This window comes from Paenibacillus hodogayensis (assembly GCF_039536325.1).
Taxonomy (GTDB): domain Bacteria; phylum Bacillota; class Bacilli; order Paenibacillales; family NBRC-103111; genus Paenibacillus_AB; species Paenibacillus_AB hodogayensis.
Genome location: NZ_BAAAYO010000001.1, coordinates 519044 through 749729 on the forward strand (window position 1 = coordinate 519044; position 230686 = coordinate 749729).

General features: G+C 55.0%; 185 protein-coding genes and 2 riboswitches (2 of these 187 cut by a window edge). Of the genes, 48 read left to right on the top strand and 137 right to left on the bottom strand.

The window, feature by feature from the left end; genetic code table 11:
- From ABD796_RS01985 to ABD796_RS02005, 5 genes are all read left to right on the top strand, one after another.
- Window positions 1–853, top strand: the 3' portion of a protein-coding gene (locus ABD796_RS01985) for a type 2 periplasmic-binding domain-containing protein (RefSeq protein WP_344902020.1). 746 nt of this gene lie to the left of the window's left edge; only the last 853 of its 1599 coding nucleotides appear in the window; its start codon lies off the left edge, out of view; it ends in the stop codon at window positions 851–853.
- Between the two features lie 104 nt (window positions 854–957).
- Window positions 958–1866, top strand: a complete 909-nt coding sequence (locus tag ABD796_RS01990; protein ID WP_344902023.1) for an ABC transporter permease — start codon at window positions 958–960, stop codon at window positions 1864–1866.
- A 34-nt stretch (window positions 1867–1900) separates the two neighbouring features.
- Window positions 1901–2791, top strand: coding sequence for a carbohydrate ABC transporter permease (locus ABD796_RS01995; protein WP_344902027.1), 891 nt, complete (start codon window positions 1901–1903; stop codon window positions 2789–2791).
- A gap of 72 nt (window positions 2792–2863) precedes the next feature.
- Window positions 2864–7891, top strand: a complete 5028-nt coding sequence (locus ABD796_RS02000; RefSeq protein ID WP_344902030.1) for a heparinase II/III domain-containing protein — start codon at window positions 2864–2866, stop codon at window positions 7889–7891.
- A gap of 110 nt (window positions 7892–8001) precedes the next feature.
- Window positions 8002–8454, top strand: coding sequence for a hypothetical protein (locus tag ABD796_RS02005; protein WP_344902033.1), 453 nt, complete (start codon window positions 8002–8004; stop codon window positions 8452–8454).
- A 453-nt stretch (window positions 8455–8907) separates the two neighbouring features.
- Here ABD796_RS02005 and ABD796_RS02010 read toward each other — a convergent pair whose 3' ends face one another.
- Window positions 8908–9396: a C40 family peptidase gene (locus tag ABD796_RS02010; protein WP_379118242.1), complete on the bottom strand. Its 489-nt coding sequence runs from the start codon at window positions 9394–9396 to the stop codon at window positions 8908–8910.
- 334 nt (window positions 9397–9730) lie between these two features.
- On the opposite strand from ABD796_RS02010, the gene uppS reads away from it, so the two are divergent.
- Window positions 9731–10468, top strand: coding sequence for a polyprenyl diphosphate synthase (gene uppS / locus ABD796_RS02015; protein WP_344902036.1), 738 nt, complete (start codon window positions 9731–9733; stop codon window positions 10466–10468).
- A 91-nt stretch (window positions 10469–10559) separates the two neighbouring features.
- Here uppS and ABD796_RS02020 read toward each other — a convergent pair whose 3' ends face one another.
- The 9 genes from ABD796_RS02020 to ABD796_RS02060 all read right to left on the bottom strand — a co-directional run bounded on the left by ABD796_RS02020 (window position 10560) and on the right by ABD796_RS02060 (window position 19191).
- Entirely contained in the window at window positions 10560–11534 is a 975-nt protein-coding gene (locus ABD796_RS02020; protein ID WP_344902039.1) for a GNAT family N-acetyltransferase, read from the bottom strand.
- 533 nt (window positions 11535–12067) lie between these two features.
- Window positions 12068–12397 carry a rhodanese-like domain-containing protein gene (locus ABD796_RS02025; RefSeq protein WP_344902042.1) on the bottom strand — a complete coding sequence of 110 codons (330 nt, stop codon included), beginning with the start codon at window positions 12395–12397 and terminating at the stop codon, window positions 12068–12070.
- A 19-nt stretch (window positions 12398–12416) separates the two neighbouring features.
- On the bottom strand, window positions 12417–12698 hold the full coding sequence (locus tag ABD796_RS02030; RefSeq protein WP_344902045.1) for a YciI family protein: 282 nt from the start codon (window positions 12696–12698) through the stop codon (window positions 12417–12419).
- Between the two features lie 58 nt (window positions 12699–12756).
- The gene (locus ABD796_RS02035; RefSeq protein ID WP_344902048.1) at window positions 12757–14124 is read right to left on the bottom strand and encodes an LLM class flavin-dependent oxidoreductase; all 1368 of its coding nucleotides are present in this window, start codon (window positions 14122–14124) and stop codon (window positions 12757–12759) included.
- Window positions 14121–15515 carry an LLM class flavin-dependent oxidoreductase gene (locus ABD796_RS02040; RefSeq protein WP_344902051.1) on the bottom strand — a complete coding sequence of 465 codons (1395 nt, stop codon included), beginning with the start codon at window positions 15513–15515 and terminating at the stop codon, window positions 14121–14123. The genes ABD796_RS02035 and ABD796_RS02040 overlap by 4 nt, the downstream gene beginning before the upstream one ends.
- Before the next feature lie 58 nt (window positions 15516–15573).
- Entirely contained in the window at window positions 15574–16626 is a 1053-nt protein-coding gene (locus ABD796_RS02045) for an ABC transporter substrate-binding protein (RefSeq protein ID WP_344902054.1), read from the bottom strand.
- Window positions 16627–16668: 42 nt separating this feature from the next.
- Complete coding sequence (locus ABD796_RS02050; RefSeq protein WP_344902057.1) at window positions 16669–17457, bottom strand: ABC transporter permease; 789 nt, start codon at window positions 17455–17457, stop codon at window positions 16669–16671.
- Entirely contained in the window at window positions 17447–18289 is an 843-nt protein-coding gene (locus ABD796_RS02055; RefSeq protein WP_344902060.1) for an ABC transporter ATP-binding protein, read from the bottom strand. Before ABD796_RS02055 ends, ABD796_RS02050 begins: the two co-directional genes overlap by 11 nt.
- A gap of 257 nt (window positions 18290–18546) precedes the next feature.
- A complete protein-coding gene (locus ABD796_RS02060) occupies window positions 18547–19191 on the bottom strand; it encodes a TetR family transcriptional regulator (protein WP_344902063.1) in 645 nt (214 codons plus the stop codon).
- 186 nt (window positions 19192–19377) lie between these two features.
- Between ABD796_RS02060 and ABD796_RS02065 the strand changes: the two genes are divergently transcribed.
- The 3 genes from ABD796_RS02065 (at window position 19378) to ABD796_RS02075 (ending at window position 21645) form a co-directional block, all read left to right on the top strand.
- Entirely contained in the window at window positions 19378–20010 is a 633-nt protein-coding gene (locus ABD796_RS02065) for a TetR/AcrR family transcriptional regulator (protein WP_344904155.1), read from the top strand.
- Window positions 20011–20025: 15 nt separating this feature from the next.
- A complete protein-coding gene (locus tag ABD796_RS02070) occupies window positions 20026–20535 on the top strand; it encodes a DUF4188 domain-containing protein (protein WP_344902066.1) in 510 nt (169 codons plus the stop codon).
- 93 nt (window positions 20536–20628) lie between these two features.
- Window positions 20629–21645, top strand: a complete 1017-nt coding sequence (locus ABD796_RS02075) for a MerR family transcriptional regulator (protein ID WP_344902069.1) — start codon at window positions 20629–20631, stop codon at window positions 21643–21645.
- On the opposite strand, the gene ABD796_RS02080 is transcribed toward ABD796_RS02075, so the two are convergent.
- Complete coding sequence (locus ABD796_RS02080; protein WP_344904158.1) at window positions 21630–22202, bottom strand: carcinine hydrolase/isopenicillin-N N-acyltransferase family protein; 573 nt, start codon at window positions 22200–22202, stop codon at window positions 21630–21632. The two genes, ABD796_RS02075 and ABD796_RS02080, sit on opposite strands and share 16 nt — an antisense overlap.
- Window positions 22203–22602: 400 nt before the next feature.
- Here ABD796_RS02080 and ABD796_RS02085 point away from each other — a divergent pair, with 400 nt between their 5' ends.
- Window positions 22603–23514 carry an SDR family oxidoreductase gene (locus ABD796_RS02085; protein WP_344904161.1) on the top strand — a complete coding sequence of 304 codons (912 nt, stop codon included), beginning with the start codon at window positions 22603–22605 and terminating at the stop codon, window positions 23512–23514.
- Window positions 23515–23840: 326 nt separating this feature from the next.
- Here ABD796_RS02085 and ABD796_RS02090 read toward each other — a convergent pair whose 3' ends face one another.
- The 5 genes from ABD796_RS02090 to ABD796_RS02110 form a co-directional block, all read right to left on the bottom strand.
- The gene (locus ABD796_RS02090; protein ID WP_344902072.1) at window positions 23841–24725 is read right to left on the bottom strand and encodes an aminoglycoside phosphotransferase family protein; all 885 of its coding nucleotides are present in this window, start codon (window positions 24723–24725) and stop codon (window positions 23841–23843) included.
- Window positions 24726–24953: 228 nt separating this feature from the next.
- Window positions 24954–26516: an extracellular solute-binding protein gene (locus ABD796_RS02095; RefSeq protein WP_344904164.1), complete on the bottom strand. Its 1563-nt coding sequence runs from the start codon at window positions 26514–26516 to the stop codon at window positions 24954–24956.
- A gap of 90 nt (window positions 26517–26606) precedes the next feature.
- Entirely contained in the window at window positions 26607–27917 is a 1311-nt protein-coding gene (locus ABD796_RS02100) for an ABC transporter substrate-binding protein (RefSeq protein ID WP_344902075.1), read from the bottom strand.
- A 39-nt stretch (window positions 27918–27956) separates the two neighbouring features.
- Window positions 27957–29834 carry a DUF7402 domain-containing protein gene (locus tag ABD796_RS02105; RefSeq protein WP_344902078.1) on the bottom strand — a complete coding sequence of 626 codons (1878 nt, stop codon included), beginning with the start codon at window positions 29832–29834 and terminating at the stop codon, window positions 27957–27959.
- 544 nt (window positions 29835–30378) lie between these two features.
- Window positions 30379–32685, bottom strand: a complete 2307-nt coding sequence (locus ABD796_RS02110) for a helix-turn-helix domain-containing protein (RefSeq protein WP_344902081.1) — start codon at window positions 32683–32685, stop codon at window positions 30379–30381.
- 607 nt (window positions 32686–33292) lie between these two features.
- On the opposite strand from ABD796_RS02110, the gene pgsA reads away from it, so the two are divergent.
- Complete coding sequence (gene pgsA, locus ABD796_RS02115; protein WP_344902084.1) at window positions 33293–33838, top strand: CDP-diacylglycerol--glycerol-3-phosphate 3-phosphatidyltransferase; 546 nt, start codon at window positions 33293–33295, stop codon at window positions 33836–33838.
- Between the two features lie 175 nt (window positions 33839–34013).
- On the opposite strand, the gene ABD796_RS02120 is transcribed toward pgsA, so the two are convergent.
- Window positions 34014–37775, bottom strand: a complete 3762-nt coding sequence (locus tag ABD796_RS02120; RefSeq protein WP_344902087.1) for a carbohydrate binding domain-containing protein — start codon at window positions 37773–37775, stop codon at window positions 34014–34016.
- A 160-nt stretch (window positions 37776–37935) separates the two neighbouring features.
- On the opposite strand from ABD796_RS02120, the gene ABD796_RS02125 reads away from it, so the two are divergent.
- Together ABD796_RS02125 and ABD796_RS02130 are read left to right on the top strand one after the other, a co-directional pair.
- Window positions 37936–39330, top strand: a complete 1395-nt coding sequence (locus tag ABD796_RS02125; RefSeq protein ID WP_344902090.1) for an extracellular solute-binding protein — start codon at window positions 37936–37938, stop codon at window positions 39328–39330.
- A gap of 184 nt (window positions 39331–39514) precedes the next feature.
- Window positions 39515–40111, top strand: a complete 597-nt coding sequence (locus ABD796_RS02130; protein WP_344902093.1) for a DUF2087 domain-containing protein — start codon at window positions 39515–39517, stop codon at window positions 40109–40111.
- A gap of 145 nt (window positions 40112–40256) precedes the next feature.
- Here the strand turns inward: ABD796_RS02130 and ABD796_RS02135 are convergent, their stop codons facing one another.
- Window positions 40257–41669, bottom strand: a complete 1413-nt coding sequence (locus ABD796_RS02135) for a GNAT family N-acetyltransferase (RefSeq protein ID WP_344902096.1) — start codon at window positions 41667–41669, stop codon at window positions 40257–40259.
- Window positions 41670–42150: 481 nt separating this feature from the next.
- Here ABD796_RS02135 and ABD796_RS02140 point away from each other — a divergent pair, with 481 nt between their 5' ends.
- Window positions 42151–42906, top strand: coding sequence for an aminoglycoside adenylyltransferase domain-containing protein (locus ABD796_RS02140; RefSeq protein WP_344902099.1), 756 nt, complete (start codon window positions 42151–42153; stop codon window positions 42904–42906).
- A 217-nt stretch (window positions 42907–43123) separates the two neighbouring features.
- Complete coding sequence (locus tag ABD796_RS02145; protein ID WP_344902102.1) at window positions 43124–43930, top strand: VOC family protein; 807 nt, start codon at window positions 43124–43126, stop codon at window positions 43928–43930.
- Between the two features lie 232 nt (window positions 43931–44162).
- On the opposite strand, the gene ABD796_RS02150 is transcribed toward ABD796_RS02145, so the two are convergent.
- On the bottom strand, window positions 44163–44825 hold the full coding sequence (locus tag ABD796_RS02150) for an SDR family NAD(P)-dependent oxidoreductase (RefSeq protein ID WP_344902105.1): 663 nt from the start codon (window positions 44823–44825) through the stop codon (window positions 44163–44165).
- Between the two features lie 798 nt (window positions 44826–45623).
- Entirely contained in the window at window positions 45624–46796 is a 1173-nt protein-coding gene (locus tag ABD796_RS02155; RefSeq protein ID WP_344902108.1) for an IS256 family transposase, read from the bottom strand.
- Between the two features lie 604 nt (window positions 46797–47400).
- Between ABD796_RS02155 and ABD796_RS02160 the strand changes: the two genes are divergently transcribed.
- Window positions 47401–48237 carry an AraC family transcriptional regulator gene (locus ABD796_RS02160; protein ID WP_344902111.1) on the top strand — a complete coding sequence of 279 codons (837 nt, stop codon included), beginning with the start codon at window positions 47401–47403 and terminating at the stop codon, window positions 48235–48237.
- Window positions 48238–48340: 103 nt separating this feature from the next.
- On the opposite strand, the gene ABD796_RS02165 is transcribed toward ABD796_RS02160, so the two are convergent.
- Window positions 48341–49195 carry an alpha/beta fold hydrolase gene (locus ABD796_RS02165; protein ID WP_344902114.1) on the bottom strand — a complete coding sequence of 285 codons (855 nt, stop codon included), beginning with the start codon at window positions 49193–49195 and terminating at the stop codon, window positions 48341–48343.
- Window positions 49188–49769, bottom strand: coding sequence for a PadR family transcriptional regulator (locus ABD796_RS02170; protein WP_344902117.1), 582 nt, complete (start codon window positions 49767–49769; stop codon window positions 49188–49190). Before ABD796_RS02170 ends, ABD796_RS02165 begins: the two co-directional genes overlap by 8 nt.
- A 140-nt stretch (window positions 49770–49909) precedes the next feature.
- Here ABD796_RS02170 and ABD796_RS02175 point away from each other — a divergent pair, with 140 nt between their 5' ends.
- Complete coding sequence (locus ABD796_RS02175; RefSeq protein ID WP_344902120.1) at window positions 49910–50479, top strand: GNAT family N-acetyltransferase; 570 nt, start codon at window positions 49910–49912, stop codon at window positions 50477–50479.
- A 114-nt stretch (window positions 50480–50593) separates the two neighbouring features.
- Here ABD796_RS02175 and ABD796_RS02180 read toward each other — a convergent pair whose 3' ends face one another.
- The 9 genes from ABD796_RS02180 to ABD796_RS02220 all read right to left on the bottom strand — a co-directional run bounded on the left by ABD796_RS02180 (window position 50594) and on the right by ABD796_RS02220 (window position 60120).
- Complete coding sequence (locus tag ABD796_RS02180) at window positions 50594–51559, bottom strand: ABC transporter substrate-binding protein (RefSeq protein WP_344902123.1); 966 nt, start codon at window positions 51557–51559, stop codon at window positions 50594–50596.
- A 164-nt stretch (window positions 51560–51723) separates the two neighbouring features.
- Window positions 51724–52476, bottom strand: coding sequence for an ABC transporter permease (locus ABD796_RS02185; protein WP_344902126.1), 753 nt, complete (start codon window positions 52474–52476; stop codon window positions 51724–51726).
- 1 nt (window position 52477) lies between these two features.
- Window positions 52478–53194 carry an ABC transporter permease gene (locus tag ABD796_RS02190; RefSeq protein ID WP_344902129.1) on the bottom strand — a complete coding sequence of 239 codons (717 nt, stop codon included), beginning with the start codon at window positions 53192–53194 and terminating at the stop codon, window positions 52478–52480.
- Window positions 53195–54106, bottom strand: coding sequence for an ABC transporter ATP-binding protein (locus ABD796_RS02195; protein ID WP_344902133.1), 912 nt, complete (start codon window positions 54104–54106; stop codon window positions 53195–53197).
- A gap of 70 nt (window positions 54107–54176) precedes the next feature.
- Complete coding sequence (locus tag ABD796_RS02200) at window positions 54177–55580, bottom strand: HAMP domain-containing sensor histidine kinase (protein ID WP_344902136.1); 1404 nt, start codon at window positions 55578–55580, stop codon at window positions 54177–54179.
- Window positions 55580–56254 (bottom strand): response regulator transcription factor, encoded by a 675-nt coding sequence (locus ABD796_RS02205; RefSeq protein ID WP_344902139.1) that lies wholly within the window; start codon window positions 56252–56254, stop codon window positions 55580–55582. The genes ABD796_RS02200 and ABD796_RS02205 overlap by 1 nt, the downstream gene beginning before the upstream one ends.
- 168 nt (window positions 56255–56422) lie before the next feature.
- Window positions 56423–57565 carry a M14 family zinc carboxypeptidase gene (locus ABD796_RS02210; RefSeq protein WP_344902142.1) on the bottom strand — a complete coding sequence of 381 codons (1143 nt, stop codon included), beginning with the start codon at window positions 57563–57565 and terminating at the stop codon, window positions 56423–56425.
- Window positions 57566–57635: 70 nt separating this feature from the next.
- The gene (locus ABD796_RS02215) at window positions 57636–58703 is read right to left on the bottom strand and encodes a LacI family DNA-binding transcriptional regulator (protein ID WP_344902145.1); all 1068 of its coding nucleotides are present in this window, start codon (window positions 58701–58703) and stop codon (window positions 57636–57638) included.
- A 94-nt stretch (window positions 58704–58797) separates the two neighbouring features.
- Window positions 58798–60120 carry an ABC transporter substrate-binding protein gene (locus ABD796_RS02220; protein ID WP_344902148.1) on the bottom strand — a complete coding sequence of 441 codons (1323 nt, stop codon included), beginning with the start codon at window positions 60118–60120 and terminating at the stop codon, window positions 58798–58800.
- Window positions 60121–60363: 243 nt separating this feature from the next.
- On the opposite strand from ABD796_RS02220, the gene ABD796_RS02225 reads away from it, so the two are divergent.
- Window positions 60364–60810 (top strand): OsmC family protein, encoded by a 447-nt coding sequence (locus ABD796_RS02225; protein ID WP_344902153.1) that lies wholly within the window; start codon window positions 60364–60366, stop codon window positions 60808–60810.
- Window positions 60811–60965: 155 nt separating this feature from the next.
- On the opposite strand, the gene gcvPB is transcribed toward ABD796_RS02225, so the two are convergent.
- The 3 genes from gcvPB to gcvT form a co-directional block, all read right to left on the bottom strand.
- On the bottom strand, window positions 60966–62438 hold the full coding sequence (gene gcvPB / locus ABD796_RS02230; protein ID WP_344904167.1) for an aminomethyl-transferring glycine dehydrogenase subunit GcvPB: 1473 nt from the start codon (window positions 62436–62438) through the stop codon (window positions 60966–60968).
- Window positions 62439–62494: 56 nt separating this feature from the next.
- Entirely contained in the window at window positions 62495–63850 is a 1356-nt protein-coding gene (gene gcvPA / locus ABD796_RS02235; RefSeq protein WP_344902156.1) for an aminomethyl-transferring glycine dehydrogenase subunit GcvPA, read from the bottom strand.
- A gap of 111 nt (window positions 63851–63961) precedes the next feature.
- On the bottom strand, window positions 63962–65062 hold the full coding sequence (gene gcvT / locus ABD796_RS02240; RefSeq protein ID WP_344902164.1) for a glycine cleavage system aminomethyltransferase GcvT: 1101 nt from the start codon (window positions 65060–65062) through the stop codon (window positions 63962–63964).
- 303 nt (window positions 65063–65365) lie between these two features.
- Window positions 65366–65502, bottom strand: a riboswitch (glycine riboswitch).
- A 409-nt stretch (window positions 65503–65911) separates the two neighbouring features.
- On the opposite strand from gcvT, the gene ABD796_RS02245 reads away from it, so the two are divergent.
- From ABD796_RS02245 to ABD796_RS02255, 3 genes are all read left to right on the top strand, one after another.
- Entirely contained in the window at window positions 65912–67705 is a 1794-nt protein-coding gene (locus tag ABD796_RS02245; RefSeq protein ID WP_344902167.1) for a DEAD/DEAH box helicase, read from the top strand.
- Entirely contained in the window at window positions 67702–68688 is a 987-nt protein-coding gene (locus ABD796_RS02250; RefSeq protein WP_344902170.1) for a YqhG family protein, read from the top strand. Before ABD796_RS02245 ends, ABD796_RS02250 begins: the two co-directional genes overlap by 4 nt.
- A 176-nt stretch (window positions 68689–68864) precedes the next feature.
- Complete coding sequence (locus ABD796_RS02255) at window positions 68865–69854, top strand: hypothetical protein (protein ID WP_344902173.1); 990 nt, start codon at window positions 68865–68867, stop codon at window positions 69852–69854.
- A gap of 53 nt (window positions 69855–69907) precedes the next feature.
- Here ABD796_RS02255 and ABD796_RS02260 read toward each other — a convergent pair whose 3' ends face one another.
- Window positions 69908–70117 carry a YqzE family protein gene (locus ABD796_RS02260; protein ID WP_344902176.1) on the bottom strand — a complete coding sequence of 70 codons (210 nt, stop codon included), beginning with the start codon at window positions 70115–70117 and terminating at the stop codon, window positions 69908–69910.
- Between the two features lie 283 nt (window positions 70118–70400).
- On the opposite strand from ABD796_RS02260, the gene ABD796_RS02265 reads away from it, so the two are divergent.
- Entirely contained in the window at window positions 70401–70811 is a 411-nt protein-coding gene (locus ABD796_RS02265) for a YjdF family protein (RefSeq protein WP_344902179.1), read from the top strand.
- Between the two features lie 15 nt (window positions 70812–70826).
- Here the strand turns inward: ABD796_RS02265 and ABD796_RS02270 are convergent, their stop codons facing one another.
- The 11 genes from ABD796_RS02270 to ABD796_RS02320 form a co-directional block, all read right to left on the bottom strand.
- The gene (locus tag ABD796_RS02270) at window positions 70827–70958 is read right to left on the bottom strand and encodes a hypothetical protein (RefSeq protein WP_344902182.1); all 132 of its coding nucleotides are present in this window, start codon (window positions 70956–70958) and stop codon (window positions 70827–70829) included.
- A 60-nt stretch (window positions 70959–71018) separates the two neighbouring features.
- The gene (locus tag ABD796_RS02275; protein ID WP_344902185.1) at window positions 71019–73238 is read right to left on the bottom strand and encodes an ABC transporter ATP-binding protein; all 2220 of its coding nucleotides are present in this window, start codon (window positions 73236–73238) and stop codon (window positions 71019–71021) included.
- Between the two features lie 37 nt (window positions 73239–73275).
- Entirely contained in the window at window positions 73276–73875 is a 600-nt protein-coding gene (locus tag ABD796_RS02280) for a DUF1854 domain-containing protein (protein ID WP_344902188.1), read from the bottom strand.
- A complete protein-coding gene (locus tag ABD796_RS02285; protein ID WP_344902191.1) occupies window positions 73872–76184 on the bottom strand; it encodes an ABC transporter ATP-binding protein in 2313 nt (770 codons plus the stop codon). The genes ABD796_RS02280 and ABD796_RS02285 overlap by 4 nt, the downstream gene beginning before the upstream one ends.
- Before the next feature lie 286 nt (window positions 76185–76470).
- On the bottom strand, window positions 76471–78192 hold the full coding sequence (argS, locus tag ABD796_RS02290; protein WP_344902194.1) for an arginine--tRNA ligase: 1722 nt from the start codon (window positions 78190–78192) through the stop codon (window positions 76471–76473).
- A gap of 36 nt (window positions 78193–78228) precedes the next feature.
- Window positions 78229–78660 carry a small multi-drug export protein gene (locus tag ABD796_RS02295; RefSeq protein ID WP_344902197.1) on the bottom strand — a complete coding sequence of 144 codons (432 nt, stop codon included), beginning with the start codon at window positions 78658–78660 and terminating at the stop codon, window positions 78229–78231.
- A gap of 97 nt (window positions 78661–78757) precedes the next feature.
- Entirely contained in the window at window positions 78758–79423 is a 666-nt protein-coding gene (locus ABD796_RS02300) for a DUF1361 domain-containing protein (protein ID WP_344902200.1), read from the bottom strand.
- A gap of 127 nt (window positions 79424–79550) precedes the next feature.
- A complete protein-coding gene (locus ABD796_RS02305) occupies window positions 79551–80684 on the bottom strand; it encodes an HD-GYP domain-containing protein (protein ID WP_344902203.1) in 1134 nt (377 codons plus the stop codon).
- A gap of 145 nt (window positions 80685–80829) precedes the next feature.
- Entirely contained in the window at window positions 80830–81210 is a 381-nt protein-coding gene (locus ABD796_RS02310; protein WP_344902206.1) for a carboxymuconolactone decarboxylase family protein, read from the bottom strand.
- 109 nt (window positions 81211–81319) lie between these two features.
- Window positions 81320–81991: a Crp/Fnr family transcriptional regulator gene (locus ABD796_RS02315; RefSeq protein ID WP_344902208.1), complete on the bottom strand. Its 672-nt coding sequence runs from the start codon at window positions 81989–81991 to the stop codon at window positions 81320–81322.
- Window positions 81992–82144: 153 nt separating this feature from the next.
- On the bottom strand, window positions 82145–83476 hold the full coding sequence (locus ABD796_RS02320; RefSeq protein WP_344902210.1) for a voltage-gated chloride channel family protein: 1332 nt from the start codon (window positions 83474–83476) through the stop codon (window positions 82145–82147).
- Window positions 83477–83529: 53 nt separating this feature from the next.
- Window positions 83530–83589, bottom strand: a riboswitch (Fluoride riboswitch).
- Window positions 83590–83745: 156 nt separating this feature from the next.
- Here ABD796_RS02320 and ABD796_RS02325 point away from each other — a divergent pair.
- Window positions 83746–84384, top strand: coding sequence for an HD domain-containing protein (locus tag ABD796_RS02325; RefSeq protein WP_344902213.1), 639 nt, complete (start codon window positions 83746–83748; stop codon window positions 84382–84384).
- A gap of 56 nt (window positions 84385–84440) precedes the next feature.
- Here ABD796_RS02325 and ABD796_RS02330 read toward each other — a convergent pair whose 3' ends face one another.
- Both ABD796_RS02330 and ABD796_RS02335 read right to left on the bottom strand, forming a co-directional pair.
- On the bottom strand, window positions 84441–85160 hold the full coding sequence (locus tag ABD796_RS02330) for a YebC/PmpR family DNA-binding transcriptional regulator (protein ID WP_344902216.1): 720 nt from the start codon (window positions 85158–85160) through the stop codon (window positions 84441–84443).
- 103 nt (window positions 85161–85263) lie between these two features.
- Window positions 85264–86148, bottom strand: coding sequence for a TetR/AcrR family transcriptional regulator (locus tag ABD796_RS02335; protein ID WP_344902219.1), 885 nt, complete (start codon window positions 86146–86148; stop codon window positions 85264–85266).
- 127 nt (window positions 86149–86275) lie between these two features.
- Between ABD796_RS02335 and ABD796_RS02340 the strand changes: the two genes are divergently transcribed.
- Both ABD796_RS02340 and ABD796_RS02345 read left to right on the top strand, forming a co-directional pair.
- Complete coding sequence (locus ABD796_RS02340; RefSeq protein ID WP_344902222.1) at window positions 86276–87070, top strand: MBL fold metallo-hydrolase; 795 nt, start codon at window positions 86276–86278, stop codon at window positions 87068–87070.
- Window positions 87071–87075: 5 nt separating this feature from the next.
- A complete protein-coding gene (locus tag ABD796_RS02345) occupies window positions 87076–88185 on the top strand; it encodes an AbrB family transcriptional regulator (protein ID WP_344902225.1) in 1110 nt (369 codons plus the stop codon).
- A gap of 114 nt (window positions 88186–88299) precedes the next feature.
- Here the strand turns inward: ABD796_RS02345 and ABD796_RS02350 are convergent, their stop codons facing one another.
- From ABD796_RS02350 to ABD796_RS02380, 7 genes are all read right to left on the bottom strand, one after another.
- Window positions 88300–89067: a DeoR/GlpR family DNA-binding transcription regulator gene (locus tag ABD796_RS02350; protein WP_344902228.1), complete on the bottom strand. Its 768-nt coding sequence runs from the start codon at window positions 89065–89067 to the stop codon at window positions 88300–88302.
- Window positions 89068–89149: 82 nt separating this feature from the next.
- On the bottom strand, window positions 89150–89713 hold the full coding sequence (locus ABD796_RS02355; RefSeq protein ID WP_344902231.1) for a glucose-6-phosphate isomerase family protein: 564 nt from the start codon (window positions 89711–89713) through the stop codon (window positions 89150–89152).
- A gap of 22 nt (window positions 89714–89735) precedes the next feature.
- Entirely contained in the window at window positions 89736–90518 is a 783-nt protein-coding gene (locus ABD796_RS02360; RefSeq protein WP_344902234.1) for a glucose-6-phosphate isomerase family protein, read from the bottom strand.
- A complete protein-coding gene (locus ABD796_RS02365) occupies window positions 90505–91476 on the bottom strand; it encodes an ROK family protein (RefSeq protein WP_344902237.1) in 972 nt (323 codons plus the stop codon). Before ABD796_RS02365 ends, ABD796_RS02360 begins: the two co-directional genes overlap by 14 nt.
- 24 nt (window positions 91477–91500) lie before the next feature.
- Entirely contained in the window at window positions 91501–93246 is a 1746-nt protein-coding gene (locus ABD796_RS02370; RefSeq protein ID WP_344902240.1) for a class I mannose-6-phosphate isomerase, read from the bottom strand.
- Window positions 93247–93484: 238 nt separating this feature from the next.
- A complete protein-coding gene (locus ABD796_RS02375; RefSeq protein ID WP_344902243.1) occupies window positions 93485–95095 on the bottom strand; it encodes an AraC family transcriptional regulator in 1611 nt (536 codons plus the stop codon).
- A 95-nt stretch (window positions 95096–95190) separates the two neighbouring features.
- Entirely contained in the window at window positions 95191–96195 is a 1005-nt protein-coding gene (locus ABD796_RS02380) for an ABC transporter substrate-binding protein (protein ID WP_344902247.1), read from the bottom strand.
- Between ABD796_RS02380 and ABD796_RS02385 the strand changes: the two genes are divergently transcribed.
- A complete protein-coding gene (locus tag ABD796_RS02385) occupies window positions 96095–96424 on the top strand; it encodes a hypothetical protein (protein WP_344904257.1) in 330 nt (109 codons plus the stop codon). The genes ABD796_RS02380 and ABD796_RS02385 overlap by 101 nt on opposite strands.
- Here ABD796_RS02385 and ABD796_RS02390 read toward each other — a convergent pair.
- From ABD796_RS02390 to zwf, 8 genes are all read right to left on the bottom strand, one after another.
- Window positions 96421–97173, bottom strand: coding sequence for a YggS family pyridoxal phosphate-dependent enzyme (locus tag ABD796_RS02390; RefSeq protein WP_344902250.1), 753 nt, complete (start codon window positions 97171–97173; stop codon window positions 96421–96423). The two genes, ABD796_RS02385 and ABD796_RS02390, sit on opposite strands and share 4 nt — an antisense overlap.
- Before the next feature lie 223 nt (window positions 97174–97396).
- Entirely contained in the window at window positions 97397–98350 is a 954-nt protein-coding gene (locus ABD796_RS02395; protein WP_344902253.1) for an aldo/keto reductase, read from the bottom strand.
- Window positions 98351–99017: 667 nt separating this feature from the next.
- Window positions 99018–99380 carry a hypothetical protein gene (locus ABD796_RS02400; protein ID WP_344902256.1) on the bottom strand — a complete coding sequence of 121 codons (363 nt, stop codon included), beginning with the start codon at window positions 99378–99380 and terminating at the stop codon, window positions 99018–99020.
- A gap of 222 nt (window positions 99381–99602) precedes the next feature.
- Window positions 99603–100556, bottom strand: coding sequence for an iron-hydroxamate ABC transporter substrate-binding protein (locus ABD796_RS02405; protein ID WP_344902259.1), 954 nt, complete (start codon window positions 100554–100556; stop codon window positions 99603–99605).
- Window positions 100557–100687: 131 nt separating this feature from the next.
- Window positions 100688–102343 (bottom strand): helix-turn-helix domain-containing protein, encoded by a 1656-nt coding sequence (locus ABD796_RS02410; protein WP_344902262.1) that lies wholly within the window; start codon window positions 102341–102343, stop codon window positions 100688–100690.
- A 228-nt stretch (window positions 102344–102571) separates the two neighbouring features.
- Window positions 102572–103240 (bottom strand): fructose-6-phosphate aldolase, encoded by a 669-nt coding sequence (gene fsa / locus ABD796_RS02415; RefSeq protein ID WP_344902265.1) that lies wholly within the window; start codon window positions 103238–103240, stop codon window positions 102572–102574.
- Between the two features lie 37 nt (window positions 103241–103277).
- Window positions 103278–105266 carry a transketolase gene (gene tkt / locus ABD796_RS02420; protein WP_344904170.1) on the bottom strand — a complete coding sequence of 663 codons (1989 nt, stop codon included), beginning with the start codon at window positions 105264–105266 and terminating at the stop codon, window positions 103278–103280.
- On the bottom strand, window positions 105250–106782 hold the full coding sequence (gene zwf, locus ABD796_RS02425) for a glucose-6-phosphate dehydrogenase (RefSeq protein ID WP_344902268.1): 1533 nt from the start codon (window positions 106780–106782) through the stop codon (window positions 105250–105252). The genes tkt and zwf overlap by 17 nt, the downstream gene beginning before the upstream one ends.
- 212 nt (window positions 106783–106994) lie before the next feature.
- Between zwf and ABD796_RS02430 the strand changes: the two genes are divergently transcribed.
- The gene (locus tag ABD796_RS02430; protein WP_344904172.1) at window positions 106995–107879 is read left to right on the top strand and encodes a LysR family transcriptional regulator; all 885 of its coding nucleotides are present in this window, start codon (window positions 106995–106997) and stop codon (window positions 107877–107879) included.
- Between the two features lie 17 nt (window positions 107880–107896).
- On the opposite strand, the gene ABD796_RS02435 is transcribed toward ABD796_RS02430, so the two are convergent.
- The 18 genes from ABD796_RS02435 to ABD796_RS02520 all read right to left on the bottom strand — a co-directional run bounded on the left by ABD796_RS02435 (window position 107897) and on the right by ABD796_RS02520 (window position 130266).
- A complete protein-coding gene (locus ABD796_RS02435; RefSeq protein ID WP_344902271.1) occupies window positions 107897–108853 on the bottom strand; it encodes a polysaccharide deacetylase family protein in 957 nt (318 codons plus the stop codon).
- A 106-nt stretch (window positions 108854–108959) separates the two neighbouring features.
- Window positions 108960–109652: a creatininase family protein gene (locus ABD796_RS02440; protein ID WP_344902274.1), complete on the bottom strand. Its 693-nt coding sequence runs from the start codon at window positions 109650–109652 to the stop codon at window positions 108960–108962.
- 46 nt (window positions 109653–109698) lie between these two features.
- Window positions 109699–111024, bottom strand: coding sequence for an FAD-dependent oxidoreductase (locus ABD796_RS02445; protein WP_344902277.1), 1326 nt, complete (start codon window positions 111022–111024; stop codon window positions 109699–109701).
- A gap of 52 nt (window positions 111025–111076) precedes the next feature.
- Window positions 111077–111844, bottom strand: a complete 768-nt coding sequence (locus ABD796_RS02450; protein ID WP_344902280.1) for a sugar isomerase domain-containing protein — start codon at window positions 111842–111844, stop codon at window positions 111077–111079.
- A gap of 139 nt (window positions 111845–111983) precedes the next feature.
- On the bottom strand, window positions 111984–112757 hold the full coding sequence (locus ABD796_RS02455) for an SDR family NAD(P)-dependent oxidoreductase (protein ID WP_344902283.1): 774 nt from the start codon (window positions 112755–112757) through the stop codon (window positions 111984–111986).
- 78 nt (window positions 112758–112835) lie between these two features.
- Window positions 112836–113579 (bottom strand): GntR family transcriptional regulator, encoded by a 744-nt coding sequence (locus tag ABD796_RS02460; protein ID WP_344902287.1) that lies wholly within the window; start codon window positions 113577–113579, stop codon window positions 112836–112838.
- 27 nt (window positions 113580–113606) lie between these two features.
- Window positions 113607–115127, bottom strand: a complete 1521-nt coding sequence (locus tag ABD796_RS02465; protein ID WP_344902291.1) for a xylulokinase — start codon at window positions 115125–115127, stop codon at window positions 113607–113609.
- 44 nt (window positions 115128–115171) lie between these two features.
- Entirely contained in the window at window positions 115172–115969 is a 798-nt protein-coding gene (locus ABD796_RS02470; protein WP_344902294.1) for an alpha/beta hydrolase, read from the bottom strand.
- A 47-nt stretch (window positions 115970–116016) separates the two neighbouring features.
- Window positions 116017–117276 (bottom strand): hypothetical protein, encoded by a 1260-nt coding sequence (locus ABD796_RS02475; protein WP_344902297.1) that lies wholly within the window; start codon window positions 117274–117276, stop codon window positions 116017–116019.
- Between the two features lie 21 nt (window positions 117277–117297).
- A complete protein-coding gene (locus ABD796_RS02480; protein ID WP_344902300.1) occupies window positions 117298–118260 on the bottom strand; it encodes a carbohydrate ABC transporter permease in 963 nt (320 codons plus the stop codon).
- A gap of 17 nt (window positions 118261–118277) precedes the next feature.
- Window positions 118278–119201, bottom strand: a complete 924-nt coding sequence (locus tag ABD796_RS02485) for a carbohydrate ABC transporter permease (RefSeq protein WP_344902303.1) — start codon at window positions 119199–119201, stop codon at window positions 118278–118280.
- Window positions 119201–121897 carry a DUF5696 domain-containing protein gene (locus ABD796_RS02490; RefSeq protein WP_344902305.1) on the bottom strand — a complete coding sequence of 899 codons (2697 nt, stop codon included), beginning with the start codon at window positions 121895–121897 and terminating at the stop codon, window positions 119201–119203. Before ABD796_RS02490 ends, ABD796_RS02485 begins: the two co-directional genes overlap by 1 nt.
- A 32-nt stretch (window positions 121898–121929) precedes the next feature.
- Window positions 121930–122553, bottom strand: a complete 624-nt coding sequence (locus ABD796_RS02495) for a Yip1 family protein (protein ID WP_344902308.1) — start codon at window positions 122551–122553, stop codon at window positions 121930–121932.
- Window positions 122550–124019, bottom strand: coding sequence for a gluconolactonase (locus tag ABD796_RS02500; protein ID WP_344902311.1), 1470 nt, complete (start codon window positions 124017–124019; stop codon window positions 122550–122552). Before ABD796_RS02500 ends, ABD796_RS02495 begins: the two co-directional genes overlap by 4 nt.
- A 12-nt stretch (window positions 124020–124031) precedes the next feature.
- Window positions 124032–124955: a carbohydrate ABC transporter permease gene (locus ABD796_RS02505; RefSeq protein WP_344902314.1), complete on the bottom strand. Its 924-nt coding sequence runs from the start codon at window positions 124953–124955 to the stop codon at window positions 124032–124034.
- Between the two features lie 3 nt (window positions 124956–124958).
- Window positions 124959–125855: a carbohydrate ABC transporter permease gene (locus tag ABD796_RS02510; RefSeq protein ID WP_344902317.1), complete on the bottom strand. Its 897-nt coding sequence runs from the start codon at window positions 125853–125855 to the stop codon at window positions 124959–124961.
- 58 nt (window positions 125856–125913) lie between these two features.
- On the bottom strand, window positions 125914–128850 hold the full coding sequence (locus ABD796_RS02515; protein ID WP_344902321.1) for an extracellular solute-binding protein: 2937 nt from the start codon (window positions 128848–128850) through the stop codon (window positions 125914–125916).
- A 57-nt stretch (window positions 128851–128907) separates the two neighbouring features.
- Window positions 128908–130266, bottom strand: coding sequence for an ABC transporter substrate-binding protein (locus ABD796_RS02520; RefSeq protein ID WP_344902324.1), 1359 nt, complete (start codon window positions 130264–130266; stop codon window positions 128908–128910).
- Window positions 130267–130503: 237 nt separating this feature from the next.
- Between ABD796_RS02520 and ABD796_RS02525 the strand changes: the two genes are divergently transcribed.
- Both ABD796_RS02525 and ABD796_RS02530 read left to right on the top strand, forming a co-directional pair.
- Window positions 130504–132666 (top strand): alpha-amylase family protein, encoded by a 2163-nt coding sequence (locus ABD796_RS02525; RefSeq protein WP_344902327.1) that lies wholly within the window; start codon window positions 130504–130506, stop codon window positions 132664–132666.
- Between the two features lie 73 nt (window positions 132667–132739).
- Window positions 132740–133666 (top strand): helix-turn-helix domain-containing protein, encoded by a 927-nt coding sequence (locus ABD796_RS02530; protein WP_344902331.1) that lies wholly within the window; start codon window positions 132740–132742, stop codon window positions 133664–133666.
- 115 nt (window positions 133667–133781) lie between these two features.
- Here the strand turns inward: ABD796_RS02530 and ABD796_RS02535 are convergent, their stop codons facing one another.
- From ABD796_RS02535 to ABD796_RS02575, 9 genes are all read right to left on the bottom strand, one after another.
- Window positions 133782–136916, bottom strand: a complete 3135-nt coding sequence (locus tag ABD796_RS02535) for a fibronectin type III domain-containing protein (RefSeq protein WP_344902334.1) — start codon at window positions 136914–136916, stop codon at window positions 133782–133784.
- Window positions 136917–137573: 657 nt separating this feature from the next.
- Window positions 137574–139454 carry a heparinase II/III domain-containing protein gene (locus tag ABD796_RS02540; protein ID WP_344902337.1) on the bottom strand — a complete coding sequence of 627 codons (1881 nt, stop codon included), beginning with the start codon at window positions 139452–139454 and terminating at the stop codon, window positions 137574–137576.
- 84 nt (window positions 139455–139538) lie between these two features.
- Window positions 139539–140564 (bottom strand): dienelactone hydrolase family protein, encoded by a 1026-nt coding sequence (locus ABD796_RS02545; RefSeq protein WP_344902339.1) that lies wholly within the window; start codon window positions 140562–140564, stop codon window positions 139539–139541.
- A 92-nt stretch (window positions 140565–140656) separates the two neighbouring features.
- Window positions 140657–144058, bottom strand: coding sequence for a fibronectin type III domain-containing protein (locus ABD796_RS02550; protein WP_344902342.1), 3402 nt, complete (start codon window positions 144056–144058; stop codon window positions 140657–140659).
- 210 nt (window positions 144059–144268) lie between these two features.
- A complete protein-coding gene (locus tag ABD796_RS02555; RefSeq protein WP_344902345.1) occupies window positions 144269–145156 on the bottom strand; it encodes a carbohydrate ABC transporter permease in 888 nt (295 codons plus the stop codon).
- A 24-nt stretch (window positions 145157–145180) separates the two neighbouring features.
- A complete protein-coding gene (locus ABD796_RS02560) occupies window positions 145181–146080 on the bottom strand; it encodes an ABC transporter permease (protein WP_344902348.1) in 900 nt (299 codons plus the stop codon).
- Between the two features lie 81 nt (window positions 146081–146161).
- Window positions 146162–147874 carry an extracellular solute-binding protein gene (locus tag ABD796_RS02565; protein WP_344902351.1) on the bottom strand — a complete coding sequence of 571 codons (1713 nt, stop codon included), beginning with the start codon at window positions 147872–147874 and terminating at the stop codon, window positions 146162–146164.
- Between the two features lie 97 nt (window positions 147875–147971).
- Window positions 147972–149624 carry a response regulator transcription factor gene (locus ABD796_RS02570; protein ID WP_344902354.1) on the bottom strand — a complete coding sequence of 551 codons (1653 nt, stop codon included), beginning with the start codon at window positions 149622–149624 and terminating at the stop codon, window positions 147972–147974.
- A 33-nt stretch (window positions 149625–149657) separates the two neighbouring features.
- Window positions 149658–151418: a sensor histidine kinase gene (locus ABD796_RS02575; RefSeq protein WP_344902357.1), complete on the bottom strand. Its 1761-nt coding sequence runs from the start codon at window positions 151416–151418 to the stop codon at window positions 149658–149660.
- Window positions 151419–151685: 267 nt separating this feature from the next.
- Between ABD796_RS02575 and ABD796_RS02580 the strand changes: the two genes are divergently transcribed.
- The 6 genes from ABD796_RS02580 to ABD796_RS02605 all read left to right on the top strand — a co-directional run bounded on the left by ABD796_RS02580 (window position 151686) and on the right by ABD796_RS02605 (window position 160239).
- Window positions 151686–153725, top strand: a complete 2040-nt coding sequence (locus ABD796_RS02580) for an Ig-like domain-containing protein (RefSeq protein WP_344902360.1) — start codon at window positions 151686–151688, stop codon at window positions 153723–153725.
- Window positions 153726–153953: 228 nt separating this feature from the next.
- Complete coding sequence (locus ABD796_RS02585) at window positions 153954–155999, top strand: Ig-like domain-containing protein (protein WP_344902363.1); 2046 nt, start codon at window positions 153954–153956, stop codon at window positions 155997–155999.
- Window positions 156000–156151: 152 nt separating this feature from the next.
- Entirely contained in the window at window positions 156152–157660 is a 1509-nt protein-coding gene (locus ABD796_RS02590; RefSeq protein ID WP_344902370.1) for a spore germination protein, read from the top strand.
- 23 nt (window positions 157661–157683) lie between these two features.
- Window positions 157684–158883, top strand: a complete 1200-nt coding sequence (locus ABD796_RS02595) for a Ger(x)C family spore germination protein (RefSeq protein WP_344902373.1) — start codon at window positions 157684–157686, stop codon at window positions 158881–158883.
- Window positions 158884–158886: 3 nt separating this feature from the next.
- Window positions 158887–159135, top strand: coding sequence for a hypothetical protein (locus ABD796_RS02600; RefSeq protein ID WP_344902376.1), 249 nt, complete (start codon window positions 158887–158889; stop codon window positions 159133–159135).
- 3 nt (window positions 159136–159138) lie between these two features.
- Window positions 159139–160239: a GerAB/ArcD/ProY family transporter gene (locus tag ABD796_RS02605; RefSeq protein WP_344902379.1), complete on the top strand. Its 1101-nt coding sequence runs from the start codon at window positions 159139–159141 to the stop codon at window positions 160237–160239.
- 8 nt (window positions 160240–160247) lie between these two features.
- Here ABD796_RS02605 and ABD796_RS02610 read toward each other — a convergent pair whose 3' ends face one another.
- From ABD796_RS02610 to ABD796_RS02635, 6 genes are read right to left on the bottom strand one after another with little or no spacing between them, the layout of a single operon-like run.
- Window positions 160248–161009 carry an SDR family NAD(P)-dependent oxidoreductase gene (locus ABD796_RS02610; RefSeq protein ID WP_344902382.1) on the bottom strand — a complete coding sequence of 254 codons (762 nt, stop codon included), beginning with the start codon at window positions 161007–161009 and terminating at the stop codon, window positions 160248–160250.
- Window positions 161006–162019 (bottom strand): Gfo/Idh/MocA family protein, encoded by a 1014-nt coding sequence (locus tag ABD796_RS02615; RefSeq protein WP_344902385.1) that lies wholly within the window; start codon window positions 162017–162019, stop codon window positions 161006–161008. Before ABD796_RS02615 ends, ABD796_RS02610 begins: the two co-directional genes overlap by 4 nt.
- A 40-nt stretch (window positions 162020–162059) precedes the next feature.
- Window positions 162060–162764: a PIG-L deacetylase family protein gene (locus tag ABD796_RS02620; protein ID WP_344902388.1), complete on the bottom strand. Its 705-nt coding sequence runs from the start codon at window positions 162762–162764 to the stop codon at window positions 162060–162062.
- A gap of 4 nt (window positions 162765–162768) precedes the next feature.
- Window positions 162769–163641: a sugar phosphate isomerase/epimerase family protein gene (locus tag ABD796_RS02625; RefSeq protein WP_344902391.1), complete on the bottom strand. Its 873-nt coding sequence runs from the start codon at window positions 163639–163641 to the stop codon at window positions 162769–162771.
- Window positions 163638–164852, bottom strand: a complete 1215-nt coding sequence (locus ABD796_RS02630; RefSeq protein WP_344902394.1) for a Gfo/Idh/MocA family protein — start codon at window positions 164850–164852, stop codon at window positions 163638–163640. Before ABD796_RS02630 ends, ABD796_RS02625 begins: the two co-directional genes overlap by 4 nt.
- Window positions 164853–164892: 40 nt before the next feature.
- A complete protein-coding gene (locus tag ABD796_RS02635; protein ID WP_344902398.1) occupies window positions 164893–166230 on the bottom strand; it encodes an ABC transporter substrate-binding protein in 1338 nt (445 codons plus the stop codon).
- Window positions 166231–166601: 371 nt separating this feature from the next.
- Between ABD796_RS02635 and ABD796_RS02640 the strand changes: the two genes are divergently transcribed.
- The gene (locus ABD796_RS02640) at window positions 166602–167474 is read left to right on the top strand and encodes an AraC family transcriptional regulator (RefSeq protein WP_344902401.1); all 873 of its coding nucleotides are present in this window, start codon (window positions 166602–166604) and stop codon (window positions 167472–167474) included.
- 68 nt (window positions 167475–167542) lie between these two features.
- Here ABD796_RS02640 and ABD796_RS02645 read toward each other — a convergent pair whose 3' ends face one another.
- The 8 genes from ABD796_RS02645 to ABD796_RS02680 form a co-directional block, all read right to left on the bottom strand.
- Window positions 167543–168166, bottom strand: coding sequence for an FMN-dependent NADH-azoreductase (locus tag ABD796_RS02645; protein WP_344902404.1), 624 nt, complete (start codon window positions 168164–168166; stop codon window positions 167543–167545).
- A gap of 86 nt (window positions 168167–168252) precedes the next feature.
- Entirely contained in the window at window positions 168253–168744 is a 492-nt protein-coding gene (locus ABD796_RS02650; RefSeq protein WP_344902407.1) for a MarR family winged helix-turn-helix transcriptional regulator, read from the bottom strand.
- Window positions 168745–168795: 51 nt separating this feature from the next.
- Window positions 168796–169152 carry a DoxX family protein gene (locus ABD796_RS02655; RefSeq protein ID WP_344902410.1) on the bottom strand — a complete coding sequence of 119 codons (357 nt, stop codon included), beginning with the start codon at window positions 169150–169152 and terminating at the stop codon, window positions 168796–168798.
- Between the two features lie 253 nt (window positions 169153–169405).
- Entirely contained in the window at window positions 169406–170749 is a 1344-nt protein-coding gene (locus tag ABD796_RS02660; protein ID WP_344904175.1) for an extracellular solute-binding protein, read from the bottom strand.
- Between the two features lie 86 nt (window positions 170750–170835).
- A complete protein-coding gene (locus ABD796_RS02665) occupies window positions 170836–172209 on the bottom strand; it encodes an extracellular solute-binding protein (protein ID WP_344902413.1) in 1374 nt (457 codons plus the stop codon).
- Window positions 172210–172751: 542 nt separating this feature from the next.
- Window positions 172752–172925: a hypothetical protein gene (locus ABD796_RS02670; RefSeq protein ID WP_344902416.1), complete on the bottom strand. Its 174-nt coding sequence runs from the start codon at window positions 172923–172925 to the stop codon at window positions 172752–172754.
- A 94-nt stretch (window positions 172926–173019) separates the two neighbouring features.
- Window positions 173020–174969 (bottom strand): heavy metal translocating P-type ATPase, encoded by a 1950-nt coding sequence (locus ABD796_RS02675; RefSeq protein ID WP_344902419.1) that lies wholly within the window; start codon window positions 174967–174969, stop codon window positions 173020–173022.
- Between the two features lie 231 nt (window positions 174970–175200).
- Window positions 175201–176289 (bottom strand): NAD(P)H-dependent flavin oxidoreductase, encoded by a 1089-nt coding sequence (locus tag ABD796_RS02680; protein ID WP_344902422.1) that lies wholly within the window; start codon window positions 176287–176289, stop codon window positions 175201–175203.
- A gap of 223 nt (window positions 176290–176512) precedes the next feature.
- Between ABD796_RS02680 and ABD796_RS02685 the strand changes: the two genes are divergently transcribed.
- The 4 genes from ABD796_RS02685 to ABD796_RS02700 all read left to right on the top strand — a co-directional run bounded on the left by ABD796_RS02685 (window position 176513) and on the right by ABD796_RS02700 (window position 180416).
- The gene (locus tag ABD796_RS02685; protein ID WP_344902425.1) at window positions 176513–178171 is read left to right on the top strand and encodes a helix-turn-helix domain-containing protein; all 1659 of its coding nucleotides are present in this window, start codon (window positions 176513–176515) and stop codon (window positions 178169–178171) included.
- A 77-nt stretch (window positions 178172–178248) separates the two neighbouring features.
- The gene (locus tag ABD796_RS02690) at window positions 178249–179229 is read left to right on the top strand and encodes an ABC transporter substrate-binding protein (RefSeq protein WP_344902428.1); all 981 of its coding nucleotides are present in this window, start codon (window positions 178249–178251) and stop codon (window positions 179227–179229) included.
- A gap of 102 nt (window positions 179230–179331) precedes the next feature.
- Window positions 179332–180114, top strand: coding sequence for an SDR family NAD(P)-dependent oxidoreductase (locus ABD796_RS02695; protein ID WP_344902431.1), 783 nt, complete (start codon window positions 179332–179334; stop codon window positions 180112–180114).
- A 77-nt stretch (window positions 180115–180191) separates the two neighbouring features.
- Entirely contained in the window at window positions 180192–180416 is a 225-nt protein-coding gene (locus ABD796_RS02700) for a GNAT family N-acetyltransferase (protein ID WP_344904178.1), read from the top strand.
- 76 nt (window positions 180417–180492) lie between these two features.
- Here ABD796_RS02700 and ABD796_RS02705 read toward each other — a convergent pair whose 3' ends face one another.
- On the bottom strand, window positions 180493–181872 hold the full coding sequence (locus ABD796_RS02705; RefSeq protein WP_344902434.1) for a DJ-1/PfpI family protein: 1380 nt from the start codon (window positions 181870–181872) through the stop codon (window positions 180493–180495).
- 264 nt (window positions 181873–182136) lie between these two features.
- Between ABD796_RS02705 and ABD796_RS02710 the strand changes: the two genes are divergently transcribed.
- Window positions 182137–182940 (top strand): class I SAM-dependent methyltransferase, encoded by an 804-nt coding sequence (locus ABD796_RS02710; RefSeq protein ID WP_344902437.1) that lies wholly within the window; start codon window positions 182137–182139, stop codon window positions 182938–182940.
- 63 nt (window positions 182941–183003) lie between these two features.
- Window positions 183004–183399: an aminoglycoside phosphotransferase/kinase family protein gene (locus ABD796_RS02715; protein ID WP_344902440.1), complete on the top strand. Its 396-nt coding sequence runs from the start codon at window positions 183004–183006 to the stop codon at window positions 183397–183399.
- Between the two features lie 446 nt (window positions 183400–183845).
- On the opposite strand, the gene ABD796_RS02720 is transcribed toward ABD796_RS02715, so the two are convergent.
- On the bottom strand, window positions 183846–184775 hold the full coding sequence (locus tag ABD796_RS02720; protein WP_344902443.1) for a LysR family transcriptional regulator: 930 nt from the start codon (window positions 184773–184775) through the stop codon (window positions 183846–183848).
- A gap of 114 nt (window positions 184776–184889) precedes the next feature.
- Between ABD796_RS02720 and ABD796_RS02725 the strand changes: the two genes are divergently transcribed.
- Window positions 184890–185480 (top strand): LysE family transporter, encoded by a 591-nt coding sequence (locus ABD796_RS02725; RefSeq protein WP_344902446.1) that lies wholly within the window; start codon window positions 184890–184892, stop codon window positions 185478–185480.
- 48 nt (window positions 185481–185528) lie between these two features.
- Here ABD796_RS02725 and ABD796_RS02730 read toward each other — a convergent pair whose 3' ends face one another.
- Window positions 185529–186416 carry a LysR family transcriptional regulator gene (locus ABD796_RS02730; RefSeq protein ID WP_344902449.1) on the bottom strand — a complete coding sequence of 296 codons (888 nt, stop codon included), beginning with the start codon at window positions 186414–186416 and terminating at the stop codon, window positions 185529–185531.
- A 113-nt stretch (window positions 186417–186529) separates the two neighbouring features.
- Here ABD796_RS02730 and ABD796_RS02735 point away from each other — a divergent pair, with 113 nt between their 5' ends.
- Entirely contained in the window at window positions 186530–187915 is a 1386-nt protein-coding gene (locus ABD796_RS02735; protein ID WP_344902452.1) for an MFS transporter, read from the top strand.
- Between the two features lie 163 nt (window positions 187916–188078).
- On the opposite strand, the gene ABD796_RS02740 is transcribed toward ABD796_RS02735, so the two are convergent.
- Together ABD796_RS02740 and ABD796_RS02745 are read right to left on the bottom strand one after the other, a co-directional pair.
- On the bottom strand, window positions 188079–189347 hold the full coding sequence (locus ABD796_RS02740; protein WP_344902455.1) for an MFS transporter: 1269 nt from the start codon (window positions 189345–189347) through the stop codon (window positions 188079–188081).
- A 20-nt stretch (window positions 189348–189367) separates the two neighbouring features.
- A complete protein-coding gene (locus ABD796_RS02745) occupies window positions 189368–190036 on the bottom strand; it encodes an ArsR/SmtB family transcription factor (protein WP_344902458.1) in 669 nt (222 codons plus the stop codon).
- Window positions 190037–190366: 330 nt separating this feature from the next.
- Here ABD796_RS02745 and ABD796_RS02750 point away from each other — a divergent pair, with 330 nt between their 5' ends.
- The gene (locus ABD796_RS02750) at window positions 190367–191749 is read left to right on the top strand and encodes an MFS transporter (RefSeq protein WP_344902461.1); all 1383 of its coding nucleotides are present in this window, start codon (window positions 190367–190369) and stop codon (window positions 191747–191749) included.
- 100 nt (window positions 191750–191849) lie between these two features.
- Here the strand turns inward: ABD796_RS02750 and ABD796_RS02755 are convergent, their stop codons facing one another.
- The 3 genes from ABD796_RS02755 to ABD796_RS02765 form a co-directional block, all read right to left on the bottom strand.
- Entirely contained in the window at window positions 191850–193925 is a 2076-nt protein-coding gene (locus ABD796_RS02755; RefSeq protein ID WP_344902464.1) for an AraC family transcriptional regulator, read from the bottom strand.
- A 251-nt stretch (window positions 193926–194176) separates the two neighbouring features.
- A complete protein-coding gene (locus ABD796_RS02760; RefSeq protein ID WP_344902467.1) occupies window positions 194177–194794 on the bottom strand; it encodes a YqaA family protein in 618 nt (205 codons plus the stop codon).
- A 259-nt stretch (window positions 194795–195053) separates the two neighbouring features.
- Complete coding sequence (locus ABD796_RS02765) at window positions 195054–195359, bottom strand: stalk domain-containing protein (RefSeq protein ID WP_344902470.1); 306 nt, start codon at window positions 195357–195359, stop codon at window positions 195054–195056.
- Between the two features lie 267 nt (window positions 195360–195626).
- Here ABD796_RS02765 and ABD796_RS02770 point away from each other — a divergent pair, with 267 nt between their 5' ends.
- The gene (locus tag ABD796_RS02770) at window positions 195627–196592 is read left to right on the top strand and encodes an NAD(P)H-binding protein (protein WP_344902473.1); all 966 of its coding nucleotides are present in this window, start codon (window positions 195627–195629) and stop codon (window positions 196590–196592) included.
- A 632-nt stretch (window positions 196593–197224) separates the two neighbouring features.
- Here the strand turns inward: ABD796_RS02770 and ABD796_RS02775 are convergent.
- The 11 genes from ABD796_RS02775 to ABD796_RS02825 form a co-directional block, all read right to left on the bottom strand.
- Window positions 197225–201562 (bottom strand): DUF4838 domain-containing protein, encoded by a 4338-nt coding sequence (locus ABD796_RS02775; protein WP_344902476.1) that lies wholly within the window; start codon window positions 201560–201562, stop codon window positions 197225–197227.
- A 332-nt stretch (window positions 201563–201894) separates the two neighbouring features.
- Window positions 201895–203403 carry an extracellular solute-binding protein gene (locus tag ABD796_RS02780; protein ID WP_344902479.1) on the bottom strand — a complete coding sequence of 503 codons (1509 nt, stop codon included), beginning with the start codon at window positions 203401–203403 and terminating at the stop codon, window positions 201895–201897.
- A 117-nt stretch (window positions 203404–203520) separates the two neighbouring features.
- Entirely contained in the window at window positions 203521–204426 is a 906-nt protein-coding gene (locus ABD796_RS02785) for a carbohydrate ABC transporter permease (protein WP_344902482.1), read from the bottom strand.
- Between the two features lie 11 nt (window positions 204427–204437).
- Window positions 204438–205394 (bottom strand): ABC transporter permease, encoded by a 957-nt coding sequence (locus ABD796_RS02790; RefSeq protein WP_344902485.1) that lies wholly within the window; start codon window positions 205392–205394, stop codon window positions 204438–204440.
- 160 nt (window positions 205395–205554) lie between these two features.
- Window positions 205555–207153, bottom strand: coding sequence for a response regulator (locus ABD796_RS02795; protein ID WP_344902488.1), 1599 nt, complete (start codon window positions 207151–207153; stop codon window positions 205555–205557).
- Window positions 207134–208870 (bottom strand): sensor histidine kinase, encoded by a 1737-nt coding sequence (locus tag ABD796_RS02800; protein WP_344902491.1) that lies wholly within the window; start codon window positions 208868–208870, stop codon window positions 207134–207136. Before ABD796_RS02800 ends, ABD796_RS02795 begins: the two co-directional genes overlap by 20 nt.
- Window positions 208871–209209: 339 nt before the next feature.
- Window positions 209210–209737 carry an RNA polymerase sigma factor gene (locus ABD796_RS02805; protein ID WP_344902494.1) on the bottom strand — a complete coding sequence of 176 codons (528 nt, stop codon included), beginning with the start codon at window positions 209735–209737 and terminating at the stop codon, window positions 209210–209212.
- Window positions 209730–211106 (bottom strand): ABC transporter substrate-binding protein, encoded by a 1377-nt coding sequence (locus ABD796_RS02810; RefSeq protein WP_344902497.1) that lies wholly within the window; start codon window positions 211104–211106, stop codon window positions 209730–209732. The genes ABD796_RS02805 and ABD796_RS02810 overlap by 8 nt, the downstream gene beginning before the upstream one ends.
- Before the next feature lie 13 nt (window positions 211107–211119).
- Window positions 211120–212262 (bottom strand): efflux RND transporter periplasmic adaptor subunit, encoded by a 1143-nt coding sequence (locus tag ABD796_RS02815; protein WP_344902500.1) that lies wholly within the window; start codon window positions 212260–212262, stop codon window positions 211120–211122.
- Between the two features lie 19 nt (window positions 212263–212281).
- Window positions 212282–213139 carry a carbohydrate ABC transporter permease gene (locus ABD796_RS02820; RefSeq protein WP_344902503.1) on the bottom strand — a complete coding sequence of 286 codons (858 nt, stop codon included), beginning with the start codon at window positions 213137–213139 and terminating at the stop codon, window positions 212282–212284.
- A gap of 22 nt (window positions 213140–213161) precedes the next feature.
- Window positions 213162–214028, bottom strand: a complete 867-nt coding sequence (locus ABD796_RS02825) for a carbohydrate ABC transporter permease (RefSeq protein ID WP_344902506.1) — start codon at window positions 214026–214028, stop codon at window positions 213162–213164.
- Window positions 214029–214203: 175 nt separating this feature from the next.
- On the opposite strand from ABD796_RS02825, the gene ABD796_RS02830 reads away from it, so the two are divergent.
- Window positions 214204–214917, top strand: coding sequence for a response regulator transcription factor (locus ABD796_RS02830; RefSeq protein ID WP_344902509.1), 714 nt, complete (start codon window positions 214204–214206; stop codon window positions 214915–214917).
- A 1-nt stretch (window position 214918) separates the two neighbouring features.
- Window positions 214919–216403: a sensor histidine kinase gene (locus tag ABD796_RS02835; protein ID WP_344902512.1), complete on the top strand. Its 1485-nt coding sequence runs from the start codon at window positions 214919–214921 to the stop codon at window positions 216401–216403.
- A 78-nt stretch (window positions 216404–216481) separates the two neighbouring features.
- On the opposite strand, the gene ABD796_RS02840 is transcribed toward ABD796_RS02835, so the two are convergent.
- From ABD796_RS02840 to ABD796_RS02905, 14 genes are all read right to left on the bottom strand, one after another.
- Entirely contained in the window at window positions 216482–217612 is a 1131-nt protein-coding gene (locus tag ABD796_RS02840; protein ID WP_344902514.1) for a GNAT family N-acetyltransferase, read from the bottom strand.
- 176 nt (window positions 217613–217788) lie between these two features.
- The gene (locus tag ABD796_RS02845) at window positions 217789–218568 is read right to left on the bottom strand and encodes an ABC transporter ATP-binding protein (protein ID WP_344902517.1); all 780 of its coding nucleotides are present in this window, start codon (window positions 218566–218568) and stop codon (window positions 217789–217791) included.
- On the bottom strand, window positions 218565–219587 hold the full coding sequence (locus ABD796_RS02850; RefSeq protein WP_344902520.1) for a FecCD family ABC transporter permease: 1023 nt from the start codon (window positions 219585–219587) through the stop codon (window positions 218565–218567). The genes ABD796_RS02845 and ABD796_RS02850 overlap by 4 nt, the downstream gene beginning before the upstream one ends.
- Window positions 219571–220563: an ABC transporter substrate-binding protein gene (locus ABD796_RS02855; RefSeq protein WP_344902523.1), complete on the bottom strand. Its 993-nt coding sequence runs from the start codon at window positions 220561–220563 to the stop codon at window positions 219571–219573. Before ABD796_RS02855 ends, ABD796_RS02850 begins: the two co-directional genes overlap by 17 nt.
- A gap of 36 nt (window positions 220564–220599) precedes the next feature.
- The gene (locus ABD796_RS02860) at window positions 220600–221217 is read right to left on the bottom strand and encodes a DJ-1/PfpI family protein (RefSeq protein WP_344902526.1); all 618 of its coding nucleotides are present in this window, start codon (window positions 221215–221217) and stop codon (window positions 220600–220602) included.
- A gap of 186 nt (window positions 221218–221403) precedes the next feature.
- Window positions 221404–222222 (bottom strand): carbohydrate ABC transporter permease, encoded by an 819-nt coding sequence (locus ABD796_RS02865; RefSeq protein WP_344902529.1) that lies wholly within the window; start codon window positions 222220–222222, stop codon window positions 221404–221406.
- A gap of 14 nt (window positions 222223–222236) precedes the next feature.
- Window positions 222237–223208 carry a carbohydrate ABC transporter permease gene (locus ABD796_RS02870; RefSeq protein ID WP_344902532.1) on the bottom strand — a complete coding sequence of 324 codons (972 nt, stop codon included), beginning with the start codon at window positions 223206–223208 and terminating at the stop codon, window positions 222237–222239.
- 37 nt (window positions 223209–223245) lie between these two features.
- Window positions 223246–224562 carry an ABC transporter substrate-binding protein gene (locus ABD796_RS02875; protein ID WP_344902535.1) on the bottom strand — a complete coding sequence of 439 codons (1317 nt, stop codon included), beginning with the start codon at window positions 224560–224562 and terminating at the stop codon, window positions 223246–223248.
- A 45-nt stretch (window positions 224563–224607) separates the two neighbouring features.
- The gene (locus tag ABD796_RS02880; RefSeq protein ID WP_344902538.1) at window positions 224608–225399 is read right to left on the bottom strand and encodes a tyrosine-protein phosphatase; all 792 of its coding nucleotides are present in this window, start codon (window positions 225397–225399) and stop codon (window positions 224608–224610) included.
- A 34-nt stretch (window positions 225400–225433) separates the two neighbouring features.
- Entirely contained in the window at window positions 225434–226255 is an 822-nt protein-coding gene (locus tag ABD796_RS02885; protein ID WP_344902541.1) for a metallophosphoesterase family protein, read from the bottom strand.
- Window positions 226256–226454: 199 nt separating this feature from the next.
- Window positions 226455–227123, bottom strand: coding sequence for a GntR family transcriptional regulator (locus ABD796_RS02890; RefSeq protein ID WP_344902544.1), 669 nt, complete (start codon window positions 227121–227123; stop codon window positions 226455–226457).
- Window positions 227124–227260: 137 nt separating this feature from the next.
- On the bottom strand, window positions 227261–228565 hold the full coding sequence (locus ABD796_RS02895) for a glycosyl hydrolase family 28-related protein (protein WP_344902547.1): 1305 nt from the start codon (window positions 228563–228565) through the stop codon (window positions 227261–227263).
- 539 nt (window positions 228566–229104) lie between these two features.
- A complete protein-coding gene (locus ABD796_RS02900) occupies window positions 229105–230076 on the bottom strand; it encodes an alpha/beta hydrolase (protein WP_344902550.1) in 972 nt (323 codons plus the stop codon).
- A gap of 96 nt (window positions 230077–230172) precedes the next feature.
- Window positions 230173–230686, bottom strand: the 3' portion of a protein-coding gene (locus tag ABD796_RS02905) for a TetR/AcrR family transcriptional regulator (RefSeq protein ID WP_344902553.1). It continues 83 nt past the right edge of the window; 514 of the gene's 597 nt are visible here — the last part of the coding sequence; its start codon lies beyond the right edge, outside the window — the gene reads right to left on this strand; its stop codon occupies window positions 230173–230175.

Below are 230686 nucleotides of genomic sequence, written 5' to 3' on the forward strand. Positions count from 1 at the left end.
CTTTATTGAAAACAACCGGATGGTCGATATGCAAACCGATGCAAAGGTTGAACAGGTATTGAGCGACATTGCGAAGGTCATCGAGGAGGATTTGATCGACCCGGACTGGTTTTTAAATAAAGGAAGCCAAGGAATCGAGAAAGCGATTCAAGGCAAAATCGGCGTTATGTTCGATACCTTCCGCAATTTTGCGCTCGACAGCAATGTTCAAGGAATTCAAGCCCGTACCAGGCAGCTCAACCCGAAAGCGGAATGGGTCCCGTTCACGATGTTTCCGGTTCAACCGCTGGCTACGCAGCCGCTGCCGGGCGTGCCGTTCCTGTTCTCCAAGAAGGTTGCGGACAGCAATCCCGAAAAGGTGAAGCGGAGCCTCGAAATTTTGGATTGGATGAGCGGAGAGGAAGGCTTCCTGCTGACACATTTCGGACAGGAGAACAAGCATTACACTCGCGACGGCAAGACGATCAAGCTGAATATCGAAGCGATGGCGAACGATATTACGAAGCAAGGCGATTTCCTGAAAATCTGGAGCTTCTTTACTCCGGAAACGCCGGACGTATTCGGCTTAACGGTATTGGATCCGAATGAAACCGAGCATGACAGGCAAGTACTCAAGTTTTTGGACGCTTTGCCGGTCAGGGAAAATATAGGCTCCTCCGTCCTTCCGCCTCAAGGCTTTGACTTGGGAGCGTTCCGCAAGAGGCAGCGGGAGCTGCAGGCCAAAGCGGTGCTTGAGGAGAAATCGGGCCAAAACTGGCCGAAGTACCGGGGAGAACTGATGACCAAATATAAGGGAACCGAATTGTACCAGGAATACGAAAACCAGTTGAAAGCTAAAGGCATGATCAAATAATAAAGGGTTGAACGGGACCCCGCAAAGCGCTCAGCTTTGCGGGAAACGCCCCGAGATGCCTGCAAGTTCTCTTCATCCTGCGGAAGGAGCGATTCTTTCATACCATGCAACCTTCATTGGCAAAAAGCGTCATACGCAGCCGGTGGTTCTACGCCATGATGGCGCCCGGCCTTCTTTACTATTTCATTTTTCATTATGTTCCCATGGGCGGCCTCCTGATCGCCTTTCAGAACTACAATTTGCTTAAAGGCATATGGGGAAGCCCCTGGGTCGGGCTGGACAATTTCCGAACGATATTCGCTTCCCCGGATTTCCCGATTATTATGAAAAACACGCTCGTCATCAGCTTGTACCGCATCATGTTCAATATGCTGCCTGACGTCATGTTGGCTTTGATGCTAAACGAAGTACGGGTGAAGTGGTTCAAACGGACGGTGCAAACGATTACGTACGGCCCTTATTTCCTTTCCTGGGTCATCGTTTACGGCTTGACCTTCTCTTTCTTGGCCCCCGATGCGGGACTGATAAGCACGTGGTTCCGCGATATGGGCTGGGGATCCGTTCAAGTATTGACAGACAAAGAATGGTTTCGCCCGCTCTTGATCCTGACGGACATTTGGAAGAACACGGGTTTCGGGGCGATTATTTATTTGGCCGCGCTGGCAACCATCAATCCCGATTTGTACGAAGCGGCGGTGGTAGACGGCGCCGGGCGCTGGCGGCAGCTTTGGCATATTACGCTTCCCGGCATCCGCGACGTTTTCTTTCTGATGCTCATCCTGCGGATCGGGCACATCATGGATGCAGGCTTCGACCAGGTCTATATCTTCCTGAATGCGCGCGTGTATGAAACCGGAGATATTCTCGATACGTGGGTATTCCGCAGGGGACTTGAAAACCTCGAATTCAGCGTGGCCACCGCAACCGGATTTTTCAAATCGTTCGTCGGCCTTATTCTGGTGCTTGGCGCCAATAAATTAGCCAAAAAGTTCGGCAGCTCAGGCATTTGGTAAAACGACAAACAATAGGGACAAGGAGGCCGCAAACGTGTCATACGTTCTAAAAAAATCAAAGGCGGATTCGGCGGTCGATACGCTGCTTTATGCCATTCTGGTCATGTTCGCTCTAGCGACGTTGTTTCCGCTGTATTACGTATTCGTCGTTTCCGTCACGCCATTTGCGGAGCTGATGCGCAACGGCGGGTTCGTCATCGTGCCCGCTCAGGTTACGTTCGATGCTTACAAGGAAATTTTCTCGAGCTCGCGTATCCCGAGAGCGCTTCAGGTAACGGTGACCATTACGCTTCTGGGTACATTTATGAATTTAGTGGTGACGACGCTGCTCGCTTATCCGCTTTCCAAAAAGTTCGTGCCGGGACGCAGTTTTTTTCTATTGGCCGTCGTCTTTACGATGCTTTTTAGCGGCGGGCTCATCCCCAGCTATCTTGTCATTCGCGGCATCGGCCTTTATAACACGATCTGGGCACTCGTCGTGCCGGGGATGGTTTCAGCCTTTAACTTGTTAATCATGAAAACCTATTTTGAAAGTCTTCCGGCGGAGCTGGAGGACGCGGCCAAGGTTGACGGCTGCGGGGATGTCAGCACGCTAGCGCGGATCGTCCTTCCGCTATCCATGCCGATCATGGCTACGCTTGGCCTGTTTTACGGAGTGACTCACTGGAATGAATATTTCAAAGGCATCATGTACATCTCCGACCGCAGCCTTTATCCGATGCAGGTTCTGCTTCGGAATATGATCCAGACCCCCAACGTCAGTCAGGAGCTGATGATCACGAATACACTGCAAGCCGCCCAACTGCCGCCGGAAACGATTAAGATGGCTACCGTCGTCGTCGCCATTGTGCCGATCCTTCTCGTCTATCCGTTCCTGCAAAAATATTTTATTAAAGGCATGCTGATCGGCGCGGTCAAGGGATAGATCCAGAGAGAGAAAATGTGCGGACGGGAGCCGCCGAAACCATACGATCTTGATATTGGGACAGGTGAGATCGTGGAAAAACGCGTACAACACATCCTCGTGAAGCATGTAGCGTTGTTAATGGCTCTATTGCTAAGCATACCCGTTTTTGGGGCGTATCCGGTCGGCAGAGCGCACGCGGAAGCGTCTTCGGATCCGTGGCCGGATTTGCCGAATGCGAACTTTGAAGTTACATCCGGGGGACTGCCGAGCTCATGGTCCTTACTTGGCGGATCGGCGGAATCGTCCTCCGAACAAGCGCATGGCGGTTCATTAAGCGTCAAATTAATCGATTCGACCCGGCTGCGAAGCGATAAAATGCCGGTACCTCCGGGGACCGATTATGAGGCTGCCGTATTTTCTTATAATACGCAGGGCGTATCGGAGCTGTATGTGGAGTTTTGGACAGCCGACAACCGGCTGATCAAGGTGGCCAACGCAGCCAATGTCAAATTGAACGAATGGAACCGAATCAAGATTAGCGGAACGACCCCAAGCGATACGAGCTATGTGACTCTGCGTTTTCATCTGGGTGGCGGAAATATAGGCATCTCCTATTTTGACGACGCCTCGTTCGTACCGGTTTACAATCAAATATTCGCAAAGCTGAACAACGGAAACATGGAACAGACGATCGGCGGACTGCCGCAATATTGGAGCGTGATATCGGGCGCTGTGGAAACTTCAAGCGAGCAGGCCCGTTCCGGCGTTTCCAGCATGAAGATTACCGACACCAGCAGCACGCTGGCGGCGGGCGCGCGCAGCAACAAAATATCGGTCGCCCCCGGCCAAAAGGTCGAGGCGAGCGTCTACTCCTATAACGCGCAAGGAATGTCGGAACTGTACTTGGAATTTTGGGATGCCGGCGGCAGGCTGGGGAAAATCATTATCGGCTCGAACCTCACGCTGAATAAGTGGACCCCCATGCAGGTGAGTACCCTTGTTCCCGAGGATGCGGCGTATGCAACCGTGCGTTTTCATCTGCATTCCGGCAATGTCGGCACGGCCTATTTCGATGACGCCGCCTTTCGGATAATTCCGGACACGCCGAGCATGAATCTGCTTAACGGCTCCTTCGAAACGGCTTCCGGCGGATTGCCGAAATACTGGAGCAAAATCGGCGGAACGGTCGAAACTTCCGATAATCCGGTGTATGCAGGCTCCCACAGCATAAGAATAGCGAAAACGGGCTCCACACAAGAGGCCGGCGCCCGCAGCCGTATCCTTTCCGTTACGGCCGACACGTATTACGAAGCAAAAGCGCGCAGCTTCGCGGTTGACGGCGCAGCCGAGCTGAGGCTTGAATTTTGGGATGCCGATATGATCCCGCTCGGCAGCGCAGCTGTGCAGGGAACCATACCCGGAGCATGGGAGGCATTGACGGTGAGCGGAAAATCCCCGGCTGAGGCCGTTTACGCCAGCGTGAGACTTGGCATAAGCGGGAATGCGCCCGGCTCTGCCACGTTTGATGAAGCGGAATTTAGACGGGTAGACCCCGTGAAGAGCAGCAAGACGAGATCGACCTACTATACGCCCGACAAAACGGCAGCGGCAAGATACAATGTCGAAACTTACGGGTGGGCGAAAAATCAGCGAAATATTGCCGTATCGAATGCGGATAAATACGTGGCCAAGGGGCTGGATTTCCTGTGGAATGCCGTTCCGGGAAACACCTTGCCGCGCAGCTACGGCGTGAATCAGGTGCTTGGTAGCCCGATTACAGGCAAGGAAATCGACAAGTTCGGGAACTATCCGTACAAAGCGGACCCGCTTCAGAGACCGTGGAAAATTGTCGACCCGAGCAGCGGCTACATCTTTCCGACGAATGATTTCGGAGCCTATTACCGCAGCGGCCTGGATGAGCATGGCGTTTTTCAGCCTGAGCTCGCCGACCGCAGCCTGCTCGTCAATACGCTGTATCCGGAGAAGGGTCCGGACTGGGGCGTAGATGACGGTTTCGGCTGGGTGGATGAAACCGGCAACCGCTATACCTTCATCGCCTACTATGTGCATTGGTTTTCCTGGCTGGGTACGGGGCTTGTGGACAATGCTCTGGCTTCGCTCCGGGATGCTTACCTCTATACGGGAGATGTGAAATACGCCCGGGCAGGTACGGTTCTGCTCGACCGTGTCGCCGACCTTTATCCCGAGTTGGACATAGCGGCTTTCGACCGGTCGATATTCCTGAATTCCGACGGGGGAAGACGGCTTGGGAAAGCGGTAGGCAGCATCTGGGAGACAACGCTCGTGAAAACGCTCGTCAGCGCATACGATGCATTCTACCCGGCCATGGACGATCCGGAAACCGTTGCCTATCTGGATGCGAAAGCCTTGGAATACAAACTGACTAATCGCAAAAACTCCGGAGCGGCGATCCGCGGCAATATAGAGAACGGCATTATCCGGCAAATTTACCCGGCCGTCAAGAAAGCTCAAATATGGGGCAACGACGGCACCCATCAAAGCGCGCTTGCGATGGCTGCGGTCGTGTACGACACGTTGCCCGATACGAAAGAGTGGCTTGATTTCGTGTTCCAAACGGGCGGCCTCGAATTGAATCCGTACCGGGTTACGGGGGGCAATATTCTGAATACGCTCATTTCCACCGTCGATCGTGACGGAAACGGCAATGAGTCGGCCCCTTTGTACAACGAGCTATGGCTCCAGGGTCACCGCCTTACGGCGGAAGTCCTGGACGGCTATGACTTGTATCCGGGCGTCGATTTATACGAGAATCCCAAGTTCCGTAAAATGTTTTCCGGCGTCTATCCGCTAATTCTAAGCGAGAACTATACGGCCAACGTAGGCGACTCCGGCAGTACCGGCAATCCGGGGATGATCGTCAAGCTGCCCGACATGATCAAGGCTTTCGACAAGTTCGGCGATCCGATCTTTGCGCAGATGGCTTATTTTCTGAACGGCAATTTGGCCGACGGTCTTCATGAAGATGTGTTTACCGCCCAGCCGGAAGGGATTGCTCAAAGGATTCGTAACGTAATTCAGGAATACGGTCCTCTGAATCTAACAAGCGAAAGCTTAACCGGATACGGGTTCACGGCTTTGCGTGACGGAGTCAATGCTAATAACAGTTACGGTAACAAATACAGCTTCCCTTGGATGGAAGTAGTCGATAAAAACGTCAACTTCACGCTGTTCCCGGCATCCGGAACCCTTCAACTGGAGGCGCTCGAGCCCGGCGCGGTCATTACGTTTCAATTCGAAGTGCCGAAGACGGACGAATACGATGTGGAGCTTTTGCCGTTCAGAGCCCCGACTTATGGAATCTATCGGATTTCGATCGACGGCCAGCCTATCGAGGAATTGGATTTCTTCGGTTCCAACAACGATCAGTATGAGCTGTTGGGCCGATTCCCGCTGAAGGCGGGGACTCATCAAATTTCCTTTCAAGGCATCGGCAAAAATACGGCCTCCGGCAATTACAAAATGGGCGTCCGCATGCTCAGGCTGCTCGACGAACACGCCAGAGCCATTCGCGACAATAGTAGTACGGACGAAAGCACGCTTCGCGACTTCTGGATGTACTACGGGATCAATACAGGGCATGGGCACCGGGATACTCTCCATTTGGGCGTACATGCGTTCGATCTCGACTTGTCGCCGGATCTCGGCTATCCCGAATTCGCCGACGGACGCGATATGCATCGGGCTCAATGGGTCATCAATACGATCAGCCATAACACCGTCGTCGTCGATCAGCGAAAGCAAGGAGGCCAGACAGTCGCAGAGCTGAAGCATTTTGACGATACGGATATGGTGAAGCTGATCGATGTGGAGGCACCCGACGTATACCCGCAGACAGAGCTCTATAAGCGGACGACCGCCATGATCAAGGTGGATGATTCGAATTCGTATGCGGTCGATTTCTTTCGGGTCAAAGGCGGAAGCGACCATCATTTCAGTTTTCACGGAGCAGAAGGAAATGTTACTGCGGAAGGGCTGCAGCTTGTGGAGCAGCCGACTGGCACTTACGCGGGAGCGAATGTCGAATACGGCCAGCGGGTGGATGATGTGGAAGGCTCCGCTTATATGGGAAGCGGCTTTCATTACCTGAAGAACGTATCGCGTGACCAGAATCCGGGCAGCCAGTACAGTCTCGACTGGAAAGTAACGGATACTTGGAAGGTGCATCAAACGCCTGAGGACATCCATCTTCGATTGACGATGCTCGGGGATGTCGACGATGTAGCGCTTGCCGACGGGGTTCCCCCGCAGAACAAGCCGGGCAATCCGCAATCACTGCGCTACATGGTGGCTCACCGCGCCGGTATGAACCTGAGCAGCTTGTTTACATCCGTTATCGAGCCCTACAAAGACAACCGCTACATTGCATCGATCGTGGCGGTTCCGGTCAAAGTCGGAACAATTACCGTCTCGGACGAGGAAGCGAAGGCGGTCAAGGTTACACTGACGAATGGCCGGTTCGACTATATCGTGCAAGCTCAGAATTCCGGCATCCTTTACACCATTGACGATAAGCTCCGGTTCCAAGGGTTTATGGGCGTTTACTCGGAGCAGAACGGTGCGAAGCTCTACAGCTATGTGCACGACGGCTCGTTTATCGAACCTGTGCAAGGAACGGCAAGCGGAACAGCCGGAGCGGCGGCCGGTACGCTCGTCGATTTTACCAAGACATTATCCGTACAGAACGAGATTGTGGTCCAGATGAATTCGCCGGAGGTTCCGGCAGTTGGGCTAATCGGCAAAACGATCATGGTCGATAATGGCGGAAATCGTAACACGGCATACCGGGTTCGAAACGCAACCGATCTCGGCGGCGGACGTTATAAGCTGGATATCGGCGACGTTACGTTAATTCGGGCATATGCCGATCCGAGTGATTTCAGCCAAGGGTTCGTCTACGATGTTGCCGAAGGGATGCCGTTTCGAATTCCGCTGACCCAGATCGGATACGGGCTGGCAACGGCCGCGACTGTAACGGGGACGGGGCAAAACGGATGGTATAATGGTCCGGTTACGGTCCAGTTGTCCGTATATGGAGACCCGCGCTACTTGCAAGCAACCACGTTCAGTTTGGATTAGGGGCGTCTTGGACTCCCTATTCCTCCCCCGTCGAGCTAAGGGAGAGCGGCGAGCATACGCTGCTGTTCCGGTCTTCGGATATAGCGGGCAACGTTGAGGAAGCCAAGCGGTTGACGCTGCCGATCGATGTCGAAGCGCCAACCATCGGGATTGTGGGGGCGGGTACGTACACGATAGACCAGATCGTGAGAATTACATGCACGGCCTCAGATTCCGTATCCGGCGTTACATACGGTACCTGCGCATCCCCGCTTGTCGACACTCCGGCATACTTGCTGGGGCCGGGCACCTTTATTGCGGCGGCGCACGCAGAAGATATCGCAGGCAACGTAAGCAGCGCCGAGGCCGAGTATACAGTCGAAATCACCTTGGAAAGCCTATTCAAGCTATTGCGCCAATGGATCACGGGTCCGGGCTCCGAAGGGATACTTAACTCGTTCCGACATAACCTGCTTAACGGAAATATGGATGCCTTAACGCAGGAGGTACACGCGCAAAAAGGCAATAAGCTGCGGGAGGATCAAGCAGACAAACTGCTCGCTTGGATCGAAGCACTAAAGTAATCGGATTCCATCAGGTCCTCCACAACGATTCGTGCATCTTTTCCTGTTCCGCGAATCGTAGCCGAGGGAAAATGAATGTTGCCAACAATGCTGCGCAATAGTAAACAAGCTGGCTCTTACTTATACGGAGCTAGCTTGTTCACTTTTTTTGCTACTTAATCATTTGTCGATTGCAGTATCCAGAGCGAGCTCTCCCAGGCGGCAGCTTCGTCGATTCGGCTCTGAACTGGATAAGCAAGAGGGAAGGAACCCGGAAATCTCCAATGAACTAAGTACCAAATTTATGTCCTCTGCTTTTATAGGCATCATGGAAAATGGTGGGTTGAGAAGGGGATGCCGCACCCTCCTGGATTCATGGCTGCCCAGCTAGAGAAGCTGTTTTGAGAGAAGCAGGCCCGAAACCGTGACCGGATTCGGGCTCACTCCTCGGGATGCTTCACACCAAACGCAAGCTTAGAGCACGCGGCGAGCCGTAGCGTAACGTTTGCTCCAGGATCCGGAATTCAGATCGGAAATCGTCACGCCAGGTTTACCGTACGTGTGCATAATTTTGCCGTTTCCGATATAAACGGCTACGTGATGAATAGGCGAGTAGAAGAAAACAAGATCTCCCGGCTGCAATTGACTGCGCGGCACGAACGTTCCGACTTTGGACTGCTGCTTGGACGAGCGCGGAATCGAGACTCCGTTTTGCTTAAAAATATATTGGGTAAACGAAGAGCAGTCGAAGGAGCTCGTATTGCCCGTTTTGGCGCCGAACTTGTAAGGAACGCCCATAAATTGTTTGCCCGTGTTAATGATCCGGTTGGCAACGGAAGAAGACGAGGCCGTAACGGACGCGGCTTGGGTGGAACCGGAAGCAAGAAATAGGCTGCCCGAGAAGAAAAGTGTCAGACTCATACCGACTACAGCTAACGTTTTGGTAAGATGCGTAAATTTCATATCGGCCTCCTTGATGTGTAGGGTGGGTGATCACCTGAATCCACCTTAACACAAGGGAAACCGCCTAAATTTTGGAGTGAACCCGCCAACCATCGGGTACGCTTGACTAATTACGGCTAGATGAAAAATCAATTAGAAATAAATGAGAGATTCTCATTGACTTGAACTATGATTTTGCTTACAATGGAATATTTCTTGTCGCGATCGTAGAAGGAAGGAACCTACATCAAAGTGTCGAACATAAGAGTTATTCCATTTTTTCACTTGAACAGTCGCGACTCTCCAAACGAGCCACAGAAATGGTTTTAGAGCCGCCGGTGAAAGGGGCAGTGTCATGGTTTTTCCATTTCATAATTCTCTAAAAGCGAGCAGAATCAAGGCGAAAATCGACCGGGATACGGCGTATCCCAAGCATATCGCGATCATGATGGACGGGAACGGAAGATGGGCGTTAAGAAGAGGCCTGCCTCGTACGGCAGGGCATTACGCGGGTATGAAAACGATGGAAAACACGATAAGGATTTGCAAAAAAAATGATGTGAAGATCTTAACCCTTTACGCTTTTTCCACTGAAAACTGGAAAAGACCAAAAGCCGAAGTCGAATATATTATCGGCTTAATTCATGAATTCATAGCCGAAGATACTTTGCACGAAATGAATCGAAACCGTATCAGAATCAACTTTATCGGCGACCTATCCAGATTCTCTACAGAAACGCAAAACCTCATGAGAAACGCAGCAGCACTAACGAAATCCAATTCAGATATGGTCGTTAATTTCGCTGTTAACTACGGCGGGCGCGAAGAGATTGTGCAAGCGATCAAGGGTTACTTGAAGGAAGGTTCGGTCGAGCTTTCCGAAGAAGAGTTTGAACGTTACCTGTATACTTCCGAATGCCCGCCTCCCGACCTTATCATAAGGACAAGCGGCGAAAAGCGATTAAGCGGCTTTTTGTTGTGGCAATCTGCCCATGCGGAGCTCTGGTTTACTTCTGAAATGTGGCCCAGCTTCAATGAGTATTTACTTTATAAAGCCATTCATGAGTATCAATGCCGTAAACGACGAGTGTAAGGGAGTCTTCATTCGCGACAGAAGGACTGCGACAGCCGGCAGCATCCGGTCTGTCCCAGCCCTCTCGGAGCGTCGGCTCGCCTTCATGCGCTCACCGGAGCGCCCGCACCATCTTGTAACTTCCCGGCTCCGCCCGAAACCCGATTCGATCGCGGTTGATGTGCAGCATTGGACCATTCATGGAATCGTTGTGCGTTCTCAAATACGGGGCGCCGCAATCGCGGGCCGTCTTCACCCCAAGCATTTTCAGTGCAAGCGCAATATGGCGGCCGCGGTATTCCCGGAGTACGCCGGTGTATTCCTGATACATCGCCTGCGTCTGCTCGTTCCGCTGCAAGGTGACTACGCCGACGTAACGATCGCCGTCCTTGGCGATATGGATCCATTCCGGGCGCACTCCGTCTTGATCAAGGTTCCACTTTTTCCATTCCTCGAACCAAGGAAAGTCCCCGACGTAGCCCGGTATATCGGGATTCGTGACCTTGTACAGCTCATACAAGTTTCGTTCGCTCGCTTCCCCCGGTTCTTCCGCCAACGTAATGAAACGGATTCCTGCCCGCTCCGCCCCCAGGATAGAATCGTCCAGCGCACCGCTATCGAACGAAGCCAAGTCCAGAACGGATTCGAACGTGTGCCGTTCCTTGACGTAGCCACGGCGTTCGGCAAATGCTAGCGATCTGTCGTCCGTCTCCCGGATAAAATCGATCAACCGCGAGGCTTTGACCTCCCGCGCCCAGAGCTGAAGCGCATTATACAAAGCACCGCCTACCCCGCTTCCCCGATGTTCCGGATGAACGACAACGGTATGGATTAAGGTCCCGGGCTCCGTCCATGGCGCGCGCCAAGCGATTGCGTAAGCGATCACCTGTCCGTGCTCGTTTTCCGCTACCCATTTGGGACGATCCCATCCCGTCAGCTCGTCCGCTTCATCGTAGTTCAGCTTGCCCGGAGGAATTTTATCCTCTTCTTCCTTCAGCCGTTCAGCCGTTGTCGGCTCCGACCAAATCGTATTGAGCAGCGGCGCTACCGCCGCGTAATCGTCCGGCTGCCGCATCTTTCGAATCATAAACGTTGACACCTGTCCACCCGCCTTGTTCAAATAAGCTTTCGTAGACAGTATCCCATCGCCGGGCGGATAATGAAAGGTAACATCTGGATATATTAAAACATTCTACGAATAGCCCATAGAATGATCAAAACGATAGGGGGACTTGTTCGGAATGACTTGGAGCATGCAAAGGGTGTCGACCCTCAAACCGCAGCTTTGGTGATGTGCGGCAAATACGATGCCCAGTGTCCGCCGATATTCTCCGAGGAAATTCACCGTCTAACACCGGGCTCGAAGCTGCATCTATTTGAGGACAGCAATCACTCCCCGCACCTCGAAGAACCGGAAAGCTTCCGGGATTCCCTTAAAGCGTTCTTACAGTGAACTAAAAGATTGTAAGCTCGACAGTTCAATTGATAGCGATACGCTTGGACAAGCGGGGCCATACCGAATAAGGCTTTTCCGCGAGTGCACCCGCACCCGGGAAAGCCTCTGGATCGTTATGTTCATGAACCCTGCTGCCCGTCACCGGCAAAGAGCTTCGCCTTATGCTAGACGACGGGCCGCTCCTGCTCGGGCAGCTGCTGCGCCCATTCGCGCATGCCTCCGGTCAGGTTTACCTGCTTCGAATATCCCTGATCCGCCAGAAACTCGCAGGCTTTCAAACTGCGGTTGCCGCCGCGGCAGACGACGATCAGCTCCCGGTCTTTCGGCAATTCGCCGAAACGGTCGGGCAGATCGCCTAACCGGATATGGACCGCTCCCGGTATGATGCCTCCAGCCACCTCGTCGTCCTCGCGAACGTCGACGATGAACGGCTTCTCCCCCGCTTCCAGCCTGACCTTCAGGTCGGCCGGGGCAATCGTTTGAATCAAGCTCATAGGTCGGCTCCCTCCGCTTCTACCGAATCGTGACGCTGGACGACCATTTGGCATCCCATTCAAACAGCTCGTAGCTTCTTACTCCGTGCTCGACGAACGGGTCCCGCTCGACGAGCTGACGCACGGCTTCCAGGTCTTCGTCCCGGAACAGCACGATTCCACCCCAGCCTTCCAGCAGCCGACCATTGCCCAGCACAACGCCTTGCTCCCGCAAGCCGGACAAATAATCGATGTGCGCTTGGAGATGCTCCTGCGCTTTATCTTGATTTAGGTTTCTCAAAAATACGGCAAATATTCTCATGGCACGGTTAGCCTCCTTCTCGGATCGTTTTGCCGCAAAGCCGCGGTTTCACGACGCCTTATTTTCCAATTTCCACACTTGCCCCGGGATGATCCGGCAGCAAGCGGGGGCCTTGCCCGAACAATTTGTCCCGGTAAGTGCCTTCGGCGTACTCCGACTGGACGAGCCCCCGCCGCTGCAATTCCGGAACGACCAGATCGACGAAATCGCTTATCGTACCCGGCTGCACGATCTGCCCGACGCTAAAGCCGTCGACCCCGGTTTCATCCACGAACCGCTCCATCTCCTCTGCGATCTGCTGCGGGGTGCCGATGGACAAGGAGCTGGTGCCGAACGCGCAAAAATTGGCCAGCTCCGTCTCCGTCCAAGAACGTCCCGGCTCCGCCGCTTCCGCCTCGACCATCGCTCCGCGCGTATCGAACTTGCGGACGAATTCCTTCAGCTTGTCCTTGCCGGCCTTGGCGAAATCGATGCCCGACCAAGCTCCAAACAAAGCCAGGATGCCTTCGGTGCTGGAATAGCGCAAGTAGCTCTCGTATTTGCTTTGCGCCTCGGTTTGCGTCTTGGCGACGATCGGCGTCAGCTTGGGGTAGAAGAGAATCCGGCTCGGATCGCGCCCGTAACGCTCGGCCCGCGAACGAATATCCCGGACGATCGCGCGGGTCGCTTCCACTGTCGGCGTATTAATGTAGATGCTCTCCGCATGCTTGGCCGCGAACTCGCGGCCGCGATCGGAATTGCCCGCTTGGAACAGCACCGGTGTCCGCTGCGGCGAAGGCTCGCCGAGATGAATGCCGGGAACGCGGTAATGCTTGCCCTCGTGCCGAATATCGTGAACCTTCGACGGATCGACGTACACGCCGTTTTCACGGTCCATCACGACCGCATCGTCCTCCCAACTGCGCTGCCACAGCTTGTACACCACGTCCATATATTCGTCGGCCCGGTTATACCGCTCCACCTTGTCGATCTGCTCGTCCAGGCCGAAATTGAGCGCGGCGCTCTCCAGAGCGGAGGTGACGATATTCCAGCCGATCCGGCCCTTCGTCAGATGATCGAGCGTCGTCAGCTTGCGTGCGAGCGCATAAGGATGCTCGTATGTCGTCGAGTACGTCACCGCAAAGCCTAGATGCTTTGTGACCGCAGCCATCGCGGGTATCAAATACCCCGGATCGTTCAGCGGAATTTGAATCGCCTGGCGCAGGGCGGCGTCTCGCTTGCCCTCGTACACGTCCGGCACTCCGAGCATATCCGCAAGGAACAAAGCGTCGAAATGCCCGCGCTCCAACGTTTTCGCCAATTCCGTCCAGTAACGAAGACTCGTATATTCGCTGCCGCGATCGTCCGGATGCGCCCACATGCCCGGGGCGGGGGCGACGCCGTTGATCGTAATCGCGTTCAAATAAATGCGTTTGCGCTTGCTCATGATGTTCGAATCTCCTCCCATGTGATGCGCGAGCCTGGGTGCTCCGGCGGCAGACGGTCCCCTTGCCCGAACAGCTTGTTGCGGAAAGTCCCCTGCTCATATTCGGTCTGCATCCGTCCGCGGCGCTGAAGCTCGGGCACCACCTTGTCGATAAATTCCTCGAACGTCCCCGGACGCGTAATGTAGGCGATATTGAAGCCGTCCACTCCCGTGTTGTCCATAAACTGCTCCAGCTTATCGGCAATTTGCGCCGGCGTGCCGACCACCAGGGAACCGACTCCCCCGAAGGCGAAAAACTTCGCCAGCTCCTCGATGCGCCACTCCTTGTCCGGCTCGTTGCGGGCGAAAAACTCCAGCAAATAATTCGTTCCGCTGCGCTTCTCCCCGTTCTGGATAAATTCGAGCAGCTCTTGCGCCCCGAACTTGGAAAAGTCGGTGCCGATCCAAACGGACAAAAGGGACAGCGCGCCTTCCGGGCTCGAATAAGCCAAGTAGCTTTGCAGCTTCTCGAGCGCTTCCTCCTCCGTATCCCCGATGACGGGATTGAGCTTCGGAAAGAACAGCACGTCTTCCGGGTTGCGCCCGTAGCGGGCCGCGCGCTCGCGAATATCTCCTACGAGAAACTTCGTTTCTTCCTCGGTCATCGCGTTGAGGAAAATGCACTCCGCATGCTTGGCGGCGAACTCCCTTCCCCGGTTGGAGGAGCCGGCCTGGAACAGCACGGGCGTCCGCTGAAGCGACGGCTCGCACAAATGGATGCCCGGAACCCGGAAATAGTTCCCTTCATGGCCGATGTCGTGAACCTTGTCCGGGTTCGCATACACGCGCTTGTCCCTATCCTTCTCGACCGAATCGTCTTCCCAGCTTTGCTGCCACAGCTTGTAGACGACATCCAGATACTCGTCTCCGCGGTCGTATCTTTCGTCGTGCTCCAGCTGCCGGTCCAGACCGAAATTGCGGGCCGCGCTTTCCAGATTGGACATGACCATATTCCAGCCGATCCGGCCGTCGGTCAGGTGATCCAGCGTCGACATTTTGCGGGCCAAGGCATAAGGATGCTCGTAGGATAACGACGCCGTCAGGGCAAAACCGAGGTGCTCGGTAACGGCCGCCATCGCCGGAATCGCAAAAGACGGATCGTTGGTCGGCGTATACATCCCTTCCCGCAGGGCAGTGTCCCGGCTTCCGCGATAAACGTCGTACGTGCCCAGGATGTCGGCGAAGAAGACCGAATCGAACCGTCCCCGCTCCAGCAGCTTCGCCAGCTCGATCCAGTAATCCAAATCCTTGTAACGGTCCACCTTGTTGTTCGGGTATCTCCATAGTCCCGCATTGTCCTGAACGGGATTGGCCATCTCGACCGCATTCAGACGCATTCTTTTCCTGCTCATCGCCGTCTCCTATCCAGCGTCCCGCGCCGTCGACGGGCGAGACGCTCCGCGTTGTCGCTTATTTAGGCAAGTAATCGGTCTTAAACACTTGATTCACGTCGACGTCTTTCTTCAAGACACCGGACTTGCGCAGCTGCTCGTGCAGCTGAACCCAGCGCTCCTTGCTCATGTACCCGTAGCCGTATTTGGCCGCGTCGCCGCCGAAGATGAATTCTTTCAGCGCGTTGCCGGAATAGTTGAGCTCCTCCATGTTGGCGTCCTGCATGTTCGCCGCCAGCGCTTTATTCGCCTCGCCGACGTTATCCTTGAAATAGTTCCAGCCTTTGGCGCTCGCCTTCAGATAAGCCTTCACCACCTCAGGGTGTTCCTTCAAATAAGCTTCGGTCGTAAAAATAATGGTGTAGTATGGCGAATAGCCGGAATCGGAGACGAGCAGATGGTCCACCTCGACGTTCTGCTTCTTGAACGTAAAGATGTCGCTGGTCAAATAGCCTTGAATAACCGCATCCTTATCGTTCATGAAATTCGCGAACTGGCCGTTGTACTGCAGCTCCTTCACTTTGTCGAGCTTGTACGTTTCTTTCAAATAAGTCCAGTAGGGAGCGGTCAGCGCAACTTGCACCGAGCGTCCGTTGAGATCGTTGAAGCTTTTGATGTTGGCGCCTTTGTGGAAAAAGAGCGCGTTCGGCGCATTTTGCAGCGTAGCCGCGAGACCCACGATCGGAATCCCTTGCTCGCGGGCGAGCAGCAGAGTGTCGGCGCTCCCTACGCCAAAATTCGCTTTGCCCGAAGCGACGATCTGCACGGCGGATACTTGCGGGCCGCCCGGTTCGATCGTAACATCCAGATTTTCATCCTTGTAGAAGCCTTTCGCTTGGGCAGCGTAGAAGCCCGTATGCGTAGCTCCCGGAAACCAGTCGAGCACCTGGGTTACCTTTGTAAGCTGAGCCGGTTTATCCGGCGACGCGCTCGGCGCAGGCGCAGAAGCGGGAGTTTTGACCTCCGGCGAGGAGCTGCCGGTGTTTCCTTTGCCGCAAGCGGCCAGCAGTTGGGAGAGCAGCACAAGCAAGCCGACCATCACGATCGTTTTACGCGAAAATGTATTCAACACGGGTCATTCCTCCATAGCATGCACGCGGCATATTGATTTTTTTTACTTCTCCGCCTTCATTTCCGATTCGTGCCACGAACCGAGAAGACGCTTGGACAACAGGTTGACGATCAGAAAAAAGACGATGCCGAGCACGGAGGCCGCCAGTCCGCAGGCAAACAGGTACGGGGTTTGCAGCCGGGCAGCCGCGAACGTGATGGCGAAGCCGAGTCCTCCCCGTCCGCCGCCGATGCCGGCGACATATTCGCCGACGATCGCCCCGATCACCGACAACGTGCACGAAATTTTCAAGCCGGCCACGATATAAGGCAGCGCGGCCGGAATGCGCAGCGACCGCATCGTCTGCCAGCGGGAGGCGGAATACAAATAAAACAAATTTTTCAAGCCTTGATCGGTCGAATTGAGCCCGATTAGCGTATTGGACAAAATAGGAAAGAAGCAGACGAGAAAAGAGATGCAGACGATCGCGTTTATGCCCGAGCCGAACCAGATGACGATAAGCGGCGCGATGGCGACGATCGGGACGGTTTGCAAAATGATCGCGTACGGATACACGCTCTTCTCGATCGGCTTCGACAATGCGAGCACGATAGCGCCCGTCACGCCGACGACGATGCTGAGCAGGAAGCCGAGCAGCGACTCGAGCGCCGTCGTGGCCGCCGATTCCAGCAGCGCGGGACCGTTATCGATCGCGGCGGCCACTACATCGGTCGGTTTGGGAAACAAGTAGGCGGGCGTTCCGAGCAAAGCGAGGCCGAACTGCCAAAGGCCCACAACGATGATAAAAGCGATAACCGGAGGCAAAATCGTCCCCTTCCGTTTAAGCACCATTGCGCGACAACCTCCCGCCCGGGCCGTGCAACGCCGCCGATACTTGCCGGACGTAATCGCCGAACTCCGGCGATGCCCGAAACTCCTCTTCCCGCGGGTAAGCGAACGGCACATCGATAAGCTGCGCCACTTTCCCCGGGCTGGACGTCATGACCGCAATCCGGGTGGATAAATAGACCGCCTCGAATACGTTATGCGTGACGAACAGCACCGTCATGTCCCGCTCGCGCTGCCAGATGGCCAGCAGCTCCTCCTGCAGCGTCTGGCGGGTCATCTCGTCCAGAGCTCCGAAGGGCTCGTCCATCAGCAGCAGCTTGGGCTTGGCGACAAGCGCGCGGGCAATCGACGCCCTCATCTTCATGCCGCCCGACAGCTGGCGGGGCAGCGCCTTGGCATAGTCCCCGAGACCGACCAGCTCGAGCGCCTGAATCCCTTCCTGCTGTCTGCGCTTTGCGGGTAAGCCCGCAAGCTTCAAAGGAAGCGTAACGTTATCGAGGATGCTGCTCCACGGCATTAACGTCGCCTCCTGAAACACGAAAGCGACCTGATTGCTTGTTCTTGCCTGCAGGGATGTTCCGCCCAACACTTCGATGCCGCCTTCGCTTGGAGGCGTCAGGCCGGCAATCATGCGGAACACCGTCGACTTCCCGCAGCCGGATGGACCTACGAAGGAGATGAACTCCCCTTGGCGAATGTCCAGGCTTACGTCTCCAACTGCCGTTTTGCCGTTTTCATACCTTTTGCTCACTTCCGACAGCTTGACGACAACCGGCGGAGACGCCGGATCCAGCCGATCGGATACGCCGGGCGACTGCCCGTCTGGAACGCTCAAGTCAGACACTCTCCTTCGCAGGGAAATACACCCTCAGTCGATATTCATACTATTTCGCTATGAATATATGACATTAGAATAAGAGATAGCCTGGATTGTTGTCAACAGAAAAATTAAACGTATGTTTGTTTTTGTAAATATATGTTATTAATTCCGTAAAAAGCGCATGAAAAAGAAGCGCCAACGAAAAACGACGGCGGCTTTGAGGAAGATGACAGCTTGCGGAACCGGAGCGGAACTATTCGCCGGATTTTGGTTCAATTGCTTGGGGAAGGGGATTGGAGAGCGGAAGGTTCGTATACGGCGTTTGGTTGTACGCCTAATCCTTGCAATACGTAAGCCGTCAAATCTCTCAATAGCTCCTCGTAGGACGGCTGGCCCTCTTCGGTTGCGATCGGGGCAATCTGGCCGCGGCTGGAATGGGCAAAGATCGAAGCCATCACGAACAGCAGAATCGTATCGAGCGATTCGAACCGAAACACGCCGGCCGCTCGCCCCCGCTGGAGAACGTTCTGGATTTTGGCATACATCGGCAAAACATGTCGCTGCACGATTTCATAACGCGCAGTTCGCAAATTCATTTCATGGCGGAGAATGCTAATAATTTCGGGGTCCTTGAGACGAAAGTCGATCATATCCCGTATAAGCACCCGAAGCTGCTCGGCCGGCTCGGCTGATTCGGACTGCCCCATTCGGTCAACCCGGTCGAGCGGCATGAACGTCTCGAATAACGCTTCGAAAATTTGATCTTTTCCCCCAAAGTAATAAGAAATCATAGCCAAGTTCGTACCGGCCTGCTTGCTGATTTCCCGGACGCTCGTCCCATCGTATCCTTGCTTGGCGAACAGCTTCTTCGCCGTCACCAAAATGCGCAATCTCGCATCCATCAACGTCATATTCATGTCCAAGCTCCTTAATGCATGCCCGCGAATCGGGACGGACGACTTTTCGTTTACTATAACACATCGGAACGGTTGCAAACTACTAGTACAAAGTCTGTCCTTAAACTGTTACTTTATCTTGACAAAGTAAATTTACATGAGTTAATTTATTTATTGAAGTCAATGTTCTAGGAGGCATCTTCTATTATTTATGCAGACCTTCCCTTGCGGGAACTGAAAAAAGCACGAAACAAAGTGGCCTTGTACGAAGCGGCGTTGTCCTTGTTGGGAGAAGGCATGTTCCGGGACGTACTGCTCGACGATATTTGCCGCAAGGCGGAAGTGTCCCGGGTCACGTTCTTCAAGTTTTTTCAAACAAAAGATGACCTGCTCGTTTACTTTATGCGGGTATGGCTGACGGAGCGGATGATCGAGATCGAAGCGGAGCGGATGCGGGGGTTCTCGGCAGTCCGGCATCTGCTGCATAAAGTGGCGGAACAGTCCGCAGCCTATCCCGGTATTATTCCGAGCCTGATCGCTTTCCTGGCGGAAAGGAACATGCATCCCCGCATGCCCGAGCTGAGTCAAGCGGAGGTTCGGCTGCTGTTTCCCGGCCACGAGGAGCTGGGGGCCCGGACTCCGAATATGTTCGAGCTGTTTCAGCGGTGCATGACGGAGGCGGAAGCCGATGGCAGGCTAAGGGCAGATATTTCGGTAGAGCTGGCCGTGAAGGGGCTGTTTACGGTTTTTTACGGAGCGTTCTTGACCGCCCAGTTGTACGCCACCACCGAAATTGCCGCCGTTTACGAAGCCCATCTTGCCTTATTGGAAAAGAAATAAAGGAGCGATGCGAGCATGAGCAAAGTAATGCCCGGCCGATATACGGCGCAGTTGGATGGACCGTTCGTAGTATTCGTGATCGGAATGCGGATCAACCGCTTGTGGGCGGTACACAAATGGCTGCCGGTGTTTAAGGCAATGGGTCCGATGCTTCAGGAGCTGTACCGCAACCCGCAGCTGGGATTCCTGGAAGCCAGCTACCATCTATCGTGGCGCGGGGTAACCCTTATTCAGTATTGGAAATCGTTCGAGCAGTTGGAGGAATACGCGCGAAAGGGCGCAACCCATCTGAAAGCTTGGCGCGATTTCAACCAGAAAGTCGGAACAAGCGGCACCGTCGGGATTTACCATGAAACGTATTTGATCCAGGAAGGGCAGTACGAATCCGTGTACAACAACATGCCGGTTTATGGCCTGGCCAAGGCGGGCGCTCACGTTCCGGCTACCGGACAACGGGAAACCGCAAGCAGAAGGCTCGGCCGAAATAACGACCCCGCCGTTCCGACGCCGCCCGATCCGAGGTAACCCTGTTGAAGACACGGGCTGTCGCCTCAAAATTCCACTTGTCTTCGACTGAACTCTAACATGTATGATGTTAGAAAACGAAGGGAATGTCAAATGGACAATCGTTATACGATAAGGCAGCTGTCGCAGTTCACCGGGATAAGTTTGCACACACTGCGTTATTACGAGAAGGAGGGAATTCTGCAAGAAATCGGACGGCTGCGTAACGGGCACCGTATTTATGAGGAACGGGACCTGGCTTGGTTACAGCTTGTTGCGCGCCTGCGCAAAACCGGCATGTCGATTAGTCATATGAAACAACTGGCCGAATGGAGAATACGGGGGGCGGGCACCTTATCGGATCGCCGGAGCATACTCGAACAGCATCGCGAAAAGCTGCAGCGTCATATTGCGGAAATGCAGGACAATCTTGCAGCCTTAAATCGTGAAATCGAGTTAAACCAGGCTTTGGACGATGACAATAGCGATATTTTGCGAGCGTATTACGCGCAGCGGGCAGCTCATTATGAACGAGTTTACTTTCGCGATGACCCTGTTCGCCAAAAGGAGCTGCTGGCTATCGAAAACGATCTGAGCCGTGCTCTAACCGGCAAGCAAGTGCTGGAAATTGCCTGCGGTACGGGATACTGGACACAAAAAGCCGCAAGAACGGCCCATATAACCGGGATCGACGCTTCCCCGGAAGCGTTAAAGATCGCTATGCATAAGGGGCTAGGGCCGGAACAAGCGACCTTTCTCGATGGCGATGCCTATACGCTTCAAGCAGTCCCCGGTACGTTTAACGCTGCCCTTGCCATGTTCTGGTTCTCGCATGTCCCCAAATCGCAAATTTTGAGTTTCTTGAACGGTTTGCATCAACGGATTGAAGCAAGGGCAGTTGTATATATGGCCGACAATGTACTGAACCCCGGGATTGGCGGCGAGCTTCTCGTCAAACCGGGTAAAGCCGATACTTACAAACGACGTGAACTACCCGATGGCAGCAAACACGAAATTCTCAAAAACTACTATACTCCAAAAGAACTTCGCGACATTTTCGAACCATTCTCAACTGAACTGAATATCACGGTTGGCGATTGCTACTGGTGGCTGTCCTATCGGGTAAAGTAACCTTTGAAGGCGCCCTTTTTTTTCTGCATGGCCCATGCCAGTCGCGTATCCTCGGCGTACTTCACTCTGCTTGGGTTTCCTTCCGCCCTGAACAGAGTTAGATCGTTCAGCCGAACGATAAACGACCATAAGCTATCGAAATTCATTTCCTTCTTGTACTGACAGGCGAAGCCAAGCTTGCCGGATAAAATGCGCTTGGCCAGCTCGATGGCATCGCAGCCGTGCCCGGACATGCGCAAAACGCGCAGAGCGGTTTCGTATCGCGTTTCGGAGAAAAACCAGTTTCCTTCCGGTCTTCCGTCGTAGACCAGCATGGAGGGCTCCGTAAAATGGTTCGAGGTGATGACAAACCGCTCCCCCTCCTTCGGAGTCCGGACCGCCATCCGCTCCGAGCAGCATTCGACGACGGCCATATCCCCGTGCTTGTCCGCCATCATGATGTTTTGAGACGCACCGATCGGCAAGCTGCGCAGCTGCCCGATCGCCTCCTGAACGCTCGAACGTGCACCGGAGTCCTTCGGACATCCCCCGGATCTCTTCGACGATCGGCGGATAATGCGCCTGCACGACGGCCAGCGACCGGAGACCGAACGCCTCCTGCCCCGGAGTCAATTGAATAATCGCCTCAATCGGATGCCGCCAATAAGGATAAAAACTTGGTTAAGGTTATCTGGGAAAGAGCGAATGGACAAGCTCACGTAGCTACCCTAACATTGAATGAAAAGAAGAAATGGAATCTGGTATCTGCGGAAGATATTTAAAAATGGAAGAAACGTTCGGAGAGACCGTTTGCGCTGAAGAAAACTCGCGATCTATCGGCCAATTGGAACCGCTGCGACCTGCTCGGACGTCACTATTGAATTCAAAACAAGATATCGATGCATGCGTGCAATATGACACTCCTTGTCTTGTTTATGCCTTACGATAGAGACATATCCGGGAAAGGGGTAAACAATGATGAAACCTTTGGAAGGAAAAGTAGCTTTGGTCGCAGGCGCTACACGCGGGGCCGGTCGGGGGATCGCTATCGAGCTCGGAGCGGCGGGTGCGACCGTGTACGTAACCGGCCGGTCCACACGGACCCAGCGCTCCGACTACAATCGTCCGGAAACGATTGAAGAAACGGCAGCGCTTGTAAACGAGGCAGGCGGCACAGGCATCGCGGTTCAAGTGGATCATCTTATTCCCCACCAGGTCCAAGCCCTCCTTGCGCGCATCGAGAACGAACAAGGGAAACTGGACGTGCTCGTCAACGATATATGGGGAGCAGAGCATTTGATCGAATGGAATGTGCCGGTGTGGGAGCATTCGCTGGAAGGCGGACTTCGCATGCTTCGGCTTGCGATCGACACCCATATCATAACGAGCCATTATGCACTGCCCTTGCTGATCCGCGGCAACAGCGGACTGGTGGTGGAGATGACGGACGGGACGGCGGCTTACAACGACAAGCACTACCGGCTGTCGCTATTTTACGATTTGGCGAAAACGTCGGTGATTCGCATGGCCCAATCTCTGTCCCGCGAGCTGCGGCCGCACGGATGCACGGCCGTCTCCGTTACGCCGGGCTGGATGCGCTCGGAGATCATGCTCGAAACCTTTGGCGTTCGGGAAGACAATTGGCGCGACGCGTTGGCGAAGGAGCCGCACTTCGTCATCTCGGAAACGCCGCGTTTTGTAGGACGTGCCGTGGCTGCCTTGGCCGGGGACCCCAAGGTTTCCCGCTGGAACGGTCTGTCGCTATCGAGCGGAGAGCTTGCGCAACAATACGGCTTCGATGATCTGGACGGCTCGCGGCCCGACGCCTGGCGGTATATGGCCGAAGTGCAGGATGCGGGCAAGCCCGCGGACGCTGCCGGTTATCGGTAAGCTTGCCGAAACGCTGAAGGCCGTGCAGATCGACTCTCCGGGCGATCGAGAGCCGTATGTGCGCCGGTTAATGGAACGCGGGCTGACGCTTGAGGAGCGAATACTTTGTATGAATGCGAATTGCATTTGTACGAAAGCAGCAATGCCTCCCTTCCCTTCGCATACGCGCCGAGTATGAAAATTTCTTTCGGGACGGTCGGGGAGTAATGTAAGCAAGCCTCCGGAACCGGTAACGCAAATGCTGCCCGACCCAGTCCGTAACTTGGCGGAAGGGCGGAGCAGCATTTGGGTGTTCTGGTATATCCGTACGCAGGACTTACGTGCTCCTATACGCCTTCCCGGTGATCGGCGAGAGCTTCCTCGATCAGGCGCCGCGCTACGCCAGCGAACACGGGGTTGTAGCTTGCGTAGTAGGGAAGGGCAATCACCCCTACGGACAACGCCCAGCCGCGACTACGCGCCCAAGTTGCGTCGTCGATGGAGAAAGCCCCGCGCAGCTTGTCCCGGTCGGCGACGGAAAGCAAATTCCAAGCGAACAGCCAGTCGCATGCCGGATCTCCTACGGCCAATCCCCCAAAGTCGATGACGGCGCTTAGCCGGCCTTGTTCGAACAGCAGGTTTCCGGCAAGCAGATCGCCATGAAACCAAACGGGCACTCCTTGCCACAGCGGTGCCTGAAGGGCCCTCTCCCAAGCGCGAAGGATGGCATCCGTATTCATCAGGCCGGACAATTCCCCGGTCGCCTGGCGGACAGCGGCATCCCGCGTAGCGAGCGGTACGCCGCGGAAAAAGTTATGCCGGCCCGGAGGCGGTCCCCCGCTGGCGTCAAGCCCGTGCAGAGCTTCTACGAATTGTCCCAGCAAAACCGCCGTTTGGTATGGATCGTCGATCCGCCCGCCAATCCCGTTCTCCCCGGGAAGCCAGCGGTATACGGACCAGTGCCAGGGGTAGCTTTCGCCGGGGGAGCCCCGAACGAGCGGCGCAGGGACGGCAAGCGGCAAATACGGCGCAAGGACCGGCAGCCAGCGGTACTCCTTCTTCACCTGCTCTGATCCCTCTTCGTCAAAGGGCAAGCGAACTACCATATCTTCGCCCAGTCTATAAATGGCATTCACCGTCCCCGTTGAGCTGAACGGCTCCAATGAAAGGTGCGCCCATTTCGGAAACTGCTCGGCGAGCAATCTTTTCAAGCCGGCTGTATCGATCGTCATATTCTCCCTCTACCTCCCCATCTCCACCCGATTCCCGTCCTAGTACATTGTCAACGCTAAAAATGTGCCTTATTCGAGCTTGCAACTGTTCATTTCTGCAGGACGCAGCCACATGATAAGAGTTGACAATGTACTAGAAGTAAGCAAAACTGACCATTCCCTTCTTCATCTTCTTTGCATTCAACGGCTGATTTGACCACCAATGGAGGCCATATTCAAACCAACTCGTCAAGGAACAGATCGGGTGGCTGAATTTTGTGACGTCGTGTTGTCATGGATCAGTCTGTATTGCTCTGCGTATTCACGCATCATTTGACGCACATAAAGATCCTCCTTCAGCCGGGCAATGTAGTAATCCCATTCTTGTATCGGAGTCTCTCCAGTAATGACTTGGGTCAATAACATGTTTTTATCTTTGAATAAATCTGCAAACCGGCTTATATATGTGTCTGATACGAGTCCTTGCAGCGGTGTTGGCACTCCAACCCTGGCATACTCCTCAGACAGTCGAATTTGTCGCTCATTGAAATCTCCTGTAGCTTTCGGAGTAACCGCCTTGGCATGCGGGTCGTAATAGCCTACGCCAATCGAAAGATCTCCTATTTCCTCCTTCCGCAACGCCTCATTAATCCGAATCGTCCCGTTGTCCAGCACATCATAATGTTGTCCCTTCAACCCATACCGTTCGAAGTCCTTAAACGTTTGTGTTGCCGTTTGATCAAGAATGGTAAGAATACGCTCCACTTTTGACTTTGGAACGTGGGAAGCAATCATAAGCACGCCTAGATAACCCTGTGGTTGAAAGCTGCTATACCCGCCAGGACCTCTCAATGGAGACAGCGTAATCCATTCCGCTTCCGGATCGCGGTTCTTCGTCTCCAGTTGAATATCCCACAGTCCGTTCAGCGGATTGCCGATCGAACCAGCCCTGCCGTTCTTAGCCAGCTCTCTCTCCTGACCGTACAACTGCAGCATATACATCGGCGGGATAACGCCTTCCATATACAAATCCCGAAACCATACGATCATATCACGATAACCCGCGGTCATAAACGGGATCAACAAATGGTCCCCCTCGAATGTAGGAGTATTGACTCCGAAAGCAGAGCCTAGCGGACCGGCAGCTGCGTTTAAAGTCGGCCCGTAGACGGTCAAGCCATATGTATCTCTATTATTATTCCCATCCGGATCAAGCTTGGTGAACGCGCGCAGAGCCTCCGTATATTCTTCAATTGTACGGGGGATGGGCAGGCCCAACTTGTCCAACCAGTCTTTCCGGATATGAAGGGCCTGATCGGTCAAGCCAGTCGGCCGGGGAATACCGTACAATTTGCCGTAGATCTTCGCGTTATCCCATATTGTCTTCGGAATGCGCGCAAGATTCGGATACTTGCGGGAGTCACTAAGATACGGAGTGAGGTCGTGAAACGCTCCTTGCCGTATGGCTCCAAGACTCGATGCCAGGTATGGATCGAGATTCAAGACGATATCCGTCAGCTTCTGTGAGATTAAGTCCATCTGGAACTGATTGTGGTAGTTGTTATAGGGGATCGCCCGGATTGAAAGTTTTACCCCCATCCGCTGCTGCAGCTCACGATAAAAAGAGCTAGAAAAATCAGGGGAACTGCTGTATAGAACTGTCGTTATGCTGACCGTAATTGGCTGGTCCGAACCTGGTGCGCTTTGCTGGAGACTCGAGGCATCGGAACCGAACAGCTTAAGGCAGCCTGAGAGCAGGGCAGGTCCGAGCAGCGCGAGTGAAACTTTCTTCACGTGTTGGAATGTGAGCATCACGGACAAAACTCCCCTCCATGCAGAACTTCAAAGGGAATCTAGCCTGTCGTTCTCAGGCAGATTCCCTTGCTGCTCAATTAATTATACTTATTTTCCGCCTGACTGTTCGGCAATTTTTTTGTCCACTCGTTCTCCGGCTTCACGCAACGCCGTGTTCACGTCCGTTCCAGCCATGACGGCATTCAGCGCAGCGCTGGTCTCCGCATTAGCTATGGACTGATATTTCGTCTTAATCGTCGGCTGAGCAAACGTTTTCGGTAGAGCAGCCTTTATGTTTTTCCCTTTGTATTCCGGAATATCGGCGCCGATCTGCTGTGAAAGCGATTGGTCTTTCAGTATCGGAATGTAGCCATTGCGCACCACAAACTCCTGGAATTCGTTCGAAGTGAGGTACGTCAGTACTTGGAACGCGGCATCACGGTTCCGGCTAGTTTTGGACATAAAGAAGAAGTTCGGGTACGACTGCGAGCCGATATCCGGTTTTTCTTTAAATACCGGCAAGGAAACCGTGTCCCAATTCACCATATCTTTATAGGTCCTACCTGCTCCGTGCAAAGTTAAAAACATCGCAATCGTTTTGTTCTTGTAAAATGGATCCTGTTCGTTCACAAAGAAAAACTTATTTCCTGGCATGCCGTTCCCAGGTATTTGATAGAAGCGGGTCAGGTTCTCAAATGCTTGTTTGAAATTGTCTGCGGTGAACAGCGACTTGTTCGTAGTAAAATCGATATGGGCGGCGCCAAATTGGTTAAGCATCATGATGTGTTCGAAGGCCATCGACAGTCCCCGATACTGGACATCGCTGTCTTTTCGGGTCGTTTTCTTTGCAATCTCGTATAGTTCGTCCCATGTCATACCATCTTTCGGGTAAGACACTCCAAATCTGTCGAAGATATCCTTATTATAAAATAGAACTCCTGTAGTCGTCCATGCCGGGAGTCCATATACTCCGCCATTTGCCAGCTTTTTTTGTATCTCGACTGTAGTCGGCTCCAACTTGGACAGATCGTATTTATACTTTGCGATCAGGTCACTGATGTCGCTTTGCATCTGCATATCGAATACGATGCTGCCCGTCGAACTGGTAATAATATCAGCATTTCCACCAGATGCGATCAAGTTTTCCAGCGATCTTGAGTTTTCTTGCGGAATGATAGTAATTGTGTACTTAGGGAATTTTTCTTTGAGCTTGCTGCCATAGTTATCCATGATCCATTCGAGCTTGTTGCCTGAGCTGTCGTATATTGTAAGCTCAGCCGGTTGATCAGCAATATTGGGATTGCCTGCGGCAGAGTCACCTTCGGAGTCTCTAGGCTTCTGACTACCGCAAGCTGCAAGTATGAACAAGCACAGCATGGCGGCTGCGTATTTTGTAAATTTTTTATGATTGGCTGACATGGATAATAACCTCCTGGAGATTGTATCGGGCTTTAAGAATCATTGTTCGGTAAGCGAAGTGATGCTATTGGGCGCAAGCGTAAAGACGGCTCCGCCGGACGATGTGCTGGTGACCGCAGGTAGTGCTTGGTAACGCACTTGATCATCGCTCGTTATCAAATTAAATGTGCGGGTGCCAGCCATCAATTGTACGACATGATCGGTCTCCTCTGAAGTGTTGATAAGGACTATTTCCAGCTTTCCGTCCGGCTTCTTGAAGGCCAAAGTGAGCACATCGCTCACTGAATCAGCTGCGATGCGGACCGACCCGGCTGGAATGCCGTTATGGAAATGCTTCAGCATATCATAGACTGGATACCACGTCTTCAACCAGTGATTGTAGGCGGTCAAACCGCCCGTATCGGTGGCCGAATAACAAAAGTAATAAATAAGACTGACATTGCCGTATTCAAGCAAATCGTAGTATGCGAGGGCGTTTTTCATGGCTCGAAGCCATGTGTTTTTGTCCGACAGTTGCCCGTGCGTCTGAGCTTCGGCTTCGCCCACGACTAGCTTTGCTTGATACGAAACGGACGTGTTGTTGTAAGCTTTAAGTCCTTCGAGTGTTCGGTCATAGGAGTGATACGACAAAACATTGAGAATGCCGTTCGTATCGTTTTGAAATACGGTATCGGTCCATTCTGCTGCGTTCAAGGTCGCGGTATTTGTCTCGCCGCCCACATACTCCGCATCATACTGATGTGCTTCCAGCTTGGTTTTCAGCTTCTGAGTCAAAGAAACATAGCGTTCCGGCGTAATTCCCTTAATATACACGCCTCCGTACAATGGCTCATTAACAATCGAAATGTAGTCGAATATGATACCATATTGGTCTCGGGCGTATAAAAGATATCCAGCGAGACTCTCTACGAATTCGTCATCCATACCAATCGGAAGCTCCATCTGCGCGCCATTCCAGTTATAGCCGGCAGGTTTCCCTGCTATCCAGTCAGGGAAGCGCCATGGGCTGAAATGAAGCTTTATCCCTCTTTGCATAAGTTCCTGCAAGCCGAGGAATTCTTCGTGAACTTCGCCTGTGTCTCCAGCAGCAAACTGGCTCCATTGGAAATCGTGCGGATCGGAGTTGTCGTTTTGTTCCTCCAGTTTGTGCCAAATGGAGACATTGCGAACATGAGTTGTCGTCAACTCCGTAAGCATTTTGTTCATGTATTCGGGATCGGCTTCCTCAAATCGCTTCATCTGTCGTGTGTAAATATTGCCTCCCCACCCATCGATCGTCTGGTGGTAGACTGCATCGTTCACACCAATTGTTACTTGCATCGGCACCTCTTCATATACTTCAATTTCCAATAGTCTTGCAATCGAGTCGAACTTGTTTGAGTCCGTAATATATATCCTCAGCTTGTGCGTCGTGACCGGCGAAAAGCTGAGATCGTTATACTGTCCCAGATATCCGTCTTTGTCGTTGTTCACGACAGAAGCCGCGTTTTGCCACTGGGTCCCGTCCCAATACTGGACATCATATGTGATGATTTGCCAATTGGCGCTGGTGACATTCCCGCTCCAAACTTTAACTTGGCTTACTGTCCGCTCCGAACGCCATTCCAATTGAAGCCAGTGCGGCTCCAACCTGTCCCATTTAGACAGCCAGCGGTTTTCGCTGGAGTTCTTGATTCCGTTAACTGCCTTGTCCGGGGAGTATGTAACTCCTCCGGATACGTTGGTCGAGCTTGCAGTCAGGAATGCGGACGGGGCTATATTGACCGATACAGCGTTGACACTTTCTGTCCCCCCCCCTGTGAGCAGGAAGGTTATGCCCGCTAGAAGGCCAATTAGCAACTTGTTGAAGCGAATACTAAATGTTCGCAATGTCTGCATAAGTTCCCATACCCCTCTTTTTTCAAAATCTTCTTTCATAAAAAAATACTGCCGTGTCAACTTCCCCGATGGTCACTTACGGGAGTAGAAGCTTTCCTCCTTTCGCGGTCCATCATAGAATGAAACGTTCGGCATGGGTACAGTCGAATAGTTGTGCGGGAACATATCAAACCTGACGCCCCGAAAGCGCTCTGCAGCAAAGGAAGTTGCCTAGGCACAAATTGCAGCCGGCCTTTTTTTGCTCCCTGTCATCAGCACAAAAGCAAAAAAAGGCCGCCTTCTAGAGCGGATTTTCAAACCGCTAGCCTGTTGGCAAGATCTCGAGAAAGTCGCTTGAATCAGCCGTTTGGTCTGATCCAGAACACTCGAACTGGAAACATGGATAACCGATTATGAAAACAAAAAAACAGCCCATCCTTCTCTTAGGCTGGGCCGCTTGCTGAATTTGAGTTCACAATAAATGAAGTTATACAACCGAGTAGCGTCGCGATACTGGGTAGTGTCTTGCAAATCCTGTATCTGTTTGCCGTTTGCAGGGCTATCCTCCCGGCAAGATCACACCTTCAACAGTGTAGGAGAGACGTTATCTTTGTTGCTGTCGGTAATGAGCCGGCGTCTGTCCGGTCAGTGTCTTAAATACACGCCGAAACGCACGTTCGGTGTATCCGACTTCTTCAGCAATTTCGACGACGGTTTTGTCAGTGTAGACGAGTATTTCCTTCGAGCGTTCGATTTTCAGCTCTGCTACGAATTGGGCAAAGCTTTGGCCGGTATGCTTGTTGAATAGCCTGCTAAAATGCGAATGGCTGACTCCTGTGTGGTCGGCTACAGCAGTGAGCGTGAGATCTTGAGAAGCATGCTCCCGCATAAATTGCACAGCTGCATCCACGAGTGCTTTTCCCCGGTCGACAATCGCCTCTTCGAAGATGGGAAGCAGTCTCGGAAATATTTCTTTAGAGAACAAGCGCTCAATGTCGTCGAGCGTTCGAGCGGACATCATCCGCTCAAACACATCCATCTTCAACAGTGGGTTGGCGTCATTCCCGATCATCTCAACAGCGGACTGTACGAGCCTAACGTAGAGCATATGAAAGGAACGCGTGATCTGAGAGATCGGATAACGTCGCCCAGTGACGGCATCTCTGAACTCATCGAAAAACTGCTGAACGCGTTCTCGGCTACCTTTCTCCAAACTTTGCACGATTTCCGTCTCATGGTTATATGGATAAACGAAATCATGACTCAGTGGCTTCAAATCTCGGTAGTGCACGGTCCTGCCGCCACCTGCAACCATCCGAAAGCCGAGCGCTTCCAGTGCTTCCAGGTACGAGGAGCGGATGTCTTTCGGATGATCGTAGCGGGTACCGATGCCGATAGAAACCGGAATTTTCAAATAGGTATGTACATACAGTCGAATCGTCTCCGCAATCTGGTGCCTTACGGAGCGCTCTTGATCATCCGCGGCCCTGCTTGCAGTCTGCATTACAATTATCACATGGGGGGTCTCGAGCCCGTTTACAAAGTGGCTGTCCACGTTGTGCTGGTTCAGAATGTCCTGGCATACACTGGATACAGCCAAAAGGATCAGGGAACGATCTTCTTTTCCGAATCGGCCGTGTAACTCGTAATTTTCCACTTCTACGACTATAACGTCCCATCCGTTGTCCGGGTTCATGCCATACTGTTCGATCAGTCCACGGATCCGATCGCCGCTTTCGTTCTCATAGTGGCCGTACAGCAAATGCAGGAACAAAAAATCTCGCAGCGCAGTCTCGTCTCGGGACGATCGTTCGTGAAAACGTCCGAGCTTGTCTTGTAGCTGGCCCCATTCCTGACGAATCCAATTCCACTCGTCGATCTTGACCTGAGATGGATCTTGACTGTTCTCAGCAGTAACGATCCGCTGCCTCAATAGACTGCGGATTGGAGCATACAACTTGTGGGAACTGAAATACAGCAGCAAAATTCCCGTTACGAAGGCGGCTAGGCATACTAGAAGCGTCGTATATGCCACCTCAGCTTTTAAAGCGTTCATAGCAGATGTCGGAACAAGCAACACAGATATCCATCCAGTAGAAGGCGACTTCGAATATACGATCTGGGCGGGGAACTGGTCCAGCGAAACAAAGCCGGAGCGGGCGCCAACATCCACTGGTACATCCAAAATTGGCGCAAGCCAGTCCGGCCATGCCTGTGGAGAACCAAGATCTGTTGTCGAACCAGCGCTGGCAACAAGAGTCCCCGCTTCGTCCATCAAAATAATCGCTCCCGTACGCTGGGGTTCCACCGAGTTCAGAATCGATTGGAAGGCGTCACTCGGGATGTCTAACATTAAAAAGGCAAGAGGGACGGTTGTGAAAAGTGGAAGCGGTTGCACATAGGTGAAAGTATGGTCTTCCGGTTGCACGATCCACTTGGGATCGGAAGCCGCACCCATAGAACTCATGAACGGATATCTCTCGGACATGTCGCTGACCGTTTCATAACCTTTCGTCGTAGAGAGCCGAACTCTCTCCGCAGGCAGGAGCAGGCTGACGCTGTTCTCGTATTCAATGGATTGAGAAACCGCTCTTAGCTTTTCCGTTACCTGCATCATATTGATATAACTGCTCCGATCGTTCTGATAAATGTATTGTTGAAGCGTAGGGTCCAGAACAAGTCCGCGGATCGTCTTTGATATCCATTGGAGCGAAGCATCGATCCTCTGCTGCATCTGGTTGATCATATCCAGGTTCGCGCGGTTGACTTCTCTCTGCACATGCCCAGAAACTAATGTATAGGATAAGAATGCGACCAGTAGGATCGGGACACATACGGTCAAGAATCCGAAGCCAAATAGACGCTTATGGTAGGTGCCTGCAATGAAAATCTTATTCCAACTGAACCTCATAAACGGTATTCCTCCGAAATTTACAGGAATATGCGGCTGTTGTTCCACTTTTGCGGACCATTTCATTATCTGATGAGCGTTGAAGACAGAGTTGGTGAGTTAATGGGTCATTGATAGAAAAAAAAGATAGCAATCAGCCATCCTTCTTAACCTTTTGCTTCATTTGATTAATGATCGCTGCTGTTTCAGCTTGCAGCAATACGATCGAATTCTTCCGATTGTTGTGAGATCAGTTGATTTTTCAAATGGATCACCGACTTTATTCTAAGTATACACTGATCAAGCGCTTTGCAGCAACATCATCAATGGCCATACGCCCGTCAAAGCTGATCTGCTTCGTGCCAAGCATCGTTCGGTAATGCTCGACTAGAGCGTGTCTTCAAACTATTTGCTTTGGCTCAATTAGGTTTGAAGACACGCTCTAGTACCTTGTCAATTCTTATCATGTGGCTGCGTCCTGCGGAAATGAACAGTTGCAAACCCGAAATAGGCACCGTTTTAGCGTTGACAATGTACAAGTTCAAAGTCAGAGCTAATCCTGTGTATTCGTCCATTCCATGAGTACTGTTTAAGGTCTGACTACATTTCCTAATGCAGGGGGTAACCGATGAATCTTGCCAACAAAATTACCATTGCAAGAATTTTACTCATCCCTATCTTGATTTTAATCTTTGAGCATGTAAGCTCATACGGCACGTATTATGCTGCGACCGTTTTCTTGCTTGCCTCCGCTACGGATAAATTGGACGGGTATATAGCGAGGAAATATAATCAAATCACGAAGCTGGGCAAGCTATTGGACCCTTTGGCCGATAAGCTGCTAATATCCACTGCTCTGATTCTTTTAGTCAGCCAGCAGCTGGTTTTCGCTTGGATCGCTTTCATTATTATTGCTAGAGAAATCATCATTACGGGCATTCGTGTTGTAGCTTCATCGCAGCAAATCATTTTACAAGCCGATCGGCACGGTAAAATCAAAATGGTTTTTCAAGTCGCAGCCATAGTAGCGATCCTGTTGAACCATGGTCCTTTTCGTTTTCCAACCGATCTTCCCATCGATCAAATACTCCTCGGTATTGCTTTCATCTTAACGGTATATTCCGGCCTCAGCTATATAAAAAATAACTACCGTGCTTTAAAACTCCATACCTAGCTAAGTTGAACGAATGGACTTCCAGGAGAAGCGGCAAGGCCATTCTTTTCGGAATGGAACGGACTCCCCATCATTCGTTCAACTTATTTAGCTCCCATACATCCAAAAAGGTACAGCCCCCCCACATAAGGGAGGAGCTGTACCTTGCTTTTGTTTCAGCGTCTCATTGCCATCGCTATGGAGTCACGGCCGACGCGGTAAACTGCACGTTCAATATGCTCATTGACCCCGGCGTATCGAAGCGGATCGTGTGCCAGCCCGGGGCTAGCGTGACGGAGCCCAGATCGGCGACCGATGCGCGCAAACCAGTCGACACGAGGCTTTCCACCGCGAGCGGCTGCCCATCGATCGAGGCGGTATACGTGACGTTGCCGTTTAACCGCTCGAGGGAGACGGTATACTCCCCTTCCGACGTTCGCGGCAAGAAGAACGCGTATTCGATATACCTGCTGAATGCCACTTGCCCGTAAATCGAGTTCGTGTACGTCGAGAAGGTCACCGTAGGCGCGAGTTGCTTGAAATGCATCGTGACCGTATCGCTGACACTGTCCGTTCGCCAGACGGGCGGAGCATAGGCCTGCGCCGCCGGAGCCGTCGGAAGCTCCAGCGCCGCCGATGTCGCGCTTGGGAACGGGAAGTACAGCTGCGCCGGGAAACTGAGCAGGTTCGACGCGTTCACGTTCAGGTCGATCCGCATAGGCGGAGCCATCGCCTCGGCAATCTCCAGCTTCCCGCCGCTACCGCCGTCCAAGTAAAAGGCGGCTCCGGCATTCGGCATCGTGTCGACGTTCCGATCGAAGCCCGCACCGGTCGTTGCGGTATACGCGATCCGGTATAGATCTCCCTGCTGAAGCGGCCAAGGCAGCACGATCCCGTCATCCGCCATACTGCCCGGCGTTACCGTATAGACGACATCCCGGTTCGGATCGACCGTCCAATCCGTTTCGGCAGCGGAGGGTGGCACGATTTTGGAAATGCGCACGTTCAGCGACGCCGGCACGACCATGTTCGGACCGAGCTTGTCGAACCATTTCACGTTCGTGTAAGGTCCTTTGCCAATCGCTTGGACATAAGTCGCGATCGTCAGCGGCGCATTCGGTTCCGGCGCGCCGTCGTACGCCTTTAGCGCCTTGATATAACGGTCGCCTTGATACCAGAGTGCGGATGTTACGGTCATATCGAGCGCCTCGTTCCACACCGCTTCCTCCGCCCCGATATCCACTCCGGCTTGCTTCAAATAGGCGAAGGCGTGCATGGCATCCCATACCATCATCGTTTCATGGCTTTGGTCGAGTACCGCGCGGGTCGTGTTCAGCGGATTTTCCGCCGAATCGTAGTAAAACGCTCCGTCGTACTCATATTCTCTGGCCAAATACCAGAGAAGTCCTCTGGCCAGCTCAAGCATTTTAGGATCGTTGCGCAAATAGCCGACCTTGGCGAATACATGGGCTTTCGCCGCATTAATATTGTCCGTCCCATCGCCGAGCGGATTGCTGGCATCGTTCGGAATGCCCGTTGTCGAAGGCCCGTATCCGAACCAATAGTAAGCGCGGTCTTTGTATATGCCGTAGTTGAAGCCGTTAAGCGGAATTTGGTTGTAGGCGAACTCGTATACCGCATTCAGTACGCTGGCGGCATCGTCCGCATACGGGTACAGATGCAGCATCCGCCCTCCGATCTGGGCATTGACATGGCCATCCGGCGAATGCTTCGGATACGTGTAGCCGTATACGTTTGTCCAGTTGTAGTTGAATTTGTAGTCCCAGCCGCCGCGGAATTGGACGTTCCGCCCCGTATCGAGAAGCCGCTGCCATTCTTCCGGGTAATGGATACGCACGAACGGGTTGTCTCCATCCGGTTTGTATTGCGAGTAATCGCTGAACTGCATCAGTTCTTTTGCCCGGTCGAGAAAGGACTGCTCTCCGGTCAACGTATACAACGTGGCGTATGTACCGACAGACGCCTGGTTGCCGCCGGCGTAATATTCCCGGTTCGGCCCGTCGGGCGAAGCCGTCACGTTGAAAGGCAAATCGCCGGCTTTTACCGTCGAGGGAGCCCCGGTTGCAGCGGACACGCCGACCGTATGTTCCAGATACGGGATGCGGGCCTGCGACATTTTATTGTTAAAAGGCGTGTAATAGTTCAAATAGTAGTAACCGTCGAGTCCGAAGAAATGCCGTCTTAACAACCCCGACTCCCATACCGGGGCGCTAGTCGGCTGCAGCGAAGCGGCCGGGATCTTCGACCAGAAAACGGCCGGATCGATTTCGTTCGACCAACTGTACGCCATCGTCAGGCCGGTCGCCGGCGCCCCGTCCGCTTTGTACATATCGAGGTACGGCTCGATCTGGATGCCATCCCACATGACTTCGGATGCGCCGCCCCGTCCGACGAGCCGAAGCTCCAGCTTCGCCGCTCCCGCAGGCATCAGCAGCACTTGCGTCAGCCGGTGCCACTCCCCGTCCCGCTCCAATACGGGTGCATCGAACGAAGTCAGCGGCAGCTGTCCCGAAGCGAACGGCGGATTGGCGCCGGCCGTCAGTTGGATGGGTTGATCGTTCGCGTCGAGCCAAGTCAAGCGTATGAACGACTCCGCGCCCTCACCCATCTGCTGCACCTTGTAAAGCGCGTTGATTTTGAAACGGCGATATTCTTCCGGCAGCGGTCCGGTCGACTGCCCGACGCTCCACTCGTCTTCCGATCCGTACGTTGCGATCGTAACCGCTCCATCCAGATCGAAGCCGCCCGACGTTACCCGTACGACGGAGCCCCCGGTCGTTCCGGGCGCGGAAGCCGCGCTCCAGCCGCTTGCGGCGAGCGGACTCTCGAAGCTGCCGTCTGTGATAAGATTCGGAACCGTCCGGAACGAAGCCTCGTCGACCCAGACGCGCCCGTGCTCGACGACCGCTTCGAATGCCGCCGTCACCGCATTCGCCGGCGCCGTAGCGTCCAGCTCCGCCAAGGTAGCGAACCGATCGTGCTCCTCGTCGAACAAATCCGCGCTTACCGTCCGCAGCGTCTGCCCGGCCGCATCCTTGAACAGTACGCGCAGCTGCGCCGTCCCCGATACGAAATCCGTCCGGTACGTAAAGGAGGCCCGATACAGCTGTCCGCCCGATACGGGCAGTGCTCCTTGGACGACGGCCGCGCTGTCGCCCGGCTGCGGCGCATCCAATTGGACGGCGCTGCCCTTCAGCCGGTAACCGGCCTGACTGGACGCCAACACCTGGCCCCCGTCCGCCACAACCGGCGTCCAAACGTTCAACTGCCCGGACGACCATGCGTCGAATCCGGAGTTGGCGAGCAAATTCGGTCCTTCGCCGATTTCAGGCACGTCGCCGGTCGCTTCGGCGTACGAAGCATGGTCCACAATCAGCTCTGCTCCTCTCTGCATTAGAAATTCGTAAGTAACCGATACGGCCTCGGCCGGAACGGCGAATTTTTTCTGGAACAGCACGAAGCTCGCTCTCTCGGCCGTCGGCAGTTTCTCCACCGTCGTCGGCGTTATCGTCGTGCCGTCGCTTTTCCGGTACGTCAGCTTGAAGTATACGTAGGCGGTCGACGGCGAAAGCGGCTTTTTATAATAGAAAGATACCAGGTAGTTTTTGCCGCCCGTTACCGCAATGCCGTTCTGCCGCAACGATGCGGAGTCTCCCGTCGCCGCGGGCGCCGACAGTCTGGCCGAGCTCGCTCCGTCCTGCACGTTCGCCGGGTCCGTCTCCCTGCTCAACGTGCCTCCGGCCGCAAGCCCCTTCGTCCAGCTTGTCGGCGTATCCCCGCTCCACGTCTCGAAGCTTCCGTTTTTCAGCAGGTTTGGACCGTACGCGCTCCCCCCGTCTGCTCGGGCCCGTTCCGGCGGTCCGAATAGCGGAAGCAAAACCAAAATGAAAGCGATTGCAAATTTGAGACCGGCATTTGTTCCGAGCCTCAGCCTCATCCGTCTTGCACCTCCCATTGGTTAGTAGACAAGAACGAAATATAATACCTGTACCTTACTTATTCCATTCTTGTACTCACATTGTAATCCAATCTATTGTTATATACAATACAATTATTGGTGAGCGCGAACAAAAAAAAGCGTCTCAGAAAGGATTCCGATGAAACGCAAAACCGATTTTCTATACTTGAAGCTCGCCGGCATTATCCGCGAACATATTCAGTCCGGCGTCCTCAAGCCGGGCGATTTCCTGCTATCCGAGAACGAGCTTGCTCTCCGCTACGGATTAAGCCGGATTTCCGTGCGCAAATCGCTGAACACGCTTGTCGACGAAGGACTGATCGTGAAGAAGCCCGGCCTCGGCAGCATCGTATCCGCGATTGTTCCGCAGGAGGAGCGCCGGCGCAAAACGCTGCGGATCGTCACTACTTCGCCATCCCATTATGCGGACTACGCGCTCGGCATGATCATTGAAGCATTCGAGAAGGAGCACCCCCATACCGATGTAAAGCTGCTGCAGCTATCCGCCGTCGACTTCTGGAAGTCGGTTCACGCTTTGCGGGAATCCGGGCCTTACCCGGATCTGCTGCTTATCACCGACAGACAGTACCGGGAGCTGGAGCGTAAAGAGGAATATACGGACTTGTCGGATATCGTCCAACATACGAAGAAGTTGTTTTACCCGAAGCTGCTCGACAGCTTGACAGGGTCATCCGGACTGCAGGCGCTGCCCGTTACGTTCTCGCCGGTGTTCGTCGCCTACAACCCTTCGCTGTTCGACAAATACGGTATCGCACCGCCGAATCTTTATCAACACGATGACGAAGCGCCGGAATCTCTGTTGGAGCTGTCCGAAGATACGAACGGGGACGGCATTCCGGACTTGTATGCTTTATCGTTGTCGCATACGTATAACCGTTGGCCCGTCATCGCCCTGCAGAACGGAGTGGATTTCAAACGGCTGCGGGAGCACGCCGCCGAGCTTCGGGCAACGCTGAACCTGCTCCACGATATGCTCTACCGCAAACGGACGGCCATTCTGCATACCCGCAACAAAAACAGCCGCAATATCGAGCCCTTTGCGACGGAGCATGCTGCCATGATGCTCACTACCGCCATGGAGCTGGCCGCGCTCAAGGAAGAGTCGCTCCCCTTCGAGCCGCAAGCCGCGCCTGTCCGGTTCGGTCCCAAGCAGGCTACCCTGCTCGTCGCCAATGTATTCGTAATGCCCGCTGCCAGCCCGGAGCCGGAGCTGGCCGCCGCCTTCTGCAAAGTCGCCATCCGCAGCGACGTTCAGGAGAGGATCGGTCGCGCGGTCGGATTTTTGTCGGTGCTGCGCGGCATCAACGATTCGGTATGGGGCAAAACGCATCTGCAGGCGATCCAGCTCGGTGACGCCCGTCTCGACCGGTGCTTCTTCGTCCACGAAGTGTTTCCGGACAGCGCCTTTATCGGCGAAATGGATTACGAGCTCGGCTTGTTCTGGGCCGGTCTGGAGACGGCAGAAGCGGCAGCGGAAAGGCTTCTGCGCATTCAGACGGATGAAACAAGATGACAAGCTCGCTTCCGATCGAATTTCGGGACTTCGCCAACGGCTAAGAGCCGCATGGCAAAGTCCTTTTTGTTTGGCAGGGGGCCTTTGCTTATTGACAATGAAATGACGCTTCTATAAAATGTAATTTAACGAATATCTAATTTAATGAATATCTAATATATAAAAAAGAAAGGATGATGAGTCCATGCAATTGGATAAGGTTGTCGGTTACCATAGAGCTCTTTCCGATCCGACTCGGATCAAAATGTTGATCTTGCTGGCCGACGGGGAGAGAAACGGTCAAGATTTGGCGGAAAAACTGGGGGTTACTCCTGCGACCATCACCCACCACGCCGCGAAGCTTCGGGAAGCGAGCCTGATTAACGAACGGCGGGACAAGAATACGATTTATTTTTCATTGAACCATAGCTTTCTTAAAAGCAATGCCAGCGCTACAGAAAATCTGATTTACCGCAACAATGGAGGCGAGTCGATTATGGACGATACCCGGAAGCGGCTGAAGGAATCCGTTATGAAAAACTTTTTTACAGCCGAAGGAAAGTTAAAAAGCATCCCCGTCCAGCTCAAGAAAAAGCTTATCGTGCTGGAGCATCTGGTGTCGAGGCTCGAACCGGGACGCTTGTACAGCGAGAAAGAAATCAACGAATTTATTAAACCGTTTCATGACGATTTCGCCACGATCCGCCGAGAATTTATCATGCATCAATTCATGTTCAGAGAGAACGAGGTTTACGTACGGAACCCGTCGGAATTGTGGACACGGTGGGAGACGCTGTCGTAACAGCGCCAGTCGGTTTCTCACGAATTCGTGCTTGACTGGAACGCGGACTTTCAGGCGACATATTCAACTTCATAGAAGTGCGCCAGGCAGTAAATACGGCTTCTGCCGACATTTCTGCCGGCCGGCGCTGCCCATATCCCGTCGCTTATTCCGAAAATATCAGTTCCCGTACGATTTCATCCGGTGTCCGGGCCACTTCCACAAATCCCAACGAGGCATACAAGCGGGACGCTCTCTCGTTCCCAGGTCGATGACCGAGCCTGATTTTGTCACAATCGTGCTTCCCGCGCATATGCCGGATCAGTTCCTTGACAGCCGATCGCCCCAGCCCTTGACGCTGGAATTTGCGGTCCACCATGAGCGCCATCATCCAATAGCTGCCATCGTCGGGATCGACGGCGTAAACCGCTAACCCGGCCAACTGTTCGCCGGCATACACCGCCAAAGGCGCGAAGCCGCAATAGGCCGACTCTGCGAGCCAGTACACATTGGGGACGGGAAACACGTTTTTCTGCTCATCCGTCACTTCCAGTTGAGTGCAGGCATACCAATTCGTTGGCCCGATGGACTCGAGCCGTACGACCGGCGAGTAGCGTTCGTTTATGCGCGAGCATGCTGCCAGCAATTTGTTTTTCAGAGTAAGGGCCCACTCCGGCAAGCCGTAAATGTCCAGCTTTTCCAAGCTACGCAGGAGGCGAGCCAACGTATAAAGATCGGCGAACCTTTGGAACAAGGGAAACAAACGCACATACCGTTCATCCAGCGATTTGACCGATCGGTATCCGGCCAAGAACCGTTCTATTTTCCGTCGAGCGCTCTCGTTCCCCTGTTCCTCCAGATCGCGGATGGCCGATACGATGTCCATCGCATACCAATGAATCATCGCATCGTCGAAATCGATGGCGTAATAGCGTGCCTCCTCGGATTCATAGAACATGTTGTCGGCTTCGAAATCGTAATGAATCATTCCCGTAAGCCTTGGCCCGGCAGGGAGCTCCGCCAATTGCCCGCGCACATGTTCAAGCTCCCGCAGCGCTCCGCGCTCGTCGGGATGCCGATGCAGCACCGCGGCAACAAAGGTCAGCGCGTCGTCCCAGCTTCTCTGCGCTACCGCAGCGGACGGATAAGACTCGGATAAAACGTGCAGCTCGGCAAGCGCCGTCCCCCATTTCTCGGCATGCAAATCCGTCATCCGATCTACCGAAAGATAAATGCCTTTGGCCTGCTCGAAGACGACGCCGTAATACGCTCCTTCCTCCGAATGGACGGTTTCGATCCATTTTCCATCGTTGGAACGGACGGGTGCCGCCGCCGGATAGCCGTTTGCGATCAGATAGCGCACATAATCAAGCTCCGTTTGAATCCGTTCCAGCGCATTGTCCTCTTCATGAATGAAACGAAGGAAATGCCGAACGCCGTTTCGGGCAAACGAATAAACGAAATTGCTGCTCGCCCTCCAAAACCTCAACGTTCCCGCATCATGATCCCACAGCCGGATCAGTTGTTTGGCCGGAGCATCCTGTTCCAAGCCCCGCACCATGTTTTTTATCGACATCATGTTTCTGCGTTCCTCCCATTACCCGATGAGAGGCGATAAGTTTACCTATACCGACCTCTTCCAGGCTCTTTGTGTTCGAAATCGAATGCAACGCCACCACTCCTTTCGCGGGATCACTTCCCTCTCTCCTCATTGTCCGGCCACGCTCGCTTTGGAACAAGAGGCGATTTGGCTTCAATGAATTTATCCGAAAAAGCAGGGTAAAACCGCTCTTGCCCGGTATGACGATTGCGAATAAACTATAAACAATATTTAGGAACTATATAAGTTGAACGAATGATTGAAGCCCGTTGCATTCCGAAAAGGATGGCCTTGCCGCTTCAAACATGTTGTTTTGAACCCCTTTATGGAATAAACCTTGCCCATGAAGTTCTTTCGTTCAACTTATATAGAATGATGAAGGAGGCCACTTATGCTGCCGCAAATCGTGGAACGAACGATGGAAACGTTATGTGAGGGTTTAAGCAGGAGCAACTTGAACATGGAATCCGTATATATTTATGGTTCGGTCGCATTGGGAGACTTCATCGAAGGCTCCAGCGATATCGATTTTATAACAATCCTTCGAGAGCCGCCCAGCATGTCCGATATCGAGACCATCTCCGCAGCTCATCAAGCGGTGGAAAGAGAGTTTCCCCACGCCGATATCATGGGCGCTTACTTGTCCATTCAGGATGTGGGAAAAGCGCAAAGCGAACAAAACTTCTTTTTGACCTACTTCAACAAACAAGTGCATTCCAACGGATATGGCGCCGATCTGAACCCGATCACATGGTGGATTTTAAAAAATCACGGCATGAAGGTCTATGGAGCGGAACAGTCGTTTTCGTATGAAGTAAAAACGGAGGATTTGCTCCAATACGTCATCGAAAACCTCAATACGTATTGGGTAAGCTGGATCCGTCGATTAGAGGAGCAATCGACCTTGCTCGGCACAGCCGATCCGGAGAGCGTCGCGAAGCGGCTTGATACAGCTGTGGAATGGTGTACGCTCGGGATGCTGCGGCAGCTTTACACCTTAAAAGAGCACGATATCCGCAGTAAAGTTCAGGCCGGGTACTACGGAATGACAACGATTCCGCAGCAGTGGCATGGGCTCATCCACGAAGCGATAAGCATCAAACGGCTTCGTCCGGATCGCGTCTATGATTCGCACGAAAAGCGATTGACCGACCTAATCGCCTTGCTCCGGTATATTCACCAGGAAGCCAATCGTGTTTTTGTCGAGCGGCTTTGAAACGAACTCGCCAGTCGGGGAGGATTGAGCTCTACTCCCCGGCAAAATGGCGGGGATAGTGCCTTATTGCCATTTAATAAACATAAAAGTATAATAAGTTTATTAACTGTATGAGATGAGCGAAAGAACCAACGATGACTAGGCCTCTGCATGGGAAATGCCTGGCCAGCGAGTTTTGGTTTCGAGCTTCCTCCCACCTTTACAAAGGATGTGAGCCATGATGATCACTCATTACTCCAAGCTGGAGCTTTATACCGTATCCGTTGCAGGCGTCAAGCAATTTTACCATGATCAGCTCGGCTTCCCGATCGTTCACGAATCTGAAAGCGAGATCGTCTTCCAGCCGACCGTGCATTTCACCTTATCGTTCTGGCAAGCTGCCGAAGCGCTAACCCCGGCCCATCTGGCTTTTGAGGTGGCTCATTCCGCATTCGATCAGGCGGTCGATCGTCTCCGGGAACGAGGGGTAACGCTGCTGAAATGGCCCGACGGCAGAACGATTGACGATTTCGGGACCGGGCAAAACGTATATTTTCGCGACGGGGATGGTCATTTGCTGGAAATAATCAGCCACACGTATGTCCAAGAAGGGGTATTGCCTCCGAGCGGCGAGTTCGGCATCCTCTACCTCAGAGAAGTCGGGTTTCCGGTAGACGACGTCATTGCTTTCCGGGAACGGCTCGTGCAGCTTCTTGCCGTCAAGCTCGACAAAGTATACGACAACTTTACGTTCGCCATCGGCGGGACGGCTCATGCGGTTTTGGCTTCTAAGGAACGAAAATGGTTTCCTATCGGCATGACTGCCCTTCCTCCAAAGATGCATGTCACATTTGGCGTCAGCAGTGCCGATTTTCTGGCCCAAGTCCGTACGGCTTTGGAGGCAAAAGAAATTCGCTACAAAAAAGCGGAAAACGGCGGCCTGCATGTCACATTGGGTGGGTACAGCTTGGGTATGCAGGTGGCTTCGTTTCCGGAAGAGGCACCCGCTTTGTTGGGTCTGCCGTGCTCGGGAAAGGGAATGTAGTACAAAGTCAGAGCTAATTCTGTGTATTCCGGGTGGATCGATCCCTTGAGGCCCAAAGGATTCAGTCTTTTCCAAGGATACCGGAAAGGTCTAACTTTGTACTTGAACCCGTGTGAAAGTGGAACATGGCCTGATTTTGCCAAAACAAACAGCCAGCCTCCTGACGAGGGCTGGCTTATATCGTGTAACTCCGCCTCTACCGGTTCGGCCGGAGCGCCTTTTGCTTAACGGATCAGGACTCGGACTGCGCAAACACGTATTCCGGTTCATCGCGTTTTTGATACAAATCCCAATACTTATCCGCGATCCGATCCGGATCGAAGAACGTGCCTTTGGACACATAACCGCCGATCGTGACGGTACCGACATAGACGCCGTGGGGCTTCAATTCCTGAGCGAGCGAGTAGGCCAGCGAACGGACCGCCGCTTTGCCGAGCGATAACGAAGCATATTCCGGGTTTGGGCTAAGCGCGAGTCCGCCGCCGGTGATGAGTATCGTTCCTTCCCCTCTTTCCACAAAGTGCGGCGCGACCTGCTGGACGCTCGTCAAAGCTCCGCCCACATTCACTTTGAACTCGTCGATCAATTGCTGCTCGGACAAGGTGGTTATTGTTGTTCTGGAAATGACTGCTGCGTTGTACAGCAGCACATCCGGCGAACCGGAACGCTCCCGTACGATCCGGAACGCTTCTTCGATCGATTCCCGATTCGCTGCATCCGCCGTCAAGGAGTAAGCTTCAATCCCTTGCTCCGTCAGTTCGCTCGTCTGCGTATCCAGCGACGCTTGATTGCGCGCGAGAAGCGCCACCCGAAACCCGGCGGCCCCGAACTTGCGGGCCACGGCCGCGCTGACTCCCGGACCTGCCCCTACGATAACCAAAAGCGGCTTGCTCATCTGAATCGCTCCCTCGCCATTTTTCCTAATACTATCATCCCGATGGGAATTATACAATATAGAAAATGTTCGCTCTCCTCTTTGTTCAAATGAGGCCGCTTCAAAGCGAGGAAGCCGCTTAAAGCAGGGAAGGCGCCTAAGAACACGGCACATCTCCGCCGCCGATATTCGGACTTATTCGCCTCAAGTCCTTGAGCGCGGGTTTGGACGCGACATCGTTCCAGCCCTCTGCAAAATTATAGCTACATGACAATAGAGTCTCGTCCCGAAATAAAGCTCGAACGCGCACTAGCATGGGGGCCGGCGGCTCGCGCTTATGCTCGAAAGAGCCTTATTCTCGCGGACCGAACCGTTCCGGCGCGATTTAAGGCTCGAACGCGCATTAACATTGGGCTCGGCGGCCGGTTCGGGCCGATTTCCAAGCCGGCGGCTCGCGCTTATGCTCGAAAGAGCCTTATTCTCGCGGACCGGAACGTTCCGGCGCGATATAAGGCTCGAACGCGCATTAACATTGGGCTCGGCGGCCGAAATGGGCCTGTTTCCAAGCCAGCGGCTCTCGCTTATGCTCGAAAGAGCCTTATTCTCGCGGACCGGACCGTTCCGGCGCGATATAAGGCTCGAACGCGCACTAACACGGCGCACGGCGGCCGAAATGGGCCGCTTTCCGAGCCAGCGGGGTAGCGTCAAGAAGTTTGTGTAAGTAAGGTATCTCATCGTTATGCGCGTACAGATATCGTGAAGCTGGAAAGCGTAGCCCAAGCGAAGGCGCGGGAGTTCGATTCCGCTTTTGCCTTTTCATCAGTGGGGGTACCGTTCCTCAAACATCTCAGCGAGTTTTTTCTTTACAGCAGGGTCTCCAAAGCCACGGATGACGCGGCTCTCGAAGCGTTCGTTATAGTCGATGGCCTCGAGATAAACAATCTTTTCGGCAGCATCCATGTTGGTCAAACTGTTCATCGGTTTAAGCCGCTTTCGAATTTCTTTGTTCATCCGCTCGATCGGATTGGAGGTGTAGATGGCATCCTTGATCAAGGGAGGATACTTGTAGAAGGTAAGCAGCGTCGGCAACTGATCCTTCCATGTCTTCATTTCTTTGGGATACAGCTTTCCCCACTTGGCAGAGGCGGTGTCGAAGGCGGCGAGCGCCAAATCGTAATCCTCCGCCATGTAGACCTTTTTCAGATCAGCAACCACATCCGCTCGGTGTTGGACACGGATTTTGGGGAACGTTGCGCGAACCTTATGCACGACGCAGTGCTGCACGTCGGCTTTGGGATAGGTCTCGCGGAAAGCTTCCTCGAGCCCCGACAAGCCGTCAAATACGCCGAGCAGGACCTCGGTAGCGCCTCGGTTGTACAGATCCTTGAGTACCTCGCGCCAGCCGTTTGCGCTCTCTTGGCCGCCGACGTAGAACCCGAGGATCTGACGCCGTCCTTCTTCATCAACGCCCATGGCGAAGTAGATGACCTCGCCGCTCACGGTGCTGCGTTTGAGTTTGACGTAGAGACCGTCCAAGTAAATGACAGCGTACCGCTTTTGCAGAGGGCGTTGCTGCCACATTTGAATGTCTTCGAGTACGGTGGCGGTGATGTTGCTGACGGTCGTAGGTGAATAGTGACTGCCGAACATGCCCTCGATAAAGCGTGCAACGTCTCGGGTCCCCATGCCGCCTTTGTACATCTGAATGACGGCTTCTTCCAGCCATCCGTCTCGTCGCTGGTACGGCTCGAACACATGCGTCTGGAACTGGCCATTGCGATCCCGCGGTACTTCGAGCTCTTCAATGTGTCCGTACTTGGTATGTAGGCTGCGTTTGTAGTAGCCGTTACGGCTGTTACGCTGCCCTTCCTGCTCGTCTTCCATGAAGTGCTTCATTTCCGCCTTCATGATCGACTCCAGGTTTTCTTTCACGAACCGAGTGACAAGATTTTCAAATAGATCTGAAAGCAGGTTTTCGGGTATAGTAGTCATCGAGTAGGGTTCCTCCTTGGTGGTGTCGCAGTCCCGAGGATACCCTACTTTTTTGGTGCCTGGCTAGGCCCAATTCTTGGTACACAAACTATTTTACGTCATCGCCAGCGGCTCGCGCTTGTGCTCGAAAGAGCCTTATTCTCGCGGCACGGACCGTTCCGGCGCGATTTAAGGCTCTTTCGAACATTAACATGGCGCACCTCAGCCGAAATGGGCCGGTTTCATTGTGGAAAAGCCGCACGCTATAGAACGTATAGCCAATATGTTTCACCAACCAGTCAACGTTCCGGTCATGCACGTTCCCGTTTCCCTTCAGTCCGTGAATGGTCTGCTCCATGTCTTGCCGAAGCTCGGTCAGCTACTCGTAGTTCATCGAGCCTTTGTAAGGCCCACCCCATCGCGCGTGGCAGCGAATAGACAAAAAGCGTACCCGAACTGTACATAATGTTACACCGATAAAACGACTTATCCGTTGCGGTTTTACGACCAACAAGCAGCCGGCCACAAAAAAATTGCCGTACCTGAGTGCAATTCAGGCAATAGGCAATTACAATAAAGACAAAGCCAGAGGGTCCCTTAGAACCGCAGGGAAGGAGCCGGGGGTATGTTCTATTACGACGAATTGCAGCAAAACAGCCTGAAGTACCGTTACAAGGAAGAGCAGCACCCAATCTACCCGCTGCACGCCCATCCCGGTATGGAGCTGCTGTTTTCGTTCCAGGGAAGCGTGCGCCACGTCATTGACAGCCAGATTCACCAAGTCGAGGCCGGCTCGATGGTGCTGATCCAGCCGTTCCAGCTGCACGGGCTCGAGCTGGTGTCGGACGAGCCGTTTTTCCGCACGGTATTCATCGTCGATCCCTATTATGTAGAGCGGCTGCTGCAGCCGCATCCCCTGTATCTGGATTTTTTTCGCACCTTGTGCACCCGCAAGCTGCCGCTGCACGTGATTACCCATCCTTACTTAAGCGACCTGTTCGCTAAAGGCCGGAAGCATTTTACCCCCCAGGGCTACCCGGAAAGGCAGAACGGTCAGCTGGCGCTATTCCTGATGTCCGTGATCCAGACGCTCGAATGGATATGGGACGAGCTGAAGCTGGAGGAGTTGCCTCCGCAAACCCGCCCGTTTCACCACGCCGAACAAGCCATGAAATGGATTCATGACCATTTGACGGAGGAAATCGGCTTGGACGCAATGGCGGGAGACTTGCACTTGTCCCCTTTTTATTTGTCGCGCCTGTTTCACCAGGCGACCGGAAGCACGGTCAACCAGTATATCGCCGCCATCCGCGTTCGCGAAGCGTGCTTGCTGCTGAAGACGACCGAACTGCCCATCGCCAGAATCGCCGAGAAGGTCGGCATCCCGAACCCTTCGTATTTTGTCCGCGTCTTCAAGCAGAAGATGAGGATGACGCCGCAGCGATACCGCAACGGCGTCTGAGCGGAGCATGAGCATGGGGAAGCCGGTCCGCTCTGCGGGAGAAGTGCCAAACAACCGCGGCACGGAAAAACGCTCCTCAAGCGGCGGCGACAGATTGCGTACGTTACGCCCGAGTCAGCCACATATCGAGCCAGGGACGGATAAGCGGCAGAACGTTGGCAGGCTGCATCGCCTGCGTATGGTCGAGGCCGTCAAGCAGCCGGACGTCCCAGCCGAACGCCTCCAGCCCAGCGATTCCGTTCGCCAGCGGTCCCGCGATATCGACCGTGACATCGCCCCAGCGCTCGCCATATTCGATCCGGTCGGCCGTTCCGGCAAAGCACAGACGCGGACAGCGGATGCGGTCTTGCACCGCCCGGTCGTCAAAGCTTTGCAATTGCTCGTAAAGGGTGACGAACTGCTGGGTCTGGCCTTCGCTCATGGTTACCTCGACCGTCGACCAGTCGACCTCGTCCGGAGCTTGGGCCGCCGGGGCCGCCCCGTCCCATGAGGAAGCGCCCGACATCCGGTGTGTCGCACTCGTCACCTTCAGCATCTCCTTGTACGGACCGTCGATTGGCGGATAGCCGCCCAAAAGCAGCGCAGACAGCCGCCCGGTCCTAATCGCGAGCTGCAAGCCGGACAGCGCCAGCCAGGAATAACCGTAATAAGCGAACGTATCCGCTCCCGCCGCATCGGCCACCGCCAGCAGATCGCCCGCTATGTTGGCCGGCGTCAGCGTATCCGGCTTCGGATGCGCCATCACATGGCCTTCGTAGTCGAAGGCGACAACCCGGTAGCCGTCATTCAGGCCATCGATCAGCATACGGCCGAGCGCCGGTTCCACTCCCCATTTGCGCATTTCCTCCGCTTGCGGTCCTTCAACCGGCATGGGGTTGACCGGCAGCAGCAGCACAGGACCTTCCCCGCTGATGTCCAGAGCGATCCGGCTTCCGTCGTGCAGCTTGGCTTCAAGCATTCGTTTTCTCCTCCCATGCGGACGTTTCGTCCGCGAATCGGTATTTTCCGTCCCGAAGGGACTGCAGCAAATGACGGGTAACGTCAACGGCATATTCCATATAGCCGACCCACATGCCGACCAGCTCCGGATGCTTGGAAGGGTCGGCCGGCACCGGCTCGGTCGGCAGCGTTCTCAGGAAAGCGACGCTTTCCCGAGCCTTTTCCAGCCTCCGCTCCAGCAGCTCCGTCACGCGTCCGCGTGGAAGCATCTCCATGAAGGCGATGCCCGCCGCGAGCAGCTGGATTTCGTTGCTGGTGAGGGCCCCCTCCAGCAGCTTCAGAAACTCCGTCTTGCCTTCCGGCGTAATCGCATATTCCGTACGCGACGGCCCCAGCTTGGCCTTGTCGCCAGAGTCGCCCGCCCGGATCAAGCCTTGGGTCTCCAACTTCTCCATTGCGTGGTAGATCGAGCCCGGCTTGACGCTCGTCCACGTCTCCGCCCTCCATGCCGCAAGATCCTGATGAACCCCGTAACCGTGCGTAATGCCCCTGCGCAGGATGACGCCCAATACGACTAAACGAATCGATGACATTGATCGGACCCTCTCCTTTCGCCGACTATGGCTTTACTATAGCAGAAGGACTTCAACTACTCAAGTTTGAATAGATGAAAACGACAAAACGAGCCCTGATTGTATGGTAAACTAAGAAAAAAAGTGCTGGAGGGGCGCAAATGGATATACAAATCCGGGCATGCTCCGCTGTTGACTGGGATGCCGCTGCCCGCATCGACGACCGTTTTATCGTGGATTCCGTGCTTGTGCTGACGTTGGAGGAAGGGCGGATCGGCTATACGGTGCGCCAAACGGACCGGCGCGAAAAAAGCTATCCGCACGAGCCGTTCTCCGGCGACGCGGATGTCGCGGATGAGGAAGGGTCCGGCGGCCTCGCTGACGCGGATCGCACGGCTTACGTGGCCTGGGCTGGGGAGCGTCCGGTCGGCCGGATCATGCTAAAGCGAAGCTGGAACGGGTATGCTTGCGTAGAAGACATCGCAGTGGACAGGAAGTACAGGCGGTACGGCATAGGCCGGCGGCTAATCGAGCAGGCCAAGCAATGGGCAGGGGCCGGCGGTATGCCCGGCATCATGCTGGAGACGCAAAACAATAACGTCGAAGCATGCCGGTTTTACGAAAGCTGCGGCTTTGTCATAGGCGGGTTCGATCGTCATCTGTACCGGGGCTTTCCCGACCTTCGCGATGAAGTGGCGATTTTCTGGTACTGGCTGCCGGACCGGGAATAAGAAAAGCTTCTGATCGAAAAAAAAGCAGCCCGCTCCCCCGGCTTTTATCGCCAGAGGGGCGGCTGCTCTTTCACGGTCCTTGTTCCTGCTAAGGTCGCGAAAACGCATATTCCGTTACGGCGCGACCTTGTAAATTTTGTACAAGTCGTCGAGCATCAGATTGGCGGCCTTTACGCCGCCGGACGTATTCCACGTGGCGTCGTTGACGGCGTACACCTTGTTGTTCTGCACGACCTTGAGGTTTTTCCAGAGCGGGTCGTTGATCCACTCTTCCTCCTGCTTCTTGCCCTTCCCGTCGAGATCGTACGTGAAGTAAAACACGATATCGGCCGCTCCCAGCTCGGGCAGGCGCTCCTTCGTAATGTCCTCGAACGCTTTGCTGTCGCTCTGCGGATCGCTGCGCTTAACGCCCAACTGGTTGAAGATAACGCCGGAGAACATATTGCCGTAGTAGAACCGCGTTTTGCCGCCCATGAAGCGCACGACCGCCACTTTTTCATTCAGCTTGTCGCCCGCCTTGCTCTTGAAGTCGTCCATGCGCTTGTCGAAGGCGGCTACGACCTGCTCGCCCTTCTCTTTCAAATTCAAGGCGTCGGCGTACACTTGAAAATTGCTCTTCCATTCGCCGCGCAGCGTTTCGGTAAAAACCGTCGGGGCAATCGCCTTCAGCTGCTCGTACAGCTTCTCCTGCCGCATTTTATTGCCCAGAATCAGATCCGGCTTTAAAGAAGCGATAATTTCCAGATTCGGCTGGGATTCGCCGCCGATATTTTTAACCCCGGCCATGTCGGCCGCGATATGCTCGTACCACGGATTGCCGTAAAAGGAATCGACCGCGGCGATCGGCTTGACGCCCAGCGCCAGCAAAGCTTCCGTTCCTTCGTTCGTCAAAATGACCACTCTTTGCGGATGCGCCGGAACGACCGACTCCCCCATCGCATGCTTGATCGTACGCGTGCCTTCCTCAGCTGGAGCCGCGGACTTCGCCGACCCGCAAGCGCTCAGAACGACGCATGCCAGCACAATAACTGCAAGCAGGGCGGCCGCTCTTCTTGTTGAACCTGTCCTTCCGAAAACCATGAGCGTCTCTCATTCCTCTCCCCTGATTGAGAATGAATTTCATTCACATGGACAAGCTTAGAGGAAATTCGCCTCGATGTCAACTGGCAAGAACAGCGGCTCCAAGCAACCGCATGAGAAAAAGCTACGGCATAGCAAGCAAGGCCTCGGCGATACTGACGCCCTCAACCCGATATATCCTTGCGAACGAAATACGTCAGGCCCCCGCCCGCAAACAAGACAAAACTGACGATTCCGGTAATCAGCATGCTTTCAAGCAAGGGCAACGTCAAGGCATCGTGCGACAGCTGCACCGGCGCCATCGCGAGAAAAGGCTGTGCCCATAAGTAAAACGGGGCGATGGCGGCCGAATTCAGGATGAGCAGATTGGGAACGGTTAGCGCAACGTTCAGCGCAAGCGGAATGCCGAAGCTCGACCAGCCGAGCGAAGCCCCCAGCTGCAAGGCCGCGATCGGAAAGCACGCAAGCCAGCCGCCGGCTAGTTTGGGTAGCACCGCGCTCCATGGAAAAGGATCTGTGATTCCCTTCAACGAGCCGACCAGCGTTATCGCCAGCAACAGCAGCAGCTGGCCGCATCCGAGCAGACCGACGATAACCGCCAGCTTGGCCGCGTACACCGTCGTCCGTTTGACCGGCAAAGCGAGCAGCTGCTTCCAGCCGCCCCCGACATGCTCGTACCGGCATACCCAGGCGGCCAAAATCCCCGCCAGCACCGGCAGCATAAACACCGCATGCAGCGTCCCCATGACGCCGAACAGGGCGATCCACTTCGAATCGTCGATCGGTTGGGGCGAATCGAGATTGCTCAACAGCCCGATTAGAGCGGCCAGAAGCGGACTGACCGAGAGAAGCAGCCATACGGACAGACGTCCCATCTTAACCCGTTCGGAAGCGACGGCCTGAAGAAAACGGCGCATCCTATTCCACATCCTTCCGGTTAAAATGCAGCCACCCGAGCAAAGCGATCAGCAGCCCAAGCCCCGCCCCTGCCGCCGCCATCTGCCACGACAGCGGTCCTCTCAGCGCCGCCAAAGCGGGCCAATTGAGCGGCAGCCAGGCATGCAGCGTCGATACAAAAGGCGACACCAGCGCGGCGGCGACGCCGATCGAGACGGGAACGCCCTGATTGCGGATCGTCATCGTAAGCCACAGCGCCAAAGCCAGCATCGGCAGTGCGGCCGCATACGGAGCAAAGCTCATCTTCAGCAGCGCCCCGTAAGGCGGAGCCGTATCGAAGCCGAGCGCCCAGCCGAGCAGCAGCGTTCCGAGCGAGAGCAGCAGGCTGGAGGCGGCGAGCAGCAGCAGGGCAAGAACCAGCTTGGCGGCAAAGACGGCGGTCCGGCTTACCGGCAGCGCCAGCAGCTGCTTCCAGGCGCTCGTCTGGTGCTCGACTCCGGCGATCAGCGAACAGACCAGCGTCATGCCGAGGTAGAGGGCAATCGGAACGAACACCCCCATATTTCCCATCAGTCCGCCCCACAGGTTGTCCGCGTGCCGCTTCATCAAATAATCGTAGCGGAGGACGTACTGGAGGCATTGCATGACGGTCAATCCGACGGGACCGAGAAATACGAGAAACCAGATGCCTTTGCCGCGAATTTTGAGAAAATCGGCGGACAGCGCGCGTGCGAACATTTACGACACGTCCTTTCCGACCATCTGCATGAACAGCTCCTCCAAGGACCGGCGCTGCTCCTCGACGCGGTAAATATCGTGTCCCCATTCGACGAGCATCCGGATCAGCTTCGCGGTGTCGCTGTCGGTCAGCGCGGGGAAAAGCAGCACGCCATGGCGGAGCGTTCCTTCCCATCCCTCGGTCTCGGCCAGCGCGAGCGCCTTGTCCGGGTCGGATACGACAAGCCGCATCCCTTGCAGCGCTTGCGTCCTCAGATTGTCGATCGTATCCTGGAACACCATCCGCCCCTGACGGATGATGCCGACCGTGCCGGCCATCTGCTCCACCTCGCCAAGCAGATGGCTCGAGACGAGCACCGTTATTCCGCGCTGGCGAGGCATGTCCTTGATCAGCTCGCGGATTTCGTGTATGCCCGACGGATCGAGTCCGTTCGTCGGCTCGTCCAGAATAAGCAGCCTCGGCGAGCCGAGCAGAGCGGCCGCAATGCCGAGACGCTGCTTCATCCCGAGCGAATAGCCGCGCACGGCCCTTCGCGCCTCCTTCGTCAGCGAGACGATGTCGAGTACCTCGGCTATACGCGAGGAAGGCACATCGAGAATGCGGCGAATCGCCTCCAGGTTGTCCTCCGCGCTCAGATGGCCGTAATAGGACGGATATTCGACAAGCGAGCCGACCTGCCGCAGCACCTCCAGCTTATGCTTGCGCAAGTCTTTGCCCAGTATGCTCACCGTGCCTTCGGACGGCCGGATCAGGCCGAGCAGCATACGGATCGTCGTCGTTTTGCCAGCCCCGTTTGGGCCGAGAAATCCGTATATGTCCCCTTCCCCGATGCGAAGATTCAGCGCATCGACGGCGGCGCGTCCGCCGTACACTTTCGACAGTCCGATCGTTTCGATTACCGGTTGCGTCATGATCAATCACCTCGACAACCAGCTTAACCGCCTCAGGTTAAAGGAAGCTCGGGCGAAGGTTAAATTTTGTTTAAAAAACGCCGGATTCCGGAACGATATACACCCGCGTGCCGGCTTCCGTGCTCTCCGTCTCCCGGCGCAGCTTCATTTCCTTCAATAGCAGATCGACAACGGAGAGTCCGAGACCGGCCCCCTTCGTCGTTCCCGAAGCCCGGATGCCCGGGCCGCGGTCGGCAATCAGCAGCGCTGGGACACCCTCGCGCGATACGATAGAAATGCCGATATATCCGCCTGCACCGGCGTGTCGCACAACATTTTGAAACAGATTGTCGAGTACGCGGGTGAAGGCCTGTTCGTCCACCTCCCACATGAGCGGCGATTCCGGCAGTTCCAGCTCCGTCTCCAGCCTGGCCTTCTCCCATACCGGATACCAGGCCGCGGCGCTTTGCCGGACGAGCCGCAGCATGTCCGCCTGCCGCAGCGTCAACGTATATTTGCCGTTAGCCAGCAAATTGTAGGACAGCAGATGGTCCAGCAGCCGGTCCAGGTCGCCGAGCTTCAAAGCCATCAGTTGGACCGAGCGGCGTCCCGTCTCTGTCAGCGGCTCTTGCTCCAACGTGAACAGATGGCCGCCGATCACCGTCAGCGGGGTGCGCAAATCGTGCGACAGGCTGCCGATGAGCCGCTGCCGAAGCGCTTCCTCCTCCCGCTCCCGCTCCTTGCTCCGCATCAGTTGGTCGACCATATCGTTGAACGCCTTCGTCACCTGGCCGATTTCGTCTGGCCTTCCGACCGGAATCGGCCGGGGAATGCCAGTCTCGTCCGGGGCGGTCATCGCCGTTTTGAGCTGCAGCAGTCTGCCGCGGATTTGCCGGAAAAACAAATACGACAGCACAATAAAGAAGAGCAGCAGCGCAACGAGAAAATAGCCGAAAAGCGCCGTGTCGCTCTGCCCCTCCACCGCTCCGCGCTTCAGGAAGCGGCGCGGCAGCTCCAGCACCATAAATCCGCCGTGCTGCCGCGCCTCTCCGCCGATAAAGGCGATTACCGTAAACGGTCCCTCTCCCTGGGACGCGCGTTCCTTCATAAAGGCAATCGCCTCGTCCGCCGTCCAGCGTACCGGCCGCTCTTGCTGGACGGGAAGCTGGAGACGGGTAACGCCCCCGCCATCGACCCAAAATAGCGAAGCGTCGGGGTATTGCCGCTTCAGCTCCATCAGCCTGGATTCAAGCTGTTCGTCCGTTGCTCCGGCCAGCCGGGCCGCCTCCCGGTGCCACGCCTGTTCGATATCCAAACCCGTTCCGTAGGGCAAACGGCCGAAAAGGGGAGAGTCGGAAAAGAAACGATTAACGAACCACGACGCTCCGATGCTTGCCGGAATCGCCACAGGCACGAACAGCAGCGCCGCCAGCAGCAGCAGCAGGTAGCGGGACAACAGAGAGACGTTCCACTTGTATTCCGTATCTCTGCGCATCAGGCTCTCACCCGGTAGCCGATGCCGCGGATCGTCTCGATCACTTCCGGGACGGCCGGGTCCAGCTCCAGCTTTTCGCGCAAATACCGGATATGGACCATCACCGTCTTATCGCCTTCCAGATAAGGCTCGCCCCACACGGCCTCGTAAATTTGCTCCTTCGTAAGAATTTGTCCGAGATGCCGCAAAAAATAATGAAAAATATGGTACTGCTTCCCCGTCAAATCGACGGGTTCGCCCGTGTCCCGGCGCACGATCGTCTTATCGCTCATCCGGACGTCCAGATGCTTGATCGTCAGCGTCTCCTCCAGCCCGTTCCCGCTGCGGCGCAGCAGCACCTCGATGCGCGCCGCCAGCTCGTCCGGATGGAACGGCTTGGTGACGTAATCGTCGGCAAACTGCAAGCCCTGCAGCTTGTCGTCGATCGACGTCCGCGCCGACAGCATCAAGATCGGCAGCTTCGAGTGCTGCTTCTTGAGCCTTTGCCCGACGGTGAAGCCGTCCAGCCCGGGAATCATCACGTCGAGAATCGCAAGCTGGCACGTCTGCGCCTCCTGCAGCGCCCGGTCCCCGTCGGTCAGCCAGACGACCTCGTAGCCCCGCGCCGACAAGTCCCGGGTCACCCAAGCGCCGATCTCGGGGTCGTCCTCGATATAAACAATCCGTATGTTCATGAAAAGGCTTGTCCTTTCGCCATGTAAGGTTTTGACCATTATACCACGGCCAAATCGCCCCCCGAAACGGACTAGCCTCTGCCTTGTAACAGACAAGTACACAGTCAAAGCTTATAAACAGCATCAGCTCTGACTGTGTACCAGGGGCGCTATAGGATCACAAGCCCATCAGCGATAAAAATCCGCGAGACTCCGCATGATCACCTCGCCCGATGCAAGGTTTTCCTCCTTCGTCAGCAGCGCGCCGCCGCCCTCGCACAGCACCCCGGCCCCGCCGAACTGCCGCTGCGGCCCGCCGTTCCAACCATCCGCCTTGCCCAAAGGCTCCTCCGCAATATGCAGCGGACGCACGTATCCATGCGGATCGTTCCTTTGCATCAGCTCGCGCAAGACGCTCCAGTGCCGGGGCGGAGCATCGGATTCGGGACCGGGGTTCAGAATCGGCTCGACCGCTCCTTCCCATGTATGCATGCTCCATACCGTCGCCATACGGCTTCCAGCGGCGATTAAACGCTCCAGGTCACGCTGGCAAATGTACGACTCGTGGGCCTGATTCCCTTCGTCCGCTGCCGGCAGCGAATAACTGCGGTTCAAGTCGACCCCTTGTTCATTTACTCTGTACCAGCCGTGACTCGGACCGTCCGGACACATCATGACGACGAAATGACAAATCGTTCGTTCCAGAAAGGGTACGGCCTGCGGGTCGTTAAGCAGCCAATGCATCATGCCGATGATGCGCCATTGCGCATTGTGTTCCCCGGGATGGGTATTGACGACATAGTGCCCTCCGCGATCGTTGCGGGCAATCTTGCTGCCCGGATCGGTAATTTCGAACCGGTATACCGGCCTGCCCCCCAGCGACCGTCCCAGTTCATGAACCGTCACGCGCGGGTCGTCCCTCCAGCCATCGGCCAGCCGCTCCAGATGTTCGGGCGAGAACGGAACCTGGTGGCCGAAATAAACGACATCCTCGGTAAATTCGGGAAACAGAAAGGTATTGGTTTCCGGACTGGAGCCCTCCCATCGGATCGGATGCCAATGCTCGTTGTCGTACGACCAGGAATAATTGTATTCGTTCATGGGATAGTGGCCTCCGCCCGGTACCGGGGAGATCACGTCCAGCTTCAGACGGTTGCCTTTGGCATTGCGGTCCAGGATGAACTGGGGCCGGTTCGTCCAAGTCGGATGATTAGGGGCGGTTCCCAGCGTAAGCCGAAAATGATTGATGCCAACCTGTTCCAGAACTGCTCCCTGACTTCCGTACTCGCCATCCAGCGTAAAATCCGTCAAGGATAAAGGATTCACAAGCATAATGATAAAGCCTCCAATTTATTTCACGCGAGTGATAAACTATTTAAAAAAACGCAACCAGGGTCTGCCGTTACTTTACGGCTGCCGCAGTGGAATCTCTCACAATCTTCTCGTATGCCAGCTTTATTGCCTCAGCCTGCTTCGCCGGATTGTTCAGACGCTCCATCAGCAGCTCGACGGCCGTCGTGCCGGATTCCATGATCGGCATTCGCATCGAGGTAAGCTGAGGAACGGCCAGTATGGCGTACAAATCGTCGAACCCGAGCAGCGACACTTGCTGCGGCACGTGAACCCCCTCCTCTTTCAGCGCGAAGAGCACCCCGAGGGCGATATTGTCGTTTCCTCCGATAATCGCATCCGGCTTCGGTTGACCGGTCCATAGCTGTTTGGCCAGACGATACGCGGTCTGCACATCCATCCCTTTGGGCCACACGTTTTCGTGCGTTTCCACGAGTTGGGACGGCAAGCCGTTCTCTTCGACCGCCTGCTTGTAGCCTTGGAACCGTTGGCTCATCGTCAGGTTGACCCGGTTTTCTCCCATAAACACAATGTTCCGGTGACCCAGCTCGATCAAATGCATCGCGGCCTCATAGCCTGCGTTCCGATTATCGAAATGAATCGTATCGATCCGGTCATGCAGCAAATCGCGAACGGTCGTATTGACGGCTACCCCGGATTCGGCCAGTTCAATCAGAGCGGGATTGTCCTCCTCCGAAGTCGCTCCGGAGATGAAGGTAACCCCCGATATGCGCTGCTGCTTCAGCACTTCGATCGCTTGCCGGACGCCTATGGTTCGCTTGTCCACGTACTGCAAAATAACCCCGTAGCCGTTCTTGTAAGCGGATTTTTGAAAGCTGTCCACAAATGGGGCGTAAATACCGCGCCACATATCCGCGAGCACGATGCCAAGCAGCGCATTTTTGCCGGTCATCAGGCTGCTGGCGATAATATCCTTGCGGTATCCGAGCTCCTCGGCGGCTTGCCTGACCATTCTTACGGTCTTATCCGATACGCCGGGCGTGCTTGCCATCGCTTTGGACACGGTAGTCCGGTCGATATTCAAATATTCGGCAATATGCTTCATCGTGATCTTTTTTGCGGGCGTCGCAGCCGTGTCGTTCGGAGCTTTCCTGTCCATTGCCTGTCTCCCTACGCTTATATGGTTTTCTCACGCCTAGTATATCATACGAAGACCGGGCGCAGTACCAGTTGGGAGAGCCAGCGACGCCGAACTACCTATTTTTAATGGCTGTAATCGCTTTTTCCGCTTCCTCCTCGACTTTACGCATCATCGAGTTCAGGTCCATCTCGCCGGTCGCCAAGTTATTGATGTACTTGCGGTAAATAGGCGACAGATCCGGGTCGTACAGCGTTCTCGTGGAAAGAGGCGCGAACTTCAAATGAAAGACGGCTTTCACATTGCGATCCTTGAAATACGTATTTTGCGCGTATTGCTTGATGCGCTCGTCGCTGATAACCGCCGGAATGTTGCCGTCGCGCGATGTGATCGTTTGGAATTCGTCGGAGTACAAGTATTGAATGACTTCCATCGCCTCATCCTTATGCTTGCTCATATTGGTGACGCCGAACAGCAGCAAGTTGGCCTGCGAGCCTAACCCGGGGGCCTCCTTGTAGGTCGGGTAGGACACCATGTCCCAGTTCATCTCTTTCATCTCCATCGCATTCAGCGGCAGGTGAGCGAGATTAGCCGCCATCGCGACGCTCCGGTCTTTCAGAAAGTTCACCTCGGCAGGCAGCGTTCCTTTTAAAGCGGTTACCTTGTCCTTGTACCCCGGGGCTTGCAGCGGCTTGACCGCGATGGTCTCATACAGCAGCTTCCACTTGGCCTCCTCCGAACCGAGCGTCGACTTCCCCGTTTTCGAATCATAGTAAGGCACTGATAAGGAACTTAAAGAAAAATGCTGTGCGGGAGAAATCGTAATGCCGGCATATTGGACCCCTTGGTCCACCCGGGTCAGCTTCTGATTCAAATCGAGCACATTATCCCATGTCATGCCGTCCTTCGGGTAAAGTACGCCGAACTTGTCGAAAATATCTTTGTTATAAAAAAGAGTAAGCGCTTCCAATGAAATTGGAAGACCATAAATTTTATTGTCCCACATCTGGCTTAAACCTGCTACCCAATCCATGCCGACACGTCCCGTATCGACGCCGTGCTTCTTGATCAGCTCGCGCATGTCGTATGCCATCCCGCTCTTGACCGGACCGTTCATAAAATCGTTGATCGCCGCGTACACGATGTCGACCTGCGTGTTCGTCGGCACCAGATCGGCGAATTTGACCGCCTGATTTGGAATGTACTTGATCGTGTAATTCGGAAACTTCTTGCGGATCGAGTCTCCGAACCGGGCGTTGAACGCATCTTCCGAATGTCCCGCATTCGTGACGATCGTAAGCTCCACCGGCTCCTTGCCGCGCTCCGGGGAGACGGTTGTCCCGTTGTCGCCGCCCTTCCCGCTTGTTCCGCCGCAGGCCGAGAGCATCAGCATCATGGAGATGCCCGAGCTGAGCACAACGCTTTTGTGTTTGTTCACTTGAAACCCTCCTTGAGTTTTAGTAAATGTGTCACATCAATAGTTTATCACTCGAGTGACAACTTCATATTAAATGATCCCTTACCTTCCGTCAATCGCTGTTTTTGCATGCCGGACGGTCGTTTTCGACAATCATTGACAGCGTGACCGATCGTCTATATAATACCAATCATACATAGGGGATAAGTGAGTTTTTTCCGTTAATCCAGATCGGGAAAGCCCTTTACCAAAGGAGAGTGCACAATGGCTGCCGTCAATACCTTTAAAGCAACCGCGCATTTGCAAGACGGAGTAAAAGTAAAAACCAGCTCCAGGCAATTCGAGCTCACGATCGACGAGCCCAAGAGCCTTGGAGGAACGGACACCGGCATGAATCCGGTGGAAGCTTTGCTTGCCGCGCTCGGCGCCTGCCAAGCGATCGTGGGTCGGGTGTACGCGCCCAAGTTCGGCGTGAAGCTTGACGACTTCCGCGTAGAAATCGAAGGCGATCTCGATCTGGACGGTTTTTTCAACAAGTCCGACGTCCGTCCCGGCTATTCCGACATCCGTTATACGTTTCATATCAAAACCGATTCGGCGAAAGAAAAGGTCGAGGAATTCGTGCAGTTTTTGGAGAGCAAATGCCCAGTCGGGGATACGATTGCAAACCCTGTCAATCTCAAGCTGGCCGGCATCATTATCGAGAACTAAGCCGTGACCTCATAGGGGCGCCTTCATGCCCCCGTTCGCTAACGAAAGCAGCCTCCCTTATACCGAAGGGAGGCTGCTTTTATGAGCTTTGCTTGATGCTTTTTTTCAAGAGACTTATGCCAGGCAGTTCCGGGCGTTGATCTGCTTTGCCCCTATTATCCGCACGTGCAGTTCAGAACCGGCTTGCGGGCCGCCTGCGTCTCGTCGAGCCGTTTCACGACCGTCGTATACGGCGCATTGACGACAAGGTCCGGCGTCTCCTCGACTTCCTGCGCAATCTGAATCATCGTATCGATAAAGCCGTCGAGCGTTTCCTTGCTTTCCGTTTCCGTCGGCTCGATCATGATGCACTCTTCGACGTTCAGCGGGAAATAGATCGTCGGCGGGTGGTAGCCGAAGTCGAGCAGCCGTTTGGCGATATCGAGCGTGCGCACGCCGAGCTTCTTCTGGCGCTTGCCGGACATGACGAACTCATGCTTGCACGGACGGTCGAACGGCACGTCGTAATAAGGCGCCAGCCGCTTCATCATATAGTTGGCGTTCAGCACCGCGTTTTCGGATACTTGCCGCAACCCTTCGCCTCCGAGCGTACGAATGTACGTATAGGCGCGGACGAGAATGCCGAAATTGCCGTAAAACCCTTTGACGCGGCCGATCGATTGCGGGTAATCCGCATCGAGATAATACGTGCCGTCTGCCCTGCGCGCTACGTTCGGCGCCGGAAGAAACGGGATAAGCTTCTGCTTCACGCCGACCGGACCGGCTCCGGGACCGCCGCCGCCGTGAGGGGTGCTCATCGTCTTGTGCAGATTCAGGTGAACGACGTCGAAACCCATATCGCCGGGACGGGCGATGCCGAGGATCGCGTTGGAGTTGGCGCCGTCGTAATACAACAGACCGCCGGCTTCGTGCACGATGCGGGCGATTTCCACGATTTGCTCCTCAAACAGGCCGAGCGTGTTCGGATTCGTCAGCATCAGAGCCGCTGTATCGGAACCGACCGCCGCGCGGAGCGCATCCAGATCGACGAGACCTCTGTCGTCGGATTTGATCGTAATCGTATCGAAGCCGGCTACGGTAGCGCTCGCCGGATTCGTGCCGTGCGACGAGTCCGGCACGATTACTTTGGTGCGGGTTTCGCCGCGGCTTTCATGATAGGCGCGGATCATCATCAGACCGGTCCATTCGCCGTGGGCGCCGGCCGCGGGCTGAAGCGTTACCCGGTCCATGCCGGTAATTTCGGCCAGATCGTTTTGCAGCGTGTACAGCAGCTCCAGCGCGCCCTGCACCGATTCCTCGGGCTGGTACGGATGGATTTTGGCGAAGCCGGGAAACCGTGCGACGTCTTCGTTGATTTTCGGGTTGTATTTCATCGTGCAAGAACCGAGCGGATAAAAGCCGTTGTCTATTCCAAAGTTGCGCCTGGACAAGGCGGTATAGTGACGCATCACGTCCACCTCGTACACTTCCGGCAGCTCGGCCGGCTTCGTGCGCAACAGCTTCTGCGGAATCAGCTCGGCGACTGGCACCTCCGGCACGTCGCATTCCGGCAGCGAATAGCCGACACGTCCCGCTTTGCTCAACTCGAATATTAACGCCTTGTCGTGCTTGACGGCCGGCGCCGTCAGCGCCGTCTCGGACGCGGCAGCGCCTGCGATAACGTCTTGCGTTTGGCTAGTCGTACTCACAGCAGCTCCTCCAATCTATCGGCAAACTGTTCGATATCTTCTTTGGTCCGTTGCTCCGTAACGGCAACGAGCATATGGCCTTTCAGTTCCGGGTAGTCGCGTCCCAAATCGTAGCCGCCGATAATGCCGTGGTCCAGCAGCTTCGAATTGATCGCCGAGACGTCCGTATTTCCGTCGCCCAGCTTCACGATAAATTCGTTGAAGAACGGGGATTCGTTTACTAAGGCAAGCTTGCTGCGCGAGCGGAATACGCCTGCGGCATAATGGGCTTTCTGCACGTTCAAGCCTGCGACATCCTGGATGCCTTGTTTGCCCAACGTGGACAAGTACACCGACGCACACAGCGCCAGCAGCGCCTGGTTCGAGCAAATGTTCGAGGTCGCCTTCTCGCGGCGAATATGCTGCTCGCGCGCTTGCAGCGTCAGCACGAAGCCGCGCTTGCCGTCGCGGTCGACCGTCTGGCCGACGATACGGCCGGGCATACGGCGCATCCAGGCGTCGGATACCGCGAAATAGCCGCAGGAAGGTCCGCCGAACGAGGCCGGGATGCCGAACGGCTGCGTATCGCCGACGACGATATCCGCGCCGAGCTTGCCCGGAGGCTCCAGCAGGCCGAGCGACAGCGGGTTGCTGCTGACGACGAGCAAGCCGCCTGCGCCGTGAATAATCGGTTCGATCGCGGCAATATCTTCGATACAGCCGAAGAAGTTAGGCGACTGCACGATGACCGCAGCGGTGTCCGCTCCGACGACGGAAGCCAGCTCGTCGAGCCGGGTCACTCCGTCGGCATAACCGACTTCCAGCACGTCCAGGTTCAAGCCGCGCGCCGACGTCTTCAGAATGGCCCGCGCTTCGGGATGAACCGCGCGCGATACGACGATTTGCCGGCGCTTGGTCGCCCCGTGCGCCAGCGCACCCGCTTCGGCGAGCGCTGTCGCGCCGTCGTACATCGAGGCGTTGGCCACTTTCATGCCGGTCAGCTCGCAAATATACGATTGGAACTCGAAAATGGCTTGCAGCTCGCCCTGCGAAATTTCCGGCTGATAAGGGGTATACGCCGTGTAAAACTCCGAACGGGAAATGACGTGGTTGACGACGACCGGCAGATGATGGTCGTACATGCCGGCGCCGAGAAAGCTGGCGTACCGGTCGAAATCGGCGTTGCGGCCGGACAGCGTGCGCATGTGGCGCAGCATGGCCTGCTCGTTCAAAGCTTCGGAGATGTTCAATTCTCCTTGAAACCGGACGCTCGCGGGAATATCCGCGAACAGCTCGTCGACGGAGGCGACGCCGATCGTGCCGAGCATATCTGCGCGGTCCTGCTCGGTCATCGGCAAGTAGCGGTGTTTCATGGATGAGGTAGCTCCTTTCGGCATAGGGCGATCAATTCCTCTATAGAATTGCGCCGGGTCGCCCGTCCGGGAATGTTGCCCGCCGGCCGGGGATGTATAGGCGATAAAAAATCAGTTTTTCGGCCGTTTATGGAACGGCGTCGGCACGACTTTGGCCAGCAGCTTTTTGCCGCGGATTTCGACCAGCACCTCGGTATCGTTTACGGCGAACGCCGATTCGAGCAGCGCCAATCCGACGTTGCGCTTGTAAGTCGGCGATTGCGTTCCCGTCGTCACTTCTCCGATTTTCCGTCCATCCGGCGAATAGACCGGATAATGCGAGCGCGGAATCCCCCGGTCGATCATCTCGATGCCGACCGAACGGCGCGGCAGCCCTTGCGCCTTCTGCTCGGCAAGCGCCTCGCGGCCGATAAAGTCCCCCTTGTCCAGCTTGACGAAGATGCCGAGACCGGCCTCCAGTGGACTGATATCCGCCGACAGCTCCTGGCCGTACAGCGGCAGGCGCGCTTCGAAGCGCAGTGTATCGCGGGCGCCGAGACCGATCGGCTCCAGTCCTTGCGGACGGCCCGCCTCCAGCAGCAGCTCCCACAGCTTCACCGCTTCGCCGGCGTTTACGTACAGCTCGAAGCCGTCTTCGCCCGTATAGCCGGTACGGGAGACGAGGGCTTGCACGCCGCCGACGGTTACGTCGGGCAGGAATCGGAAGCCTTTCAGCTCCGCGACCGGAGCGTCCGTCAAGCCGGACAGGATATGGACGGCCTGCGGACCTTGCAGCGCCAGAAGCGCCGTTTCTTCGGAAGCGTTCGCGAGCGTGACGTCGCCCTGCACATGCTCTTTGAGCCAGGCAAAATCTTTGTCGATATTCGACGCGTTCACGACTAGCATGAACCGGTCGGCAGCCAGCTTGTAAACGAGCAGATCGTCCACGACCCCGCCGCTCGGATAGCAAAGCAGGCTGTACTGCGCCTGGTTCGTCTCCAGTCGGGTCAAGTCGTTCGTCGTGACGCGCTGCAGAAAGCTTTCCGCATCGGCTCCGGTTACCCAAAACTCGCCCATATGCGACACATCGAACAGCCCGGCCCTCTGTCGCACCGCTTCGTGCTCGCTTTGAATGCCGCCGAATTGAACCGGCAGATCCCATCCGCCGAAGTCGATCGTTTTGGCTCCGTAACCGGCGTAGACCGCATACAGCGGAGTTTGTTTCAAAGACATAGGCTCACCCCTATCGGCAAAATGTTTGTTCCGCTAGTTTCCCTCATCGCGGACCGATTCACTCCAGAAGGGCGGCGGCGGAAGACGCAAAAAAGAACAGAACAAAACGAAGTACGCTTACCGCGATACGCGAAATAAGCTTACGTCCTTTTGCCCTGTCCTTGTACCTGAGAGTTCCCTCATGCGCCGAAGCTTGCTGTGCCGCCGCCAAGTTACCCCTTGGGTGGTCCGCTCCCTTCACGGCCGGCGTCTTGCGTCTGCCGACGCCTTCGTCCCGTAAAGTTCGAACGCTCTCCAGAGATGCGTCCGGATCAAGTCCTTTTGCCTGAGAGATTCACCGTATGACCGGCTTACTCCTTCGGCGCCGCCGCCTTCGCTCCCGTCCCGGCATCAGCCGTACCTCACGGGGCGAATCGGGCAATCTCTCCTTGACCCTTCATCCGCTTATATGTGCCATTCGTTCATTGCTTTCATCATTTTACATGATTCGCGCTCCGGGGGGAAGGGGAATTTTTCCGAACTTTTTCGTAAGCCAAGCCCGTCTTTGTCCGCCATGCCCGTCCTCTCTCGACCAACCGGTGTGAACGAAGACCCAAAAACGCTTCCAAACTTCTTTTTTCAGCCCATATCCGGCTCTCCCCCTCTGTTTTCTCGCTATGGAGCGACTTGGTGCCGGCGCATACAATCCGTACTCTCCACGGCGAAACGCCTCGTCCCGCGGTTTCCTGCGCGTCATTTCGACAAAGCCCGATTATGATTCTTCCGGATTTGGTCAATACTAGCCTATTATTACCCGCTCATGCTCCGGGACCGGGACACCAAGAACCGGCAAGCGAGGAGGAACCGCGAATGAATTCCGCATCACCCGAACACATACGCAGCCTGAACGAGCACGTGGACGTTCATTTCGACCGCACCTGGTTCGACGAGTTGGAGACGCGCGTCCGCAAAAACGGGCCGTGGGACGACTGGACGATGTACCAGCTCGCCGGCGAAGCCGAAGAGGCCGGGCTGATCCGCAGCTTCGACGAGCTGCAGTGCCTGCCCCACATCCGGCAGCTCAAGCCGCTCACTCACCAGATCGCCACCGCCAAAAAAGTGCTTTACGACATGCGCGGACGGGCAATACTCGCCGACGAGGTCGGCCTGGGCAAGACGATCGAAGCCGGCTTGATCATCAAGGAATATTTGGTCCGCGGCCTAGTCCGCAAAGTGCTTATTCTCGTCCCCGCCTCCCTGGTGCTGCAATGGGTTCGCGAGCTGAACCAGAAGTTCGGGATCAACGCGGTGGCGCAAAAGAAAGAATACATGTGGGCGCAATACGACGTCGTCGTCGCCTCCATGGACACGGCCAAGCGCGATCCGCACCGGGAAATCGTGCTCGCTCAGGAATACGACATGCTGATCGTGGACGAAGCTCATAAGCTGAAAAACAAAAAAACGACCAATTACCAGTTCGTGCAGCAGCTGCGCAAAAAATATTGCCTGCTGCTGACCGCGACTCCGGTGCAGAACGATCTGGGCGAGCTGTACAACCTCATTACGCTGCTCAAGCCGGGGCAGCTCGGAGGGCAAGGACAGTTCGCGGCCAACTTCGTCGTCGACAAACGGCTGCCGAAGAACGAAGACAAGCTTCAGGAAGAGCTGGCCAAGGTCATGATCCGCAACCGCCGGGGCGACGGCGATCTCGAATTTACGAAGCGGATCGTCCGCAACGTCCCGCTCGTCCTCTCTTCGGAAGAGCAGGCTCTATACGACGGAGTATGCGATTTCGTGCGCGGACGCTACGAGGACGCCCGCGGCGATATTGGGAGCATGCTGTCGCTCGTTACGCTGCAGCGCGAAGTATGCAGCAGCCGGGATGCGGTGTTCGTTACTCTCGTTAATCTATTCAAGAAGATGGCCGAGGACTCTCCCCTGCGCCCCAAAGTATGGGAGCTCGTGGAGCTGATTCGTGGCATCAAGGCGAATACGAAAGCGGACAAGACGCTGGAGCTGATCCGGCAAATCGACGACAAGACGATCGTATTCACCGAATACCGGGCTACCCAGGAGTATTTGCTCCAATTCCTGAAGCAGCACAATATTATAGCGGTTCCGTACCGGGGCGGCATGAACCGCGGCAAAAAAGACTGGATGATGGACTTGTTCCGCGGTAAAGCGCAGGTGATGGTCGCCACCGAAGCCGGAGGCGAAGGGATCAATCTGCAATTTTGCCACCATGTCGTCAACTTCGACCTGCCATGGAATCCTATGCGCGTCGAGCAGCGGATCGGCCGCGTTCACCGGCTCGGGCAAACCGAGAACGTGCAAATTTTCAACCTGTCCACGCAAGGTACGATCGAGGAGCATATTTTGTCGCTGCTGCACGAGAAAATCAACATGTTCGAGCTCGTCGTCGGCGGACTCGATACGATACTCGAACGGTTCGAGAAAAAAACGTCGCTGGAATCGAGCCTGTTCAAAATATGGGCCGAAGCCAAGTCGGATAACGATGTGCATCGCCAGCTCGACCGGCTTGGCGACTCGTTCCGCACGATCCGCGATGAAGTGGAGCACGAACGGGTCGGTAAAGTGCATCTCGGCTCCATCCTGAATGCGGTCGGACAGACGATTCCACCCGAAACGGAGGTGAGCTCTTGAACAGCAAGCAAGTGCAGAAGTTCGCGATGCGGTTTCTCGATTCGACCGGATGCCAGATTATCGAGAAGCATCCCGCTTACGTAACCGTCAAGCTGTCGCCGGAGGCGGATAAACGGTTGACCAACCGGTCCTACTATTGGAGCTTCGTGGAACGGACAGGGGTGCCGCCGGAAACGATGTCGTTCACGTTCGTCTTCGATCCGGACAAGCTGCAGGCCGAAGCGGAAGCCAAGCAGGCTCGCGAACCGGCAGCTGCCGCCCCGCCCCGCGATCCGTCGCTACAGGTGCTTGGACCGTCGGGTCAGCCGCTGACTGGCGGGGATTCGATCCTTGGACGTTACTTCGGCGTATCGGCGGCCCCCGGTCCATTCGGCCCAGGCCGCATTCCGCGAGAGGAGATGACCTTCGGCAGCAAGCGGTTGATGCAATTGTTCGATACGGTCAAGTCGATCGGCAAATATGTGCAATTGTTCGAGATACCGGAAAGCTCGGCGCGCGTCATCTCCGGTTCGGCCGGCTTTAGCTCTCACTTGGTCGTCAACGTCAAGATCGAGCTTTCCTGCGATATGAAGCGGGACGAGATGCATTCGTTCGCCGTCGATTTGTCCACAGGAGAACTGAGCGCGGGATTCAACGAATCCCTTGCCGGTAAAAAGCTGACGCCCCGGCTACCGCCGAACGTCTATATCGCCCGGCCGGCGGTAACGCTGGCCCGTGCCCGGACGATTGTCGAGCAGCATATCGAGAAAATGCTCAAGCGTTACGACCATAGCTGGGCGAAAGAGGCGCGGGAACGGCTGAACGACGAGCTGGAGCGGGTCGACCGCTATTACGAGGATGCGGTGAAAGGGCTGGAGGACGAAGCCCGACAGCAGGCCCAGGAACAGTGGAACAAACGGCGGGAGGAACTGGACTGGCAATACCGGCCGCGCATCAGCGCATTCGTCATCAACGGCGGTCTATTTCATCTGAGACGCCCGTGAACGGCACGAACTGACGAATCCCGCTAAAACTTCGCAAAAAAACAGCCCAAAAAAAACGAACCGGCTGACAGGAAGCAACAACCTTTTTGAAGCATATTCGTTACAATAGGAGCATATCTTGATATACACCGCCTCCGACGGATGCTCCCGATTTTGAATAACGGCAGGTGATAAGGATGCACCGATGGCTGCTTGCGGTGACGGTGATGACGCTCGCGATCGGATGGACGGTAAGCCGCGTTTCCGAAAGCGCGGCGCTGCAATCAAAGATGGAAACGCATACGGCGGCCGAACGGTCCGATATAACTGGACTTCCGGCTTCTCCCTTGAACCAGCCTCGCCCCTACGCGTCCGTCCCCAATGGAACCGATCCGTTCAACGCGCAGATCGAAACCTGGATCGGGACTTTATCGGCCCAGAGCGAATTTCGCGACTGGCAAGGCGCTCAATGGACGCGTTACCCGCTTGGAGCCGGCATGCACGGATGGCTGGTGCTGCTGCACAAAAACGGCAAGGAGCTCGGCTATCTGGTCGTCGGTTCCGCCGAGGACGGCAGTCTGCGCTTGACCGAGTACGGCGCTGGAGAACAGCCGCTGTTCAGCTTGCAAACCCTGTATCGATCGTTGATGCAGGCCGAACTGATCGATTCTCATACCGATACGACCGCTTACAACCTCCCTCTTACGGTCGAGCGCCTTTATTACAGTCCGCTTCATGCGGTGTGGAAGGTTTCGATTAAAGACGGATGGACGTATATCGATGCCAAAACGGGCGAGCAGCTCCCGCTGACGGCGCAAAGCTTCGAAACGATTCAGCCGCTTCAACCCGGACCGGGGGCTTCGGCGCTGCCGCATCTTGCCAAATCGCTGCAACTGCCCGACTTCGATCCTTTCGATAACACGTACTGGATTACCAGCTCGCCGCTTGTCATCTCCGCTTCGACGGATCTGCTCGCGGCTTTGGAAGCCGAGGGATTGCCCGTGACGTTCAAAGCTAATCTGTACGGCCGTTCGGTGCTCGCGCCTTTCGCCGTAACCGGCTACCACGTCTGGAGCGATCAAGCTTCTTTCATCCGGCTGGATCAGCAGGGAGCTCGCTATGTGCCGCTTGACGTCTTGACGCAATACGGCTCCTTCCACCGGCAGCGGGACAACGGTTCCGCCTAACTTACGGTATTTCTCCTCCTCTTCCCATAGAAAACACCCCGATCGCACCGTATTTACGGGCTGGGGTGTTCTTTTTTTCGCTTCCGCTGCCTCCACCACATCGCGACCGATAGCGGAACGAGGCCGAACCAGCGTACATGCCACGGATCGCGGACGCTTCGGTGCAGGCTGCGCTGCTCCTTGCGCACTTCCGGCGGCAAATCCATATAGGCGACGACCTTCTCGGTCAAATATTTGATGTAATCTTCGGTTTTGATAGCCAATACGCAAAGGTCCTCCGTTTGATTCGCAGTCTATATCAGCTGAACGAAAGGGGTTACCATTCCTTCCATTTCCTTAGACGAAAATCCGCTTTTATCCAGCTTTCCCCAATGGACGCTCTATTATACGCAACTTCCCATTGCATGCCGCGACCGGGCAAGTATAATAAAGGCAGAGCGTAAAATCACGGTCCGGTCGGTAGTCCGGATGCATCGCGGTCAGCGGTGCCGTATCCTTCCCCCCTCGGGATGTCCTTCGCTCGGATTGACAAGGAGGGGTTCAAGTATGAAACTGACCGTATTTTGGGATGGGCAATTTTGGATCGGAATTGTGGAAGACGACAGCGGCGGCCGGCTGAAAGCGTGCCGTCATCTGTTCGGAGCGGAGCCGCATGACGCGGAGGTGCTGGACTTCATCCGGCTGCGGATGAACGATCTGCTGGAGCACACGCGCAGCTCGCTGGCGACTGGAGAGATCGGGCGCAAGCGCATCAATCCGAAGCGGCTGGCGCGGATGGCTGCGTCGGAAATGAAGCGGCGCGGCGTGTCGACTCAAGCGGAGGAAGCGATCCGCCTGGAGCTGGAGCAGCGCAAAAAAACGAGCCGCCAGCAAAGCCGGCAGCAGCGTGAAGAGGAAGCGCGGCGCAAGCGGGAGATCGCCGTGCAAAAAGCGAAGGCGAAGCATCGCGGACGGTGAGCGACGACGCCTGACCTAAGGTCTCCTTCGGACCGTCTCCAGGTCGACTACAGGCCGTCTCGTGGCCGTCTCGTGGCCCTCTCCGACATCCGTTTGACAACCGGCCACCGCCGTAAAGTCGGCAAAACCGCTGGCGAATTTAGCCAAAACGACAAAACCTCCGCCTGCCGCTTGGAATCTTCAAGCGTGGGCGGAGGTTTTATTGGATTATACGACTTTTTCCGTCTGCCCGCCCTTCGGCTTGGCCATGCCGCGTTGGGCGGTCACCAGCTTGTAGTAAATGCCCCGCAGCTCCATCAGCTCCTTATGCGTGCCGACCTCGGCCAAGCGGCCCTTATCGAGCACGAACAGCCGGTCGGCGTTGCGCAGCGTCGTCAGCCGGTGGGCGATCGCGATCGTCGTCCGGTTGTGCGTAACCCGCTTGAGCGCCTCCTGGATCGCCGTCTCCGTCTCGATGTCGAGCGAAGCCGTCGCCTCATCCAGCACGAGAATGCGCGGGTTGTTCAGCACCGCCCGGGCAATGGCCAGCCTTTGCCGCTCACCGCCGGAGATGTTGTTGCCGTTCTCCTCCAGCTTCGTGTCGTAGCCGTCGGCCAGCCGGATGATGAAATCGTGCGCATTGGCGATCCGGGCCGCCTGGATGACCTCCTCGAACGTCGCATCCGGCTTCGAGTAGCGGATATTGTCGGCGATCGTGCCGCTGAACAGAAACGTTTCCTGCAAGACGACGCCGATCTGCGCGCGCAGGTCCTCCTGCCGGATATCGCGGATGTCGATGCCGTCGATCCGAATGCTCCCCTCGGTTACGTCGTAAAACCGCGAAACGAGATTGATCAGCGTCGACTTGCCGGAGCCGGAATGCCCGACCAGTCCGATCATTTCCCCTTGCTTCACCTCGAAGCTGACCTGCTTCAAAACCGGCTCGTACGATTTGTATCCGAATACGACGTCCTCGAACGAAATCGCTCCGCGAATCGAATGCTTGACTGAAGCCTGAGCGTCCAAAATTTCCGGCTGCTCGTCGATTACCGAGAACACGCGATCGATCGAGATCACGGCATTGGCTACCCAGCGCGGCATAAACATCAGCCAAGCGATCGGGCCGAATATCATCGACGCGTACAGCGTGAACTGAATCAGCTCCCCGAGTGACATCTGCTTGCCAAGAATGAGATTGCAGCCGATCAGCAGCACGAAATATTGACCCAATTGGATCAAATAGTTCGAGATCGGCGCCAATATGCTGAACACTTTCTCCGTCTTCGTGGAAGCGGCGGCAAATTCGCTGTTGTACTGCCGGAACCGCTTCACCTCCCGCTCTTCCTTGCCGAACGCCTTGACGACCCGGATGCCGCTCAGCACATCGTGCAGAAACGAGCTTGCTTTGTCATACACCCGCCACTGCTTATGGAACAGCTTCCACAGCACCCGCTTCCATATGAACGCGTGCAGATAGGCGACGAGCGGAGCGGGAAGCAGCACGACAAAAGCGAGCCGCCAATCGGCTTGGAACAGCAAGTAGGCGGCCGACACCAGCATGATGCATTGGAAGACGGCCGTCGTGCACATTTCCTGCACGAGGTTGCGGATCCGGTCCGTATCCGACGAGATCCGGTTCATAATATCGCCGGCCCGCTGGGAGGTCAGGAAACCGAGCGAAAGCTGCTGCAGCTTGTCGTATACCATGCTGCGCAGATCGGCGGCGATCCCGGAGCTGACCCCCGCCATGATTCTCCCCTTCGCGATGCCGAGCAGCTCGCCGAACAGCAGCACGCCCATCATGCCGGCGATCGCCGTGAAGAACATCTCTGTACTGCCGGTTTGGCCGGCTGGCGGCTGCAAGGCCGAATTGATCAGCACCTTCTGAAAATACGGCCCGAGCAGGGCGAGCCCCGCCGAGACGAACAGGACCGAAAGACCGATCGCAAGCTGCTTCCAATAAGCTTTGGAAACGCCGAAGAGCCGCTTGAAGGCTGCCGCCTTGTTCATGCACCGCGGGCACATCCGCGTACCCGGGATAAACGGTCCCCCGCATTTGACGCAGATCGGCTCCGCCTCATTGTTATAAATGCGCACCTTGCTGCGCGCCGCCATATCGTTCAAGATTTTGGCCATATAGCCGTAGCGGGCCGCATGCTGCATCGTCACCCGCACGACGATCCGCTGCGTGCCGTGCTCGACCGCCTCCAGCACGGCATTGCCGATCAAGGGAACGATTTTGTAATCCCGGGCTTCGGCGATAAAGGCCGCATCCCGCACTTCCCCGTCCTCCACGTACGCCCACTTCTCGTCACCGATAACGAAGAAGCCCCGCGTCCTCTGACCTTCCAGGGACAAGTCGGCCGGCGCGCAATACGCGATATGCTCCCCTACGGCCCGTTCGGCCGCCAATCGATCCCGCTCCGGGAGCGTGTAGTGTAAATTCATCGATACCTCCGCTGGTAGCCGACCATCAACCTGGCAGCTACATGCACATTTCCACCATCCGGTATTCTTTATCCGTCAGACGCTCCAGATCGGGAATGACGAACCGATTGCCGTCGACATCCAGCACGAGCAGCCGGTTATGCCCGACCAGCTTGGCATTGCCTCCACCGCTGCGCACCGTAAAGCGGCATATGCCGGCGGTCGTCTCCGTATCCCAATACGAATAGCCGAATTCTTCCTTGATCTTGATCACCTTTATAATCTCCGGGCAAAAATACCGGATGTTGATCTGTTCCTCCAGCAGCTCCGCCGTTTCTCCGGGAAAATCGTCCAAGCTGCGGATCATGCCCAGCTCCTTGTTGTCGAACGTGCGGATGGACAAGTAAATACGCTTGTTCGTATGAGGAAACGAACAGTGCACATATACGACCGGATGCTCCGTACCGTCTATTTTTATGCTCAGCATGTTCCCCACCGTCTTGGCGAAGCTCGTATCTTCCGGCTGCAAATACCGGATTTTCGCCGCTTCCGCCAAATCCGCCTGCCCGCTCTCCGCAGGCTTCATGTCGACGGGCTGCCCGCCGTCGCTGCCGTCCGGCTTGCCTGCCGCTTCCGCCGGTGCCGCTACAGTCGTCATGCGATAATCACCTCTTTCATTTTCAAAGCCTCGTCATGCTTCTGGACCAGCTTGTGATACATTCCTTCCTTGCCCATCAGCTCGTCATGCGAGCCGGCCTCTACGACCTTGCCTTGGTCCATGACGACGAGATAGTCGGCATTGCGCAAGGTGGACAGCCGGTGGGCGATGGCGATCGTCGTCCGACCCTTGATCAGCGAATCGAGCGCCTCCTGGATTTGCAGCTCCGTCTCCGTATCGAGCGAAGCGGTCGCCTCGTCCAGAATCAATATTTTCGGATTATGCAATATCGCCCGCGCGATCGAAAGCCGCTGCTTCTCCCCGCCGGACAAATTGTAGCCGCCCGTGCCGATAATCGTATCGTAGCCATCCGGCAGCTTCTCTATATAGTCGTGGGCGTTGGCGATTTTGGCCGCATTGACGATGTCCCCGAGCGTACAGTTCTCGTCGGCGTAGGCTATATTCTCCGCGATGCTGCCGGAGAACACGTAGACGTCCTGGGATACGATGCCGATATGCTTGCGGAGCGTCGCGGCCGACAAATCCTTGACGTTGATGCCGTCGATGCGGATCTCGCCTTCGTTGACGTCATACAGCCGCGAGATCAGGTTGACGAGCGTCGACTTCCCCGCCCCCGAATGCCCGACGACTCCGATCATCTGTCCGGGCTTCGCGTGCATCGACACCTGCTTCAGAATCGCCTTGTTCGGCTCGTAGCCGAATACGACGCCCGATACCCGAATGTCGCCGCGCAAATCCGCGAGCTCGATGGCATCCTCCTTTTCCTCCACCTCGGGAACCGCGTCCTGGATTTCAAAGATGCGCTGTGCTGCCGACATGCAGTAAGACCACCAGTTGACGATATTGTTCATAAATTGGATCGGCCCGTAAAGCAAGTGCATATAGTTGACGAACGTCAGCACCTGCCCGAACGAAAACTGGTCCTTCATCACCATCCAGCCGCCGAACGACCAGATCAGGATGCCGCCTGTCTGGGTCAGCAGGTTCAATACCGGGAACACGGTGCCGCCCAGCTTGTTGAACGACTGCTCGGCGCCCGAGAACGACATGTTGGCCGACTGGAATCGCTCGATCTCGTTGCGCTCCTTGCCGAACGCCTTGACGACCCTCGTGCCCCGTATCGTATCGCTGATAATCGAATTCATCGCGCTGACCTTGCGGTGCCTTCTCCAAGACATCCGCCACAGCCGCGGAAACACTTTACGGATAATGACGAAGACGATCGGCAGCGGAATAAAGCATAGCAGCGTCAGCTTCCAGTCCATCATGAGCAATATGACCGTGATGCCGATAATATTCATTGCATTGACGATAAAGTAAGACATCCCGTCCACGAAAAAGTATTGCAGCTCCGTCGCGTCGTTGTTCACCCGGGTCATCAGTTGGCCGGTCTGCTTTCTCTGAAAAAAATTCAGCGACAGCCGCTGCATCGCCGCGAATACGGTCGACTTCAGATCGAACGATACGTTAGCCCCGAGCTTGGCGATAATCGTGCCGAACAGCACGCCGAACACCAGGGAGAGCGTGCGAAAGCCGATCATCAGCGCGATGACGAGTCCGATCTTCCCGGCGAAGTAGCCTTCGCCGCCTAGAGCCTGGTCGAACAGCACCGTTCCCTGCAAATACGGGATGACGAGCCCGGTGGCCGAGTTCAGGAGCATGAACAGGACGATATAAAAGATCGACCTCTTGTACTTGCCGGCAAAGGAGAGCAGCCGCATGAAAATCGCATGCTTCTTCAGGCATTTCGGGCATATTTGCCTGTTCTTCTCGGGATAGATCATCCCGCACTTCGGGCAGGACATCGCCTGCTCCTCCTCCAGCTCGCGGGCGTCGATCTCCTCGCCTTTCTTCAGCTTCGCGAATACCGACGCAAGCTTCGCCGCCCGACCCATATGCCCGTTGGTGAAGGAAGCGACGATTCGCTCGGCCCCGTCCTCCTTGACGACGATCATACCGGAGGCGACCAGATTGACGACCGTAACCGCTTCCAGCTTGTCAAGACCGATCGTCTCCACCGACCATGGCCCGGCATGCAGCGGGCTCGGCGCATCGTCCTCCTTCCCCCTCCTCTTCCTTTTCTTCTTCGCGAAGCCTTTGTAATGCTTCTCCTGAGACGGGGGCGCGCCGCTGGAAAGAATCGTCAGCTTGTCGCGGCCGAGCAGCACGTGCGTGTCGACGAATTCGCCCTGCGTCGTCCGGTCGCCTATCATCCAGCAGATGATATCGTCCGGGTCCAAACCGTTTTGCCGCCATACGGCTTCCCATTCATTCGGCAGTTTGTTCATCTTCTCTCCAAATTCATTCCGTTTTGAATTGCAGACCGGCAATCTGTTCCATCATAAATGTTATTCGTGCAGCTGAAAAGGGAAAATTTGATTGATAGCGAACGTGCGGATCGCTGTGCTTATGCCGTCTGTTTCTACCCATTGTAGCACGTACGTTCCCGTTTGTGGGCATAAATTGGAAATTTTTGTTCTCCCCCTCGATTCACGCGGGGCGAACGCAAACAAACTCCGCTGAGCCGGTACGGGCAACGGAGTTTGTTTATCGAACTATTCGCTTTTTTTATCTCTATATGCGTTCAGGAGTCTGTATGCCGATCAGGCCGAGTCCGGTGCGCAGCACGTTGCAGACGCCCGTGACGAGCGCGAGACGGGCGGTTTTGAGCGCCGGATCGTCGACGAGGATCGGACATTCGTGGTAAAACCGGTTGAACCGCTGGGCGATATCGATCAGATGGCGGCTTACGATGGATGGCTCCAGCTTCTCCATCGCGACGAGCACCTTGTCCGGAAAAGCGGCCAGCTCCTTCAGCACCAGCTGAGCCTCGGCGTTCTCCAAGAGAGCCGGATCGAAGCCGGCAATAGCCGCAGCCGCAAGGTCCGCTCCCGCCGTCTCCGCCTTGCGCAGCACGCTGCGGGCCCGCGCATACGTATATTGCACGTAAGGCCCGGACTCGCCCTCGAAGTTGAGCACGTCCTTCCAGGAGAACGAGATGTCCTTGATCCGGTTGCTGCTCAAATCGTTGAAGATGACCGCGCCTACGCCGACCTGCTGGGCAACCTGTTCCTTGTCCTCCAGCTGCGGATTTTTGCTCTCGATAATGTCCCGCGTCTTGTCGATCGACTGGCGGAGCAACTCCTCGAGCAGCACGACATTTCCTTTGCGCGTGGCAAATTTGACGCCTTCCAGGCTGACCCGTCCGAACGGAACGTGCACGAGCCGATCCGCCCAATCGAAGCCCATCAGCTCGATCACCTTGAACCATTGCTGAAAATGCAAATTTTGCGCATAGTCGGTCACATAAATCGCTTTGTCGAAGCCGTACGTCTTGTTCCGGTACAGAGCCGCGGCGATATCCCGCGTATGGTACAGCGTAGCCCCGTCCTTCTTCAGAATGAGCGCGGGAGCCATGTTGTAGTCGTCCAGCCTGACGAGAAAAGCCCCCTGGTCCTCTTCCAACAGCCCTTTCTCCTTCAACTGCTCGACGACCGTCCCCATCTTGTCGTTGTAAAAGCTCTCTCCGGCGTCGGAATCGAACGATACGCCAAGCAGCTCGTAGATACGGTTGAATTCCTTGTAGCTGATCGTCTTGAACCAGCGCCACAGCTCGAGCGCCTCCTCGTCTCCCTGCTCCAGACGGACGAACCAGGCGCGCGCCTCGTCCTCCAGCTCCGGCTTGCTCTCGGCTTCGTCGTGGAACTTGACGTACAGCCGCATCAGCTCCTCGATTTCGCCCTCTTCGACCTGGCGCTTGTCCCCCCACAGCTTGTAGGCGGTAATCAGCTTGCCGAACTGCGTTCCCCAATCGCCGAGATGATTGATGCCGACGCAGCGGAAGCCGAGAAACCGGTGAATGCGGTACAGCGCGTTGCCGATAACCGTCGAGCGCAGATGACCGACGTGGAACGGCTTGGCGATATTGGGCGACGAGAAGTCGATGACGATCGTCTTGCCTTCCCCGATCGTGCCCGCCCCGAACGCGTCGCCGGCGCGCAGCACTTCACCGAGCACGGTTTCGGCGTACGAGCTTTTATTGAAGAATACGTTTAGATAGCCGGAAGCCGCCGTCACGGACAAAAAAGCCGGATGCGCGGGAAGCTTGCCGGCCAGCTCCTCCGCGATGTGCGCCGGCGCCTTGCGCAGCGTCTTGCTCAGCTTGAAGCAGGGCAGCGACAAATCGCCCATCTCCGGATTCGGCGGCACTTCGATCATCGCCGCGATGGCTGCGGCATCGGCTCCATCAAGAACGGATGCGGCCAGTTCGGCCAATATCGTTTTATAATCGGTCATTGAGGCTTAACTCCTTTTATTCGGAAAATAGAATGATCACATGAAGCTGGCGACGCCAAAAGCGACGGCCGCCGTCAACAAAACGGTCCATACGACGATGCCGACGCTCATCCAGACGAGCAGCCGGGGGGACTTGGCCCCGAGAGACACGCCGATAACGGCACCGAGCGGGGCGCCAGTAATGATGGGCGACAGCAGTCCGAGGCCAATGACCCCGTACTTGTCCCAAATAACCGCCATGCTGCCCTTCTTCCCGCTCTTCTTCTTGTTCTCCCACCTTCGTACCATCCATCGTCGCAGCGGTCCGCCCACGGTGACGACGATCAGGGCGCTGAGAGCCGAACCGAGCGCGCTCAACACCCCCGTGACCACCGGGTGCAGGCCAAGCGCGAAACCGAGCGGAATCGCGGCCCAAAGCTCCAGCACGCTTGTCCCCAGCACCGAAATCCACTTCGCGATATCGATCATTGTCCATCCTCCATCAAGCTACTGTACGATTGTTAAAAACACCCCGAGCGGGGTGTTTGCCGAACCGGATAAGTTATCCTTACATTATAGTGAACCGTCATGTCGATGTAAAGCGCCCGGAAGGCGCCAGCAGCCTGTACAATACGGCATAGGCCGCACCGCCGAACAGCGAGAAGGCCAGCACGAACAAGAGCGCTTGCGGATCGCGGACGATATCGGCAGCGTCGACGACGATCCGCCATGGCTTGACGACCAGATCCCAGCTGTTCCAGCGCAGCACCCTTCCGAGATAGACGCCGACAGACCCAAGCACGATGACGATGCCCGCGAAGGCGATGCCCGCCGCCGCTCCCAGCCGTTCGCGGACTTCCGCATGAATCGCAAGCAGCGACAGCGCCCCGAGCAGCCAGCCGAGCAGCGCCGCCAGCATGTTGACGGACAAGTCGTAGTACAGCGAACGCTCGGTACTCAAGTAAGCGAGATGCTTCAGATCGGTCACAATATAAGAAGCGTTCGGATAAAAAGCCAGCCAGACGATCCCCCACGCCCACGCTGCCGCTCCCGGGCGGGCTTTCCCGTTCAGCGACCGGCCGACGAGCCGGGAGGCAATGAGCGGAATCCAAGCCAGCAGCAGATTGGGCATGAACAGCCAGTAATAAGTCAGTCGTCCCGTATAGCCGATCCGTGCCGCAATCATCAGCGCGCATACCGCGCTGGCCGCCGCCAGCGTCCAAAGCGCACCGCGGGATAACCGCCGTTCCATCCGCCTCTCCTCTTTCCTTTTTTTGTTTCTTTCATCTTACCTTATCCGGCTCGTCCGTAGCAAAAAAGACGTTCCCCGCGAAGGGAACGCCTCTGTTCTGTTATTGATAGGATCTGCTCGGGAGCGGCTAGCCGGCTTCCGGCGGCTGAATGGTATCCGTCACCTTTCCGGGGTCGCCGGACGGAGCGGCATCCGCTCGATCGTCGGCGGGCAGCTCATGGTTCGCCAAAATTTGCTCGATATCCAGCGCGTAGTTTTGGCTCAGATCGATAAACGTATCGTCGGCTTGCACGAGCGGACGCGTCTGCCGGTGGGGATGAATCAGCACGATTTTCGCCTTGGTGCCGTCCGTCAGCATCACCTCGTAGCCGATCAGCGCCTGCATGAATTTGTGCAGCAGCACCGATACGACCGCCGGATCGAACGCGCCGAACGCTCCGCCCTCCACCTGCTTCAACACCGCGTACACGGGCGAAGGATTGCGGTATACCGTTCTGGACGTCATTGCGTGAAAGACGTCGGCTACGGCGACGATGCGGCTGAACGGGTCGATCTGTTCGCACTTCAGCCCGAGCGGGTAGCCGCTGCCGTCGATCCGCTCGTGATGCTGAAGCGCTACCTTCGCCTGCCGCTCCGTCGTGCCGACCGTCTTGCGGATCATCTCGAAGCCGATCACCGTATGCCGCTTCATCGTATCGAACTCGTCGTCGTCCAGCCGTCCCGGCTTGTTCAGCAGCTCGGCGGGAATTTGCGTTTTGCCGATATCGTGCAAAATCGCCGCCGTCGTAAGCTGGAGCAGCTCGGTTTCCGGCAAGCCGATCCATTTGCCCAGCAGCATGGAGATGGCTCCGACGCCTACGCTGTGCCTGCTTAAATAATCTTGCTTGTCATGCAAGGCGGCGAGCAGTTGGAACAGATGCAGCCGGTCGACCGACTCGCGTATCAGCGGAAGCACGCGCATCCTAAGCTGCGCAAGCGGAATTTGTCTGGAGACCCGCGCCTGCTCGAACACGTCGTGTACGACGCCGGCCGCCTCGTCGATGCCCAGGCCGGGGAGCGCCGACGATACGTTCGCGTAAGGGCCCACTTCCTCCACGTCGTTGTCCGACAGCTGCAAGCCGTGATCTCTCATAACATGGATATGGCTGCGGTTCAGCACGGTTGCCAACGGAATCAGCAATACGCCCTGATTGTTGAACAAATCGCGGACTAACCGTTTGCCCATCAGTTGTTCGAACGACAATTGTTCCTGCTTGTGCACGTGCTTCCCCCTATGCCGCCAAAAAATCGGTCTCGTTGATTGTTATCTTTCATTGTACCGAATATCTTGACGGCGCTGGGTTAAAGCTGGATGAAATTTTCATAAAATCTTTATATAGAAGACGAAACCGCTCCAAAACCGTCTATCAAAAGCATTTCGGCGCTTTGCCGTCCTCCGGTTCCCCCGGATTGTCGCTTTCCGCCCCTTCTTCATAAGAAAGCAAAGCGTTCACGCCATGGCTGAGAATCGCTCCGGCGCGCGTCGCCGCCGCAACGAGCAGCGCTTCCGTAATCTCTTCCATCGTACCGCCAAGCGCCTTGTATTTCTTGACGTGAACATCGATGCAATACGGGCAACCCGTTACGTGAGCCACAGTCAATGCCAGCAGCTCCTTCGTTTGCGGGGGCAGCGCGGACGTCCGGTACGCTTCGCGCTCGAACTGAACATAAGCGGCGGCGGCTTCGGGGCTTTGCCGGACTAAATCGGGAATCCGTTGCAGATTGGCGGGGGCATAGTAAGCGTTCATCGGTTCCATCTCCTCGTCGGTTCGGTCCGCAGCTTCCCGATCCTATCTCTTCGGTGTGCGGCCGTTGCAACCATTGTAGAAGATGAGGCGCCCCGCTTCCGTAACAAAGTCACTTGACTTCAGCCAGCCGCTCCAGCTCGTCGCGCCGCAGCACATAAATTTTGCCGCGCCCTAATCGCAACCAGCCTTGCCGTTCGAAGCCTTTCAGCACCCGGCTGACCACTTCTCTTGCCGTTCCCAACTCGAACGACAGCGACTCGTGGGTGACATAGAGGGGAGCTTCCGCGGCAACGGGCGATTGGCGCAGCAGCAGCTCGGCCACCCGGCCGTCCATGGGCCGGAACGTCATATCCTCGATCAGGCCGGTAACGGCTACCATTCGTTTAATAAAAAGCCGGTAGATGAAACGGCTGAGCTCCGGGTAGGCATGCATCCATTGCCTGAACCGGACGGCGGGGAGCACGAGCAGCTCGGACGGCTCCTCGGCTTCCGCAAACGCTTCATACTCGGCTTCGCCCAAAATGCTCGCCATCATGATGACGCACGTCTCGCCGCTCCTCACGCGGTACAGCGTCAATTGCTTGCCGGACGGGCTTATTTTGTAAATGCGCACGCACCCGCGCAGGACGAACGAGGCATGCTCGAACAAGTGTCCTTCCTTGATCAGCAGCTGGGCGGGCACCTTCGCCGCGAACGCCCCCGAATGGTTCCATGCCTCCGGCGGAACATCCGCAAAGCACGGAAATGCGGCTACCGCTTTGGCTATTTGCTCCGGCTCCATGCAAGCCCCTCCCCGCGACTGTTAAGTGACTGCCCGCCATTTGTGTTTCGCTGCTGCGGCCCAGCCGCAGGAAAGCCATCGCTCCCTTCAAGGTTGGCCGAAACCGCTGAACGACACTTGCAATATAAGCGCATCGGCCTTGCGGCATTGTTCTCAACCGCCGTCCTTTTCTTTCTTGCGGTCGCGTAGGGTAGCAAGCGTAGCGTTGTCCGCGACAGCAGCAGCCCTGTTTTTGGATACGCCGATTCTCTGGGCCGTATAGATGCCGGTATGACCCGAGAACAGGAAGCTGATCGCACAGCCGACGAATACATAAAGGGCGCCCTCGGAACCGAACAGCTCCATCCCCATCACGAAGCAGGCGATAGGCGTATTCGTCGCTCCGCTGAACACGGCGATAAATCCGATGGCCGCCAGAAACGGCACGGGCACGTGCAAATAAGGGGCCATTGCACTTCCCAGGCTGGAGCCGATCGCAAACAAAGGCGTCACCTCGCCGCCCTGAAAACCGGCGCCGAGCGTAACGGACGTGAAGAGCGTTTTCAACAAAAACGCGAACGGAGCCGCGCTTTCCTGGAACGACTGCTGAATAAGCGGGATGCCCAGCCCGAGGTAATCCCTCGTGCCGAACAGGTATACCATGCCGATCAGGAGCAAGCCGCCGCAAAAGCTTTTGACGGCCGGATGGCGGAACGTCCGCGAGAAAACCGCCTTCAGCCAATGGGTCAGCTCGCTGAACAGCAGAGCGCAGAGACCGAACATCACGGAGGCAAGCGCTATTTTCAACAAAAGCGCCGTACTGAAGCCGGGGACAGCCCCCATGCTGTATGTCAAATGGCGGACGCCCCATGCCGCCGTTACCCGGTCGCCTACCAAGCTGGCGATAAAGCAGGGGACAAGCGCTTCATAACGGATCAGACCGATCGCCAGCACTTCCAGACCGAACAAGGTGCCGGCCAACGGGGTGCCGAAAACCGAACCAAAGCCGCTGCTAATTCCGCACATCAGGATGATTTTGCGGTCCGCGGGACCGAGGCGCATAACGCTGCCGATCCATCCCGACAAGCTTCCTCCCATCTGTACCGCCGTTCCTTCTCTCCCCGCAGAACCGCCGAACAGATGGGTCACGATCGTGCCGAATAGTACCATAGGCGCCATCCGTAAGGGAACATTCCCGCCTCCCTCATGAATTCGTTCGAGAATAAGGTTGTTCCCTTTGGCGGAGTCTTTGCCCAGTTTCGCATACAAATAGCTGACGAGGGCACCTCCCACCGGCAGCAGCCAGAGTAGCCAAGGATGCGTCATGCGCGTATCGGTCGCCCATTCCAGCGCGTTCAGAAACAGGGCCGAGGCCGAGCCGGTCAGTAAGCCGACCAGCCCGCCGAGCAGCGCCCATTTGAATACAAATCCGATAATGCCGATATGAATCCATCTTTCCGAGAAGCCTCGCAGCTGCGAAGGCCAACGAACTGCAAATCTTCTCAAGACGCTTCGCTCTCCTTAGCGTTCCGAAAATGAAAAAAACTACCAGCCTAAATAAACTGGTAGGAGTCATTAGCTCAAGGGCGGTTACGGCGAACTCCATCGCCTGTTCCTCTTATTCCCATACAGGTTAGCGGATTTGCCGGCTCTTGTCAATCTTGAATATCAATCTATTTCATCTATGGTTTTGATATAAACAATAGTATTGATCGATTATTTTGCCGGCGATACAATAACTTTGCAAACATCTATTCCTCAGGAGGTTATGGCACATGTCGAACGTAGTCGCCAATATTCGCATCCCCGACAGCAAGTTGGCCGTCGAAGCCGCCGAGCTGCTGCGCGATCACGGGGACGAGCTGCTCTGGAACCACTCCCACCGGGTGTTTCTTTTCGGCGCTCTTCAAGGAAGTCAAGCCGGTATCGCGTACGACCCCGAATTGCTTTACATCAGTTCTTTGTTCCACGATCTGGGCCTTACGCCGGCTTACAGCAGCCCGGACAAACGGTTCGAGGTGGACGGAGCGAACGCCGCGCGCGAGTTCCTGCAAAGCCGCGGAGTCCCTCGGGAATCGATACGGCTCGTCTGGGATGCGATCGCCCTGCATACGACGATTGGGATCGCCCAGTACAAGGAGCCCGAGGTGGCGCTTATTTATTCCGGCGTCGGCTATGACGTCATGGGCGAAAACTTCGAAAGGATTGCGCCGGAGGTGCGCCAGCAGGTTGTGGACGCTTTCCCCCGCAACCAATTCAAGCAGCGGATCTTGTCCGCGTTCCTGGAAGGATTCAAGCATAAGCCGGAGACGACCTTCGGCAACATCAAGTCCGACGTGTGCGAGCTGCTGCTCCCGGGCTACAAGCGTCCCAGCTTCTGCGATTGCGTCCTGCACTCCCAATGGCCCGAATAAGAATAAGAAAAGAGAACCGGTACGCCTCGATAGCGCTCCGGTTCTCCTACCCGACTTTACTCGTCCAGACTGACGTTATGGTACACCTGCTGCACATCCTCCAGATCCTCGAGCGCGTCTATGAGCTTCTCGAACGTGGCCACCGCTTCTTCCGGCAGCTCGATCTCGCTCTGCGGCAGCATCGTGATCTCGGCGACCGTGAAGTCCGTCACGCCCGCTTGCTTGAACGCGTCCTGCACCGCTTGAAACTCGCCCGGATCGGCATAAACGATTACCGCCTCGTCCTCTTCGACGATGTCCCTCACGTCCACGTCCGCTTCCATCAGCAGTTCCAGCACTTCATCCGATGTTTTCCCTTCGATGCCGATGACCGCAGCCTCGTCGAACATGTACGCTACGGATCCGCTGACACCCATGCTGCCGCCGTTCTTATTGAAGGCGGAACGGACGGTAGCGACGGTCCGGTTCACATTGTTGGTGAGCGCATCCACGATCAGCATCGCGCCGTTCGGGCCGAACCCTTCGTAACGCAGCTCCTCGTAGGTTTCATCCGAGCTCCCCTTCGCTTTCTCGATCGCGCGATCGATGATCGCTTTCGGCACATTGTATGTTTTCGCCCGCTCCAGCACGAATCTCAACGCGGCGTTCGACTCCGGGTCCGGCAGCTCCTTCTTGGCGGCGACGTAAATCTCCAGACCGAACTTGGCGTAGATCCGGCTCGTATTGGCGTCTTTCGAAGCTTTCTTTTCTTTGATATTATTCCACTTGCGGCCCATGTTGTTCCCTCTTTCATAGATTAAGATGAATTCGGATGAATCCATTATAAACAATTTTGGAGCGATTCCCAAACTTTTGTCGCTTTGGTTCGACCCGTATCCTTCAAATCATGAGACGAAGCTGTCTGACATACGGCCGCAGCTCGACAACCGTGTCCAAAAAGGTCGTATACACGTGCAGCAGCGTGCGGTTGGGCTTCTCCTGCTTCAGCTCCCGCTGCAGCAGCCCGATCACTTCCCGCAATTCCGCGCGGACGCTTTCCGGCTTCGGAAGCTCCTGAACCATGACGTCGCAGGCATGTAAAAAATCGTGAACCGTCCGCTGCTGCACATCCGGGCCGACGGGGTTGATATGGTTATAGTAGGCGTTGCTCTCGTTCAAAACCGGCTTCGGTCGGCGCAGCAGCAAATCGTTCGCGACCGCGTCCATCCGTTCCACGAAGAACTGGGCGAGCTCCGACATCGGAAGCGCAATCGCCTTTTGCACGGCGTAAGCGATGTATTCCCTCAGCAGTCCTCTGAATATGGCCGCCATGTCCCAAACATGCTCCTCGATCCGCTCCCCGTACACCTCGTAAAAGCAGTCCCGGTGCCAAGTCAGCAGGGTGGCCCGCTTTTTCTTCCAAGCGACGATAAATTTCTCATTGGCGGTGATCGGCAGCTCTCTGAACTCGCTCATGAAAAAATAGTTTTCCAGCGTGTACTGAAGCAGGAATTCGATCTTGCGCCGCAGTCTCTCCATCGGCGCGACGTGGGCGTTCACGCGGTCCAGTTCCCTCGCCTGCTCGAACATAATGCGATGACAATCCTCGAATACCGCCGTAAACAAATCTTCCTTCGAGTCGAACAGTTTGTATATGCTGCCTTTGGCCATGCCGCACGCTTCCGCAATCTCTTTCATGGAGGCGGCGAAATAGCCCTTTTCGATAAATATCGCTTTAGCCGTATGTACGATTTGCCGTTTCTTCAGCTCTTCGAAATCTTCCATGCCATTCGCCCCTTTTCTCCCTATTTATTGTGCCATGCATCCTAAACATGGTCAATAAAGGGTTTGACACAAAAAACCCGAAGGTCATATAATGAACTCATTGGTTCTTTGTTGAAATTTGAAGGAGGTGACCAAAGCGCAACGCTTTGGGACGATGAAAATTGCAGACCATGTAGAAGTGCTGGAGCTCACGTTGAATTTGTTAGGCAACACGATGACGATTCACCCTGCGGTTATTCGGAACGTCGACTCGTATGTGCTTGTCGATACGGGAACACCAGGCAGCGACGAAGATATTAGGGAACTGATCCGTCAAGCGGGCATTGAGCCCTCGCAGCTTCATTCCATTATTGTGACCCACCAGGATATCGATCATATTGGAAGTTTGCCCCATTTCCTGGCAGACCATGACGGGACGCTGGACGTATACGCGCATGAGGACGACAAGCCTTACATTGACGGGGAACGGGCGTTTATCAAAGGAAGTCCAGAAGTTGTCCGCGCCATCCTCCAGCCTTTGCCCGAGGGACGTCGCCGGGAATTCGAGGATGCGTTCTCCCCCTCCACCCCGCCCAATGTGAATCGCGTCGTCGTCGACGGGGAGCTGCTGCCGTTCGGGGGAGGGCTTCGGGTTATTCACACGCCCGGCCATACGCCCGGCCATATTAGCCTCTATCACGAGCCGAGCCGGACGCTGATCGCCGGAGACGCCATGGTCGTTCACAACGGGGAACTGCTGGGGCCAAACCCGCAAAATACGCCCGATATGGAAACGGCGATCCAGTCTTTGCAAAAGTTTAAAAACTTCGATGTCCGCTCGGTCGTTTGCTACCATGGCGGATTGTTCGAGGGCGATCTTCACGGGCGCATCAACGAGCTGACTGCGGCCTATCGGGCATCTATCTCGACAGAAAAGAAGTGAAACCGATGAAAGACCTTCATTGGCTTCGGACGCACGGAGTCCAACTGCTGTTCTCCGGCGCCTTGGCGGTCGTCGGCGGCCTCCTGTTCGCCTGGATTCGCCTGCCGATACCGTGGCTGCTTGGCCCCATGACGATGGTATTTATCGGCTCGCGGCTGTTCAAAACCGTCAAGCCCTATTGGTCCGCACCGATGCGCGATACCGGGATGATCATCGTCGGTTACGTGCTCGGGCTGTCGTTTACGCTGGAAACGTTCCGGCAGATCGGCAAGCAGCTGCCTTCGATGATTTTGCTTACCGCGCTGCTGCTGATCTGCTCGTTTTTGATCGCCTGGCTGGTAGCCAAATGGTCGGGACTGCATTTTCCAACGGTGCTGATGGGCAGCATACCCGGAGGGCTGAGCCAGATGATCGCCTTGGCCGGGGAGCTGAAGGGCATGGATTTGACGATTATTACGTTTTTCCAAATCTCGCGAATTGTCATGATTCTGTTTTTTGTCCCTTTGCTCGTGTTCAGCCCGTTATTCGGCACGACGCCCCATCATGTGCTCGCGGGCGCGGGCGCAACGGCGGACTGGGGAGCGTTGTTTCCGCATATTTGGGTATACGCCGTCGCCTGCACCGGCTGCGCGCTTCTCTGGAAGAAGCTGCGATGGCCGACCGCCTTTTTATTGGGGCCGATGGTTGCCGCGATTGCGCTGCACCTGTCCGGTTTCTCCGGTCCGGCTCTTCCGCCTGCGCTCGTCAGTCTGTCTCAGTTGCTGATCGGCGGTTACCTAGGCCTTATGCTGAAGCCCGAAAATTTGCAAAACAAGCTTAAAATCGCGCTGCTTGCCTTGTCGAGCGGGATCACGCTGCTCCTTTGCTCGCTTGCGCTGACGCTGCTGCTGACCCGGCTGCATGCGATCCCGCTGGCGACCAGCTTTTTGAGCCTCTCTCCGGGCGGGATGGATCAGATGGGCATTATTGCTAAGGAGGTCGACGCCGACCTTTCCTTCGTAACCTGCTACCAGTTGTTCCGCACACTGTTTATTTTCATAGCTATCCCGCCTGTACTGAGAGCTTTCTTCAGAGCGACAACCCGAGTTCGCAGCAGTGGGACGAAAAACGCCTGAAAAACAGCCCGGACCGATATAAACGGTTGAAGAAAAGACCCAGTACCTCGCCGGTACTGGGTTTGTTTGTTCCTTATTCGGGCTCGCTTGGATCGAGAGCGGCGGCTGTACCCGCTAATCCGCCAGCCGCACATCCACTCCGGCTTCGCGCAGCTGACCGAGTAAATCCGCCGGGGCGGCCCGGTCGGTGACGACCACATCGATCTCATGCACGGCGAACGTGGTCAACAGCGCCAAATTGCCGAACTTGCTCGAATCGATCAGCATAATCCGGGTTTGGGCGGCGCGGCCCATCGCTTTTTTGACTTGGACCTCCAGCATGTTCGGGTCGGCAAATCCTTGCCCGATCGTCAGCCCGCTCGCCGAGAAGAACGCGCAATGCGCATGAATGCCCTGGAAAAACTGCTCGGCCAGCGGCCCCACGAACGTATACGAGCGATCCCGGAGCATGCCGCCGCAGCAGACGACGGACGTGGCCGGCGCATGACCCTTTAACGCGTCCAGCGTATTAAGGCCGTTGGTCACTACCGTCAATCCCCCGACATGATGCAAAAAGCCGGCCATACAAGTAACGGTCGTGCCTCCTTCCATAAGGATGACGCTGTCCGGCTTCACAAAATGCTCGGCCGCATACCGGGCAAGCCGGTGCTTCACATCCAGGTGGCGGTCCTTCTTCTCCTCGAACGGAGGCTCGGCCGCAGCGGTATGGTACACCGCCCCGCCATGCGTCCGACGAATCCGCCCTTCTTCCTCCAGCAGCTTCAAGTCCCGGCGGACCGTCATCTCGGAAACGTTCAGAAGCTCGCTCAGCCCGGCGATCGAAACCGCGCCATGCTGCCCCAAATGGTCCATAATCGTCTGTTTTCGTTGTACAGGCAGCATGCGCCATCCTCCCGCTCGAACCGATTGATCATGTTGACAAGTATACCGTAAAGGGACAAAGCAAGTAAATCCCAATGCCGGTTTACGATCGGGCTTCGAGCAGTACGGGCGAGCCGTCTTGTTCCACCACGCGGACGCTGAAGCCTTCGTTCAGGATCGCCTCATAGTCGTGTCCCGCATCCGAAGGCCAGCAGGCGCCGACGATCATTTTCACGTCGCCCGTATTGATCAGACGGTGAGCCACATGTCCGGCAATATAATGAAGGCTTCCCGGGAATACGCGCTCCGCCCAAGAATGGCGCGCTTCATCCATAAGCAGAAGCAGGCCGTTTCCCTCGATGCCCCAGTAATATTCGCCCCTGTCGCGCTTTTGATGGAAGTGCCCTTTCGTCATAAAAAATTCGTTGCCGACTTTCCCCGGATGCACGTGGCTGACGCCAAAATACAAGCCGCCCTCCACTTCGCCGCACCGGTCGTGCATCTCCACTTCATAGACGGGAAGCGTGGGGTCCAGCGAAGCGCGCTCCTCTTCGGCGGCGAACACCCCCGGCAGCTCCCGAATCGTGCGGGTCGAACGGGACACCCCCTCTCCCTTCAGCCGACCTGCGGCAGCGTCGAATAACGCCGGTTCATGAATGATGCTCATCTTCATCTCTCCGTTCCCGCCGTTACGGCGTAAAGTTGATCCATGCCTGTTTCTTCAGCGCAGGCTCCGATACCCATTGGAAACGATCCGGATCGGCTTCGAATTGGCGGTAAATCGGGACGCCACGTTCCACATTCAGCATGCCGTAATCTCCCGGACGCTTGATCGTCAGCTCCCGGAGGCGGTAGCTTTCATTGCGCGCCCATTCCAACTGCCCGTCCTGCTGCACCAGCGGATACCAGGCCAGTCCCCGATGGCGGCGCACCTCGTCGTATTCGAACCCGTACTCGCGGTCGCACCACGCCCCGAAGGTCAAAGCCTCTTGCGGATCGGCGCTTATCGTGGCATGAGCCCAGCCGGGCGGAACGACGACCTTATCACCCGGCCCGGCCAGCACCGCAAAGCATCGCCCCGGGTCGTCCCCGGCCGACTCCTGCATGTAAATATACGCTTTGCCGGACCATATCTCGTAAAGCTCCGGAGGCGACCAGCCGCTATGAACCGATACCCGGTGAACATGCCCTTGGCTCCGCACCGGCTCGTCGCCAAGCCGCCCCGACGCGTACGTTACGACGCCGAACAGCAGCATCCGCTTCTCCAGCTCCGCCCGGTGCCGTTTTTTCGCCACATCCATGGCAATCGCGTACACGGTCTCGGGCCCTTCGCAATCCGGTTGACGCAAGCTGCTCCGAATGGCGTCCAGCGTCCGCCGCTCCGGCACCGGGCCGTACACGTCCTCCCCGTACTGAAAATCCATCCTTGCGCTATCGGCGCGGACATCGAGTCCGGTATCAAATACGTTCATCTTCCTTCATCCCCCTGTTCGTTACCGCATCTTCGGAAAGCCGGGCAAGCCCGAGCAGCACGGACGACTCCGGATCGGCCGCCACCGTAAACCGGACGCTGCCCCACGCCTTCCACACTTTGTCCATGACCGCATCCCGAAGCAGGGGCAGCAGGACGTCCGCTGATTTCATCAAACCGCCGCTGACGATGACCGTCTCGGGGTCGTAAGCATGAATCAGGTTGACGATTCCGGCGCTCCAGTACTCCGTCAGCCGCTCCACAAACTTCTTGGCAAAAGGATCGCCCTCGCGCCACGACCGGATCAGCTCCGCATATCCCCAGTCCGGCAAAGCGGCCAGCGGGCTCGAGGAAAAGCCTTCCTCCTCCCGCGCCCGGACGAGCAGCGTACGGTGGCTGGCAAGCTCTTCCACGCAGCCGGTATTCCCGCAATTGCACACCGGTCCGCGGCTGGCCACCGAGAAGTGGCCGCCCAATATGCCCGCCTGACCGTGCTTGCCGCGCAGCACCTTGCCGTCGATCATGGCTGCCGTCCCGATGCCGGTTCCGAAGATGACAAGCACGGCATCCCGCTCCCCGCGGGCCGACCCCCACGACGTCTCGCCGATCAAGGCGGCGCGCGCATCGTTCTCCATCACGAGAGGCAAGGAAAAGGCTTCGGCCGCCCACTCCTCGAACGGAAACCCGTACGCATCGGCATATTTCTCATGGATGGCAAGCAGCTTGCGGGCCTTCGTATCCACCACGCCCGGAAGCGCGATTCCGATTCCCCCGCATGCTTCGAGGGGAATGGAGCCGTTCCGGCCAAGCTCGCGAATGACCCGCTCCACTTCCTTCATCCGCGGAAGCAAGCCCAGAGCGGAATGGGCGGGGATGCTGCCGAACGCGACAATCCGGCCTTCCCGCACGTACCCGATCTTCACATTGGTTCCGCCAAAATCCACCGCAATCTGGTTCATGGCTGCCCTTCCTCCGCTTCCGGCCTAAGCGCGCACGTAGGCCTTAATGGTCGCCAGCTTGGAATCCGCTGCCGGCTGCGCCGGTCTGATCGTATACGCGCCGACCGATGCCGGGACGATGAACGTTTCCGCATAGCGGACCGTGAACGGCTCGAACGCCTCGTCCGGGCTTTCGACGATCGCCTCCTCGCCTTCCACCAGATTGAGCATATGGAACCGGCCTCCGGTATGATGCGGAACGGTCCCGGTAAACCAGTGACGCCGGGTTTCGATAAATTCCAGCTCGTGCAGGCCGGTCCTTTCTTCCTTCCAGCCTTCGCCTTCTCCGACCGGCTCCGCGCGCGCAACCAGATTTTGCTCCACCCAGGAGCTTGTGCGGTCCCATTGGATGTTGCGGCGGCCATGCTCCAGATGGATCGGCCGGGGTTTGCCGTCCAAGCCCAGCCGGTCCCAATCCCATAGCTTGAAGGTGAAAATATATGGCGTCGCGCTGATCTCGAGCACCATGCCGTTGCAGCCGGAGCAGTGAACGGTCCCGGCGGGGATGAGGAAATGATCGTGCTTGCGCGCCGGGTACACATTCACATAGTGCTCGGCCGGGAAGGAGAAGCCGCCCTGCTGGGCTTTCTCCAGATCGTTCAGCATCGCTTCGCTATCGACGCCTTCCTTGAGCCCCAAATATACGGTTGCCTCATCGCCGACATCGAGCATGTAATAGCTTTCGTCCTGGGTGTATGCCATCCCGAACGTTTCCCGGATGTACGCCGTCAGCGGATGCACCTGGAGACTGAGCGGCTGGCCGCCCATCGTATCCAGAAAGTCGAAGCGGATCGGGAACTCCGCCCCGAACCGGGCGTATACTTGCTCGCCCAGCAGCTCCTCCGGGCGGAACAGCACCAGATTGATCGCCGGCATTTCAAGGCGAGAAGCGCCGATGCGGAAATAGAGGCTATTCTCCTCCGGTACTCCGTCGAATCCCCAAGCGTACGGGTTGCTTCTAGGCTCGAGACCGATTTTTTCCTCCAGCCACCGTCCGCCCCACACCCCGGGATCGAAATAAGGCACCAGCCGGAAAGGCCGGTACGCCGCTTGATCGAGACAAGCGAACAAGGAGGCGGCCGTAATCAGGTTCGGCTCGTCTTTGCGGTTCGTATCCAGGTAGAAGTCCGCGTCCGGCAGAAGCGCCCGCTTGAGCCGGTCCGCCATTCGCCATTCGATGAAAAATCCTCTTTTGTATTTCCGCAAAATATCTTCCTCGCGGTTGTCCGCCAGCCAGTTGCCCAGTTCGCCGCTTCTATAGCGCAGCTGGATCTCCCACCGGGCCAAATCGGCGTACACGAGCACATCGCCCCGCGTCACCAGCGAGGCGCCGAAGCCGATGATGACGACTAGACCTTCGCGAATCGCCTCCACCTTCGCCCGGATCGCCTCCAGTTTGGCCGGATCATAGCATTGGGCCAGCTCCAGCGGGGACATATACCCGAACACCCGGTCTTCCGTCAAATAAGGGGCCAGCAAAGCTTCCAGAGGCTCCTTGCCGAGCGAGGCCTCTTCCGCATGGAAGAGATGGCCGATCATCAAAGTGCTCTGCAGCCCCTGTACGATTTCCTCGATCCGCACGCCGGGGTAGCATTCGACGGTCAGTATCGCCTTGGCTTTGCCGGCCAGCCTGGCGGCCATTTCCTGCCCGATGGCGGCGTACCCGCTCCATAAGTTGTGGCCTTCGCCCGATATCCGGATTTCCGGTTCTTTGTTATAGGTCGACTGCATGTGATCCTCCCTGTTCTATTTTGTTATCTTTTGTTATTATAGTAACATCATCTATCAAAAGTGTACACCCATTATTTTTTCTCCTGCTGGTTCTCTTCGGATAACCGGCGGCATTGGCTGGCTTGGCACATCCGCTTCACCTTTGTGCCTGAGCGCGTTTGCCGTTTCGCATGCCAAAAAAACCTTCGCCCCGGAGCACGGCAAAGGTTTTCGCTTGGTTGTAGTGGCTATGTGTCCTTCAAGCCAGCACTCGCAGGACGTCGTCGATTTTTTGGCTATGGGAGAGCACGCCGTAGTTCATCCATGTCAGAAAGTCGACCTCGTACACATGTCGGTTCCGAACAGCCGGAAGCGCCCGCCATTCCGCGGAGTCGAGCACCTTTCTTTCTTCCCCTTCATAGGAAGAATGGCGTTTGTCGAACGTAATGAACAGATGATCCGCGTCCAGCCGGGAAAGCCACTCCGGGGTTATATTCGCTTTGCGCGACTCGCCCGTCAGCTGCCGGACGAGCGGATGAGGCTCCAAGCCCAAATCCTTGTACAGGACGGGCCCCGTATAGCCGTGCTCCGGACCTGCATACAGGCTGCTCCCGAGCGCCGAGAACCTCAGGCAGGCGACCGTCTTTCCGCGGACGGAGCGCCCCAGCGCGGCTCTCGCTTCTCCCGCTTTCTGCTCGTACTTCGCAATTACGTCCGGTACGCTGCCCTTCCTCCCGAGCAGGTCCGCCAGCGTACGAAGCGTAGAGCGCCAATCCTCTCCCCGGTGCAGCATATTGTACGTCGGTGCGAGCCTTCCCCACCGATCGGGGGATAACCATCGCTCCATGCCCCCGTCCAAAATAATAAAGTCGGGCTCGCGTCCGGACATGTCTTCGATCGTATCGGCCGCCAGATCGAACACCGGAACGTGCTGCAATCCCAAATATTCCTGCTTCCCCCACAGGGCGTGGGAACACTGCAGGACGGGTGTAATGCCGAGCGCCACCAGGAAGTCCTCCAAGAACGGGGCGAACACTCGAATGCCTTCGCGGTGATTGCGCCGATACTGCCCGGGCGATATGCCGACCGTCTGCTTGAAACGGCGGCTGAAATAATATTCATTGCTGAAGCCGACATGATGGGAAATATCGAACAGCCGGTCATCCGTCATCAGAAGCAGCTGCTTCGCCCGGTCGATCCGCATGCCGTTCAAATAATCGAGAGGGTTCAATCCGGTTATTTCCTTGAACGTGCGCGTATAGTGCCACCGGGTCATATGGGCTGCCGCCGCCAGTTGGTCTACGGTCCAGGAATCCTGGTACCGTTCGCCGAGCTGCTCGATCGACTGCTCCACCGCTTTGCGGATATTCCCTCCGGCCTGGACGGAGCTATGCTGCAGGAACAAAAACCGCAGCAGCTCCTGGAAGCGCACATGCCGATCGAAAGCGGTCATCTCGTCTTCCGCATCGCGGAGGCGGTAGATCGCTTCCACATAATCGATGCATTGCGAGAATGGCTGGCATTGCATGTCCCCGTGGCAAGGCGGCGCTTCGGACAGCGCCTTGTACGAACCTATCTCTGCCGTCTCCCACACCGCGAACGTCATTCGGTAAAAGCTCAAGCCGTCCGCATCCGCCTTCATGCCGGCCGCCTCCGCGGGCGCAAGCAGGAAGCATTTGCCCTTCTCCAGATGAAATCCCGTTCCGCCCACAGTCAGCTTGCCGCTTCCGCCGGTGACGACGATCAGACAGCAATCGTCCCCGCCGCTATATTCGTTCTGCCAGGAAGCCGGTTGAACATGGAGCGTGATCTGTTTCATGACGTACAGCCGGTTTGGCCGTACGGTATTCGCTGTCGTCGTTTCGTTCATATTCATATCCCCAAATGATAATAGTTCTCATTTTCATTATAAACAAAAAAAGAAAGCTCATCAACCGCAGCTGAGAAGCTTTCCTTCGATTTGTTTTATTTGACGAACCATTTCAACAGGTCGTCCATCTTCTTCATATTCGCCGTAATCGCGCCGGATTGCCAGTAGGTGCGGTCCGCCACGTACACATGCTCCTTCTTGACCGCCGGCAGCGATTTCCATAGCCGGTTTTCCAACACTTTAAGCGCCTCCTGGTTTTCCTTCGAGGTCCAGGTCCCGTTAGACGGGAAAATAATAATATGCTCGGCGTCCAGCTCCGGTATTTTTTCCTCCGAAAGAACGGCTTGGGACTCCTTCATATCCCGGGCAAACGGGTGCGGCGTCAAGCCCAGTTCTTTATAAATATTGCCGGTATACCGGTTCTCGATACCGAACAAAGCCAGCGTCTTGTCTCCGACGTTCAAGCGGACGACCGCTACCGTCTGGCCTCCGACAGCCTTGTTCAGCTTCTCCTTCACGTCGGCGACCTTCTTGTTGTACTGGTCCAATACGCTCGCGCCTTTCTCCGGCTGACCGGTCAGATCCGCGATCGTCTTCAGGATTTCGGGCGGGTTTTGCAAAATGCTTTCCGGCATCCTGTATGTCGGCGCAATTTTCGAATACAGCTCGTATTTCGCTTTGTCGACAGCGCCGTCGACGATGATCAGATCGGGGCTTGCTTGCAGCAGCGCTTCCAAGCTGCCCGTAATGTCGAACGTGGGAACGTCCAGGTTCAAATAGTCCTGTTTGCCCCAGCTCGGATGGTACCATTGCACAATCGGCTTAACCCCGAGAGCAACCAGATAGTCCTCCAGATAAATGCCTGCAATGCGTTTCGGATTTACCGGAATTTCGACTTCGCCGAACTCGTCTTTCACTTTTCTCGTTTTCGCCGGTTCGCTCGCTTTTTCGGTGGGGCCGGACGGCTTGTCTTTTGGATCCGCGGCGGCTTGCGGCGCGTTGTCTGTTTTTGGCGCCATCGTGCCGCATCCGGCCAAACCGATAAAAACTACTAACGCTGTAATCATGAATACGGACATCTTACGAACTGACCCTGCCATCGTTCAATCCACTCCTAATCATAACAATGATTCTCATTCTCATTTTCTAATAAAAATTGTAACCCACCCGAACCGATTCTCACAATACACATCCGGTATCGTTTTTTTATACAAACTTGCTGTTGCCGGAAGCGGCTGGAAGCTGCACGAGGCGATATCAGGCTTCGCCAAAGTCGACGAAGCCTCGATTGAGCGGGATATTTACCGCTTGGGGGAAATCACGCCTTAATCGCCGATCGTGTAGCCCAGCGTTTCATTCCAGTAGTAGTCGTCCGCTACGTAACGCTCGCCGAATATGCGGGTCCCGACTCTGATAAGGGTCGCTCCTTCCTCGATGGCGATAGGAAAATCGCCGGACATGCCCATGGAAAGTACGTTCATCTCGACGCCAGCAATATGCTGCCCGGCTGCCTGCGCTTGAATTCGCTTCAATAACCGAAAGCAGGCTCGGGTCTCGTCCTGGCTTGCGTTCCATTTTCCGATCGTCATCAGCCCTTTGATACGCAAAGTGTCCAGCCGGGACAACTGTTCGATCAGCTCCAAAGCCGATTCCGGCGAAACGCCGAATTTGCTTTCCTCGTAGGACGTATTGACCTGGACGAGAATATCCATCGCTTTGTTTTCTTTCTCCAGCTGCTGATGCAGCGCCTGTCCCAACTTCAGACGATCGACGGAATGAACGCAGGTCGCGTATTTGACGACATCCTTCACTTTATTGGTCTGAAGATGGCCGATAAAATGCCATTCCGCTTGCTTGTATTCCTGCAGGAGCGGATATTTGTCGCGAAGCTCCTGCACTTTATTTTCCCCGAACAACGTTTCTCCCGCCTGAAGGGCCAGCCGGAGTTTTTCCGAGGAGACGGTTTTGGTCGCCAGCAGCAATTGGACATCCTCATGGCTGCGGCCTGACGTCTGGCAAGCATGCTCCATCTGCCGGCGTACGGCAGCAAGATTTTGTTCGATAAGAGACGGGCTCATCGGATCGTTCTCCTCCTTCTGTGATTGCTCTTTACTTTATCGTTTATTGGATGTCGTTAAAACATCCAATTGAAACGTTTCGAGCAATCCAAAATGCAAAACCCGACTCTTCGCCTCCCTGCCGAACAAGACCGCGGACACGGCAAAAACCCCGCCGGACGGATTCCGGCAGGGTTGGTTTTCTCTTTGTACGCGACTGGGCAACCGCTAGCAGAATGCAGCTTTAGTAACGGGAACCGAACACGATATTTTTGGGCGCTATGTGCTCGATCTGCTCCAGATCGTTCCGGGTCAGAACAACGTCCAGCGCTCCCGCATTTTCCTCCAGATACGTTCTGCGCTTGGTGCCCGGAATCGGCACGATGTCGTCGCCTTGCGCTAACAGCCAAGCCAAGGCCAACTGCGAAGGCCGGCACTCCTTCTCGGCGGCAAGCTCCTTGATCTTCCGGACCAGCTCGAGGTTTTTATTGAAATTGTCTCCCTGGAACCGCGGGGAGTTCCGGCGGTAATCGTCCTCGGCCAAGTCCTCGAACCGTTGAATTTGACCGGTCAAAAACCCGCGGCCCAGCGGGCTGTAGGGGACAAAGCCGATTCCGAGCTCGCGGCAGACCGGCAAAATCTCCTCCTCCACGTCGCGGTCCCATAGCGAATATTCGGTTTGCAGAGCGGTGACGGGGTGTACGGCATGCGCGCGCCGGATCGTCTCGGCCGGAGCTTCGGACAAACCGATATAGCGCACCTTGCCCTCGCGCACCAGCTCGGCCATCGCGCCGACGGTTTCTTCGATCGGCGTATTCGGATCGACCCGGTGCTGGTAGTACAAGTCGATATGATCGACGCCCAGACGCTTCAGGCTGGCCTCGCAGGAAGCTTTCACATATTCGGGACGGCCGTTGATCTGCCTTTGCCCCGCTTCGTCGAAGCCGATGGCGAATTTGGTGGCCAGCACGACCTCGTTGCGGCGCTCCTTCAGAACCTGGCTTAACAGCAGCTCATTTTGACCCCGGCCGTACATATCCGACGTATCCCAAAACGTAATGCCGAGCTCCAACGCCCGGTGAAGGGTGCGAATCGATTCCTGCTCATCCCGTCCGCTGTAAAAATCGGACATGCCCATGCAGCCCAGTCCCAGCGCGGACACTTCGAGGCCGCCATTGCCCAGCTTTCTTGTTTTCAACAAGCTTCCCGCCTTTCGGAGCGATTCGCGAACCCCGCGCACGGCACATTTCGCAACGGGGCACACGTCCGGATTTGAACGATACAAGTTGTATTATACTCCCATTCACCCACTGCCGACAGTAGTGTACTTGTACAGGTACTTTTAGTACCAGGATAACGGGAAATTCGGGTGAAGCGAATATAGCCCCCGTTTGCCCGTAAGCGAACAATATCCGGAGAACATCCTGACGAATATACGACGCTTGGTTTTTTCAAGCTATGGCTTGCTCGCGATCAATTTCCGCAAATTTTATGTTGAAATTCTTCAATCCAACGTGGGGCAGCCGCCAACGACCGCTCCGTTTTGGGAAGGATCGACTTTTTCTCAAATCGAGCCTGCCATGGCTTTTCAATTCGGAATTCCCATATTATTAGTCAGAGAGAGAGGAACTGACGTCAGTAATGGAATTTGGGCTGGAGGAATCACGCCTCTCAACATATTTATTGATTGGGATTCCGATAACCAATCCGTAGACGATTTCTTTAACAGTATTCAATGGAGAGAGGTCTTTGCAAATTGGACCGCAGAGGTAAGGGGGAACTATTTGTTTCGAACGGAGCCCCAGTTCAATCAACATTAATTAGGCTTCTGCGGGTGCAACTGAACTACCAACCACAAAACCATGCTATAGCGAAAAATCGGAAACACCCTTTTTATAGGCATATTTCAACGTATAGGTTTCTTCTTTTCCATAGGGCATTGTAGCCATTTTTATACGAGTATAATCAAGCCTGCTTTCTCTTAACACTCTTTTTACCAAGGCTATACTCCGTTCTTCTTCCGTAATGACGCAAAATATAGTAAGCGCATATTTTTTCGGGTCGGAAATGCACTTGCCCATATCAAAGCCATCCACACAGCCTAAGTTAGCATCTGACAGAGATAGGTCCAGGCATTCCATTACTTTATCTTTTAACCAGTGGTCACGTTGGCTTCCTTTTACACTTTTCAGAGGATATTGTACCGCTAACCAAAATTTTTCACTCATTCAAACTCACCAGCCAATGTCATAGTTAATAGAAGATGACCCAACATATAAAATTATAGCAAAAAAACTTTGTAAAAAGGTGTGCTTATTCAGCATAACAAAAGCCCCAACCTCATGCGGTTGGGGTTCTACGTATGGGTGGAGGCGAGAGGAACTGAACTCAACGCCGTCGCCCTCGATCATTTCATGCACGTTACCGTCAATATTTATTGGAACAATCGTTTACTTGCCCATAAAGCTTTTGATGAAAAAGTCCAGCTGGTATTCCAGGCTCAATGGGTCTCTGAAGTAAAACGTTTTGGCATCCACCTCGAACACCCGGTTGTTTTTGACGGCGGGAATGCTCTTGTATACTTCCGAGCTTTGGAACGAGCTGTCCTCGTCCACGTTTTTGCTGAAAATGACGTAATCGGCAAAATAATCGTTCAGCACTTCGGTCGATATAGCCGCAAAGCTGTCCTTTTTCGTCGCTTCCTGCACTTTCTCCGGCATGCCGAGCTTAAACTCGTTGTACAAAATTTCAGTTCCGCGTCCGAAGTTGTATCCATAGACATACAGCTTCTTATTAAACGTCTCGATGACCGATACCGTGGCATCGTTGCCGATCTTCGCCTTGATTTCCGCTCCGGCTTTTTGCGCCCGCGCCCGGAAATCGTCAACCCAGGCTTTCGCTTCCTTTTCTTTGTTCAACAGTTTGCCGATTTCCAACTGCTGCGTCAAGTAGTCGACTTGCCCGTACGTAAACGTGACGGTCGGGGCGATTTTTTTGAACATATCGATATTTTTAATGCCCGACAGCCCGATAATCAGGTCCGGCTGCAGCTCGAGAATCTTTTCGAGGCTTTCCGTGGAAATAGTCTCCACGTTCTTTAATTTGTCCGCAAACCTCGGATTGCTTTTGGACATATCGTCCACGCCGACCAAAGGCACATCAAGCGCCATCACGTTGCCTGTTAAAAATCGGGTTAGCACGACCACGCGCTTCGGATTAGCCGGAACCTCGATGGGTCCCTCCTCCGACTGGTAGATCACCGTACCGGATTTGCCCGAAGTTTTGCTCGACGAAGACTCGGGGGACGCCCCCTCGCTCTTGCCGGCGTTGTTACTCGTTTGATTGCCGCAGGCACTTACCAGAAAAACGATACACAGAATGACCGGAATAAACAGCTTGTTCATAAGACAACTCTCTCCCTTTTATACGGCTATGCTTTGCATACTGATTATGAAAATCATTCGCAATTACATAACCTATTATAGGCATCTCTAATCAGCCAAACCATGCCTTTTTGTTGGGAAAGAGCTTTGGACTATTGATGGGCTGTCAATAAAGCTACGGCGCGGTGCAGCTGCAGCCGGATGGATACCGGGTTGTACGGAATCCATTCATCCCGGTCGAGCCTATGCACGCAGCTTCGTTTCACGGCGGGAAGCGCCAGCCAGTCGGGGGATTGAAAGACGGCTTCGGCATGCGCGTCGGAGCCCTTCTCGTCGGGATATACGATGACCAGCAAACGATCCCCGGCATAATCGGCCAGCTCCGACCGCTCGATGGGGATGGAATGAAATTGGTCCGCAAGCTTGCGGATATGCCGCTCGATCATGGCCGGCGGCTGCAGCCCCAACGACTGATATACCACATATCCGACATTGCGCGCTCCGTAAACGAACATTTTTTCCGGCTTCATAACCAGGATCGTCACAATGTCCTCGGCCACTGCGCTTTGCCGGACCCGAAGACGCGCTTCCGCCTCCTCCCGCTCGAATACGGCCAGCCATTGCTCCGCCCTTTCGGTGCGCTTAACGGCTTTGGCGATCAGACGCAGATGCTCTTTCCAACCCATTTCCATCCAGCCTATTTCCAGGATGGGCGCAACCGCTCTCAGCTGACCGGGATTCAATCCACATCGGTGCAAATGCTCCTTGGCGGCAATAATCAGCTCGGTCCGGTTGTCAAGCAGCACGGCATTGACCTGCTGAGCCGAGCACTCCGTACTGACGAAGACCATCGATTGCGGCTGCTCCAGCTCGTCCGTAGCGATGTATTCGTTGCTTTCCGCAATGGTGACGACCGGCTCCACGCCGAGCAGAAGCAAATGGCTCGTATATGGGTTCAGCAGCACGGTCACGCGCTGAGAAGAACCGCTATTGTAGGCAGAAGGCGAAGCTCCGGTCTGCTGCTTGAAGCGGCGGCTCAAGTAAAATTCGTCCTTGTAGCCCACCTTCAGCGCAATTTCCCGGAGCGTGCCCGAACCGCTCATCAACAGCTCTATAGCCCGGTGTACGCGCAGCCGCGACAAGTATTCGTTGGGAGAAAAGCCGGTAACCCGCTTAAACGCTATCGAATAATGCGACGGGCTCATGCCGGCCATCTCGGCCAGCTGCTCCCGGGTTATTTTATCGCTATAGTGATTTTCCAGGTAAGCGATGCTGCGTTCCATGGACGGCTGCTCGCCGGCGGGGTATTTGACCTCCTGCTGCTCCAGCAGTTGAAAAATAATGTGGTGAAACAAAATGAGATTTTGAACATGCCTGACCTCGCGAGCCGGCAGCCGGTGAAGATACAACTCCTCCACGTCGGCTACGATTGCAGGAGCGTATGGAATGAACCGGACAGCCGTGCCGGACGCGACCTCGCTTCTGCGGATCATGGCTTCTGCCGGCATCGAAAGCGCCTGCTCTTGAGCGGCAATCGAAAGCTTGTAGGCGTGAAGCGGCCAAGACGGGTCAGCGAGCAAAGCGGCCTGGCTATGCGCCGGGAGAACCATCACGCTCCCTTCAACGACGTCGTAGGCTTGTTCGTCGATCCTGAGCGTCCCTTTGCCGCCGGCGACCGCAATCAGCACGGTAAAGCTCTCGTCTATGGGGGTGATCGGCATATTCGAGGTGCCATACAGCGAATGAATGCCGACAACCGTATATAAAGGAAAGCGAGATTCGACCCACTCCGAGACGACGTTGTTCACAGCCGAGCCTCCGTTCTACGTTCCGTTAAAAAGAACCGCTTGCGGCTCTTTAGCCTCATTGTAAGCGATTCGGGGCCGGTTATGAAGTATAAACCATATCCATCAAGCGGAGCCCCTAGTTCGGCGCTTCCTAACACGACCGGTCACGCAAAAAAACACCCGGCGGGACGGAGCATGAACGAAGAACGCTCATGACCGTCCGCAGGGTGTTTTCGGTGTCATCGCTTATTAAGCCTGGGTCGTTTTTTTCCAGTCGGCGGCGAATTTCTCCATTCCTTGATCGGTCAAAGGATGCTTGGAGATTTGTTCGATGACCGAGAACGGAATCGTCGCGATATGCGCGCCGGCCATCGCAACCCGGGTCACGTGATCCGGATGACGGACGGAGGCGGCAATAATTTGCGCGTCCAGGTTATGCGTACGGAACAATTCGGCGACTTTGACGATCAGCTGCACGCCGTCTTCCGAAATGTCGTCCAGACGTCCCAGGAACGGCGAGACGTAGGTGGCGCCTGCACGGGCGGCCAACAGCGCCTGGTTTACAGTGAAAATGAGCGTGACATTCGTTTTCACGCCTTTTTTGTTCAAATACCGGCAAGCCTCCAAGCCTTCCAGCGTCATTGGCAGCTTGATGGTAATGTTTTTGTCATTATTGTTGATCTTGATCAGTTCGTTCGCTTGGGCGATCATCTCTTCGGCCGTAAGCGCATCGGGCGTCACTTCCGCCGACACGGACTCCACTTCGGGCACTTCCCGCAAAATCTCCGCGATCCGGTCTTCGAACTTGACGCCTTCCTTGGCGACCAAAGACGGGTTCGTCGTTACGCCGGACAAGATGCCGATCTTATACGCTTTTTTGATTTGCTCCACGTTGGCCGTATCGATAAAAAACTTCACAGGTCCTTACCTCCGCTTTTTTAATGGATGTTTGCCGTTACTTCAACAGTTCTTTCGCCAGACGGACGACATGGTCCGCGGAGAAGCCAAAGTATTCCATGACCTCTCCGCCCGGGCCGGATGCGCCGAACGTGTCGATCGACAGCACTTTGCCGTCCGCTCCCGCGTAACGTTCCCAGCCGAGCGAGATGCCCGCTTCGATCGCCACCCGCTTCGTTACGGAAGCCGGAAGAACGGCTTGCTTGTAGGCTTCGGGCTGACGGTCGAACAGCTCCCGGCTCGGCATGGCGACGACGCGCACCGAGCGGTTATCCCGTTCCAGCTCCGCCTTGGCGCTCACGGCCAGCGATACTTCCGACCCGGTTGCGATCAGAATCACGTCCGGCTTGTCGTCGGTTTCCACGAGAACGTAAGCGCCTTTGGCCACCTTCTCGACATTGCCCTTCGTCGCCTCGTATACGGGCAGGTTTTGCCGGCTCAGCACCAGCGCTACCGGACCTTCGCTCTGCTGCAAGGCGTACGCCCAGGCGCTCGCCGTTTCATTCGCGTCTGTCGGCCGGATGACCGTAAGACCCGGAATCGTGCGCAGCGCAGCCAGATGCTCGACAGGCTCGTGCGTAGGTCCGTCCTCCCCGACGGCGATCGAATCGTGGGTAAAGACGTAGATGACCGGCAGCTTTTGCAGCGCAGCGAGACGAATCGACGGGCGCAAATAGTCGCTGAAGACGAAGAACGTGCTTACGAACGGCTTGACGCCCCCGTGCAGAGCCATGCCGTTGCCGGCCGCTCCCATCGCATGCTCGCGCACGCCGAAGTAGACGTTGCGTCCTGCATAGGATTCGACGGCAAATGTCTGCTCTCCTGCTATATCCGTCATCGTGGAATGCGATAAATCCGCGCTGCCCCCGAACAGGGACGGAACGAGCTTCACGAAGTGATTGATCGCCTGGCCGCTTGCGACGCGGGTCGATAAGGCTTTGGACGGGTCGAACGAGAGAGTGTCGGCCGCGTCCAGCAGAACGGAGCCGCCGATCGCCTGCTCGAGTTCCCCTCCAAGCTGCGGATGCTGCGCCTTGTAAGCCGCAAACAGCTTGTTCCATTCCTCTTCCTTGGCTTCGCCCTGCTGCTTGAGCTGTCCGAAGTGCGCCTTCACTTCTTCCGGAACGGTGAACTCTTCTTCATGCGGCCAGCCGTATACCGCCTTGGTCGCCTTTGCCTCTTCCTTTCCGAGCGGGGCGCCGTGCGCTTTGTTCGTTCCGGCGACCTTGCTGCCGTAGCCGATAATCGTGCGCACTTCAATAAGCGTAGGCTGCGAGTCGTGGTTCTTGGCCGCTTTGATCGCTTCGGCGATCCGCGCCACGTCGTTGCCGTCCTCGACCCGAATATAGTGCCAGTTGGCCGACTCCGCCCGTTTCTGGATATGTTCACCGAAGCTCAGGTTCAGATCGCCGTCCAGCGAAATATCGTTCGAATCGTACAGGACGATCAGCTTGCCGAGCTTCATATGGCCCGCCATCGACATCGCCTCGTAAGAAATGCCTTCCATCAGGCAGCCGTCCCCGACAAGCGCGTACGTGAAATGGTCCACGACCGGATAGCCGTCCTGGTTGAACTTCGCCGCCAGATGCGCTTCGGCCATCGCCATCCCAACCGCCATCGCAACCCCTTGGCCCAATGGGCCTGTCGTGGCATCGACCCCATCCGTATGACCGAATTCGGGATGCCCCGGCGTCTTGCTGTTCAGCTTGCGGAACTGCTTCAGATCGTCCAGCGACACTTGGTATCCCGACAAATGCAGCAAACTGTACAGCAAAGCGGAGCCGTGACCGGCGGACAGCACGAAGCGGTCGCGGTTGAACCAGCGGGCGTTGCCCGGATTATGGTTCAGCAGCTTGGCCCAGAGGGCGTACGCCATCGGAGCAGCGCCCATCGGAAGTCCGGGATGGCCGGAATTGGCGCTGTTGATGGCGTCGATGGACAAGGTGCGGATCGTATCGATCGCTAATTGATCAATGGTTTGCGTGATAGGCATACTGGTTTCCTTCCTTCATCTCGATTTCTTGTTCGTTTCGGGAATCGGACCACCACCGGTGGCCGTTCTCCGCAAGCAGCGCGTCGGACTCGGCGGGGCCTTCGGAGCCGGCCGCATACAGACGCAGCGGAACGAGGTTGTCCGCGAACGCCTCCAAAATCGGCTGAACCCACGCCCAGGACCATTCGACTTCGTCCCAATGGGCAAAAAACGTGGCGTCTCCGCGCAGCGCGTCACCAATCAAATTCTCGTAGGCTTCGGGAACGTCGTCCGGGTTCGCCTGAAGATCGATGCGGATCGGCTCCGACGCTGCGGAACGCCGCGGGTCGTTCGCTTTGGAACGCAGCGTAATGCCTTCTTCGGGACCGATGTCCACGACAAGCAGATCGTGCGCGGCGCCTTCGTCCTCAGCCGTGGGCAAAGGCTGTCCCGGCAGCCGCTCGAACTCCACGACGATACGCGTGGATTTACCGCTCATCCGCTTGCCTGTGCGGATGTAAAAAGGAACGCCGCGCCAGAACGGATCGTCGAGCAGCAGTCTTGCGGCGATAAACGTGTCGTTCGCCGACTCCGCGTCGATGCCCGGCTCGGCCGTATAGCCGACTACCGGCGTTCCCTGAACGGTTCCCGCCGCGTACTGCCCGCGGACGACGTGGGCCTTTGCCTCCTCTTTGGTCAACGGCCGGAGCGCCTGCACGGCCTTCTTCTTCCGGACGCCGGCCTTCTCGTCGGCCTGCCCGGCGGGAAGGTGGGCCGCCAGCATCATCAGCAGCTGAAGCATATGGTTCTGGAACATATCCCGGATGGCGCCCGAGTGATCGTAATAGCCCGCTCTTTCTTCGACGCCGACGGTTTCGGCGGCCGTAATCTGCACGCTGGCGATGCGGCGGCCCGTCCATAGCGCCTGGAAGGCCGGATGGCTGCGGGGCAGCGCTTCGAGCTTCTGCACCATAGGCTTGCCGAGGTAATGGTCGATGCGGAATATTTCATGCTCCGCGAACGCTTGGTTCAGCTTCCGGTTTAAATCCCGGGCGGACGGCAAATCCCTGCCGAACGGCTTCTCGATCACCAGCCGCTTCCAGCCGTCGGCGGAGCCAAGCCCGCTTTCCTGAATGTTCGCTGCGATCGGCTCGAAAAATTCCGGTCCCACCGACAAATAGAACAGACGGTTCGGCGTTAGACGAAGCTCCTGTTCCCGGCTTTCGATCATATCCAGCAGCTTGCGGTAATCGTCTTTGCGGCCGACATCCAGCACGCAGTAACGGAATGCATCCAAAAACCGCTCCACGGCCGCGGCATCGTCCTGCACCTTCCGTCTGGAAAACGTGCGGATCGATCGCTCGACGTTGCCCCGGAAGGTCTCGTCCGACAGCTCTCTTCGTCCAAGCCCGATCAGGGCGAACGATGGCGGCAGCTTCCCGTCGAGAAACAAATTATACAAGGCAGGGTAAATTTTGCGTTTGGCCAAATCCCCTGTCGCTCCAAATAAGACAAATGTGGTCGGCTCCATATCCCATACTCCTTCCGGCAGCTCTCTACGCCCGTCGGGCGGCAGCGGCGGCAACGCATCCGCACTCCCGTCCGCAGGCTCCGGTACCCGTCGCAAGCCGCGAACGCTTCGCGTCTGACAGCATACTGGTTTCTTCGTCGTATTTCTACTATAATACGAATACCCCCTATGCAAGTAATTAATATATTTGACAGGAGCTATAGACCATGTCTATGGGTAACAATTACGAGCTGTACAAGGTATTCTATTGGGCCGCGAAGACAGGCAGCCTGAGTCAGGCGGCCAAGGCGCTGTTTCTCACCCAACCGAGCGTCAGCCATGCCATCAAGCAGTTGGAGGACCGGTTCGGCTTCCCTTTGTTTTACCGCAACCCCAAGGGCGTCTCGTTGACGCAGGAGGGGACCATCCTGTATTCCTATATCGAGCAATCCCACATTCTCATCACGTTGGCCGAAGAGAAAATGGCTGCGCTTAAAAACTTGGACAGCGGAGAACTGCGCATCGGCGGAAGCGATTCGCTGTTCAAGCATTATTTGCTGCCTTTTCTGGAGGAGTTTCATGAGCGGCATCCCGGCGTCCGGCTGCACCTGAACCATGGGACGACGCCGGAGGTCATCGCTTTTTTGAAGGAGGGGCAGATCGATCTCGGCGTCGTTCGCATGCCAATCGTCGATCCGCAGCTTGAGGTAAGGGAGAGCATTCAGCTGCAGGATTGCTTTGTGGCGGGGCCCCATTATGCCGCGCTCCAGGGCGAGGCGCTGTCGCTCGACAGGCTGCTCGGCTACCCGATCATTCTGTTCTCGCGCAACAGCCGGGCGCGCATGGCGATTACGGAGCTATTTCAAAGCTACGGCTACAGCCTCAAGCCCGAGATCGAGGTCGGGAGCGTAGATTTGCTGATCGAATTTGCGCGGAGAGGACTGGGCATTTCGTATGTAACCCGGGAGTTTGTCACGAAGGAGCTGGAGGACGGCTCGCTGTTCGAGATTCGTCTCGACGTGCAGCTGCCGCCCTCTCACGTGGGGATTATGACGATGCGCAATATGCCGCTATCCAGCGCGGCGCACCGGTTTATCGAACTGACATGGAAGCCGTGAACGGCGGCAACAGGCGGTCATACGCCTCGTTGGCGGTCGCGGAGGTCTCTCCACTTGATCAGCCGAATGCCTTCGGATCGAATGACGTCTTGAACCTCTTCGTCCCGGAATACGTCCCATTCGTACCGCCGCAGCTGCCACGTATCCAGCACGGCCTTCGTTTCCGCCGTATCTGCGGCTGGATGACAGATGAGTTCGGTGACGCCGGGACGAAGCTGCCGAAGCGTATCGATGACCGCGCGTTTGGTATGTTCGTAACCCACCTGTTCCATCTGCTGCGGATAATAAGGCAGAATAATCATCCGGTCGGGCAGCGCCACCCCTTTGTTCTCCGCCATGCGTACGATCTCGGCCGGGTCGATCTGGGCCATCATCGCCCGCTGCTCGTCCTGCAGCACTTTCGGAAAACGAAACGGCAGCCCGAAGGCCGCGCACAGGTCAAACACGATGTCCATAAAATGCCTTCCCGTATACAAGCCGAGCAGACTGCACAGATGGTCGTCGACATGGGTCACGTCGATGCCGCGGGCTAGCGCCCATTCGAGCTGCGCGGCGATCTCGGCGCGAATCTGATCGGGATCGGCCCGCTCCACCTGCCGGCTGTCCGCGGGAAAACGGCCGTATTCGTTCACGAGCGAATTCGTCGAGCCCGCACGGTGCACCGGTCCCCAATTGTAGTAGACCCCGCTTGTAAAGGTTAGATGGACGCCGAAGTCAAAATCGATGTTCGGATGCCGCGCAGCGATTCGCACCGCATCCAGCGCCCACGGACAAGGAATCATCAATGACGTCGAGGTAATAAACCGACCGGTCATCAGATCGCCGATCGCCTCGTTCGCCCCGTGCAGCATGCCGAAATCGTCCGCAGTCACAATCAATTGCCGTTCCCCGCCCGACTGCTCGAGCCCATTATTCGTTTCGTTCAAACCGTCCACCTCCGGCGTCATCCAGCGGGCTTCGCCCAGCTTCAACAATCAAGTGTATCCGTTCATTCTAAAGATAGGCTAATCCGAATCTTAAGATTACCTAAAAAAAACGGCGGGGCGCTTGGCCCCGCCGAAAGTCGGCATCGTCTTACGTTCAAGCGCGGTCCCGGATCGCCTCCTCCACTTTCTCCGACAACGCGCGAACGACCCGTTCCCGGACCCGCTCCCCTTCTGCGGGGTCGGCAAGGCTCGGGAAGCCGTTGATGCCGCCCGATTCCGGCTGGAGGCGGTAGCGGGAATGGACCATGTGCCACGGCTTGCGGAAGGCGAAGTCCCGGACCCGGTCCATATAGACGGGTGAGCCGACAGCCATCGCCGCCTCCGTCTCGCCTTTGTCCGCATGGTGGATACCGGCAATGCCGGCTTCGGTCCACCAATTCCAGCACGCCGGCTTGAAGTCCGGGTACGTCTCCCACACGGCGTAAAAGCCCAGCTCGCAGGGGGCCTTGTTGGCCCCGTGCCCGCTTACGTAAATTTGCTTGCGAAACCCGTGGAAGCAAAACATCATCGACAAGTCTCTGACGATACGGGACAGCGTGTCCGCGGAAACCCCTACCGTTCCCGGATATTCCTTCATCGCGTCGGCAAAGCCGTAATGGATTGCCGGAGCCAGCACCGCCCCCGTCGCCTCTGCCAAGCGGCGCGCGAAATAAATCGCCGTATCGTTGTCGAGACCGAGCGTCAGGTGGGGCCCATGCGCCTCCACGAGCCCGATCGGGATGAGGACCGGCAAGTTCCGGTCGACGTCCGCCAGCTCCTCGTTCGTCAGCTTCGCCCATTCGATCATGTACGTTCGCTCCTTTCGCACCCCAAGCTGTGCTCCATGATTCCCTTCATTCCGTGCCGTCCCGGGATTGCCAATCGTACAAAATCGCTCCCGTATCGACGAGACGCTGCTGCACCTGTCCGATATCGACATGCCGCGGCAGCGCGTCCCGGCCGGCCGCGATCGCGGCGGCGACTCCGGCCGCCTGTCCCATGGCCATGCATTGGGCCATGCTGCGGCAGGACGCGTGCGCCTCATGCGTGGCGGAGAAGCAGCGGCCCGCTACGAGCAGCCCTTCCGCCTGCTGCGGCACGAGCGAACGGAACGGAATATCGTAGGCCGCTCCTTCCGGAAGAAACTCCCAATGCGTGTCGTTGCCGCCATGATGATCCTCGATCGGCGCCCCGCATTGCCCGATCGTATCGCCAAACTTGCGGACCGCGGTCACGTCTTCCTTCGTCAACCGGTACTCGCCATAGATGCGGCGGGTTTCGCGGACGCCGATCTGCGTGCTCAGCGCCACGAGTCTCGCCTGCTCGTACCCCGGCACTTCGTTGACCAGAAACCGGACGTACTCCCGCACCTGTCTACGCCCCTCGATTTCCGCGGCGGTCAGCGACACCGGGTCGCACGGGTCGTAGCCGTCGAGCCGGGTCATGATCGCCAGCATCACGCCGGCCACCGGAGTGGCATGAATCGACCCTTCCTCGCGCGGGAGATGGTAGCGGCCGCTGCGGTTCGCTTCCTTCATCATTTCCACGAGCCGCTTGCGCGGCACCTGCTTCGCCCGCTCGCCGTCGACGTTGGCCAGACGGAACGTCGTCGTCAGCGTCTGCGCCGCACTCCCCTCTCCGGCGCGTTCGAACGGAACGCCCGCCCGAAAGGCCACGTCGGCGTCGCCGGAGCAATCGATGACGACGTCTGCGTCGATCCGCATCAGCCCTCGTTTCCCGTCCGTCACGATGCCGGCCACTTTGTTGCCGTCCATGACGACATCAGTGCAGAACGAATGGTACAGCAGCTGCACGCCCGCTTCCGTTGCCAAATCCTCCCACACCCATTTGAGCGTCTCCGGGTCGTAGGTAATGCCCGTGCCCGCTCCGAACGTATTGGGCCGTTCGAAGGCGGCCTTTTCGGCGTACAGCCGGCGCAGCATATCGTCCGGCACGCCGCCCACTACTTTGCGAGCCGCCCGCCCGGGCGTATAGAAGCCGTAAAACGTATCGAGCACGCCCGTGCTCGTGCCGCCCAAAAATCCGTAGCGCTCCACAAGCGTGACGCGCTTGCCTTCCCGGGCCGCGGCAATGGCCGCCGTAACGCCCGCCGATCCGGAGCCGACGACCGCGATATCGGTCCTGTGCAGCAGCGGCACGCTCGGAATATGAATCAGCATGGTGGAATCTCCCTTCTTTTCTTCGAATGACGCGCGTCCGTTTCCCTTACGATTACCGCGTTTTGCGGAAGCGGCGCTTCGTCTCGCTGTAGTAGGCGTCGATCGTCTCGTCGACGCTGGTATCGCCCTTAAAGTGCATACTCGGCAAAATAAGCGGCTTGCAGCCCCGCTCAACGAGCTTCTCCGCCGTCAGCGCGTTCAACGTTTGCACGATCGTAACCGCGGCAAGCGTCGAGCCCGGGGAGACGGGAGCGTCGCAGCCGTCCAGATGAATCATCGCGTCGCCGGGCGGGGTGCAGTTGTCGATCGTCACGTCGGCGATTTCGCTGAGCCGCTTGCCGGAGCTGTGGCGCGATTCCGTGGAGGATTGATGGGCGACGGACGTCACGGCTATAACCGGGATACCGCGTTTTTTGGCGCCGTAGGCCATCTCAATCACGACTTGATTAATGCCCGTGCTGGAAAAGCAAACCATAACGTCATGAGGGCCGAAGTCGTAGTTGGAAAGGATCTTTTCCGCGAACCCTTCCAATTGCTCCAAATATTGATTTTGCCGCAGCCCGTTCGGGCCGACCACGTTGGCGTAATAGGTCAGCGACAGCTCGAGCAGCGGATGAAAACCGACGATGCTGCCGATCCGGGGAAACGTTTCGTACACCGCGATCGCGGAATGCCCGTTGCCGTACAGATGAACGAGCCCGTCATTGGCGATCGCATTCGCGTACAGCTCGGCCGCTTTGTGCAACGACTCCGTTTGCGTCGTCTCGATTCGGTCGATCAGCTTCTTCGCTTCCTCGATAAACCGCAGTTGTTGAACCATAATCAAACACACGCTCCTTCGTCGATAGGAATAAATCGTTATATCGTTATAATGTTTGATGCCGAAAAAAAACGGTCGAACGGGCTTACGGCCGACAGCCTTCCGCGGCTAGAACGGAAGCCTTGGCGGCTTGCCGGCGCTACTGCATCGTCCAGCCTCCATCCACGGCCAGCACCTGCCCGGTGACGAAAGCCGATTCGTCCGAAGCGAAATAGACGGCCGCGCGGGCGACGTCTTCCGGACGTCCCAGCTCGCCGAGCGGCTGCATCCGCCGGACGAATTCCAGCGCGGCGGCGTCTTGCCGCACTTTGCCCGTAGCCGGCGATTCGATCAGCCCGGGGGCGATGACGTTGCAGCGGATGCCGTGCTTGGCGTAATAGGCCGCGATCGAGCGGGAAAGCCCGATAATGCCGGCCTTGCTCGCCTGGTAGGCATGGCTCGTAAAATGCTCCTGGCAGCCGACAAGACCGAGGACGGAGGAAACGTTGACGATCGCGCCGCCCCCGCCCTGCCCGGTCATCAGGTTGACGGCGTGTCTGGAGCACAGAAACGTGCCCCTCAGATTGACTCCGACGATTTCATCCCACGCCTCCGGCAAACATTCCCCGACAGGACCGTCGCCGCGGGAACGGCCGGTAATGCCCGCATTGTTGACGAGAATATCGAGTCTCCGAAATCGTTCCTTGATCTGGCGGAAGCCGTCCTCGACCTGCCCGCGATCGGCGATATCGATGACGATCCGATGCGCCTTGCCGCCGGCAGCGGCGATCGCCCCGACCGTCCTCTCCGCCCCGTCAGGATCGCGGTCGATGACGATCACTTCCGCTCCTTGCACGGCGAATTCCACGGCGATGCCGCGTCCGAGTCCGCTGCCGGCCCCGGTGACGGCGGCGATTTTCCCTTGCAGTCTCATCGCTGCTCCCCCCTTCTTGTATGCAAAACCACTCCCATGCCGCTTACCGGCTGCACGACTGCACGGCTGAACGGCCGTTCAACGGGTAGCGGCGTCCCCCGCATACAGCATGATCTGATACCGGTACCGGTCGGCCCGCGAAGTCAGATGCACGACCTCGAACGGCACGCTGTCGGGCAAATACGACAACCGGGTGACGAACAGCACCGGCGACCACGCCTGGATGCGCAGCAGCTCGGCCTCGTGCTCCGTCGCTTCGCGCGCCTCGACGGTTTCCTGCGCTTTGGCGATGCGAATGCCGTAGTCGCGGGCCAGCGTCTCATAGAAAGACTCGCCCTGCAGTCCTTTCTCCGCGAATCCCCCAAGCAGCGTTTCTTTGACGTAATTGATCATGATGCACATCGGCTCCCCGCTGGCGTAACGCACCCGCTTGATGCGGACCGTCCGTTCGCCCGGACGGAGCTGAAGCAGCGCGCCGATCTTCTTCGGCGGGTCGACTACGACGATCTCGGCGTGCACGGTGTGCGGCACGAAGCCCCGTTCCTTCATCTGCTCGGTCCAGCTCGTGATCGACGTCAGCTGATGGGTAATTTTCGGGCTGCGGACGAACGTCCCCCGCCCTTGCTTGCGCTCGACCAGCCCTTCGTCCGCAAGGGCGTTCATCGCCAGCCGGACGGTCATCCGGCTGACTCCGAACCGCTGCTCGAGCTCGGGCTCCGTGGGCAGCGCATCGCCTTCGACATAGTGATCCTCGATCATTTTGACGAGCGCTTCGGTCAGCTGGTGGTAGAGCGGAACCGGGCTGTTTTTATCGAGCGGCATGGCGCCGCCTCCTTTCTGCAAAACCGGCTACGAGGTTCGTTGCATGGCGGGAAAGAGCTCCTTCACCCTGTTGTACAGCTCGATATAGACGGCATGGTGATCGTCATACATCGCCTTTGCCGCAGCGGAGGGCTCGTAGGCCACTTCGTCCGTCAGCAAAGCGGACAACGACTCGGACCAATCGATGCCCGCCAGCCGGTTCATGAGCAGCAGGGCGTTTCCGAGCGGCGCGCCGACAGCCCCTTTCCGCGATCCCGCCACCGTCACGCCGCAGCCGGTCACGTCGGCGATCGCCTGGCACCAGAGACGGCTTCCCGTCGGGCCTCCAACCGCCTTCAGCCGGTCTACCGGGCCGACCGAGCGGCGGGCAAAGTCCAGATTGTGCCGGATCGCGTGCGCCGTTCCCTCCATGACGGCACGAGCCATGTGCGCCCGGGTATGCTCCAGCTTCAAGCCGAAGAAGACCCCTGCCGCCCGTTCGTCCAAAACCGGATGCAGCTCGCCGGACAAATAAGGGAGAAACAGCAGCCCGCCCGCGCCGGGAGGCGTACCGGCGCATTCGTCCTCCAGCCGGTCGTGCACCGTCCGGCCCGGTTCGGGACGGTCCTGCAGCAGATCGCCGCACCATTCGCGAATAAACCACTGCATGCCCGCGCCGACGCTGCTCATCGACCCGCAGAGCAGATGGCAGCCTTCGACGACGTGCGGAAATCCGAGCAACTCCGTGCGGACGGCGAACCGGTCCGTGCACACGCCGACGACGCCCTGGGTGCCGAGCGAGACGAACGCCATCCCCGGCTTCGTTACGCCGAGCGAAAGCGCGGCCGAGGACGTATCCTCGCCTCCGGCGATGACCGGTATGCCGGCGGGCAGCCCGGTTTCGGAAGAGGCTGCGGCGGATACGGTGCCGACGATGTCCGCACAGCCGGTGATTTCCGGATATTTGTCCCTGTCCAGCCCGATCGCCTCAACAACCCGATCGCTCCATCCGGCTCCGGTCAGACGGTCGTAAGCCATCGCGATGCCTCCGTCGGAAACGTTCATGACGGTCCGGCCGGTCAACCAGCGCACCATATAGCTCGTCGGGGATAAAAACGCCGGCATCGTTCGATAATGGGCCGCTTCCGTCTCTTTCAGCCACAGCAGCTTCGGCTCGAAGTTGAAGGCTCCCACGCCGTTGCCGTTGATGCACGCGACGACGTCTCCCGCGCTTTGCCGGATTCGCTCCGTCTGAGCCTTGCAGCGCGTATCCAGCGAGCTGATCGCCGGCCGCAGCGGCCGTCCCAGCCCGTCGGTGACTACGAGCGCGCAGCCGTGTCCGCTTATGGCCACGCCGGCGATGCTTCCCGGATCGATGCCTTCCGAGCGGAATCGGGAGATAAGAAGCCCGACGGCGTTTTGCCAATCGTACGGATTCTGCTCCACCCCGCCGTTGCCGAGCACGTCGAGCTGATACGGGACGGATCCTTCCGCGGCGATCCGCAGATCGTCGGATACGAGTACGGCTTTCGCATTCGTCGTGCCGATATCGATGCCCAAGTAAAGCAAAGCCTCGCCTCCTTTGCGACTGTAAGATCCGACAGTGAAACCATTCAGCTTGTCGAGGCGGAATCGATCGGCAGCCAGTCGATGACGCGGGCGATTTGCCGGTCCCAATACGCCCAATTGTGCGACTCCTTCTCTTCGTCGTACGCGAGCGGCAGCCCGAGCCGCCGGGCGTGCGCGGCAAACCGTTCATTGTGCTCGTACAGGAAATCGGCGGTGCCGCAGCACTGGTACAAGAGCGGCACCGGCCCGCCCGAAGCGGCAGCCCGGTCGGCCAGATGAAGCAGATCGTTCGGGCTGCCGGCGAGCGCATTCAGGTCGCCGAAAATGTTCACGAACTCGCGCCACTGCGGGTCTGCGCGGTAAGCGATATCGAGCACGCCGGACAAGCTGGCCGCCGCCGCGAACCGGTCGGGATAGGCGAGCGCCAGCTTGAACGCGCCGTATCCGCCCATCGAATTGCCGGCGACGAAGCAATCCTCCCGACGGCCGGAGAGCGGGAACAGCGACTGCGCGACGTACGGCAGTTCCCGGCCGACGAACGTCCAGTAATCGTGCCCCCGGTCCATATTCGCATAGAAGCTGCGCCCGGCGTTCGGCATGACGACGGCGACTCCCACGGCGTTCGCGTATTCCTCCACCCGGGTCCGTCTGAGCCAGCTCGTATGATCGTCGCCAAGGCCGTGCAGCAGGTACAGCGTCGGCAGCTTGCCTTCCGGCAATGTTCGCTCGCTATCGCCGCTCTGTCCCGGCTGCCGGACATAGCGGCGGTTCGGCACGATAACGAGCATCGTGCTATGAGTCCCGAGCGTATCGGACCAGAAGTTGCATTCGATCAACGCCATCCTTCGTCACTCCTTCTCTCTCCGTTTCGAATCCCGGACAGCTTGCGTCAGCGGCCTGCCAGCACCGGCGCAAGCGCCGCGTGCGTCTCCTTCACCGCTTCGGCGAACTCACTCCACAGCTCGTCTTTGCGGTCGTACAGCCCGTAATTGCCGATCAGACCTTGACGGTCCCAGAAATCGTACAGCGCGAACCAATGCGTGCCGAGCATGAACGGCATGCGGGCGGCTTGCGTCACGAAGTCGCGGTAGCTTTCCCCGCGGCGCTTCTGGTCGCGCACATGGGCAAGCTGCGCTCCGTTCGTGATCAGGTCGAAGCCCGCGCTGGAGCCGGCGCTGAAGCTGAATTCGGTAATGATCACCGGCTTGCCGGTGATCCGATGTGCCCGGGCGATCCACGCCTCGGGCAGCTCGAAGCAGTAATAGTTGAGCGACAGCGCATCGACATACGGCTTCATCGCCTCCAGCACGACATCCGGCGTGCTCGTGCCAACCATGCGGCAGCCGAGCAGCAGATGGTTGCCGTCGTACTGGCGCAAAATGTCCGTCGTCGTCCGGAAGTACGTCTCGGCAATCCGTCGCAGAAAGCCCAGCTTGTCGTCGCCGTAAGCCGGCTCCGCCGCCCGGTATTCCCGCAGCCACAGCAGCTCCTCGAACGTGTCGTACTCCGCGTTCCACGCTGCGTTCAGCCGGCCGATGTCGCCGTACCGCTCGCGCAAATAATCGATCCAGGCCCGCTTGCCGGGGGCGTTCGCCGGAAGGTGGATGTAGTCCTCTACGAGATTCGTCCCGTTCGTCGCCGACCCGGGGTCGTCCTGCCCCCAATGTCCGCCGGTGCCCCACCAGTGCAGCTCGTTGTCGGTGTACACCCCGATGACCGAACGGTCGTCGACAAGCGACGCCCCGCTGGCGTGGTACGTATCCGCCATGGCGCTGTGCGCCGAAGCGGCAAAGCTCGGGTCGAACACGTCGGGAAACCCATAGCCGCCCCAGCCGTTATTGACCCGGTTCGCTTTTTGCGAGCAGCGGATCTCAATCGTTTTCGGCACCTTGCTGTTCCAGTAATAGCGGGAATGCCACGCCCCCAGCGTATTGAAGCCCAGCTCCTTCACCCCGTCGAGCTTGGCGCCCGCCCAGCGGCCGAACCAGCCGACTCCTCCGTACCGGTCCATCAAGTACGCCTCCATCGGCTCCCCGAGGTCGTAGTTGAAGCAATTGACGCCGAGCGAATAAAACGGTCGGCCGTCGCCGTCCTCCAGCGTCCAGCGGCCGTCCCCGGCCCGTTGTCCAATTCGGTAAAATCCGTTCATCCCGATCCCTCTTTCCCGCGATCAGCCGATCAAGCCGGTGCGCTCGACGCTTTCCACGAAGTAATTTTGCACGAATAAGTACAGCACGATGAGCGGCAGCATCATGAACAGCACCGCGACATCCTTCAAAAGCGACAAATGGAACGGATCGACGCCCAATAAATTCGCGTCGCCGGTCAGCAGCTTTTTCAAATACGGGTCGAGCATCGCCATCTTGTTGGACAGCAGCCCGGTTTCGCCCATATACATGCCGGAAAAAAACGTATCGTTCCATTGCCAGACGAAGGTGAACAGCATGACGGTCACAAGCGCCGGCACCGCATTGGGCAGCGCGATCCGCACGAACGTGCGCACGACGCCCGCGCCGTCGACGAACGCCGCCTCCTCCAGCTCCTTGGGCAAGCCGCGGAAAAACTGGCGGAATATATAAATGAACAGCCCCGACTTCACTCCCATGCCGGTCAGCGACGACAGGACGAGCGGCCAATACGTATTGATCAGCGGGATGCCGTCGCGCCCCGTCAGCAGCGTCACCAGATTGAAGATGTCGAAGCTTTTGAACTGCATATACAGCGGAACCATGATCGTCTGCGGAGGAACGAGAATCGTGAATACCGCGCAGACGAATAGAAATTCGCTGCCCCTGAACCGCAGTCTGGCGAAGGCGTAGCCGGCCAGCGCGCAGACGGCCGTCTGCGCCACCATGACGCAGCCCGACAGCAGCGCCGTATTCAGCGTCGTCCGGCCGTAATCGAGCACGTTCCAGACGACCTTCACGTTCGCCAGCGTCACGTGAACGGGAATCCAGACGATGTTCGGATTGTACAGATCGGCCGGGTCTTTGAACGTTTCGGCCAGCTTCTGCAGAATCGGGTGCAGGATGACGAAGGACAAGCCGATGACGAGAACGGCGCGGACGAACACCCAGACTCCGTGCTTCAGACGGTCCGATACGAGCTGCATGCGATACCGATGCGCATTCATCGCCTCTCTCCTTTGCGTTAATCGTAATAAAACACACGCCGCGATACGACGAGCGCGATGATGGCCAGCAGCCCCGCCACGACTGCAAAATACATCCACGACATCGCCGCGCTCAGCCCGAAATTCAGCTCGGTGAAGGCGGTCCGGTAGACGAGCTTCGTCAACGGGTTGTTCAAAAAGCTGTCGATGACCGTGTAGACGACATTCGTCAAAATAAGCGGACTGACCATCGGAAACGTCACCTTCCAAAAGATCTCGTACCCCGTCGCCCCTTCGATGCGGGACGCTTCGTACAACGAAGGGGAGATCGACTGCAGCCCGGCCAAAAAGATTAAAATTTGCACGCCCGACGAGCTGATAATCTCGTAAATCCGGTCGACCGCGCCGGTCAAATAAACGACGATCCGTTCGTTCAGCCCGGCGTCGAGCAGCATGCCCTTCAACTCGAAGCTTTGCAAAAAGACCGAAGTCTGCAGCCCGGTCGCTTCCGGGTCAAGATTCCCGCCGTACGTCATCCCGTCCATAACGGATGCCATAATGCTCCCATTCTGGATGTCGGCTATGACGCCGGAGGCAAGAATGACGGGCAGGAAGAAAATGGCCCGGGCCATCGCCCGCCCACGAAATTTCTGATTCAGCAAACTGGCGGCGAACAGGCTGAATACGAGGATGAGCGGCACATTGACGAACATCGCGATCACCGCTTCGGCGAGCGTCCGGTTGAATTCCGCATGCTCGGTCAGGGCGGCGACGTAGTTCCGGAATCCCTCGAACCGGATCGCATACCCGCCCTCCGGCAGCAGCTCCAGCTTGCCGAGGCTGTAGCGGAACGATTCGAGCATCGGCACGGCGAACAGCAGGACGAAGCCGATCAGCCAGGGAAGCAGAAAGAGGATGCCGAATCTTTGCTTCCGTTTGTCGAACGATAAAGGTTTGCGCATTACCGATGTTCACCGCCCACCTTGTAGCCTTTGGCCGGAACGGCCATCCCGTCCGCCGTTGCCGGCTCGGCGTTGTAATTGACCGTAACCGTCTTTCCGCCCCCGTAAGTCGTCCGGTATACGCCGTCCGCCAGCCTCTCGTGCCGGACGATCGGCCGCGTGCGGACATCGCTCAGGAAAGGACGCACTTCCGCGTACATGCGAATCGCGTCGTCGAACCAATCGGCGTATTCGTGCGAGTAATACCGGCTGAATTCGGTATCCTTCACCGTCGATCCCGGGACGCTCATCCACTGGAAGTAGACGTTCGCTCCCGTCTCCAGCAGCTTCAGCGTATAATCGCGCAAATCGCCTCCGTACGCATTGGCCGGACGTCCGGCGTAATCGACGTAGCCGTGCAGCGCCATTTCGTAAAACGGAACCGTCTCGTCCGCAAGCTGGTAGCCGCTGCTCGCGAGCGGGGCGTTGACGATCAGCTTGCCGTACGGCAGCATCGGAGCGTTGCCGCCGTCGAGTAGAAGGTCGGGGTATTGATTGGCCAGCGCCTCCGCCTGCTCCGTCAGCACGCCGGCCGCCTGCTGCCGGTCGACCATAGCGCTCTTGCGGTAATCGGAGTTGATCGCGTCTCCCAAGTCCCCGAGCGAAAGTCCGGGAATGCCATATGAAGCGTAAGCGTCCGCAAACCGTCCGACGATGCCGGGCAGCTTCTTCGGCGAAACGATGAAGTAGGGCGCGGCGTTGCCGGAGTCGCGCAGCCGGGTCGCCAGATTGAACGGCGCCTTCACCGCTTTTTGCTGCTTGATGAACAGCGATGCGTTCGGATTCGGCCCCAGCCGCAAGCCGCGTTCGTAGGCGCTCAGCAGCGATACGTCGGGGTAAAAGCCGATACTCTCTTCCCGCAGGGCTCTCGCGAGCGCCCGGAAGCCGGAGTCCCCGCCCAGCGCCCGTTCCGGCCGGATCGAGGTCGGCAACGAAGGCAGCAGCCCGCCGTTAAACCAGCCGACATAGCGGAGGGCGATGTTGGCGACGTCCGCCTCCTTCAGTTTCCGCGCGATTCGCTCCGCTTCGGCGAACGGCGTGAGCGCCTCCGTCTTGCGATACGGAACGCCGAGAAACGACGTGCGCTTCGGAATCGCGCCGAGCAGCTCGGCGACGAACGGCGGGGCGGCTGCCGGCGGCAACGCCGATAAACGATTGTTCGCCACGAGATAACTGCGATAATAGTTGGCCATGCCCGAGTATGTGGCGTCCTCGCCGGCCAAAAACATGTACCGCACGACGATATCGCCGGTGTGCATGGCCGGCTGAAACAGGGCCACCTCGTTCTTGATGCCGTTTCCGGCGAGCGTGACCGTGTCCATCTCGGTCGCGTTGAAGCTCGGGTAGACGACATTGTACGAATGAAGCCGTCCGCTTACGTCCGCTTCCACATTGGCCAGCGCATCGCCGCGCTCGACGATGCCGAATAGCGCCTTCCCGTCCTGCATCATGCCGAACACCGGAAGCCTCGCCTTCTCGGCGATCGCCCCCCGCCGCTTCTCGTCCAGCGTCCCGTCGCTGCCGTACATCTGCACCGACAACGGCCGGGCCGACGTCTTGCCGTTATTCAGCCGGATCAGCGCTCCCGAGCCGTCCGGCACGAGCATATACCCTTGCGCGTCTGCGCCCGCGGCTCCGAAAAATTCGAGCAGCGATACGGTCCGGATCGGAAACGCCGTTGACTGCGTCAGCTTGGACATCGGCATCGTCACCACCAGCTGGTCGCCGTCAAGCGCATAGCGCAGCGTCGCCTTGAAGCTCGGCCGCGGCTCGACGATGACGCCGGTCTGCCGGTTATCCAGCTCGAAGTCGCGCTCGGTATAGCCGACGCCGACAAGCGTCTCCAGCAGCTGTTTTTTGCGGCCGCTCGGGATGTTGTTCCACTGCTCGTAGTAGTCCGTCTCTTCCACATTGCGGTAAGAGGCCTGAAACTCCTCGCGCTTCTTGCCGTCTCCGATCCGCGGCAAAATATCTTTCTCGAATCGCTCCTTCTTGAACCGCTTCGGAGCGGCCAGCATCGCGGATACGTCGCCAATCGTATACGTAACGGCAACGGCGTCGCCCTCCAGGCTGGCTTCGAACTGCTTCTTCTGCACGCTTTCGTTGAAGTTGTCGATAAACCCGACTTTGCCGTCGCCCGAATAATATGTCATCGACAATTGCGAGCCGAGCCTTCCTTTGACGAACGGTTCGGCGAGCGGGTCGCTTTGCCGGCCGGGCGGATTCGAATACCATACCTCGCCGGTCTGCAGCCGCTTGACGGCAATTTCCGTCGTCTCCGGCTGAAAGAACAAGGCCAGCTTCCCGTTGTTCGCGACCGGCTTCATGCCGGGAACGCCGTCCGGGACAGCGGCATCGGCGGCCGGACGCACGCTCTGGACAGCGCCGGACACGGCGTTGGAACGTTCCGGCTGAACGCCGGACGCGTTTTGCCAACCGCTTGGAGCGGAGCCTGAGCCGCCTGGAGGAGCGGCGGGCACGCTTGGCGAAGCAGTAGACCTGCCGGGCGCGGCCGCATTCGCGTTTAGCGCGGCGACGGTTGCGAGCGCGGCGGGCGGATCGGGAGACGTCGCCCCGCTCGGACGGCTCCGGGCCGCGAAGCCGAGGCCGCCGGCCGCCAGCGCCGATACCAGCACAATGAGCATCGTTTTTTTCATGGCGCCTCCTCGTACCGGATAAACGCGCGGCGTTACGGCCGCAGCGCGATCTCCTTGTGAATCGTCGCGACGAACGCGACCATCTGCTGAATGAGACTGAAGAACAGCAGGCCGATAAACAGGATCATGCCGATGACGAGCAGCGTAAGCAGCATCGTGACGATCGTTTTGCCAACCGAATACTGATGCACGGTCATCGTCCCGATAAACAGCAGCCAGCCGGACCACGCGACCGCGAGCGCATCGAGGAAGTAGTAGAACGCGCTTTCCTGCTCGGTGATCCAATGACTGAACAGTGTCTGCGGCACGTACACGACCGTCAACGGAATAAGCGCATAGCCGGTCGCCATGACGATGTCGGCAAAGGTGCCCTCGCCGTCCATGAGCGTCGTCGTCGACCAGTTGGCGATGCACCACAGCAAAAACGGCAGCACGATGTAATAAAGCTGGTTCAGGCTGTTCAGCTCTTCCACATGGTTGCGATTGACGATAAATCCGGCAAACTGCTGCTTGACGATTGTCGCGAGCGCAAGCAGCAGCACGGCGGCCAAAGCGGCGGACATGCGGCCGCTGCCTTCGTACTTCATATCCCAAAATCCTTTGAACGGATGCACGGTCACATACAGGGCGAACTTTGCCCGATTCGAGACGGTCAAGCCGCGACGCCTCCTTTCCCGTCCGTTTTGCGCGGCCCGCGGCGCCGGCGAAGAACCGTACGGCCGAGCCAGAAGAGCGCCAGGGCGACCGCCGCGGCCGACATGACCGGTCCGAAGGCCGCGCGGGCGAGCCGCTTCCGTTCGAGAGCGAACGCCTTGGAATAGTACGTCCGGTCGAACCCCAATTTGAAATGGTTCGTCGCTTCCTTGTACCGGCCTTCCCGCAGCAGCGCTTTGCCGATGCCGGTATAGGCGAGCTCATAGTTCGCATCCAGCTTGAGCACCCGCTCCCACATCCGGCGCGCTTCCTCCTGCCTGCCCTCGTATTGGTAGGCGACCGCCGCGTTGACGGCCTGACCGAACGGCGTCGGCGCGAAGACGGTGAGCAGAGCCTGGTCGCGGTCGAGCGCCAGCATACGGTCGCCGGCGCGCGCGATCGCCGCGGGCGTCCGGAAGGCGCCTTCCTGATCGCCGACGGTGCCGAACACATAAAGCAGATGTCCGTCTTCATCGTAGGTGAAGATGCGGCCTTTGCTGGTGTCCAGCGCGCTGTACAAACCGTGCTCGCCCGCCGAGACGTCGGCGAACGCCGGCATCTTGCCGGCCTCGGTCAACAAATCGCCGACCGGAGGCGCATGGCTGTCTTTTTTCAAAACGTTGGTGCCCGTCGGGTTCAGCCTCTGGATCGGATCGACCGTAGCCGTCTGCGTCGTCGCGAACAGGAAGCCGTCGCCATCGATGTCCGCATTATTGAACTCCGTCGGAATGAACTGGATCATCTTCTCCCGCTGCGCCTTGGTCGATACCCGTTTCCAGAAATAGTCGGCTGGGTTGAACGCCACTCTAGGCGCTCCGAGAAACGATTGAAATTGGCCGTCCTGGTCGAACTCCATAATCCCATCGGTCACGCCGCGGCCGACAACGTATATCCGTTTCGCCCGATCGAGCGCGACCTTGATCGGAATGAACGTGAACCCTTCCTGCACCAGCTCCGATTTCGGAGGCCCGATCTCGCGCACGAAGGAGCCGTCCGCATCCAGCTCCACGACGCGCCCGTTGCCCGTATCCGCCACGTACAGACGATTATCGTCCGTGACGAATATCCCTTGCGGGTTGTCGAAGCGGTCGTCCTTCGTTCCGTTGCGGAAGCCGCCGATTACCCGGACAAGCCGATAATCGCGGTCCAGCACCGCAATGCGGCCGTTGCCGGAGTCCAGCACATGGATGCGTCCGTCTTTCGCTACGGACAGATCGCCCGGCTGCTTGAACGGTCCGATGCCAAGCGCCGTGCCGTTCACCGTCTTGAGCGGCGCGTACGCGTTGGGCGACGGTTCCGCCTTCCGCCAATACGAATACGTGTATCCTTGGTAAGGCTCGGCGTCAGCGGGAACGGGTCGGACGAGCATACAAAACCATGCCGCCGCGCAGGCGGCGAGCGCCAGCTTCGTCAGTCTGCTTATGGTCAATGGTCAATCCCCCTATTCCTTCATGCCCGAGGCGGCCATTGTCTGGATGATTTTGCTTTGCGAGAAGACGAAGAAAGCGATTGGCACGGACATCAGCACGAGCGATACGGCGGCGGCCGCCCCGGTGCGGGCGATTCCCCCCTGCACGATTTGCGTCACCGCGTAGTGCAGCGTCTTCAACTGCTCGCTGTACACGTAGCTGCCGCCGTCGGTGCCCCATAGCGACTGGAACAGCAAAATCGTCAGCGTCAGCCAGGCCGGCTTGACGAGCGGCATGACGATTTGCCAGAAAATGCGGTACTCGCTGGCCCCGTCGATTTTGGCCGCCTCCAGTAAAGAGTCCGGAATCATTTCCATAAACTGCTTCATCAAATAAAGCCCGAGCGGGTAGGCGAACGCCGGAACGATAATCGACGCGTACGAGTCGATCCAGCCGAGCCACGACATCGTCATGTAGTTCGGGATCGCCGTAACCTGCCCGGCAAACATGAGCGACAGCACGATCGTCGCGAACATGATTTTTTTGCCGCGAAACGAATGCTTGGCCAGCGGGTAGGCGGCGGCCGAAGCGAGAATGACATGTCCGGCCGTCCCTGCCGCCGTAATGAATACCGTGTTGAACAAATACCGCGATACCGGCACCCACGAGCCCGCGAGAAGCATGAACAAGTCGCCGAAGTTGGACAGCGTCGGGTTGCGCACGAACAGCTGCGGCGGAAAGACGAATATTTCATCCAGCGGCTTGAACGCGTTGTTGATCGCGAATACCATCGGCAGCGCCATGAATACGGCAGTGCCGCCGAGGAAGATGAACAGCAGCAGGTCTCCCCACAGGGACCGATTCACCTTGTCTTTGCGCCTTAGCGACCGTATGCCGCGCACGCGCGCGCGGGTCGCCCCCGGCGCCCGTTCGATCGTCACATTCCCCGTTCCCATCGCTCACTCTCCCACCCGCCGCAGCACGCGCTGCGTCAACAAATTGATGCCGACCATGAGTCCGAACAGCACGGTGGCGATCGCCGATGCGTAGCCCATCTCGAAGCGAACCGTCCCGTAATCGATCAGATGCGTCACGATCGTATGCGCGGCGTAGTTGGCGCTCGGAAAGCCGGCCATGCCGATCGCGACGTCGGCGACCGCGAACGAAGCCGTAATTTGAATGACCGCGCCGAACAGGAGCATCGGCCGCATGGCCGGCAGCGTAATGTACCATAGCTCCTGCCAACGGTTGCGGATGCCGTCGACCGCTCCGGCTTCGAACAGCGTTTTGTCGACGTTTTGCAGTCCGGCGATGAATGCCAGGAAGCTTGTGCCGAGACTGAGCCACAGCTGCACGAGCATGACGATCGCCAGCATGTATTTCGAATCCGTCAACCATTGCACCGGCTCGTAGATCACCCCGATCTTCATCAGAAACCCGTTCACGTATCCGTAGGCGTCCCCGGAAAACATCAGCTGCCACATGAAATAAATGTTGCCGGATATCGACGGCGCATAAAACAGCAAGGTCAGCAGGGCGCGGATCTTCGGGGACAGCTCGTTGATCATCCACGCGAACACAAAGCAGGCGACGTAGCTGAGCGGGCCGGTTACGACCGCGAACAGAAACGTGTTTTTCAGGGCGATGATGAAGACGTCGTCCTCCAGAAACAGCCGCTCGTAGTTGTGCCAGCCGATCCAGCGCGGAAACTCCAGCATATTGAAGTACGTGAAGCTGATGACGATCGATACGGCAACCGGAACGACCGTGAACAGCAGGAACAACAGGAAATAAGGAGCGAGCAGCGCGTACGAATGCTTGCTTCGTTTCCATTCCGCGGCGATTTTGCCCGTCACCGGCTTCTCCCCTTTCCTTTGTCGCTTCGAGCTCGGCGGGACGATACTCCGGGACGCCTCATTCCGGTAATCCGAACTCGCCGCGCTTCAAAGCGATTTCTTCATTAATGTCGCTCGTGTAGTCGTACAGCGTCTCGCGAGCGTTGCGGTTGCGGTTGACGACTTCGCGGAACGCATTGTCCAGATGACGTCCGGTGAAATACCCGCCCGGCACCTCGGGCACGCCCTTGACCCATTCCCACTGCCGCTCGAGGCGAGCATAGTCTTTGGCGGGCCACGGAAGCTCGGCCATCGCCGCGACGTTGGCCGTCGGATACCGCGCCGCCGCGCCCATCAGCCCTTCCATTTCGCGGCCGAACCGGACTTGCGCTTCTTTGCCGGTCCACCACTTCATGAACGTCCAGGCGTTCGCCTTGTTTTTGGCGCCGTTCAGCATCATGATCGCCGTTCCGCCTCCGGGCGCCTCCCGGCGCACTATGCCTCCTGCCGTCGGCGTCCCCGGAATCGGAGCGAATTCCCACAGCCCGCGTATTTCCGGAGCGGATACGGACAGATGGTTGTATAGCGAATAGTCGGCAATGCCGATCGGCATCTCCCCCGTGCGGAACCGGTTGGCGAAATCGAACGTAAGCGGCATTTTATAGCCCGTGTACATGTCGGTCCAGCGTTTGAACGCCAGCATGGCCGGCTCCGAATCGAGCCCGCTTCTGCGCCCGCCCGCGTCGTACAGGTCTCCGTCGTTCTGGAACAGCAGCGCCGCGAACGCGGCGTTCGGCGCCATCGTCGGCATGCGCGCGAAGTTTTGCTCCAGAGGAAGGGCGAATTGCATCGCATTTTTTTGCAATACCGGAATGATGCGGTACACGTCGTCCCACGTATCCGGAACGTTCAGCTTCAGTCCGTCCAGCACGTCCTTGCGGTAAAACAGCATCGGGAACGTCTGCTGCTCCGGCAGGGCGAATACCCGCTCGCCGTAACGGTACGGGACGATCGCGCTGTCGCGAAACCGTCCGGCCACCTGCGGATAGTCCGCAAACGCGCTCACATCGTACGCCGCGCCGCGCATCGCGAAGTTGACCGGGGTTTCGTTGCCGATCTGCATCGCCACGTCCGGCCCTTGACCGGCCAGCGTCGCGGGCAGCAGCACTCCCATCTGGACCAGCTTCAGGTTGACCCGAATGCCCGTCGCGGGGGTGAACGTATCGTCGATCATCGACTTGAGCGACTGCGCCTGGTCGCGTCCCGTTCCGATCCAGACGGTGACGGCGTCGCCGCTCCCGGATACGTCCCCGATGCTGTTGTAGTCTTCGAGAAACGAGTAGACGAACGACAACACCTCGTGCTTCGCTTTAGCCAGCCAGGAGACATCTTCCTTCGGGAGCTTCGCGCCTTCCCCGGCCAGCAGCAAGTAGTCGATTTCAAGCGGCTGCTCGCGCACGGTCAGCATCCACGTTCCGAGGCTGCCGACGTTGGTCTGGTAGGCGCCTAACCGATGCTGGATCGTCTCCGGCCGTTCGGCGAAATCGTTTAATTGATACGCCGCCGTATGCAAAGCCGCCACTTTGTCGCTTTTCTCCCCGGTCAGCCGCTCCAGCTCCCCGGCCACGCCCGTCAACAACTCGCTCTGCTCGCGGAACCGTTCGGTCAGCCGCGGAATTTGCCGGTCGAGCCGGTAGTCGCGGTACGGATCGGGTGACGTGCCGGTTATTTTGATAATCTGCCTGTAAAGCGCGTTCAGTTCGAGCACGGCATGCTCGACTGTCCGGATGAGCGGGGCGATATCGCCGAGCGTCACCTCGAGACGAATCGTATGCTTGCCCGGCGTCAGGTGGAACCAATACGGACGTTTGCCCTCGTCGCCGGGCTCGAACAGCTTCCAGTCGCGGCCGTACAAAAAACGCAGCGATTCGGCTTCCCGGAACGGAACGTTCCCGTCGATCGTCAGCTTGCGGGTCGAATACAGTCCGCGCAAGCCGTTTTGCCGGCTCTTGAACGCCAGCCGGTACAAGCCGTCCCGCGGCGCCTCGACCTCCCATTCGATCCATTGTCCCGGCAGCCGCCAGTTGTGTCCCCCGATCGTATTCATCCGGATCTTCGACACGTCGTACGGCTCCGTCGCCGGGCTCGAGCGGTCGTTCAGCGGGTACAGCGTCGGATCGGATTTGCGCACCGCCGCTTCGCCCTGCACCTTCGTCAGCGTGTCGGGGATCGGGCGCAGACCCTTCTTCTCGTACTCGCGCGCAAGCTCGGCGTAGGCCGGCGGCTCCGGCTCCCGGAACAGCCGCAGCGACCGGACGACCATCGGCTCCCGCACCGAGACGAGCGTAATCGTATGCTCGCCCGCCGTAACGTAAAATTGAAACGGCCGCTCGTAGTAGCCCTGCGCGTCCCGGACGACCGTCTCCTGCCAGATCGGCCGTTCTGCCTGCTTCGGGCGGATGTCGTTGCCGCGGTTATCCCTGGCGATGTCCGGCGCTTCGTTCGCCCATACCCGGCCGAACAGGATCCCGTTCGCTTCGGAGAACGGAACGCGCCCGTCGAGCAGGAGCTGCCTTTCGATGGCCGCGCTTTTGCCCTCGACCGGGTAATAGCGGACGGCCAACTGGTATAAGCCATCCTTGGGTACGCGAACTTTCCATTCCACGGAGCCCGTTTCGTCCGTCCATAGCGACGCTCCCGGCAAGCCGGCGAAATCGCGCAGCACCCTGACGTTCACCCCGGTCGCGGCAGAATACGCTTCGGCCTCGATCAACACCTCTTCCGCAGGCTTCTCCCGGTCCACGAACGAGGCGATATACGCCTCGTAGCTATCCTCGCGCGGCGTCCCCGGCGCTTTCGTCCGATTGTCCGGGCCGCTATCGCCGGCGGCATACGCTTTACCCCCGGTCAGGCCGCCGGCCGCCGCGCCCGGCGTCGCGACGCCCGAGGGCGGCAGAGCCAGCAGCAGCGCCAAAAGCAGCGGGACCGTGATCGTTCTCGTTATTCCGCAGCGCAAGCGTCGCCCCTCCCCTCCTGTCGTTCAGCCCCGAACCGGCTTACCCGGCCAACGGCATTACTGCTTGAGAATCGTGTCTATTTTGTCCTGCAGCTGCGGACCGTACGTCTTCGCCGCTTGGGCCGCCGTCGTTTTGCCGGTCGCCAGCTCGGTGCCGATCTTATCAATGATGCCGCCGTGAATGCCCGCGAAGAAATCGTAGCGAACTTTTCCGGCCAGCATTCTCGCCACTTCGATATCGTCCTCGTTGTCGTATTGGGTGTTGTAGTACGTTTCCACCCACTCCTTGCTGTCCCATACCTGAAGCTCCTTCCACACCTGCAGCACGGCGGCCGGATCTTTCACGCCTTTCGGAAGGAAGTAGCAGTTCACCTGCCTCGCCGGATTCGCATAGTCCGTCTGCCCCGGAGCGAGCGGCATCGGCAGGAAGCCGTAACCGTATTGCTTCATCTTTTCCTTCCAGGTGGACCCCGTCCAGGAGAAGCTCGGAGTCATGCCGATGTTGCCCTTCGCGAACAGATCGAGAAACGCCCACGTCGGGTCGGCGACGACTTTGTCTTCCGTAAACAATTTGGCCATGAAATCCATCGCCGCGATCGATTTCGGATCGTCCAACTTTTGCTTGCCCGCTTCGATGTCGACGATCGAGCCGCCGTTGGCCAATATGTTGAACCATAACCAATCGCCGGCGTACCCGGTCAATCCCCATTGGTCCGGCTTGCCGTCCCCGTTCGTATCCTTGGTCAACTGCCTGGCGACTTCGCGGAATTTGTCCCACGTCCATTCCTTCTTCTTCACCCATTCGTGCGGGTCGGGCAAGCCGTTCGTGCGGAACATCGCGCGATTGTAAAAGATGCCGATCTGGTCCACGCTCGAATTCGTCCCGAAGCCGTACGTCTTGCCTTTATAGCCGGTCAGCTTCGAGAACGCTTCGACGGGAATTTCTTTCTCCCGGCTCATGACCAGCAAATTGTCGATCGGCAGCACCAGGCCCTGTTCCGTCAGCGCCGGAACCGCTCCGGGACTGCCCATGAACACGATATCGGCGATCGGGGAGCCGTTCAGGATCGAAGCTTTCAGCTTATCCATGTATTCCGCCTGCGGAACGGCTACGTATTCGATTTTGACGTTATATTTCTTTTCGACTTCCTTTTGCAGGGAAATCGCTTTCACACCTAGCGGGTTATCCGGCTTCGGCGCATAGTCGGCGTTGCCGGCGATGCGGATCGTCCGTCCGGCGAGAGCTGCCGTTCCCTTCGCATCGTCCTTCTTGTCGTCGTTTTTCGTATCCGCGGGTGTGGTTCCCGTCGGCTTCGCATCTCCTCCGCCCGATCCGCTGCACGCCGCAAGCGTGGCGGAAAGCAGACTGCAAGCGATCCAAACGGCTAACGTTGTCGTTCGTACCGGTCGATTCAAGGCAACTCCCCCATAATGGATATTTGATTTCAGGCGATAACCGTTAAAGCGCGCTTGAGATCATTATAATGATTACGCTTCCAGTTGGATTTGGCCGTCATATCGAAAAAGGTGCCCAATATATGGGTACCCCGCATTATCGCGATATTGGCAACCGAATGCATGGTTTCGGCCACATACATTCGTCAAGACATTCATTATAATGAATGTCAAATCAGCAGAAGGAGCTCTCCCGCCATGAACCGAACCGCTATCAGCATGGACATGAATCGTAACCGCTTCCATTGGGATTTGGAAACGGACGCCGCCCGCCTGACCGACGCCTCGACGAGCGCCGTCGTCTGGAGAGGGGGCTTGCTCCCTTCGTTCGAACTGGTTCTCTCGCCGGGCTCGACGGCATACGCCGACGCACGGGTAAGCGGTGTATCGCAGACGGCGCCGACGATCCGCACTCTCGACTTGGACTTCGGCGAATACGGCGCGGGAACGCTCCAGGTCGTGCTCGAGCCGTGGGGCATTCGCTTTGCCTCGCTTGCCGTCGACTGGCGAATGCCGGTCGGCATCGTCGCGATGCATTTCGGCTCGCGGCGCATGACCGCAACCGAGCTGCAGCGTGCGCCGAGGCTGGACAAAGCGTTCTGGCCGAGCTGGCGCGCGGAGCGCTACTGCATACCGTGCGCGGGAACCGGACCGACCCGGAGCATGTTCCGCGCCTGGGATCTCGGCGACGCCACGCTCCCGCTCGGCAGCTTCGGAGGCGCGACGGGCTCCCTGTATGCCGGCGCTTTTCCGCGTCCGCTGTATGCGGCGGCGATGGGCGAGGCGAAAACCTGGCTCGCGTTCGGTCCCGGCGTTATTCCGGATGCGCCGCTTTCGTTGAAGGTGCAAGGCTCCACCGCCAGCTTGCATTATGCGTACCGCGAAGATTTGTGGCAGCCTTCCGATCCGCAGCGCCGCGAGTGGCGCGAACCGCTGCGCATCGCCGCCGGCGAGTCGGCTTACGACGCCTACGACCGGCTGTACCGGACGTTCCCGGTCGGTCCGGCGAAGCATCCGCGCCATTTCCGCACGTTTCTATGCACATGGGGCGATTTCCGTCTGCGCCGCTTTGACCTGAAAGGATATGCCGACCGGGTAGCACAAACGCTTCCGGCCGAAATGATCGTCATCGACGACCCTTGGGAATCGTCGATGGGGTCCGGGGAGCCGAACGCGAAGCTGTTTCCCGAGTTTGACCGGGATATCGATTATTTGAAGGCCAAAGGCTACGCCATTGCCTTATGGCAATCCGTCGGGTGGATCGACCGGCCGGAGGAGTTCGGACTGGACGACAACGATTTGCTTTGCGGCGCCGACGGCAAGCCGCGGCTGTGGACGTGGGCTGGGGATCCGATCGCCGGCACCCGCTACCATTACTGCCTCGACCCGAGCTCGGAGCGGGCGAGAACGTATTTGACCGACCGGACGGAACGGCTCGTCAAACGGTACGGGCCTGTTGCGCTGAAGCTGGACTTCGGCTACGGCTTTCCCGGGCCGGACGCGGCGGTTCCCCGCGATCCGGCGCTGCGGGGCGAACGGCTGTGCGCCGAATTGCTGCGCATCGTCGGCGCCGCCGCCAAAGCGGTCAGCCCGGACATCACAATCATTTATTACGGCCTCCACCCGCTCCTTCACCCGCTGACCGATATGATTAACATCGACGATCTGGGCGATGCCGGCGAAAGCGCGGCGTACGAGCGGAGCGGGCACAACCAGCGTTGTATGTGGGCGGCGCTGGCGGCGGCGCACGGGATGCCCGTCAATACGTCGACGGGTTACTTCGCGGGCGCAGTCGAGTCGATCCTGCTCGATACGGCCGTGGTCGGCGCCAACGGGCTGACGCTCGGGGAGTTCGATTCCGACGGACAGCGCATGACGGAGACGCATCTGTGCCGCTGGCACGCGCTCGAACGGTGGGGCCGGAGAACGTCCCGATGGAAACCGCTCTGGCTCGACGCCGATCCCGGCATCTCCGGCGAAGAGCCTTCTATCATATCTTGGGGACGGGTCGAAGATATAAACGGCAGCGATCGCATTACGGCGCTGGCGCTCCGCGGCAGTCCCGAAGGCGAGACCGCTTACGACGGACTCGCGGGCATCCGCTTCAGCGGCCAGTGGGCGATCGTCTCGCAGGACGAACGGGACGTGTTCGAGACGAAACGGCTTGCCTGCATCCCGTTCTCGCCCGGAACGATTTCCATCGACCGCACGTTCACTGCCGTGGAATCGTATCGGCTTGCCGATGGCCGCGCCGTGCTCGCGGCGACCGAAACGGCAGCGGAAACATCTGGCACAAGCCTCGCGCTGCATGCCGATCCGACCGGAACGGGCCCCCTTGTCGGCTTTGTCGTCACCGGCTGACGAAGGAAGGATTTCGGGTGCCGAACGGGGAATAAGGAAGTAGGACATCTCACGGCGACAGGGGGAGTTTTAGATGCGCGAACCGGACTTGGCAGCGCTTGCTCCGCGCGAAACGCTGGGAAAGCTGGAGCACAGCTATTTCCCTCCGTACGTGACGCTTGCGCACATTTTCACCGCCCCGCGGGAATGGCGGATGGATAGCCGGGTGCTCGAACAGTATGTGTTCGAATACGTAATCGGCGGTAAATCGGAGTATGTCGTAGAGGGAAGTACGTATTCGTTGTCGAAAGGGGACCTGCTCCTGTATCGGCCGTATGACGTTCATTCCGCGCGCGCCCTCCCGGACAGCGATTACGTCTCCATCTCGATCGTGTTTCATTTTGCCGACAACCCGTTTCCGTTCGAGGAGCTGTACCGGAACGAATATTACGTCGGCAACTTCGCCGACCGGCCGGCCGAGCAGTACCTTTACGAGCTTACCGCCAAATACAAGCAGTCCGGCCTGCATAACCGGATTTTGTGCCAAGGCTTGCTGCTGCTCATCCTGAGCGAAACGTCCGCCGGCAAAAAGGAAAGCAAGGCGCCGACGGGCAGCCAGCAAAAAAATTTGGCCCGCATGGTACAAATCAAAAAGCATATCGTCGAGCATCTCGACCGCGATATCGATCCGGCGGAGCTGGAGAAGCGGTTCGGACTGACGTGGAATTATATCATCAACCAGTTCAACAAGACGTTCGGCGTCACGCCCGTTCAGTTTTTGACATGGGCCCGGGTCGCCAAAGCGAAGCAGCTCGCGCTGCAAACGAAAATGTCGTTCAGCGAAATCGCGTATAGCGTCGGCTACAAGGACGTCCATACGTTCGGCAAAATGTTCAAAAAGAAGACGTCGATGAGCCTGACCGAATTTTGCGCCTCGGTGTGCGACCATGAATATTTCGTCACATGGCCGGAGGATGCGAAACCGGGGGCGCGAAGCCGAGCGGGGGCGCCGGTCGGATAGCGAGACTTGATGAAACGCTGATTCAGCGCGTCCCGGGGAAAACGGTCTCGCCTCAAGGTGAAAAAATCCGGACCCTCCGCGAAGGGGTCCGGATTTTTTTGGCCTGCCGACGCCGCTAAGGCATCTGATTCACTTTCACGAAAATCGGCTTCTCGCTGACGTTGACCGTTACATGCCCGCCATTGATTGGAAGTGCGGACGAGACGCCGTTCGTATTGCCGCTCTGCATCTGCATGAGCGTCGCCGACGATGGATTGCCCTGGAGAGCGAGCGAGTAGTTGTTGACGGTCGCGCGGCTGCTCGTCGGCGCCCAGACGACGTAGACGCCGCTATTGTCCGTCGCGCTCTTGAACTTGTAAATACGCACGTTCGGGTTGCCCGACGGCTGCTCGTCGGCATACCGCATGCCGGTAAGCGCGTTTTTCAACGTGTACACGTAATACCACGACAGTCTCGGCGTATGATCCGGCTTGGCGGTCACAAGACCGCTGCTCGCATATTGGCCCCAACTGTTCACATCCTCGTCGCGAATCATGAACATCGCCGCTTTGTCCACGCCTGCCGCCGCCAGTGCCAAATAGCTTCTGACGAGCCATTCCGCCTGGATGTCCTCCGCCGTCGCGCCGCCGATTGCCGGAGCTCTCTGCGGCGAATGCGAGTTGATGTCGTAGCCGAATTCGGTTATCCACAACTCTTTGTCCGGGAGGTACGCATTGCGGTAATCGACAACCTTCTTCATCTCGTCCTTCAAATTGCAAGCCTCCGGACTGATGCCGTAGCCGCTCGGGTCGAACGGTCCGGTGCGGCAATACGTATGGACGTTCAGCACGTCCGCCGGGAAGCTGCCGCCACGCTTCCAATCGGACCAAAACTTTATTGCCTGCAAGTAGTCGATATTGAGGCCGATCAAGCCGCCCATGACAAGTTTTGCGTTCGGATCGGCCTGCTTCACCCCGAACGTATTGCCCATCCGGCCCTGGTCGCCGTCGTAATCCGCGCTGGACATCGCCGCGAATTCGTATGGGGAGAAGTAAACGTCCTTCGTACTCCAGTTCGCGTTCGGCTCGTTGTAGTTTTCGAAGTATTGCAGCGTTCCGAGCCCGGTGCTGCGCGGCTGGTCGGGAGCGAGCTTCAGCTTGCTGTCCGCCACGGCTGTACTTCCATAGCGTGCGGCGTACTGGAACATATGATCCGCGTGAGCGGCGTAAGAAGCCGGAAGACTAGGGTCTGCTCCCGTTGGGACCGGCTTCCCGGACGCGTTCAGCCAGGGCACGCTTTGCTGAATGGCCGGAACCGTCACAATACCGGCGTTTTTCAAACCTTGATAATACGCGTCGAAGTTCCAAGGAGCGCTGCCGGCAACCACGTAGCTCGGGTTCCACTTGTTCCGGTTGTTCGGATACGCGTACGGATACGACGGCGCATAGTTCCCTTCATCCCAACCCCAGTTGTGGTATTCCCTGACGAATCCGGCCACCTTCATGACGTCCAGCGGCACGTCGATAAACGAGTTGATGCCGATAAATTGCTCCATCGTCGTGCCGGGCCGTGTCGTCGGAGCGGGCGGAACGGGCGGGTTCGGGATGCCGTTCGCCTGCCCGTACAGAACGATTTCGAACGGAACGGCCTTATCGAGCGCATTGTGCACTTCGACCCGGACAAAGCGGGTCGTCGTTTGCAGCGCCAGCCGGTCCCACTTGTCCCAGCCGTCCATGGACGTTTCGTGCTGCAGCGTCCAATTGGCGGGCGTTCCCGTATAAAATCTTACTTTTCCTCTGCCGGTATGATCGAACCAATACAGATCGCTAAGCGCGTATTCCGTGCCGAGATCGATAACCGCACTGGCCGGGTAATACAGGTCCTTATCCCCGGGCTTCCACTGTGTTGTCGGCCGCGGCTGCGCATTCGGGTTCTGCTTCGGGTCGCTGATCGCCTGCTCGTCGACGAGCATCCCGGCATCGCCGGTCAGCGTCTCGTTGAACACCATCGAAGAGTCGAGCATAATTTTGCCGCCGACCGCTCCCGTAGACGTCTTGGCGCTTGGCACGTTCGACAGGTCCGATACGTTGCCCGCCGCATCCTTCGTGCGGATCGCAAAATAATAGGTCGTGTTCGGGCTTAGGCCGGTGACGTTTTTCGCCTGCGCCGCGCCGGCGATATACGGCGTCGGCGCACCGGACACAAGGGTGGCATCCGCCCAGTTGGCGGTAATAATGGACGACGTGCTGTAGCGGATTTCGTAGGAGCTGGCCGTCCCCTTGTTGCCGTCGTCGCCCGGCGCCGTCCAGGTCAGATTGATCGAGGACGCAGCCGCATAGCCGAGCTTCAAGTCCGCAATCGGCGCGGGAGGCGTCGTGTCGGTCGCAGCGGACGGCAGCGTCTTGACGGTTGCCGCATTTGAAATCCCCGACTCGTTGCCTGCCGCATCCTTCGTCTTGATGGCGAAGCTGTACGTCGTATTGGCCGCCAGCCCTCCGACCGTGAAGCTTTGGCTCGTGCCGGCCGCCGCCGGAGCCGGCAAGCCTTGCGCTTGGGTGGCGGTCGCCCAATCGGCCTCCGTGAAGGACGGTCCCGTGCGGTAACGGATATCGTACGAGGCAGCCGTGCCTGTATTGCCGTTGTCGCCTGGCGCGGTCCACGTCAGCTTGACCGAAGACGACGTGACGTTCCCGTACGTCAAGTTCGTGACGGTAGCCGGCGGCGTCGTATCGCCCCCGCCGCTCGCAGGCGTGCCGTACAGCAAAATTTCCCCGATCTGAGCCTGGTAGGAGCTCATCGTCACGCGGACGTATCGCGTCGCAACCGTAACAGGGAACTGTTTCCAAACGAAAAAGTCGTTTGTATAATACGTGAACAAGCTGTTCCAATTGCCGGGATTTCCGGCGGAAATCGTAACGGAGTGCTGATCATCATACGAATCGAACAAATACACGTCCGTCAAATTGTACATCTGCCCCAGGTCGATATACGCGCTTGCCGGGTAAATGCCGGCGCTCCAGCCCGGCTGCCAGATCGTCGACATGACCGGCGTCTTGTCGCCGGCGCTCGGATTGCCAGCAGCCGCCTGCTCGTCGACGAGCTTCGTGGCATCGCCGCCCGACTCGTTCGTCACCATCGCGGGGGTCAGCGTAATTTTCGTTCCCGAGGCGTGAGCCGTCCGCTCCGGCAGCAGCGGCGCGGAACCGATCCATAAACAAAAAGCGAGAGCTATCGTAGTAAGCGAAGCTACCGATTTCTTGAGCTTGAACAAGTTACTTCCCTCCCCAGCCACCATTTTGCCTTACTCCCTTCCTTTCCAGGAGACTGTCGTGTATGCCTGTGCCGAATGCGCGCATCACCTCCCTTCAATGCTCATGGGAATAGCGGGCGTGAGACCGCCCGGGTACGCCTCGGAATCGCCTAGAATCGCCTAGCGCGTTCGGATGCAGCCCTGCTCAATATGGTCGGCCGCCATAACGACGAATTTTTGACTCTACCTCAAAATCAGTTCTTGACGCGATGTGAAGGTCCAGAGAGCCTCTTCTTCACCTAACGTCTTATGAAGTTAACGTCATATGAAGCATGAAGAAATTTGTACGATTTTTCACACAAGCTGTCACCAAAGCGACTCCAATTCATGCCTGTTGTGCGAAAAATCGTACAAAAAGAAAGACGCGTCATTCCAAAAGCGAAAATTTGTACGATATTTCATATAAAACACTCGTCATTGCCTGGAAAAGACCGTCTCCTGTGTGAAATATCATACAAAGCGGCGGCCTCCTTCCAACGACCTTCTCTCCCTGCGCGCTCCAGTCACATCATCATGGGTCAAGCACTGATCGGTTTTGAGCCGAATTTTTACCGGACTTTATGAGGGAAAGCCGGCTCATACGGCGAACGTCCGGCTTTTACGGTGAATGTTCGGCCCTTACGGTGAACGTCCGGCTCTTACAGTGAACGTCCGGCTTGCCTGCGCGACCGGCTGCCGTTCCGCAAGCACGAGTCGGTACATCCGCTCCCCCCAGTTGCCTTTCAGCCGGTCGTCCATCCAGTCGATTTTCTCGCAATGAGCATCCAGGGCAGCCGCGTCGTACTCGAGCTCGGCCCAGCGTCCGGCGGCGTATTCAAAGCGGAACCGCCCGGGAGCGGGCGACCGCGGCTCGCACGGCGTCATCCAGCTATATTCCACGCTCCCAGGCGGTTCGGCGAGCGAGAAATCGTCCGTAATCGCCAGATGCGGCCCGACGCCGCGCGCCAGCTTGAACGTGCGCCGCCACGACAGCAGGCCCGCCTCCTCCGGGTAAGCTTCGGCGATATCGAGCGACAGCTGCGCGGCCGCATCGTCCTGCCGGTACATCGCGTCCTTCGCCCGGTACGTCTTGCCGTTCCGCTGCAAAACGCCTCCGATCGTCGGCAAATTGTGATACTTGGACTGCACATACCACAGCTCGTAGCGGTCGGGACCGAACGTCTTGGCCTTGTATTCCTCGGTGCCGAGATCGACGAACAGCGGGCAGCCATCGGCAAAGACGATAAAGCTCCCGACGTCGTTATGGTTGTGCGACTCGAGATTGTGTCCGCCTTTAGCCGCTATGTACAAGCCCTGCTCGCTTCCTTCCCGCTCGCGCGCGGTCATCACCTGCGTATGAGGAAACCAGGCATCGCGAACGCAGGGCGCCTTCGCTCCGAGCGCTTCCCGCTCCCGCTCCTGAAACAGATTGCGGAGATGGCCGTATAGCCCGAACCAGCTGTAAATGACGGGGCCTCCTGCGCCGCGGCTCGCTCCAAATTGCATAAGCCGCTCATCGCCGATGCTTTTGCCGTACCGGTATATGACGTCCCCCTCAATGCCGGCTTTGGCGTCGCCGTCCGCAAACGCGGCGAAGTAATCGCCGGAAATATGCGCCTTGTAAATGTAGGCGCCGATGTCCTTCACAAGCGGCTCGGCAAACACGTCGATCCTCCCGCCCGAAGCTTCCCCCAGCAGCTCGAGACAGCCATACAGCCCCCCTCCCGAAGCTCCCCAGTACATCGGACCTTCGTCGCAGCAGCCGTCCGGCGAATACGTAAAGATAAAGGCGTCCAGGCTGCGCATGATTTTGCGCACTGCCCTTGCGCGTTCGGCCGCGTCCCGCTCCATCAGCAAGTAGCCCATCAAGGCGCCGCCGTTGCACCACGGGTTCCAGTTGTTGACGCGCGCCCCCTCCACGAAGCCCATCCACCAATAGTCGTCGTATGCCATATAAGGCTCGAGCGTTCTTGCCCGGACTTCGCGCTCGATGCGCCGGCGGATGCGCGCGCTGATCGCTTCGAGCGGCTCCTCCAGCAAATAATGAATCCAGGCGAGCAGCTCGGTCGTCGTGGCCGTGACGAGTTCGACGCGATGGTCGGATGGATCAGGCATGCATTCGTCCATGTTGCGCTTCGTATGCAGCCGGTGCAGCGGAGGGACCCACGTCGTCTCCTCGCAAACGGCCATAATGCCGTTGACGATCTGCCCGAGAAAGCGGCCCTGCCCTTCCATGCATTCCGCTACCGTCAGCATTCCGAGCACGCTGCGGCGTTCGAATACCGCGTCCATGTGACGGGACAAATTGCCGGTCGTCCAATACCCCCGGTAATCGTCCGCACGAATCGCCGGCCAGGCGTAGTCCGCGTATGTTTCCGCCAGTCCAATCCATCTTTCTCGGGTTCCTTGAGGAAGACTGTCCCAGGCAGACCGGTCGCCGGCTTTCGGAAAAGGCGCAATCCGCTCCGGCGGAAGCAGCAGCTCTTCGAGGTCTGCCTGCCCGTATCGTTCCATCAGCATATATCGGTTCTCCTTTCATCTCCCTTTCTCTTGCCTTTCTCTTGCCTTTCCTCTTGCCCTGGCCCTGCTCCCTTACAGCAGCCCTTACAGCCACCTCAACAACCAATCGTAAGCTTGGGCGCCGCTTATGACGTGACCGCCCTCGAACGTATCGCGGGCGAATTTCTCTTCTTCACCGAGCAGCCGGTACACGGCAGCGATTTGCCCGCAAGCTTCGTCGGCAGCCGACAGGGGGAAAATCGGGTCGTCCGTCCCCGACTCGACGAGCAGCGGCCGCGGAGCGATCAGACCGACGATGTCCGGCTGCTCGGCGTACCGGAGCAGACCGGGAATGTAATTGTCCACGCAATGATGGACGGACAGGATGCTCGCCCGAAACGTGTTGACGTACCCGCTGACGACGACCGCCTTCAGCCGTTCGTCGAGCGCGGCTGCGAACGAGGCGACGAGCCCGCCGCCGGATATGCCCATGCAGCCGATCCGTTCCGGATCGATCTCGGGCCGCCGCGCTGCGTAATCGACGGCGCGTATCGTCTCGTAGACGCGGTGACCGGCCATCGTAAGCCCGAGCTGAAGCAGGTACGTGGATATTTCGTGACAGGAGCTGTACCCGTCCCCGTCGGCCTCCGCTTTCGTCCTCCGGTCGCCGAAGCCGAGCAGCTCCGGAACGATGACGACAAATCCCCGCTTCGCCAGCTCCACGGCAAAATGGCGCTGGTAGCCGGGCTCCATCGCCGCGGACACGCCGTCTGGCCGAAGGTTCGTAATTTCCTTGCTGCCATAGCCGTGCCCGTGACAAGCGACGACAGCGGGCAGCCGTCCGTCGCGCCGCGCGGGAACAAGTACATACACCGGCATCGTGAGTCCCGGGAACGTAACAAGCTCCACGCGCTGCCGCACGTATGCTCCGCAGTCCACTTCTTCCACGAGCTTGGGCTGCAGATCGGCCGCATTGTCCGGGAAACCGCCGAGACTCGCCGCAAGCCTTTCTTTCAGTTCGCTCCTCCACACGCCCCACTCCGCCTCGCTCTGCGCTCGGAACCGGAATTCCGGCTTTATGCTGCGGTACAGCGCCTCCAAATAATCGTCGGGATGCCACATTTGGCCCATTCGATAACCCGCTCCTTCCCGGCTGCCGCCTTGCGGCCAAGCGGTCCGGTTTGCCCGAAAAAAGCGAACCGGAGCCGTTTGGCGGAGGCACTTTATTTCGACTGATTCAAAAGCCACGTATACACGTCCGGATTGTCGTACGTCTCGGTCCAGCCTCCGTGACCGTCCTGCTGATAAATCGTCAGCAGAGGAGACGGATTCGGCGGAACCGGACTGTTGGCCATAAAGTCCAACAGCCACTCGATTCTTCGTCTCTGGATCATTTCGTCCGTCCTGTTGGCAAACATCCAGAGCGGAATATTGTTCATGCGGAAAGCGTTCAAAGGATTGAACAGGTACGTATTGCCGGTCTCGTCCTCGAACCATTTCATCTGCGGAGCCACCGGCAGGACGGCCGCCACCTTCTCCGGATGCTCGTTCGCGTAGTACAGCGCTCCTCCTCCGCCGACGCTGAGGCCGGTGACATAAATGCGCTGCGGATCGATCGGGTAACGCTTCATGGCATCGTTCACGATGCTGTCGATCAAGCCAGGCGTATACCATCGCAGAACCGGATTTCTCCATGGCAATTGAGGCGAGATGACGATAAACGGCATTTCTTTCCCTGCCGCGATCAGCTTGGGCGGCCCGTGCTTCTTCACCTTTTCGATATCGGAGCCGTCTTCCTCCTGTCCGTGCAAAAATAACAGCAGCGGGTACTTTCCGTTCGGGCTGCGGTACGTTTCCTCCGGCTGATACGCCAAATAGTTCAAATTGCCGGCGTTCGCCACAGGGGAATTGAATGAGACGACCTTATGCCGCACCTCGAGCTTATCAGTCGAGCCGTAAACCGGACCGAAGCCCGTTGTCTGCCCTTCGCCGACCCAATACGTGTAGTACGTCCGGTTGTCGGCAAGGGCGCCGCTCGTTGCCTTCAGCAGCTTGCCGGCATCCGCCGCCGCGACCGGAATGACGCCGCGCGCCGCGACCGAACCGCCGACCGCTCCTTGCGCCGCCGCCTTGATCGCGGCCGCCGTCGGCGATCCTTGCGCCGCATTGTAGACGACGTAGTAAAGGCTGCCGGCTTCGTTCGAGCTTGCGTACAGATCGAGCGTCGACGCCCCGCTGAGGACGTAACCCCCGGGCGCCGCTGCGGTCGTCGCCGTGGCGAAGGCGATCGGCGACACGTTTCCGACCTCGTCAGTTGCCTTCAGGGAAAAATAATACGTCGTGCCCGGACGCAGCCCCTTCATTGTCATCGTCTGCTGCGTCCCGGCGATCGCCGGGGAGGGCATGCCGAACGCTCGCTCGGCGCTGTTCCAATTGGCCGCGCTGATCGGCGACGTGCCGTAACGCAGATCGTAAGCTGCCGCCGTGCCCGTGTTGCCGTCGTTGCCCGGCGCGGTCCAGGCGAGCTGCACGGACAGCTTGTCGGAGCCGGTTGCGCTCAGCCCGGCCGGAGCCGATGGCGCGGTCATATCGGCTGTCCCCGTCGTCGTCGCGCTGACCGAAGCGGAGACGGGACCCGCATTGCCCGCTTCGTCCTTCACTCTGGCCGCAAAATGGTAGGTCGTGCCCGGACGAAGGCCGCTCACCGTGACGGCGTCGTCGTCGCCCGGCGAATGCGGAATGGCGTAAATGTCCGCCTTGATCGCTTGCTCCCAGTTGCCGGCGGTTATCGGCGTCGCGGCATACCGCACCTCGTATTCGGCGGCCGCGCCCCATGCGCCGGAGCGTCCCGGCAGGACGAGATCGTCATCGCCTGGCGCCTTGAACGCCAGCTTCACCGCTGTCGACCCTGCCGCCGTCGCCGCAAGTCCTCCGATCGCTCCGGGCGCGATCCGGTCGGGCAAAGCCTGCAGCCGCGGCGCTCGCAGCACTTCCTTCGGCTGGCTCGGGCTCGACCACGACACCTTCACATTGCCCGACTTGTCCTCGGCCTTGTATTCGGCGCGGATCTCGGCAGACTGATTGGCCGACAGCGCGATCGCGGCGGTCTTCTCCGCATCGGTCGGACTATCCCATGTATCGATCAGCAGTTGCCGGTTCACCCATAGGCGGATGCGGTCCTTCGCCGTCGTTTTGGCGTAAAACGTATACGTTTCGCTATAGGCCGGCGTCAGCTGTCCTTCCGCCCGTACTGTAAAGGCCGGCGTCCACTCGGCGGGATTATCCCATCCGTACAGCTCGAACCGGTCGAGCAGTTTGCGGACTCTCAGCGTGCCGAACGTCGGATCGTTGAACATGTCGACGATCATGCCCGCGTTTGCGTAGGAGTAGTCCCATTTCGTCATGACCCCGATCGAATTTGAAAGCCCCGCCACATTGCCCGCCTCGTCCTTCGCCCTGACGTTGAAGCTGTAACGCTGCCCCGGGACGAGCCCGCTCACTGTCAGCGCCTCCCGGCTTCCCGCGTTTTGCGGCGTTATCGTCTGCGGGAATACCGTCGCGCCCGACCAAGTATCCGGAAAGCCCGTTATGGTCGACTTTGCGTAACGCACCTCGTACGAGGACGCTCGGCCTGCATTCCCGTCGTCGCCCGGCGCGGTCCAGCTCAGCACGGCGGTCGTCGCGGTCGGAGACGAAGCGGTCAGATTCATAATCGCGGCCGGCGGAGTCGTATCGGTCGATGCCGCCGGGGCGGTCGTTACTCTCGGAACGTTGGACAAGCCAGATACAAGCGAAGCCTTGTCGGTGGTCCGGAGTGCAAAATAATACGTCGTATTGGCCGCAAGCCCCGTTACCGTATAGCTCTGGCTTGTGCCCGCCACGGCCGGAACCGGCAGCCCGGATGCTCGTGTTGCGGCCGCCCAGCTTGCTTCGTCCGTAATCGGAGACGCGCGGTAACGAATATCGTACGAGGACGCCGTCCCCGTGTTGCCGTCATCTCCCGGCGCCGTCCACGTCAGCTTTACGGAGGACGACGTAACGTTGCTGTACGTCAAGTCCGTTACCGCCGCCGGAGGCACCGTATCGGTCCCCCCGCCGCCCGAGGGCGTGCCGTACAGAACGATTTCGCCGATCAAGGCCTGGTGCGAACTCATGGTTACGCGAACGTAACGGGTCGCTACGTTGACCGAATGGCCGTACCACTTGAAATATTGGTTGGTCGTATAGTCGAACAGCTTCGACCAACTGCCCGGACTGCCGTAGGAGATTTCCACGTTCCCGTTATCGAACGAATCGAACAGCAGCACCTCCGTCAAATCGTATGTACGGCCCAAATCGATGGAGGCGCTGGCCGGGTAAATGCCGCCCCCCCATCCGGGCTGCCAAGCCGTCGTCATATTGCCCGCGTCGCCGTCCTTCGGAGTGCCCGCCTGGGCTTGCTCGTCCACCAGCAGCGTCGCGTCGCCATTCCCCGACTCGTTCGTCACCATCGAAGGCGTCAGGACGATTTTCGTCCCCGCGGCATAAGCGGTCGGGGGCCCGAGCAGCGGCGGCTGTCCGACGAACAGCGCTGCCGCCAATACGGTTGCGGCCAAGGTGGAAAGCCTTCGTTTGAGCGTTTGCATATCGATTCCCTCCTTCATTTGCGTGTGAAAAAACTATTCGAAGCTGCCGGCTGAATGCGTGCGGCATCCCCTCCTCTCCGTCTTCCCTTCCCAAAAAAAACGAAGCGCGTCCAAACATTCTCTCTCGGATCGTCGAGGAAGGTATGGCTGCGCTTCGCGGTTGGTGGATCTTTATGTCGTCAATACCCGGCCAGATTAGCCGGAACCGGTCTATTCCTTCACGCTCCCGAGGACGATGCCGCTCATGAAATATCGCTGCAGAAGCGGGTACACGCACAGGACAGGAAGCGCTCCCAGAAAAATTTGCGCCGCGCGAATCGCCCGGTCGTTCAGCTCGGACAAGAAGCGCATCTGCGTCGGATCGTTAATTTGCGTCATATCCATCTTGACGATAATCGTCTGAAGGTAACTGGCAAGCGGATAATGCGCGGTGTCGTTCATGTAAATCAAGCCGGAAAACCATTCGTTCCAATGGCCGACGACCGTAAACAACGTAATGGTGGCGATCGCGGGCATCGACAACGGGACGGAGATGCGCCATAACGTCTGCCAGTGGCCAGCGCCGTCGATAAAAGCCGACTCGGCCAGTTCCTTCGGCAAGCTGCGAAAAAAATTCAGCAGCAGGATGACGTTAAAAACCGGTACGGCCCCCGGCAGGACAAGCGCCCAGATCGAATCGAGCAGCCCGAGCTCCTTGACGACGATATAGGTCGGGATCAGCCCCCCGCTGAACAGCATCGTAAACACGAATATCCAGGAGTAGAGCGTCCGCAGCCGGAACTGCGACGTCTCCTTGGACAGCGGGTATGCGGTCAATACGACGAGCAGCATATTGACGACGACGCCGAGCAGCACCCGCTGGACGGCAATCCCCATCGAGACGAGAAATTCCCGCTTGGCCGCGACGAAGCTGTATGCCCGGGCGGTAAACTCGACCGGCCACAGCGTCACCCTACCCGCCTCGATGGCCGCCGCCGAGCTGAACGACACGGCGAGCACATTAAGCAAAGGAAGCAGACACATGACCGATATCGCGGTCAGGAACAAATAGTTGAATGAGGCGAATACAGCGCGGCCCCATGTTTTATGCTGAACCATCCCCATCTTCTCCCCTCGGGTGCGTCAAAAAATGCGATAGTTGGCAAACCGGTAAGCAAGCCCGTAGGAGACCGATATCAGGACGAACGAAATGACGGATTTGAACAGCCCGACCGCCGTCGCTACGCCGTACTGGCCGTTGCCGAGGCCGATCCGGTATACGTAAGTGTCCAGAATGTCCCCAGTCGAATAGACGGCGGGACTGTACAGATTGAACACCTGATCGAAGCCGGCGTTCAGCACGTTGCCGAGGCTGAGCGTCAGCATCAGCACGATGATCGGCGTCATCCCCGGCAGCGTGATGTGCAGCGTCTGCTTCCAGCGGCCGGCTCCGTCGATAACGGCCGCCTCGTACAACGCCGGATTGATGCCCGTCAGCGCGGCCAAATAGACGATGGTGCCGAACCCGAACTCCTTCCATACATCGGCAGCAACCAGCACGTAAGGGAACCATTGCGCGTTTCCGAGAAAAAATATTTTAGGCAGACCGAGCCAGCTTATAAACGCGTTCACCATGCCGACCGTGGGGGACAGGACGTCGAGCAAAATGCCTGCCAGAATGACCCAAGACAAAAAGTGCGGCATATATATCACTGTTTGCACAGAACGTTTAAACAGTTGTTTGCGGATTTCGTTGAGCAGCAGCGCCGTCGCGATCGGGGCGATCAGCCCGGCCGCGATTTTCATGACGGAAATAAACAGCGTATTGCGAATGACCGTCATCGTATCGGGCAAGCCATACACGTATTTGAAATTTTCCAATCCGATCCACTCGGAACCGAACAGCCCTTTGGCCGGAATAAATTTCTGGAACGCGATGGCGATGCCCGCCATCGGTCCGTAATGGAACAGGAGCACGAAAATCAAACCCGGCAATATCATCGCATGCAGCGGCAGTTCCAGCTTCCATCTCTTGCTGCTCATCAGCTTACCTCCCAACCATACCGTGAATGCCGGCGCCGTTAGGGGACGCAAGACGTCATCCTCCGTCCCCCGCGCTGCCGATTATTGAAGCTGGCCGCTCTCGTTCACTTCGTCCAATATTTGTTTGCCGCCCTGCTCCATCCATTTTTTGACGAAATCGTCGAAGGAGTCGAGCGGTTTCGCGCCGATGATAATTTCGGTGAACGATTTCACCTCCAAATCCCGCAAAGACGGGCCTTTAGCCGTCATCGTCTGCGTCGGGGCGCCGAGATAAGCCGTTTGCACCACTCGGTTCTCCTTCTTGTATTTGCCGAGCACCTCGAACACGCCGCCGGCGTTCCACAGCTTCTCCTTCGACCACATGTTCAAATCGCCGTTCTTGTACTTGACGACACTGTCGTATTCCGCTTTATCGGCCTGGTTCAGCTTGGAGCCGTCGCCTTTTTGCAGCGCTTCCAATACGGCATAGTGCGTTTCCTGGTTTTTCTCGGGAAGACCGCCGTTGATCGGAGGATACATGTGCACGTTGTACACCTGACCGTTCCCTTCGTCGACCGTATGGTAGATGGCCACGTCTTTTGTCTCTCCGTAGAGCTTCTCCATCGTATAGTTGAGCAATTTGAACACCGCTTCGGGATGCTTGGAGCTTTTGCTGACCACCCAGAATTGCGCCGGCAGCCCGCCCGTGCTCTGGGCTTTGACCGGCTTGGCGTCCGCGGAGACAAGCGGATAGACGCCCCAGTCCGCCTCGGGATTGTCTTTCTTCATATTATTGATCGGCCATGTCGGGACGAAGAAAGCGCCGAACGTCATGCCTACTTTGTTCGAGGTGGCAAGCTCCGCCGATTTGTTGCCGTCGATAACGCTGAACTCGGGGTAGATCGCCCCCGCCTTGAACAGCTCCTGCAGCTTGCCAAGCGCGGTTTTCATCTCGGGCTGGGTATCGGCCCACATCGCCTTGCCGTCCGGTCCCTTCAGGAACATCAGGTTCGTGCCGGAGCCTTTCGTCGGATTGTACGGATACGCATGATAGCCGTTGAAGAAGCCGTCGAGACCGGACCAGCCGTTCCACAGGTTTTGGTCCAGACTAAGACCGTACGTATCGTTTTTGCCGTTTTTGTCCGGATCGTTTTTCGTAAACGCGAGCGCGATTTTGATCACGTCGTCCATCGTCTTCGGCGGCTCGAGACCGACGTTTTTCAGCCAATCGTTGCGGATGAACAGCATCGGGGCGTCGTCGCGGCTGCCGCCGCCATTCGGAATTCCCATCAGCTTGCCGCCGACGGAAGCGGTTTTGAGCGGAATGCCGTTTCCGGATTCCAATATTTTTTTGGACAGATCGGAGGCGTACTTCTTGTAAATCTCGGTCAAATCGGTAATTTGTCCGGCCTGAACGAGCGTCTGGAACTGCTGGGCGTCGACGAGCATGAAGTCGGGGAGATCGCCGGACACCATCATCACGTTCATTTTGTTCTGATACTGCTGGTCGCTCACTTTCCATTTGTTTTTCAGCTTGATGCCCAGCTTGCTTTCGTAGTCGCGCATCCAAATGTTGTTATCGTACGATTCCCCCGCTTTGAACTTCACGCCGGCGTTGACCGAACGAACGGTCGTATAATCGATCGGCGGGTCGTATTTGGCGAACGGGCCGTCGTCGCCCGCCGTCTGCTTCGGCGGCACGGGATCGCCCGATTCCTTTACGCCGTCGCCGCCATTCTTATTGCATGCGGCAGAAACCGTCACCATAGCCGCTAGCGCAATGATTGCCCATAACGTCCGTTTCTTGCCAATCATTCGTCTTCCCCCCTGTACGGCTTGATCTTTCCTACAATTTTATTATGAGCGACGGCGAAAACGGGGAAAACAGGAAAATTTGGCTTCTCTTATCCTTTTATATCCTCTTTCCTTTGTCGCGAAATTCCTGGGGGGTGAGCCCTGTCGCTTTTTTGAAAAACCTTGTAAAATACGGCGCAGACTCGTACCCGACCCGCACGCTTACTTCGTGGATTTTCAGCTGGGTTTCGCCAAGCAGACGCTTCGCCTGGACGAGCCGGGCTTCGGCGATCATATCGGTAATGTTGCGGCCCGTCTGCTGCTTGTACAGCCGCGACAAGTAAAACGGAGTCAAGTATACGACTTCCGCCAATTGACCGAGCGACAAATCGCCTCCCAAGTTCGCCGCCACGTAATCGTGCACGCGCCGGACAACGCCGTTCGTTTCCTGCTCGCGCTCGCTCGCCATATTCTCGAACAGCAGATGCGCCAGCCGGCGGAAAAAATCGGTCACCTCCGACCACGTCTCATGCTCCTTGATCGAAAACAGCTTGTTCATGTTGATTTTCCCGGAAATGTCCGCGAACAGGTCCCGCCGGTTCATATGGGCGATAAATACGGCGGCGAGCGAATAAAACAGCTCCAGCGTCGTCCCGTCCCGGAACGACTGCCCGCCGCACACCGAATGCATCATTTCCTCATATAAACGGCTGAATTTGTCCTGGTTTTTCTGCTCCAAATATTGATCCAGCAGTTGGATTTTTCTCGTATCGTTCCGTTCGCCCCGGGACGAGCCTTCTGCTGGCCGCTGATCGGAAAGCAGCATTTCCGTGCCGATCCCGAGCCCTTTGACGAACAGCCAGTTCAGCCGCTCGTACTTCTCGGGCAGCCGCTCCCATTCGCAAGGCTCGCTTCCGACAACGAACGAGCAAGCCAGCTTCAAATATTGCTTGCACGCCGTTTGAATCGATTCGATCGTCCCCAGCATAAACCGGTGCATCGGCTCCGCGTCTGGGCCCGCAGCGGAAGCAACGGATATTCCCTGCCCTTCCTTCGGCTGCATCAGCCATATCATGCGGTTTTGTTCGCCGCTCAAATGAACGAGATGCACCCGCTCGGCGAAAAACTCTTCGAAAATGTTATTGACGGAATACGTGTAGAGCGGCTTGTCGGCGGGACTCGCCCCTTCCGGCCAGCCGTCCGCCCGGCCGAGCGCCAGCATGACCGGCTGCTCCGCATTGAGCGCGATGCCAAGCTCTGCGAATCGGACCGAGCGCATCTCCGTATTCGACTCTTCGCCCTTCAGCAGCTCCAGCATGTACTCCTTGCGCAGCGTCGGGAGCGCTTCGGTCATCCGGTTGCGCGCATTGGCGATCAGTTTGTCGTACGTCACCTCTTCGGCAATCCGGCGCACAGCTTTATCAACCGCCTCGCCGATAGCCGGATCGCCCTCCGTCTTCAGCACATAGTCGAGCGCACCTCCGCGGATGGACGACTGAATGTAATCGAAATCGTTGTAGCCGGTCAAAAAAATACATTTGCAGCGGGGCCACAGCCGCATCACTTCCCGCTGCAGCTCGATGCCGTTCAGCTCAGGCATCTGGATGTCGGTAAGCAAAATATCGATCCGCGTCCTGCGGGAAATGTCCAGAGCCATCTTCCCGTCGTACGCCCGGTATACTTCCAGCGGCAAGTCGGGCCTGTGCTGGAACAAATCAAACAATCCCTCGACAATGATCGGTTCGTCGTCGACGATCAGCAGTCGGTACATCCGTTATTCGCCTCCCTGATTCTGCATGTTCAATTACGGTTCCTCGACTTGCAACGTCAATACGACCTTCATTCCCCCCATACCGCCGCGCGTTACGGTGATTCCGCTCCGGTTTCCGAATCTGAGCCGGAGACGCCGATGCACATTCAAGAGCCCGGTATACTCTACATCCGGCCCTTGGTCGGCCAGCTCGAGACGCAGCTTGTGCAGCGTTTCGTCCGTCAGTCGGGAGCCGTTGTCCTCGACCGAAATGAGGATGGCCTCGTTCCGCCTTTCGATCTCCACCGCGATTTTGCCGCCCGTCCGTTTATCCTCCAGCCCGTATTTGTAGGCGTTCTCGATGATCGGCTGCAGAAAGAGACGCGGCACGGGCAGTCTCGCGCAATCGTCGGGCAACTCGGCGAAATCGCATTGAATCCGGTTCGAGAAGCGGATGTTCTGGATTTCCGCATACGTGCGGGCATGGTTGATTTCCGCTTCAAGCGGCACTTCGTCCGCGGCGCTTCGCGTGATGTACTGAAAATATTCGCCCAAGTAGCGGCTGAATCGCGCAATGCTGTCATTGTCGTTAATCTGCGCCAGCCGGTACAGGATGAAAAACGAATTGTACAAAAAATGGGGGTTGATCTGCGATTGCAGCTGCTTCAGCTCCGAGCTTTGGGCCCGGATGCGCTGCTCGTACACCTCGTGAATCAGCACCTTCAGCTTGCCGACCATCGTGTTGAAATGCCGGAACAGATACACGAATTCATCACCCGTTTGCGGTAATGGCGTCGGCTGGTACTGACCGTCTTCCACTTTGCGGAACGCGCGGATCAGCTTATGCAGCGGCCGGTGAATCGAGCGGAATATCAAATACGAGTACAAGATGATAATGGCCGTCGAGACGGCGGACAGCAGCCAGAATAAGCTGCGGTACCATTCGATTTTCCCGAACAGCTGATCGTAAGGAATATAGGAGCTCAAATAGGAACCGAGAGTCGGTGAATATTGATAGGTGACCAGATACGTTTCGCTTCCGATGCGGACCGATTCGATGCCTTCCCGTTTGCCTTGCTCGTACTGCCGCTCGATAAACCGCGTCAAGGTCTGCCGCACCGTATCGTCGCTTGCGCTGTATACGTTCCAGTGGCGCCGGGGATTGATCAGCGCGGCTCCGGATCGTTCATAGTCCGCAAACTTCCCGAGCATGCCGCGGATCATCTCGGGATCGAGCTCCACCGTCAGCGCGAAGGACGGCTTGCGGGTCCAGTAGCCGGATTCGGGAAATCCGAGCCCGATAAACAACCGATCCTGCCAGGCGATAATCGGCAGCTCGCCCGTATAGGGAAGCTCCCGGTAAGCCGACTCGATGGCCGCATACTCTTCCGCAATCTCATCGGTAATCGACCGTTCCGTGGATAGCGTGCGGTCCAGCGTCAAAATATGGGCGCCGGCGCTCTTGATGTAGACGCTGGAGTTTTTAATGATACGCAAGTTGCTCTCGATGCGCATGACCGCATCGTTCCGTTCCAGCAGCGTCATCGCCCCGTTTAGAAACGTATAGTGCTGCAGCGACTTGTCCATCGCGCTTTCCTGAAGCAGCTTGATAATATGCTCCTTTTCCAAAACAAGCGCATTCAAATAAAATTCGACCCTCGATTGCTGCGACTTGGACAGCTCGTTGCGAACGCTCGTCTCGCCCAGCCGATTCATCACCAGGCCGAGCACGTACAACGGAGCGATAACGAGCAAAAACGCGGCAATCAGCTTCGGAAAAATCGTCAGCTTGCGATTCCTTCCCCACCAACGCATCCTATCCTCCCCCTTGTATCTTAGTCCGGCTACACTGGCGTGCAAGCGCTTATAGATCAAAAAGAGCAAGCCCCATAAAATTGGAACTCGCTCCTCTCGCGTCCGAAATTCATATCCATTATGGACGAGATAGTTGTTGATGTACAGATCAAAATGATATCTTTTTCCTTTTTTTGTTATCTTTTCATATCCAATTATTGATACGTTACGTATCATATGATATTCTTAGATCGATCCAATACGTAACGCAATGAGGAGGAAGAGAGTTTGAAATCAAAGATTATAGTAGCAACAAGTATTTTTTTGTTTTTTAGTGTTATAGGCATATTTAACACCAATTTTATAGCCAAGGCTAGCAACAATGTTTCTCCAAATCTAACTGTACTTGAACAGGTCTATGGGAGAATTTTTGATTTTAATACAAATCAATTACTTTACTTGGATTTATCTGGAACATTAAAAATTGTAGACAGGAATACTAGGCAAGAAACTGTGGTCGCTACAGATTTGAAGCCTATGTACGGTTATCTACACCTTAAAGGTGCTATTTTTGTAGGAGAAAAAAATGGTACTCGAAGAGTTTATGATTGGCGAAATGGGAATATTGTCGAAATAGAAAAAATAAATTCATCAGACACTTTAAAAGTTACGGGTAAGTATGCTACATATTCTTCGTGGCCTACACTTTTAAGAACAGATGTTATCTTACGTGATTTAGATAGCGGAACTAATATTAGTATGGCTGCAGAAACCGGTAAAGATGGTGGTAACATTGGATTTGATATCAATAGTGATGGTGAAATTGTCTTCTGGTCATCAGGGGATTATAATATACAGCATTACTCAAAAGGGGTTCATACTATACTAACAAACAACCATGATAATCTTCAGAATATTAACCCTAAGATTGATAAAAACGGAGAAAGTGTGATTTTTATAAGAACAGAACCGTGTTGCTCCAACGATGCAAAAAAGAACCTTATTCTTGTAGATCTACCAAGTAAAAATGAGGTTGTTATTGCTCCATTGACTGATTCTGACGTGAGTATAATTGATATACACAATGGATGGATTGCTTATAGTTATCGCTTAAGCGCTACCCCTTATGAATGGCCCGCTCGACAACAGCTTGTTATTAGGTCTCCATCTGGAGAAAAACAAGAATTTATTAGAAATAATACTTCTCGCACCGACAAACTTGTAATGGGAAATAACGGGGAAGTAATATTCAGGGATAACGAAGGGGTGTACCTAGCAAAATTTGGTTCTGAAAAAGTTATCAAATTGTCCGACGATGCGAGTTCTCTCAATCGTTACATCCAACGAGATGGAGTCTGGTATTTCATCACAGATGGCGTTTTATATTCTGTGAACACTACCTATGTACCCGTTCAGCGAATTTACTTTGATCTTGATCATTACGAATTCCCACCAGATTCTTATCGCTCTATCCAATTGACACCAAAATTCCAACCAGAACATGTATCCAATTGGGATGTTGACTGGTTCTCAACAGATAATGATATCGCAAGCCCAAATAGAAAAGGACTTGTTGAGGTTTCACCTATAGGCGGAACAGCAACTGTTACGGCAAGAACGGTTGATGGTGGTTTTGAATCAAATGTCACTTTTGAGGTTTACTCGCGTGTAAGAGAAGTGAAACTTGAAAAAAAATGGATCCCTTTAGAGTATCCACAATCTATAAAATTAAATGCCACTATTACTCCGGCAAATGCACATAATCAAAAGTTAATTTGGAGTTCGAGCACCTCCAGTGTTGCTACAGTAGATCAGAACGGAAATGTTCAAGCTGTTTCTGATGGTTCCACCGTAATAACCGTTACTACGGTTGATGGAGGTTACACGGATACTGCCGAAGTTTCGGTATTCACAGTTGATAGAACGCCTCCAGTAATAACTAGTCTAGGAGTCGTAGTTTCTGAAGTATTCTATCCCGCAATTATTGATAAATCAAATAATGAAATCATAATCACGTTACCAAAAATTATGTACAATTCTGGTAAGCATATTCTTACAAATGTTGAAATAAACGCCCCTAACAATACGCAATTAGATCTAACTGTTGCGGGTCAAAAAAGGAAACTTTTCTTTAGCGGAAGTAGTGGAAACAGGGTATTTACTACACAACAGATATTTGGAGTTGAAAATGACCCTGAGGATCACGGAATTCCTATTTGTCAGTGTCAGCAGATCATTAAACAATTTCCTCAAGTAACAGGTATACTTACCGATTACAATGGAAATCAATCGATGGGCACGTACACGATAAAATTAAATTTTGAGTAAAGTATGGCCCCCTCGTTGTTATAAGAGGGGGTTATATTATCTTGATGTACAAAAGGAATGCGAAAGGAAAGGGGGGGGGGCGTTGTTGAAGCCTTTGTGGGGGATGGAATTGTTTAATATTGTAAGTGAAACGATAAATAAACTTTTTATATAAAATATTGATACGTTTGGTATCCTATGATATTCTTCTATAGATCCAATTTGTATCATAATGAGGAGGAAGAGAGTTTGAAATCAAAGATTATAGTAGCAACAAGTATTTTTTTATTTTTGAGTATTATAGGCATATTTAACACCAATCTCATAGCCAAGGCTAGCAATAATGTTTCTCCAAATCTAACAGTACTTGAACAAGTCTATGGAAGAATTTTCGATTTTAACACAAATCAATTTCTTTACTTGGATTTATCTGGAACATTAAAAATCGTAGACAGGAATACTAAGCAAGAAACTGTGGTGGCTGCAGATCTGAAACCTAAATACGGATATCTACACCTTAAAGGTGCTATTTTTGTGGGAGAAAAAAATGGTACTGAAAGAGTTTATGATTGGAGAAATGGAAATATTGTCGAATTAGAAAAAATAAATTCATCGGAAACTTTAAAAGTTGCGGGTAAGTATGCTACGTATTCTTCATGGCCTACACTTTTAAGAACAGATATTATCTTACGTGATTTAGATAGCGGAACTAATATTAGTATAACTGCAGAAGCCGGTATAAGTGCTGGTAACAATGGAATTGATATCAATAGTGATGGTGAAATTGTCTACTGGTCAGGGGATTTTAATATTCAGCATTACTCTAATGGGGTTAACACTAGCCTAACAAACAATTTTAATGGTCTTCGTAACTATTATCCTAAGATCGATAAAAACGGAAGCGGTGTAATTTTTATAAGAACAGATCCGTGTTGCTACTACGGTGCAGAAACGAACCTTATTCTTGTAGATATTCAAAGTAAAAATGAGGTTGTTATTACTCCATTGACTGATACTTTCGAGAGTAAAATTGATATAAACGATGGATGGATTGCTTATAGTTATACCTTAAACTATAGCCCTCATGAATCGTCTAATCGACAACAGCTTGTTATTAGGTCTCCATCTGGAGAAAAACAAGAATTTATTAGAAATAATACTTATCACACCGACAATCTTGTAATGGGAAATAACGGGGAAGTAATATTCAGGGATAATGAGGGGGTGTACCTAGCAAAATTTGGTTCTGAGAAAGTTATCAAATTGTCCGACGATGCGAGTTCTCGCAATCGTTACTTCCAACGAGATGGAGTGTGGTATTTTATTACAGGTGGCAGTTTATATTCTGTGAACACTACCTATGTACCAGTACAGCGAATTTACTTTGATCCTGATCATTACGAATTCCCAGCAGATTCTTCTCGTTTTACCCAATTGATACCAAAATTTCAACCAGAACATGTATCGAATTGGGATGTTGAATGGTCCTCAACGGATCACCAAGTCGCAAAGCCAGATAGAAAAGGACTTGTTGAGCATTCGACTGGAAGTTCAGGCGGAACAGCAACTGTTACGGCAAAAACGGTTGATGGTGGTTTTAAATCAAATGTCACTTTTGACATTTACACGCTCGTAAGAGAAGTGAATTTTCAAAAAAAATGGGTTCCTTTAGAGTATCCACAATCTATAAAATTAAATGTCAATATTACTCCGGCAGATGCACGTAATCAAAAGTTAATTTGGAGTTCAAGCAACACCAGTGTTGCTACAGTAGATCAGAACGGAAATGTTCAAGCTGTTTCTGATGGTTCCGCCATAATAACCGTTACTTCGGATGATGGAGGTTTCACGGATACTGCCGAAGTTTCGGTATTCACAGTTGATAGAACGCCTCCAGTAATAACTAGTCTAGGGGTCATCGTTTCTGGAGTATTGTATCCCGCAATTATCGATAAATCAAATAATGAAATCATAATCACGTTACCAAAAATCATGTACAATTCTGGTAAACATATTCTTACAAATGTTAAAGTAAACGCTTCAAGGGATACGGATCGGTTAGATTTAACTGTTGCGGGTCAAAGAAGGAACCTTTTCTTCAATGATAGTAATGGAAATAAGACATTTACTACACAGGAGGTATTTGGAGTTCAATATGATCCTAATAATAACGGAATTCCTATTTGTCAGTGTCAGCAGATCATTAAACAATTTCCTCAAGTAACAGGTATACTTTACGATTACAATGGAAATCAATCGATGGGCACGTACACGATAAAATTAAATTTCGAGTAAAAGTATGGCTCCCTCGTTTTTATAAGAGGGGGCTATTTTTTTTCAATATTCAATAATGAGACAAACGATCATATTTCCCGGTTTGCATACTCCCCTGATCCGCTGGTCACAATAACGAATACCAAAATTTTGCTAAACGGGAGACGGCCTTTATGCAGCGGGTTTCGGATACCGAGCTTTTCCTGGATACGGATTTGGACAGCAATGTGACAACCGTACAGCAGGCATTGGGCGGCAGCCCCGATCTGATCGTAAGGGAAATGGTCCTGGCCGATCGCTGGAGAGCCGCCTTGCTTTACATGAACGGCTTGACGGACCTGACCATGATTCAAACTTTCGTTCTGGAGTCTTTAACCGAGCTAAGCCGGACGAAAGGGGAGCTGGACCCGTCCTTCTGGAACGCACCGCTGGCTTATTTGAAAAATACGCTATCGGTAGGGGACATCGGTTATATAGAAGATGAAGCCGCCCTATTCAAGCAGCTTCTATCGGGAGATGCCCTTCTATTGATCGACGGATACGCGGAAGGGCTGCGGATCGGAGTGAGCGGCTATGAAGACCGGGGTGTCGGGGAACCGGCCTCCCAGCCCAGCATTCGCGGTCCGATGGACGCTTTTACGGAAAGCATCCAAACGAATATATCGCTGATCCGCCGTCGCGTCAAAGACCCGCAGCTATGGCTTGAAGCCTTTGAAATTGGCGAAATTACGAAAACGAGCGTCGCGATTATGTATCAAAAGAACATAGCAAGCGAGCGAATCGTCCAGGAAGTGCGGCGCCGCCTGAACGAGATTCGGATCGACGGTATTCTGGAGAGCGGATATATCGAAGAGTTCATTCAGGAGAAGACGATAACCCCCTTCCCGACCGTCTATAACAGCGAACGTCCGGATTCGATCGTGGCCGGATTACTGGAGGGGAAGGTGGCCATTTTGATCGACGGCACTCCCTTTGTCCTGCTCGTTCCCGCGCTGTTCATCCATTTCATGCAGACGCCGGAAGACTATTATCAACGGTCCGATATCAGCACTTTGATTCGCGTCATCCGTTATATGTCCTTTCTGATCGTTCTTCTAGCCCCGTCGCTCTACATAGCCATTACGACGTATCACCAGGAGATGCTCCCGACCAACCTGCTGCTCAATTTGGCCGCGCAGCGGGAGGGCGTGCCGTTTCCCGCGTTCATCGAAGCGCTCATGATGGAGATCGTATATGAGATTCTGCGTGAGGCCGGCATCCGCATGCCCCGGACGGTCGGCCAGGCCGTATCCATCGTCGGAACTCTCGTTATCGGCCAATCCGCGGTAGAAGCAGGAATCATCTCGGCGGCGATGGTAATCATCGTGTCCATCACAGCGATATCCAGCTATGTCATTCCGGCGAATGCGATGTCCATCTCCGTACGCATGATCCGTTTTGTCCTGATGGGTTTGGCGGCTTCCTCTGGCCTATTCGGCATTCTGATCGGCGTTATTTTGCTGGTGCTGCATCTAAACACCATCCGTTCCTTCGGCATTCCTTACTTGAGCCCGCTGGCTCCGTTCGATCCGGGAGATCAGAAGGACACGCTGTTTCGCATTCCCTGGCCGAGCATGCGCACGAGACCGGGGCCCTACAACCACAAAAACTACGTTCGTCAAAAGCCGGTAAAACGCAAATAAAACGCAATCGTCGAGGTGTGCCTATGCTATGCAGAAGAGGAGGGTTTTGGACGGCATTGCTGATCGTCCTGCTGCTGACAGGCTGCTGGAGCCGACGCGAATTGAATGAATTGGGAATCGTGTCGGGCATCGCCATTGATAAAGCGGACAATCAATACCACCTATCCGTTCAAGTCGTCATTCCGGATCAGGTCATTGCCCGAACAAGCAAACAAGAGACTCCGGTCACGATGTTCAAGGCCAATGCCCCTACCTTGTTCGAAGCTTTCCGCAAGCTGACCGAGACGAGCTCCCGAAAAATATATACGGCCCATACCCGAGTGCTCGTCATTAGCGAAGAGGTCGCCCGTGAGGGAATTGCCAAATCAATCGATATTCTGGTGCGGAATCCGGAAACCCGTCCGGATTACTTCGTCTTGATCGCCAAAAACGACTCCGCCGAAAGCATCCTGAAAGTCCTGACCTCGTTGGAAAAAGTTCCTGGCGAGGCGCTGTTCAATTCACTGGACACGTCCTCCAAAGTATGGGCGCCGACGACCACCGTCACCGTGGACACGTTGATCGACCAATTGATGACGCCGGGGATGAGTCCGGTACTGCCGGGGATTTCCCTGCTCATCAACGAAAGCCCCGATCTCCAGACGAAGGATATGAAAAAAATCGATCATCCGATCAAATTGAGCTATACGGGAATGGCGGTGTTTCGGAACGACAAGCTGGCCGGGTGGATGAGCAAGGATGAAGGAAAGGGCTACAACTATATCCGCAACAAAGTAAAAAGCACGGTAGGCCATATGAAATGTCCGGACGGCAAACTGATCAGCATGGAGGTTATCGATTCCCATTCCGAAGTGAAAAGCCGCCTGCAGGCCGGCAAGCCGATCATCGAGGTTCATCTGAAGCTGAACGCGAATATTGGCGAAATCGAGTGCGGCATCAATATTCACGATCCGCAGGAGATCGAGAGGCTGGAGACCGAAGGGGAGCAAGTCGTGGAGGAGCTAATGAGAAATTCGGTAGAAGCGATGCAGCATCAGTATAAAGTCGACGTGTTCGGGTTCAGCCAAACCATTAATAATGCCTATCCCAAGCTGTGGAAAGAGCTGAAGCCCCGATGGGACGAGGAATTCCCCAAGCTGAAAGTGGACTACAAGGCCGAGCTGCATATTCGCAACACCGGGATGATCGGCAATACGATCGAGCGCCGCATGAAGGAGAAATAACACATGATCGTCACGAGCATCGTTATGTTTATTATCGCGGTTGCAGCCGGCGTATTGGAGCTGCCTTCCCTGCTGCGGAAAGCGTGGACGAAAGAAGCGATCGTGTATACGGTCATGCTCGTCGCCGGTTCGATCGTCAGCGTAATGGCTATCGAGAATATCCGTCCATTCAGCCCGATGAGCGTGCCGGAAGAAATGTATAAGCCGGTCTATGAATGGATGCACCATATTCTGCATGTTAAGGAGGATTGAAGCGTGGAACAAGGAAGAATCAGCTCCCGGCAGTTGGCTGTGCTTATCATCTATTTTATTATCGGCGACATGCTGCTGATTCTTCCATCCCTGACGATCTCCGCAGCCAAGCAGGACGGCTGGCTGGCCGGATGGGTCGGCTTCCTGATCGGCTGGCCGATCGCCTGGCTTCTGTTCCGCTTTAGCCGGCTCATTCCCGGGCTGACTCTGATCCAGTACAACCGGCGCCTGCTGGGGAAGTGGGTTGGAGGAATCGTTACTCTTTTTTATTTGTATTATTATCTGGTCACCACAGGCGTGCTGGTAAGGGAAGTCGGGGATTTTTTCTCGACGCAGATTTTCCCCGAAATGCCGATCAACGCCATACATTTCATGCTCATTATTACATTGGTATGGGGCATCAAATGTGGACTGGAGTCTATCGCCCGCTCGGGAGAAACGTTTTTTCCGCTGTACATTTTTCTGTTTCTGGCGCTGTTCCTCCTGCTGATCCCCCAAGCGGAGCTGGTCAGGCTGCGTCCCGTCATGGGGGAAGGCGTTCGGGCCATCCTGCACGGCTCTCTATATAGCACCACATTCACGTTCTGCGAACTGAATACGGTGCTGATGATCCTCCCTTATGTCGTGAACAACAACAAAACGGAGCGAGATTTCCTGCTTGGCACCTTTATCGGCGGCATGGCCATCTGCTCCATTATTTTGCTTACGATTCTGGTCATCGGTCCCAATCTGGCGTCCAGTCATCTGTATGCCGCCTATGCGGCAGCCCAGAAAATCAACATCGGGAGCTTTCTGCAAAGAGTCGAAGCGATACTCGCCATTAACTGGATTTTATCTACGTTTTTCAAAACGATTGTGGATTTCTACGCCTTCCTGCTGGGTACTGCCCAGTTTCTGAACCTGCGCGATCATCGTCAGCTGGCCGTTCCAGGCGGCATGCTTGTGTTCGGAGCCGCCTTCGCGGTCAGCGCGAATGTCGTCTATTTCAACTATATCGTCGAATATTACATCTTTTGGGATTTAACTTGCGCCGTCGCTATCCCTCTGCTGCTCTACATCGTCTATAAATTCCGAAGCAACAGTTCGGCACTGGGATCGGCGTAAATTAGACTTTACGATAGCCTGATCAGTTGACCGCCGTCGACAACGAGACAATGCCCGGTCACGTAACGGGACTCGTCTCCCGCCAAAAACAGCGCCGCATCGGCGATCTCTTCCGGCTGCCCGACCCGGCCCATCGGGATCGTGCGCAAATAGTCGGCGATCGCCGGAGCGTTGTCGATGACCGGCTTCGTCAGCCGCGTCTCGATGAAGCCCGGACATAACGCGTTGCAGCGGATGCCGAACGGCGCCAGCTCCAGCGCGATCGACATGGCGAGCAGATTCATGCCGCCTTTGGAGGCGTTGTAATGCGCCAGATTCGCTTCGGCCGCCAGCCCGTTCACGCTCGACATGAAGATGATCGAGCCGGGCTGCTTGCGGGCAACCATCTCCTTGCATACCCGCTGAGCGACGATAAACGTGCCGCGCAAATTAATGTGGATATGCCGATCCCACTGGGAAAGCGGCATTTCAAGAAACGGCACCGGCGCATTGACGCCTGCGTTATGCACAAGCACATCGAGGCGTCCCCACGCCCCCAGCACAGCGTCCACCATCGCGTCAACCGGCTCGGGATGCTGCACGTCTGCCTCGAAGGCGAGCGCTTCGCCGCCCGACTGGCGAATTTCCTCCACCGTTAGCTCGAGCGCCGCTTTGCCTCGTCCGCATATCGCCACCTTGGCCCCTTCGCGGGAAAAAGCGTGGGCAATCGCCCGGCCGATGCCGAGCGATCCCCCGGTTACGAGTGCGACTTTGCCGGCGAGTCTCGTCACAGGATGACGACCTTTTGGCCGGTTCGGCACGATTCGTCGATGGCGAAGCTGACCTGCATCGATTTGTAGCCTTCGAAGAAGTCGCAGCGCGTCGTCGTATTCGTATGGATGGCGTTCATGAAATCGGCCATTTCCATAGCGAACGGATGATGAGAGACGTCGCCGCTATCCGGCAAGATCGTCGGCACGGTCGCGAAGTCCGACTGGCCCGGCAGCTTATGGGTGTATACTTTATTGTCCATAATCGTACCTTTTTCGCCGAGCAGATGGACGTTGAACCGGTAAGGCGTCTTGCACTCGATCGAAGCGGATACTTTGCCGAGGCCTCCGTTTTTCATCTTAAAAATGGCGATCGAGTTCGGATCGAACTCATAGTCGGAATCGGCCCATGTGCGACAGCTGTATGCCATGACTTCCGTCACGTCGCCGGCAAAGTGGCGCACGGCGTCAACGGCATGACAGCCCGCGGACAAAATGCTGCTGCCGCCTAGCTCCTTCGTCTTGCTCCAGCTGTACTGCACATATTTCGGACCGATATGATGCCAGTAGTCGATTTGCGCCATGTAGACGCGTCCGAGCGCGTCGTCGTCGATAAGCGCCTTCGTCGATTCGAACATCGGATTCCAGCGCAGCACGAAGCTGACGACCGTCTTGACCGGGTTTTTCGAGATGGCGTCGGCCATGATTTCCAAACCTTGGCGTTCCATCGTCATCGGTTTTTCAATGACGATATGTTTGCCGTTCTTAGCGGCCAGCGCCGCCTGTTCGGCGCGAATATCCGGCGTGGAGCAGAGCACGACGGCGTCGACATTCGGGTCGCTGACCGCTTGCTCGTAAGAGGTGACAACGCGGGCTTCGATGCCGTAATCGTTCAATCGTTGCTGCGCGCGTTCCGCATTCGGGGACACGATGCTGTATACCTCGGCATCTTTGCGCGCATGGATCGCTTTCAAATATTCTCCCGCTACCCAGCCTGAACCGACAATCGCAAATTTCGTAGTCGCCATCATTCCCACATCTCCCTTTTAATTGGTGATCTATACCGTATGGCTACACCGGGAAGCGCACCGCGTTCGGACGCGTCCATACCATGTGCTGGATAAACCCTTCGGCGAACGTACAGCCTGCCTGAACGCCGCGAAACTTGCCTAACGTCACCATCATATCGACAACGTCGACGTTATCGTGCTCCTTTAGCCAAACGAGCTGGCTTTGATGCTGCCGCAGCATCTCCGTCTTCGTTTCCATCGTCTCCGTAATGTCGACGTACAGCGTAGGCTGAAAATCGAGCCCGGATAAATTGTCCATATAGAACAGCGAAGGCACTTTGGCGCAGTTCGGATACTGCTTGGAAGCTTTCGGCAGCGTCGCCAAAAAAGTCGTATCGAACACGAGCTTGCTCACCGACAAATGGTCGGGCATATAATCGTTCGGCGTATGCGTAATGACCATGTCCGGCTGCACGCGGCACAGCATATCGATAAACATTTGCCGATTGCCCTCATGATCGGCCAATATGTTCCCGTCGCGCATGCCGAGCGAGATCACTTCGCTGCCGATGATCGCTCCAGCCTGCCTCGCTTCCCTTTGGCGAATCGGGATCAGCTCTTCGGGCGGTATCCGGTAATGCCCCTTATCCCCGTCGCTGGCGTGACAGATCGTCACTTGGTGGCCGGCTTTGACGAGCTTTGCCAAAGTACCGGCGCATGAAATTTCGATATCGTCGGGATGGGCGCCTATCGCCAATACGTTCAATTTCCTACACCTCGTCCCATACGCGCTTGACGTAGTCGAACCCTTGCTTCGTCGCGCTGCGGCATTCTTCCACGCCTTCGAACTCAATCGAGACATACCCGTCGTAGCCGGAGCTTTTGATCGTACGGATCACCTCGCGCACGGCAATATCGCCCTGCCCGACGATCGAGCCGCGCAGCTGATTGCCTCCGGCCGTCCTCAGCCAACCGGGAAGCTTGTCGCCCGGACTGCGATCCGGGGTACGGATGTAAAAGTCTTTCAAGTGAACCATCGAAGCGATGCCGATATTGTTGCGTACCCCGATAAGCGGATCTTCGTCCACGCAGAGGAAATTGCCGGTATCAAGCGTCGTCCGGTAATTGTCGCGGTTCACCGCGTGCACGAGCGCTTGTACGCGTTCGCTCGCCTGCACATAGTACCCGTGGTTTTCCACACTCGTCGTAATGCCGTATTGCGCCGCATAGTCGGCAATGCGCCGGCATGCCTCCGCCAGCTTCGGCAAGTCGCGATTAAAGTTCACAATCGTTGCATCGCCGATCGGCCGCGACGCGACATCATGACGCATCAGCTTGGCGCCGAGCCGCGTCGTTACGTCGACATGGCGCTTTACTTTTTCGATCAGTTGCTCGAAGCTTGCTTCGTCCTGCGTAATGAAGTTCACAGGCACGCAATAATTCGATACGGCAATACCGACTTGCTCTGCCTTGTCGCGGATGGCGTCGGCGAGCTCGGGCTGCTCCAGCAAATCGAACCCGACAGGGACGATCTCGACATGCTCCCCGCCCGCTTCGGCAATCCATTCGATCACATCGAGCGGCGTCATTTGCCCGGCTGCGAGCGCTTGCCGCAAGCAGTGCAATCCGATTCCAAGCTTCATCTTCCTTCATCGCCTCTTTTTTTGTTTTTGGTAAAGTCCGGGAATTTCACGGGATACCCGTTTTGCGCAACCGATGCGACCGACAGCGGCAAGATCGAGCTGACCGCGACCGAATCGTATACGTCAAAATCCGGCTGGCGCTTTTCGAGAATGGCGCTGACGAACTCCTTCATGACGAAATAGTCGCCGAATCGCGCCGAATCGATCGCCTTTTCCCGCTCCGCTTCGTCTTGCCACCACGGATGCTCGAACTCGTCGGCATATTCGGACAGCTTCGACCACGACACGTTGCCTTGATACGACTTGCCTGGCTTCCGTCCGTCCAGCCAGATGAGCGGCTCTTCGTGGATGTCCCGGCCCGAGACGTATGAGCCTTTCGTACCTTGCAGCCCGTAATACAAATAGTTAAAAGGGCGCGGCGAGGAAAAGTCATTGCGCAAATAGATGACCGCTCCTTCCTTGGTGCGAATAAGCGATAGGCAGGAATCCCCCTGCTTCCAAAACTCCGGCTTCGAGCCTGGATGGCCCGGACCGAATATTTCGTTGAAATAATTGGCCTGGGATGACGGTTTGGACACGATCGTCGTCATGTAGTCGTACGAATCGCTGCGATTGATGCCGAGCCATTGCTGCACCGGTCCGAGCGAATGCGTCGGGTAGTTGTTGCCGTTGAAGTCCCGCATCATCTCGCCGCGCCATTTGATATTCCCTTCATGGTCATGCGTCGCGGTCCGCACATCGTGTACATAGCCGCATTCCGCATGAGTCAGTTCGCCAAATGTACCGCTCTCGGCCATGTTGCGAATGAGCATCGCCGTGCGCGTATAGCAGAAGTTTTCCGCCAGCATATAAACCGCGCCGGTATGCTCCACCGTCTCCACTAGCTCCCAGCTTTCTTCGATCGTCATCGCCGATGCTACTTCGCACAGCACATGCTTGCCCGCCTTCATCGCTTGTACCGCTTGGCTGGCATGAACCTGCATAGGCGTCGCGAGTAAAACCGCGTCGATATCCGGATCGTCCAGCAGTTTCTCAAAGCTGGTGAAGGTGCGAATGTCCGGAAACTTTTCTTTCCACTTCGCGAACACCGCATCATTCAAATCGCAGATCGCATTCACCTCTACGAGTTCAGGCAAGTTAAGGCATGTTTGGTGATAGCTAAAACCGCGGTTTCCGCCCACGACGGCTAAACGAACTCGTTTTATCGACATCTGTCAAACCCCTTTGTGCAGCAAATTTGGTTTCAATCCGTTATTTGCCGAGCTCCGTATCGACTTGCTTTTGCATCTCCTCTTGCGCGTCCCGCAAAGCGGCGTTCAAATCTTTGGTTCCGTTTAAATAATCCGTATAAGCGGTGTTCAATGGAGCGAGCACGTTCGCCTTTCGGTCCGACGGGTGAATATCGTGCGCTGGCGCCATCTTCGTTTCCAGTATCGCTTTGACGGTCTCGTCGTTGCCAAGACCGGAATCTCTGCCCCATTGCGAAATAATGTCTTTATTTTTTTGCACTGTAATTTTGCCCGAGCGCGTAATCAAGCTTTGAATTTCTTCGTTTTCGAGCATCCAGTTGATCACTTGGAAAGCTTCGTTCGGATATTTGGTCGTTTTCGTCACGTATGTGCTATGGAAATCGACCTCGGTTTGGTACCGGCTGTCTTTATGCTCCGGATACGTCACCATGCCCCACTTCATATCCTTAAACGTGGCGGCATTGGCCACGACCGTCGCCAGCCAATCTACATGCATCGCGAGCGACTTATCGGTATAAAATGCTTTCGATGCCGATACGCCTTTCATGCCGGGAAGCGACTGGGCTTCTTTAATAATCGGGAACACCTTCTCGTACCCTTGCAGCGTTACTTTATTCGTTTTCAGATCGATCAGTTTCAGCGAATATTGACCGCCCAGCGTAATATGACTGTCCGCGTTATAGCCGTAATACTGAACGCCCCCGTCCATACGGGTCAGCTTTTTGGACAGCTCGATCGCATCCTGATGGGTCATATGGTTGGTCGGATACGGGACGGCAAATTTATCGAACAAATCTTTGTTAAACACCATCACCTTAAAATTGATATACAACGGCAATGTAACCGTTTCCATATTAAATAATGGCGAATATTTATTCAGTGTCTCTATCGTCGTGTTATCATACTTGCTCAAATCGACCTTATTTTTCTTGATCAGCGGAGCTAAGTCTTGCGCCAAACCGAGCGGAGCCATAATCGCCGATTGCGCAACGCCGCTCAACACGATATCCGGTACGTTTCCGGTTGCAATGATTTGCTCGACTGTAGCTTGGGCGCCCGTGTTCACTTGGCCTGAACCCGGATCAAGCGTAATATGGGGAAATTTTTTCTTTAACGGATCGACGACAATCGTCTTCCAATCCTTTTCGTTGAACAAACCGTTCATGACCTTCAGCGTAATCGGCTGCGGCGGCGTTTCTTTGGCCGGTTCGGCTGCGCCAGGCTGATCTTTGGGAGTAGTGCCCGTACCGCTTGAGCTGCCCGAGCTGCATGCCGGCAATAGTGTGCCCGCTACGGCGATAAGCGCCGCTGTCTTTAACCACCGTTTATGATATCCCATACATACCCCTCCAGGAACATAGTTAGCCATGTTAGCTCCAGAGGTTTTTCGCACTTATCCGATTGATTCTCTGTCTATCGCTATTCGGTTACTCCCGCCGCCCTGCGCATCACCACCGTCCATACTTCTCATTATAAAAATTATCTATGGAAAACATAGGGAAAACAGTCAGGCCGACCTGGAAAAAATTCAGCTTCGAATTTTGCAACCTGCAATAACGTATCAGGAATCTAACATGGAACGGAAACATAGGTTGAAATATGAAAATGCCTCTGTACGGCAATGAAAGCGCAGCGTTATAATGCAAGTGAAGACATCACTCTGACTATATGCAAGCGCTCTCAAGCATTACAGGATAGGGGGAATGATGAATGCAGCCGAGACAACGACAGATGGAAAACTTCGGCAATTACTTGGCGAACTTACAGACCGATATTCGCTTATCCTCGTATCGTCAGCTTGGAGCAGAGTGGGTTCATCATAATTTGAGCTATGAGTACAATATGATTTATTACATCGTGTCCGGCCGCTGCAATATTTGGGTAAACGGCCAAAACATTTGCCCGACTTCGGGAAAGCTCGTCCTGCTGCCGGCCGGGTCGACGATATCGACGATGTCCTATAATAAAGAGCAGTTCGTCAAATATTATTGTCATTTCACTTCAACGATCGGCGGGACACGGCTGTTCGATTTGCTGCATATGTCGACGATGATCGAGGTCGACGATAAAGCGCTCATTGAAAAGCAATTTCAGGAGCTAACCGAAAATTTCACCAAGAAGGGGATAACATCCGATCTGCGCGTCAAATCGACGCTTCAGCAAATTTTATGCTACTTTATTGAGAAAAATCCGACGCTTGTGCTGCAAGATACCGGCCATTTCGATGTACAATGCATAAACCGCATATTGGAGCATATGAATGCGCATCTGGCCGACCGGCTCAATGTGGATGATCTGGCCCGGCTCGTTCATTTCCACCCTCATTATTTCATTCAAGTATTCAAGTCGATGATCGGCTATTCGCCGATGCAGTTTATCGCCAAAATGCGCTACGAACGAGCATGTACGCTGCTATCCTCCACCAAGCTGCACATGAACGAGATTGCCGAAAACGTCGGCATACATCCCGATTATTTCACGAAGTTTTTCCGCCATCATAGCGGCATAAGCCCTACCAGCTACCGGGAATCCGGTACAATGGAACTGCCGAAGAAACGCATCGGCGCAAAGACAGCCCGATAAAAGCAAAAAAATAACCGTCAGGGAGCATACAGTTCCCTGGCGGTTTCGTTATATTTGTTCTGCTGCGTTTAAAAAGAAGCTGCCGCCTTGGCGACTTGCTCCAGGCCGTCTGCAATGATCGACTCGGAGCGGTCCTTGAATTGATTGTGCCCTTCAATAATCCATTCCTCCGCCTTGATGCCGAATAGTCCGAGGGACGCTTTCAGCGGTTTCACGGCCGATTCGATGGACGCCATCGGTTCGACGGAATAGACTCCGCCGCGGGCGTTCAGCAGCGCCACTTTCTTGTCCGGCACGAGCCCGACCGGGCCTTCAGCCGTATATTTGAACGTTTTGCCGGCCTGCGCCAAATAAGAAAAATAAGTGATCAAAGGCGCCGGGGCCATAAAATTCCACAACGGAAAAGCAAAAACGACTTTATCCGCGGCAAGGAACTGTTCCAGATAACGGTTAACGGCCGTCGTCACAGACTCCTCCTCGGGAGTGAGCGGCCATCCTTGACTTAATTTATATAATCCCGTAATGGCGGTATTCCCGTAAGAAGGCAGCTCTTCTTGAAACAAATCCAATTCGGTTACGGCATCGTGGGGATGCGATTCCTTGTAAGACGCCAGAAACGCTTCATACATTTTTACGCTGACCGCTTGCTCGGCCGGACGGTCGTTTGCTTTTACGAATAAGACATTAGCCATTGTATGATTCTCCTTCGTGATGTATATGATATGTTTTGGGATTTGGTACTGCGGCGAATTCGGGCTTCGATCACCCCCTTCACGGGTCAGGAATCTTGGCGTTTAGAGCGCGTCTTCTCGCTGCACGCGCCTTCCAAACCGGCAGCGTGCAGCCCTATTTTTTTCAACAATTCGGTTAGCTGCTGCTTGTCCTCATCGGTCAAGACGGAAAACAGATGCGCTATGGTCGACGTATGCTTGGGAAAAATATCGTCAAGCAGCTCCTGCCCCGCATCGGTCAGCTTGACCAGAACCAGTCTCCGGTCCTCCGGGCTCAATTCGCGGTGAACCAGCCCTTTTTTCTCCAGCTTATCGACCACGTAAGTTACGCTGCCGCTCGGGATGGAAAATTTATCGCCTATTTTTTGAATCGGGTGAGGCCCCTTATGATAAAGGAATTCCAAGATATGGAACGCTCCCATATCGAGATCATAGCTATGGATATCTTGCTTTAACACATCGAAGACAGATTTCACGGATTTCATGTAAATGCGAAGCAGCCGCAAGTCCAACTCATGGTTGTTCTCGTTGACGTTCATTTTCCCGATACCACCTTTGCCAGAAGCTAAAGGGGGATTCCTGAAGTGGATTTAACCGGCCAATGCCCCCCAATTTATCAATAATACCACAAGTGCGAGAACGAGTAGTATAAAGGGCATGCTCAGCTTGGACGCCGGGTCCTTCGAACGCACATGGGTCAGAACGGCCCCGATCATGGTCACGACCAGGACCGCTCCCCCGATGGCCGCTATCCGGTCGTTCCATATCCCGATGACGAGAAGCACCGCAGCCGCTACCTCCACGAAGCCGGTAAACAAGCGGAAAGCGGCGGGAAACCGATGGCGCTTGAATTCTTCCACCATCTGCCGGGAGCCGAACTTCATCAAGCCGAACAGAAGAAACCCGAGCGCCAGTATGGATTGCACTACGATTGATACGATATGCATAACAGCTCTTTGCCTCCCCGTCCCGTATTTGCTCCAAAGCAATAACAGCTATTTTTATTTATCATAAATATATTTATAATAATATTAGGATAAATAATAAAAGTCAACCTATTCCTTTTTGTATCGACAGGCACAAAAAAAGACGCATGCCAAGTTACCCTGGCTGCGCCTGTTCTTAACGGATAATGCGTCCCGCCCGTTGACGGAAATATATAACCGTCCGGCTTCCGCCATTCGGCCGCCATCCGCGTTGCTATTTTTTCGCCGCACGCAGCGCTTCGATCGCTTTGTCGGCCGCTTCCGCCGCTTCGCGAAGCGCCGTGTTGACATCCTTATGCCCGATCACGACCGCATTGAACGCGTTGGAAAATTGGGCCGAAGCCGCCGTGTCCTCGGGCGTATAATCTCCGAGCACCGCGCGTTTGGGCGGGAACATGGCCGCTATGTTTTTCCCTTTGAATTTGGCGTCGTTCGCGCCGTATTGCTTCAGGATATCCGGGTTGTTCAGCACGGTAGCCCGGCCCTTCTGCGTGTTTTCCAGCTGGTAAGGCTCCGACACGAGGAATTCGATCACCTCGAACGCCAAATTCGGGTTTTTGCTCATCCTCGAAATCGATAAGTAAGCCGGATACGACTGCGCACCAACCCCTTTGGCTTCGTCATAATACGGCACCGACACGATGTCCCAATTCATATCGGCCGGAGGCGTACCGCCGCTGTAATTCGTATACATCGCCGCCGTGCGATCCTTTTCGAACATCGCCCGCTGAGCCGCAACCGCAATCGTATTGCTATCCCATACCGGTCCGGGAATTTGATAAAACGGCACGAGCGTATTCAGCACCTTTTTCCAGCCGTCGCTTTCCAGCTGCGTTTTCCCGGTTTTCGGATCGATGAATTTCAGCCCGAGCTGGTTGGTCGTCGCCTGGCTCGCCTGGCTCGTCACAAACCCGACGTACTGAATGCCCCCGTCCTGGCGGGTAAGCTTCTTGCTCAGCTCGAGCAGCTCGCTCCAAGTCATGCCGTCCTTCGGGTACGCGACGCCGAATTTATCGAAGATGTCCTTGTTGTAGTACAAGCCGGCCGTAGCCGTCCAGACGGGCAACCCCCGAATGGAGCCGTTTCCGTTGTTCCGCTGGTAATCGATCGTCGTCTGCTCGAATTTGTTCAGGTCGAGATTGAAATTTTTGATGAGCGGAGTCAAGTCCGTCTGGAGATCCAAATTTTTCAGCGTAGCCTGATAACCGATCGAATCGAAGATGACGTCGACCGTCGTGCCGGAGGTGACCAGATCCTGAATTTCCGAGCCTTTCGCCTTCGGGATGAACGTAAATTTGACATCGGGAAATTTTTTGCGCAGCGCGTCGCCGTACATGTCGTTGAAACCCTCCTGCGTGACGGCAGCTCCGGCGGAATACATCGTAATTTCCAGCGGTCCCGACCGGGCCGGTCTTTGCGGGACGCTTGTTTCCCCCTTCTTCGTCTCCCCGCCGGTCGCCTGTCCGCTGCCCTCCGGCTGTCCGCCATTTCCTCCGCCGCAGCCCGCCAATACGACCATCGTCGCCGCCAATGCGGACACGTAACCCGTCCATTTCATACTCACAATCGATAACCTCCCCATTGGTACATACGGTTTATAGTGATGCTTTCTTCTGGACGTCATGCTGCCGGGTCTAAACGGTCTTACTGCTCGCCGAAACGAACTTTGTCGATCCTCTCTCCCAGCTCGTCCTCGTCGATAATATTGGCCCAATAAGCTTTTAAATGCTGGTACAGCTTCGGGAATGCCGAAGCCGGAATATTCAAGTCACCATAAGTGCGGTAGGAAAACAACATTTCGCGAAACAGCGGATACCGGTTCGGGCGATTGAACGCGGCCGGAGCGATCGTCGAGTGTACCGCTTGCAAACTCGGAATGCTGTTCGTCTCGTCCCGGATAAATTGCTGTACGGCTTCGGAGGTCAAAAATTCCAGAAACAGCTTCGCCTCCTCCGCATGAAGCGAATGCCGGACCACCCCAAGGCCGAGCGCGATGACGAGCGTCCTTGGCTCGTCGATAAAAGGAACGGGGGAAATATCGTAGTCCGGAACGTTGGCCGGGTCCTGGTCCATCCACTGGTTGAAGCCCATATAGCTGTTCAGCGTCATGGACAGCTTGCCTTCCAGAAACATCTGGTTGATTTCGCGGCTGTCCTCGGACCAGAACATCGGGAAAATACGGCGGTTTTGGATGATCGATTTGAACAGCCCCAGGCTCTCCAGCAGCTTCGTGCCGCGAAGCGAATTGGGGGTTGTGCCTTCCCATTCGAATCGTTCCCCGCTTTGCAGCACGAATACCGGCCAACGATTCGCGCCCGGCCCATGAAAGCAAAAACCATACCGTCCGCTGCCATTGGACAGCAGCTCCGCATGGTGCACCAGATCGTCCCACGTCCAGCTACCATCCGGCTCCTGCAGCCCGCATTCGCGGAAATGAGTCTTGTTGTAGCACAATACAATCGGCGAAAAAATGATCGGCTGCAAATACTGCTGTCCATCGATGGCGAACAACCGGGAGATCGTCGGATACATGCCGGCATGCGCGGACATCGGAGCAAGTCTCGAAGCGTACCCGCATTCCACGACATGCTGGAATTGCAAATTATCGATCAGCACCAGATCGACGTTTTCGGCCGAGTTCGGGCCGGGGATTTCGGAATACAACCCGGTTTCCACCGATATCCACGGATAATCAACTTGAAAGCGCTTTAATAATTCGGGAAGAAGCAGGTTGAGATGCGTAATGCTGTTGCAGACGAGCTTTAACGTGACGCGAGCCTGTCGCGTTTTTACTTTGTTGCCCACCCCCGGTATTTTCTCGATCCAGCCTTCCTCGACCAGCAGCTCGAGTCCTTTACGCAGCGACCGGTTGCTCATTCCGAATGCGGAAGCCAAGACGGCTTCGGACGGCAAATAGTCTCCGGGGACGTATTTTCCGTCGATGATTTCATTGCGCAGCGCAAGCTTCACTTGCTCCAGCTTTTCGCGAAACTGCTCGTTGGTCGGTCTTGCTTTCATGCTTGAGTTCCCCTTCTTCACGGTTATCCTGATCCGTATCCTGTATATGACGCCGGGTCAATCAGCGGCAATCCCCGCCGGCCCCATTTCCGATGCATATAAAAACGACTTATTATGATTTGTGCATTGGAAAAGAAGGAAATGTAAGGTGTTTCGGCGTTTACAAGGATTATATTATTCATAAAACGTCTCGTCAATGTTTAATTTTATGCATCAGATAACAAGTTAATTTAAATTTATGCATTGGAAAAAGAGCAGAAAAATAGCCCTCCGCAGCTGTGCGGAAGGCCGATTCGATCAAAGGATGACAAAAAAAGGGATCGCGTCCTATTCCGCGAGCCTGCTTGCGGCAGCTTGTGGACAACGCGTTTGTTAGGATCGGGATTGTCCCGAAGTATGCCCCGCTGAAATCGGTCGCGATGGCCCATGAAAAAAGATCGCCGTTTCATCGCAAGCCGGAGCTGCGGGAAAGGACGATCCTGATTTTTATCGAGCATGGACGCGCGGGAAAAGCCGGTGACGCGTGCTCCAGTGTCGTTGACTTAGTAGGTCGCATGAACGGCTTCGCCGTTCGAAGCGGATGAGGCTTGCTCTTGAACCGCTCTTTTTTCCTGAAAAAACTGGCGTGTTCGCCTATTGTTTTCCACGGATATAAAAATACATAAGCTGCTTACGGCAACAACAATAAAACCAAACACCGGGAAGAGCACGTTCATCCTTCATCCCCCTTAAAGGATTCGAACCGGAATAACGATAATGATAATTGTTATCGTATCATCCATTCCTCCAGAGGTCAATGAAAACTACTCGCTATCCGCGCAATAATCGCAGCCCGTTCAAAATGACGAGAATGGTGCTTCCTTCGTGCCCTATCACTCCCCACGGCAGCGCGATTCCCGCCATAAAATTCGCCGTAATCAAGCAAGCGATGACCGTAACGGCAAAGATCATATTTTGCTTGACGATCGTTGACGTTCGTTTGCCCAGCGCGATCGCCGCTGCAATATGTTCGATGCCGTCGTTCATAAGGACAAGATCAGCCGTTTCCAGAGCGGCATCGCTCCCCGCCCCGCCCATGGCGATGCCGACTGTAGCCGTCGCCAACGCGGGTGTGTCGTTCATTCCGTCGCCTACCATCGCAACCTGGCCATAAGTTCGTTTTAGCTCTTTCACATAATTCACCTTATCTTCGGGCAGCAATTCCGCATGCACCACATCAATGCCCGCTTCTCTCGCAATGGATTGCGCCGTTCTTCTTCGATCCCCGGTCAACATCACCACTTCGACGCCGTGTTTTCTAATGTCGGCAACGGCTCGTTTCGCCTGCTCCCGAATGCTGTCCTGAAGCGCGATAATACCGACTACGGCACGAGCATGGTGAATGACCGTTACGGTTTTTCCTTGCTGCTCCAGCCGATCGATCGCGAATTCCATTTGCTCCGTTAATAGGCCCTCGCCCAGCAAGACCGGCTTCCCTATTTTCCAGGTCTCCCCTCTCCATTCCGCCTGCACGCCCCAGCCGGTTAGAGCCTGAAGCTCGGTCGGCCGTTCAAGCGGAAGCTCCCGTTCTTTTGCTTTCAGCACGATGGCTTTCGCAAGCGGATGCTCGGACAAACTCTCGATAGAAGCCGCCGCTTGCAGCATTTCGTCTTCGGTATATCCCTGGAAGGCGATAAGATCGGTCACTTCAGGACGGCCGTTCGTAAGCGTCCCCGTCTTGTCGAAGGCTACGACTTTAACCCGGGCGAGGTTTTCCAGATGCGCTCCTCCTTTAAAAAGCAGTCCTTTTCTCGCGCTGTTGGAGATGGCGGAAAGCACGGCCGGCATAATCGATGCCACCAAAGCGCAAGGGGAAGCGACAACGAGGAAAACCATGGCTTTATAAAGCGTCTCCGTCCAGGTCGAGCCGAAAAGCAGCGGAGGTACGGCAATCAGCAGCAGCGTCGCCAAAATAATGCTCCTCGCGTAGATGCGCTCGAAACGCTCCATAAACATCTGGGAAGCGGGCTTCTCGCTTTGCGCCTCCTGAACAAGGCGAATGATTTTGGCGAACAAAGTCGATTCGCTAGGCTTGGTAACTACAAGAAAAAGTGCCCCTTGACCGTTTAACGTGCCGGCGTATACTTCGTCCCCGACCGCTTTATCTACCGGAATCGATTCCCCTGTAATGGACGCTTGATTGACGGCGGATACTCCTTCTTGTACGATGCCGTCGGCAGGAATGCGTTCGCCCGGCTTCACCAATACAAGGTCTCCCACCTCGAGCTGATGAATGGAAACTACGGTTTCCACTCCGTCCTCGTAACGAGCAGCCGTCTCCGGCTTTACATCCATCAAGGACGATAAGTCCCGACGGCTCCGCTCCATCGTGTAGCTTTCCAGTGCGCCGCTTATGGAGAAAATGAATATCAGCATCGCACCTTCCGTCCAATACCCGATGCTGGCCGCGCCGATGGCTGCCACAATCATCAACAAATTAACGTCCAAGTCCCGCTCCGCGATCAGAGTGTGAAGACCTTCCTTCGCTTTGACGAAGCCGCCGACAGCAAAAGCAAGCAGGTAAATCGCCACAGACCATCCATACGAAGCCTGTTCCAGTCCCCATGCCAGAGCAATAAGAATTCCGCTTGCCAAAGCGGCGATCCCTTCCCCGTATTGTCCGATCCAATGAAGCGCGCGTTTCTTGCCGGATGAGGAAGACCTTGACGCCTGCTCGCGTACCAAACCGTCTGCAGCGTCGAATGAGAACGAAGATTTCATTTCGTTTCAGCTCCTTTGGATGAGAATGATTAGCATTTTTATTGCCCTAAAAATGACACATGCTGCTCCCGGATGGGAACAGCATGCGGAACGGGAAAAATCCCGTTTTGTATTCAATTCATTTGCCTGAAGGCAGATAATTAATAATTATTTTAATAAAAGAATTAAAAAAAGTAAAGAAGTATTTTTGTATTGAGAAAAGGTTTCATTCAAGGATACGGTCAAGCGAAGTTACCCCTTCTCGGCATACAGCAGCGAACGGGCCTGCTCCATCGTTTCCTGCACGATCGTTTCCGCGCTTTGACCGGACGTCAGCATCCGCAGCCCTTGTCCGGCCCATAACGACATATACTCCGCATTTTGCTGCGCAGCCGCGGCATTTCGGATATCCCTCGTCGCCGTATTTTGTGTCGGGAACGGAAGAGGAGCAATCCCGCTCTTGTCCCACGTCCGGATAAAGGCATTGACAACCCCTCTGGCCGGTCGCCCCGAGAAGGCTCTCGTCACGACCGTGCTGTCTTCGGTACTGTCGAGCAATTTCCGCTGGTAGACCGGATGGGCGCCGGATTCCGACGAGGTCAGGAAGCGCGTGCCCATCTGTACGCCCTGCGCTCCCAGCGCCAACGCCGCGACAAGTCCGCGCCCGTCCATAATCCCTCCCGCCGCAATAACCGGAATGCGCACACCGTCCGCCATCTGCGGAACCAAAGCCATCGTGCCGATATCTCCCCCTTGGGGACGCCGCGACACGTCGAATGTCCCGCGATGCCCGCCGGCCTCGAATCCTTGAGCCACAACCGCATCGCATCCCGATTGCTCGACAAGCAGCGCTTCGTCCACCGTCGTCGCCATCGCGACTATGCGGATACCGGCCGCTTTGGCTTGCTCCATCATCGGCGCAGGCAGCACACCAAAAGCCGTGCTGATTACCGGTACCCGCTCTTCCAGCAAAACGGCGAATTGCTCCGGCAACCGATCCGGAGAGCTTACCGCTTCCCTCGTCGCCTTCGGCAGCCCGAGCGTTTCGCGAATCGGATCAAGCTCCCGCTGAACTTCTTCCGTTCTCGCATTGTCGTCCCCATGCGGATCGCAAAATAGATTCACGGCGAACGGCTCCGAGGTGCGCTCGCGAATGTCCCGGATCGCTGTCCGAATCGCCTCCGGCTCCATATAAGCGGCGCCGAGCGTTCCTAGCCCGCCGGCTTTGGATACGGCGGCAGCAAGCCCCGCGTTCCCGGGTCCACCCGCCATTCCCGCAACAAAGATCGGGTACTGGATGCCGAACAGGCGGCAAAGCTCCGTATGAAGCGATAATCTCATGGTACTTCCTCCTCGAATCGAAATTCACAGCTTGTAACGCGTCCACTCCCTTTATTCTCCATCCGCATGCCGCTTTCCCGCTTGACGCTTATTCGGATTCAGACAGTTGACCGCAAGCGGTCCGACATTTCGATACGCCGAGCGTTGAACAATAAGCCCACTTCCATTACAATAAATGATAATAATTCTCACTAAAACGTCCTTACATAAAGGAATGATGATTGTGACCTATGAACGAACAGATTCTTCGGATCGCCATCCTGCAACCCAATATGTCCGATGCGACTTGCTCGGTGTCGAGTCCGTTCACTGCGAACAACTGTGGATGATTCCCGATGCCGACGCATCTGTACATACTTTGCTCGTGATTACCGAAGGGATGGGCGTCGTATGGCTGGGCGATGACAAGCATTCCGTCTCCATCGGAAAATGCTTTCTGGCCTTGCCCGGCACTACCGTGAAAGTTAGTCCGCACTTCAACCAAGTCGGTTTTTTTCGAATCCTTTTCGATAGACTCATTGAAGTCGAACGGACTAACGGTACCCGACTGTACAAAAAGACGTCAGGCGGCGATTTCCTCGATCCCGGCGAGCTAATCATTCCTTCTCCCGGGCGCATGCTGGAGCTTGCCCAAGGGCTGCATCAGTGCAGCTTGGCACACGATATCGGCTCCGCCTACAGGAAAACGATGCTGTTCCACGAAATGCTGTACGAGCTAATCCAGGCTGCTACTCATTCCGACGCCCAGCTTACGAAGCAAGCCGTCCAGCGGACGATCCGCCATATTGCGTTGAATTTCGGTCTGGATCTAACCCGCAATAAGCTGGCCGAGATGGCGATGCTAAGCCCGGAATATTATTCGCAATTATTCAAGAAAATAAGCGGCAAAAGCGTAACCGACTATTTGACCCACACCCGTATTCGCCATGCGCAAGAGCGGCTCGTCAGCAGTCAGGAACGGTTGAGCGATATAGCGAAAAAAGTCGGCTACAAAGACGAATACTACTTGAGCCGCAAATTTAAGCAAGTCGTCGGCGTTTCCCCGACAGCCTACCTCAAATTGCCGAAAAAGATCATATCGTTAAATCCCCATCTAACCCGGCATTTATTGACGCTTGATGTCATCCCCGCTGCCACGGTGTGTTATCCTTGGAAGTTTGGGGAGCATCAGGAACGGTTGGACGCAGCGGATTGCGAATGCCGAGACTGGACGGTCGACTTCGCCGAAGACGAGTTGCGAAGCATGAAGCCCGATTTGCTGCTGTGCCTCGATAATATTTCACCGGACAAGCTGCGGCTTTACAGCAGCATAGCCCCGACGCTGGTCATCTCTTGGTATGGAAGCGACTGGAGAGGACATTTACGGACGATCGCCCGCGCCGTAGGCAAAGCGCAAGAAGCGTCCGACTGTTTAAGCCGGTTTGCTGCAAAAGCGGAGCAAGCGCGCGCACAGATTCATCGAAACGCCAATGCTGCGCAAACGGTTTCTATCCTTAATATTCGATCGGAAACATCCTTTGTTTATAAAAATCGAGGCATGGGCAGCCAAGTGGTCTACGAGGAGCTTCAGCTCAAAATGCCGGATGTGCTGCGCCATGCTTCCACTGACAAATCGTCCATACCGGTCGAGCTGGATGAGCTCCTGCCAGCCTACGCGGCTGACCATCTGTTGATTGCGGTTGAACATTCCGAGGCGGCGAGACGTCGAACCGAGCAGTTGTTGGGCAACGATCGATGGCTTTCCTATGCGGCCAACCGCACGGGCAGCATCCACCTCGCTCATATGGAACGGTGGCACGGATACGATCTTCTCTCCATCGAATGGCAATTGGACGAATGGCTGCGTCTTCTTGCTTACGATAGTCCAAACAAGTTCCTATGACTTGCCATGGCAAAAGTTCCTGGTCGTTGATATGATCATACTCGATAATGAGAATCACTATCAGGAGGAAGGTCATAATGGTATTTATGTGGAGAAAAAGAGGCTTATTCGCAATCGCCATGCTAATCGCTCTCCTATTGGCGGCTTGCTCGAACCAAGGAAAAGAGGACATCGCCCCTACTGCAGTCAAAGAGCAACCGGCAAAACCGGTTGTAAGAGAGTTTGAGCATGCGAAAGGAAAATCGACGATCCCCGTCCAGCCGAAACGGATCGTTGCGATTCAGTATACCGGGGCCATGCTCGCGCTTGGCGTCAAGCCTGTCGGGGCGGATAAGGAATGGTCCGCTTACCCGTTGCTGGAGAAGGAATGGACCGGAATCGAGCACGTCGGCGACCCTTGGACCGGCTTGAATCTGGAAAAAATCGTTCAGTTGAATCCCGATCTGATCGTCACGCATGTGGAGAATACGTACGAGCCGCTATCCAAAATCGCTCCGACGATCTTCATTCCATGGCTAAAATATGACGTTCGCCAGCAAATTACCGTGTTCGGCGATATTTTAGGCAAGCAAGCGGAAGCAAAAGCATGGCTGGAAGACTTCGATGCAAAAGCGGAGAGCGCACGGAAAAAAGCGGCAGGCATCGTTAAACCGAACGAGACGGCGGCCATCGTCAATATTCGTCCGAAAAACCAATTCATCTACGGCGACAGCGCCATGGGCGGCTATGTCATGTATCAGGTGCTGAAGCTTACCCCTCCTCTTCCAATCAAGCAAAAAGTGTTGGACGCCAAGCTCGCTCAGCTCGAATTTTCTTGGGAGGCCGTACCCGATATGCTTGCCACGGCCGATCTTATTTTCTTATCCGTGCTAGAGACAGACGGCGGGGCAGCCCGCGCGAAGGAACTGCAGGAGAGCGCTATTTGGAAAAGCTTGCCTGCGGTGAAAAACAACCGGGTGTACCATTTGGATTGGAATACGTATTTCACGACCGACCCGTTGTCGACCAAGAAACAGTTGGACGCATTCGTCGCCTTGTTGCAATCTTCCGGGAAATAATCGTCCCCAGTCTTGCTTGCGGCACTCGCAATTTTGTCCATAGAGAGGTAATCTAGTCGTAGAGGGACATTGCAAGTAAAAGCCGCAAAGGAGTGGGTTTTGTTGGACTTGGGAGTACAAGGAAAAGTCGCGCTTGTTACGGGAGGAAGCAAAGGGATCGGATTCCATACTGCGCTTCTGCTGGCCCGGGAAGGGGCGCAAGTCGCCATCTGCGCCCGGAATGAAGACCAGCTTCGGGAAGCCGCCGTATCCATCAAGGAGCAAACCGGAGCAGATGTGTTCTATATTAGCGCCGACATCGCTGTGCAGCAGGACTGCGAACGGGCGGTTGTTCAAACCGCGGAGCATTTCGGCCGGCTCGACATCTTGATCAACAATGCCGGAACGGCGGCGGCAAAACCTTTCGATCAAGTGGATGCGGACAAATGGAGCGAGGATTTGGATTTGAAATTGTTCGGCGCGATCCATTGTTCCCGTGCGGCCATTCCTTATTTCCGCCAAGCAGGCGGCGGATCGATCGTGAACTTGGCGACATCCGGGGCAAAGACGCCTTCCGCCTCTTCGCTCCCGTCCTCCGTAAGCCGGGCTGCGGGTTTGGCGCTTACGAATGCGATGAGCAAAGACCTGGCCGCCGACGGCATTCGAGTCAACGCGGTATGCATCGGTTCGATTCGCAGCGACCAGGTCGAGAAAGTCTGGAAACGATCGGCACCGAATACGAGCTGGGAGGAATTTTCGAGAGATTCGAGACGGGGCATTCCTTTGGGACGGATCGGGGAAACCGAGGAGGCGGCTCGAGTCATCGTCTTTTTAGCTTCGGATGCAGCTTCCTATGTAACGGGTACTTCCGTGAATGTGGATGGAGGTTCCGGGGCCGCTCTTTAAATGGCCGGAATGTGACTGAAAGACTGTATTTGTAAGCTGAATCAAAAGCTTGCCATCCTTTCGGTAAGCTTTGCATCCTGCGACTGATGATTGACAAGCAGCACCAGTACAGGGGCTATGGACGGGAAGCCATGAAGAAAATCTTGGAGTTTATCCGCACCTGCCCGGCTGGGCCTGCGCAATACCGCTGGATATCTTATAAAGCCGAAAATGCGGTCGCCAAAAAGCTATATGAAAGCTTCGGCTTCCGTGACAACGGCGAAATTATCCACGAAGAGCAAATAACCGTATTGCCGCTCTGATTTACGGGCACGAGAACATAAAGATACAGGCAGCCGTTCTAAACGATCGGCTGCCTTCTTTTTGCATCGAACGGCGTTACCTCGATGCCGCTCTATTTGCTGCCGTTCCCTTCTTCCTGCCGATGAAGCGACGATCGAGGTTAAAAGCGACGAGCAAGGACAGAAAGCCAAGCAAAACCGGTATGCCAAACGCTTCCGATGAGAAGAATCTGCCTTCCAGCTTCAGGTGGCCGGTTGCGCGGTATTCAAGCCGCTTGGCGGCAAACTTCGCCGTCTGTACATCCTCCTGCCCGGCCAAATCCTCGAATGCCGGATCCATGGCGAACCGGTCCGCCGCGCCGCGGTGCAGGAACAACAGCTTTGTGCTGCTGCCGCTCTCTTTCCATTCGCTGATGTCTTTGGCGGCTGCCGACTCCGCATCGGCGCCGACGATAATCATTTTCTCCAGCTTCGGCACGTTGTTACTCTGATAACGCGCGACCAGGTTCAGGCCGTGCTTCGTTACGATCGGCTCGTTCGCGCTGGACACGGTCAGCGTCGTCGTCGTACCGGAAGCGGCGTACGTATCGAATGCGGCAGACAAATCCAATTCATCGGCACCGTTATACAGCAGCACGCCCGCCTTCACTTTGTTCCATTGATAAGCGTTGTTCAGGATGTACGTCATATCGCTCAAGCCGGCGACAAACGGCTTCATTTGCGGGTTAGTCACATAATCGTAAGAAGGATAATTCATCCCGTTCGCCACCTTCTTTGCCGCCGCCTCGCCCAACTGCTGGGAGATTACGTATAGCGTAGCGTCGATTCCCGATGTCAGACCCGCAGAAGATACGATATGGCCTTGCGGGACGAAACGCCGATCTTTCACCCACTGGATGTCCGGATACTTTTGCATGAGCCGGTCGATGTCTCCCCAATGCGTCGCGGCCGATTTGCCGTTCAGCAGGCCGGTATCCGCCAGATTTTCCGCACCGTTGCAGATGGAGAGCAAGGTCGTCTCGGGGCCGGAGTGCTTCCGAATCCATTCACGGACAGGCGCATATTTGTGCTCGTCCAAAATCGGCATAAACGGAATAACGATAATATCCGGGCTTTTGCCGAGCATCGCATCCAGATCGTCAAACGAATAATGCGGGACGACATCGAGTCCGCCGGTGAGCGATTTAATCCCGCCATCGGGGGCAACGCCGTAAACATTGTAAGCTTCCGTCATCGCAAACATCTCGTACGGCACGAGAAAATCGAATACTTCCGTCGCTTCGTTCGCCAGCAGCACGGCCACTGTCGGTTTGTTCGCGTCATAGTCCGGTACCTTCACATGGTTCAAGGCAGGGGCGGCTTTATCGTAAACCGACATTCCGGCATTCATCGTATGAACGAACCCGATCGCGCCTGCCCCTCCCACGACGACCACAATAACGATGAGATAAATGAAGATGCGCAATACGGTTTTCAACTGCTTAAGCTCCTTCCGGCTAAATTGGTTACCCATAAAAGTGTAGCAAACGAAGAGAAGCGCATCTTCTGTCCGTTGTCCGGTATAGGGGCTCGTCTAACGTTGGAGCGGTCACTGGACCCGGGTCGGGACATTTTGTTCCATGAGGATGATTCGTTCGGCTTATTTAGCAGAATAGTCTACTTTATCCATACAGTCCCTTTTCTTTTTATAGAGGGTATACAATAATGAAGAGAGTCGTTGCATCGTAAGGGAGGGGATTACATGACCAGCAAGGAGAATGTAGTGAAGAACAAATGGAATGAGTGGTCCGATTCTTGGTATGAAAAGAAACGTACGGATGAGGTCATAGCAAAAATTATACATGATCCAGCGTCGGCATTTCACCGCACCGCCTATTCCATGATTCAAGAAGCGGTTCCGGATTTGAGCGGCAAAAAAGTTTTGGTTCCTTCAAGTGGCGATAACCATGCGGTATTTGCTTTTCATTTGCTAGGGGCAAAAGTAACTTCATGTGATATTTCGGAAAAGCAATTAGAATACGCTTACTCCATCGCAAACAAATATGGATGGGATATTGAGTTTCTATGCGAAGATACGATGACCTTATCGAGTGTAACAAGTAATGAATACGACTTTGTGTACACTTCAAATGGTGTTCATGTTTGGATTCATGATTTAGCGTCCATGTACAAAAATATTGCAAGGGTTTTAAAGAAAAACGGGGTTTACATGATGTTTGATATCCATCCCTTTATGCGTCCATTCGGCATAAAAGCGGGAAATCATCTAATGGTGGAAAAACCGTACGATGTGACAGGGCCTTTTGGAGAGGTACCCACTTTTAAATGGCGCATCCAAGATATGATGAATGCCATCATAGTATCATCCCTTAACATCAGACGTGTCGAGGAAATGTATGCGGAGGATGGTTCATTTTGGGTGGATGATTCAACCGATAAAGGAGATTTTTTGTCTGAAGAAGAGCTTGCAGGTTATTGCGACTGGACCAAAAATCCATTAGCGGCTATTCCTCAATGGCTTTCGATAACAGCTATCAAAGGGTGAATTGTTGAAAGAAATATCCGTATGCGTTTACCGGACCGGTAGTACCTAAATAGGAGGTTCACGATGGCGAGTCCAGAGATATTAAATAAAGCGGCTGCGTCTTTTGCGTTTGATAGTGGCTCTCTTGTGTTTATAAGCCATTCTACTAATGAGGTATTTCGTTTCGCAAAGAAAGAGGAACCCTTTATTTTAAGAATAACTGAAAAGCCTCGTGCTTACGTCGGTAAAATAAAAGCGGAAATGGAATGGGTAAACTACTTGGTTCAAAACGGTGTTCCTGCATCATTACCAATCAGAACTATAGATAATCAATTCACAGCTGTGTACGAAGAGGACGAGATGTGCTTCATTGCAACAGCTTTTCATAGGGCACCAGGCAGCTGCTTCAATAGAAATGATCCTGATTTGTGGGGAGCATCTCTATTTCCATATAGACGGAGAATTGATTACGGTCTTTGATTTTGACGATAGTATATATGGTTGGTTTTCGTTGGACATTGCGATCGCGGCAGCTCATGCTGTTTGGTGGGGGGCGCCAAAAGATGACAGACAATCCAAAAATGAATTTGCGACCAAATTTTTGAACGAATTCCTGGAAGGGTACTTCAAGTCTAATCACTTAACGGATTATTGGATTAAACAAATTCCAATGTTTATGGACTATCGAAACATATGCTCATTCTTTTGGTGGCTTAGCAATTGGGACGGAGATGAGTCCAAGTTGAATGACTTTCAGCAAAGCGCAGTCGCATATGCTTTACAATTAATCAAAAATGGGCAGTCTTTCGACGGCTGTGAAATAGCTTTGAACTAACGGAACGACAGCTGAACATACTCCAAACAGTGTTGTCGGCTGTCTCCGCTCCAAGATGTCTTCCTCTGAGCATTGAATCGTTCCGATTGAATCACTCCAATGCGACGGCCATTTCTCCGTCCATCGTTTCGGAGCCGCTCGCCAGATGGTTCCGCAGCAAGCCGAGAAACAATTTCATCGGTGCGCCTACCCATTTGTTTTTGTGATAAGAACAAACCGCTTGAATGGTATGAGCATCAAGTCTGGTCTGGAGCTCGATTACAGTCCCGTTGTTCAATTCCTCTTCGACCGTAAACCGGGGCAAATACGCTACTCCCAAATTACTGCTTACACTTCGCTTGGTCGCCTCAATGCTCCCTACTTCAATGATCCCATCCATTCGGATATTGTTCTCTTTTAAATACTGATCGAATTTTCGCTGAAAAATACTACCCGGGTCGTTAATAATCATACTGACCGATTTGTGCTGATTGGCCTGAATGAAATCATGATCTGCCTGAGAAAGCAAGGGCGAGGCAATCAGGACCGTTTCATAATCGGATAACGTTTCGTATTGGATCGAAGCTGCAAAACCGCCTACATCATAATGAATGCCGAGATCCGCTCCGCCGTGCAGCACGTTATCTCGAATGATATAGCAATTTAGCGGCTGCAGCGATAATTTTACGCGCGGCGCCCGTTCTTTAAATTCTTTCAAGACAGGCTGCAATTTATGAATCAGTAAGGATTCCGGAAGGGCTACTCTTAACGTTCCTGTGATGTCGGCGGTGCTTTTGCCATAGTTGCGGATCTGTTCCGCAGATTCCAAAATGTTCTCAATCAAAGGCAAAATATCCTGCCCAGCCCGGGTTAAAACCATCTTCCTTCCGATTCTTTCAAAAAGCTTTACTTGCCATTCCTGCTCCAGCTGCTGAATCTGAAACGTAATGGTGGACTGCGTATAGTTCAATTGGCGGGCCGCATTTTGAAAGCTCCCGGTGTCCAATATCGTTTTCACCGTATTTAAATATTTTAATTCCATAGCGCCTCCGTAACTTCAATATTTTCGAATTTACTTTTCTATTCTATCAATTATTTTAAAACATGTCTCTGTGATATTCTTGTACAAACGAACAGAGATGGAGGTTGACTTCCCATGAGCGCCACTCTATGGATTTCTTTTTTTTCCTATGCCGTTACGACAGCCATTTCGCCTGGGCCCAATAACATTCTGGCCTTACACGAGGTCAGTACGTACGGATTAAACAAAAGCAAATCGTTGCTGCTCGGAATATACGCCGGTTTTTTGTGCGTGATGATCGTTTGCGGCACGTTTAGCCTGATTCTGGCAGCCTACATGCCCGGCGTCATGCATTATTTGAAAACGATCGGCTTCGTCTATATTCTTTATCTCGCCTATCGGACGGCCACAAGCAAACGTCCCGGGAAGGAAGAAAGGCGTCCGGCTTCTTCCTCCTTTCTGCGCGGCTTCATCCTGCAATTTCTAAATGTCAAAATCATCTTATGGGGACTTACGTCCTTCATCAGTTACGTTCTTCCATCCTACTCGTCCATGACGGCAATCGCTTGCTTCATTTTGTTGTCCGCCGCTATCGGCAATACGGCCACCCATCTCTGGGCGGTTGCCGGAGCGCTGCTGCACAAGGTCATCGGCCGGTATTGGCGTCCGGTCAATCTCATCATGGCTCTATTGCTCATATACAGCGCAATAAGTCTCCTGCTCTAGTATGAATGGGATCAGCGATTCTGACAAAAAAGAAACAGTCCCTCGCGATCACGGGGACTGCTCGGACAACGTCTTGAAATAATCGGTGACGACCTCGCGGAATTCCAAAGCAGCCCGTGAAATGTATCGGCTCCTGTGCCACAATAATGCGATCTCCCGTCTTAATTGGTGATGCTCGACCTCGAGATAATAGATTTGCTCCCGCGCATTTCTGGCCGTGCTCGGTACGAAGGCGATGCCGATTTCGGCTTCGACCAGAGCGGTCAGCCTTGCCGGCTCGTCTCCCTCGTACACATAGTTGGGGACAAATCCCACCGTTTGGCAGATCGGGTCCACCAAATCGCGAGTACCGTAGCCTCTTTTCACACCGACAAACCATTCGTCCCGCAGCTCCGTCAAGGATACGCTGCTTCGCCCGGCCAGACGATGTCCCTTCGGAACGGCGACAAGAATGGGGTCGATGAACACGATTTGGCATTCAATGTCATCCCCTCGCACAGGAGGGGAGGCTAAACCGAAATCGACCTCGCCTCTATGAAGAAGCCTGCTCAATTCCTGCGTGGTCAACATTTGCACATGGAATTGAATATGGGGCCGCTTTTTCCGGAACTCCTTCAGAATCTGGGGTAACATGCTTGCGGCGGTCACCGCCAATTTCAAAGTGCCCCGCTCCGGTCCGGATAAATCGCCAATCTCCCGCCTCCCCTGCTCCAATTCAAACAAAGCCCTCTCCGCCCTGGAAAGAAATCGGCTCCCGAACTCATTCAATCGCAGCTTTCGCCCTATCCGATCGAATAGAGGAACCCCCAAATCCTCCTCCAACCGTTGAATCGTTTTGCTTAACGACGATTGCGTGACGTGCAAACTTCGCGCGGCTTCGGTCACATGCTCCAATCGGGCTACCGTGAGGAAATATTGCAATTGAAGAAGTTCCATCATTCGCTCTCCATTCATTCCTTTGAATTCATGAAATTATAGCATAAAATGCGTTGGAATAAATGGTTGGTTTCCCGTACGATCATAGTACACGCTTCAAAGGGGGAACAAACATGAGTGTTCGCAGCAGGTGGTTGTTGATTTCCGTCGGACTGGGGGTGCTGCTGAACCCATTAAATTCATCGATGATTTCGGTGGCAATTGCAAGGCTACAGTATGTGTTTAGTCTGGACTTTACCTCTGTATCCTGGGTTATTTTTTCTTTCTACCTGGCAAGCGCTATCGCCCAGCCGATCATGGGAAAGGCCAGCGATTTATTCGGTCGCAAGAAGATTTTTCTTACCGGGCTCGTAGTAGCGTTCGTGGGGTCCTTATTGGCTCCGCTATCGCCGAGCTTCGGATGGCTCATCGTGTTCCGCATTGTTCAATCCATCGGAACGAGTATGATGGTTGCCGTTGGCATGGCCATTGTGCGCATTCATATTACGGAGAGGCAAGCGACGGCGCTGTCCGTATTGTCCATCTTCCTGTCAGGCGCGGCGGCCATCGGACCCTTTATAGGCGGGGTTCTGCTTCACTGGTCGGATTGGCCCGCGATCTTCTTCATCAATATTCCGTTCGCCGTGTCGAGCTTTCTGCTGGCTTGGAAAATGATTCCAGAGGACGAGCGACCGGCATCCGCTGCACCCCGTATGTCCTTTCGCAAATGGTGGGTCTGGATCGATGTTACAGGGATTCTGCTCTTTACCGCAGGTTTCATCGCCCTGCTCGTCGGATTGCTGTCCGTAAAATCAACCGGACACGCTTCGGTCGTGTATGTCATGTTGGGACTGGCTGGTCTGGCGATTCTGGCCGTTTTCGTCCGACATTCGTTGAAAGCGGCGACGCCCTTTATTCCCTTGCGCACATTCGCCAAATTTCCCTCGATGACATGGATCAATGTCGAATTTATCCTTGTAAACATCTTGTATTACTCGCTCTTTTTCGGACTGCCGTCCTACCTGCAAACGGTGCGGCATGTCAGCGAGTTCCATACCGGCATCCTCATGCTAAGCTTAGGCTTGTGCTCGCTCGTCGCTTCTCCGATCGCAGGGCGGTGGATAGACAAATCGGGACCGCGGCCGGCCTTGCTCGCAGCCGGAATCCTGATGACGTTCGGGGCGGTATGGATGGTGACATGGAATGAAACATCGCCGGTGATCGGTGTATGTCTGACGTTAGCCGCATTCGGTATCGGCAACGGGCTGAATAACGTCGGTATGCAGGCGGCGTTGTTCAGAAGTTCTCCAAAAGAGATGATCGGGGTAGCATCCGGGGTATTCATGACATCGAGATATTTGGGAACCATTCTCTCTTCCTTGCTGCTCGGTATCGTCATGGGCGGGACGTTCAACGCCGAGGGATTTCGACTGTACGGGATTATTCTCGTCGTCATTGCGCTGACCTTGGTGTTTATGAGCTCGCGCCGCCGGGAGGCCGGGACATTGGAAAATCCTTAGGCTGACCACGCTCCAAGCTTTCGCCTTGTCCGGCCGCTGAGCGGAACGGAAACGAACAGGAGGAGAAGACCGATGGGCTCCAAGATAAACGGAAAAGGCTCCGGAAAGAACACGGAGCCTTAGTCTATACATATTCCCGCCAGGGTCGAAGAAGGGGTTTAGGTCACGCCTTCTTCTGACTCCGGGACCAAACGACAACCGGTATTAACAGCAAAGACAGGAATCCTCCTGCCAAGGAGAGCGTGGAGTAACTGGATTGGGCAACAATCATGCCGGAGAGCGCTCCTCCGGAAGCCCCGGCCAACGCGATCAGCACATCCACCGTGCCCTGCGTCTTCGCCCGAGTATGCGGCGGCGTCGCATCGATAATGGCTGCCGTACCGCTAATTAAGCCGAAATTCCAGCCCAAGCCAAGAAGCGCCAGCGCAAGAACGAGGAAAACCATCGAATCGCCGGGCGCCAAGGCGGCAACTAGCCCCGCCAAGAGCAACGTAACGCCAGAGGCATAGGACATCATCGTACGCCCGTATTTATCTACGAGAATGCCGGTAATCAGGGAAGGAAGGTACATCGCTGCAACATGGATGCCAATAACGATCCCAACGTCCCCCAGCCCGTGTCCGTGATGCTTCATATGAACCGGTGTCATGGTCATAATGGCTACCATCACAATTTGGGTTAACACCATGACCGTCGCCCCCACAACGATGCCCGACTTGCGAATGCCCGCTTCCGGAACAATCGCCTCCGCGCCGTTCCGGCTTTGCTTGACGCGCTGCGCTTCCGCAATCGCCTTGGCAACGATGAACGGGTCAGGCCGAAGAAAGAGGAGAAGGATAATACCCGCTAACAGATAAGCGACGGCTGCCAGCATAAACGGGCCCGACAGCGCGGGAGCGCCCATCGAAACAGCTACCCGCCCCGTAATAGTCACGAGATTCGGGCCAGCCACCGCGCCAAACGTCGTGAAAACCATAGCGGTGCTTATCGCTTTCGCCCGCTGCGTAGGCAGCGCCAAATCCGTACCGGCATAACGTGTCTGCAAATTCGTAGCTGTACCGGCACCATAGACTAATAAAGATATAAAGAGCAGCGGCAAATGATCGAAGACCGCTGCCAGGACGACGCCTACAGCGCCCAGTCCGCCCGTCAAAAAGCCGGCGGCCAGCCCGGCCCGGCGGCCTAAACGCTGGGATAAGCGACCGACCAAAAGCGCGGCGGCAGCGGACCCTAGCGTAAATAAGGCGGCGGGAACTCCCGCGTAGCTGTCCGTTCCGAGCATGTCTTGGGCGAGCAGCGCCCCGACCGTAACGCCTGCAGCCAACCCGGCTCCGCCAAAAATTTGCGAAGCGATGACGACCAGCATAGTTCTTTTGAACAATTGGCGTTGCTTCTCGGGTGATTCGGTGTATTCCTGCAGCAGTTCTGACATCGTAGTATTCTCCCTCTGCTTTACGACATTGCCGCCTGATGCTCCCGCCATTCATAAACCCCTTCCTTCATCCGGAAAGCGGTAAACCCCTCATCTTGCATTTTCTTGACCGCCTCGGCGGAAAACACGCAATACGGCCCGCGGCAATATGCCGCAATCCGGGTTTCTTTCGGAAGACTTTGCAGGTAATCATGCAGTTCCTCCATCGGGACGGAAATCGCTCCCGGAATGTGGGCGGCTTCAAATTCATCGGCTGGGCGTACATCCAGCAGAATGATGCTGCCAGCATCCATTTTGCTCAACACTTCAGTAAGGGAAAGGGTTTGTAAATCGTCGCACTGCCCCGAGAAGTCGGTTTTAATTCGGGCAATGTCTCCAAGCTGCATTTCGCTGACCCGCCATAGGGAATTCAAAAAGCTTTCGATATAAGGGCTGGCCAAGGAATAGATGACATACGTCCCCTTCTTGTTAAACTTCACCAGGTTGGCATCGTGCAAAATTTGCAGATGGCGGGAAACGTTAGCCACACTCATCCCTGTTGCCTCGGCCATTTTCTCCACCGATTTTGGTCCTTGAGATAACAAATGCATAAGTTCCAACCGTTTATCGCTGGACAAGCATTTCCCGATTCGGGCAAACTGCCGGTACAAGTCGTCTTTGAAAGCGCGAGCGGGATGCTCTTGGTTCATACCTTTCATCCTTTCTAAACTATTCAATCAATTACTTGAATTATAATCGCGGTTTCTTTTTTACGTCAAGACTTCTGCTTGAAATAAATGATATTCGATGGAGGACCGGCGGGCAGACCCAGTTGACAGTAAAATCGAATGCTCATATAATGGTCACAGCAACTATAATCATGTCTATGATAAAAAGCTCACATCAAGCCGCATAAATAGTTGCTTCGACTATTATCGCGATGCCTACTTTCTATTTATCATTTCAAGACATCTTCACCAATCGGGTCCAATACTTGCTAAGACAAATAATGACATAACAACAAAAAAGGAGGATGCAGGATGACTCCATCCAGAAAAGAAGTCGGAATTTTTGACGCGCCTTACCGGGCGTTGACCATCGGGATCATTCTTGCCGTTACCACGGTAGCTTTTGAAGGACTGGCGATTACCACCATCGCCCCGAGTGTGGCGCAACAATTGCAGGGCCTTCACTGGTACGGATGGATCTTCAGCGCTTTTCTTTTGGCGCAAATCGTTGGAACGATGACAGTTGGCCAGCGGATCCAAAAAAACGGCGTGTTTGCTTCGTTTGTCGCGTCCATTCTCCTGTTCTTGGTCGGAATCGTCATTGCCGCCACTTCGGTGAATATGGGTACACTGATTTGGGGAAGAGTGTTTCAGGGATTCGGTGCGGGAGCTATCATCACATGCGTTTACTACAGCATCACGTTAGGTTATCCCGATCGGCTGAGAACGAAAATATTGGCCGTCTTTTCAAGCGCCTATATTTTGCCTGCGTTAGCGGGACCCTACATTGCTGGACTGTTGGCGGAGTATTTGTCATGGCGATTTGTATTTTGGCTCGTGCTTCCTTTTATCGGGTTGGCCGTTGTTCTCACGCTCCCCGCTTTTCGCAAATTTCCGGCAGGCGATAAGTCGGTCCGGCAGAACGGGCGCAAAGAAGGATACGCCGTATTGCTTGCGCTAGGAACAGGGCTGCTGCTTAGCGGGCTCGGCATGCTTACGGACTGGAAAGGCATGGCGCTGTCAGTGGCTGGATTTCTGATCATGATTGTGCCTTTGCGCAAGCTGCTGCCCGCGGGGACGTTCAGCGCAAGAAGGGGATTGCCTGCCACGATTTTTTCAAGAGGTTTGTTTGTCGCTTGTTATAATGCCACGGAAAGCTATGTGGTACTAGCGTTGACGGATGTGAAAAAAATGCCGGCGGATTTGGCCGGATTAATTGTGGCAGCAGGCGCATTAAGCTGGTCGGCGGCGGCTTGGCTCCAATCCAGATTGGATTCCAAAGATCACGGGGCAGGACGGAACAAACGGGTCATGACCGGCATCGGCTTCATGATCGTAGGCGTTGCCGCCGTTATGCTCGCTGTCGGTTTGTCCGAAGGCGGAATCGTATTCGCGATTATATCCCAATTGTTCACGGGATTCGGCATCGGCTTGGCGCACCCTACAACAGGAGCAATCGCCTTGCAGCACGCCCGTACCGGAGAAGAAGGCGAAGTATCCGCAAGCCTGCAGTTTACAGACGCGTTCAGTCCGGGGTTAAGCATCGGCATCGGCGGGGCTTTCATTGCGATAAGCCAGAGCTTGAATTGGGGGCTGTTAACCGGTATTTTGCTGGCGTTGTCTCTTCAACTGCTGCTGGTCATTCTGAGTTTTGCCATTTCCTTTCGCATCAAACAATTGAAACGCTCGGCATAATGCCGGCGGCTGTATGAAACTAAAAAACGGACTGCTATCCCTTGAGAGGGAGGACGGTCCGTTTTCGGGTTGCTTGATGAGAATTGGCTTGGCCGGGCTCTTACTTGTTTTTACCGGTTAGTATGTTGGTCAACAAATCAACTTGCTTGGTCACCGCAATTGGATCGCTTTGCAAAAACAAGTCGTAATCGATCGTGTACACCTTACCGTTTTTTACGGCACCTAGATTATTCCAGATTCCTGTTTTCTTGAAGCTTTCAAATGCGGCCCGATTGCCATCATTCACGGCTACGAAGAGGTTGTCGCCAATGAATTCGGATAAAACCTCAGCCGACACTTCGGAGTAAGGAGGCTTCTGCCCGCTGTTAATTAAATCGCTTAACACTTTTTGCTGCGGCTTTAAACCCAAGTACTTGTACAAAATATTGCCGCCCATGTTCTGATCCCGGTACACGCGGGGAGATTTCTCAAAAAAGCTTACGATCGTAAACGTTTCATTCGCCGGGATCGCTTCATTGACTTGCTTCTTGGCTGCGACAATCTTTTTCTCAAACTCTTCGGTCCAGCGCTTCGCCTCTTCTTCTTTCCCGAGAATATCGCCCATTAGCGCAATATCTTTCACCGGGTCGTAGTAAGGCTCGATGACGATCGTAGGAGCGATTTTGGAAAATGCGTCATATCCCCCGCCCGACTCCACGTAAGCATCGATCAGAATAATTAAATCCGGATCAAGCGAAGTGATTTTTTCCAAATTCAGCGGAACGCCCAAGTCTTCCATACCTTTGGTATCGATCGCCGGATTTTGCAAAATGTAAGTGGAGGAACCGAGCGGTTTGACGCCAAGCGCCATAGGTTGCCCCACATGGAAAGCCGTAACGATTCTTTTCGGCTGTTTCGGAATTGCCGTTTCGCCGCGCAGATGTTTGTATACTCGCGTTCCATCCGCTTTATTGCTATCCTTCGTTCCGGCGTGGGTCGAAGGAGATTGCGCTGCTGAAGGTTGATTTGCAGGGCTGCCCTGATTTCCTCCAGTCTGGCACGCGCTCAGCAGCAAGGTCAAGCACAGCAGCATCACTGCGGCCAGAGATGTTTTCTTATCCCGATACATAGCTTTTTCTGTATCCCCTTCCTCATAATAATGATTTTCATTCTCATCAATACTATAAAGAAAGGGACTTTCCGAAACAATGGATAATGTTGAACGCGCGGATGGAATATGCTGAACCTCTCGTTGGATCTCCGCTCTTTTCCGAAATTGAATCGGAGAGAGGCCGGACTGCTTCTTGAATAACCGGCTGAAATAATAGACATCCGCATACCCTACGGATTGCGCGATTTTCTGAATGCTCCACTCCGTCGACGCTAGTCGTTCCCTCGCTCGGTCCATGCGGATCTGTATCAAGTAATCTATCGGACTCGTCCCCACCTGTGCCTTGAACACACGGGACATGTAGCTGATACTGCAATCCAGCAGTTCCGCCAAATCTTCCATGGCAATCGACTCCTCGTAATGCTCGTCGATATACCTTAAGATCTGCGTTACCAAATCCGGACTGCCGCCCTTCGCTTCCTTTTCCGGCATTTGTCTCAAAAGCTCATGTACAAATCCATAAAACAGGGCCTTCACCTGCAAATGGTCCAGCCCCTTCTCCTTCCGCCACAACCGCTCCATCCTGCGCATGCTGTCATACAAGAAAAACGGATTCTGCGGCACGACATGGTAGGAAGCGTGAAACGGACCGGACTGTTCCGCCAGACGCGAGAGCGTTGGTCCGAGCGGGAACGGAAACAACGCCTTATAAAATACGAGGTAATAGGCAAATTTGTCGGCTGTAGGCACGATTTCCAGAGTGCCGTCTTTGCCGCTGTGCAGAACGTGAAATCGCCGCATCATATGCGCTTTCCCATCGATCTTCACGCAAGCCTGTCCCTGCGCAGCCAATAAAAATGCAGTGGTCGGCAATTTATAGGCATGCACCGCTTCCCCGCCAGTCAACAAGCGATGCCGAATATCCATGATTTTGACAGCCGCTTGATTCCACAGCAAGATCTGTTCGTCCCAGTCCATGGTCAGTTCCTTTTCCCGTTTAAAGTCAGCCGTATGTAGCCGGTAGCTGCAAGTTCTTCCCGTAATTATATCAAAAATCGTACGCTGACCTAAACTGTTTCCATCCATGGACCGGCAAATCCATTACAAGCTGCTCTCTCGCTAAACGCCTGACTCGATTCCAGCCCATTTTCGAAGGTGCTGGGCATAGTTTGACGTCATGAGCCAAAGATCCCCATCCCGTACTTCCGCGAATCGGTAAGGGAACGTCTCGTCACGGACAATTTCAAAACCAAGCGCCCTATAGAAAGCGATGCTTTCATCAACATTTTCACTGGGCAGCATAGGTTCTATACTTATCGAAGATCGCTCCATCCTCTTCACTCACTCCCGACATCCTTGGATGATCTTTCTTCATTTTCCTGAAGTCGTTTAAGTTTCCTCTGCCGTACTTTATATCGGACCAGCAGGAAAAGCAGAATAAGCGGGATGCCAATCACAAGCATATACAATGTGACTTCATGGACCATATCCGCAGCCGAGCGGCCGTAGATATAGAAGAGCGTTCCAACTGCATAAAATTTAACCGCCCTGCCAACCGCCGCATACGCGAGAAGCTTCCACAGCGGGAAGTTCAAGGAGCCCGAAAGAATCGTGAATACTTTAAATGGAATCGGCGTGAAGGAACCGATCAAAATGGCAGCTTCCCCGTTTTTACGAAAGAGCTCTCTGGCTTTATCGACCCAAGTCTTTTTCAGCATCTTGTAAAGTACGGTACTTCCGATTTTCTTGCCGATGTAATAGCCGACCGGGGAACCAAGCAAACAAGCGGCAAACCCGACCGTTGCCAGCCAGAGCGCTTCGTTCGGATTCACAAGACTAAGCGGTATTTGTAGAAACAGAGCTGGAATCGGAAATATGATAGCATCCAAAAAGGCATGCACGAACAGCCCGAGTGCTCCAAATGCCGATAAATAATCGATAATGTTTTGAACCATGTAGGCTCCTCTCCTGAAATAGGCTCGTTCATGATGCTGCGGACCTCCAAGAAGTCCCTTCTATTCACGGGGCAAAATCCGACACTTGGCGCGCCCCCGTTAACGATGGCAAGCTTTCTTCTAGTAATACGTCTAGGGTTGAGCCTGGTTTCGCTATTCTCCCTGCGGAGCTCGTTGGTCCACCGGCATGAAATACAAAAGCGCCCGATAAGCTCGGACGCCTTGTAGTCAGCAGAATACGCAGATTTTTTTTCAATCCTCACTTTAAGGGTTGCGTGGGGGTCATTTCCCCCATATTCATGGGAACGGGCGTTTTCAACAAAATCGTGCGGGTTGCATCGTCATAGTCTACTTCGGCGCCGAGCAGCCCGGCCACTTCGCGGACCGGCAGATAGGACGAGCCGTCCACGACGATAGGCGATGTCTGCAGCGTCTTCTCGGTTCCATTCACTTTAATAACGAATTTCGTAACAGTCGCCTGCACCGTCTCGTTCATCGCAGCCAAGGCTGTCGATGCTGACCCGAGCATAAGACCGAGTGACAGAGCAATAATTACTTTTTTCAATGATATCCGCTCCTCTGAATCATCTATACCTTACACGATTCATTGTACCGCTCAACTTAGGCAAAACTTTGGACGAATTGTGGAAAAACCGTGGGATATGTTACCAAAGTGAAATTCTGTTCTCGGGGGCATGGGCTCATGAGCATCGATTGTCTTAGAACCCGGAAAATGATGGGCTTAAATTTGTGATTGACCAATCAATAACACCATGATATATTGATTTCAAGTTAGTAATTGATTAATAACAAAGAACTTGAGGTGATTCTCTTGAAAAAAGCAATGGTGATAGGAGCAACGGGAGGCACTGGCGCTTCCGTTACGGAGGAACTGGTCAAGCGAGGGATACCGACGGTGGCCTTCGGACGATCTCGGCAGAAGCTGGAGCAGCTTAGAAGCAGGCTGGGCAACCCCGAGCATTTGACCCTCGCGTTAGGTGATGCGTTCCAGCCGGATAGCATCGTATCCGCTTCGGAGGGCGTAGACGTCCTCTTCCATTGTGCAAACGTGCTGTATCACGAGATGGTAACCAAGCTCATTCCGTTGGGTGAATCGGTGATGGAAGCAGCGGATCGGCTGAGCTTACAAGTAGTCGTCATCGATGGCATCTATCCCTATGGAAGAAGACGGATGGACCTGGTGACCGAGGAGCATCCGAAGCAGCCCCATACGAAGAAGGGCAAGACCAGGCTCGCTTACGAGAAGATGCTGTTCGATGGGAAATGGAGCCGGGCTAAGGTCATGATCGTCCGTTTGCCTGATTATTACGGCCCGACGGCGAATGAGGCTTCTTATCTCGGCTCTACGCTCGAATCGGTAGCCGCCGGCAAGATGGCCTTTTTCATAGGCAACATGCATGTTCCGCGGGAGTATATCTACTTGCCGGACGCGGCGTTCATGATTGCGGAACTGGCCGGCAGAGACGAGGCTTACGGGCAGAACTGGAATATTCCCGGTGCAGGGTTAATTTCGGGCAAAGAGATCGTTCGGATAGCCCGTCAGGCAAGCAATAGCACCAAACCAGTCCTTCCGCTAGGAAAACTGGGGCTCTCTCTGCTCGGCATGTCCATACCGGTCATGAAGGAAATCGTGGAGATGCTTTATTTGACCGAAGAGCCGCTGGTCTTGAGCGGGGACAAATATAAGCGTTTGATCGGGCCGATTAAGGCGACGAGGTTCGAAGAGGGAATTAATACTACGATTCGCGCGTTGCACAGAAAAAGTGCTCAACCTTAACAGCTGCACGGGGGCTTAACTTCTTGCACAACCGAGCCTTCAATAGCTGGAAAATATGTCCTGGTTGGGCGCGTCAACAAGAAACAGGGCTGCCTCAAAGGGTCCTTTTGGACCTTTTTGAGGCAGTCCTCTGTAATCATGACACATGCTATATAAGTTGAACGAATCACTTCCTGGAAATAGCCAAGTGAAATGGAGAAGGGGATCTGCCTTGCAGCGAGTTTTGGCTTTCAGCTCCATTCCGCTGAGTCTTTTTTTCAATCCAGGAGTTGAAAACAACATGTCTGAGCAGCAAGGCAGTCCTTTTCGGAATGAAATGGGCTTCCCAAACATTCGTTCAACTTATATAGTTCTTTACTATAATTGAATGTTTCGTTCCACTTAGTCGGTTTCGGGTGGTCTTTCTTCGCGACTTGTGTAGTGGAGAGGGTCAGCATCCCGTTTGCGACGCCCGACAACTCTTGTTTCAGTCGGGTTGCAGGAATCGTCGCCGCATCGAGCTAGATCTCGAAGGTCCCCGAAGCATTCTCCACAGCCTTGCGGATCGATTCCACAGATATCGCTACCGTAATGCCGCCACTATCGCAGGCTTTAAAGACCACTGAATCCGACCGATACGACAGGGCCGTGCCTCAGCCGTTGTGGCCGTTGTGGCCGTTGTTCCCGTTGTTCCCGTTGTTCCCGTTGTTGCCGTTGTTGCCGTTGTTGCCGTTGTTGCCGTTGTTGCCGTTGTTGCCGTTGTTCCCGTTGTTCCCGTTGTTGCCATGGTTCCCGTTGTTACCATTGTTCCCGTTGTTCCCGTTGTTCCCGTTGTTCCCGTTGTTCCCGTTGTTCCCGTTGTTCCCGTTGTTCCCGTTGTTGCTCTTATACGGCACAACCGGAGCCGAAGCCGGCGATGCTTCGCTCTTGCCCATGGCATTGATCGCTTTCACCGTGAACGTATAGCTCGTTCCGTTGGTCAGACCGGTTACCTTGATCGGGCTTGCCGCGCCGGTCACCACCTGATTCCCCGGTGAAACTATCACCTCGTACCCCGTAATCTGCCTTCCGCCGTTGTCCGCAGGAGCCGTGAAAGAAATGGTCGCTTCTCCGTCTCCGGCAATCGCCGACACATTCCCAGGCAAGCCCGGAGTTGTGGCAGGAGTCGCGCTCGCTTGATTGGAAGCAGCGCTCAAACCGCCGGAGTTGCCCGCCTTCACTACAAAATAATACGTCATGCCGTTGACCAGATTGGAGACGGTATAGGTAGCACCTGTCACCGTGATCGCCGTGTCCAAATCGAACGAATCCGGCATCGAAGACATATACACGTTGTAGTAAACAGACTGCGACACTGCATTCCATGTCAAGACGACCTGCCGGTCTCCTGCAGTTGCTTGCAAATGTTGCGGAGCGCTCGGGGGAGCTTGCTCATTGACGACCTGCGTAATCGTGAATGACACATCCTGCATATGAGCGGCCGATACCGTTACCGTCGCGGTGTATGTTCCTGCCGCCAGGCCGTCTCGGGCTTTTACCGCAAAGGTTGCAGACTCCCCGATCCCTAACGCTGCCGGTTCCGGTTGAGTCAAAGCAAAATGTTGCGAATGCTCGCCGCTAATCGCAACAGTCAGTCCGCTCAATGCTGCCGTCCCGCTATTCTTTACTTGAATGACCTTCGTCTCCTGCGTGCCGGGCTGATAACTCGACTGAAGCGGAGCAGCGATCTGGTCGTCTAATTCGTCGATCGCATACGCACGTGTAACGAGATGAACGACACTCTGATCGGCAGGACTCCAGACATTACCGCCGCCCCAGCTATAAAAAGCCGCTGCACCATGATAATTACGGAAGAAGAGCGCTTTAAAGTTGTCATCCGTTTGCGGGTTCACCCCGAAGCTGGCAAACGGTATCGCCTGAATCACATTCCAGCGATCCCCTAACGTAGTGGCGCTGGCCGCAAATTCCGTTTCCGGAGAGCGCTGCGGTCCCGTTTTAAACGCAAACTTGACACCTAGTGGATTCGTGAAATAAGCATAGGTCGTACCGCCTTTGCCATCGGACAAATGCGTTTCCGCCGAATCATCGGCACCGCTTCTCCACCATCCACCCGGCGCATCCTGACTTATCACTCTGCCGTTCATAGCGTTGTCGAAATTCTCGTAACCGACGTATACATTCTCATTGTCCCATAACAGATAGACCTTCGTCGCGTTAGGAGGAGCCTGATTCGTGCCTTTATTCAGGAAAGCGGTTATCGGTTCCGCGGCTGACCAGGGACCCTGGCTAAAATCAAGCGCGCTTAAAATCTCTTGCTGTGACGCGGACGTTTTCACCGCATTTCCTGTGACCTGCGGACGCCCCCCGTACTTGTACGTCATTTCCAAAAAGGTCGATCGAATCGGTTCAATTCTTGCTTTGGCGCGCTCATCCGCAAGCCCCCAGGCTTCGTTAAGCGCCTGCGCCGCCGCCGTCTGAATACCGGCTTGCACAATGTATCGTCCGATTAGCTGATTCTCATTCGAGTACCAGTTGATCGGCTGTTGATCGTAGTTCCAGCCCTGCTTGATCAGACCGTAGTATCGTTTCATCGGCTCGGCCGCCGCGCCGTATGCCTTCTGGAGAAATTCCGCCGTGAGCGCCTCGATGTCGGCATCCGGATTCCAGAACAGCTTTCCGAACAGCCAAAATTGCAGCGCGTTGATTCCCCAGGCTTCGGTCTTGGCATCGACTACCCCTTCCGGCAGCATACCCAAAATGCCCAGATCGCGATAAAATTTCATATCGGCCTGAACCTTCTCGGCGATCGGCCGCTCGTAGGATTTCGCAAAGCAGCAGCCGTAATAGTTGTACATGACAATGTTTTTGGTCAGCTGCACCCATTCCAGAAGCATTTGTTTGTATTTGTAGTTGTTGTTTTGCTGGTTTTCGGTATTAAACGGAGTTCGTTCGTCCTCGCCGGACGGTGCCATCACAATGACGATATTGTCCTCCAGCTCAACCTTCGGCGGCACTTCCGTAAAGAAATAGGCGTACGAAACAATCTTGATATCCGGATACGTTTGCTTCACCTCTGCAGCCACCTTATTCAGGAAGGCAAAGAAGACGGTTGACTTGTAGGCCGGATCTTCAGGCTGTACAACGAGGCCGCCCGGCGTCGTGAAAGGCAGCTTGCTTTCCGGGATCTGCGTGAAGCTGCGATTGTCGTTAATCCCGATTCCGATATATTCCGTCCCATAAGTTTCATGGAGCGTCTTCACTTTCCCTGCAATGATCGACGGAATATCCGGATGATAGAAATTGATTTGCGTTGACGCCGAGACAGGCACGTATTGCCCGTTTTCCCAATTGTAATATTCCGGATGCGAACTAAAAAACTCCTCGTTCGGCAGCCAGAACTTCAAATTGTGGCCAAGAACAACCGCTTTAAGGCCGATGCTTTCATGCCCTGCCCATTGCGAAATATTGCCGAATTCCGCAAACCTGGCGTTCTGCTTGTTGCGGGCAAGCATCTGGTTGGTTCGCGGGTCCAAATGAAATTCACCGTTCGCGCCAACGCCTGTCGTAAGCCAGCCGCGCACTCCAAAGGGCGATTTCTCCCGATAGTCGACGTGCACTGCCAGAATGGTCTGCTGCGGCTCGAAGATCGTTCCAACATCGGATGCCCGGGTCCAGAGCACGCCGGCGTTCTTCTCCAGGAAATCATAGACGCCGTTCAGCACGCCGCGGGGCTCGGAGCCGAAAATATAAATGATGTTCCCCGATTGTCTGACCGCAAATCCGTCGGAATGCTGCAAGAAGGCCAGGTCGTCCGGGAACAGGGTGGACAGTTCCGGGTAAGAATCCGGCGTTGCCAGTACAATGCGGACATGCTGGGAGCCCGGCTCGGGCGCTACCACGCTGGCCGGCGGGTTCACGGTCGCCCCAATTTCTTCCGCCAGATTGGCAGGGCTCAGGGTTACATCGTCGACCCACAAGGTGTTCGTTCCAATGCTGTCATTGTAAGCCCATATATTAATCCAGTTGAAATCGAAATCCGCATTCGGATTGCGCGTGTAAGGAACCTCCACGTAAGTCCAGTCCGTGCCAATCTCAACCCGATATCGGGTTGAACCGTTCGGAATGTCGCCGATATTTTTCTTCAACGAGCGGAATTCCAAATTAACTCTGCCCGCCCGCTCTCCCTTCATCCATGCCTTCATAACGTACTCGCGCCCCGGCTCCAAATACAGATACTGATCCGTGCGCGCATATGTGTAATTGCTCGCAGGAATCGTTACCCGCATGGAGGACGCGCCGCTATGCTTCACCGTCGTATCTCGCGTCGCAACTCCAGCCGTCGCCCACCAGCCTGCAAGGTCGGCATCGAAGCTCGAATTCGAAATGATATTCCGATCGAGCTTCACGGTCAAGGTTAGCGGTTCAAGCTCCACTCCGTTCTCGAACGTCATAATATTTACCGTATAGGTACCGTCTACTGTTAGCGCGGGCACCCGAACGAAGCCGTTTACGCTTACCGTTTGCCAGGGCAGCAGATTGACCGGGTTCAATGGCTCGACGCGCAGCGATCCCTGATCCGTCTGCAGGAAGCTCACTTGAGCAGCCGAAGCGCTATTCGTCGTCAATTTGATCGAAAATGCATATTCACCGCTCCTGGTAATCCGTAAAGTATCCGGTTCCAGATTTGCACTTATGCCATTCTTGCTCAAATCCGCTCTGGCAATCGGCAGCTCGACGCCGCTAATCTGCCTGATTGTGTTCTGCAGCTCAGCTGCGGCCAATGCCTCCATATCGCTTCGGGTAGAGGAAAGAACGATGCCCGCATAGGTCGCACCGCCGACGGTGATCGTTGATGCATCCGTAAGCTCTGCTTGCTTGGCTTCGGGGATCGCTTGATTGGCACTGGCATTGGCTTTCTGGCCGGAGCCGCCGAACAGCGGCGCCAACGCGATCCATAGAATGAGCATCCCTAGTAATGTCTTTTTCTTCACGATAATTGCCTCCCTTGTTCACAATAACCTTCTAGTCTTCTTCGAAGCATCCATATCGTCTAGGCAGCTCCAGAAACTGATCCAGTTATAGTCAACGTCTTGGCCCGGCTCGCGTATATAAGATAGTTTTACATAAGTCCAATCGGCGCCAACCGTAACGTTATGGTTCGTGGAACCACCCGCAATCTCGGTGTTATTCCTGAACGACAAATGTAACCGCTTTCATTATGTAGCCGATGCATCTATTGGGCCTAAGCTTGGCCCCTTTTCCAAGCTAGGCCCGCAGCGCTTGCGACAGCTGCGGGCTTTAACCATCCTTCATTACCGGCGCTTTACTTCACCGTAGCGTACCAGTTGTTGGCCGCCTTCATCATTTCTTCTCCTCCGTCAGCTTTCCACTGCTGCAGATACTTGTCATATTGGTTGATCGGCTTTGCGCCGGTAATAAATTTTATAAATTCGTCCTCTGTGAACTTGACCAGCTTTTGTTTGTTTTTGGATACTTCCGGTATCGGAGGCGCAAACATCATGGCGTCTTTATAAGTAATTCCTTTAGCATTTTTCTGGAACGTCTCGAAATAGTTCTGTACAACCGGATTTTTGCGCACACGCGCTTGCCAGTAAATAGGGTACTTCTCTTCATCGATGCCCGTCAGCAGCTCGCCGGCAAAGTTCCACTCATCCTCGAAAATCGGAAGAATCGGAATGTATTTTCCATCCTCCACCTTGTAATGTTTGCCTTCTTGGCCAAGGGCCAACTGTTTAAAAATTTGCTCATCGAATTTCTTGTCGATGTACTTAATCGTCTCTTCCTTGTTAGGAGCCCACTTCGGAATTCCGATGAAAAACCCGATGCCGCCGGAACCGCTTGCATGGGCCGCTCCGGATGCGTCCTTCAGCGGAGGAAGAATGCCGATCTTCGCGCCAGGGGTTTTGGATGCAAGAGCATCGGTTATGCTCGCCCCATTCCACCAGCCCTCGCGGTACATAAAGGATTGACCGCTTGTAAATCGTTCGATCAGCGTATTCGGCTGGTTAATCGCCCACTCCGGATCGATCAAGCCTTCCGCATACAGCTTATTCATGAACGTAAGATATTCCACCGTTTTAGGGTCTTCAGCCAGATGAATGATTTTGCCGCCTTCTACCTTGAACTGGTTCGCTACGCCGTACAGCCAGCCCATCGCAGCGCCGATCTCGCCCTGAATCGGATCTTTGCCTCCCGACAACGGAATGACTTTTTTCTTCGCTTTCACTTCACGCAGCACATTGACCAGTTCATCCAGCGTGGTCGGAACCGGCAATTTCAGCTCATCCAGCCAATCCTGTCTGTATACCAACGAATAGCCGGACGTGATGCCGCTGCCGGCAAGCTCCGGAATGGCCAATATTTGATTTTTCATTGTCGCGCCGTTCCATGAGCTTTTCGAAATGACCCGCTTCATATTTGGCCCGTATTTGTCAATCAGTTCATTCAGCGGCTCCAGCGCTCCCGAGGAAGCAAGCTGCGCAAATTGAGTCGCATTCAGCTTCATGAAGTCATAAGACTCCTGGTTGGCCATCATCAGGTTCAATTTCTCATCGGCATTCTCCACCGGCAGCATGCTGTATTTCACCGTATAGCCGGTAGCTTCCTTCAAATAAGTCGCAACCGGATTATTATTGGGATCAAAGCGGTTATAACCCAGCAGCTGCCGCAATACCGGCTTTGGTTTGTCTGTGTCAGGCTGCTTGCTAGCCGTGCCGCCGCTTGTCGAAGGCTTATCGCCTCCGCTGCTGCACGCTGCAGCGGACAAGGCTACCGAAAGAAGCAATAATGAAGCTGTCATCTTTTTTCTCATGCCTGTTTGTGCCTCCCTGTAATAACTTTCTTTATCTCGAACCTGTCATTCACCTATACTGCCGTTACCCCCGCTTGCTCTCCGGTCACCCCCCTTCATGCCATATGGACTTGCCGCTCAGCCTTTGACGGAGCCGATAAGAACGCCTTTGACAAAATATTTTTGCAAAAACGGATAGACCAGCAAAATCGGCAGCGTGGCAAGCAGGATGGAAGCCGCCTGAATCGACTGCGGCGAGGCGTTCATGGCCGCGTCCACGTTCACGTGATTGCCGTTTCTCAGGAAAGCGTCGCTGGATGAAACGAACAGCTCCTTCAAATACAATTGTAAGGGCTTTAAATCCGGTGAATTGATATAGATCAGCGATGTAAAATAATCGTTCCAGAATTGCACCGCGTAGAACAATCCGATCGTCGCGAATACCGGCAGCGAAAGCGGAAATATAATGCGCCATAAAATAGCCAGATTGGAGGCTCCGTCCAGCTTGGCCGACTCCTCCAGGCTATCCGGCAGATTTTCGAAATGGCTTTTGATGATGAGCATATTGTATACGCTGATCATCGCCGGCAGGAACAGGACAGGCAATGTATCGATCAAACCCAGACTGCGCAAAAGCAAATACGTCGGGATCAAGCCGCCGCTGAACAGCATCGTAAACACGTACATGATAATAAAAAACTTGCGTCCGCGCAGCCTCGGCTTGGACAGCGGATATGCGGCCAAGGCTGTCATGAACAAGGCGCTCAGCGTTCCGAGGACCGTGACAAGCAAGGATACCTTGAGCGCGTTCAAGAACAAAGCATTGCTGGCTACAAATTTAAATGTACCGAATTGCAGGCCTACCGGAATCAGACTAACCTGGCCCGACACAACCGCCGCTTCGCTGCTCAGTGACTTGGCGAACAGATTCAGAAACGGAAACAACGTCGTTATGCCAAACAAGATAAAAAAGACAATATTGCATACAGCAAACACTTTCTCCCCTGCGGACTCTTTCATTACACTTCCGGATACCGGTCTCATGGATGCCCTCCTTACCAAATACCTCTTTGCGTATACTTTCTGGCTAACCCGTTCCCCCCGATGATGAGAACAAAGGCAATAACGGATTCGAACAATCCGACGGCGGTGGAGAAGCTGTAATTTTGCTCGCCAAGCCCGACCCGGTACACATACGTTCCGATCACATCCGCCACATTATAGACGCTCGGATTGTACATAACCAAAATTTGTTCCGTACCGGCTTCCAAAACAGCTCCCAGTCTCAAAATAAACATCAGCGTTATGATCGGAACGAGGCCCGGAATCGTAATATGAAGCGTCTGCTTCCATTTGCCGGCGCCATCCATCTTGGCCGCTTCGTACAATTGCTGGTCAATCCCCATCATAGCCGCAAGATAAACGATCATGTTCCATCCCATCTCCTTCCAGCCTGCGGAAGTAATCAACACGGAACGAAAAATATCGCTGTCCAGGAAGAAACGGATCGGCTCCCCGCCCAGAGACACAATCAATTTATTGATAAGACCGCTGTTGACGGACAACAGGTCGAGGAACAAACCGCCTACAATGACCCAGGATAGAAAATGAGGCAAATATACGATCGTTTGCACCGCCCGCTTGAACACGATATGTCTCAGCTCATTCATCATGATCGCCATAATAATGGGCAATGGGAACAGGAAAACAATCTTGTACAACGATATGACTAGCGTATTGCGAAACACTTCCATAAAATCGGATGAAGTAAACAGCCGCACAAAATGTTTGAGTCCTACCCACTCGCTATCCGCTATGCCGGTAAAAATATTAAAATCTTTAAATGCGATGACGATCCCATACATCGGCATATACTTGAAGAGCAGCAAAAAAGCGACGCCCGGGATCAAAGCCAGATACAAGTCCCAATCCTTCCTGATGTCAACGAGCAGTTGACGGCCGTACGATCGCCGCTCTGCCCGTATCTGCTCGACCCGCTTTCCCAATTGCATACTATTCCTCCTACAAAAAAGTTAATGTCATGCGCTTGCCAGCTCCCATTCCGGACGATCACCGTAAAACTCCACAAAAATGAAGCCTGCCATTATTGTAAAATGGCAGGCTTCCAACTCGTAGAGGAGACTAATGACCTTTTATGGTAATTTGATTTCCTTAACGCTTCATTTCGCCGGGCGTCACGCCCCAAAACTTGCGGAACACCTTGGTGAAATAGCTGACATCCCTGTAACCGACCTGATTCGCGGCGTCGGACACTTTCGCCCCTTGCTGCAGCACGTGCTTGGCGCGCTCCATCTTGTGCTCCATCACATAAGCCGAAAACGTCGTTCCCATCTCCCGCTTGAACAGCCTGCTCAGATAGGAGGCATTGACGTACAGCCTGTCTGCCACCGTCAGCAAGGTCAGCTCGGTATGGATCTCCTTATCCACGAGCTGCAAAATCTTCTTCACAAGCTGATTGTTGACGGATTCCCGCTGATTCCGCACATGCGCGATCATGCGCCCCACCGTCCGCTGCAACCAGGCATGGATTTTCTCCTTGGTTACCAGTTGCTGAGGGTGATGCAAATATTCAAAATCCGGACCCAGCACCTCCTTCAGCCGCCAGCCTTGACGATGGATGATTCGAACCAGCACGCTGTTGAAATAAAGGACCCATTCCTGCATATCATCGACCGTATCCGCCTTGACGATGCTCTCCCATAACGCCAGCAATACTTGTCCGGCCTGCTCTTCGTCTCCCGTCTCTACGGCAATCTCCAGATTGTTCTCGTAATTCGGGAGCATGGACCACGTATCCGCACTCTGCTGCTGCTCTCTGTAGGGAATGGCGATATCGGGACCGTATACGACCCGGCCTTGCAAAGCCCGGATCGCCTGAACGTAGATCAGGTGCAGTTTCTCCGGGCCGCATGTCTCTCCGCCAATGCCCGCGCTTGCGGTCAGCTTCAGGCAATCCTTCACCTTCGACAGCAAATTGGTCACCCTCACATTCACAGCAAGCATCATTCGATTGGAGCCCTCGGCAAGCGGACTATGGAATACGAGCACGGTGTACCCTTCCGGCGCTGTCAGCACCCATACGTTATGTTCGTCCGCCAATATCTCCTTGACGATACTGTTCAGCGAAAACTGCAGCAAAGAAGCATCTTTGCTGTCAAAACGCGTTTCTTCGTCGGACAACGGATCCATATCGAGCACTACAACCGCATATTGTGCTTCGGCAGGCAAATCGATCTGCAGTTCTCCGCCATATTTGCCGATCTCCCACGCTGCGTATTTTCCGCTCATCCAGTTCTGAAAAAAGTTATTTTGCAAATTCGGCAGTTGTTGAAGCCACTTCTGCTGCAGCGCCTCCTGATTGTACAATCGATCCAGTTCTTGCCTCAGCTGCGCTGCCGCGTCCAGGACAGCCTGCAGGATTTCCGGATCTTCGGCCGGCTTCAGCAAATATTTCGAAATGCCGATCTCCAGCGCCGATTGCGCATACGAAAAATTATCATACCCGCTTAGGATGATAATTTTGACAAGCCGGTTCGCTTTCATGATTTCGCGCGCCAGTTCAATACCATCCATCTCCGGAATTCGAATATCAAGCAGTACAATGTCCGGTTTACTGCGGCGATACAACTGCAGCGCCTCCAGCCCGCGCCCGGCTAAACCAACGATCTCGATGCCGTGTTCCTCCCAGGGGATGTTATTAGCCAGACTGGTTCTCAAACGGATTTCGTCTTCAACGATCAACAGATTCATGTTCACTCACCTCATGCTGCATAGTTCTTAAGGGCTTCAGGTCGAACGATTCCCGGCAATGCTCTAACGGCAGCTTCAATTCAACGATCGTTCTTTCTCCCTCCACACTGTCGATCGCTAATTCTGCCCGGTTGCCATAGAACAGTTTGATTCGCGAATACACATTTCGAAGCCCGTACACATCTGTAGGATTCCCCTCCAGGTAAGACAGATCGACGGTATTCTCGGATACCTGGCCAAGCCGCTCCCGGATCCGGTCCATCCGTTCCTTGCTTATTCCTGCTCCGTTATCCTCGACGGACAAAATCAGAAAATCCGACTCCACCCGGCTGGAAATCAATAACTCGCCGTCCGTTTTATCCTCAAGCCCATACAAAATCGCATTCTCTACCAATGGCTGCAGCAGCAGCTTGAGCACATGAACCGGTTTGCTCTCCTCTTGCAGCTCGTAACGGACGGTAAACGATTCAAGAAATCTCAATTGCTGAATGCGGATATAGTAATGGAGATGCGTCACCGTTTCCTCAACGGTAAAGGTATCGCGCCCTTTGCTTAGGCTGAGCCGAAAAAAACGCGACAGGTTCAAGACCATCTCGCTGACTTCAGAAGCTTCATAGTTATGAGCAGCCCGATAGATAGAGTCGAGCGTATTGTAAAGAAAGTGAGGATTAATTTGCGACTGCAAAAATTTTAACTCCGTATTGCTCAAACGCAGCTGCTGTTCGTAATGATTTTCGATCAGATTTTTCTGGTCCTCCACCATCTTGTTAAAAGCGCGCGTCAAAGAGCCGATTTCATCGAAACGGTCGTTCTCCAGACGAACATTGAAATTCCCTCTGCCCACTGCGTTCATTCCTTTCCATAACCGCTGAATCGGATGTGCGATGCCGGAATAAACAGCCCATGCGATCAACAGAGCAAGTATGGCGCTGACAGCGATAATGATATAGGTGAACAGGCGAGTTTCCTCAACCTCCTTCCAAAGCTCTTTCTCCGGCTGGAGCAGCAACAGCGTCCAGTCCTCCGGCGAATTGGCTTTGACGGCGAACATCCCCGGAACTTTGGCCTCAAAATCTAGGATTGGGGAACCGTAGCTTCCGGCGCCTGCAACAAGCTCGTTCGGGTTCGTGTATAAATAAACTTGCGCATTGGGGGAGGGAAGCAGCGATTCGATCAGATCAACCAGTCTGTTTTTATTTAATGACAAAACGAGAAGGCTCGGTTCTCTGTCCGGATTGTTCAAATCCATGACCCGAATGAGAGAAATGCTGTCCGTGCGCATCACGGAACCGAAGGTTTGCCCTTCGCCAATCGGATATTCCGGCATAATGTACATGATTCCGGTTCCGCACCGGACGGCAAGCTTGCGCAAATTGTCCAGCACCTGCGCATCGGTTAGCCTCTTGCCGCCGCGATCCGCCGTCAGCAGCATTTGAGAGGGTGAATGGAAGAGAGAAGCATGCGAGACCATCTGATTGATTGACGTAAGATGAAGAAGCTCCGTCATTACATGGGCGAATGTGATATAGGCCTCCGCGTCAAGTTCTGGACGAACCGAGTTTAGCTTGCGCAACAAATTGTTATCCGACGCCGTTACGGTAGACATGATTTGCAAATTTTCCAACGTCAGATCGATGTAATCCATGGATGAGGTTAGCGCCGCTGACGTCCGTTCCACCGTTCGTTTCTGAAGGCTGTTCTGCAATTTGAAATTCACATAAAGACTCACGATAACAAGCGGCAATAAGATAAGCAGAAAATAGATGGTCAGGCGCAATTGGATCTTATGGGCGTATGTTTGTCCTAGCCATTTAAAGAATCGTTTTATTACACACTCACCACCCGCGAATCATTTCCCATGCTCAACATTCCCTCTCACGTTATCAGATTTATGCTTTGTTGCAAAGACTGGAAAACGAGGAATGTTCCTATCCGAAAAATCGTATAGGCGAGCCTTCAATCATAAAAAGGTTCCTATTCTGCTTAAGAGCGCAGAATAGGAACCTTTCCCTGATGATGGTGCGGTCTCACACGCGATTGGGAACCAAGCGGGAGCTTAAAGATTCGCCTTGGCGATACGAGCCACGCCGCGCAGCTTCTGTTTGGCACGATGGATTCTCGACTTCACGGCGCTGATCGACGTTTTCTGACATTCAGCAAGCTGTTCATACGTCAAGCCATATTCATACACGAGCAGCAGCGCCTGCCGGTAGACGGGCTCCAACGAAGAGAGCAAGTCACGAAGGAAATCCTGATCGACGATTGTCCGTTCAACGTTGGTTTCGCCCCTGTACGCCTCCTGCAACTCCCGATAACCGCGCATTTCCCGGCACCGCTTGCGATACATGTCTATCGCCACATTGCGGGAAATGGCCTTGAGCCATGCTTCCTTCCGATCATGCTGCTTCAACGAGTCAAAGTGACGATACGCCCTCAGGAACGTTTCTTGAACCGCGTCCTGTGCCAGCTCGCGGTCCTTGATGACCGAGAAGGCGGAATAATAAACGGGTATGGAATAACGGGAATAAAGAGCCTGAAACGATTCGACGATGGATCTGCCCTGCTGCTCGCGTTCGTTACTCATTCAAGTATGTCTTCACCCGATTCTGGATCAGTTTGCTTACTTCTTCCGCGGACTTTTGCCCGCTCGTGAAGCTTTTGAACTCCTCCATCGCCATCATCAACACTTTCATATCGCTGGATCTCCGGACATCCGCTTCCGTGATCATCTTCTTTACGTCCTCGATCCGTTTTTTCACCGTTTCGCCGTCCGGCAGCATGTTTATCGGTGTCGCCGCACTCACTCCTCCGTTCCTCGGCGTTTGCTCATTCAGCGTTCCGTTCTTGAATTTCTCCAAAGCTTCATTGAATTTCTGATCGACAGCGCCCTTATTCATCGGAAATCCCATAAGATTCGGCGAAACTTGCATGTCGGAGGAAAGCAAAAACTTGATAAATGCCCATGCTTCCTGTTGCACGTCGGATTTGCTGTTTATCCCCAAACTGTAATTGAACTTAAACGGTACACCGCTCTTTTTACCGCTCGCGCTCGGCTTCTGGTAATAATCCATGTTCGAAGGCATCTTCAACGCCTCTTCGGGGCTATAGATGCCCGCCAATTGAAACGCCGTTTTGCTGCTCGCATTGGACGCAAACCCCGAAAGCCCTTCATTGAGCATGCCCTCGTCATACATCAGCTTGATTTCCTTCATCATGTTGCGGAACAAGTCCGAGTCGAAGCCCGGCTTGCCCTGCCCGACGAGCTGGCTGTAATTATCCTCGATATAATCCCATAGCAGCTCCGTGGGAGACAGGTTGCCGAATCCATCATACCCTTGCTGCTTCAATTTCTTGGCGATTTCCTTAAACTCCATCCAGCTCCATGATTTATTTTTGTCTACGGGAACATTCGCCTTCTTCAAAAGCTCGGTGTCTCCCCGAACAAGATCGAGCGAATAGGAAAGCGGCATGACGTACAGGCCGTCCCCGTCTTGGGATGCTTTCAGAATATTGGCGTACAACGTGTTTCGGTCGAACGAGCTGTCTTTGGCCATCAGGTCGTACAAGTTCACCAGCAGTTTTTTGGCGACGAATTTATCCTGGGGCATTTCGTTCATGAGAATAATATCGGCCCCTTTGCCGGAAATGACCTGCGTCGTCACCGATTGAACATACTTTTCAACATCCGCCAGCGAGAGGGCCTCCATGCTCATGCTGCCTTCTGCGGCTGGCTTCGCCGCCTTGTATTCTTTCACTTCGATATGAACGTCCGGATGACTTTCCTCGAATTTCTGCACAGCGGAATCCAAGAAACGATCTTTCGTCATAACCGATACGACGACGGTTTTCTTACCGCTCTTCGCCTCGCCTTTGGAATCCCCTCCGTTGTTGCCGGAACAGGCGGATAACAACAGAACGGCGGACAGTGTCGCGTATAACCCTACTTTTTTCATATGAATCATCCTCTCAATTTAATCGGACCCGATTGCCTTCCTGCAGCGGTGCGCTCGACTCCGTCACGATTTCTTCTCCCAGGTAAACGCCTCCGAGCACGACGATCTCCTCGTCGGTCCCTTTCCCCGTCTTCACGTAAGCCTTCTGGACCGTGTACGTATTGCCGAGCGAGCTTCGGTTTTCGCGAATGACGAACACGTAGCTTCCGGATCCGTCTTTTTTGATCCACTTTTTGTTGATGACGATCCCCTGCTCCTTGAGCGGCTTCTCCAAATTAACACTGGCTGACTCACCTCCCTGCAGGCCTTCGCCCGACACGTATACGACGATCGTTTTTTGACCCTTGGCGCCTCCGTCCGGATTGCCGCTATCCGCGTCCGGTTTGTTTGCCCCTCCGCCGCCGCTTCCCGAAGAAGCGTCCTTGATTTCGGCGACTGTTCCTTCGATCTGCCGCGGCTCATCCCCGTTTACGGTAACAGGCACTTTTTCGTCCTTTCGCATCAAATCGGCAAAATCTTTACTCACCGTAAAGGTGAATTGGAACCCCTCGCCTACTTCCACCAGCGTCAACGCCGGCTGCCCCTGGGGAACGTTCATGCCTTCCTTGGCTTGAACATTCAACACTTTGCCGTCCGCAGGCGCCAGCAACGTGCCTTTTCGCGCCAGATCATTGCGCATGGTTTCGATTCTCCGCATCGCGATGTCCCGATCCAGTTGATCCAATTCCAAGCTGCGCTTCGCTTTGCGGATCATCTCCTCGTCTCCTGCCCGCTGGGCGTCCACGAACTGTTCTTGCAGCAGCTCCCTATTCAAATTCTTTTTCTTCAGCTCGTCTTCCGCATCGAGAAGCTGCCGCTGCGCCTCCGTTTCGTCGAACGTAACGAGAACCTGCCCTTTCTTGACTTGTTCGTCATTGCGGACATGCACCTTCACCACCTTCCAGCCGCTATCGCTGTTTAACTCGGTTTGCCGCCGCGGCGCGATCAGACCGCTGCCTTCGATTCGATAGGTCAACGTTTTTTTCGCGGGCTTCTCTGTCGTCACTTTGGGCAGCAATACGGTTTGAAGCGTTTGGCTGAACAAGGTGAATCCGGCCAATACGAGGAGAAACACGACCAAAGCAATGCCGGCAATCCGTTGTTTCTGTAGTACCATGCTGCCAATCTCCTTTCGCTCAGCCTTTCACGCCGGAAAGCTGGATTCCTTCGATAAAATACCGTTCGGCGCTTAAGAACAGGAGCACCATCGGCATCATATACACAACCGAGACGGCAAACGAGACGCCGAACTCTTCTTTCTGGAGGCGGGACAGAAAGACCGAGAGCGGCTGCATCGCGGCATCCTGCAAAAAAATAAGCGGCTGTTCGACCATGTTCCAATAGTCGACGAACAGAAGCACGATGAGTGCGGCTATGCCCGGCTTCACCATCGGCAACGCGATCGTTAAAAAGATGCGCAAGTATCCAGCCCCGTCCATTTTGGCCGCTTCAATGTAAGCCGAGTGGATGTGGAGCATGAATTGCCGAAGCAGAAACACGCCGAAGGCTCCGAACACGCCGGGCAATACGATGGAGCTGGGATGATTCAGAAGACCCAACCGATCCGCCATCAAGTAGTTGGGGACGAGCGTCACCTGGAACGGCATCAGCATCGTCATCAAGTAGAGGAGGAACAATCCTTCCCTGCCCGGAAAATGCAGCTTTCCGAACGCGAATGCGGCGAGCGTTGCCACCAACGCTTGTCCGATGATGATCGGAATCACCATCGATACGGAATTCCAGAACAAGTATAGAAACTTCGGCGTCGCGATCAATACTTTGTGGTATTGCTGGAACGACACCCAGTCGGGAATCCATTTGAGATTGACCAACACGCTCGTATCGGTTTTGCCCAGCATACTGTAATTCGCCATAATTTCTCGCTCCGTCATAAAGGAACTGACGACGGTCAAGACGACGGGCATCAGCAGCAGGACGGCGATGGCGATCAGCAGCAGCGAGCGCAACAGCGGTGTAACCCATATCTTTATCACGTCATCCACCTCTTTCTTGCGCTTACTCCATATAAGAGCGGAAAATCCGCTCCGTGCGGAACAGCACGAACACGAGCGCCATAATGCAAAGCGCCATCAACACCGCCGCGGACGACACTTTCTGGATATCGAGGGACAGGAACATATTGTTCATATAGTGCTGCATCATATAAATGCGGTCGTGCGGGTAAGCGCCGGCGACAAGATACGTCTCGCGGAACACCTTGAACGAATTCAGCACGGACATGAGCACAACCAGAAACGTCGTCGGCGTCAAATACGTAAGCGTAATGCCGAACAGCTTGCGAACGGGACCTGCCCCTTCCAGACCGGCGATTTCATAGTAATGATCCGGAATGTTCTGCAAGCCGGCCAGGAACAAAATGACGTTGTAGCCGATGTTCTTCCATACATACACCAGCACGATCACAAAGCCTGCCCAGTCGGATTTCATCCAGTCTTGGCGGTCAAAGCCGAAATGCTCCAGAACGGCGTTTAATGCACCATTCCAATCGAACAAAATTTGCCAAACCAGTACGATCGAAGCGACCGGTACAACAAGCGGCAGTACATAAGCCGTGCGGAGCCAGTTTCGGAAAAAGATCCGCTGATTCAAGAGCAGCGCCAGCAAGAGCGAAACGACGACGAGGATCGGCACGCTGATCGCGGTGAACCAGAACGTGTTGGACGCCGCTTTCTGAAACGAGGAACTGAGCAGCAGTTCCTTGTAGTTGGACAACGTGAATCCTCCTCGGAGTCGATCCTGGAATGAGTTCAGGACGCTCTGGCCGAACGGGATGAGATAGAAGACGGAAAATCCGGCCAGGCTCGGAGCCAGAAAACCGAGGGCAGCCAGAAGCTCTTTGCGGGACAGACGATGCCATTTCAAGAAGAACCCTCCATTCGGGAGCCGGTAAACGATTTGCGGAAACGGCTTTACGTCGATTAGTGTACAAATAAATACGGGGAGTAAATATGAAAGCAATGTGGAAAAAGTGTGGAATCGGACCTTGGCCGTATCTTTTATGGTAAGATGTTTTCGAAAACGTTTGGGAGGTTGCCGCATGAAGTCCTATCAAATCGCCGTAGTCGACGACGATGCCCAGATCCGGGAAATCGTGGAGGCTTATTTGCATAAAGAGGGATACCATACGATTACATTATCGACGGCGGAAGCCGCGTTAGAGCTGTGGAAGAACGATCCGCCGGACATGTGGATTCTTGATATTATGCTTCCGGGAATGAGCGGCTTCGAGTTATGCCGACACATCCGCAAAGAGGCGGAAGTGCCGATCATCATGATCTCGGCACGCGACGAAGAAGTCGATCGCATTCTCGGGATCGAGCTCGGCGGCGACGATTACTTGACCAAGCCGTTCTCTCCAAGGGAATTGGTCGCGCGCGTGAACCGCTTGTTCCACCGGGTCAGCTCGACTCGACAAGCTCTGGAGAATCCCGCCTCTTCGCATCCCGAGTATGCGACGATTGAGATTGGCGAGCTGCGGCTCGTCCTGGAAGAACGGCGCGTGTTCTGGCATGCGGAGGAAGTCGAAATTACGCTGAAGGAATTTAAATTGCTGCAGACGTTGACCGAGCAGCCGAATCGGGCGTTTACGCGAGATGAACTGCTTACGTTGATTTGGGGAGACAACTATTACGGCAGCGACCGGGCGATCGACGATCTGGTGAAGCGGCTGCGCCGAAAAATAAAAGAGCTTCCGGTCGATACCGTATGGGGACACGGCTATCGGCTGCGAATGGAAAGGACGGGGCAATAAAATGAGAATGATTTATCGGCTTCATCTTTCATTTGCGCTGCTGCTGCTATGTATTATGGCGATTACCGCAGTTCTGATTTATCCGCTGCTGCTGCAAAATTTGGTGGACAACCAGCGGGCAGAACTGCGGAATCAGGCCAGTATGCTGATGAATTTATCTCCGGTCATGCCGTTATTGGAAGAAACGGATACGCAGCAACAAGTGCAAGGAACGGCAGCGCAAAGACCGTTGCAAAATACGGATACGCTGATGCCGGTGCAAGCAACCGTGCAAGCGCCGAACTTGCTGAGACTGGCGCAGCCAACAGACTCGCAAAGACAGGTGCCGGCATTGAGTTCAACTGCAATTACGAATGCGGTACTGGTTGCGCCCGGGGATAAAGTGGTCTACAGTACCCTGTCTGGCGAAGCGACGTCACAGCTGATGGAATTATCGAATTTGGACATCCCCGGCTCAAAAGGATTTTGGCAAGGCCAAGACGATCAGTATATCGTCGAAACGTTAACGACAACCCAAGGCATCGAATCGAGCATGCAGGCCGTCAAGGCCGTGATGGCAACCCCGCTAAGCAAAATTAAGGAGATGCAGCTCGCCTTGTTTAAACGGTTGCTGCTCATCCTGTCCATTGGCGGGATTGTCGCTTTCCTGCTGAGCATGCTCATCACGAGAAGACTCGTCAAACCGCTAGGGGAGCTAAGGAAGGAATTGAACAAGGTGGAGATGCGCCGTTTCTCCGATGTTCGGCTGATTGAAACGGGAGGCGAAATCGGAGTCGTCGCGAAGGCCGTTTACGATCTCGCCGGCGAATTGGAGAAATACCAGCACACGCAAAAGCAGTTTTTCCAAAACGCCTCGCACGAGTTGAAGACGCCGCTGATGTCCATCCAGGGATACGCCGAGGGCATCAAGGACGGTATTTTTACGGGGGATCACGCCAATAAAGGTCTAAATGCCATCGTCAAGGAATGCGAACGTTTGAAAAAAATCGTGACGGAAATGGTTCTTCTCTCCAAGCTGGAAAGCGAAGAAGGCATATTCCATATGGACAGCGTCCCGGTACGGGAATTAATTGCGGAGACGTTGGAGCGCATCAACCCATTGCTCGTCAAGAACGGCTTGCAGGTGGAGATAACCGGACCCGACAACGGCGAAGAGCTGTTGATCTATGCGGACCGCGAGAAACTGCTGCAAGCGCTCATCAACATTTTGGGCAACGCGGCTCGATATGCCAAGGAAACGATTCGCATCCAAACCTCTGCAGACGCGAAAGGAATCGATATCGGAATCTCCGATGACGGCGAAGGGATTCCCGAACCGCTATTGTCCCAGCTTTTCCAACGGTTTGCGAAAGGAAAGAACGGAGAGACAGGTCTCGGCCTCGCCATTTCCCGCGCCATCGTCGAGCGCTGCCGTGGCCGTATTTCGGCCCATAACGAGCCGGGCGGCGGAGCGGCGTTCATTTTGCGGTTCCCGCCCCTTTTCTAGCCAAAGTCATGAAAGGCGCGCCGGCCGTGACGCAGCCGGCTTCGCCTCCCTCGCCCGGGCGAACCGGGCCTCCTTGATCTACACGTAGTTCAGCCCGCCGGCATACGGCAGTGGCACGGGGAGCTGGCTGCGCATCGCGCCGCGCGCTTCCAGCGCAGCAGGCAGCGACGGTATGGGATCGAACAGCAGCGAAACAAGCGATTCGGAATCAAGCTCGAACGTCCGGCCGTCCTCGGCCGTTAGCGCATAGCGGTGATCCTCCAGCGTGCGGATGCGCGGCAAATCGTCCGCGGCGCTCGTATGCCAATACGGCGCCAGCAACGCGAACAGCCGCTCCGCGTCAGCGATGTGGACCGTGCCGGTATTGCGGCCCGCAGCGGACGGAACGGGCGATAGCGCCTCCGACAGCTCCTGCTCGTGCCAGGCAACCGGTACGTCGAGCTGCGGCAAACCGTACGAAGCGACGGTATGGCCGAACAACGCGGCCAAAGCGTTGGTATCGCCCGCCCATTCGACGGCGAACGGCGTTCGCTTGCTGCCGCGTTCGTCCGGCATCGCGACAACGGCGAACGCGACCACGCGGCCACCTTTCGTCGCGACGAGCGTGCGATGGCGCAGCTTGAGGCAGCTGGCGTACGCCTCGCTTGCGATCAGCTCTGCCAGTTCGCGGACGCTTTGCTCGTAGGCGACACGGCGTGCCGCAGCAAGCGCATGCACATGAAGCCAGTCCGTCGGCGACAGCTCGCGAACAACGATGCCGGCGCCGGCTTGAAGCAGCTGTTCCCCATGAGACGGTCCGATCGCATACCGGTCGACCGCGCCGAACGGGTGGCACTGATTGCGCGTGTATAGCGAACGGTTGCCGGAAACGTAAACAAGCGCGCCGCCGGAGTCGCGGACATGCTCTTTGACCGCTTGCAGCATGTCGCCGGCGTATCCATGGCCGCGAAAATCCGGCAGCGTAAACACCGAGCCGATCGAAAACATCGGCACCCGGGCAGACCCGATGCGCAGTACAGCGGGGACGAGCCCCATGAATGAAACGAGCTTGCCGTCTTCATAAGCGCCGAACGATTGCGACAAAGCCGCCGAAAAAACGGCGGGAAAAGCTGCCCCCATCGAAATTTGCTCCGCATCGCGGAAGACGGCGTCGGACCCGCGGATCGCATCCGCCATGTCCTCCGCCGCCACCAATCGAATTTCAGCCATTGCCCGATCTCCTCCAAATGTTATCTACCTGATATGGACTGCCAGTGCCGGCCAGGACGAATCGCCGGCGCCGGATACGTTTATTTTATCTTTGCCCTTACGTTTTGCCAACTCCTGCGCTTGGACAATGAAGCCTAACTGCCGGCCCTTGGCTGTAGCGGACCGGCGACATCCGTTCAAGGCAGCAGCTTCATCGATTTGATAAGCGGATGACCGCTCGCCTCCTCCTGTTCTACGCATGCGTCTACCCGAAATACATCCCTCAGCATCTCGGCGCGGATCACCTCGTTCGGCTGACCATGCGCATAGACGTCGCCTTGTTTCATAACCGTAATGCGATCGGAGTACGCTGCGGCATGATTCAAATCGTGCAGTACCATAATAACCGTCATCTTTTGCACGCGGTTCAAATGGACGACGAGCTCCATAATTTCGAGTTGATGACAGATGTCCAGATACGTTGTCGGCTCATCCAGCATCAATACTTTCGGCTGCTGGGCTACGGCCATTGCGATTCGGGCCCGCTGGCGTTCCCCGCCCGACAGCTCGAGTACGCTTCTTTGTGCGAATGTTTCCATCCCGGTAAGATGAAGCGCCCAATCCACGATCCGCCTATCGTGATCGTCAAGCCGCTGCATAAATCCTTTATGCGGAAAACGCCCATATGACACCAGATCATACACGCTGATATCCGTCGAGCGTTCCTGCGATTGCGCCAGCATGGACAGCTGCCGTGCAAACGGCTTCATTCCCCACTCTTTTGCATCCTTTCCATCCACATAGACAACGCCGCTTTCTCCCTGCAGCTGGCGGGAGAGCACTTTTAACAATGTGCTTTTCCCGCAGCCGTTCGGACCAAGAATGCTGTGAACAAGGCCCGCCTCAAATTCGATATTGACATGGTCCATGACCGTATTTCCGCGATATTTGACAACCAGACGTTCCCCGCGAATCACTCCTGCATCCCCCTCCTTCTTAACAAATACAGGAAAAAGGGAGCGCCGACGGCACCCATAATAATCCCTACGGGCAGCTCGACCGGAGCAAAAAGAATTCGAGCGAGCGTGTCGAATATGGTAAGGACAGCGATACCGAGCAAGGCTGTGGCCGGAAGCAGAATGCGATAGTCGTTGCCGACCAGCAGCCTTGCGGCATGAGGAACAACCATGCCGACGAAACCAAGCAAGCCGACGACGCTGACGGCGCTGGCAGACAGGAGCGCCGCGACAGCCGTTACGAGCAGTCTCGTTCGCTCGACATGCAGACCCAGCCCTTTGGCATCCGAATCGCCAAGCATCAAAATATTCATTCGCTGAGCCGCCATTAGGGCAAACACGGTGCCGATTATGGAATAAGGAAGCAGGATCTCCAGATGAGGCCAGCTTTTCGCCGAAAGTCCGCCCACCAGAAATAACAATGCTCCATTCACCCGATCGCTATAAAAGGTGAGCAGGCCCGAAATGCCCGAACTGAAAAAAGCCGAAACGGCCACACCGGCCAAAATGATCCGCCCGGGATTCGCTCCGTTCTTCCAAGCAAGCGCATAAATGAACATCGCCGCTCCAAGCGCCCCGAGAAAAGCCGCAGGCGTCATCAAATAGGCATAAGCCGGAAACATGACCAGCGTGGCGATGCCGAAAAATCCCGCTCCCGAAGATACGCCGATAATGTGCGGGTCTGCCATCCAATTTCGCATGACCCCCTGCAGCAAAGCGCCCGCAAGCGCCAGATTGATCCCGACAAGACCGGCAATCAGCGTTCTCGGCAGCCGGACGTTCCAGATGATCGCCCGTACGGCTCCCTGCTCGCTGCCTGTAAATACACGAATAATATCTGTGAGGCTTACTTGGACTGCTCCGCTGACAAGGCTGAATATGACGCCTGCCACAGCCAATAGAGTTAAAATCAAGAAGACGGTAATTCGCCAGGATACGGTTTTTCGAAACGCCGGTGCCGACTTACTTTCCATATGCATCGGGATACACCAGCTTGGCAACATATTCAAATGTTTGATCGACTTTCAAGCCTGGCGAATTGACAAAATCGGATGGCAAAAATACCATTCTTTTTTCCTTTACAGCCCGCAAAGAAGCCCATGCCGGATTGCTTTCCAAATCGTCTTTGAGCTTCTGACGGCCATACTCTTCCGTTCCGTGCACAATCATGAACAGATACTCCGGGTCCGCCTCAATTAATTTTTCGATGCTATAAGGAACGGAACTGGGCAGCTGACCGGATTGCATGCCATCAGCCACATTGTTCAACTTCAGTTTATTGGCTATATCGAGTGCGAGGCCGCCGCTCTTTTGGATGGATATTCCCATAGGCATGATTGTAATAACGGCAAATTTCGGCGATTGATTGGGTACTTTATTAATAATCGTCTGGATACGGTTTTCCGTTTCTTTCAGCACCGCTTCCGTCTCGGCTTCTTTTCCGATGATTTGGCCGAACAGCTTTCCGGTTTTTTGGATATCCTCATAGCTGCTGACGTTCACTAAAGCGAGTGGAATTTGATTCATACCAAGAACGTCTTTCAGATTCGCATGAAACAAGGGCTGTCCGATTACAAGATCCGGCTTCAGGCTAGTGATTTTTTCCAAACTCACCTGATTAATTTGCCCGACATCTTCTGCTCCCTTGGCCGCCTCCGGCACTGGCGTTCCCGGTGCTTTGGCTCTTCCGACCGCTTGGCCCCCAAGCTGGTAGAAAAGTTCGAGTGCCTCTGTATTCAGAATAACCACACGTTCGGGTTTCTTATTTAAAATTACGTTTTGTCCCGCTTGGTCTTTAAAGGTCAAATACGGCTGCTGGCTGGAGGATGAAGTTTCAGGACTTCCCGGTGTATTGTCCGGATGGCGGCTTTGGTTCGTAGCGGAACTGCAGCCCATCAAAGTCAGAAAGAAAATAAGAGTCAATATCGTATACGTTATCTTGGTTTTCAATTGCATGCCTACTTTCTCTCATTCGAAAAATGAACAGTGATGTCAACGCGCTCCGTCCTCATCCAAACAAATATCGAACTCCATCATACGCGCCGTTTCTTCTGCAGCGGTCGTCCCGAGCAATCGGTTTACCATATGAAAAGCCATATGAATCCCCGCGGAAATGCCTGCGGAAGTGACGATCCGATCCTCATCGACAAATTTGACGCCATCGACGACGGTTACTTCGGGATATTCGGTTCTCATCCTTTCCAGGCTTGCCCAGTGCGTTGTCGCATGCTTGCCGTCCAGCAATCCGGCCTTGGCCAGCAGCAAAGCTCCCGTACAAACCGAAGTCATCCACTGAACCTCTTCAAAGCGCTTTCGGATCCAATCAAGCAATACCGCGTTATCGATCTCGCGCCTTGTTCCCATCCCCCCCGGAATGACCAGCAAATCATACGAAGGAGCGGTATGGAAGTTATAATCGGGCGTCACTTTTAAACCGTTTCTCGCTGTGACCAAATGACCCGATTCTGAAATCGTAGTCACCTCGAACGGCTTCCATTCATCCGCTTGACCGCGATTCAGCGCCGTTACGGCAAATACTTCAAACGGACCGGCAAAATCTAGCACTTCTACGTCGTCAAACAACAAGATACCGACTTTCCAAGATTGCATTTACCTCTTCCTCCTATTCTGTCTAAATTATATAAAATGGCTTAGCAAGATACTCTGACTCGACAGAGCTATTGTTGTGGCCATAATGTGAAGCTTTGTTGTTGGTTTCACCTTTAAAAAATGGAACGACAAAAAAGCTTCTGCTCCGCCGGGAAAGCGGATCAGAAACTGTTTGAAGGCCTAGCCTTATTTAATCCCGAAGCGAACGAACGAATCGACGATTTGTCGCTGAAGTCCCAGATAAAGAATGAGAATCGGCAAGCAGGAGACGGTCGTCGCCGCCATTAAGGATCCCCACATATTCGTATCCGAGTTGACGAACAGCTTGAGGCCGATCTGCAGAGGGGCGTTCTCCATTTTTTTGGTGATCAGCATCGGCCATAAATATTCGTTCCAGCTGTTGATGAACATGATGATGCCGAGCGACGCGATCGTCGAGCGAATATTAGGCAAAATAAGCTTCGTTAATATGCCGAAATCGCTCTGGCCGTCAATGCTCGCCGCCTCGATCAGCACGCGGGGGAACGACTGGAAGCCTTGGTACAGCGACAAAATCCCGAAGGCGGACACGGCAAAGGGAATGACGATACCGAGCAAATGCTCGTTCAGCCCCATCTGGTTGACCAAGATGTAGTTCGGGATCATGATCGACTGAAACGGGATCAGCCACGTCAGGCTGAGCAGCATGAATATAAACGTTTGCCCCCGGAACCGCCAGCGGACTAGCGCGTAAGCCGCCAATAAACTAGTCACTAACTGCAAGGCGGTCATAAGGGTAGACATGCCGAGGGAATTGAACAGCATCCGGATGATCGGCATTTCCGTGAACGCATACTTGTAATTGCTCCATGTCGGATGCAAGGGAAACAGGCTGGACGTGAAAATGTCGGCCTCGTTTTTGAAGGATGAGATGATCATCCAGTACAGCGGGAAAATGGCTGCCGCGCTCATGACAACGAGCAGTCCGTGCTGGATCAGTTTTAAAGCCGGAGGCGTGGTTTTCATGGATCGTCTCCTCGTCAGTTGTCGTAAAAGGAGTATTTGCGGGACAAGCCTGTCAAGGCCAACGCGATCAGCCCGAATACCAGGAAGAACGTCATGGACGCTGCCGAGCTGAGCCCGACATTGAGATTGGAGAAGCCGAACTTGTACATCTCGTAATAAATGTTCGACGAGGAACCGTAAGGTCCGCCTCCCGTCAAAATATCGATGTAAGCAAACGTCCACTGGCTCGAGAACAAGATGCTCATCGTCAGCATGAACAGGATCATCGGAGACAGCAGCGGAACCGTCACATGCCGGAACTGCGCGAAACGCCCGGCGCCGTCCTGGGAGGCCGCCTCGTAATACTCCCGATTGATGCTCGTCAGCGCCGCGGAGAACATGAGCGTGCTAAAGCCGATCATCTTCCAGCCGGTGATGAGGAGGATGATCCACTTGGCGAAGTCCGGATCGGAGAAGAAGGCTATCGGTTCCCGAAGCAGTCCGGCTTGGATGAGCACTTGGTTCACCAGCCCGTTCGACGGATGAAACAGCCAGCGCCAGATCGCGCTTACGGAGACGGGCGCCAGGATCATCGGGATGAAAAATAAAGCTCGATACACGTTTTTCATGGCGCCCGTCATCTGATGCGTAACGGTTGCCAGCAGGACGGGAATGACGATGGAGAAGGGCAGCAGCCCGATCGTATAAAAAACCGTATGGCCGATAGAATCGGAGAAGCTCTTGTTAGCCAGCAGGCGCGTGAAGTTAGTCCATCCGACAAAGACCGGCTCCGTGCCGGGCACCATGCTCCATTTGTGAAAGGCCAAATAAAATGTCGACAGAAGCGGCTTATACATCCAGACGGCTAACAGCAGCAAAGCGGGAGACAAGTATAAAAACGGCTTCAGGCGCCGCAGTGTCTTCAACAGCTGCCCTTTCCGTTTCCCGGTAAGAGACGGTTGCCCCTTCAAAGGGGGGGCATACGAATTCTCGATGACCTGGTTCATGATCGTTCCTTTCCATGCCGAGATTCGGGATAACGGCTTATTTCAGCATACCGTTGATATCGGCTTGCGCTTTTTTAAGCGTGGCCGCCGCGTCCTCATTCGTCATAACCGTTTTGGCGACGGCATCGGAGAAGGCAGTGAAAATTTCCGAGGCGTATTCTCCGGGCCAGATGGCGACGGGTTTAATTTGCGCTAGCTGAGCCAAGTTAATTTTGTACAGCGGATTCTGGTCGACGAAACTCTTCAAGTAGTTTGGATCGTCGGCAAGCCCCGCACGAAGCGGCAAGTAACCAATGGAAGACGTAATGATCGTATACCCGCGATTTCCCGTGACGAACTTGATAAACTCCCAGACCGCTGCACTATTAGTCGGATTGTCCGGACGGATAGCAAGTACGCTTCCGGAGTTGACGGGCACGGCCGGTTTATCCCCGAATCTCGGCATTCCGGCTCCGTACAGCTTCCAGCCGGCTGCCTCCGATGCTTTTTTGAATCCGCTGTGCAGCGCCGTCGACGTTATAATCATGCCGAGATTGCCGGCCATGAATTGCTCGGTCAGCTCGGCGTCGGTGCCTTTGGCGTGAGCGCCGCTTTGGTACAGGTCTCTCCACATCCGCAAAGCAGCAACGCTGGCCTCTTCTCCGAATTTAGCAGACTTGCGGTCCTTGGCGAGAACCTCCCCGCCATTGCTGAGAATGAGTCCTTCCGTAATCCAGCCGTTATTCGGCGCCAGTCCGAAGCCATCCTTGCCGGTTGCGGCTTTGATTTTTAGCGCGACGGCCTTGATCTCTTCCCAGGTTTGCGGCGGCTTGTTCGGGTCCAGGCCTGCGTCCTGGAATAGCTTGCCGTTGATGAAGACGATCGGCGTGCTGAACGTAAAGGCCAAGCCATACATTTTTCCGTCGATTTTGCCCAGTTCCAGGGCGTTAGGAGTGATTCCCTTGAAGTGCTCGTCCAGCACATCTTTGGGGAATACGTCTTCATAGGCTTTGAATCCAAGCGTCAAGCGGGAGCTGTCCAGCGTGCCGAACGTGTGCTGAACGATATCGACCTGCTTCCCTGCGGAGATGTCCGCCTTATATTGTTGATAGTTCGGATCCGCTATGCCTTCCACCATAACGCCCTTTTCCTTGCCCACCGTTTCATTGAATTCCTTGATCAACTGTTCCATGCCCGGTTTCATCGTAGGATAAGCAAGGCTATACGAGTAAAAGGTGACTTTCGTCGGCTTGCTCGGGTCCAGCTTGCCCAGCTCAGCTTGGCCGGAAGAACCGTTGCTTGAGCTGCATGCGCTAAGACTGGCAGCCGCGATGGCCGCAGCCGCCAAGATGGATGCCGACTTGGTAATGTTCATGGTGACGCCCTCCAGATAAGGAATGGGATTGGAAGAAGACTTTGCCTAGCGGAGACAGTAGGCTTGAATGCGTTCTCTGGCGGCTGCATCGATTCCGAATTCGGCCTCCAGATAACGTTCGAATGATCCGTACTTTTCAAGAATGGAAGTCATCGCCGTATCCAGCAGCGCCTGCTTCAGAAGCATCGCATCCTTGAACGATTCGATCTCCTCCTTGCTCACATATTGGATGGCCATCTCGAACAAACTCTCGTGGTAGGAGGTGAGCGTAACATTGGACAGCAGAAAATCCTCGACTGCGGTCTCATAGGGAACACCCAGCGTAAGAAGAATCAGCAGGCTGCCGACGCCCGTCCGGTCGCGGCCTCCCGCGCAATGATGAACGAGGGGCAGGTTGAGCTCCGGCTCGGCAAGCAGCTTCATCAGGAGCTTATAAGCTTCGTTGCCGACGGGCAGCTCCGCGTAGGTCTTCATCAGCATGTCGGCTGTAAAGGCCTTGTGGATGCCGGCTTTGAACATTTGTTCCATCGTAACATGAGGGGAAGATTCGGCTTTCAGATTGGCAGGAATTCTGGAAAGCACGGCCTGCCCGATCGCGGGGTCTGGCTTCAGTTCGGCTTCCGCCCGGTTGCGGTAATCAAGCACGTGCCGGATGCCGAGGCCCTCCAGCACCTGATGGTCGCCTGGCGTCAAGCCCGTCAGCTCGGCGGCACGGTAGAGCAGCCCATGTCTGACCGTTCGCCCATCATCTGTACGGTATCCTCCCATATCGCGGAAATTCATAGCGCCTTCCAGGGAAAGCAAGCAGTCTGGCTGCGGGATTGTTTGCTTCGTCATAAGGTATCGAAATCTCCTGTCTAAAGGAAAGTAATTAGCGTTGTTCGGCTAGTGCCGTCAGTGGAAACCGGAATATTTCCGCGTTCGAAGTCGGCAGAGCGATGGTCGATACGGTGACGCCATTTGAATCGACAGTCACCACGTTATAGCTGCAAGCGTCGAACATGCGGAAGTGCTCGGCTTCAGCCAATTCGCCGCCGAAGGCGGTACCGGATGCAGCCACGCTGAGTATGCCGTGGAACGTACCGACATGGTTGGAATGCACATGCCCTGCCATAATTCCGATGACGTCCGAGCCTGCGAGCACGTCACGGATTGATTCCACATTTTGAAGGCTATCATAGCCAGGCATGTCGATGACCGTCGACAGCGGATGATGGATGGCGACGATCGTTCCGCGAGGAGCCGGTGTGCTGAGTTGTTCGGCCAGCCAAGACAGCTGTTGGTCGTCGATCATGCCGTTGTGGTGGCCCGGAATTTGCGAGTTCAGTCCGATGAGACGAAGACCGTCGATCGTATGCGAATAGTAGTAGGCTTCTTCGGACGAGGTTTCGCCCAGATACCCTTCACGGAAAGGGGCCCGGTGGTCATGGTTGCCCAGAATGACATAGACGGGTGCGCCGAGCATAGCGGAGCCTTCGTCAACCAGTTTGCGAATGTAGGCGTAATCGGCGCTGTCTCCTTCATGGGCCAGGTCGCCGGTAATAAGCACGAACGAAGGCCGAAGGCCGGATTGGTGAATATGGCTGAAAACACGGCGGACTTTATCCGCCAACTGAAGCTTCGCAAAGAGGTTCTCTTTGTCGGGAGCATTCAGATGAGTATCCGTGAGGTGTACGAATTGAATAGGGTTCATGAGTATAGCCTCCAGTTAAAAAGTGTGGTCGTTAATCTTGTATACAAGAATCATATATCTTGTATGTAAGATGAGTGTTAACAGCATGTAAGGAATTTATGAAGAGATCGCTTCGTCTGTCGGAGCGTGCAGCGGAGGAATGACAAAAAAACCTCGCGGCTTCGGGCAGGAAGTCGCGAGGTTTGCTAGGCGTGCTCATTCATGAGTGAGGGGAAGAGTTCGTTTTAAGACCGATCCGCAGCAAATCCTCCCGTAATTTTCGTTTGGCTTCGAGGATCGCCATCTTGGCTTCCCGGTAATTTTTTTCGCAGAGAAAACGGTAAATGTCCGCATACAGCTTTTTTCCGGTATAAGGGCGATGCTTGCCCTCCTGTGAGCGATGAGCGACAACATAGAACAAAATTTTATCTTTGTAACGATCGAAGGTCTGCTCCATACATCGGTTATCCAGCATTGCGAGAAGCGTCCGCATGAACAACAGCCCGTTCTCATAGTAATCGCGGTCTCTTTTCTCAACACTCGCCTCTGTCAACCGGTCCAAATACTTCTTAAACGAATCCAGATCCAGCTCATATGCATACTCGTCAAACTGATCGAGTGCGTAGACGTACAAGGCATTCAACAAATCGAACATATCGAACAGTTCCCGGGCATCGACCTCTTTCACCAGGATGCCCCGTTTATTCAGCGTTTCGACGAAGCCGTCCTTCTCCAACTGGGTGATCGCCGCCCGTACGGGTGTACGACTCATGTTCAGCTTGCCGGCAAGGTCGCTCTCCGAGAGAAGATGACCCGGCAAGTATTGTCCACTCAACAGATTTTGACGAATTTCCTGATAAGCGATATCTACAAGAGGCAGGTCTGACATGATTGAAGCTCCTTAGATGATAAAATGATCCATACTTGAACTTTCATTCTAGTATATCTCATAGGGGAGGCTAGGAGCAATGAACGTCATGTCATCCTACCTTGAAACGTTTCCACGCTTTCCGCAATACGTCATCGTTATGGACTGACGGTAATCGAGTTGTTGGACAGCATAATGTTGTAATTGGACGGCTGAACATCGATAGCCTTATTCGCTACAGTGCCGGTGTTGCCGGTCACCAAAATATCATGATGAACCATCCCGCTTACATAGGTCGACAACAGGATACCGCTGCCGTTTGGACGGGCTGCTGTTAGTTGATTATTTGAAATAAGTCCGGAATCGGCATTTTGCCATGTCCAAATGCTGTTGACAAAATGATTAATCTTATTCGAGGAAATTGTGAAATTAGAAACGTTGCCGATCCGAATACCCGAAGTGCCTGCTACGTTGCTGTACACAGCGTTCGATACGGAATTGTTGGCGATCGTCGTATTATGAATAACGTCGTCACCAGCGGCCAATTCGATACCAGCGTAGTAGGCGCCGATGCCGGCGATGGTATTGTTCGTTACCGTCGTGTTGTTTCCGTACACGCTTATACCCGAGTACATGTCGGAGAAGGCTAGCGCTCCGTTATCGACGACAGCGTAATAGTTATCGTTGTGGAAGCTGTTTATGATCGTATTGCTATCAACCGTTATGCCGTTAGCTTGTAATTTGACAGCCCGCTTCGCGTTATGGTCAAACAAGTTGTTGTATATAAGTCCGTGCACGTCGTAATTGTTCGTCGTTAGCCAATCCTCAACTTGGTAAAAGATACCATCCCCATCGTCAGCCGGAGAAATGTGATGAATGTAACTATTGGTGATGGCCACATAACGACCCAATGCTTCGTTCGAGTTGTATGTAACCGTTACGTATATGCCCCTTGAAATAGCCGATCCGTTCCCGTGCAGGGAACTAATATTTCGAATTGTGCAGTGATCGATCGTAATATATTCGGTATTGCCATAGATCATGATACCGACGACGGTTTGCTTGTAAGACGGGCTATTCGGATCATTGGGCTGGGAAGCGTTCTCCACAATCGAATGAAGGATGGATGTGTGACTGGAGCCGGGCTGAATGGCCAGCACGCGATTGACCGCATTGTTCCCGTCGAATCGGATACCGGTTATCGTCGTGTTGTTCCCGTAAATATCCGCCAATGTCCAGCCAAACAAGGACGGGTTCGCCCGGATCGTTGCACCGTTGGTACCAATAACAGATGTATTCTCCTCGATGATCAACCCTTTTGTTTGGTCGACCAAATACGTTCCGCCGTTCAAGTGCACTTCCACTATGCCTGCATACCCGGCAACGGCTCGGAACGCTGCGTTCAACGCGTCGGTATCGTCGTGCACGCCATCCCCGACTGCCCCGAAATCGGCAACGTTCAATTTGGTTACCCCCCCGGATGATTCCGCATGCGCTTCGCGTACCAAGGAACTTGCGGACAACAACAGCATGATAGTGAGTAAAAGCAACTGCCTGTAACCCTTTCTTGTCATGTTCAACATCCTCTCCCAATTGAGATTATTCCGGCCCGCCTTGCCCGTTCAGACCAAACGGATTTTCGCAACGGTCATGCCGGCCTTTTTTTGCATTCAAGGGACCTTTGAAAGCGCATACAGTTTAGGATACATTCATGATTCAAGCAACCCCCTCCAATGTTGCAATCGTGCGTTCTTGACCTATGTTAGCCTACAATCGCCTGTTCCGTACGACAAATGGTTACTGCCGAAGCACGAATTATTACTTGTTGCTTCGTCGGCGCGGTCTACCTTTTCCTGCAACCGATTTGTCGGGTTTTGAAAGCTATTCTGAATCGATAAATGGAATCAGAGCCCGCAGGAATCGCAAAAAAAGGGGGGTCCGGCCTTCATCAAGCAGATGAAGCCGTGCCCACCCTTTCTTATTGACCCGCCACGACTAAAAATCAAAGTAGCTCTAAAGCTTTCAGTAAGGCGTATTCGCTTGATTTGGCGCCTTCTTGTGAATAATGGGCATTCGGAAACATGGGAGACAAGTGATGATATCCGGGGTAGACATGGAATTCAACGGAGACCCCGTCAAAGGCCAGTTGTTTTGCAAATAATAGGGCTTCATCTATGAACAGATCGATGCTGCCTATACTTATATAAGTAGGCGGCAAGTCTGCCAGTGATTGTGCACGCGCAGGCACGTAATACTCGCTTACCCCCTCCTGACCCGGCTCATGTCCCAATACGGATTTCCAGCCAAAATAGTTGCTTGGCTTGGTCCAAACAAATTCTCCCGCGTAGGGATGATCGGCCGTAATACTCGTACGGTCATCGAGCATGGGACTGCGCAGTCTCAGATGATGAATCTCAAATTCCTTCTGATCGCGAATGTACAGCGCCAGACCAGCCGCCAACCCGGCGCCGGCACTTGAGCCCACAAGGGCGACTTTCCGAGGATCGATTCCGAGCTGCTCCGCATGTTCAACACACCATTTTAGACCCGAATAACAATCTTGAAGCTGACTTGGCTGCACATGCTCCGGCGCCAGACGGTAATATACGGACACACAGCAAAAACCATGCTGCGCAGCAAGGGCCGCATTCCCCGGACGATCACCGACCGGACTCCCCAAAACCATCCCCCCGCCGTGAATCGAATAATAAAGGGGCATTTTATCATGCTTTGGCTGCTTGGGCTTGGTGATCTCGATTCGAATGTCCGGCCCGCCAAAATAACTCGGCACTGTTTTTTCTTCAAAGGTAACGGGGAACATCTGCGTGATATCGATTTGCGGCAGCATTTGCGATTGCTTCTTGCGTGATTCCATCAATACAGATTCGCTAAGATCCGTTGTCGGGAATAAATCAACGGCGCTGATCACTTCCGGATCAATCAAATGTCTGCTTCTACTTGGTTGCTTACTCATTGTCGACTCCTCTCTTTGTGTCAAAATTCGGACCGGGCATCTCTATAGCTCGTCTAAAGTGTGTCCTCTGCTCCTAAAATGTAAACAAAGTTACGATTATTCGATACCGGCGACTTTCAAATGCCCGTAGGCCGCCAGTCTGCTAAACTGTGATGAAACTTCGCCAGCAGGAAGAGGCTGATCGTTCTTAATCCACCAAATGAGAACTCCCATAAAAGACGATACAAGATATTCGAGCAGCAATTCCTTGGATATTGCTAAAGCGGATTGTCCTGCAGCGGGATTCACCCCCTCATTTAGCTTCTCTTTTATGATGTTCTCCATCTTCTCCCGGAACGCATAGATCCGATTCTCTTCCACTAGCATGGCTCGGTAAAAAGAAGTGTTGCGCGCAATGTGCTCCAATACGGCTTGCATGACGGTCTCGAGTTTAGAGATACTGTAAGGTTTCATGGTGATCGGACACGGAACGATTACATGCTTCACTTCGCTCAACAACTCATCCATACATCGATTTAATAAGTCGGGTTTATTTTCGTAGTGAAGATAAAACGTGTTTCGATTGATCATAGCCCGATCGGCAATATCCTGGATCGTTATCGCTTCATAT

Excerpts from the sequence above, each read along its gene's own strand:
- ABD796_RS02550 (WP_344902342.1), bottom strand. The coding sequence starts at position 144,058 with ATGCAAACGCTCAAACGAAGGCTTTCCACCTTGGCCGCAACCGTATTG.
- ABD796_RS02745 (WP_344902458.1), bottom strand. The coding sequence starts at position 190,036 with ATGAACCAAGAGCATCCCGCTCGCGCTTTCAAAGACGACTTGTACCGG.
- ABD796_RS02565 (WP_344902351.1), bottom strand. The coding sequence starts at position 147,874 with ATGATTGGCAAGAAACGGACGTTATGGGCAATCATTGCGCTAGCGGCT.
- ABD796_RS02170 (WP_344902117.1), bottom strand. The coding sequence starts at position 49,769 with ATGTCATCGATTCGTTTAGTCGTATTGGGCGTCATCCTGCGCAGGGGC.
- ABD796_RS02640 (WP_344902401.1), top strand. The coding sequence starts at position 166,602 with ATGCAGCCGAGACAACGACAGATGGAAAACTTCGGCAATTACTTGGCG.
- ABD796_RS02155 (WP_344902108.1), bottom strand. The coding sequence starts at position 46,796 with ATGACTACTATACCCGAAAACCTGCTTTCAGATCTATTTGAAAATCTT.
- ABD796_RS02110 (WP_344902081.1), bottom strand. The coding sequence starts at position 32,685 with ATGAGGTTCAGTTGGAATAAGATTTTCATTGCAGGCACCTACCATAAG.
- ABD796_RS02880 (WP_344902538.1), bottom strand. The coding sequence starts at position 225,399 with ATGACGAAGCAAACAATCCCGCAGCCAGACTGCTTGCTTTCCCTGGAA.
- ABD796_RS02755 (WP_344902464.1), bottom strand. The coding sequence starts at position 193,925 with ATGGATGGAAACAGTTTAGGTCAGCGTACGATTTTTGATATAATTACG.
- ABD796_RS02095 (WP_344904164.1), bottom strand. The coding sequence starts at position 26,516 with ATGCTCACATTCCAACACGTGAAGAAAGTTTCACTCGCGCTGCTCGGA.
- ABD796_RS02865 (WP_344902529.1), bottom strand. The coding sequence starts at position 222,222 with ATGAAAACCACGCCTCCGGCTTTAAAACTGATCCAGCACGGACTGCTC.
- ABD796_RS02020 (WP_344902039.1), bottom strand. The coding sequence starts at position 11,534 with ATGATTCGAAAGATGCGGCAGCCGGACGATTACGCGGCGGTAGCGCCG.
- ABD796_RS02265 (WP_344902179.1), top strand. The coding sequence starts at position 70,401 with ATGAAACTGACCGTATTTTGGGATGGGCAATTTTGGATCGGAATTGTG.
- ABD796_RS02140 (WP_344902099.1), top strand. The coding sequence starts at position 42,151 with ATGGAATCCGTATATATTTATGGTTCGGTCGCATTGGGAGACTTCATC.
- ABD796_RS02735 (WP_344902452.1), top strand. The coding sequence starts at position 186,530 with ATGAGTGTTCGCAGCAGGTGGTTGTTGATTTCCGTCGGACTGGGGGTG.
- ABD796_RS02360 (WP_344902234.1), bottom strand. The coding sequence starts at position 90,518 with ATGAACGTATTTGATACCGGACTCGATGTCCGCGCCGATAGCGCAAGG.
- ABD796_RS02655 (WP_344902410.1), bottom strand. The coding sequence starts at position 169,152 with ATGCATATCGTATCAATCGTAGTGCAATCCATACTGGCGCTCGGGTTT.
- ABD796_RS02710 (WP_344902437.1), top strand. The coding sequence starts at position 182,137 with ATGACCAGCAAGGAGAATGTAGTGAAGAACAAATGGAATGAGTGGTCC.
- ABD796_RS02050 (WP_344902057.1), bottom strand. The coding sequence starts at position 17,457 with ATGGTGCTTAAACGGAAGGGGACGATTTTGCCTCCGGTTATCGCTTTT.
- ABD796_RS02010 (WP_379118242.1), bottom strand. The coding sequence starts at position 9,396 with ATGAAATTTACGCATCTTACCAAAACGTTAGCTGTAGTCGGTATGAGT.
- ABD796_RS02180 (WP_344902123.1), bottom strand. The coding sequence starts at position 51,559 with ATGGTTTTCGGAAGGACAGGTTCAACAAGAAGAGCGGCCGCCCTGCTT.
- ABD796_RS02890 (WP_344902544.1), bottom strand. The coding sequence starts at position 227,123 with ATGTCAGACCTGCCTCTTGTAGATATCGCTTATCAGGAAATTCGTCAA.
- ABD796_RS02060 (WP_344902063.1), bottom strand. The coding sequence starts at position 19,191 with ATGAATATGACGTTGATGGATGCGAGATTGCGCATTTTGGTGACGGCG.
- ABD796_RS02125 (WP_344902090.1), top strand. The coding sequence starts at position 37,936 with ATGAAACGCAAAACCGATTTTCTATACTTGAAGCTCGCCGGCATTATC.
- ABD796_RS02200 (WP_344902136.1), bottom strand. The coding sequence starts at position 55,580 with ATGCGCAGAGATACGGAATACAAGTGGAACGTCTCTCTGTTGTCCCGC.
- ABD796_RS02675 (WP_344902419.1), bottom strand. The coding sequence starts at position 174,969 with ATGAAATCTTCGTTCTCATTCGACGCTGCAGACGGTTTGGTACGCGAG.
- ABD796_RS02160 (WP_344902111.1), top strand. The coding sequence starts at position 47,401 with ATGTTCTATTACGACGAATTGCAGCAAAACAGCCTGAAGTACCGTTAC.
- gcvT (WP_344902164.1), bottom strand. The coding sequence starts at position 65,062 with ATGTCTTTGAAACAAACTCCGCTGTATGCGGTCTACGCCGGTTACGGA.
- ABD796_RS02210 (WP_344902142.1), bottom strand. The coding sequence starts at position 57,565 with ATGCTTGTGAATCCTTTATCCTTGACGGATTTTACGCTGGATGGCGAG.
- ABD796_RS02615 (WP_344902385.1), bottom strand. The coding sequence starts at position 162,019 with ATGATGGCGACTACGAAATTTGCGATTGTCGGTTCAGGCTGGGTAGCG.
- ABD796_RS02105 (WP_344902078.1), bottom strand. The coding sequence starts at position 29,834 with ATGAAAGAAGATTTTGAAAAAAGAGGGGTATGGGAACTTATGCAGACA.
- ABD796_RS02460 (WP_344902287.1), bottom strand. The coding sequence starts at position 113,579 with ATGCCGCTCGATAAAAACAGCCCGGTTCCGCTCTACCACCAGCTGACC.
- ABD796_RS02030 (WP_344902045.1), bottom strand. The coding sequence starts at position 12,698 with ATGAGAATATTTGCCGTATTTTTGAGAAACCTAAATCAAGATAAAGCG.
- ABD796_RS02630 (WP_344902394.1), bottom strand. The coding sequence starts at position 164,852 with ATGTCGATAAAACGAGTTCGTTTAGCCGTCGTGGGCGGAAACCGCGGT.
- ABD796_RS02335 (WP_344902219.1), bottom strand. The coding sequence starts at position 86,148 with ATGGAAGATTTCGAAGAGCTGAAGAAACGGCAAATCGTACATACGGCT.
- ABD796_RS02730 (WP_344902449.1), bottom strand. The coding sequence starts at position 186,416 with ATGGAACTTCTTCAATTGCAATATTTCCTCACGGTAGCCCGATTGGAG.
- ABD796_RS02875 (WP_344902535.1), bottom strand. The coding sequence starts at position 224,562 with ATGAACATTACCAAGTCGGCATCCATCTTGGCGGCTGCGGCCATCGCG.
- ABD796_RS02315 (WP_344902208.1), bottom strand. The coding sequence starts at position 81,991 with ATGGAGCCGGAGCAAATAGCCAAAGCGGTAGCCGCATTTCCGTGCTTT.
- ABD796_RS02690 (WP_344902428.1), top strand. The coding sequence starts at position 178,249 with ATGGTATTTATGTGGAGAAAAAGAGGCTTATTCGCAATCGCCATGCTA.
- ABD796_RS02810 (WP_344902497.1), bottom strand. The coding sequence starts at position 211,106 with ATGAAAAAAGTAGGGTTATACGCGACACTGTCCGCCGTTCTGTTGTTA.
- ABD796_RS02215 (WP_344902145.1), bottom strand. The coding sequence starts at position 58,703 with ATGGACAGGAAAGCTCCGAACGACACGGCTGCGACGCCCGCAAAAAAG.
- ABD796_RS02540 (WP_344902337.1), bottom strand. The coding sequence starts at position 139,454 with ATGCTGATGGAACGATACGGGCAGGCAGACCTCGAAGAGCTGCTGCTT.
- ABD796_RS02070 (WP_344902066.1), top strand. The coding sequence starts at position 20,026 with ATGAGCAAAGTAATGCCCGGCCGATATACGGCGCAGTTGGATGGACCG.
- ABD796_RS02185 (WP_344902126.1), bottom strand. The coding sequence starts at position 52,476 with ATGCGCCGTTTTCTTCAGGCCGTCGCTTCCGAACGGGTTAAGATGGGA.
- ABD796_RS02085 (WP_344904161.1), top strand. The coding sequence starts at position 22,603 with ATGAAACCTTTGGAAGGAAAAGTAGCTTTGGTCGCAGGCGCTACACGC.
- ABD796_RS02135 (WP_344902096.1), bottom strand. The coding sequence starts at position 41,669 with ATGATGTCGATAAAAAACATGGTGCGGGGCTTGGAACAGGATGCTCCG.
- ABD796_RS02145 (WP_344902102.1), top strand. The coding sequence starts at position 43,124 with ATGATGATCACTCATTACTCCAAGCTGGAGCTTTATACCGTATCCGTT.
- ABD796_RS02470 (WP_344902294.1), bottom strand. The coding sequence starts at position 115,969 with ATGGCGTTGATCGAATGCAACTTCTGGTCCGATACGCTCGGGACTCAT.
- ABD796_RS02870 (WP_344902532.1), bottom strand. The coding sequence starts at position 223,208 with ATGAACCAGGTCATCGAGAATTCGTATGCCCCCCCTTTGAAGGGGCAA.
- ABD796_RS02750 (WP_344902461.1), top strand. The coding sequence starts at position 190,367 with ATGACTCCATCCAGAAAAGAAGTCGGAATTTTTGACGCGCCTTACCGG.
- ABD796_RS02790 (WP_344902485.1), bottom strand. The coding sequence starts at position 205,394 with ATGCAATTGGGAAAGCGGGTCGAGCAGATACGGGCAGAGCGGCGATCG.
- ABD796_RS02560 (WP_344902348.1), bottom strand. The coding sequence starts at position 146,080 with ATGAGCAGCAAGAGATGGAAGCTGGAACTGCCGCTGCATGCGATGATA.
- ABD796_RS02860 (WP_344902526.1), bottom strand. The coding sequence starts at position 221,217 with ATGCAATCTTGGAAAGTCGGTATCTTGTTGTTTGACGACGTAGAAGTG.
- ABD796_RS02900 (WP_344902550.1), bottom strand. The coding sequence starts at position 230,076 with ATGAGTAAGCAACCAAGTAGAAGCAGACATTTGATTGATCCGGAAGTG.
- ABD796_RS02370 (WP_344902240.1), bottom strand. The coding sequence starts at position 93,246 with ATGCAGTCGACCTATAACAAAGAACCGGAAATCCGGATATCGGGCGAA.
- ABD796_RS02380 (WP_344902247.1), bottom strand. The coding sequence starts at position 96,195 with ATGGCAGGGTCAGTTCGTAAGATGTCCGTATTCATGATTACAGCGTTA.
- ABD796_RS02595 (WP_344902373.1), top strand. The coding sequence starts at position 157,684 with ATGCTATGCAGAAGAGGAGGGTTTTGGACGGCATTGCTGATCGTCCTG.
- ABD796_RS02645 (WP_344902404.1), bottom strand. The coding sequence starts at position 168,166 with ATGGCTAATGTCTTATTCGTAAAAGCAAACGACCGTCCGGCCGAGCAA.
- ABD796_RS02300 (WP_344902200.1), bottom strand. The coding sequence starts at position 79,423 with ATGGAACGGCGGTTATCCCGCGGTGCGCTTTGGACGCTGGCGGCGGCC.
- ABD796_RS02720 (WP_344902443.1), bottom strand. The coding sequence starts at position 184,775 with ATGGAATTAAAATATTTAAATACGGTGAAAACGATATTGGACACCGGG.
- ABD796_RS02350 (WP_344902228.1), bottom strand. The coding sequence starts at position 89,067 with ATGCTGCCTGTACAACGAAAACAGACGATTATGGACCATTTGGGGCAG.
- ABD796_RS02505 (WP_344902314.1), bottom strand. The coding sequence starts at position 124,955 with ATGGGAACGGGGAATGTGACGATCGAACGGGCGCCGGGGGCGACCCGC.
- ABD796_RS02400 (WP_344902256.1), bottom strand. The coding sequence starts at position 99,380 with ATGAGTGAAAAATTTTGGTTAGCGGTACAATATCCTCTGAAAAGTGTA.
- ABD796_RS02555 (WP_344902345.1), bottom strand. The coding sequence starts at position 145,156 with ATGGTTCAGCATAAAACATGGGGCCGCGCTGTATTCGCCTCATTCAAC.
- ABD796_RS02190 (WP_344902129.1), bottom strand. The coding sequence starts at position 53,194 with ATGTTCGCACGCGCGCTGTCCGCCGATTTTCTCAAAATTCGCGGCAAA.
- ABD796_RS02175 (WP_344902120.1), top strand. The coding sequence starts at position 49,910 with ATGGATATACAAATCCGGGCATGCTCCGCTGTTGACTGGGATGCCGCT.
- ABD796_RS02120 (WP_344902087.1), bottom strand. The coding sequence starts at position 37,775 with ATGAGGCTGAGGCTCGGAACAAATGCCGGTCTCAAATTTGCAATCGCT.
- ABD796_RS02225 (WP_344902153.1), top strand. The coding sequence starts at position 60,364 with ATGGCTGCCGTCAATACCTTTAAAGCAACCGCGCATTTGCAAGACGGA.
- ABD796_RS02255 (WP_344902173.1), top strand. The coding sequence starts at position 68,865 with ATGCACCGATGGCTGCTTGCGGTGACGGTGATGACGCTCGCGATCGGA.
- ABD796_RS02835 (WP_344902512.1), top strand. The coding sequence starts at position 214,919 with ATGAGAATGATTTATCGGCTTCATCTTTCATTTGCGCTGCTGCTGCTA.
- ABD796_RS02245 (WP_344902167.1), top strand. The coding sequence starts at position 65,912 with ATGAATTCCGCATCACCCGAACACATACGCAGCCTGAACGAGCACGTG.
- ABD796_RS02375 (WP_344902243.1), bottom strand. The coding sequence starts at position 95,095 with ATGAACGAAACGACGACAGCGAATACCGTACGGCCAAACCGGCTGTAC.
- ABD796_RS02025 (WP_344902042.1), bottom strand. The coding sequence starts at position 12,397 with ATGAGCTTGATTCAAACGATTGCCCCGGCCGACCTGAAGGTCAGGCTG.
- ABD796_RS02795 (WP_344902488.1), bottom strand. The coding sequence starts at position 207,153 with ATGAATCTGTTGATCGTTGAAGACGAAATCCGTTTGAGAACCAGTCTG.
- ABD796_RS02635 (WP_344902398.1), bottom strand. The coding sequence starts at position 166,230 with ATGGGATATCATAAACGGTGGTTAAAGACAGCGGCGCTTATCGCCGTA.
- ABD796_RS02650 (WP_344902407.1), bottom strand. The coding sequence starts at position 168,744 with ATGAACGTCAACGAGAACAACCATGAGTTGGACTTGCGGCTGCTTCGC.
- ABD796_RS02525 (WP_344902327.1), top strand. The coding sequence starts at position 130,504 with ATGAACCGAACCGCTATCAGCATGGACATGAATCGTAACCGCTTCCAT.
- ABD796_RS02545 (WP_344902339.1), bottom strand. The coding sequence starts at position 140,564 with ATGGGCCAAATGTGGCATCCCGACGATTATTTGGAGGCGCTGTACCGC.
- ABD796_RS02040 (WP_344902051.1), bottom strand. The coding sequence starts at position 15,515 with ATGAGCAGGAAAAGAATGCGTCTGAATGCGGTCGAGATGGCCAATCCC.
- ABD796_RS02850 (WP_344902520.1), bottom strand. The coding sequence starts at position 219,587 with ATGCATATGGAAAGTAAGTCGGCACCGGCGTTTCGAAAAACCGTATCC.
- ABD796_RS02840 (WP_344902514.1), bottom strand. The coding sequence starts at position 217,612 with ATGGCTGAAATTCGATTGGTGGCGGCGGAGGACATGGCGGATGCGATC.
- ABD796_RS02205 (WP_344902139.1), bottom strand. The coding sequence starts at position 56,254 with ATGAACATACGGATTGTTTATATCGAGGACGACCCCGAGATCGGCGCT.
- ABD796_RS02330 (WP_344902216.1), bottom strand. The coding sequence starts at position 85,160 with ATGGGCCGCAAGTGGAATAATATCAAAGAAAAGAAAGCTTCGAAAGAC.
- gcvPA (WP_344902156.1), bottom strand. The coding sequence starts at position 63,850 with ATGAAACACCGCTACTTGCCGATGACCGAGCAGGACCGCGCAGATATG.
- ABD796_RS02165 (WP_344902114.1), bottom strand. The coding sequence starts at position 49,195 with ATGCTTGAAGCCAAGCTGCACGACGGAAGCCGGATCGCTCTGGACATC.
- ABD796_RS02590 (WP_344902370.1), top strand. The coding sequence starts at position 156,152 with ATGCAGCGGGTTTCGGATACCGAGCTTTTCCTGGATACGGATTTGGAC.
- ABD796_RS02805 (WP_344902494.1), bottom strand. The coding sequence starts at position 209,737 with ATGAGTAACGAACGCGAGCAGCAGGGCAGATCCATCGTCGAATCGTTT.
- ABD796_RS02100 (WP_344902075.1), bottom strand. The coding sequence starts at position 27,917 with ATGTCAGCCAATCATAAAAAATTTACAAAATACGCAGCCGCCATGCTG.
- ABD796_RS02665 (WP_344902413.1), bottom strand. The coding sequence starts at position 172,209 with ATGAAAGCAAGACCGACCAACGAGCAGTTTCGCGAAAAGCTGGAGCAA.
- ABD796_RS02075 (WP_344902069.1), top strand. The coding sequence starts at position 20,629 with ATGGACAATCGTTATACGATAAGGCAGCTGTCGCAGTTCACCGGGATA.
- ABD796_RS02670 (WP_344902416.1), bottom strand. The coding sequence starts at position 172,925 with ATGAACGTGCTCTTCCCGGTGTTTGGTTTTATTGTTGTTGCCGTAAGC.
- ABD796_RS02275 (WP_344902185.1), bottom strand. The coding sequence starts at position 73,238 with ATGAATTTACACTACACGCTCCCGGAGCGGGATCGATTGGCGGCCGAA.
- ABD796_RS02530 (WP_344902331.1), top strand. The coding sequence starts at position 132,740 with ATGCGCGAACCGGACTTGGCAGCGCTTGCTCCGCGCGAAACGCTGGGA.
- ABD796_RS02355 (WP_344902231.1), bottom strand. The coding sequence starts at position 89,713 with ATGAGCATCATTCATGAACCGGCGTTATTCGACGCTGCCGCAGGTCGG.
- ABD796_RS02455 (WP_344902283.1), bottom strand. The coding sequence starts at position 112,757 with ATGAGACTGCAAGGGAAAATCGCCGCCGTCACCGGGGCCGGCAGCGGA.
- ABD796_RS02390 (WP_344902250.1), bottom strand. The coding sequence starts at position 97,173 with ATGAGCCCGTCTCTTATCGAACAAAATCTTGCTGCCGTACGCCGGCAG.
- ABD796_RS02855 (WP_344902523.1), bottom strand. The coding sequence starts at position 220,563 with ATGCAATTGAAAACCAAGATAACGTATACGATATTGACTCTTATTTTC.
- ABD796_RS02480 (WP_344902300.1), bottom strand. The coding sequence starts at position 118,260 with ATGAATGCGCATCGGTATCGCATGCAGCTCGTATCGGACCGTCTGAAG.
- ABD796_RS02405 (WP_344902259.1), bottom strand. The coding sequence starts at position 100,556 with ATGAACAAGCTGTTTATTCCGGTCATTCTGTGTATCGTTTTTCTGGTA.
- ABD796_RS02280 (WP_344902188.1), bottom strand. The coding sequence starts at position 73,875 with ATGACGACTGTAGCGGCACCGGCGGAAGCGGCAGGCAAGCCGGACGGC.
- ABD796_RS02680 (WP_344902422.1), bottom strand. The coding sequence starts at position 176,289 with ATGAGATTATCGCTTCATACGGAGCTTTGCCGCCTGTTCGGCATCCAG.
- pgsA (WP_344902084.1), top strand. The coding sequence starts at position 33,293 with ATGAATCTTGCCAACAAAATTACCATTGCAAGAATTTTACTCATCCCT.
- ABD796_RS02885 (WP_344902541.1), bottom strand. The coding sequence starts at position 226,255 with ATGAACCCTATTCAATTCGTACACCTCACGGATACTCATCTGAATGCT.
- ABD796_RS02150 (WP_344902105.1), bottom strand. The coding sequence starts at position 44,825 with ATGAGCAAGCCGCTTTTGGTTATCGTAGGGGCAGGTCCGGGAGTCAGC.
- ABD796_RS02830 (WP_344902509.1), top strand. The coding sequence starts at position 214,204 with ATGAAGTCCTATCAAATCGCCGTAGTCGACGACGATGCCCAGATCCGG.
- ABD796_RS02575 (WP_344902357.1), bottom strand. The coding sequence starts at position 151,418 with ATGCGTTGGTGGGGAAGGAATCGCAAGCTGACGATTTTTCCGAAGCTG.
- zwf (WP_344902268.1), bottom strand. The coding sequence starts at position 106,782 with ATGGAGCCGACCACATTTGTCTTATTTGGAGCGACAGGGGATTTGGCC.
- uppS (WP_344902036.1), top strand. The coding sequence starts at position 9,731 with ATGGTTTTTCCATTTCATAATTCTCTAAAAGCGAGCAGAATCAAGGCG.
- ABD796_RS01990 (WP_344902023.1), top strand. The coding sequence starts at position 958 with ATGCAACCTTCATTGGCAAAAAGCGTCATACGCAGCCGGTGGTTCTAC.
- ABD796_RS02485 (WP_344902303.1), bottom strand. The coding sequence starts at position 119,201 with ATGCGCAAACCTTTATCGTTCGACAAACGGAAGCAAAGATTCGGCATC.
- argS (WP_344902194.1), bottom strand. The coding sequence starts at position 78,192 with ATGACCGATTATAAAACGATATTGGCCGAACTGGCCGCATCCGTTCTT.
- ABD796_RS02740 (WP_344902455.1), bottom strand. The coding sequence starts at position 189,347 with ATGTCAGAACTGCTGCAGGAATACACCGAATCACCCGAGAAGCAACGC.
- ABD796_RS02430 (WP_344904172.1), top strand. The coding sequence starts at position 106,995 with ATGGGTAACAATTACGAGCTGTACAAGGTATTCTATTGGGCCGCGAAG.
- ABD796_RS02725 (WP_344902446.1), top strand. The coding sequence starts at position 184,890 with ATGAGCGCCACTCTATGGATTTCTTTTTTTTCCTATGCCGTTACGACA.
- ABD796_RS02310 (WP_344902206.1), bottom strand. The coding sequence starts at position 81,210 with ATGAACGCTTACTATGCCCCCGCCAATCTGCAACGGATTCCCGATTTA.
- ABD796_RS02365 (WP_344902237.1), bottom strand. The coding sequence starts at position 91,476 with ATGAACCAGATTGCGGTGGATTTTGGCGGAACCAATGTGAAGATCGGG.
- ABD796_RS02715 (WP_344902440.1), top strand. The coding sequence starts at position 183,004 with ATGGCGAGTCCAGAGATATTAAATAAAGCGGCTGCGTCTTTTGCGTTT.
- ABD796_RS02450 (WP_344902280.1), bottom strand. The coding sequence starts at position 111,844 with ATGGTTCAACAACTGCGGTTTATCGAGGAAGCGAAGAAGCTGATCGAC.
- ABD796_RS02035 (WP_344902048.1), bottom strand. The coding sequence starts at position 14,124 with ATGAGCAAGCGCAAACGCATTTATTTGAACGCGATTACGATCAACGGC.
- ABD796_RS02195 (WP_344902133.1), bottom strand. The coding sequence starts at position 54,106 with ATGACGCAACCGGTAATCGAAACGATCGGACTGTCGAAAGTGTACGGC.
- ABD796_RS02490 (WP_344902305.1), bottom strand. The coding sequence starts at position 121,897 with ATGAAAAAAACGATGCTCATTGTGCTGGTATCGGCGCTGGCGGCCGGC.
- ABD796_RS02785 (WP_344902482.1), bottom strand. The coding sequence starts at position 204,426 with ATGAGACCGGTATCCGGAAGTGTAATGAAAGAGTCCGCAGGGGAGAAA.
- ABD796_RS02295 (WP_344902197.1), bottom strand. The coding sequence starts at position 78,660 with ATGATCGATATCGCGAAGTGGATTTCGGTGCTGGGGACAAGCGTGCTG.
- ABD796_RS02780 (WP_344902479.1), bottom strand. The coding sequence starts at position 203,403 with ATGAGAAAAAAGATGACAGCTTCATTATTGCTTCTTTCGGTAGCCTTG.
- ABD796_RS02445 (WP_344902277.1), bottom strand. The coding sequence starts at position 111,024 with ATGCTGATTCATATTCCGAGCGTGCCGCTGCTGCACAGGACCGATATC.
- ABD796_RS02600 (WP_344902376.1), top strand. The coding sequence starts at position 158,887 with ATGATCGTCACGAGCATCGTTATGTTTATTATCGCGGTTGCAGCCGGC.
- ABD796_RS02570 (WP_344902354.1), bottom strand. The coding sequence starts at position 149,624 with ATGTACCGACTGCTGATCGTCGACGACGAACCGATCATTGTCGAGGGA.
- ABD796_RS02440 (WP_344902274.1), bottom strand. The coding sequence starts at position 109,652 with ATGATCGAATGGGCGAAGCTGACGAACGAGGAGCTGGCGGACGTCGAC.
- ABD796_RS02815 (WP_344902500.1), bottom strand. The coding sequence starts at position 212,262 with ATGGTACTACAGAAACAACGGATTGCCGGCATTGCTTTGGTCGTGTTT.
- ABD796_RS02325 (WP_344902213.1), top strand. The coding sequence starts at position 83,746 with ATGTCGAACGTAGTCGCCAATATTCGCATCCCCGACAGCAAGTTGGCC.
- ABD796_RS02130 (WP_344902093.1), top strand. The coding sequence starts at position 39,515 with ATGCAATTGGATAAGGTTGTCGGTTACCATAGAGCTCTTTCCGATCCG.
- ABD796_RS02345 (WP_344902225.1), top strand. The coding sequence starts at position 87,076 with ATGAAAGACCTTCATTGGCTTCGGACGCACGGAGTCCAACTGCTGTTC.
- ABD796_RS02285 (WP_344902191.1), bottom strand. The coding sequence starts at position 76,184 with ATGAACAAACTGCCGAATGAATGGGAAGCCGTATGGCGGCAAAACGGT.
- ABD796_RS02625 (WP_344902391.1), bottom strand. The coding sequence starts at position 163,641 with ATGAAGCTTGGAATCGGATTGCACTGCTTGCGGCAAGCGCTCGCAGCC.
- ABD796_RS02090 (WP_344902072.1), bottom strand. The coding sequence starts at position 24,725 with ATGACGATCGATACAGCCGGCTTGAAAAGATTGCTCGCCGAGCAGTTT.
- ABD796_RS02760 (WP_344902467.1), bottom strand. The coding sequence starts at position 194,794 with ATGGTTCAAAACATTATCGATTATTTATCGGCATTTGGAGCACTCGGG.
- ABD796_RS02660 (WP_344904175.1), bottom strand. The coding sequence starts at position 170,749 with ATGAAATGGACGGGTTACGTGTCCGCATTGGCGGCGACGATGGTCGTA.
- ABD796_RS02475 (WP_344902297.1), bottom strand. The coding sequence starts at position 117,276 with ATGAACGGATTTTACCGAATTGGACAACGGGCCGGGGACGGCCGCTGG.